The following is a 230,686-nucleotide window of genomic DNA, read 5'->3' as shown; positions in this document are numbered from 1 at the left end:
GGTAGCAGCAGAAGGAGATTTAATTAAAGCACAAATTCGTGATGATGCATCGATTTCTGCATCAGCATTAAACCAAAAACTTGCTGAAAAAGGTATTTTCCTGTCTCATTTGGCGAAGAAAAAGAAATCTCTTGAAAATCAATTCCTTGAACTTGTAAAAAATACTCATTAATCATGACGAAATTATTAAAATTAGAATATTATAAAAACCTGAATTATACACCTTTCAAGGTTTTCACAATAATGTACTTCGCAATATTGGTCGTTTTTCTTTGTATTGGCTTGATTGATTTAAAACTTTTCGGAAATACGATTAATTTGAAAGAACAAGGAATGTACAATTTCCCTGAAATTTGGAATTTTACAACCTACACTGTCGCTTTATTAAAGATTTTCCTTGGGTTAATCATTGTATTTTCGATTTGTCAGGAATTTAGCAATAGAATGTTTAAACAAAATACAATTGACGGATTAAGCAGAGAAGAGTTTATTGGTTCGAAATTATTGACGATTGCTATTTTTACACTGATTTCCACCATTTTGGTTTTTGTAATCACCATGTTTTTAGGGTATCAATATTCAACTTCCACAGAATCCTCGTTAGTTTATAAAGAAATATTTTTCGTTGGGAATTATTTTCTGAAACTTTTCTCATTCTTCTGTTTCTTAATGTTTTTATCTATTTTACTGAGAAAATCAGTATTTGTTTTCTTAGCATTTTTTGTAATCTGGATTGGTGAATCTATTATCGGAGGAATTGAAACTTATAGCAAAGTAGCAGGAACACAGGCTGCAGAAAGAAATGAAATCTTTCAAAATAGCTTTTTCTTCAGCAAACTTTTACCTTTGGAAAGTATGTCTAGCTTGATTCCAAATCCTATGATGAGATTAAACATGGCAAAAATGATGGGTTTAAAATATGAATTTACTTATCCTACAGAAAGTCTTGTTGCCTGTTTAGTTTGGTGCGGATTATTTATTTTCGGATCTTACTTAATTCTTAAAAAGAGAGACTGGTAAAATATTCATTTAAAAATATAATTCAAAATTAAAAGTGATTCTTATGAGTCACTTTTTTTATTTCATAACAACACAAAAAACTAATCACAAAAAAGCCCCGAAACTAAAATTTCGAGGCTTGAATCAACAATTACTCATTGTTGATTATTTATTATCTATCCTAAATATGGATATTTGTAATCTTTAGGTGAAACAAAGGTTTCTTTGATAGATCTTACTGAAGTCCATCTTAGCAAGTTCATTTTAGAACCAGCCTTATCATTGGTTCCTGAAGCTCTACCTCCGCCAAAAGGTTGTTGCCCAACAACTGCACCCGTTGGTTTGTCGTTGATATAGAAGTTTCCAGACGCATTTTCTAACGCTTTGAATGCTTCATTTACAGCATATCTGTCTTGTGCGAAAACTGAACCCGTTAATGAATAAGGAGAGGAAGAATCTACCACTTTCAACGTTTCTTTCCAATCTGCATCTTCATAAACGAAAACAGATAAAATAGGACCGAAAATTTCTTCTACCATACTTTCGTACTGAGAATCTGTCGTTTCTATAACTGTTGGATGTACAAACCAACCTTTAGAGTCATCAGTTTTTCCACCAATTACAACGTTTGCAACACTTGAATCATTAGCTCTGTCGATATATCCTTTACATTTTTCGAAAGAATTTTTATCGATTACTGCATTCACGAAGTTTGAAGGATCTTCAGGTGAACCTACTTTGATCGAAGCAATCTGAGTTTCCATTACTTTTTTTACATCTGCCCAAAGAGATTTAGGAATATAAGCTCTTGAAGCTGCAGAACATTTCTGTCCCTGGTATTCAAAAGATCCTCTTACCAATCCTGTAGCAACAGCTTCTACATTTGCAGAAGGATGCGCGATAACGAAATCTTTCCCGCCTGTTTCACCAACAATTCTTGGGTACGTTCTGTAATTGTGGATATTATCTCCGATCATTTTCCACATTCCCTGGAAAACCTTTGTAGAACCTGTAAAATGCAGACCTGCAAAATCTCTGTGAGCCATTACTTTCTCAGCAGTTTCTTTTCCATCTGTAAAAATCATGTTGATGACTCCTGCAGGAAGCCCTGCCTCGATTAACACATCCATAATTACCTTTGCAGAATAAATTTGCTTGTCAGAAGGCTTCCAGACCACTACATTTCCAAGCATTGCCATACAAGTCGGCAAATTTCCGGAAATTGCTGTAAAGTTGAATGGAGTTACCGCAAAACAGAATCCTTCCAAGGGTCTGTATTCTACTCTGTTCCAGATTCCTGCGTCGGAAACCGGCTGTTCAGAGTACATTTCCGTCATAAATTCTACGTTGAATCTCAAGAAATCAATAAATTCACAAGCGGCATCAATTTCTGTCTGATGAACATTTTTAGACTGCCCGATCATTGTTGCTGCATTAATTACATCTCTGTAAGGTCCCGCCAAAAGATCTGCTGCTTTTAAGAAAATTGCTGCACGGTGCTCCCAACCCAGGTCGTTCCAAGCTTGTTTTGCTGCTAATGCTGTATTGATGGCATCATCTACATGCTGCATCGTTCCTTTATGATAAAACCCAAAATCATGTGCATGATCCTGCGGAGACTGAAGCTTAACGGTGTCACCGGTTTTTACTTCTTTACCATTGATAATCATTGGGATTTCTGTCTTTTCTGCCCACATTTTTTTGTACATTGCCAGAAGAGATTTTACTTCTTTTGATCCCGGTTCGTACGAAGTTACCGGCTCATTTACTGCAAATGGTACTTGCGAAATTGCTTTTGACATATAGTTCTGTTGTTTGTTTTTGCTTTTTTACAAATTTACAACATTTATTTGATGTCAATAGTGAATTTTGCTACACAAGTGAATGGTGAGTTTTTTAAATGAGTAAAAATATTTGAACCATTAAGATGAATAAGTTTTAAAGATGATTTAAGGAAATGTCTGAAGATATTTTAAGCAGAATGCTTAATTCAGATTTATCTGAAACTTAAAAAAACTCAAAAACTTTAATGGTTCAATTTTTACCAGTAATAATTTGATAGATTGACAAGCGAAGCAAATTGACCATTCACCATTCACCATTCACTCTTTCACCTCCTCACATCTTCTCTGTTTCCAGAATTTTCAAAACCAATTTTTCCTCATGTGTTAATCCCGCTTTTCCATCATTTTCTTCAATCACTTCAAGCTCATCGAGATATTTTTTGATCGTATTGTTTTCGTAAAGATTGATCACTAAAGGATGAACATAATATTTTCTGCAAACAGTACTTGTGTTCCCAAGATGTTCAGCAACAATATCCAAAGCAGCTTTTACTTTCTTTTTGTATTGAGTATTGTTTTCAGCATAGCCGATTTCTTTGAAGGCAATCAGAGCATTTACTGTTCCGGACCATGTTCTGAAATCTTTGGCTGTAAAGTCTTCTCCGCTTAATTCTTTGATGTAATCATTCACCATTCCGGAATCTACAGAATGTTTGTTTCCTTCATTATCAAGATATTGAAACAGCTCTTTTCCAGGAATTTCTTTGCATTTCATAATGAGTTTTGCCAGTCTTTTACTTTTCAGATTGACATTGTGCATTACTCCTTTTTTTCCTTTAAATGAAAAATTGATTTTCTGCCCTTCAACTTTTACATGCTTTTCCTTTAGAGTCGTTAAACCGAATGAACCATACAGTTTTTCATAAATATTATTTCCGATACGGATATTCGTCCGTTGCATTAAACTGACAATCAATGCTAAAACTTTTCTTTTATCAAAATTTCTTAAAGCTAAATCTTTCTCGAGCTGCAATCTGATTTCGGGTAAAGCATATCCAAACTGGAGCATTCTGTAAAATTTAGTATGATTTCTCAGCGCACTCCAAAGTGGATGATAACGGTATTGTTTCCTGTTTTTCACATCAAAACCTGTCGCCTGAAGATGCCCATTGTCTAAAGCACAAATCCAGACATTTTCCCATGCCGGAGGAATAACCAAGCTGTTAATCCGTTTAATTTCTTCCTTATCTTTTACTCTTTCATCGCCTTTAAAATATTGAAATTTTTTACCTCTTTTCCGACGAATAATACCGGAAGCTTCTGCATCCGACGTGTAAATCAAATTTACAGCCTTTGCAGAAGCTACTGGATCTTTCATGATTTTTATGATCCTGGAAGGTTTAAGATGAGAAATAATTTCTAGATCTGAATTTTCCATAAAATCATTTTATGAGTTTTTACCTCTGGAAAACAGCCAAAATATAATCCCTAAAATCCCCACAACAACGATAATTCCCCACCACATTCCTGCTTTAAAAATTGTTTCTACTGCTTCGCAGCTTGTAAGTAGCATAAGGCTCATGATAGCCATGCTGAATAAAGTCAACTTTTTCATAATATATAATTTTAGGTTTATTATTTTAAATTCGATGAAAATCTGCTCTCCAGATTTTAATAGATCTTTTTATTTCGTCGCCTGAAATATTTTCTTTTAAAGCTTTTTCAAGTAAAACTTTAAACTCATCATCATAAGCAAATCTTAAAGCCGAAATCTGACTGAAATTAAGCTTCTCCTCGACTTCGTCTAATCTTACATTAAAAAGTTCAAAATATCTTTGCTTAAATTCGAATCTCACCAAACGGTCTTGCAATCCTAAAGCGTAATGTTGGCGAAGCATCAGTGCCAAATACAGAATTAAAAATATAATTATGGAAAACAGAATCCATACAATCTGATGTTCTGAATCGCTGAATATTTTATAGATTCCAAAAATTTCCAAAACCAACAACAATGGTAAATAAACAAAATGATGTGGCGGATAATATTTTCTGTGATTTTTGTAATTCTGCGTTTCCATAGAGGTAGAGTAGCAAGAACCTTTCCAAAATGTTTTGACTTATTAATTTGTGGTATGTAAACAGGTTGGAAGCCGGATGTTTGGTGTTGGAAGTAAGTTTGGTTTGCATGTTTATGGTTTCTATTTTACAAGAAATTTTGTGAAAAAAAATGAAAAGAAATTAATACTGTATCCCAATTAAACTTTCCTCTTCCAGCTTCCAGCATCTATCCTCACCACTAAAAAACTTTGTACATATTTTAACGATTGCAATCAGCATTAATTCGTAACTTCACGTCTTTAAAATTATTAAAATAATGACTTCAAAGGAAAAAGTAGCTGCGCTTCGTGAAGAAATGCAGAAAAATAATGTTGATGCATTTATAGTATATTCTGCAGATCCTCATATGAGCGAATATATGCCTGAAGAATGGCAGGAAAGAGCCTGGATTTCAGGTTTTCTTGGTTCCGCAGGCTTTGTGGTAATTACAAAAGATAAAGCCGGACTTTGGACAGACGGAAGATATTTTACACAAGCTCCTATCGAATTAGCTGGTTCTGGAATTGATCTTTTCAAAGACGGAATGGAAGGAACTCCGAATTATATCGACTGGATTATTTCTGAAATCCCTCCAAGCGGAAAAGTGGCAGTAAATGCTTTGGCAACATCGCATTCCAACTGGGAACTTCTGTACCAAAAACTGAATTCAAAAAATTTAACTTTAGTTGATATTCCTTTATTAAAAGAAGTATGGAAAGAAAGAGGAACTCCTTCGAAAAATCCAATCTTCACACATCCAGTCGAAAGAGCAGGAAAATCTGTTGCTGATAAAATTTCTGCAATCCGCCAGAAAATGGAAGAGCTGGAAGTTGGTGTGCATGTAATTTCCAGTCTTGATGATGTAGCCTGGACCTTAAATTTAAGGGGAAGTGATGTAGAAAGTAATCCTGTATTTTTAGGATATATTTTAATTACTAAAAATGATGCAATTCTCTTCACCGACCTTGAAAAAATGGAAGTTGAGGCCAGAAAACAGATGGATGAAGCCTGGGTAAAAATGATGCCTTACGAAGAATTTTATAATCATTTAAGAACCATAAAAAACGAGAAAGTTTTAGTTTCACCGAACAGCAATCAGTCGATATTTGAAGCTTTAAAGATTGGCAATACGTTTGTAAAATCTGCCGTACCTGGAAATCTGATGAAAGCTCAAAAAAACGAGACTGAACTGGAAGGTTTCAGAAAAGTGATGGTGAGAGACGGTGTTGCAATGGTAAAATTTCTTTACTGGCTGAATCACAATGCGGGAAAAGAAGCTATGACCGAATATTCTATCGGGCAAAAACTGAGAGAATTCCGTGCTGCAGGAGAAAATTTTGTGGGTGAAAGTTTCGGAAGCATTGTTGGTTTTAAAGAAAATGGTGCGATGATGCATTATTCCGCAAAAAGCGAAGGAAGTAAAGAAGTGACCAATGATGCAAGTATTTTAGTTGACTCAGGAGGACAATATCTGGAAGGAACGACGGATATTACCAGAACTTTTGCTTTGGGAACGGTTTCTGAAGAATTTAAAATTAATTCTACTTTGGTTTTGCAGGGAATGATTCGTCTTTCAATGGTGAAATTTCCAAAAGGAACAAGAGGAGTTCAGCTTGATGCGATTGCAAGACTTCCTCTCTGGATGAATGCAAAAGATTACAACCACGGAACCGGTCACGGTGTCGGAAGTTTTATGAACGTTCATGAAGGACCACAAAACATCAGAAAAGATATGAATCCGCAGGAACTTATGGTGGGAATGGTTGTTTCGAACGAACCGGGGTATTATTTAGAAGGCGATTACGGAATCCGTCATGAAAATCTGATTGCCGTAAAAGAAGCTGAAACTACGATTCACGGAACTTTTTATGAGTTTGAAACGTTAACTTTCTGTCCGTTCTTTAAAAATGATATTGTAAAAGAAATTCTCTCACAGGATGAAATCAATTGGTTGAATTCTTATCATAAAACGTGTGAAGAAAAATTGGCATCACATTTAGAAGGAGAAGTCAAAGATTGGTTTTTGGAATTGGTGAGCCCGATTTAATGGTGAATTGTGAATTGTCAATCGTGAATTTTCTAAATTAAATCGATAAGATTTTATTTAAGTAGTTTAGACTAAAATTTGCTTCGTTTTTAATAATTTATCACATATAATTGTCCTGCATTAAATTTTGCAGGACATTTTATTTTTTAATCAGTTCAATATATTTCTCTCCGCAATCATCAAAGACAACATAATAATTCATTGAGTTGCCATAATTCTGAATGGTGATTTGATCTTTGTACAATGAGCCGGAAACACTGTTCGGTAACTCCAGATTTTTATCGATGGGTTCACCTTCATTATCTAATCCGCCCAAATATTCGCTCCATTCTATATTTTTGAAGGTAATATAATAACCATCTTTTTTCTCGTTTAATTCGATTTCAGCATTATCAGAGAATTCGTGAGTTTCGGTTTTGAGTTTATACTTCAGCTGATTTTTTTGATAGTATAAAATCAGACTCATCCTGCAATCTTTTTCTTTTTTCACTTCATAAATACCTTCAATTTTGAATAAAATTGCTTTATTTTTCTCAGAATTATTGGGTGACGCCATTTTGTCTTCAGAGATTTTTATGATTGAACTGTCTGCTTTTTTTTTCGTATCTGAATTTCTCGCAACATATTCTACTTCTTCCCTTTTTGATATTTTTCCACGATCAAAACCTATTATAAAAATGACCGCTAAAGTAATTATGCACAACAATAAAACAGAAACTATGATTAATATTTTCTTTCGAATAGTAAGTCTGGGAATTTTTAAGATAAAGAATATCAATACGATGATAACAATTGAAACTAATGCTACAATACCCATAAAAATCAATTTTCTTAAATTTATTTAAAAGTTTTAATCGAAATACAAACATAAATTTGAATTGCATTGTTTTGTGTAATCTACAAAAAAGATGACAATTTTTCAATATTCAGAGAGATTTTGAAATGCAAGCTGCGTGTTTAGCCCTGATGGAAACGGCATCCTTTTTTGTTATTGCGACTGGGAAAAAGTTTAAAAAATGCTTCATTTTGTTCGCAATAACAAAAAAGATACAGTGGACAGCAGGTTCCCGGCTTCTAAAAAAAGAAATTTGAACTTTGAGTACGGAAAAGATTGAGTTTGTGAATGATTTTACTAAATAATGTTGTAGGATGCATTTTGAGTATTTTACCTTGTAAATTTCCGTAATTTTGCAGGATGAATAACGATACCATTTGCGCACTTGCAACCGCCAACGGAATAGGAGCTCTAGGAATTATCAGAATTTCGGGAAATGAGGCATTACCAGTAGTTCAGAAATGTTTTCCTTCGAAAAAACTTGAAAAACAAAAATCTCACACCATTCATTACGGTTACTTTATGGATCAAGATGAGGCGATTGACGAGGTGATGCTTTCTATTTTTTTGGCACCAAGAACTTTCACTACAGAAAATTCTGTGGAAATTACATTCCACGGTTCGCCGCATATTGCTAAACGTATTCTGGAAACTTTGATTAAAAACGGCGCAAGAATGGCAAAAGCAGGAGAATTTACGCTTCGGGCTTTTATCAATGGAAGAATCGACCTTTCTCAGGCCGAAGCGATTGCCGATGTCATTGCTTCTGAAAATGAAGCTTCCAGAAAAGTGGCTATCAATCAGCTAAAAGGCGGAATTACGAATGAAATTTCATTTTTAAGAACCGATTTGCTGAATTTTGTTTCATTGATTGAGCTGGAACTTGATTTTGCGGAAGAAGATGTGGAATTTGCAGATCGTTCAGCATTGAATCAGCTTTTAGATAAAATTGAATTAAAATTAAATTCACTCATTGAAAGTTTCCAATACGGAAATGCTATTAAAAACGGAACTGCAGTTGCCATTATAGGAAAGCCAAATGCCGGAAAATCTACCCTTTTAAATGCTTTATTAAAAGAAGAAAGGGCAATTGTAAGTAGCATTGCAGGAACAACCAGAGATACTATTGAGGAAGTTTTACACATTAAAGGTCATGCATTTCGTCTCATCGATACTGCTGGTTTGCGTGAAACAATTGACGAAATTGAAGCCATCGGAGTGAAAAAAGCCAAGGAAAAGGTGGAAAATGCAGATATTCTGGTTTATTTAGCCGACGTTGCAACAAAAGATTTTTCGGATGATATTGAGATGATAAAATCTTTAGTGAGAGACGGTTTAAAACTGATAATATGTGCCACAAAAATTGACGAAGTAATCCCGACTCAATATGAAAATGTAGAACAAATTTTCAGGAACGAAATTTCTCAGGATTTTGATTTTATAAAAATTTCAGCCGTAGAAAATCAGAATATTCAGGATTTAAAGAATGAATTATCTTCGTATGTTGAACAGTTAAAAACCTCTGAAAATAATGTGATTATCACCAATCAACGTCACTTTGAAGCTTTACAAAAATCTTTGCAAGCCATTGATAAAGTAAAAGAAGCGATTAATTTTCGAATTTCAACTGAGCTTCTAGCTTATGAACTAAGAAATGCACTGGAATATCTTGGTGAAATTTCCGGTGAAGTTACTAACGATGAGGTATTGGGGAATATTTTCTCTAAGTTTTGTATCGGAAAGTAAAATCTAAATTTTCATCTTTACAATTAGCAAATCAATAACAAGCGATATTCTCCCTCATTTTCTATGGGAGCACGATGAACGCAGGGTAAAACTTTTTGTTCGGGATGATCTACCGCTAATCTCCAAAGATGACCAGTTCCTAAATTGACTGGTTGAGCATCAGAATTTGGTTGATAATGTAAATCAAAGAAATTTTCTTGAAGAAAAGTCTTAAAATCTTCTTCATTTCCATCATGTAATTCTTGAAGCTTTTCTCGGATTTCGGGAATCAATATTTTCTGGGTAACCTGATTATTGGGAATGATATCGCTTGCAGCCCCATAATAAGTACACAAAAAAGTATCTGTTCCTACCGGTGAACGGTCGACATGAAAGGAATATACATCTGTTGAAATAAAATCAAACTCATCATCCCTTTCATAATTTTTAAGCAAATTAAAAGATGGAGAAGCTCCTAAATCTGTCAATAATTGTATATCGTTTAAAATAATATCTCTCGCTGCGATCCCTTTTTCTGACAGCTGTAATCCTAAAAGGTCTTCAACTGAAATTTCTGTGATATTTTCTTTTAATTGAAGTTGAGAGACAATTTCTTTAAAATCTCCTATTAGATTTCTTTTCCAACAAAGGGCATTAATGTTTCCATGAAAATTGGTATTGATAAGATCTGAAAATGTAGAAACAACTTTAATTTGATTATCATGATTTCGCTCATCATTTATATTTTGACACATTTTTACCAAGGATTTGAAATTGATCTGAGACATACAATTAATTATATTAAAACTACGGAAATTACTCTATAAAATATTAAAGAAAAGCACAGATAAAATGTACAAGAATAAGAATTAGTTATAATAAAAAAAGCGAGTTTGCTTTTCAACAAACTCGCTTTTAAATTTAATTCGAAAATTAATCGACAATTTCGTACTCTACCGGGATAATACCTTTGCTAATCCCGCCAATTTCATCGAACGCAGCTTTAGACATATCTAATGCTCTTGATGAATGAAAAGGCCCTCTATCATTAATCGTTACAATTACCTCTTCTCCATTATTCAGATTGGTTACCTTAATTTCAGTTCCAAAAGGAAGCGTTCTGTGCGCTGCAGTGAGTTTAGAATTATTAAAAACTTCTCCGCTTGCTGTTTTTCTACCATTAAATTTGTCGTGGTAGTACGACGCATAACTTGTTTTCTTCGCATCTTCGGCATTATTCTTGAAAGAATAAATACCTAGTGTTGAAATCATCATTATGATTACGAGAATGAATCTTTTCATCATGTTGAACTTTTACTTGTTTGACTAGGCAAAAGTATACTGAAACTTTCTAGCTACCTATTTTAAAAGTTAACAAACGTTAAATAAAACTTAAATAAAACTTAATTATCTACGTAACTACCTATTAATAGGGGTTTTAAAGCACGGTGTTAAAAAATGTTAAAAAAAGATGATAAAAGTTAATATAATTAACTAATTCTACTAAAATTGCAATTTTAAAAAACTATAAAATTCTAGTAATCAACACTTTAAATAAAATAGGATATTTGTAAAATCTCCTATAATCGATTCAAAACAATGAAAACTTGTTAACAAAATAAAAGATATTTTAAAGACACTGAAAATTATTAAAGCTCTTCTTTTCGTTGTTATAGTGGTGCTTCTCAATTAGATTTTTTCAGATTGAAAAGGAAATTATCAAAATCATTATCCAATATTTAACTAAATATTCAGACTGAATTTTAACGAAAATAAAAAAACCAATGAAAAATCATTGGTTTTACTTTTATATCTTAGTTAAACAAGTTCTCCGTATAAATCAAATTCTTCTGCGGAAGTTATTTTCACATTGGCAAAATCCCCAATCGAAATGTAAGTATCCTCTGCAGAGACCAAAACAGTGTTATCAACATCCGGAGAATCATATTCTGTACGTCCTATGAAGTAGTTTCCTTCTTTTCTGTCGAAAACGCATTTATAAACCTCTCCTATTCTCGCTTGATTTTTATCCCAAGAAATTTGAGACTGCAGTTCCATGATTTCTTCTACTCTAGCCTCTTTCACTTCCTGCGGAATATCATCTTCCAACACATAAGCTCCTGTATTTTCTTCATGAGAATAAGTGAAACATCCTAATCTGTCGAATTTCTGCTCTCTTACCCAGTCTTTCAACTCCTGAAATCTTTCTTCAGTTTCACCAGGATAACCTACGATTAAAGTAGTTCTGATTGCCATATCCGGAACTTTCTCTCTGAATTTATCCAAAAGCGCATTTGTTTTTTCATGAGTAGTTCCTCTTTTCATAGATTTCAACAAATCTGAATTGATATGCTGAAGCGGAATATCTATATAATTACAAACCTTCGGCTCTTCACGGATAATATCCAAAACATCCTCCGGAAAACCACTTGGAAAAGCATAATGAAGGCGAATCCATTCAATTCCTTCTACTTTTACCAATTCTTTTAAAAGTTCGCCTAAAGCTCTTTTCTTGTAAATATCTAAACCGTAATATGTCAAATCCTGAGCAATAAGAATTAATTCTTTAACTCCTACTTTAGCCAGCTTCTGAGATTCTTTTACCAATTTTTCAATCGGTGTAGAAATGTGACCTCCTCTCATCAAAGGAATTGCACAGAAAGAACAAGGCCTATCACAACCTTCTGAGATTTTAAGATAAGCGTAATGTTTTGGCGTGGTTGTTAATCTTTCACCTACCAATTCATGTTTATAATCTGCTCCTAAATGCTTCAATAATATAGGCAGATCTCTCGTCCCAAAATATTGATCAACATCCGGAATTTCTTTAATCAAATCTGGTTTATATCTCTCGGAAAGACATCCTGTAACAAAAACTTTCTCTACCTCTCCTCTGTTTTTTGCCTCAACATAATCTAAAATAGTATTGATTGATTCTTCTTTTGCATTATCGATAAATCCGCAAGTGTTTATTACTACAATATCACCTCTGTCTTCGTGCACAACTTCTTTTCCGTTGGCTTTCAGCTGGCTCATCAACACTTCAGAATCGTAAACGTTTTTGGAGCAACCCAACGTTACGATGTTTATCTTCTTTTTACCTACAGATTTTGTGCGCATTTTATATTGAATAATAAGTAATTAGTAATCAGTAATTTTTGTGGCTGCAAATTTACGCATAAAAAAAGAACCGAAAGATTCGGCTCTCTATTTAGATTAATTATAAACAATATTGAATTTAAATTTCAATCAATAAGCTTGATCATCACCTTTCGCAATATTATATAGTGTTAAGAATATAATTTTCATATCTAAAAAGAAAGACCAATTCTGGATGTACCAAACATCTTTTTCAATTCTTTTTTCCATATCTTTATGTGAGAATATCTCACCTCTGGCTCCCATAACCTGCGCCCAGCCTGTGATTCCCGGTTTCACGATGTGCCTCGTCATGTATTTTTTGGTGATCTTAGAATACATTTCCGTTTGTGACAACATGTGCGGTCTGGGACCAACTACCGACATCTCGCCTAGAAAAACATTAATAAATTGCGGAAGCTCATCAATGCTGGTTTTCCGTATAAAGGCACCAAATTTTGTAATCCTCGAGTCGTTTTTTATTGCAGTCTGAACATCAGCATTTTTATTGCTCTTCATGCTTCTGAATTTAATACAATTGAACGGCTCATTATTAAGACCTGATCTTTTTTGAATAAAAAAAGGAGATTCGTTACTTTCTAATTTTACAATCAGTGCAACAAGAGGTATTATCCAAGAGAGTAAAAATATAATAACGAAAATTGAGAAACAAATATCAAAAACTCTTTTAAGTATTTGTTTTTTTTGATTTGAAAGAGGTTCACGAATTAGTTTAAGAAAAGGAACTTCGTGAATTACGTCAAAATAATTTGGACCTAAATTGGCATATTTAAAATCAGGAACCATATATATTCTTATCATTTTATGTTCCGCCACCTCCACAATTTCTTTATAAACATCAACTTTAATATTGTCGTCACAGAATATTATACTGCTTATTTTCGTATTCTCTATATCCTGCAACAATTTATTAAGATCTCCCAAATATTGGTTTTTTGTTTCCTTATTTTCGTCATTATATGTACCTCGAATTCCTAAAGATCTTCGTAAATATTTATTTGCTAAAAGTGAGGTTGAGAGCTTATTTTCCCCTACAAGTACGGTGTTGAATGAATAAAACTTCCTGCCAAGTTTCACTCTATTTTTTTTCCTGTATAAGAATAAAATAAACCTGGTAAGGGTCATAAAAAACCCGATTAAAAGAAAATACAAAATTATATTTCTGTAATTAATTTTTACAGAAAATATAAGACTTAGATAAACTGCTGTCGAGAGAATAAGCAAAATGAAAGATTTTGCCAGTGCATTAAAATTTAATGACGATTCTCTGATTTTTAAAATTTTATATGGCTTTGTGATACTCGTAATTACAAACCATGATAGATTGAGAAGAATAAACTGTGTACGAAAGTTTTGCTCAAAATTAGTTTCGGTAAATTCAAAAAAATATAATTTTCCAAAAATGAAAATGATATTGATAAAGATGTAATCTATTATCAAAAAAATTTTCTGTAAATGTTTAAAAAAATAAACTGACATATTTCACGATCCTACCTTCAAATTATAATCTTTCATGCAAAAATTATAACCTGTAACTTAATTCTTTATTGACTTCTAATATATTAAAAATTTTTTAAAGAAAATGGTGGCAAAATTTTGTCTTTATCAGAAAGAATAATATCGCCTTCAGGAAGCTGCCAATCTATATTGAGTTCTGTATCATTCCAAAGTACTCCTCCTTCAGATGCTTTATCATAAAAATTATCACATTTATAAGAAAAAACAGCCGTTTCGCTTAATACCGAAAAACCATGCCCAAAACCTCTAGGTACGTATAATTGTAATTTATTATCACTTGTAAGTTCAATAGAAAACCATTGACCAAAAGTAGGAGAATCTTCTCTAAGATCAACCGCCACATCCAAAACTTTTCCTTCCAGACAAGATACTAATTTTGCCTGGGCTTTATCTCCTTTTTGTAAGTGCAATCCTCTAAGAACGCCATAACTGGATTTAGAAATATTGTCCTGAACAAAATGCCCATTCATTCCTGTTAAATCTTGAAAATTTTGTTCGTTGAATTTTTCGTAAAAATAACCTCTATCATCTTCGAAAACAGTAGGTTCAATAATATAACAGTCTTTAAGCGGTGTTTCTTTTATTTTCATTATTTATATGACTGTATTTAACTGTCATTCCTTTAATTTACAAATATAAAAAATGTAAATATTTTTATTGAACATTTAGTTTATAAATATGTATGAGATTCATAAAATTTCGATTTTTGTTATACTCTGATAATGCTTTTTTATATGAATTTCTACCCATTTCAACGATTTCACTTTCAGTCGTAAATGCTTTAATCTTATCTACAGCATCTTGTTCGTTCTTGTAAATAAATCCGTTATACCCATTATCAACAGTATCTTTATTTCCTATCACATTACTAACCAAGAGAGGTTTTTGCATTGCCATTGCTTCTAAAATTGCAATAGGTAAACCTTCCCATAATGATACTTGCAAATAAAGATCCAGTGCATTTATCTTTTGCAAAAGTTCTTCCCTTGTTCTTACCCAACCCGTCACTTGTATATTATTTGCAGTGATCTCATCTATCAGCTCACCATCTCCTATCCATATAAACTTGATGTGGGGAAGTTTCAAGGCTATATCATTAAATGCTCGAGGATTTTTCTGAGGTGTTAATCTCCCGACAGTTCCTACTGTAAATGACTTATTATTTACTTTGGAGTAAACTTTATTGGGTAATTTAAAATCAACACCGTTTCTAACTAAAATTGTTTTGCCTATTTTTTTTCCAATCGTGTATTCTGTATTTCCAGATGCAATGATAGTTCCTCCCATCAAAAACTGCATTGCAAGTTCTATTATTTTAAAGAAAAGAATTTTAGTTTTTGAAATATTCTGCTGAACAAAAGAAAAACCGTGAGGTGAGTAATATATATTTTTATTTGATATTAAACCATAGCCTGCCAATCTACCTATAACACCGGCTTTTGCAGAATGAAGATGCAGAATGTCTGGTTTTATTTCTTTAAATATTTTTCTCGTCTTTTTTATTACAATATTATCCTTGATAAGATTTACGGAACGTTGCATTTCCAATTTATGCAGAATAATATTTGGATGAATTTCTTTTAAAAATAATTCTTTATCTAACTCTGATCGATTTGGACTATAAATTAAATGGATTTCACAATGAATAGCTGATTGATTTTCAGCCAAAAAGTTACATAAATCCTTGACATACGTATAAACTCCTCCCCCAAAAGCTTCTACAAAGTGAGCTATAATGTATTTTTTTTCCAAAATAGTATTTTATAAATCAGTCGCAAATATAACTTTTTAAAATCGACTTAGAAATATATTATTTTTTTGAAACTACTAAATAATACAAGCTTTTAGCTTTTAAATTTTTCACAGTAATAGATATATTATTATTGCGTATAACTATTTGCTTTAACGCTATTAAATTAGGTTCATTAACAGTTAATGACCCATTATTTGGAATTTCATATATTTTGAAAATTTTATTTTGAAACGATTTTTTATCTTTGATATTTTTTAAATTGACTGTATAGTTTTCCTTATTTTTGTCAGAGGTATTTCCCAATAACAAAGAAAGATTATTATTTTTATCATAAGATGCAATACTAAGTATTTCTTTATTATATGATTCAGATGTAATTCTTTTGGCTAGACTTTCTGCATAATATTTGTAAACCCACCATGAGGCTCTGTACTTACCATCTTGTGACAATATTCCATCCATTGAATTATTCCAACAGCTATTTTCACCTTTCATATCAGGATTATCCCAACATGCTTTGCAACCTCCTTGTGCATTGCCTTTTTCTAATGAATAGAGATAAGTAAATAAGGTAAGAGGATTAAATTGTTCATCTAAACCAACAATTTCAGGAATATAAATGCTTCTGACTCCTAAATTGGGGTACTTTTTTATCAGTTCTCTCGCCGCTTTAATATTATCCTGTAATTTTAATGCACTTTTTTGATTACCCAAATCATGCCAGTTTAAAATGTCTAATTTTATATTATTTTTACTACAATAATCTAAAAAAGCTGTTATATATTCTATATTAAATTCGCTGATTGAGGGTCCTGTTATCATAGCATTACTGCCATTTATTGAAGATCTCAAAGCATCATGTGCAACTTTGAATGTCTTAAAATATTCTTCTCTAGTTCCACCCCAAACATCTTTTACATTGGGCTCGTTCCATACATCAAAAACAACTTTTGATCCTAAATCCTGATATAAACTTTTAATCATTGTAGTAAATTTCCGGGGATCGTCTGAAGGTCGAATCCAACCACCTTTTTCTTTATACCAATGTTCTTCATCATAAATGTCACTCAAAACAATTATAGGTACTATATTGTATTTCAGTAGAATATTTACCTGCTCTTTTCTTTTTATTGGATTATCTTTAAGTTTAGCACCAAACCTCCAATATTTTGGTTTCAGCTCTATTATATTTTTTTCGAGGGGTTCTAAATCATTAAAATGTAAAAAACCTGCTACAGATTCTTTTTTCTGACTTTTTAAAGATAAATCTACAGTCAATTCATCAATCTTATTTGAAAGATTTTGACTTTTTGCATTAATAAAAGAATTAATTATTATTATAAAAAATAAAAACTTCTTACTCATCGCATAATTATTTTTGATAAAAACTAAAATCTGATTACCTCTCGTAGAATTTCTACAGAATTATTCCAATCGAATCTTTTTACATTTCTTAAACCTTTTTTAACAAGTTGAGACTTTAATTCCGGATTATTGTAAAAATATATAATTTTTTCTTCTAAATTTTCTGCAGAAGATGGATTAAAATATAAAACAGAATCACTTAAAATTTCCGGCATACTTGCCTGATTTGATGATATTACCGGACAGCCACAAGCTTGAGCCTCTAATGGAGGAATACCAAAACCTTCATAAAGAGAAGGAAATATAAAAAGTGATGCATTTTGATATAATGAGATTAATTCATGATCATCTACTCTACCTAAAAAACGAATTCTGCCTTGCTTTTCTAAATCTTCAACATCTAATTGGATATTATTAAATGATTTTAAAGAAGAATATCCTACAATAAATAAATCTACGTCTTTCTGTGTATGCTGTATATTTTTAAAAGCATCAATTAAGCCTTGAAAATTTTTATGAAAATTTCTTGAAGACACAGCCAAAATATATTTTCGATTCGAAACATTTTTTTGTTCTATGTTGATAAATTGATTAGTATCCACACCATTGTATATAACTATAAATTTATCTTTAGTAATATTATAGTAATTTGAAATTTCATTTTTTGAAAAATCACTTACTGTAATAATTTTTTTAGAATTTTTCAGCATTAATGGTACAATCAATTTATAAAATTGTACAAATTTTTTAGAAAAACTTTCAGGATACCTTATGTAGGTGATATCATGATGTGTAACAATTTGGGGGTTATAAAAAATAGGAGCTGTGCTGCAAAGGTTGAGGAGTAATGGCGAATTATTTTTTTTTAAATAGACAGGAAGATCAACTTGCTCCCAGAGGTGTCCTTGAAAACTACCAATAACTTTTGCATTAAGCTCATCTGCAAGATTTGAATGAATAATTCCTTTGGGTGAAACAAATTCTACATGAATATCGTGACTGTTTTTGAGACGCTTTGACAATTCTATAGCGAATCTTTGTACCCCAGTAATAGCTTGTGTTAAGAAACGAGCATTTACAATTACTTTCATTCTATTTCAGTTATTACATTATCTTCTTCCTCATATCCGTTGAGCTCTTTCCATTGATCAATATTTAAAACTGCTACTATAATTACCCATGTAATAAAAACCGCAGTTGGCTCCTGTAAGATAGGGAAAATTGAAGAATATGCCATCCAAGGTATTATATAAAACAGCAAATACTTATTGTTTGTCGTAAAAATTAGTTTATTGAAAAGTAAAATCAATAAAAAAATACCAACTATACCAAAACAGACAATTAAAGACAGCCATGAGTTTTCAAAATCATACCAATCTTCTGCCCTAGGAGAAAAATAGTTTCCAGAAACTCCTAATAAAAAACTTTCTTTTGCTTTATCTATACCATCTAATAGCAAAATCATTCTCAAACTGTCTGATAGTGTTTCATTATCATGATTTGCAGTTTGTCCTGATATTACATTTTTGAATATTACAACAACAGAGATACCTACAACTACAAGAAAATTATATATTTTAATTTTATGAAGATTAAATTTAGTATAAAAATAAACTCCTACTGTAATTATGGTTAAGAAAACACCTGCCCGAGTATTACAGTAAAAAATTGAAATCAACATTAATATTGTAAAAACAAAACGTATAATTTTGTTTAAATTCTTATTAAACAAAACTGTAAGAGCAATAAACCATGAATATTGACTAAATGCCATAGGACTCACAAAACTAAATCTTGCGCGTACATCATCACCTCTCAGAAAGAAACCAGATGAACCTTTCTCACCATCAATTTCAAAAAACATAGAGTCTCTTACAGGAATTTCATAAAAAAAAACAAATACAAAACCTGCAGTCATAATCCCGATAAGAATATAAAGGTCTGTCTTAAATGACCTTACATTTATATATCGGAAATAGAGGTAGAGAGGGGGGCCCATCAAAAACCATGTTAAATACTCTAAATAATCATACCCTTGTACAATTTGGAACAAAATTGTAAGAAACAATCCTAAAAAGTACCAAAGAAAAAATTTATTTTTTATAAAAACATTGAACCCAACTAAACTAAGGAAAATATAAAGTCCGTCTTTCCACAAAGAAGTACCTATGAATTTTGAAAGTAAAGGATACATTGGGAAAAAGATAAAATAAAATCTCAATAACAACAGGTAAATCTTGTTACAGTGATACTCTGGAACAAGATTGTCTATTTCTTCGTTTTCTAGTGACATTAAACTCATTTTTCTTTTAGAAAGATTATTTAGTAGAATTTATTTAAATTTTATTCATCTAAAAAAGTAAATTATTTCGATTTCAAAAAATCAATAAGCTTTATAATGCTTATAGCGGGATTTTGACTTGCTTTTCTTAAATTTTCTTCATCAATATACTTAATTACACTTTTTTTAAAGCCCTCATTATCAGTTGAATTTATATAAGTTATCATATTTAGATGTGCAGCGATATTACCTGCTTCACGCAGTTCGGGTATATCTGAAGTTATTACAGGTGTACCACAAAGAAGTGCTTCTCTCACGGGAATTCCGAAACCTTCATATAGTGATGGAAATACAAATAGTTTTGCACCAGAATATAACATTGGTAAATCTAACTCGCTAACATATCCTAATGTCTGAACATTATCCGAATACTTATTTATTAATATTTGAATGTTTTTATCGTTCCATCCTTTGAGACCAACAATTATTAATTTTATGTTATTAATTTTTTTTTGTTCCAATAGTGCTGTAAAATTATTTAGAACAAAGATTAAATTTTTTCTCGGCTCAAGATTACCTACAAATAATATATAATCTCCTTTTATTTTATAGTTAGCTAAAACTTCATCAATTTCGTTTTGAGATTTTTGATGATAAATATTAGATACTGAAGGATTTATAATTTCATCAGTCTGTCTTTTTAAATAATGTAATAACTTATCAGCAGTTCCTAAGCTATTAGATATTACAAAATCTGCACTTGCAACATCTTTTTCAAAATACATCAAATGGGTCAAATAATGCATTTTACCCATTGTCTCCGGGACTAATTTTGCATTAAAATCATGTATTATTACTATTCTTTTAACATTAGAAGGTAATACAGGAAAGAATCCGGTAGTAGAAATAAAAAAATCTAAATCATCATCTTTTATATGTTTGCCTGCAAAAAACTTCAACCAAACTTTTCCTGGCATTTTACCATATAATCTATTAGAAAATTGCCTTTTTTTAATATTGGAATTACAGTAATCTGATAAGAAAATTTCTCGATTTGAATAGGCAAAATAACCTGCATCGGGAATTTTTTTTACGATCTCCTCGATTACATTCATTACATACTTCCCAATTCCGCTTGGATTTTTCTGTAAAGGAAAAGCATCAAAACCTATTTTCATATTTTAAAATTAAGAAGAAAATATTTTTTCATTAAGCATCTTACCTAAATTATATATTATTTATCAATTAAAAAATCTTGACTTTCAAGTCTTGTTTTCATTCTTACATATTTAATAAGAAAGTAATAACGTTTTATACCAAAGACGAAAATGAAAATTTTCACCAATCTGTTATATACACTGTCTATTCCTGACACATTTATATTCCTTTCTTTAGCAATCCCTAAATTATAATCTACTGTTTTGTCTTTCAATATAAGTCTTTTTGAATGAAGTATTTTATAAAACGAATTTTCAGGCGTGAAAGGATTAAAGTTGATATCATTATTTTCCGAATATACTCTAAATAATCTTCTATGTAAAGGAATAATAACTTCACCATTGCCGAAATTGTTAAAAGAATATTTCAATTTTGAAAAAAAATCATAATTCATTTTATTTACCAAATCTGAATAGGTATTGATAATTGGTATAAATGAGGGAAAAACATTGATGTTATATTTTGGATGTCTTCTGTTGATAACTGTTCTGTTGTATGGGTCAAAACCAGAAAAATGAAAAAATAAAAGTGGATATTTTTCCTTGGTTCTTAAATCTTCAATAACATATTTACAATCCTCTATTTTAAGTTCTCTTTCGTGAAGGTTCCAAATGGCAATATTAATTCCGGGATGATGGGATATTTTTATTTCTTCCGGGAAAAAACCAGGTAAGAAATCTATCCATCTCTGATCTACATGCAAAGCATCTTCTTTATCTGCAAAACATTTATTAGATAACCTATCCATCCACCATTCTACAATCTGTTTACCTATATGATTATTTTTAATAGCTCCAAATCCTAAATTATAAATTCCAACAAACAACAATTCTTCTTCTGTAACAGCGCCTGTAAAATTTGTTTCTATATGATTATAATGTGGTGTAATAACCATTGAATAATCTTGTAAATCATCATAAATACTAATCAAATTATTTGTAACAAAAATATCCGGATCAAGATAAATAACTTTATTGTAACCTTGATTGAATAATTTATTAAAACAAAAAGGTTTTATAGAAGTAGCAAATTCTATAACATTGTATTTGAATGCCATCCCTTTCCAATCAGAAATCCAAGAATCATCTAGCTCTACTACACTCACATCCTTAATATCTTCTGTTTTTTCGTCAGCTAAAAAAAGGTAGAAATCAATCTCTGGATTATGCTTTAAAACAGATTCTTTTAGTGTAAGAGCCTGTGCTAAATAATTTTTTGCACAAATTGTGAATATTGCATTCATCTTTATTCTATTATTTTTAAAATACGGGCAGGAGCACCACCAATAACACAATTATCTGGAAAACTTTTTGTAACAACTGAATTGGATCCGATTATACAATTTGCTCCGATAACAACGTTGGGTAGTATGGTAACTCCTTCGCCTATCCACACATTATCATTGATTATTACTATACCCTTAGAAAAAAGTTTTCTTTGAGAGGGCGGAGTTCTAAATTCATTGATATTTATTTCTCCATGAGAATGATCTGTAATAAATACTCTGCTTGCCAAAAGCACATTATTACCTATTGTAATTGAATTAATAGCCCCAATATGACAATCAAAATTCATTGAGACATTATTCCCTATAATAATTTTAGGTGTATACTCATTATTGTTGTGTCTAGTAAAAGCTTCAATTCTCAGTCTCCCAAAGGAACTAAAATTATCTCCTATCTCAATATTTTCGGCTCCATGAGCTCGAATAGGATACTCTATGTGAAAATTTTTTCCACACTTTTTTAAACTGCTTTTGATAAAAAAAGAGTAGAGAAGATTTTGATATAATCTTAATTTATTAATAATCTTTACAACCATTATCTTGGTTTAAATATATCTAATACCTGAATAATAAATTCTGCTTTTTCTTTACGAACCCGCTCACGATAGAAATCAAAATTCAATGAATGCTTTTCATAATTTTTCAAAATATCACCAACTAAGTTTCCGATTTTCTGAATATTACTATCTTTTTTCTCAAGCTTATATTGACTGTAAATTGACACGTCTTCAAAAAAACCAGCTGATCCGTCATAGCCAGTGATGATGCATGCTCCAGACATCACAGCTTCTCTGGGAATTCTGTCTTTTCCAGGATGAAAACCAAAATCTATATATAGTTTTGCTTTCTTCAGATTGTCTATCATATCTGCTCTCGTCATTTTTTCTAATGGTATCCATTGATAATGAGGGAATGCATTGATTATTTTTTGAGTAAATTCAATTCCTTTTTTAGGATTATAAAGAATAATATCGCTTTTCTCAACATAATCTTCACTATTAAAAAACTCATCATTTATAAAATCTTTTAATGGTAAAAGCTCCCTAAATTTATTATTTTCTAAAAAATTTTGTGCATACTCTGACTGATATGTATTGAGATAATCCATTTTTGACAAAGTAGACAGAGATATATTATCTTTAAAATAATTCTTCCTTTTAAATAAGAAATTATAAGTACGATATAAGATGATTTTAGCACCATACGCTGGCTTCCAAGCTAGATAATCTGATATTGACAGGTATCTATCTGAAGTGTAATAAAAATTATCGACACTTAGCCACCACAACATCACCTGGATATTTTTTACTGAAAGTACTTTATTAAAAATTGCTTCATATAAAACTAAAACATTATTCTCACTGTCTTCAAAACCTTCAGATAATTGAATATTGTACTTTTTGTAATCAGATGCTATTTCTCCTGAGCAAATTTCATTATTATTTGCAGGATCAAAATATATCAAATATGCATTTCCATGATTTTCATTAAGAACGTGCACAATTTGATGCAAAAGTTCTGCACCTCCCGTTACTGAATCTTTAGGGCAAAGAACAAATATTTTAGAATCTTTAGTAATCTTTATCATAATTCAGCTTTATTTAAGATTCTTGTATCTTGCAAGAACGAGTTCTACTATTGGAGCCATATCATAATATTTATATTCTGCCAATCTGCCACCAAATAAATATTGTGTTTCTTTTTCGGTTAATTCTTTATACTTGTGGTATAGAGCATTATTTTCATCGTCATTTATAGGGTAATAGGGTTCCATTCCTTCTTTCCATTCTGAAGAAAATTCTTTTGATATGACTGTTTTAGGGCAATTTTCTACCTCATCACCAAACATTTCAAAATGCTTATGTTCTATAATTCTTGTGAAAGGGATTTCAGATTCTGTATAATTTACCACTGCATTTCCCTGCCAGTTTGTAACATCATGTATTTCATGCTCAAAATGAATGGTTCTATATGCCAGTTTACCAAATTCGTACCCGAAGAATTCATCAATTGCTCCGGTAAAAAGTATTTTCTCACCTAAATTTTCATAATAAGATTTATTTGAAAGAAAATCGATGTTGCACTGTACTTCTACATCTTTAAGTAAGCCTTGAATCAATTCATTATATCCTCCCACAGGAATTCCTTGATATTTATCGTTAAAATAATTATTATCATAGACAAATCGCACAGGAAGTCTTTTAATAATAAATGCAGGGATTTCTGTAGCAGATCTTCCCCATTGCTTTTCCGTGTAACCTTTTATTAGTTTTTCGTAAATATCTTTACCAATCAACAATAAAGCTTGCTCTTCTAAGTTTCTAGGCTCTGTAATATCTTCTGCTTTCATTTTTTCTAAAGCTTCCTGCTTCTGATCTTCAATCTTGGCTTTAGCTTCAGATGGAGTAGTTACCCCCCACATTTGGTAAAAAGTGTTCATATTAAAAGGAAGATTAAAATAATTTCCTTTATAATTTGCTACGGGAGAATTCGTGTATCTGTTAAACTCAACAATTGAATTTACAAATTCCCAAACTTCTTTATTTGAAGTATGAAAAATATGAGCACCATACTTATGTACGTTAATACCCTCAATTTTTTCACAATATAAGTTACCTCCTGTTTGAGGTCTTCTGTCGAGTACTAAACATTTCTTTCCATCTTTATTTGCCAAATACGCAAAAACAGCACCATATAGACCCGCACCAACAATCACATAATCATATTTCTTCATAACAAATTTTATAAAACTTATTTGAAAGGCTCAAATTATCTTTTAAAACTAATCTTTGTAATTTTTCGTTTTAATTAAAGAAAACATATTTTTAAAATAAAAATCTTTAACAGAAACAATATTTATATTTTTTTTAACCAAAACTATATACATTAGAATGGTCACAAAACTTTCTACAATAACAATATTCCACGCAGTACCAATATACCCGAAATATTTCGACATAAAATAATTCAGACTAACACCTATTACACTTGCTGCTAATGTAATTTTAAAGAACAATTTATCTAATCTCATGTTTAACATAATTTGAATTCCAAATACATTTGACATTCCAATTATAAAAGGAAGAAATGACATTATTTTCAGTGGCAAGATAGAGTTTTCATATTTATTTCCGTAGAAAATATTGATTAAAATTGGTGTAAAAATAAGTACACCTAATGATGCTATAAAAGTTATATAAAAAACAAAAGGGAATATTTTTTTTACGATTAACAATCCATTTTCGTCCGACTTGGCATACGCTTTCCCTATGAAAGGATACAATGCATTAGAAAGAGGGATGCTTACCACAGATGTTACTATATTCAAAAAGTTTTGGCTTGTTGTAAAATATCCTAAATCTTTTGTATTGGCAAAAAAACCTAAAATAACGACATTTGTTGTAGTGTATAGACTAATAACAATTGTGGAAAAAAAAATCATTCTATCATCAAAGATAACTTTAGAAGCCTTACTCAATGAAACAAATTTAAATTTTAACTTAAATTTCCTGAAGGAATAATAATATAGAGAAAAATTAATTCCTACAAGAAAAAAAGTTGTTAAAACAGGAATCCAGATATAGTCATTTACATTTTTTACACACAAGAAAACTAAGATGGTATTAAGAATACCTTTTACAAAATTTGCTTTTGCAAAAACACTCATCTCCTGAAATCCCTGAAAAATATATTGTGCCGAAAGTACATTAGAGATTGCTCCTATAAACAAAATACATACTACAAATTTATAATTCTGAATAGGTGAGAAAAAATAAAGTGCCAATAAAAAAAAAATCACTGCAAACCCCGTCAGAATAAGTCTGCAAGTAAAAACCTCAGAAACTATTTGACTTACTTTTTCTAAAGAATGACTTTCATGGGCTATTCTACGTGTAGCACTCAAATCAAAACCGTAAGCAATTAAGATCGCAAAATAAGTGATAAAAGATGTTGAATAGTTTATAATACCATATCCTTCCGGTCCAATTATTCTAGAAATATAAGGAACAGTAATAAGCGGAAATATATAATTGATAATTTGTACAGATCCTAAGGATACTATATTACCAACTAATTTACTTTTAATCATTTGTCAAAATCCCTAAAAACTATATATAAATATTTTTTAACGAAAAAAAAGCTTAAACTTTAATTTTTGTAACCAACTCTTCTCCGTAGCATTATAGCCATAACCATATTTATTTCCATAACCAAAATTGTTAGCATTTACATCATTAATTACAAAACCAACATTCTTAAGCTTTTGCTCTTCAATTACACTGTTTGAGAAATCAATAAAATCTTTTTGAGTAACCTCAGACCTCAAAACATATAAAACTACATCAGAATATTCTGAATATAACAATGTATCTGTTACCAACATTATTGGTGCAGTGTCTACTATAATATACTCATATTGATTTTCAAAGATATTCAATAGCTTTTTAAAATTTCCATTAGATAAAAGTTCCGTTGGATTTGGCGGGATTGTACCTGAAAAAATAACATCACAATTGCCATTTCTTTTTGATTGATGTATAATATCTTTAAGATTAATTTCCGGATTATAAAGAAAGTCCGTAAGACCTTCTGCATTTTTCTTGTCAATATTATATCTCTGAAGCTGCGGGTTTCTAATATCTGCACCTATAAGTAAAACTTTCTGTTTTGAGGTTGCCAAAGTAAGTGCTAGATTCACAGATACAAAAGTTTTCCCTTCTCCTTTTACTGTAGAAGTTACATAGATAATTTTTGCCGAATCTTTTTTAGGCAATAAGAACTTAAAATTGGTAATTAATATTCTGAAAGCTTCAGCCAATGGAGACAAGTCATTTATTTGCACAGTTTCATTATCTCCTTTATTAATATGTGGTAATTCAACAAGGACTTTTGTAGATGATAATTTTGCGACATCATTTTTATTTGTAATTGTATTATTCAATAATCCTTTAAGATAAATGTAAGCAGCAGGAATCAATAACCCAATTAAAGCTGCAATTAAAAGTATCACTTTTGTTTGAGGAGCTACAAGTTTCTTAAGAACATATGCTGAATCTACAACTCTCGCTTTTTCAACTGTTATAGCCATTGAAATAGCAGCTTCCTCTCGTTTCTGAAGGAGCAATAAATACAAACTTTCTTTGAGCTGTTGTTGTCTTTCAATATTTCTGAAAACCTTTTCCTGTGCAGGAATGCTTCCTATTTTAACTTCTGATTTATTGAGTTCAGACTCTGCAGCATTTCTAGCTAAAGTAATTGCAGTAATACTTTTTGATAGCGATTCACGAATTGATGACCTTAAGGCATTTATTTGCGCATCAGCTTCTTTTACCATTGGGTTTTCTAAAGTAGCATTTTGGAGGAGATTATTCCTTCTGATTACCAAAGTATTATATTCTAAAATACTTTTTGAAGCGTCTCCATTTTCAATCCCAAAATTTATTGGCAAAACTTCTTTTGTATCTTTACTATTTAGAAATTTAAGTAATATATTTTGAAGCTCTAACTGTGTACCCAATGTTAGAAGCTTAGATTTTGTAACTTCTTTTGTTTGAAGATTAATTCTCGCTTCAGATTGTAAATCAACAATATTATTTTGAGATTTATATGCTTCTTTAACATCCTCAACGTCTCCTAACTCTTTTGATATGATAACAATTCGATCATCGATAAACTGAGTTGTTTTTTCAGATTCTTTATTCTTGTCTTTTACCGCATAAAGATTATACTCATTAACTAAGTTATTTAAGAAATCTTTTCCTTTTTCTTTATTTGCACTCGCAATCGATAAAGAAACTACCGTAGCTTCTCTTTCAACCAAGTTTACCTGTAAAGCTCCCTGATAATCTTCAACAGTAGCTTCAAAACTACTGTAGGTAAATAATAAATTATCTTTGTCTAGTTTCTTGAGAGTTGAGGGCTTAAAATCAGGATTTTTAGTTATAATAATATTAGCAAACGGAAGATTGACTGTACGATTATATTCACCTTTAATCTCATTATCCCATTCTTTAGAAGTTAGTACAAAACCATTTCCTTTCAGACTAATTTCAATAGGCTTTTTAGGACCCTGGTCAACTTCTTTTTCATTAACAATAATTATTTTAATCGGAGCTGTACTTTTATATAATTCTAAATTATGTAAGCCTTGTTTTACATATAAACTTATTTGCAAATTTTGTTTTCTTAAGACATCTTCTACAATTTTTTTTGATTTAAAAACTTCTAATTCGTTTTCAATACTATTCGTTCCCATCGAGGATAATCCCCCCAAGCTTTGCAAAACACCAAAATCACCAGATGCAGATGACATTTTTTTTGCATCTTTAATGAGAACAGAAGATTGGAGATTGTAAACAGGGGCTACCGTTTTTATATAAAAAATGCCTAAAAGCGTCGTAAATAAAACACTTAAAAAAAACCACCACCATTTGGAAATATATGGTTTTATAATTTCTCCAACATTTATTTCTTTTTGTTTTGCTTTATACATATCTATCGCGAAAAACTTATTTTAAAAAGATATTTTTACTTTTTAAGGTAAAAGAATTGCAAATATATTGATTATTTTAACTTATTCTAATATAATAAAGGCTATAATTCATTAATAGTTATTTTATACTATTTATTTTAATCTTCTAATAAATATTCATATTACTAAAAAAAAAGTGTAAAATATTTAAAAAATTAATAATAACTTCACTGAAATTTATACGTCAACATCAAACCACCTCTTGTAGGTATAAGTTCTCCGCTTTTATTCCAAGCAGTTGCGCCGTCGTAACGCTCATTGTTGTCTTTCAGATAGCCTTTATAAATAGATTGTGTAGCACCAATTCCTGCGTAAACATCTAACCCGAGCTTATCGTTTATAATAAAATGATACCCTCCACTTATCCCAAAAATAAAAGCGAGACCTTTTTGATAACGTTCGGTAACTCTGATGTTTCCATCCGGTAAAATCTCAGGATTACCTTCGGAATCATAAACGGGAGATGCTTTTAAATAATTCCATTTCTGAATATTAAAAGCCGCAATTGATCCGTATGCACCAACATACCATTTTTTCATTACCTCATCAAAATAATATCTGCCTTCTAATGTTCCCATATAAAACTGCAGTTTTTTACCATTAAATGATTTCCAGGGAGAAATGAAACCTTCCGCCTGAACAGAAAACTTTTTATTTAAGGGTCTTTCAACAGCCAAGTTTATCATTCCTATAGGCAAGAATAGGGTATTAGCTTTCAACTCTACTTTTTGTGCATCAATTTTTGGGGAAATCAAAAATAAAAGGATCAGAGATACTTGTAAAAGGGGTTTGATTTTATGCATCATAATTATATTTCAACATTATTATCTTAAAACAGAAAAAGTTTTAAGCAGTATTTTCAGATCATTTTTAAACGAAAGGTTATTGTAGTAGTCCAGATTCATTTTCACCTTCTCAGGGAAAAGAATTTTATCGTTATATTCTAAGGGATTATTCTGTTGGTTTAATATTTCCTCTTCATTTCTAAATTTTATTCCGGCTTCACTGGTTAAGCCCGGTTTCAGATCTAGAACTGCGGTGTCATTTCCCTTTAACACATCATAATATCCCGGAATATCGGGTCTGGGTCCTACTAAAGACATATCTCCTTTAATAATATTAAATAATTGCGGTAATTCATCAAGCTTGGTTTTCCTCATCCATTTTCCCACTTCTGATTTCGTATTATTTTTAGAATGATAGGTTCTGAATTTATAGATTATAAATACCCTCCCAAATCTTCCAATTCTTTCCTGCGTAAAAATGCCCGGAAAACCCGTATCTATAGATGCGGTAAAAAAGAGTATAAAAAAAACAGGTGCCAAAAAAATGATTGCGAGGAAACAAATTCCATAATCCATCATTGCTTTCCACCAAGGATATTTCTTCACTGGTATTTACTTGGCAGCAAAGATAGGGAAAGATGTTGATTCTCTATTTAACGATTAAGCTTAAAAAGGAGTTATAAAAAATAAAAAACAGTTTACCTTATGAAAAGCAAACTGTTATCTTCTTATATTAAATTTCTTTAAACAACTTATCTCTTCAAGAAAAACTGCTTTACTACTTTTCCTATTCTTACTCTATCCTCATCAGAGAGATTGGAACCTGAAGGCAAACATAGGCCATTATCAAATAATTTTTCAGCCACATCTGTTCCATAATATGGAGCATCCGTAAAAACAGGCTGTAAGTGCATTGGTTTCCATAAAGGTCTTGACTCAATATTGTCTTCTAAAAAAGCCAGTCTTAAATCTTCCCTATTTTTCTTTACTATACTCTCATCAATTACAATTGCAGATAACCAGTGATTGGAATAATATTCTCCCGTCGGTTCAGAAAAAACCTCAACCCCTTCAATATCTTTGAAAAGCTCAGCGTAGAAATCGTGCATTTTTCTGCGGGCTTCTACTCTGTCGTTTAAAACTTCCATTTGTCCGCGGCCGATTCCTGCTACAATATTACTCATACGATAATTGTAACCAATATGAGAATGCTGATAATGAGGTGCGTTATCTCTTGCCTGAGTCGACAGAAATACTGCTTTATCTTTATCTTCATGAGTATGGCAAACCAAAGCTCCTCCACCGGAAGTTGTAATAATTTTATTTCCGTTGAAAGATAAAATCCCAAAACGACCGAAAGTTCCGCAAGCTTTTCCTTTGTATGTTGAACCCAAAGCTTCTGCAGCATCTTCAATCACAGGAATTTCATATTTTTCTGCGATTGCTGAAATTTCATCCATTTTAGCAGGCATTCCGTACAAATGAACCACGATAATAGCTTTTGGCTTTTTGCCTTTTGAAATTCTATCCTGAATAGCTTCTTCCAAAGCAAGCGGACACATATTCCAGGTATTTTTTTCTGAATCTATAAAAACCGGGGTCGCTCCACAATAGGCAATTGGATTTGCCGAAGCCGAAAACGTCATCGACTGACAAATAACTTCATCTGCATATTCTACACCACATTGAATCAATGCTAAATGCAAAGCCGCTGTACCTGCTGAAAGAGCTCCCACTTTTACATCAGCATTTAAAAATGTTTCTAAATCTTTTTCGAAGCCATCTACATTTGGTCCTAAAGGAGCAACCCAATTGGCATCGAATGCTTCGTTTACATATTTTTGTTCGTTTCCGCCCATGTGTGGGGAGGAAAGCCATATTTTATCCTGCATAATTACTTATTTACGGTATTTTTTGATTTATAATAATTTAAGCATACTGAAGGATATTTCAATTCTTCCATTTTAGAAATAACTCTTTGTACATCAAAAATAAATGATTTTAACTCAACAGTATTTGTTTGGGTGTCTACCATCAGATAATTGGCAACATCAAGAAATGATCTATTTTGTCCTAAACTTCCTGTATTGTACAAATTTTTACCATTCTTCACTCTGTGAAATTGTTGATGTGAATGACCAACAATCGTATTATTTTCAAAATCTAAAGTTTCAATATCTGTATCTTTAAAAATATACAAACCATCGATAGAATGTTTTATGTTGAAATCTCCAACATACCTTTTATCTTTAAATTCATTAATAAACTCTACAAATTTCGGATCAAATTTCGGATAGCAATATTTAAAGAAGGATTTTGCAACTTCATTTATTCCAGGATAGAATTTATCAAGATAATATTCTTCATGATTTCCTTTTAAAAAAATTCCATTTTGTTGTTGAGATAAAAACTCTAAACATTCATTCGTCCAAGGACCATAATTGACTATATCACCATGACAAACAAACTGATCAAAATTATTTTTTTCAATTTTGAAAAGTTCTTCCAATGAAATAATATTTCCGTGAACATCACCAAATACAAGTATTTTCATTATAAAATCATGTTATTAATTCCTTCAATAATATTGATTTTAGGATTCCAATTTAGTTTATCTTGAGTATTTTTTATATCAAAATAAAAAGAACTTCCTGCTTCTTCCCCAATATATTTTATTGATGAAGAGTGTCGTGCTGAAATAATTTTTGCAATTTCACTGTTTGATGTTGAAACTCCTGAAGCGCCGATATATGTTCCGTTTTCCTTACTTTCCATAGCTTTTATACATAATTCTGCTGCATCTTCAACATGTAAGTAGTCTTGTTTTCGACTACCATCTCCGAACAAAACAATTTCTCCTGTTTCTCTAGATTTTTTTATAATGTTTGGTAGAAAAGAACCATTGTTAAGACCTTTACCATATAGATACGTTAGTCTTAATATTGCATAATTTTCATGAGAAGAAACAAGAAATTCTGCGGCTAATTTTGAGAACGGATAAAGTGTAGGATTATTAAATGCGGAATTTATACTGATGATTTCATTATGTACTCCATAAACATTTGTACTTGAGATAAATATAATTTTAGAAGACCTATTATTTTGTAAAATCGTCTGTATCGCATTCTGTATTTCGATTAATTCCTGATGATTGCACTGATAATTTCCTAATAACAAAAAAATAAAATCAAAATGATTTTTACAGAATATAAAATCATCGATCTTTATTCTTTCAATATTAGGATCTATATTAGAATAACTATTATTATAGACTGCCGTAACAGTATATTTTTTTTCAAAAAGTTTTTGGGTTAAAGCTGAACCTAAAAAACCATTTGCTCCAACAACAGCACATTTTAGAGCCATACTTAAGATTTTAAATTAAAATTATAAAATTGTGCTTTTGGAGACTCTAATTCTTGATCGTTATTGAATTTTTCCATTTCTTTATTTTCGATAAAAACATCTGACCATGCTCTCATAACAACTCCTGATTTTAATTCTATATTTGCAGGAATTTTATTGTGTAAATAGTAATTTAATATAATTTCAATTTCATTTACTCCATAGAAATATCTTAGTGGCGTTGTACCGCTGAATCTACCATTAATTTCAAAAATAACAGGTTGACCATTCAGAATTCTGTATTGAAAATTTACAGGACCATCAGGTTTTAGAATTTCAGCGATTTTAGAAATTACGTGATCATATTTAGAAGTATTTTCATCTCTGTAGGTTCTATAGGTATTCCCATCTCTCAAATCACGTTTTAAACTTACTATTGAAACACATTTACCATCTAAAACAATACATCCTGAAGTATATTCACCATCAGTATCTGGTAAAAACTGCTGCACAACAAGATTACTCTTTTCATCATAAATATTCATTAAATCTTCATGAGTATTTATTTTAACCAAACCCAAAGATCTTGCTCCATCTATCGGTTTTGCAAATAAGGGAAGTCCTAATTCTCTTTCAAGTTCCAATAAGCTTTCCATTGAATTTGCCATTTTTGAAATTGGATAAGGGAAGTTATTTGCCTTGAGAAATTCTGCCGTTAAAAATTTATCATTTGATATTTTAATAACTTCCGGACTGCTCACTATTATTTTACAATTATAATTTGCTAAAAAGTCATCATGAACTTCTGCGAGTTTTACAAGTTCTGTATCAGTTCCTACTAAAATTGCCTTTATCTCATATTTTTTAACAATGTTAATAATACTTTGTATATAGTTCTCCTCAGCAGCTTTTGGAATGTAAAGTGCATGATCGCCCAACCAATGTCCTGTAGATCTCGAATCGGGATCTGCTGTAAATATTTTCTTTGGAAATTCACAAAGTTGTAACATTCGCAATATTCCTTGTCCTAATAAAGCACCCGCTCCGGTAACTAAAATATTTTTTTTATCCATTTTTTCTTGTCATGTATTTATCAAATGCTTCTGTAATATTCCCATTGGCATCATTAATTCCCTCCGATTTTATTGTTTTCCTTATGGTTAGAAAAAAAATTTGCACATCTACTTTAAATGATAGATTATCAACATACCAAACATCGTACTTAAATTTTTCCTCCCAAGAGATTGTATTTCTTCCATTTACTTGAGCCCAACCGGTAATTCCCGGTAAAACTTCATGTCTTCTGATTTGAACAGCGTTATAAAAAGATTCATATTGAGGTAATAAAGGACGAGGTCCGATAAGACTCATTTGCCCTTTCAAAATATTAAGCAACTGTGGCAATTCATCTAAAGAGGTTTTCCTTACAAATTTTCCTATCGATGTTAGTCTGTCATCATCTGGTAATAGATTATTATAATCGTCTCTCTTATCGTTCATTGTTTTGAATTTAATGATATTAAAAACCATATTATTTTTCCCCATTCTTTTTTGAAAGAAAAAAGGCTTTCCATCATTTGCAAAATATAATCCGACAGTTACGATAATAAAAACCGGGCTTAAAATCATTAATCCTATAAACGCAGCTGTAAAGTCAAATATCCTCTTAAAAAAAGTTTTATACATATCTATAGTTTTTCTACAATTAAATTATATGATCGATCAACAACATAATCATTTAATAATAGTTTTTCTGCATTTTCTCCTAAAGTTTGTAAATCATTGCCTAAAAGTAATTTAATTTTGGTCTGCATTTCACCTTGATTCCCTGAAATAACTTTATAGCCGCAATTGGCTTTTTCAATGATATCTCCAATATCTGTATTTGGATCTGTTGCTGCAACTACCGGCAATTTCATTTCTAAATAAGACAACAACCTTGAAGGAAAATTCGGAATCAAAAAGTTTTTATCTAAAAAAATCAGTCCAACATCACATGCTGATAATAACTGATCGTAATCTTCTTTTGGCAAACGCTGCAAAAGTTTTGCATTTATTGGATTTTTATCTTCAAACCATTTTTGAATTTTTGGAAACTCAGTTCCATTACCAACAATAAGAAAAAAAGCATTCTTCAATGTAGTTTCCTGAATGGTTTCTAATAAAAAATCTAATCCTTGCGGTTTTCCTAAATTACCACCATACACTAAGACTTTTTTATCAATAGGAACTCCGTATTTTTTACGAATACTGATTTTTTCGTCTTTAGAATAATTAAAAACTTTAGGCTCTATCGTATTTGGATTTACCTCTACTTTTTTACTATCGATTTCAGGATTGTGTCTTAACACAAAATCTACATTTGCTGGAGACATACAGCCAATTGTATCTGAAATTTTATATAATTTTTTTTCTTTCTTTAAAAACTGCTTGTGCAGAAAACCGTCTTTTTTAATCATATTCATATCCACCGCATTTTGCGGGAATATGTCTTTTAATAATAAGTAAGATCTTGCATGATCTCTTTTCTTTACAAACTCTATAACTTTGCCAAAAGTTATTGGCGGAGTAGAATACAAAACAAGATCAAATTTTTTATTTGCAAGATGTTTTTTGATTGCTGAAAGATACTGATATTCAATAGCAAGAGTACCAATTCCTTTTTCAACGATATTTGTTTTTTGAATGTTGAAAGTCTTTACCTGAAGAATTGAAACCCCTTCTTTTTCGCTAAAATTAGTAGATATTCTTTTTCTTCTTTCAACGGGAGTTACGATGGTAATATGATGACCTTCACTGCGAAACTTACGCAGTAAATCTTCATAAATACCTCTGTCTTTTATGGATTTTATTTCAACTAATGTCAAAAAAAGTATATTCATTATTTAAATTTCCTCCGACCAAACGGTCCTTTTAATATAATCAGTATAAGAAATAATAATTCTTACCACTTTTTCTGAAACATTCGGCATCGAATAATCTGAAACCGGTCTGAAGTTTCTTTCAACACCAACTTTCTGTTGTAAAACCTGAGTTAAGCCCTGTAAAATACGCTCCGGAGACAAACCAACCATCATTACACTTGCTTCTTCCATTGCTTCCGGTCTTTCGTGAGCCTGACGAATATTTAACGCTCTGAAGTTCAATATTGAAGATTCTTCTGAAATTGTTCCGGAATCAGATAATACTGCATACGCTCTTTTTTGCAATGCATTATAATCATGAAAACCTAAAGGCTTTAAAAACTGTATTTCAGGACGCATTTCGATCTGCATTTTATCAATCATATTTTTCGTACGTGGATGCGTAGAAACAATGATCGGGTATTGATATTTTTCTGCAATGGCGTTTAAAGAATCCATCAAACCTCTGAAGTTTTTTTCAGAATTGATATTTTCTTCTCTGTGAGAAGATATTACAAAAAACTTTCCTTCTTCTAAATTTAATTTTTCTAAAACGTTTGAAGCATGAATTTGTGGTAAATAATGATTCAAAACTTCAAACATCGGCGAACCTGTTTTAATAATTCTGTCTGCAGGAAGACCTTCTCTTAAAAGATATTCTCTTGCAATATCAGAATACGTCAAATTAATATCCGAAGTATGATCTACAATTTTACGGTTCGTTTCTTCCGGAACTCTCTGATCGAAGCATCTGTTTCCTGCTTCCATGTGGAAAATTGGGATATGTCTTTTTTTCGCCGGAATTGCACATAAACAAGAGTTTGTATCTCCCAAAACTAAAAATGCATCAGGCTTTAGCTCCTCTAATAAAGGGTCAATTTTAATTAAAATATTCCCTACTGTTTCAGTAGCTGTTTTTCCTGCGGCTTCAAGGAAATAATCTGGTTTACGAAGTCCTAAATCTTCAAAAAAGATCTGGTTCAGCTCGTAATCATAATTTTGTCCTGTATGAACGATAATATGCTCTACTGCTTCAGAAGCGTCTAAAGCATCTAATACTCTTGATAGTCTGATAATTTCCGGTCTTGTTCCCACAACCGTCATTACTTTTAGTTTTTTCATATAGCTATTTGCTGTTATCTTTCGACTTCAACTTTATTTTAAATTAATATTTTAAACTTCTACAAAATAGGTATCTGCATTTTCAGGATTGAATGCTTCGTTGATCCAAAAAATTGTGTATAATTCTTCTTCTCCGATATTTTTGATATTGTGCGTGTACCAGATTGGCATATCTACATACGCAGGTTCATTTCCATCTAAATAAAAATCTAAAACCTCATCAGAATCAATTTTTCTAAGTTGGATTAAAGCTTTTCCTTTAATGACTGCAAATCTCTCAATTTTTCTTGTATGAAAATGATTTCCTCTAGTAATTCCCGGAACAGTAGTTGAGAATGAGCACTGTCCGCCAATTCCCAAACGAATAACTTCCACAAAAGCTCCACGAGGATCTGTATGCTGTGTAAATTTTACCGGATAATGCGTTTTTTGATTAATATATGAACGATATGTATTGAATAAATTATGTTCAAATGAATCATTGATTACAGGAATTTCTCCACCGTCAAAATACTTTGCTTTATAGTCATTCAATAATGCTAAAACTTCAGAAACTTTTTTAATGGCAGTGGGTTCAACAAAATATTCAGCTTTGCTGTTACCTTCTTTAATTTCATTAATAATGATTTCAACCAGTTCCTGAACGTAAATAAGCTTAACTTCTCCATCTGTTGCAATAGTCGGCGTTTCACCATGTGTTAACTGATAACAAAACGTAGAAATAAACGAATTATAGAAAGGTTTTCCGAAAGCTCCGAAAACATTAGGAATAATCAACCCCGTGATTTTCCCGCCATTTTCCTGAGCCCAGTTTGCTAAAGCTTCTCTCCCTTCTTTTTTTGATTTTCCGTATAAATTTTCTCTTTCTTCCTGAGTAGAAGAAGACATCATCACATGAGCATTTGAGCTCGTTCTTTTCAATGAATCAACTAATTTTTGGGCTAAACCTACATTGGTTTCATAAATAAACTGCTCACTTTCATGGCGATTCATTGCTGCAAGATGAACAATAACATCGCACTGGGCGACAAATTCATCTAATTTGCTTTCATTTTCAAAATATTCTTTCTGAAAATCAATTCTTTGAAAATCTTCGGGAGATAATCCCAAAGTATTATATAAATGTCTTCCGACAAAACCATTCTGACCGGTAATTCCGATTTTTTTCATGTGTTATGTTTTGTTTTTTAATTATAATCAATTTTCATTAAAATAATTTAAATCAAATCGATATTCATCAGCAATTTCGCCTAATCCGTAATCTGCCAAAACCAACAGTTTACCATCTAAAGATTTTGACTGAATTGCAGTGATACAACCTGCAGGAATATGCAGGTAAGTTAATACTTCGTCTGTTAATAGATATTTCTGAATTGTTAAATCTTTTGAAGGTTTTGTAAAATCATCAACCTCAATGACAGAAATTTCAAAACTTCCTTTCATACAGGCAAACCATCTTTGCTCAATTTTATGACCCTGCCAACCACGAATAAAATCCGTAGAATGATTTTCGATGGTATAAATTCTTTTGATTTCAGATGCATTAAATTCATTATTGAATGTAATAATTCCTCTATCATCTTTATGAGCTTTTCCCAGAAGTAACATTAACTATTATTTTGGTTAGTAAGGATACTGCATTACATCTTCTCCGAAGACTTCTTTACGGATTAGCGGCAAAGTTGAAATCAGTTTTTTAAGACCTTCAACTCCTTGCTGCTCTGTATTGTGTGAATGATAATCTTCGATTTCGGCTACTTCTTCTTCCCCTTCTGAGAAATACTGAGCATAATTCAGATCACGGTTATCTGCGGGAACACGGTAGAAATCTCCCATATCTTCCGCTTTTGCCATTTCTTCACGTGTACAAAGCGTTTCGTACAGCTTTTCACCGTGACGGGTTCCTATTACTTTTACAGGAACTTCTTTACCGGTCAGTTCAATTAAAGCTTTTGCTAAATCTCCAATACTTCCGGCAGGAGCTTTATTTACAAATAAATCTCCGGGATTAGCATGTTCGAAAGCAAATAACACCAAATCTACCGCATCTTCTAATGACATGAAGAATCTAGACATATTCGGATCTGTAATCGTTATAGGTTCTCCCTTTTGGATTTGATTTAAAAATAATGGAATTACAGAACCTCTTGAAGCCATTACATTTCCGTAACGGGTAAGGCAAACCACAGTTTCAGTGGTATTTCTAGACTCAGCTACAGCCACTTTTTCCATCATTGCCTTGGAAATTCCCATTGCATTGATTGGGTAAGCCGCTTTATCGGTTGACAGGCAAATTACTTTTTGAACTTTATTAGCTGTTGCCGCACGAATTACATTCTGAGTTCCTTCAACATTCGTTTTCACAGCCTGCATTGGGAAAAACTCGCAAGAAGGAACCTGCTTCAACGCAGCCGCATGAAAAATATAGTCGACTCCTCTCGTAGCCGGTTCTACACTTGCAAAATCTCTTACATCACCGATATAATATTTTATTTTATCGTTTTTGTATAAGTTTCTCATGTCATCCTGCTTTTTCTCATCACGAGAAAAAATACGGATTTCTTTGAAATGGTCTGTCTGTAAAAAACGGTTAAGAACAGCTGTTCCGAACGAACCTGTTCCGCCAGTTATTAAAAGTGTTTTATTTTTTATTATCATGATATTTAATGAGTTTATTAATTATATTTATGTAACTATTTGTTCTATCCAAACTTGACCCAAAACGTTTAAGATTTTCTGTGCCCTCGTTTATCAAATTATCTCTTAGACTTTTATCTGTAATTAATTTATAGATAGCATCTGCATAAGACTCAGAGTTTGTTGGTTCACAAAAATAAGCAGAATAACCGCAAATATCACGAGAAAAACCTAAATCTGATGCAACAATCGGTTTTTTCATCAGCATTGCTTCTAAATATGTTGCTGAAAAAACCTCCAAAAGAGTTGGAATAAATACGATATCTGATTGTTTATACAATGAAGGAATTTTTTCCAGCTCTACTTTTCCCAAATAATCAATATTATCATTGCTCGATTCTGGAAAGTTTAATTCGTCTTTTGATAAAGTAATTAAAAATTTAAAATCTTTTAAATGCAATTTTTCCCTTAGAATTCTAATAACTTCAGGGATAATCATCATATTCTTATGTGGATAATTAGCCGTTAAAAATAAAATATTACATGAACTGACAGGTAAATTCATAAAGTCTGCCCAATAATCTGGTTTAAAAAAAATTTCATTAATTGTGTTTCCTACTGTAAAGCTATTTTTCTCAAAATGTTCTTTTTCTGTAAATATTCTCCTTGCATTTTCAGTTTCAAAGATTAAGGCATCAGAGTATTTTTTGAAGCTGTAAGTTTTTATAACCGACATTATTTTATAGTACAGCTTTTCTTTAAATGAAATTTGTTTAAAAAAAGGGGATTCAGGATAAATAATATAAGGAATCGCAAATCCTACCAATTTGGGAAATTTGCTTTTATGGTAAGAAGGACCAAATAGAGTAAAGATGCAATCCGGTTTTACGGTATTTTCGATCTTTTTAACACTTTTGATTCTTTTTGATATAGATTTCTCTTCCGACTTATCCAAATTGTAGAAAGTAAAGTTATTGGGAAACACTTCTTCTCGCAACATATTGGCGCAGTTAACAGACTGTATCACATGAAAATCATCTTTTATTTTCATGTTTTTTAAATCTCTTAAAAAAGAGGCAGCAACCTGTAATCCTCCTCCTGCAAAAAGATTGGAATTATCAATAACTAATTTCATTTTTTTATTCTTTGTAAAAACGTGATGAGATTTTGCGCCGCTTTTTTTCTTGTAAAAGATGCCGAAACTATTTCAAAAGACTTTTCTCCCATTTCTTCTAATTTTGATCTCTCTGTTTCTGCGATTTTATTTATATTTTTAATTAAATCTTCTTCATTAATTTCATTAATAATCCATCCATTCTTATTTTCTGATATAAGATCTTTTGCATTTCCTGCTTTTGAAGAAACTAAAAGACATTTTTTTAGAAATGCAGCTTCTATTGGACTTAAAGGATTGGGATCTGATTTTGTAGGAAGTGCAAATATATCAGCTGAAATAAGATATTCTCTTACATCTTTTGCCTCCAGTTGTCCTGTAAGAATATAATGATTTGAAAGATTATCTTTTACAATCTTTTCTTTTAAATTTTCATAAAACTCTCCCGTTCCGATTTGTACAACATATAAATTATCATTATTAGATTTTTTAAATGCATCGTAAAATTCTAAAACACCTTTTCTAGAATCTAACGAGGAAACCAAAACAATGATTATTTTATCTAAAGGCAGATTTTTTCTATTCCTGCTTTCGATTTTAGAATCTTTGGGAGAAAGAGAAAAAAAGTCTTCATCAACCGTATTAGGCAAAAAATCAACAATTGCTTCACTATTATAATGATGTATATATTCTTTCGATTTTATATTTGGAACCACAAAGTGATTTATGCTTTTTAATACTTTTTTTCGAAGTAAATCAACATACTTATTTGATCTTACCTGAGCGTCAAAGTGACCTTCACTCCAAAATACAATGGGACTATCTACTTTCTTTTTATTTAGAAGCACCTTAATTGTAGCAGGAGCATTCCAACTTCCGGCGATCAAAACCCATTGTGGTTTTAATTTTTTTAAACATGCAGTCAATCCTATATTGATGTGAGGATAAAAATTTTTGAATTCAGGATGAAGACCTTTCAAAAATGTATAAGGATAATTATTTTCCTGCGGAGAAAATTTCCAATGTCTGCCAGGCTCGGTTTCCGCACAATAAATAACGTGTATAGATTCATTTATTTTTAACAGCTCTTCATTTAAAACATTAAAAAAGGCAGTTCTATATGGTGTTGGTATGTTGGTTATGATTGCTAACATATTGTTTTTTATAAAATAATTTTAAGGTAATGAGCAGGAATACCAATAAGGTTACGTTTTGTGGTAAATATCCACGGGTGACTTCCTGAAACATTACCATTGCTATCATTACGATGATTACACGATCGCGAGGGACACTGAGATTTGTTTTTTTTGAAATGTATCCTAAAAAAATACCTAGTATCGTCATGAAGATTATTATGCCAAAAACCCCAAAAGCTATATAGTATTCAATCACATTAGAAATTGCTGCTCCAGCGTATCTTCCTTCCTTTGAATTAAAAGAATTTTTAATGACATTCATTTGGTAAATTTCAGGCTTCTTATTTTCTTCAAAAAAAGATGATGGAATAATTCTAATAAGTATGTGAGCAAACATTGATTCTCCGTAATCATAATCTATATTATTATCCCTCATGTATTTAACTACCATCATTTCTGTTTTGTAATTATCTGTCTGATACATGACAAGTTGGTAAGGAGATAAACCGTTTTCAACCTTAGATTCAAAGGTAACATCTCTGAATTCTAGAGTTCTTAATGCATGTCGATTAAGTGTTATAAAATTAATAGCATAAGAAATTGCACAACCTATGAATATCCATTTTATAATAGTTTTAAAGGAAACACTAGAAGTAATTACAAAATGATAAATAACCCCAATAATTAATAATAAAATACGATATCTAAAACCTAAAATCATATAACATAAGACAGAAGCTATTAAAATAATCCAATGCCAAGATTTATTAAATTTTTTTTCATAGATAAGGATGATGAATGCTAAAATAAGTGAATCGCCCAAAAACATTAAATAATTAAAGAATCCACCACCATATACACCTTCACTCACATTTCTTCTTATCATTGCAACTAATGATAAAAAAAACAACCACATATAATATTTATATTTTGGATTCAAAGTATAAATATATTTGTTATGAATAAAAGTATTATTAGTAAATCTGTAGCTTAGAGCATATCCTAAAAGCATAAAAAAAATACCTATAGAATACAGATCTAAAGTATCATAAAATCCACTGCTGAAATTACCACCTAGATGAGTGTATTTATTAAGATTGGTAGAATTTAAAGGACCTAAAAAGAAGCATATAAAATAAATAAGTAAAATAAACAGCAACAAAAAATGCTTTCGAAAATCTTTCAAAACCATTATCAAACCCAATAGAAACAAAATTGCAAGTATGTAAAATTCCATTTTGATTAGTCAAGACTCTGAATATAATCAGAAATATTATTTCTAAAATTTTCCCATGTTAACTGTTTAGATACGTTGAATCCTCCTTCACCAACTTTATTAATAAGTTGGGGGTTTTCAATCAATAGCTCTATACTCTCTCTAATTTTCACAGAATTTCTAATAGGCACTAGAAATCCATTCTCTCCATTTATGATAATATCCGACGCAATTGTATTTTCTGATGCAATGACAGGAATTCCTGTAGACATTGCTTCGAGAATCACCTGCCCGAAACCTTCTACTAACGAAGGTAATACAAAACAATGAGAACTATGTAAAAGTGAAACCATATCTTTATGTGGAATATTTTTATGAATATTAATCTTTACAGAATAATTACTTAAAAGATCGGTATCAAAAATACCCCTGCCTACAATATTCAATTCTATATTTGGAATACCTTCGATTGCATCTAGTAAATATGTAATTCCTTTTCTCTGATTCAGACTTCCAATAAAAATAATTTTAAAAATAGAATTTTTTCCTAATATTTCTCTTGTTTTGTAAGGATATAAAGTAGTATCAACTCCATATGGTATTATCTTGATTTTTTTATTACTTACACCTTCATTTAATAAAGATTTCGAAGTTACACCACTTGCACATATAATATGACCTGCTAAATGAATCTCCTGAGTAAGATTTTGTAGTACAGTATCTGATACTGAAAATTCATATTCCTGTAATAAAGATTTTTTAGACATCTCATTATGAGCCATTTCTTCCTGTAAGATTTCTTTTACAAAGGTTGTATGTGGATGAAACTGAAATAAAACTTTAGGGTTAACAGGGTTTTCTTCAAAAGCATATTTTGCATATGTATTCATACTTAAAATTGGTACATTATATTTTATTGAGAGTTGTTTAGCTTTTTTACCCAATGCTTTATCTTTAAGTATGCTGTATTTAATATTTTGAGTCAATGAAAATAAGATTTCATAAAAAACAGAAAGTAAACTGATGACCACAAAATTGCTGCTAAGTTCTTCTTTATATCTTTTTTTTAATTTAGACTGTACTGATTGAGGTAATAGCTTTAAAAAAGTTCCTATAACAACTGTATCAAACGGTGTATAAAAATCTGTCACAAGATATTTCAATAATCCTTTTTCAGCGAGAGCCAAAGCAGGAAAAGTTCAGAAAAATAGGAGCAGATAAAGATGAAACGAAACGTCTTCAGGTTGTGAAAAGAAAAATAACACAACAGCTGAAAAAAGAAGATGTCACTTCAACCGAAGTGCTTTTATTATATGGTTGTTGAGATCAAAACTCAATACTAACTTCCAGTTTTTCTGTCAGAAGTTTCGAGATTTTTTCCTTTAAAGGTTCAATATCGATATTCTGCATCGCGTCATTAGCAAAAGCAAACAGCAATAAAGCCTGAGCTTCTTTTTTAGAAATTCCTCTTGCTCTCAAATAAAATAAAGCATCCTGATTAAGCTGGCCAACCGTACAACCGTGAGAACATTTCACATCGTCTGCGAAAATTTCCAGCTGTGGTTTTGTATCAATTTTTGCTCCTTCATTTAATAGTACATTGTTGTTTTGTTGATACGCATTGGTTTTCTGAGCCAATTTATCCACAAAAACTTTTCCATTGAAAACCCCGTGAGACTGATCTTTAAAAATCCCTTTGTAATTCTGGTAACTTTCACAGTTGGGCTGATTGTGATGAACCGCAGTGTGATGATCCACCAACTGATCTTTACCGATAAGGGTAATTCCGTTCATGAAAGAATTAATATTCGATCCGTTTTGAATGAAATCTAAATTATTTCTAACGATTTTCCCGCCAAATGAGAACGTATTTACCGTGGTTAAACTGTCTTTTTCCTGTTTTGCAAACGTGTGATCTACCAAATACGAAGTATCATTATCATTTTGAAGTTTATGCCAATCTGCTTTTGCATTTGGATAGGTGAAAATTTCCGTCACAGAATTTGTGAAAACATATGTTTCATCAAAATTGTGGTGACTTTCGATAACTTCCACTTTTGCTCCGTCTTCTACAATTAATAAATTTCTTGTATTATAGAATGTGTTTTCTTCCTGATTCTGAGAAAGATAAAAAACATGGATTGGTTTTTCAATCACCACATTTTTCGGAACTTTCAGAAAAAACCCATATTTGCAATAAGCTTGATTTAAATTAGTAAAAGCTAAATCTTTTGCAGCAATGGTATTAAAATATTGATCAAAAACATCTTTGTGATTATCATCATTCAATGCATAATTGAAGGATAAAAACTCTGCATTCTCAATAGAAATTTTAGAAAGTTCTTTGTGAAGCTGTCCGTTTATAAAGACAATCCAGTCAAAATTTTCTTCACCCAAATGCAGCTCATCAAGCTGTTCTTTGGTGATATTATGACTTTCTTTCGGGAAAAAATTGTAATCTTTCTCGATGATTTCTTTGATATTGGTATATTTATATTCCTCGTCTTTCTTTGTCGGAAAGCCAAGTTCAGCAAATTTTCTTAATGCACCAACCCTCGTTTCATCTAAAAAACGATGGCGAAGTGTGCCAAGAAATTCGCTGTGATTGTTTAAAATTTGTTCGTTTAAACTCATAGTTTATTTGAAATTTGAGATTTGAATTTTGAAATTACAGACGGTTAAATTTATTACCATTATGTTCCACCGTTTTAAGGTATTTCATAAAACCAGAAATCATTTTTGATAAATCTGTATAGTCGTTTTTCAAATCATTAAATTCACTTTCATTAATAAAATTTCTATCGAATGCTCTTATTAATTGAGATCGAACCTCACCACAAGAACCTTTTGACATTGATAGAAAATTGATAAATTCTTTGTTGCCTTCTCTTTCAAAACCTTCTGCAATGTTATCCATTACCGAAGCTGATGAGCGGTCTATTTGATTTTTAATATTTTGACTGCAGTTTGAACTTTGTATTAGAGTAATAAAAATTTTTTGGCATAATTCTTTAGATTTTTTCCATATTTCTAAATCTTCAAAATTGTTTATTGTTGCCATAATTTCAAATCTCAAATATAAAATTTCAAATTAATTAAGCAGCCAGTCGTAACCTTTTGCTTCTAATTCTAATGCTAAAGATTTATCACCTGTTTTGATGATTTTTCCGTTTGCTAAAACGTGTACAAAATCAGGCTGAATATAATTAAGCAATCTTTGATAATGTGTAATCAAAAGAACAGCATTTCCTTCGCTTTTAAAAGTATTTACACCATCGGCAACGATTCTCAATGCATCAATATCTAGTCCTGAATCGGTTTCATCCAAAATAGCCAATTTAGGATTCAGCATCATCATCTGGAAAATCTCGTTTCTCTTTTTCTCACCCCCCGAAAAACCTTCGTTTAATGATCTTGAGAGAAAATCTTTTTTAATACCCAGCTGTTCAGATTTTTCGCGGATCATGGCCAACATTTCTTTTGCAGGCATATCTTCCAATCCGTTTGCTTTTCTGTTTTCGTTTACCGCAGCTTTGATGAAATTCGTCACAGAAACTCCGGGAATTTCTACAGGATACTGAAACGAAAGGAAAACTCCTTTATGAGCTCTTTCTTCCGGCGCATCTTCGATGATATTTTCACCATTGAATAAAATTTCACCTTCAGTAACCTCATAATCTTCTTTCCCTGCAATTACAGATGAAAGCGTAGATTTTCCGGCTCCGTTAGGACCCATGATCGCATGAACTTCACCTGGTTTTATTTCAAGATTGATCCCTTTTAAAATTTGAGCGCCATCTTCAATTCTGGCGTGTAAGTTTTTAATATTTAACATACGTTTAAATTTATCGCAAGGTTAGACAAAGATTTTCTTTAATCTTCCTATGTTTTAAGATAAACAAAGGCGCTAACGCTTATCAATGTAATACTAGTATTTTATTTTTAATATTGGTCAAGACCGTTTGCGACTCTCATAACACCATTTTTAAATAGTTGAGAATTGAAATTAATAAGCATACCTAACTTATAATTTCCAAGTCTTAAATAATTTTTTAACTGTGCAGCGTGAAAATTGTTTAAGTTATCTACAGATTTAATTTCTAAAACAACCTTGTTCTCAATAACTAAATCCATTCTGAAAGCATTTTTCAATAATAATTCTTCATATTGAATATTCAGATTTTTTTATCTTTCAACTTTTACATCCGCTTTTTGTAGTTCATAAAAAAGACATTCCTCATAAATGTTTTCATATAAACCAATTCCTAATTTCCTATGAATCTTTAATCCTCGATCAAAGACAATTCTTGAAATTTCATTTTCAGTCATCTGTATGTTTTTCGCAAAGATACAAGTTGGAAGTTAATTTCACTCGTATTTCTTTCTTAAGCGTTAGCGGCTTTGTTTATCTTTAAATCAGCAACTAGCTATTTGAAAAATTCTTTGTTTAACTTTGCGATAAAACCAAAAACTACCCTACAGAACCTTCCAAAGAAATCTCAAGTAATTTCTGAGCTTCAATAGCAAATTCCATTGGTAATTTATTTAAAACTTCTTTACTGAAACCATTGACAATTAAAGCAATTGCTCTTTCTGTGTCGATACCTCTCTGGTTACAGTAGAAAATCTGATCTTCACCGATTTTTGAAGTCGTAGCTTCATGTTCTAACTGAGCTGTTGGATCTTTAATTTCAATATATGGAAAAGTATGTGCTCCACATTCGTTACCCATCAATAAAGAATCACACTGAGAGAAGTTTCTTGCTCCTTTTGCAGAAGGCATTACTTTTACCTGACCTCTGTATGAGTTCTGAGATTTTCCTGCAGAAATTCCTTTAGAAATAATCGTAGATTTTGTATTTTTTCCGATGTGAATCATCTTTGTACCGGTATCGGCATACTGATGATTGTTGGTTACTGCAATAGAATAGAATTCACCGATCGAACTGTCACCTTTTAAGATACAAGAAGGATATTTCCAGGTTACGGCAGAACCTGTTTCAACCTGAGTCCAGGAGATTTTTGCTTTATATTCACAAAGTCCTCTTTTGGTTACAAAATTGAAAACGCCACCTTTTCCTTCTTCATTTCCCGGATACCAGTTTTGAACGGTTGAATATTTAATTTCAGCATTATCCATTGCAATTAATTCTACAACAGCTGCGTGAAGTTGATTTTCATCTCTTGATGGAGCTGTACAACCTTCCAGATAAGAAACATAACTTCCTTCATCCGCAATCACAAGAGTTCTTTCAAACTGACCTGTTCCTGCCTGATTAATTCTGAAATATGTTGAAAGTTCCATCGGACATCTTACGCCTTTTGGAATATAGCAGAAACTTCCGTCAGAAAATACTGCAGAATTCAATGCTGCATAAAAATTATCTCCTCTAGGAACAACTTTACCTAAATACTTTTTAACTAAATCAGGATGATTCTTAATTGCTTCAGAAATCGAGCAAAAAATAATTCCTTTTTCAGCTAAAGTATCCTGGAATGTCGTCTTTACAGAAATAGAATCGATTACGATATCTACCGCGACGTTTGAAAGTCTTTTCTGTTCTTCGATATTGATTCCCAATTTGGTAAAAGTTGCCAATAATTCCGGATCAACTTCATCTAAACTTTCCAGTTGTGGATTAGATTTTGGAGCGGCGTAATACTTGATCGCCTGAAAATCTGGTTTTTCATATTTGATATTTGCCCATTCAGGTTCCACCATTTTTAACCAGATTCTGTAAGATTCCAAACGCCATTCTGTCATCCATTCCGGTTCTTCTTTTTTAGCAGAAATAGCACGGACGATGTCTTCATTCAGACCTGTAGGGAAATCTTCGTAATCGATCTTGGTTTCCCAGCCAAATTCATATTTTTTGTTTTCTAAATCGACCCTTAAGTCGTCTTCAGTATATTTACTCATTTTAATAGATTTTAGATTTTAGATTTTAGATTTCAGACTTTAAAGTCTTGAATCTAGTATCTAGCGTCTAATTATAAGCTAAAACTCTCTCCACAACCACACGTTCTGGATGCATTTGGATTATTAAAAATAAATCCTTTTCCATTCAAACCTCCGGAATATTCTAAAACAGTTCCTGCCAAATAAAGTATTGCTTTTTTCTCGACAACGATTTTAATTCCGTTATCTTCAAAAATCTGATCCGTTTCTTCCTTTTTATTATCGAAACCGAGTACATACTCTAATCCTGAACAACCCCCGCTTTTTACCCCAACTCTTATATAATCTTCAGCAGGGTTAAAGCCGTCTTCTGTCATCAGCTGAACTGCTTTTACCTTTGCCTGATCTGAAACCTTTATCATTGTATTAATTTAGAATGATTTAATCTTGCAAAAATACGAACAATAATCAGTAAATAAAAATCGGTGTTTTTATTTTATCGATTTTTATCATCGATGCTTTAACTTTGGCTGAAATTTAAAATCAAAACTATAAATCAGGAAAATAATGAAAAAAATTGGAGCTTTTGCTATGGTATTATTAGCACAGATTAGTTTTGCGCAGGCAAACAGATTTGTGTATCAGGTTACAATGAAGCCAAATGCAAATGATAAGAATGATATTAAAACTGAAAATGCATATTTGGATATTTCAGCAGATAAGTCGATGTTCTATTCGGAAAATAGAATTAAAAGAGATTCTGTGATGCGTGCGAATTTTCAAAGCGGAGGAGCAAGAGGGTTTAACAGAGATCAGATGGAAAGTTTACGAACAGTTATTAATTACTCCATTGAAAAAGACAAAAAAGATCAGAAAACTATTTATAAGGATAGAATTGGCAGAGATATTTATACATACGAAGAAGAACGTCCTTTAAACTGGAAGATCTTATCTGAAACTACAAAAATAGGTGATTATAAAGTGCAAAAAGCAGAAACTGATTTTGGCGGAAGAAAATGGACGGCTTGGTTTACAACAGATCTTCCTTATCAAGACGGGCCCTACAAATTCAGCGGACTTCCGGGTCTGGTCGTAAAAGCAGAAGATTCTACCGGAGAATATTCTTTTGATTTAATGAAAAACTACAAGATCGCTGCTTTCCCGGAAATGAATTCTTTCGGAAATGTTATTAAAGTAAAAAGAACAGATTACGTGAAACAACAGGAAAAGTACAAAACTGATCCGGCTTCATTTATGACTAGCCAGCGCGGCGGCGGAATTTCGCCTCCAATGAGAGTCGGAGGTGGTGGCGGAAATCAAAATCCTGCAGATATGAGAAAGAGAATGGAAGAAAGAGTAAAAGAGGAAGCTAAAAATAACAGCAATCCAATTGAACTGAAATAAATCAAAAAACCCTGAAGGAATTTTCTTCAGGGTTTTTTTTATCTTAAAAGCTGGCTGAATGTATCGCCTTGTTTAATGTCTGTCGCATTGTATCCTTTCATAAACCATTCTTTACGCTGTGCGGATGAACCGTGTGTAAAGCTTTCCTGATTTACATATCCCTGAGATCTTTTTTGAATGTTATCATCACCAACTGCTTCAGCTGCTTCAATGGCAGAATCTAAATCTCCAGGTTCAAGAAAGTTTTCTCTTTGGTTGGAGTATTTCGCCCAAAGTCCGGCATAAAAATCTGCCTGAAGCTCTGTAGCTACAGAAATTTTATTCAATTGCGCTTCAGAATATCTTCCGCTTCTTCTTGCATTATCTGTTTCGTTTAGAGTTCCCATAAGATTTTGTACGTGATGGCCCATTTCGTGAGCCATTACATACGCAATGGTAAATTCTGTGACTTTAGCGCCAAAATTTTTCTGCAATTCTTTGAAAAAACTCATATCCATATAAACCGATTCATCTGCCGGACAATAAAATGGTCCCATTGCAGACTGAGCAGTTCCACAACCTGAATTTGTTGCACTTTCAAACAAAACTACTTTCGCAGGTCTGTACTGCATCCCGTTATCTTTAAAAATCTGAGCCCAGGTTTGTTCGTTTTCTGCAGTAATCATTTTCACAAACTCGCCGATTTGCAATTCGCCCTGACTCAATTCACGCTGCTCCGTTCTCGGTGCTGAACTTCCACCTCCCGAAGAAAGTATTGCGGAAGGATCTCCACCTAAGAAAAATACAATTGCAGCGATAATAATGGTCCCTAAACCACCACCAACAATTGCACCTCCACCACCTCCAGATCCGCGTCTGTCGTCTACGTTTGTGCTTCTGTCTTCAGTCCATTTCATATTTTGTATTTATTTTTATGTAAATTTAAAATTATTATTATTAACTCTTTTATTTAATAAAAAAATATTGAAAGAGATTTACTAAAGTTATGCCAATAAAAAAGGAGCATTTAAGCTCCCCTTATTACTATCTGTATTTACATTTTATGAATGTCCGAAACCTATATTTCCTTTTTTGTCGGAAAGATTTCTTTTAAAATTAATCATGCTTAAAGCGGTTACTGCTGCTTCAACACCTTTGTTCCCTAAGTCACCACCACTTCTTGCGATTGACTGCTCTTTGGTATCGTCTGTTAAAACGCAGAAAATTGTCGGAGTATCGGTCAGAATATTACAGTCTTTAATTCCTTGCGCTACTGCATCACAAACGAAATCAAAATGCGGAGTTTCTCCTCTGATGACGCATCCGATTGCAATTACAGCATCAAACTTACGTTCTTTGCAAAGTTGCATGCTTGCATAATTCAATTCAAAAGCTCCGGGAACGGAAAACTGTTTTATATTTTCTGCCTTTACGCCTTCTTTTTCAAGAATTTCCAAAGCTGCGTCACGAAGATTATAAGTTATAAAGTCATTCCACTCAGAAAAAACAATGCCGATAGAAAAATCTTCGGCATTGGTAATATGGAGTGGCTTGTAATCTGAAAGATTAACTGTTGCCATGTTTTAATTTAAATATTTAGTCATTTCTATATAAGAATCAGACATTCCATTGTCATAATCCTGATATTTTTCGTCGATTGTAGCGAAGTATTTTTTAGCTTCTGCATTTTTCTTCATTCCTAAAGCTACGATTCCTGCTTTTCTTGTGAAATAGTAAGAAGTGTAAGGATCATCAGACGCTGAAGCAGCTTTGTCTAATAATGCTAAAGCTTCATCATTTTTGTTAAGACCAGATTTAGCATCTGCCATTACCCCAAATTTCATTGCGGTTAATGTTTTATTGTCAGACGAAAATTTATCTAAAAGATCATAAGCTTCCTGATATTTTCCTTCTTTAAATTTAAGCAACCCTGCATTGTAAGCAGAAAGTTTACCAATTTTTGTTGAAGAATATTCGTTGTAAGTTCCCAAAAAACCTGGGTTAGCCGCAGATTTTCCACCTAGAGCTTCTTTATCTTTACCTTCTGTAAGATTTTTTTGTGCTGTAAGATATGTTTTTACAGCTTCAGCATTATTTGGAGCGACAACAAACTGTTGGTATCCGAAATAGGCCAATACTCCAACTACCAAACCTACAAATACGGCACTTAGTGGTTTTTGATATTTTTCCAGGAATCTTTCTGTGTTTAAAGCCTCTCTGTCAAGGTCTTTAAAGAATTCTACTGTTTCTTTTCCTTCTTGCTCGTTTGGAGCATTTTTTCCCAATTTTGCCATAAATTTTTAAAAAATTGAACTGCAAATTTAATTGTTTCTGAGTGATTTACAAAATACTTTGCAGGTATTCTCAAATGATTTTTAATTTCTTTACTGTTTAATTAATTCTTTGTGGTTTTTGTGGTCAATATTTTAACGCAAAGTTCGCAAAGATTTTTTTAATTACTGTGTGTTTTAAGGTTCGCAAAGGCGTTTGACTTCGTCGAATCTTCGATTTCACTCAGCTAAAAACACAAAGTCATTCAAATTAATATGATTGATAAGAATTTTTAATATTCTAAAGTGTGATAAATTTCGGCGTTGAATTTTTTAAGTTTTTCGTCTCCTTTCAGATCTTTTAATCCAATTAAAAAGCTGAACTGTACAACTTCTGCACCTTGTTTTTCTACTAATTTAGCAGCAGCTTCTGTAGTTCCGCCCGTTGCTAAGAGATCATCATGAATTAAAATTCGCTGTCCTTTTTTTATCTGTCCTTCTCTGGTTTCAATTTCTGCACTTCCATATTCCAAATCATATTTTTCTGAAATGATTGGTGGCGGAAGTTTTCCTTTTTTTCTGATTAAAATAAATGGAACTTTTAGAGCTACAGCGATGGCAATTCCGAAAAGATAACCTCTGCTTTCAATTCCGCAAACTGCATCTACTTTTCCTTTGCTGAATTTTACCAAATCTTCGATGACTTCTTCATACAGTTTTGAATCAAGAAAGATCGGCGAAATATCTTTAAACTGAATTCCCGGAATCGGAAAATCAGGGATATTTTCTATAGTTGCTTCAAGTTTTGAAATAAGTTCCTGCGATGCCATTTTAAGGATTAATCTTATAGCTGGAAATTTTCCATTCTCCGTTTACATTTTTGAGACCAAAAGTTGCCTTTAAAGATGTTGTTCTTCCATTTTTATCTGTTACATCGTACGTTGCATTTACACTAGAAACATTAGCGTTTGTAGCATTTGTCGTCACATTTTTTACGCTTACGTTTTTGATCGCTCCAAAACCTGAAGTCGGGTTTGAAAATGATTCATAGCTTCCCCAGCTTGGGTTGCTTGAAGAATCAAAGGCAGCTTTTAGATTCTGCGAACTTACACTGCTAAGAAACTTATTCACCGTTGCTTTTGGGTCTGCGGTAGGCTGTTTTGGAGCTGTTGTAGGATCTATTGTCGTTGTAGGTGGAACTGAACCATTTGGATTACTCGGATCAATTACAGCATTAGGATCCTGATTAATCATTGTAGAGTCTGTTTTTGGGGCTTCAGGAACTTTCAATGCTGAAGGGTTTACATCTAAACCAATTTTAGACATTTTAAATGTTTTCGCAGTTGTTTTTACAGAAACTGTTATATCAATTTTATTGTCAACAATTTTTGAAGCCAATAAAGATGAAAATTTAAGATTAAAACCTTTAAAATTATTATCCTGCATTAAGTTTTTTGCAGTTGAAAGCTTTACACCATTACTGAAAACTTCCAAGGTTGTTTCTAAAGCAGCTCCTGTAAATGCAATAGGATTTCCAGAGTTGTCAACTAATCTCGGTGCGATTTGAATTGCTGTAGGACCGTTTCCTGTATCGCCGGAAAATTGAGTAAGAATGCTTAAAGAACTTGCTCTTACATCATTCGGGTCACTTTCTTTAGCTTTGTCATCCCCAAAAATATTCATTTCACCTAAGGAAGGTGGAGCTGTACTTGCCCATTCAATACCATTTTTCTGCGCAACCTGATCTGCCAAAGCCAAAACTTCGGGTACTTTTTTACCGTTGATTAGCTGTCCGAGAGCTTTCAGTTCATTAACATCGCCTTCAGCTTCTACGCCGAAAGTCTTCAAAATATAAAGCGCTTCGTTAAACTTTATCTGTTTAATTGTGGTAAGACTCGATGCCATATCGTTGATACTCGACTGTAAAGTCTTGGTGGTAGTCGCATCTACGCTGTCTTTTTTACAAGATGTAAAAAGCAACAGGCTGAACATGAGTAGCAAAGCAAACTTTTTCATTTTAATTATGGTTTATGGCAAATTTAGGAAAACCTTTATTAATACAGATTTTTATTTTTTGTTTTCTTTTTCTTTCAGATCTTCCTTAAAGAACGATGAGAAAATTGCCTGCATGTTTGGAAATGCTAAATCCTGCCAATAATTTGAGGAATAACTGCTGTTGTTTTTATTTAATTTTACTTTACCTTCAACGTCATTGTCATCTCGGAAATCTAATTCTGTAGGATAAAAGTTTTTGTAAGAAATAAGTTGATTGTAATCTGGTTCGCTTTTATGTTTAAATTTAATGTAACCAATTTCGTTGGATTCAAGGAAGTCTCTCAAATCTTTTTTAGAATCTTTTTCATAAGAATGATTTATTAAAGCTTTAATGTCATAAAGTCTGTAGCCAAAAAGAGCCATTTCTTTTTCCTGCAGTGCACTACCGCTGATTTCTATTTCGTCTTTTGTATTTCCCTTTAGTTCTTTAATCGTAGCTTTTTTATTCTTATACTCATCAATATTTCCGACGTTTGGCAATTGAGGAAGGTCTAAAAATGCATTGTAATCTAAAAGACCGGTTTGTTTTCTGTCGGTTGAAGGATTTTCTAATCTGAAAACTCTGTATTGTTCTATGTTTTTGCTTTTCAGCTTTTTCGTTTTATTATCGAAAACGTAGGTGGCAATTCCATCGACGTAACAGTTCAATTTGCCATTTACTGTTACATAAGCATTAAAATTTCCTTTAACGAAAACATATTTTGCCGGTTTGTTATTTTTAATAACAACCGCTTCTATATCCTTTACTCTGTCATTCAATTTTACAACATCTTTGTTGATTTCGTTAAATGATAAAGTGGCAATTGAAATATTATCATAAACCAGCTGAAATTTTTCCTGATCCTGAGAAAGGGTAGATTTTTCAATTTTTCCATCGATGTCTGATGTTGCTAAGATATTTCCATCTTTTCCAAATACAACAACTTTAGGTAATGGCTGTCCGGTTTTTTCAGAAACAAAACTGATGCTCTGTGCATTGAAGATGCTGAAAAAAATGATAAATAGAAAATTTAGTAAGTACGATTTTTTCATGGTTTTAATTTAGTTTAAAAGTAAGGAATTAAGTCTATCATTAAGACAACAATTTTTGAAAAAGGTTGCCTGTTTGAAGCAAAAAAAAGACTGATTTTTAAAAATCAGTCTTTTTCAAATTTATTTTTTTACAAGCCCTTAGAAAGGATACTCATAAATTTCAGATTCGTGTAAGTAAGGGTTACCTGTAGGAATTAATTTAAGCTTAGTTAATGCTGAAAGCACTGTAAACATAAACAATCCAGCGATGAATAGGATAGAACCAGCTACTAATAATAATACTTCAGGAGTATTCCAGTAAGGTCCTACTGTTCCCGGCATTACCATGTTGAAGTAATCCAGGATATGACCACAGATTACAATAACAGCCATAATAGTCACTACTTTATAATTTCTCTTGATACTGCTACTAACTAATACCAATAATGGTAATACAAAGTTTACAACCAGCATTGGCAAGAATGTAGGAGAGTAGTGCTCGAATCTTCCGAAGAAATAATTTACTTCTTCCGGTACGTTTGCATACCAATACAACATGAACTGTGCAAACCAGGTATACGTCCAAAGTAAACTTGTAGCGAAAAGGAAAACTCCTAAATCGTGCAAGTGATTGTCATTAAACTGAGGTAAGAAACCGTTTTTCTTAAGATAAACACTTAATAAAATAATTACAGCAATACCACTGGATAAACAACTTACCATAGAATACCAAATATACATTGTAGAGTACCAGTGAGGGTCGATAGACATCAACCAATCCCAAGCCCAAGATGCAGAAGCAAATCCGAAGAATGCAATGTATCCTACAGCCCATCTGTAAAGGAACTGATATTCTACTAAAGATTTAGTATCATCTACTTTCTTAGACTGAGCTTTAAGCTTCCAAGCGAAGAAAGACGCTCCTACTACATAGATAATCGTTCTGATTGCGTAGAAAGGAATATTTAAGAATTTTTTCTTCTCATATAAGATCACATCGAAATGACCAGATTCTGGGTCTGTCAATTCAGGATCCATCCAATGGAAAAGGTGACCGTTGTGCGTAATATTAATAATCATAAGGATAATTAGAATTGCACCACCCCAAGGAATGTAAGAAGCAATAGCTTCCATTACTCTTGTAATAATAATTGGCCATCCTGCATGAGCAGCGTGCTGAATACAGTAGAAAAATAATACTGCCGCACTTACTCCGAAGAAAAATACTGCTACAAAATGAAGTGAAGCTAATGGCTGATTGTGAACCTGCATTTCTGCGTGCTCCAAGTGCGCAGCGTGATCTTGAGGTCCCACCATTTCGCTGGAGTGTGTAGGAGAATTATGACCGGCAGAATGTACTGCTTCCATCATGTGCTCAATTTTTTCTGTAGAAAGTCCTCTGTTTAAAAAGAAACCTGCAGCAAAAAGAACTATACCTACAACAAGAAGGATTATAGAAGTTGATTTTAATTTTGGTGAAAAACTATACATTTCTTTTCTTATTTTTTAGTTTCGGTAGTCTCAGTTTTAGCCGGAGTAGCTGCCGCCACTGTCGCTGGAGCTGCACTCTTTTTAAAAGCATTCATTACATACATTGCCACTCTCCATCTGTCTCCTGCATTCAATTGTCCTGCATAAGATCCCATTGCATTTCTACCGTTTGTTAGTACATAGTGTACAGATCCTACAGTGATTTCTCTGTCTGCATAATTTGGTACACCAGAATAAGCTCCGCTTTGTACAATTGGCCCTTGTCCGTCACCACCAGTTCCGTGACAAGCTGAACAAGTATGGTCAAAAAGTATTTTACCTCTTTCTAAATCTTTTGCTGCATTTGCAGGATTTAGAGGAGACACAGTAATTCCTTTTGAAGCATCATAACCTGTGTTGTATTCATCTGGTGTTTTTGGAAGTTTGCTTTCCTCGAATACACCATCTTTATTTTGAGCTACTGAACCTTCTACAGGAGAAAGACCAGTTGCACCATTATTTTTTACAAATGCAGGAATTTCATTTTCATGATCTGAATAAGCATCCTGAGCTTTCATCAACGGATCGTATGCCACTGGGAAATACATATCCGGGAAATAAACTAGAGGTGCATTTTCATTCGGTCCGCAAGAATTAAGTAAAACTGTGGTTAAACTTAAAATTGCTGTAATTTTTAATACATTCTTTTTCATTTTAAGCATCTTTAACAGTTATTTCTTCTACTCCGGTTTCAATTAGCAACTGTTTTACAGATTCTACATCTTCAGTAATAAATTCCATAAGAAACTTATCATCTGTAGTTCGAGGATCTGGGTTTTGAGCGGGTGCAGCAGGATACATTTTATTTCTTACAAAGAAAGTTAAAGACATCATGTGAGCACAACAGAATACCATTAATTCAAACATTGGGTCAATAAAAGCCGGGAAGTTGTTGATCCATCCGAAAGAAGGCTTACCTCCAATATTTTGCGGCCAGTCGTGGTTCATAATATACCAGGTTACCGTCAAACCAATAGAAACTCCATAAAGTGCATAAATAAAAGCAGCATCGGAAATCCTGGTTTTCTTCAAACCTAAAGCCTTGTCTAGCCCGTGAACAGGAAATGGTGTATAAACTTCGTTTATTGCAATCCCTTTATCGTTGAATGCTTTAACGCCGTTCATCAGATCGTCGTCGTCCGCATAAAGTCCGTATACAATTTTAGTGGTGCTCATCTCCTTCTTTTACTTTATATGTTTCACCTGAGATTTTCAAAATCGATTTCAATTCGGCCTGTGCAATTACAGGGAATGTTCTTGCGTATAATAAGAATAATGTAGAGAAAAACCCGATTGTTCCTAAATACACACCTACATCAATGATTGTTGGTTTAAACATCGTCCAAGAACCAGGCAAGTAATCTCTTGAAAGGTTGATTACAATAATGTCGAAACGCTCAAACCACATACCGATGTTAATGATTAATGCGATAATAAATGTTGCAATAATATTTGTTCTTACTTTTTTAAACCAAAATAATGCTGGAATAACAAGGTTACAGATAATCAATGCCCAGAAAGCCCACCAATAAGGTCCAACAGCTGCACCTGGAGAAAGATAGGTAAAGTCTTCATATCTTGAACCAGAGTACCATCCGATGAAATATTCTGTTGCATAAGCTACCGTTACCATACCACCGGTTAATACAATTACGATGTTCATAATTTCAATATGATACATAGTGATGTAATCTTCAAGGTGACAAACTTTTCTAGCAATTAACAATAGTGTCTGTACCATCGCAAATCCTGAGAAGATAGCTCCGGCAACGAAGTAAGGAGGATAGATTGTAGAGTGCCATCCTTTAATTACTGACGTAGCAAAGTCAAAAGATACAGTAGTGTGTACTGAGAATACAAGTGGAGTTGCTAAACCTGCAAGAACCAAAGATACTTCTTCGAATCTCTGCCAGTGTTTTGCTTTACCACCCCAACCGAATGACAGGAAAGTATAAATTTTCTTAGTCCAAGGAGTTTTAGCTCTGTCTCTGATCATTGCAAAGTCAGGAATCAAACCGATAAACCAGAATACTGTTGATACTGAGAAATAGGTACAGATTGCAAATACGTCCCAAAGTAGAGGAGAGTTGAAGTTAGTCCAAAGTGAACCAAACTGGTTTGGAAGAGGGAATACCCAATATCCTACCCAAACTCTACCCATGTGAATAAGCGGGAAGATTGCCGCCTGTACAACTGCGAAGATCGTCATTGCTTCCGCAGAACGGTTTACAGACATTCTCCAGCGCTGTCTAAATAATAATAATACTGCGGAGATAAGTGTTCCGGCGTGACCGATACCTACCCACCATACGAAGTTGGTAATATCCCAACCCCAGTTAATAGTTCTGTTAAGCCCCCATGCTCCAATACCTGTTCCGATAGTGTAGGCGATACAGCCGAATCCGTAGATGAAAAGAACTAAGGCTGCGTATAGTGAGATCCACCATAATTTACCTGCTCTTTCTTCGATAGGTCGTGCAATATCTTCTGTGATATCGTGATAAGTTTTGTGACCAATAATCAGAGGTTCCCTTATCGGAGCTTCGTAATGTCCTGACATTTTTTACCTATTTATTATTTAAACTTTATTTTATGCTCTGTTTCTTACTTTAGTGTGATAGAAAACGTTTGGTTTTGTTCCTATCTCTTCAAGTAAATGATATCTTCTGTTGTCAGAATAAATTTTTCTAACATGAGATTCTTTATCATTCATATCTCCAAACTGTAATGAACCTGTAGAACAAGCTTTGGAACAAGCTGTCTGGAATTCACCATCTTTCACTTTTCTGTTTTCCTTTTTAGCCTCAAGAATTGTTGCCTGAGTCATTTGAATACAAAGTGAACATTTTTCCATTACCCCTCTTGTTCTTACAACAACATCAGGGTTCAATACCATTCTTCCAAGATCATTATTCATGTTGAAATCGAACTTGTCATTCAGGTTATACGTAAACCAATTGAATCTTCTTACTTTGTACGGACAGTTGTTTGCACAATATCTTGTACCGATACATCTGTTATAAGCCATGTGGTTTTGACCTTGCTTACTGTGAGAAGTTGCAGCTACCGGACAAACAGTTTCACATGGAGCATGGTTACAGTGTTGACACATTACCGGCTGGAAGATCACATCAGGGTTTTCTGCAGGATTTTCCAAAGCTCCTTCAATTCCTAAAACACCACTTCCGTAAAGTTCCGGAACTGCTTTTCCTTGTGCCAATCCGTCATAAACAGTTAAATCTTGTTTAGAAGAATAATAACGGTCGATTCTCAACCAGAACATATCTCTGGACATTCTGATTTCTTCTTTACCTACCACAGGAACATTGTTCTCTGCCTGACAAGCAATAATACATGCTCCACAACCAGTACAAGAGTTCAAGTCAACCGATAAGTTAAAGTGGGGGCCGTCTGTATCATCAAAAGCATCCCAAAGGTCAATTTTACCTGCTGGAAGAGCTCCACTGATGGTGTGATATTCCAAAGGCTTATTCCAACCTTTATGTTCATCATCGAAAGGTACGTTGATAAATTCAGCCAAAGGAACTTCTTTAGCAATATCATAACGTCCCATCATTGTATTTTGAAGCTGTACTCCTGCAAACTCGTGGTCTTCGCCTGTTTTCTCAAGAGAAACATTAGAAAGTACCAGGTTTGAACCGTCAAATAACGGGTAAGCATTTACTCCTGTATCTGCAGTTGCTCCTGAATCTTTTTTACCGTATCCTAAAGCTAAACCAACAGATCCGTCTGCCTGACCAGCCTGAATAAATACAGGTACATTTTCTATTTTTACTCCGTTTACTGTAAGATTTACTAAAGAACCATCTAACTGCATTCTTGCGTTAAGATCATTGTCTATTCCTAATCTTTCAGCATCTTTTGGAGACATTGTCAAATAATTATCCCAAGACATTCTTGTCAATGGATCTGGTAATTCCTGCAACCAAGGGTTGTTTGCCTGAGTACCGTCACCAATTGAAGTCTTAGTATAAAGAACTAATTCTAAATCTGATGCTTTGAAGTTTCCTAACTCTGCAACAGCTTGAGCACCATTTCCACCTGCGTAAGATAGAGTAGTAGCATTAGCTGAAGGTACAAAACCGTTATATAAAGCTTTGTTGAAAGATGTTCCACCTAAAACAGAAGCCGAATTAGCTTTTAAATAATCGTAGTAATTATTAGCAGCATTGTTTTTACCATTTTTCCAAACCAATAAAGATTCTTCAATCTGTCTTGATTTGTAAATTTTCTGGATTGTTGGCTGCATCAATGTATAAACTCCAGTCTGAGGTTCCATATCACCCCAAGATTCTAGCCAGTTAGCTACAGGAATTACAGCTTTCGCTGCTTTATACATTTCGTTTTTCTTATCTGTAACTGCGATTACATAAGGAACTTTAGTCAATGATTTCTTGAAATCCTGACCTTTGTTGTGAGAATAAATCGGGTCAACGTTGTTTGTAATCAATACTCCAACCTGTCCTGCATTTACCCATCCTAAAAATTCCTGATATCTTGCGTTGTCAAATTCTTTTAAAAAGTTTGCTTTACCAGTGAAAGCAACTGATCCTAATTTTTGGTTAATTAAGTGTGCTAAAACCTGAGCACCTTTAGAACCATCTGCTAAAACAACCGCTTTGCTTCCTTTCGCTTTTAGTTCTTTTACGATTTCAGTAGCAACTTTACTTGTAGGGTTAGCTCCTGTAACAATTGCGTTGTAAACTTCAACCAAAGCTTTGTTTACATCACTTGGTTTTAGTCTGTATCTTGAATCTGAGTTTGCTCCCGTTAAAGACATATTAGATTCCACCTGAATGTGTCTCAACATTGTTGCTCCCGGTACTCTCGCTGCTGCGTAAGAAGTTTCTAAGCTTGATGCATTAAAGTCTCCTAAGAAGTCAGCCTGGAAAGCTACCACCAATTCTGAACCTTTAAGGTCGTAAACCGGCAATGCTCTTTGTCCGAAAACTTCCTGAGCTGCATCTAAAGCCGCAGAGTAAGGGAAAGCATCATAAGTTACTAATTCTGCTGTAGGATATTTTGCTTTAAATTCAGCAAATAATTTTTTGAAGGTAGGCGAAGCGAAAGACTGAGACAAAAGAACAATCTTTTTACCAGCAGACTGGGCTTCATTTAATCCTTTCAAAACGAAATCATCTACTTTATCGAAAGTTTCGTCTTTACCGTCAAGTTTTGGTTGCTTTACTTTATCGTTATCATAAAGTGAAAGTACACTTGCCTGAGCTCTTGCGTTAGTTTTACCTAAATCTCCAGCAGCCGGATTCGGCTCGATTTTGATTGGTCTACCTTCTCTTGTTTTTACTAAAACACTTGCGAAATCGAAACCATCAAAATATGTTGATGCGTAGTAATTGGGAACCCCAGGAATGATTTCGTGTGGTTTTACTACATAAGGAATCGTTTTGATTACCGGAGCTTCACAGGCAGCCAAAGTTACAGCTGCTGTAGAAAATCCTAATAATTTCAGGAAATCTCTTCTGGATGTAGCGTCAGTTTTTTCGGCACTTTCTGCAAAATCTTCTACCGGAATTTCTTCCTGGAACTCTTTAAGAGCCAGCTTACCGTTTAAGGCAGGGTCTTTAAGTTCGTGAATACTTCTAAATTGTATTTTGTTTGAAGCCATTTATACTTCTAATTTTTTAGTTATTAATAATGACATTTACCACACTCAAGACCTCCAATTGCATCTACAGTGATTTTACCACCATCTTTCGGGTACTGCTTTTTCAGCTTTTCGTGTAGATTTTTGAAGTATTCTTTATTATAACCGTTGTTCATATCAATTTCGGTAGTTCTGTGACATTCGATACACCATCCCATGGTGAAGTCATTTGCCATTTGTACAACGTTCATTGTATCGATTTTTCCGTGACAAGCTTTACAAACTACGTCGATTTTGTTGTCCGGATTTTTCTTGTTGAAAGAATTGATAATCGCTTGTTCACCTGCAATTACGTGCTGAGAGTGGTTGAAGTAAACGAAATCCGGCATATTGTGAATTCTTGTCCATTGTACAGGTTCTGTTTTTCCGGTGTACTGCTGCTTCTCAGAATCCCAGCCTGTATGTTCATAAATCTTTTTGATTTCTCCGTCGTAGAATGCTTTGTCTTTTCCTGGCTCAATATATTTACCGTTGTATTCAGAAATTGTTCTGTGACAGTTCATACAAACATTCATAGAAGGGATTTCAGATACTTTACCGTATTTAGCACTTGAGTGACACAATTGGCAGTCGATTTTATTTTCTCCGGCGTGAATTTTGTGAGAAAAATAAATTGGTTGTTCAGGCTTATATCCTTTGTAAACACCAATCCACATAATCCAGTTCCAGATACCGTAAGTCGCTAGAATCGCAAGAATTGCCAATGCTCCTTTACCGATAAAGTGGTATTTTTCATAGATTTCGCTGAAAGATTTTACTCTTGTTTCGTTAAGACCTTTTAAATCTTCAGACTGACCTAGTTTTACCAACTGTCTCAATTTTACCAAGATCCACACTAAAAGACCAGCAATAGCAATAAGTGAAATGATTACAACACTTGAAGTTGTATTGTTTACCGGTGCAGTAGTTGCTGTTTCTGCAGTAGTTTTTTTATCATCAACCGGAGAAGCCGGTTCTGGCGGATTAGTTGTGTAGGCTAAAATATCATCAATATCCTTATCAGAAAGATTGGGAAATTGCTGCATAACAGTTTTGTTGTGCTTTTCAAAAACTTCATTAGCATACTTGTCACCAGAAGCTCGCAATGCTACGTTGTCTTTAATCCACTTGTGAAGCCAATCTGTATCCAGCCCCTGCTCCGTTTTAAGTCTTGCTACTACACCTTTCAGCGCAGGTCCCACAACTTGCTTGTCTAAAGCGTGACATGCCGTACAGTTTGCCTTAAAAAGTTTCTCGCCATTTTTAGGATCGCCGTCTTGCCCGTAAATTGAAGCACTTGTTGATAGCAATAGTCCTATCGCAATCAGCCCTTTTTTATAATGCTTTCTCCAACTAATCATTTAAATTATCTTATGTTAGTAAATATTGAATTTGTAATCAATCCCGCAAAAATAATATTTTTAAGAAGAATTTAACGGCTTTAACAAAAGGTAAAATGTCATATCGCTTTAATTTGTAACTATTCTAAATAACTGTATTTGCTGTATTTTTTAAATTATCATAACTTTGCGGAAACAAGTTTAAATGAAAAATTTAATCAAAATATTCACGGTATTGGCTCTTATGGGATTTTATACTCTTGAAGCACAGCAAATTGTAAAGAGAGATACCTTGTCCGGAACGGAACTGGTTATCACCATGGATTCTCGTGTGAGTGATGCTTTAGCTTCGGTTGAAGACCGATGTGCAAAAACAAATGCAGACAAAGTTTCTACCGGATTTGATGATGATTTACCTTCAAAACCAACAAAAATTTACGTTCCCAGCAGAGAATTGACGAATGCCGAAATTTGTAGAAAAAACCCAAGAATTTTAGGTTTTAAAATTCAGATTACAACCGTAAAAAGTAACGAAGAAGCGAATGAAATAAAAACATATTTCAGAAAAAGATTTCCAAATCTGAAAGTTGAAACTGATGCTTCGTTGAGACCTAATTATAAAATTTTAGCGGGTAGTTATTTTACAAAACAAAGTGCTGCAAGTGATTTGGCGAGGATAAAAGAATATTTTAAATCTGCAACTCCGATTCAATACAGAGTTTTTTGTGCTGAAGCGAAATAGATTTTAATTGATATAAAAAAAATAAGGCTGAGAATATTTTTCTCAGCTTTTTTCTATCTGTAAAATTGATTGACAAAATCAAAAAATTCCCACATTCTCACGTAATTGTTGAAGAGTAAATAAACCAGCATAACTCCCAGAACTGAGGTGAAAAATGACATCATTTTTGGCGAATCTCTGTAAGAAAAAAATAACCAACCCAGTAAAAGCGGAAAGATAAAAACAAAATGACCACCGTAAATGTACGACGTGTGAAGTCCAAATCTGAAAACGCAATGAATTAAAACGTCTACCAAAAGTGAAAACATTAAAATCTGAACTAATTTATTTTTGAAGTTTTTAAAGTAACTCCAGAAAATAAGTATTAAAAGTAAGCCGATAAAAATGTAGGGAATCACCGAAGTGTAAACATCCATAAACAGAGCCTTGTAATAAAAACCTTTCATATTGTGTTTTTCACGGATGAAAAAACTTGGAAAAAGAATACTTCCACCGAAAAAATACGAATAAATCATATCCCAGATCGGAGTAGATTTTACATTGGAAAATTTCTCATATTGTTCTTCCGATTTTGAAAGAATGTTGGTGTATTTAAATTCTATTCTATACAGGTATAGTGCTATAAAAACAACGCAAGTCATCACAACCCGGAATACTGCATTTCCGAATTTTTTCCAGCTTTTAAAAAGATCTTTTTCAAAAATAATGGGAATGAAAACTTTCACAATATTGGTCACCGTTAATCCGCCAATCGTAACTCCTGCCAAAACTAGAGCCGAGCCGGCAATTTTTTTATCTTTTTTAAATTTAATTGCGGTGTAATAATTAAATAAAACCAGCAAAAATAGAGTATAAGTATAGGTTTCCGGAGTAAATGAAAGTAAAATATTTGTGGAGAAAATACTGAAAAAAACAATAATCAGAAGATTTAAACCAATAGGAAGCTGAACAATATTTTTTAAATATTTATAAACCTGAATTAGGCTTAAACTGATTGTAATATTGCTCAGCCAAGCCAAGGTTAGTCTGAAATTACTGCCCGTTTTTCCATTTGAAATAAAAAATGCCAATTCCCGAACCCAGTTGAAAAAGTAATAAGAAAGAGGGTGTCTTTCGAAACTTCCGCCTGTCATAACAATGGCTTTGTTATCAAAGCTGAAATATCCGTCCCAAGGAATTCTTGCATCAAAAATAATACGGTAATGTTGGGCGAAATAAGTTCCTAAAGTTCCATAAGCAATCAGAAAAAATAGAAAAATTCCTAATTCTGCAAAAGATGAAGGAAAAACAATTTTGAAAAAGTTTATAAATTTAGATTTGAATGACACGGATTATAATTTTTGCAAAAGTAAAATAAAAAACCCACCTGAAAAGATGGGTTTTAACAATATTAAAAAATGTAATTAATTTTTGATAATTTTTTCTGTAGATGTTGTTCCGTCAGCAAACTCTACCTGTAATAAATAAGTTCCTTTTGTAAATGAGCTTAAATCTACTTTTCCTGAATCTCCTCTAGAAACTATCTTACCTGAAAGATCTAAAACTGAAGTTGATTTAATTTTCTTATCAGTTTTAATGTTTACTTCGCCTTTTGTCGGGTTAGGGAAAATTCTAAATGAATTTTTTCTTTGATTTGTAACATCATTTACGGCTAAAGATCCTAAGAGTTTATATGCACCGCCAGAAGTTGAGCTTGTATTAAAGCCTCCACCAAAAATAGTTGATGCGTTAAGAGCTGCGACACTTACAATACTGTTTGAGCTTTCTATAGTTGTCCAAGAAGTACCACCATTTGTACTTATACTGGAGCCTGTTCCATTTCCTACAGCTATCAAAGTGGAGGTGGTACCCGGTACAAAGGTAATATCTGATGATTGCGTAATAGTTGATATTGTCGACCAGCTGGTTCCGCCATTAGTAGTTGAATAGACAGTTCCAAGATCGCTAAGAATCCATGCGGTATTAGCGTCCTTAATAGCAATTTTACCGCTTTCTGCTAAACCGCCAAAATCTGATAGCGGTGTCGATACAACTGTCCAGGTGACACCTTTATTAGCTGATTTGAAAATTCTTCCTGTAGAAGTTCCAAACCAAACATTGTCACCTGCAACTTCTTTAAGGTGGACGTAGCCATATTCTCCTGATGTGGCAGGTGCAACAGAAGCGGATGTTAATTTAGTCCAAGTCGTTCCTCCATTCGTAGTAGTATAAATTTCAAATAATGTTCCAGTGGGATCTCCCATAGCCACGCCATTATTTTCGTCCCAAAAATGAACTGTATTTGCAAAGGATGCGTTGGAACTAAAGGAAGCAGTTGTCTGCTTTGTCCATGTTGTCCCGCTGTTTGTTGTTTTCCATACTCCACCACCATTCCCTCCTGCTGTTGGAGTTGCAGTTACCCATGCAGTAGTTCCTGAAACAGCAGTTAAATCTGATATTAGATAGTTAGCATTTCCTACATTAATAGAACCTGAAGTCCAAGTTGTGCCTGCATTTGTAGTTTTGGAAAATGTCTGAAAGTTTGCTCCAGAAGCAGAACCATCATACCCTAAAGCCCATACGGTATTATTATCAACAACTGCTAAAGGATTAATACCTGTAGATACCGCAGTAAAAGCAGAATTTTGAGATGACCAGCTTAATTGTGAATAAGCACTCACATTTATTGCTAAAGCGAATACAGAGAATAAAACGTTTTTCATTTTTTTTTTTTTGTAAAACTACTTAAAAAAATGACATATATATAATTTCTTTTAAATTAAATTGCAGATATTTTATATATAACATATTATTAAAATTAAAAAAATAAAATAATGTCAGTCCATGTAATGAAAAAATAATTCTATTTTTGAAAGTGTGAAAATTGTTCACATAATAAAGTCTAATACAAAATGGAAGAAAAAAAGTAATAAGTTTTGATAAACTGATTGAAATTGAATTTTATTTAATAAAATAAAAACCCACCTGAAAAGATGGGTTTTAACAATATTAAAAAATGTAATTAATTTTTGATAATTTTCTCTGTGGATGTTGTTCCGTCAGCAAACTCTACCTGTAGTATATAAGTTCCTTTTGTAAATGAACTTAAATCTACTTTTCCAGACTCTCCTCTTGAAATTACTTTTCCAGACATATCTAACACTGAAGTAGACTTGATTTTCTTATCAGTTTTAATGTTTACTTCACCTTTTGTAGGGTTAGGGTATAGGCTTGTTTTTGCTTTGGAAACTTCGTCTGTAGAGAGTACAGATCCCGTTGTTGTGATTTTAACATCATCTACCATAAACATATATGCATCTGCCGATACGCATTGTATACCAACACGAATAGGTTGCCCATTGTAAGTTGAGGCTAACGTATAGCTTACTTGAACCCAATTTGGATAAGGTGCAGTTAATGAAGCAGTACCTGAAATTATAGTAAAGTTAGCTGACGTTGTTGGTGTTCCTGTGCCACTGTAAATTCCAACTCTGTATTTTTCTAAACCATATGAACTTGATAAAGACTTAACCCAAAAAGTTAATACATTGTTAGTTGACCCTAATGTTACAACAGGAGAAACTAACCAGTCATTATTTGCGCTCACTCCTCCAGCTGGTGATCCTGCCCAACAAGCAGCATACTTTTGACCACTGTGTGGATCGAAATTTCTAAGTTCAGTTCCGGAGGTAGCATTTGTAACTCCAGCTGCGGTAGGGTTAAAAATTTGATAAGCCATTGGCTCATTTGCATTTGGCCAAGCTGTAGCACCAGTTGGTAGACCACCAATATATGTGGTAAGACCATCCAAATCTAAAGTTTGCCAGTTTCCAAATCCTGTAATAGCAAAATCTGTGTAAGAATCAAAATTCTCGTCCAATAAAACGGTTTGAGCATGTACATAATAGCTTGAAACCATTAAACCTAAAGAAAGTAGTATTTTTTTCATAAAAAATTATTTTTTACTAAGTTATAAAAATTTTATCAATTAGATCAATATCAGGGTGTTAAATTTTATCTGTTCATTTTTATGAACTACAAGACAACATCGAACATCCCGAAACATCATCGTAACCAGAAGGTCTTTTCGAAGAAAATTTGGTAAAAATTTCTTCGTAAGGACTTTCTAGAGCCTTAATTAATTTTTCAAGCATTTCTGTTTTTCCTATATTTAATTCTTCTATACACTCAAAAAGGAGATAATTTCTAAGAATAAATTTCGGATTGTTTTTTTTCATTAAATCTAAAGATCCTTCTTTTGAAATTGTATTTTCTTTTAATCTTAATTGATAGGTTTCAATAAAATGGTGAAGTTTGTGAAGTTTTGTTTCATCTAAAATTCCATAAGAAACTTCTGAAAAAAGATTTTTGATATTTGAATTATTATCAATTTTTTCCAATTGATTAAAAAATAAAGTGTAATCAAATTCCAGTTCCTGCATCAAACCTTGCCAATTGGTGAAAAATTCATCATCATTTTTTTTCAGTTCATCAAAACCAAATTTTTTGCACAACATTTTGTCATGAGCTTGCCAAAAATAGTTTCCGTAATGGTTTAATGTTTCTTCCAAAAACTTTTCATCTTTTATTAAAGGGAAAAGTGAGTTTGCCAATTGCCAGAGATTCCATTGCGAAATTTGTCCCTGTTTTCCGAAAGCATATCTTCTTCCCGGTAAATCTGTAGTATTTGGAGTGAAATTTAAATCATATTCATCCATCATTGAAAACGGACCGTAATCAATTGTTAAACCTAAAACAGACATATTATCAGTATTCATCACACCATGCACAAAACCAACTCTGAACCATTCAACCATTAAATCGGCAGTTCTTGTGCAAATTTCACTGAAAAAATCTTTGTACTTCTGTTCGCCTTCAGATTTAATATTTTTAAAATAGTTTTCAATCGTAAAATCAGCCAGATCGGTCAATGTTTTGATTTCTTTTTGAGCAGACATTAATTCAAAATGACCAAAACGGAGAAAACTTTCTGCCGTTCTTACTACGACTGCACCTTTTTCTTCCTGAGGATTTCCACTGTACATTATATCGCGAACTACATTTTCTCCGGTAAAGCTTAAACTTAAAGCTCGGGTTGTAGGAACTCCCAGATGAAACATGGCTTCACTCATTAAATATTCACGAACGGAAGATCTCAGAACAGCTCTTCCATCTGCGTGGCGGGAATAGGGTGTTGCTCCCGCTCCTTTCCATTGGATTTCGTTTTTTTTTCCGGCTTCATTTATGATTTCACCTGCCAAAATTGCTCTTCCGTCTCCGAGTTGCCCTGCCCAGTTGCCGAACTGATGTCCTGCATAAGCGGTGGCATAAGTTTTTATGTTTTCGGATAAATGAGTTGCAGCTAAAAATTGAAAATCTTTTTCATCTAATTTTCCCAGTCCGATCTCTTCGGAAAGTTTTTCGTTAAAAATAATGGTTTCCGGATGTTCAAAACCAACAGGCTCAACGGTTGAAAATAGAACTTTCGGTGTACTTCGCTGAATTGTATTTCCCGAAAAATCTCCGGGAAAAATCTCAATGAAAGGCTGGGTAATCTTATCAATATTCATAGCTCAAAGATATTAAAAGCGAAAACAAAAAAGACCTTCCAATAATTGAAAGGTCTTATGATAATTATAAATAAACTATTTGTTAAAGTCGATCTCTTCACTTGTATTGAGATGTTCATTTACATTTTCCTCTTTTTTACCTGAATTGTTTTTTGGTCCGTTATCTGCAGGACGCGGATTTTTTAGATCATCAATGGTTTGTAATCCTCCATCGTCACCGTAACCTCCGCCAAGTCCTTGAAGATTGCTGCAACCGTCTTTCCAATCCAGTGGTTTTACAAACTTGTCATCTGGTGATATTTTTAAACTTTTATCAGCCCAAACTTTTTTCATAAAAATTGCCCAAATCGGAAGTGCCATTTTTGCACCCTGACCTTCACCGGTTCCATAGAAGTGTGTTGCTCTGTCTTCCCATCCGACCCAGGCTCCGGTTGCCAGTTTTGGAGTAATTCCCATAAACCAACCATCTGAGTTATTCTGAGTTGTTCCGGTTTTTCCTGCAATTTCTATTGTTTTCGGAATTCCTTTTCTACCTAATTCTCCCGAAGCAGTACCATATTGGGTAACACCCTTCATTAATTCAATCATGGTATAAGCATAATTAGGGTTCATTACTTCTTTAGGTTCAGAAATTACTTCTTTTATTACTCTTCCGTTTACATCTTCAATCCTCCAGATCATTTCCGGTTTGTTGTAATTTCCGTAGTTGGCGAAAGTACTGTAAGCTCCAAGCATTTCATAAATTGTAATGTCGGAAGCTCCTAAAGCCATTGGTAAACTTGTAGAAATTTCTTCAGTAACTCCAAGATCTCTTGCAGTCTGAATAACGCTTTGAGTTCCCGTCATTTCGGCTAATCTTAATGCGACGGGGTTTTGAGAATGGGCTAAAGCATCTTTTAATGTTAACATTCCACCTCTTCCCGGAACGTGATAAGAACCTTTATTGAAACTTGCATTTGAAATTGTTGAACAAGGTGTCAAACCTAATTTCATAATAGCTGTCGCGTAAACGAAAGGTTTAAATGTCGAACCAACCTGTCTTTTCCCCTGCTTGATGTGATCGTATTGGAAATGTTGCCAATCGATACCTCCAACCCAGGCTTTAATCTCACCTGTTCCCGGAACCATCGACATTAAACCAGCCTGTGCAATTTGTTTATGATATCTGATAGAATCCCAAGGACTCATTTCTACTTCTTCTTCACCTGCCCATGTAAATCTTGACATTTTCACCGGTTTACGGAATTCCATCATAATAGAATCTTCAGGAACTCCAGCTCTGCTTAACTGTTTGTAACGACCTGTTCTTTTTACAGCCTGCATCATCACTTTGTTAACTTGCTGATCATTCAGATAATAGAAAGGCCTGTTTTTTCTTCCTCTCTGTTCAGCGTCAAATCTTTTCTGAAGATCAGTTAAATGCTCTTTAATAGATTCTTCGGCGTATTTCTGCATCTTAGAATCCAAGGTAACATATATCTTTAGGCCGTCTTTAAAAAGGTTTAAAGGTTTTCCTGTTTCTTTTTCGTAATCTTTAAGATATCCGTCTATTTCCTTTTTTAAATAAAACTTGTAGTATGCAGAATAATCATCCGTAATATTTTTTATAGGACGGTAATCTGTACTGATAGGCGTTGCAATTGCTTTGTCATAAGTTGCCTGATCTACATACCCTGTTTCAAGCATCTGAGATAATACAACGTCTCTTCTTCTTTTAGCCCTGTCAGGATTTCTTAACGGGTTATTTGCAATCGGAGCTTCAAGCATTGATACAAAAACTGCAGCTTCAGGAAGCGTTAGTTGTGATGTAGATTTATTAAAATAAATTTTAGAAGCCATTTCAATTCCGTTTGCATTATAAGTAAAATCAAACTTGTTGAAATATAGAGTAATAATTTCTTCTTTGGTATATCTCTTCTCCAGACTTACCGCAACTACCCATTCTTTAAGCTTTTGAATAGCCCTTTTTACCGGGTTTTTTGAAGGCTCTTTTGTAAATAAAAGTTTTGCCAGCTGTTGTGTAATCGTTGAACCTCCACCTCGTTCACCACCATATCTTACTGCTCTTAAAATTGATTTTAAATCAATACCAGAATGCTCTTTAAAACGCTCATCTTCTTTTGCCTGAAGAGCATAAATCAAATAAGGAGGTAATTCTTTGTAAGTAACAGGTTGCGTTTTTTCTTTTTCAAATTTTCCTAAAAGAACTCCGTCTGAAGAATAAATCTGAGAGGCCACATAAATATCCGGATTTTCAAGCTCTTTTACATCGGGCATTTCACCAAGAAAACCTTGGGAAACTGCAAAGAAAAGTCCTGAAATACCTAAAACTACTGCAATGAACCCAATCCAAATGAATTTTACCCATCTTTTCCAACCGGAATTTTTAGTATTTTTTTTAGGAGGAAGCGGGAAATTTTTTCCCTTATTTCCTGTATTTTGTTTGTTTTCTTCCATGTATAATTACGGTTTAGCCGTTTCTACTTTTATACCTAAGTCTTCAATTCCGGGAAGATTGTCGTTTCTCATTGCCTGTGCAACAGAAAGTTCATAATTGCCTTTGTCCGGAAATTTATAATTCAGTTTATACTGAAAAAAAGTTTCTTTCGTTTCTCCAAATCCTGTTCCCAGCCATTCTCCGTTTGGTTTTGCTAAAATATAATTCAGCGTATCGGTTTGTTTGGCTTTGGTTTTAGAGTTGGTAAGATTTACAATGAATCTTATATTGCTGTAAGGATACTCATTGTTGTTTCTTACAACAAATATAAGATTTTTAGGATTTTGCGGATCCGAAATTTCAAGATTAAATTTTTGTTCGGTCTTCTTATTCCATTTATTATCAACGTTATTCATTATAACATCTTCTCCGGAAGCGTTACAGCTCGCCAAAAAAATAAGTAGAAAAAGCCCTGAAATTTTATGCATCGTTATCTTTTTTTGGAGGAAATTTCTTTTTAAACTTCTTTTTCGGTTGTTGGTTCTGAGTTTTTTGCTCAGCGTTGCTATTTACAGCCTCAGCATTTTCCAATTTCGGTTTTTCAGATTGTGGCTTTTGCTGTTGTGGTCTTGATTGCCTTTGAGTATTATTTTGATTTGGCTTTACAGATTTTTCAGGTCGTGGTTGGCGTTCCTGTCTTTCTGGTCGTTGGCTTTTATCACTTCTCTCAGGTCTTTCGCTACTGTTTTCGGGTCTGTTTTTTCTAGATCCCTGGTTTTGATTGTTGTTGGGTCTGTTTTGATTTTGATTCTGACCTTGATTTCTGTTTTTGTTGAAACCTCTGTTTTTCTTTTCAAAACGATCCACACTGCTTTCCTGAATCAAATCCACAGTTTTCACAGCAAGTTCAGGCTGTTTCAAATCTTCGAGAGGTAACGTTTTTTCACCTCTTTTATTTTGCGAAATCATTTTTTTTACTAAATCAACATCGAAATCATACCAAGCCATCGAACTGTCAACGTATGCAAACCACATTTTCTTTTTGAAAACATCGATTTTTATACAGAAAGCTCTTCCTTTTTCGGTATCAAGCATTGTTGATGAAGATGGGAAGTGGCTTAATGCATCTAGGTAACTGTCTAATTCGTAATTCAGACAACATTTCAATTTCCCGCACTGTCCCGCTAATTTCTGAGGATTAATGCTCAATTGCTGATACCTTGCAACATTGGTATTTACAGATCTAAAGTCGGTTAACCAGGTTGAGCAGCAAAGTTCTCTACCGCAAGATCCAATACCTCCAATTTTTGCAGCTTCCTGTCTGAAGCCGATCTGTTTCATGTCGATTTTTGTACGGAAAGCTCCAGCCAATTCTTTAATTAACATCCTGAAATCAATACGATTATCGGCTGTATAATAAAATGTAACTTTAGAAGAGTCGCCTTGGTATTCCACATCGGTAATCTTCATTTCAAGACCTATCCTGTGTGAAATTTTCCGGGCTTCAATTTTTACATTTTCTTCTTTTTTTCTGGCCTCCTGCCAAACTTCAATGTCTTTTTGGTTGGCCAGCCTGTATATTTTAAGTGGATTTTCTTCTGAAGCTCTTTTTTTCTTCATCTGAATTTTCACTAATTCTCCTGTAAGGCTTACTACACCTACATCATGTCCCGGACTAGATTCTACTGTTACAACGCTACCTATATGTAAAGGAATATTATTTACATTTTTATAAAATAATTTTCTGTCGTTTTTAAATCTAACTTCTACAAAATCACACCTGGTTTGAGCAGGGTTTTGTACGTTAGACAGCCAGTCGAAAACACTTAATTTATAACTATTACCACAGGTATTTACACTTTCACAGCCATTCGCAGATTTTGTTCCGCAAGAATGTGCAGAATCGCCGGATGTTTTGCATCCACAACTCATATTATAATATATTTAATTTGCAAATTTATCGATTTTTATCTTTATACAATTCCAAATGTAGTAAATATTAATTTTTCAAAATGTTTAATATTAAACATGAATCATGTAATGTGAAAGTTTTTAATTTAAATGATTGTTTTTGAGTGAGTTGTTTTCCTAAATGTATTAAATGTTATTTTAAACATAGTTTTCTTTTGCCTGTTAGTTTAAAATTTTAAGATTTATTAACAGGTGTAACTAAAATAATTTTATATTTGGATTATATAATAATAGTCTATGAAAAAAATATTAGTATCAACCGCTTTGTTGGCTGGAGTTTTATCTTATGCAGGAGGCTTTAGAGTTTCTCTGCAAGGGGTGAAGCAATTAGCAATGGCGCACACAAGTGCTCATGCTGAAGATGCGAGTGTTGCGTTCTTTAATCCGGCAGGAATGTCATATATTCCTTCTAAACTAAGCATTGTTGCAGGAGGTTTTGGAGCAAGTAATAAAATTACTTTTCAGAATTTAAACACATTAAACAGTACAGAAACAGACAACCCGATGGGTACGCCGATTTATGCTGCAATAGCATATAAACCCATGGATAAACTATCTGTAGGTTTCAGTTTTACCACGCCTTTTGGAAGTACAATTCAATATCCTTACGATTGGGAAGGTAGAGAAATGGTACAGAAGCTTGAGCTGAAAAGTTTTTATTTTCAACCAATGGTTTCATATAAAATGGCTGACTGGATGTCATTTGGGGTGAGCTATATCTATGCGAGAGGAAAAGTAAATTGGGATAAAGCAGTTACACAGTTTGGTGGAACAGTGAATATTAATGATGAAAAAGCAAGTGGTCATGGTTATGGTTTTGGTTTTTATTTCAGACCAGATCCGAAATTTGATGTGAGTATTGCCTATCGTTCGCCAGTTGACATGAAAGCTAAAAAAGGGACAGCAACATTTACAGTTCCTGCACAAAATACAGTGAATACACTTTTAGGTTTAAATGCAGCAGGGCAAGATGGTTTCACGGCAACTTTACCTCTGGTTTCAGAATACACAATCGGTATGACCTATAAAGTTACTCCGAAATGGTTAATTTCTGCAGACTTTAATTATCACGGTTGGGAAAGATACAGCAAACTTACTTTAGATTTTGCAAATGCTCCAATCGGAAATCAAGCTGATCCTACAGTTTTAGTTTCTCCGAAAAACTTTAGAAACTCAAAAACGGTGAGATTAGGAACTCAATACGCATTCTCTAACATGGTTTTTGGTCGTTTGGGAGCTTATTATGATGAATCTCCTTACTCAGATGATAACTTTATCCCGGAAACACCATCATTTAATACATATGTTGTGACGGGTGGGGTTGGATTTAAGCTGAAACAATTCGGAGTTGATGTTGCCGGAGGATATGCAATGCCTCAAAGCAGAGATGTAAATAATAAAACGTTAGGTTTTTACGGTCAGGCAAAGGCTAAAGCATTCTATTTTGGTCTAGGTTTATCTTATAATGCTTTTTAATTTTAAATTATGAAAAAAATAATAATATCTACAATCGCTGTTTCAGCTATGCTTTTTACAGTAAGTTGTAATACAGATTTTGATACTGATGTAAAAGATATCGTAGTAACAAATGGTGAGGCAGATTTCTCTAAATTTATTTCTTTAGGAAATTCTCTTACTTCGGGTTACAGAGATGGCGCTCTTTATTCTGGCGGACAAAACGAATCTTTTCCAAGCATGATTGCTCAACAAATGAGACTTGCGGGAGGAGGAGAGTTTAAACAGCCTTTAATGCCAAATAATGTGGGCGGTTTTATCGGAATAACCGGTTTTCCCGGAAAACTTGAACTAAAAATGGTTAATGGAGCTTTAAGCCCTGTTGCAAATAATCCTGCAGCGGCTTTAGACAATGTTTCAGCTGGAAGACCATACCAAAACATGGGCGTTCCCGGAGCAAAAGTTTCACACTTATTAGCTGCCGGATATGGTAATGCAGCAGGTCTTCCGTTTGGTCTTGCCAATCCTTATTTTGTAAGGTTTGCTTCTTCTGCGACGGCTTCAGTTGTTGGTGATGCATTGGCTCAGAATCCTACTTTTGTATCTTTATGGATTGGGAATAATGATGTTTTGGGATATGCAACTTCAGGAGGAGATGGCTCAAACCCTATTACCCCGGTTGATGGAGCAGTAGGTGTAGGTTTTACAAATACTTATACAACCTTAGTAAATACGATTTTCCCAACAGGAACTACGAGAAAAGGTATTGTTGCTAACATTCCTAATGTTACTAATGTGCCGTTTTTCACTAGAGTTCCGGCAATGCCTCTTACGAATCTTACAGATGCACAAGTTTCTCAGCTGAACACAGCTTATGCTACGTATAATGCAGGTCTTGCTCAGGCAAAATCTTTAGGAGCAATCAACGATGCCGAATATCAGAAAAGATTAATTAAGTTTACGGCGGGAGCTGTTGCTAACGGTGCTGTGATTGCAGATAAAGACTTGTCAACTGTTCCGGGTTTACCAAAATACAGACAAACAACATCAAAAGACTATATTTTATTAACTGCAAGTACAGTTCTGACTCCTCAAGCAGGAGGTGGTACTTCTGTTCCGTTGGAGGATAAATTGGTCTTAACTGAAGCTGAAGCCGCTAAAGTATTAACTGCAACAGCGGCTTACAATACTACAATCAGAAGTTTGGCAGATTCTAAAGGTTTAGCTTTTGTTGATATGAATGAAAAAATGATAGAACTTAATTCTAAATCAGGAATTTCTTGGAATGGAGTTAAATATACCGCAACTTTCGTTACCGGAGGAGCCTTCTCGTTAGATGGAGTTCACCTTACTGGTAGAGGTTATGCTATCGTTGCCAATGAATTTATTAAGTCGATTAATAAAAAATATAGATCGACTTTACCACAGGTAGATGTCAATAAATATTCGGGTGTAACATTCCCTTAATATTCAGAAAGTATAAAAACTTAGAAACCACAGGATTGATTCTTGTGGTTTTTTTTTAAATTTGCAAAATCTAAAAAGTAAAAATGGCCGATCAGTTAAGTTATCTGTTTTCTACAAGGACGAGTAAGGACTTGGCAGAAAAAATTGCCCAAAATTATGGGAAAGAACTAGGGAAAATTATCATTCAGGAGTTTAGCGACGGCGAATTTGAGCCCGTTTTAGACGAATCTGTAAGAGGAGGAAGGGTTTTCTTAATAGGATCTACATTCCCACCTGCGGATAATCTTTTAGAACTTCTTCTAATGATTGATGCTGCGAAAAGAGCTTCTGCAAAAAGTATTACCGTAGTACTTCCGTATTTCGGACTTGCTAGACAAGACAGAAAAGATAAGCCAAGAGCACCAATCGGAGCGAAATTGGTGGCAAATCTTTTAACTGCAGCGGGAGCAACAAGAATCATGACGATGGATTTACACGCAGACCAGATTCAGGGATTCTTCGAAATTCCTGTTGACCATTTGTATGCGTCTACTATTTTTGTAGACTACATCAGAAACATGAATCTTGATAATCTTACCATTGCTTCTCCGGATATGGGGGGTGCAAAAAGAGCGAAAAACTATGCGGGTCACATTGGTGCAGACGTAGTAATCGCTTATAAAGAAAGAAAAAAAGCAAACGTGGTAGAAGAAATGTTCCTTATCGGGGATGTGGAAGGTAAAAACGTTATTCTTATCGATGATATGATCGATACTGCAGGAACACTTTGCAAAGCTGCAGATATTTTGATGGAAAAAGGAGCATTGTCTGTGAGAGCAATGGCAACTCACGGAGTGCTTTCAGGAAAGGCATATGAGAATATTGAAAAGTCCCAGTTGCTGGAAGTTATTGTAACTGACTCAATTCCTGTGAAAACTAGTTTGTCATCTAAAATAAAAGTGCTATCTTGCGCCCCATTATTCGCAGATGTTATGAAGATGGTGCATGAGCATCAATCTATTAGCAGTAAATTTGTTATCTGATTGATAATTAATTATTTGCAAGTTAAAAACAAAACAATTTTTTTAAATTATTTATAATGAAATCTATTACAATTCAAGGTACAAAAAGAGAAAGCGTGGGCAAAAAGTCGACAAAAGCTTTACGTGATGCTGAATTAGTTCCTTGTGTTGTTTACGGAGGTGGTGAGCCATTGAACTTCTCTGCAGAAGAGAGAGCTTTCAAAGGTTTGGTATATACTCCTGAAGCACACACGGTATCTATTGAAGTTGACGGACGGGTAATTCCTGCAGTTCTTCAGGATATTCAGTTCCACCCAATTACAGACAAGATTATTCACGCAGACTTCTACAGATTAGCTGACGATAAGCCGGTTGTTATGGAAGTTCCTGTAAGAATTACTGGTCGTTCTAAAGGTGTTGTAGCTGGTGGTGTTTTACGTCAGACTTTCAGAAAGTTAAAGGTAAAAGCTATTCCTGCAAACTTGCCGGATGAGGTAGTTGTTGATATTACTTCTCTTAAAATAGGTAACAAACTTTATGTAGGAACTATTAAAGCTGAAGGTTACACTTTCATGCACCCAGACAATGCAGTTGTTGTAGCTGTTAAAATGTCTAGAAATGCAGCAAAAGGCGGAGCAGCAGCTCAGGATGATGAGGATGAAGAAGAGGTTGCAACTGAAGGAGAAGCTCCTGCAGCTGAAGCAGCAGAATAAGAATTTTCTTACTCGAAATACATTAACCTGTCAACTTTTTGGCAGGTTTTTTTGTTTTTAGATTAAATCTATTATAGTTGTAAGCATCATATCCTTTCAGAAAAAAGCCGTAAATTTGATGCATTCTAAATAAAGAAACTTTTTAATTAAATTCTTAATAAATGTTTGACATTCAGGAAATCAGAAGTCAGTTTTCTATATTAAATCAGGAAGTGAACGGTAAACCATTGGTTTACTTAGATAATGCGGCAACCTCTCAGAAGCCCAACTCGGTTTTAGAGGTTTGGGAAAAATATTACAAAGAACTTAATGCCAATGTGCATAGAGGAATTCATACACTAAGCCAATTAGCAACCGAAGAAATGGAACTTTCAAGAAAAAAAATCCAGAAATTCATCAATGCTAAATACGATTTTGAAGTTATTTTTACCAAAGGAACGACAGAAGGTTTAAACCTCATCTCTTATATTTTAACTCAAAAGCTGAAGAAAGACGACGAAATTATTATTTCTTACCTCGAACATCATTCGAATATCGTTCCGTGGCAATTGCTTTGTGAAAGAACCGGTGCAAAATTACGAGTGATTCCAATCGATGAAAACGGGATTTTACAGTTAGATTATTTGGATCAGTTTTTAAGTGAAAAAACAAAAGTAGTTTCTGTAAATCAGGTTTCAAATGCTTTGGGAATTGTAAATCCGATTGAAAAAATTATTGCTAAAACAAGAGCCAATTCAAACGCTTATATTGTGATTGACGGAGCACAGTCTGCTCCTCATTTCACGATTGATGTTCAGAATTTAGACTGCGATTTCTTTGTTTTTTCTGGTCATAAAATGTACGCTCCAATGGGAACCGGAATTCTTTACGGAAAACAGGAAATTCTTGAAGATTTACCACCTTTTCACGGTGGAGGTGAAATGATTGCAGTTTGCTCATTCGATGGAACAACCTACGCTGGTTTACCTTTTAAATATGAAGCAGGAACACCCAATGTTGGCGGAAATATTGCTTTAGGAGCAGCAGTTGATTTTATTGAAAAAGTCGGGCAGCAAAATATTCAGAATCATGAAAATGCTTTGCTGGAGTATGCTCAAAAACAATTATTGGAAATTGATGGTTTAAAAGTTTACGGTGAAAAAGCGCACAGAACGGGCGTTGTTTCATTTAATTTGGAAGGAGTTGGTATTTCTTCGGATGTCGGGATGATTCTCGATAAAATGGGAATTGCAGTAAGAACCGGACATCACTGTACACAGCCGATTATGGATTTCTTCAAAATTGCAGGAACCGTTCGTGCAAGTTTTGCAGTTTATAATACTTTTAATGAAATCGATTTGCTGGTTGAAGGCGTAAAAAAAGCACAAAGAATGCTTTCTTAACAATTAACAGGCTGTTTCTATGAAGCAGTCTTTATTTTTTTTTAATGATGAAATATAAAATTTTTTACATTTTCGTATTATTGCTGTTTCCGTTATTTTGTAGCGCAACAATAATTCCCTTTGAGTATATCGACGGGAAAATAATCATCAATGTTGATATTAAAAATAAAAAGCACAATTTTATTTTTGACACAGGCGCTTTAACGATAATTTCTTCTGAACTAAAAGGTTCGTTGAATGAAAAGAAAAGCAATGTCATATTCGAAGCGACAGATGCCAATAACTCCAAATCTACAATGGATGTGTTCTCAACCAACGAGTTGAAAGTTTCTGATATTAAGTTTAAAAATACAGATTTTTCGTTCGCAGACATAAGCTGGATGGAATCTCGTGCCTGTAAGAAAATAAGCGGAATTTTTGGAGCAAATATGATGGCAAATAAATTTTGGAGGCTCGATTTTAAAGCCAGAACAATCGTTGTTTCAGACCAGCCAATTAAAAATTTAAGTGAGGGAATTTCGATACCTTTTACTGAAGAAAATTTTACTCGCGTTCCAGCAATCAGTGTCAGTATTAAAAAAAAGAATTTCAACGTGTTTTTTGATACAGGGTCGGGTTCTGGTTTTACGCTGGATTCAAAATCTTATGATTTAGTAAAGGACAATAATTTTCTGACTTTTGAAGGGCTTTTATCGCAATCTCTGAATAGCATTAGTAAAGGTGAAAAACAGCTTGATTTGATGGAAGTAGAAATTAATCATACTCTCTTAGGAAATCAGATTGTTGATAACAGTAACGATTCCCGGAACTTGGTTGGAACAAGATTCATGGAAAATTACATCGTCGATTTAGATTTTATTTCTAAAAAAATCATTTTAAATAAAACAGAGAGAACTCCCGAATACAACAGCTTTGGAATTTCTCTTGCTCCCGTTGATAATCATTTGGTGATTGTAAATAAACTCAAAATTCCTCTTTTGTCAGAACTAAATATTGGTGATAAGATTATCAAAGTTAACAATATTGATATTTCAAAAATAAGTCTTGAAAATTTCTGTGAAATCAAAAAGATGATGGATAGCAATCAAGTTATTACCATTCAAAAAGAATCGGGAAAAGAGTTTAAACTTGAGAAGAAAAATATTTTAGAATATTTGAATTAATTTTAATTCACAATTTGTTCAAATCGTTATTTAATTGTTTTTGTAATGTATTTTGTTACATTATAGATTTTGACAATTGTTCAAATTCCCTTTTTATCGGCTTTCTTAGAAATGTTTATCCTAATTTTGTCCGGTAAAATTTATTCAATTCATGGAATTATTAGAAAAATTAAACTGGAGATTTGCCACCAAAGCAATGAACGGGCAGAAAGTACCACAGGAAAAAATCGATAAAATATTGGAAGCTGCAAGATTAGCGCCTACATCAAGCGGTTTGCAGCCCTTCGAAGTGATTGTAATCAGCAATCAGGAAATAAAAGAGCAAATAAAACCTCATGCCTGGAATCAGCCACAAATTACAGATTGCTCGCATCTTTTGGTTTTTGCAGCCTGGGATAATTATACGGAAGAAAGGATCAACAAAATGTTTGATTTAACCAACGAAATAAGAGGTTTTAAAAATGAAGGCTGGGAAAATTACAGACAACAGCTTTTGGCAATGTACCCTCCAAGACCGGCTGAAGAAAATTTTACTCATGCAGCGAAACAAGCGTATATTTCTTTCAGTGCGGCAATTATTGCAGCTGCTTTTGAAGGGGTAGATTCTACGCCAATGGAAGGTTTTTCACCTGAAGAAGTTGACAAAATTTTAAATTTAAAAGAAAAAGGTTTAAAAAGTGTTCTTCTTTTGCCAATCGGATACAGAAATTCTGAAAACGACTGGTTGGTTAACCTTGCCAAAGTGAGAAAATCAAAAGAAGATTTTATCACAGAACTGAATTAATGGCTAATTTTTTCTTCATAGAAAAATCCCTTTCAAAATTATTTTTGAAAGGGATTTTATTTTTCTCGATCTATTTTATCGGGATTTTGTCTTGTATCGAAAACGTCTGCAATTGTAATATGCTGACTCATATTGTCAACAGAATAAATAATTTTATAATTTGATTCTACAATATAATGATATTCAATAGTTCTGTTTTCAAGTGAAAATTCTCTTTGACCGATTTTGGGATTATCTATTAATTTATCCGGAGCTGAAAGAATTTTGGTGATGATTTTTAATGCAATCTGATGGCTTTTAGATGTTTGTTTATAATAATTGAAAATTTCATCAATCTGTTTTTCTGAAAATTAAGATCAAATAATTTTGTATTTCACGATGAATATTTTGAAAGAAGTTCGGAAGTTGTTTTAAATTTTTTATTTTTAAAATCATCTTCAGATTTAGAAATTCTGTCGTTCATTTCTTCTACAGTAAATGGATCAAAACTTTTTTCTGCCTTGAATATTTTTAGTGCTTTTGAGTAGTTTTTCAAACTGAGCAATTACTTCCTCGCTTTGAAGCTTGAGGAAGTCTTGTAAAAATTCTAATTTTCGAGTCTGAATATCCATTTTAGAAATAATTGATAATCAAACGTATAAAAATAATTTTAGAATTAAAAATCCCTCTCAAATAGATGAAAGGGATTTTTTAATATAAATTTTAAATCTTCTTAAATTAAAACTGAGTAGTCGGTTTCCAATCCACAACTGCTCTTATAAACGCTTCCGCATTTTCTACAGGAATATTGGGTAAAATTCCGTGCCCGAGATTCACAATATATTTATCTTTTCCGAAACGGTTAATCATTTCATGGACCATTTTTCTGATCGTTTCGGGCGTAGAATGTAATCTTGAAGGATCAAAGTTTCCTTGTAAGGTCACAGAATTACTGGTGAATTGTCTCGCCAATTCCGGAGTAATCGTCCAGTCTACACCAAGCGCGGAAGCTTTCGATTTTGTCATTTCGTCCAACGCAAACCAACATCCTTTTCCGAAAACCACAACATGAGTTAAAGGTGCCAAAGCTTCAACAATCTGATTGATGTATTGCCAGGAAAATTCCTGATAATCTGCCGGAGAAAGCATTCCGCCCCACGAATCGAAAACCTGAATAGCAGAAACACCTTTTTCAACTTTTCTTTTCAGATAAGCAATCGTAGTATCTGTGATTTTTTGTAATAATTTGTGTGCTGCTTCGGTTTGTAGGAAACAAAAAGATTTAGCAATATTGAAATCTTTCGAGCCCCTTCCTTCGATGCAGTAGCATAAAATCGTCCAAGGTGAGCCAGCGAATCCAATTAGCGGAATCTCATTATCTAACTTTTCTAAAGTCATTTCTATCGCATCAAAAACGTAACCTAAAGTGTCGTTTACATCAGGAACGACGATGTTGTCAACCTGTTCTGCTGTTCTGATGGGTTCATCCAGCCAAGGTCCAACCGATTCCTTCATTTTGAAATCAATTCCCATTGCTTGTGGAACTACCAAAATATCAGAAAATAAAATAGCTGCATCCAAAGGAAATCTTCTGATGGGTTGAACGGTGATTTCAGAAGCCAGTTCCGGTGTCTGACATCTTGTGAAAAAATCGTATTTGTCTCGCAAAGCAATGAATTCCGGCAAGTATCTTCCTGCCTGTCTCATCATCCAAACTGGTGGTCTTTCTACAGTTTCTCCACGAAGTGCTTTTAAATATAGGTCGTTTTTAATCATAACTTTTTAGTTGAACATTGTCGGTTTTTATTTGATTGCTTTAAGATTTGGATTTTCTTAAAGTTTCATTTATTACCGACAATAAATTTAACAGGGTATTTTCACTACTCGTGAAAACCTCAGATTTTGTATGTTTTCTTATCTCTTTGGAAGTCGTTTTTCCCATCGAAAAAAGAAGAGTATTTTCCAAAGAATTATTTTTCGCAAAACTACGAACTCCACTTGGGCTAAAAAAAACTATGGCATGATATTTTTCATATATCGCAGGATTCAGTTCTTGTGTGTTATAAATAGTGACTTTTTCATACTGAATATTCTGCAACGGAAGTGTATTATCCAAAACATCAATTGCTAAATTTCCACAAAAATGAATAAATTTTTCATGAGCACAATTGTCAATAATAAATTTTGCTAATGTTTCTGCATTTTTTAAAACCTTATAAGTTCCGAATCCGTTTTTTCGAAGTTCTTTTTTAGTTTTTTCGCCAACACAATAAATTTTGTTATAGTTTTTAGCTGTGAAATCTTCATCAGGTTTAAATCCGTTTTCAAAAAAAGATTTAACGCCATTTAAGCTGGTGAAAATTAACGATTTGTTTTTTAAATCAAAGTTATTTACAGGGATCGATTTTGTTTTTATTACCTCAATGCAATCAACCGAAATATCACTTCCTAGTTTCTCGGAGATGTATTTTTGGTCTAAATTTTTGGTAAATAAAATGTTCATGATTGAATGCTGATTTTTAACGCAAAGGTTGCAAAGATTTTCTTTTACATTATTGAGAATATTTTTCGTTCGCTATGGCGTTTGACTTCGTCGAATCTTCGATTTCACTCAGCAAAGAGCGAGATCAATTAGTTTGCTGGTTTATCCTTTAATTTTAAATCAGAGACCTGCTGTCTAACTTTAGTCATAAAATCTTTTCCCGGATCTTCTTTTCCGGTGAAATATTTTGGGTCAGACTCTCTCCATAATTCAGAATTTCTGAAAACTCCGTACTCTGAATGACCGATGAGGTATTCGATCTTATATTTTTTAGTTAAATATCTTATTAATTGGGCATTTGCCTCGATTTGTTTTTCAGTTAAAGGTTGGTTTTTGCTTCCGATATTTTCAACTCCAATCGCACAATAATTTAAACCAATGGTATGTCTGGCAAATTGTGTGGGCTCCATTAGTTGATAAACCGTTCCGTCACGATCGATAATATACTGGGAGGAAACATTTAATGTGCTTTGCTTTTTTAAAGTATTTCTTGCACTCTCCAGATGAGTTTTGTTGAAATATTTGAAGTTGCTTTCAACTGTTCCGCCCGCTGTGTAATGAAGAACGATCATTTTGGGAACAATTGTAGCTGTTTTTTGGTTTAAGCCGTGATGGTCTTTCAGATATTCTAAACTTAAAGCAACTCTTTCCGCAGAGTAATTTATAGGTTTATCAATGATTTTTAAACCCAAATCTTGTGCAAAGCTGAAATTTAAAATAAATAAAAAAAGAGCGAAAATTATCTTTTTCATGGAAATTATTTTGAATATTGATAATGTCCCGTAATGTCAAATTTAAAAAGACAATCTTCCATAACCTGTCCGGCTCCGATATTATGAACAATTAAATATCTTTTTCCATCAGCAGATTTTTTATTCACTACAATCCCGATGTGTGTTAAATTTCCGGGAAGAAGCCAGGTCACAATATCACCGGGAACATACAATTCAGGTTTTGTTTCAGTAGATTTTGATTTTCCGAATTTGGTGAAAAAAACCTGCAGGTTAGGAACTCTTCTGTGGTCGATATTCGTGTCGGGTTTTTTCAAGCCATACTTTTTCGGATATTTAGAAAAATTATTCTTCATATCTTCATGCACTTCTTTCTGAAGATCAATACCTAATTTTCTGTATGCTCTAATGATGACGTCTGTACAAACTCCTTTGTCTGCAGCTACATCACCATTAGGATATGGTATTGAGTAATAGGCAGGATCGTAGGTCACTTTATCTTTCGTTAAACTCAAAGCGGCATCAGATAATTTTTGTGAAAACGGATTTTGCGCATTTACTGTAAAAACAAATAACAGGAATAGAACTATGGAAAAATATTTTTTCATCGATCGGAAATTTAAATAAAGACTTTTTGTAAAGTTCAAAAATAAATTTTAAACCTAAAGATGTTTTAGGCATAAAGAAATGTTAAGATTCAGATACCTTTAATTTACCTAAACCTTAAATCTGACTTTTAATCTCAGCCATCAATTCCTTTCCGCCGTTTTCCAAAACAATGCTGGCGAATTTTACTCCGAAATTTTCGTCATTATTATATTCAAAATTTTCGTCGGCAGCAATGTAATTTTTTCCGTCTAATGAACAAAGTGCTGCTTTAAATCTGATTTGATTATCAAATTTTTCTGCAAAAGCTCCAATCGGCGCTGTACAGCCGCCTTCCAAAGTGCTAAGGAAATTTCTTTCCATTTCTACACAGATTTGGGTTTCCTGATGAGAAATTTGCTTCAGAATATCATTGATTTCTTTTTTATCCGAATGCCCTGCAACGGCTACAACACCTTGAGAAGGCGCAGGAATCATGAAAGGAATAAATTCATAATCGATATCCATTTTCATTCTCTTAATTCCGGCAAGAGATAAAATCGTGGCGTCAAAATCCTGCTCTTCTAATTTTTGAAGTCTGGTCTGAATATTTCCTCTGATGTCAAAAAACTCGGTTTCAGGATAATGTTTTAGCCAGAAAGCCCTTCTTCTTAAACTGCTTGTTGCTAATTTAAGCTCGTGAAATTCTTTATCAATCGCAGATTTTCTTTTAATCAAAACATCTTGCGGGTGATCTCTTTCCAGATACGAAACAATTTCTATGTTTTCGGGAAGTTTAGTAGGAACATCTTTTAATGAATGAACGGCAATGTCGATTTCATCATTTAATAAAGCAATATCTAAATCTCTTGTGAAGACACCGGTGATTCCTAACGAATACAACGGCTGATTAAGATTTTTATCACCTGAAGAAATAATAGGGACAATCTCGGTAAGATAGTTAAGGTTCTGCAACTGTCTTGCAACTTCTCTTGCCTGCCAAAGTGCAAGTGCTGAATTTCGGGTTCCTATTCTAATGCTTTTCATTGAATTCGTTATTGGGTTGTTCGACTAAAATTTCGTGCATTAATTTACTAATTTCTTCGGCTTTCAAAGGGTTGTCTATGATATATTTTGCAAAACGATTGGTGATTTTCTGAATCATCCTTTCAGAAAGCTCCATGTCGTTGATATTGATGTATTTGTTTTTTCTGTAGAAATTATGCATTTCATTTCGCTCCATATTTTTCAGGGAAGCTTTGAAATGGTGAATATTGGGTGCCAATTTTCTCTTTTTTTCCCATTCCAGGAAATCTTTTGTCATATCTTTAATAATGACTTCCGCTTTAGGAATTTCTTTCTCTCTTTGCTGAATAGTTGCCTGAATTTGTTTTGAAAGCTCATCAACGTCAATTAAGGTAACATTCTCAATCTCCAAAACATCTTTATGTACATTATGCGGAATTGAAAGATCGATAATAAGAATTTCTTTTCCGTTTTTTAAATGAGATTTATTGATGATCGGGGTTTTCGCTCCGGTCGCAACAATAAGAATGTCTGTGTTTTCTAATTCCTGGTCAAGATTATTATAATCAATATTCGGAATGCTGTATTTTTCCGAAATCTTGGCTGCCTTTTCCTGAGTGCGGTTGGCGATTTTTATTTTAGGCTGATAAACATGTTTTACCAGATTTTCAACCGTGTTTTGCCCGATTTCTCCAACTCCGAGGAGAAGAATGTTTTTTTCGGTGATTCGTTTCTGATTATTTAATATATAATGAACAGCTGCGTAAGAAACCGAAGCGGCTCCATTTGAAATTCCCGTTTCGTTTTTTATTCTTTTTGAAATCTGAATGGCAGAATTAATCGATCTTTCCAAGTAAGGATTAGAATTTTGTCTTTCTTTCTTAAAACGGGCATAAGCTTTTTTGATCTGTCCGATAATTTCAAAATCACCAATAATCTGGCTTTCCAATCCTGCCGCAACTCTGAATAAATGATTCAGCGCTTCTTCCTTGGTGACAATGTTTGCAAACTGAAGAAAGTCTGAAAGATTAACGCCAATTGTTTTACAATATTCTTCGGCCACAAAAAGATAGTTTGAAGTCGTGGTATAAATTTCCGTCCTGTTGCAGGTGGAAACCACAAAAGCATCTCCTAAATTTTCATCGTGAATTCGGGTGACAAAGTTTTTAATGTTTTCATCAAAAAATGCAAACTTTCCTCTCGTTTCGGCATCCGCCTTTTCATAACTGATCGATAATACGGCAAAATTTGATGTCTGATGTATATTAGAATACTGTACCATAAGCAGTGGCAAATTTACGGAAATTTTAGTCAAAGATTTTGCAATTGTTTGTATGATAATTATCGTAAAAAGCTATGAAAACGGATTTTAAACTTAAATTAGAATGGGTAAAAATAAAAACAGTTAAGGTTATATACTTTATAAATTTTAATAAAAATTTAACCAAATTAGATGAAAGTTATTATTTTTTACTAGTGTGAAATTTATATCTTTGTAAACTTAAATCAAGGAGAAAATTATGAGTTTATTCGATATGTTTACGCAGGAGATTGCGATAGACCTTGGTACTGCCAACACACTTATCATCCATAATAATAAGATTGTTATAGACCAGCCTTCAATTGTCGCAATTGAACGTTCTACAGGTAGACCGATTGCTGTCGGTGAACAGGCAAAACATATGCAGGGTAAAACCCACGAAGATATTAAAACAATTCGCCCGCTGAAAGATGGAGTTATTGCAGATTTCCATGCTTCTGAGCACATGATTAAAGAATTTATCAAAAAAATTCCGGGTATCAAGGGGAGATTTATTCAGCCTGCTTTAAGGATTGTTATCTGTATTCCTTCAGGGATTACGGAAGTAGAAAAAAGAGCAGTGAGAGATTCTGCCCAGAAAGTAAACGCAAAAGAAGTGCGTTTGATTTATGAGCCAATGGCTGCTGCAATAGGAGTTGGTATTGATGTTCAGAAACCCGAAGGTAACATGATCATCGACATAGGAGGCGGTACTACAGAAATTGCTGTTGTCGCTTTAGGAGGTATTGTTTGTGATAAATCTGTGAAAATTGCAGGTGACGTGTTTACCAATGATATTGCTTATTTCCTGAGAACTCACCACAATTTATATATCGGAGAAAGAACTGCCGAAAGAGTGAAAATTGAAGTAGGTTCTGCTGTAGAAGATCTTGATGTAGATATCGACGATATTCCGGTACAGGGAAGAGACCTTATTACAGGGAAGCCAAAAGAAATTATGGTTGGTTATAAAGAGATCGCAAGAGCTTTAGACAAATCGATTATCAGAATTGAAGATTCTGTAATGGAAACACTTTCTCTTACGCCGCCGGAATTGGCAGCAGATATTTACAAAACAGGTATTTATCTTGCAGGTGGAGGTGCTTTGTTAAGAGGTCTTGCAGACAGATTACACAAAAAGACGGGTCTTCCTGTTTTCGTGGCAGAAGATCCTTTGAGAGCTGTTGTTCGCGGAACAGGTATTGCTCTTAAGAATATGGATAAATTTAATTTCTTAATTAAATAATTTTAACTTTTTACGACTTTTTATCTGAATGGGATTTTTGCTGAGATTATTTTCTAAGAATGCTCTTTTCGTATTCTTTATTTTTCTGCAAATTATTGCTCTCATTTTGATATTCTCTAAGAATGCCATGCAACAATCCTGGCTTGCGGGTCAAACTGCAGCTTTCAATTCATGGGTTTCCGGAGGGATTGATGAAGGGGTTTCTTACCTGAAATTAAAACAGGTCAACGAAGATCTTGTTGCTCAAAACAAATCTTTAATGGTGGAACTTTACGGGAAACAAGGCACCGCAAATCCTCAATTCAGAAAAGTACACGATACTTTGGGAGGCGGGCAAATCTATACTTTTGTTGACGGTGAAATTGTTTTCAACAGCATCAACAGAAGAAACAATTATTTTACCATCAACCGCGGAACAAGAGATGGGGTGTACCCTCAAATGGGCGTAATGGCCCCTAAAGGAATTGCCGGAATCGTTATCAACTCTACCGACAGTTACGCTTTGGTACAATCAGTCTTAAGTGTTAATAAAATAAGAATTAACGCAGCACTGAAAAATTCAGGCTATTTCGGGACGTTGACTTGGAAAGGAGATAATTCTCGGGTAATGCATTTGGCAGACGTTCCAAAATATGTTTCCCTGAAAATTGGAGACACCATAGAAACTGATGGGAAATCAGCGATTTTTCCTAAAGGTGTCATGATTGGTAAAATTGCAGGTTATACGGTAGATAACAAAACAGGATTTTGGGATATTTCAGTAGAATTAAGTGAAAAAATGGGCGCTTTAAACAAAGTTTTCGTTGTTAAAAATCTTAAAAAAGCTGAGGTTCAAAAAATTCAGGACACATTACAGGCTGTAATAAAAAAAGAAAATGATTAGCAGAACCGTATTTACAGATCTTTTGATCATGGCTTTTCTGGTTGCATTACAGGTTTTTGTATTGAACAGGATTACGCTGTTTGGTAAATTCACGCCGGTTTTATATCCGGTTTTTGTGATGTTTTATCCTTTTTTCAGAAATAAATTTCAATTTTTAGCTTTAAGTTTTTTAATAGGCCTTTCCGTTGATGGTTTTCTTGGTACATGGGGAATTAACGCAATGGCAACTACTGTAATTGCTTATTTCCGTACGTTGATTTTCCGTACATCTACAGATACTTCTACAGATTTCTTTTCATTTCAGTCTTTGCAGTGGACGCAGTTTCTGCTGTTTCTGTTCTCAAGTATCTTTCTGCATCAGCTTTTGGTACAGTATATAGAGTTTTTTAAATTCAGCAGAATTTTTGAAATCTTACTTAATGTGTTGGTAACTAGTGGAATTTCCTTTATATTTATCATAATTTACGCATTAATCTTTAAAATCAAACAGAAAGTTTGAACGCACGCCATATAAAAATCTTATCCGTTCTCATCGTCATTGCTCTTATTTTTGTGGCAAGACTTTCTTATTTACAGTTGTTTACAGATCGCTATGCGCTGAATGCTGCCAATACCTCCATTAAAACTGAATATGTAATTCCGCAACGCGGAGTTATTTTCGACAGAAACGGAAAAATTATGGTAGGAAATCAGCCTGCTTATGAAGTTTCTTTTACACAGGCATTAATGAAACCAGATTTTGATACACTGGCTTTCTGTAATTTAATGAAAATTGAAAAGAGTGATTTCATAAAAAAAATTAATACAATTAAAACTGAAAAATATTATTCTAAACTTACGCCGATGACTTTTCTTAAAGATTTAAGCAGAGAAGACATTGCTAGAGTTCAGGAAATTATATTCAAATATCCTGCATTTAACATCGTACAGCGTCCGCAAAGACAATATGAAGTTTCTACTTCAGGAAATCTTTTAGGTTATACAAGTGAGGTGAATGACAGAGAAATCAAAAAAGATTCTGTGTATTATCTTCCGGGTGACCTCATCGGAAAAACGGGTATAGAAAAAGCCTATGAAAAAGAACTTCGTGGCGTAAAAGGAATAAAATATATTCAGAAAGATATTAAGCTTAGAAATGTCGGGCCTTACAAAAATGGTTCTTTAGACCGTGATGTCATTACCGGAAAAGATATTACACTTACTATCGATTACGATCTTCAGAGAATAGCTGAAGAAATGTTGGTGAATAAACATGGTGCGATTGTCGCATTGGACCCGAATAATGGTGAGGTTTTGGTTGCTGCAACAGGACCGGACATTGATCCTAATCTTTTCACAGGACCAAACAAATCTAAAAATCTTTACGCATTATCAAAAGATACAATTTACGAGAATAAACCAACTTTTGACCGTTCTTTACAGGCGGGTTATCCACCTGGTTCAACGTTCAAATTATTGACTGCCTTAGCGGCAATGCAAATGGGAGTGATGGACGAAAAAACGATCTTCCCTTGCGGTGGTGGTTTCTTTTATAAAGGTAAAAGAATTAAAGGTCACGGCGGAGCAGATCCACTGATTCCATCCATTCAGGTTTCCAGTAACTGTTTCTTCACCTATGCATTTATTGCAATTATTAAAAAATATCCCGGAAACCCCTCTAAAGGTGTAGACGAATGGAAAAAAATCATGAGCAGCTTCGGGGTTGGTGAATTTTTAAATAACGATTTCGCTGTCGGTGCTAAAGGAAAAATTCCTTCCGGAGATTTTTACGAAAGAAGGTTCAAAGCAATTATAAAAGCCAACGGTTCAACCAAGCAGGATTATAAAAACTGGGACGAAATGTCAACAGGAGCTATTTATAACGGAATGGGGCAGGGTGATGTGATGGTAACACCGCTTCAGTTGGCAAATTATGTCGGTGCAATTGCAAATAGAGGTTGGTATTATACACCTCATATTGTAAAATCAATTGATGGAAAACCAAATCCAGATCCTAGATTTAAAGTTAAACATCAGACTTTGGTTGATCCTAAACATTTCGAGCCTGTTTTAAAAGGTATGGAAGCTGTAGTTTTAAGAGGTACAGCAAGAGGTCTGATGTCTAAAGATTTTACTCAATTGGCAAAAACAGGAACAGCGCAGGTTCCGCAAGGAAAGGATAATTCTATTTTTGTCTTGATAGCTCCCGCTGATAAACCCAAAATCGTAGTTGTTGCGGTAATGGAACACGCCGGATTTGGTGCAACTTGGGCAGGCCCCGCTTGTACAGTGATTGCTGAAAAATATATTACAGGTGATTTAAAGCGTGAGCATCTTTACAAAAAAATGATTACGTCGAGTTTCATGCCTGAATACAAACGACAATGGATTGTCGATTTAAAGCGGAAAGGTCTTTACAAAGAGCCAAAACCCGATTCGCTTAAGCTTAAAAGAATTCAGGACAGTCTAAATTTTATTAAGAAAAAGAAAGAAGCGTTGCAGAAACAAATCAATACAGAAACCAAAAAACCTAAGAAACCATGAAATGGACAGAAGGAATAGATAAATTGGGTCTTGGTCTGTATTTGCTCTTGTGTTCATTCGCAATTGCCAATATTTACAGTGTTAATAAAGATTTAGGAGAAAAACAATTGATTTTTTTCGGAATTTCTCTTTTTGTTGGTCTAATTATTTTTGTCAGCAGAAGCAAGTTTTTTGAAAATATGTCGGGTATCATTTACATTGGGGGAATTTTACTTTTGGTAGGGCTTTTTCCTTTTGGTACCGAAATATTAGGGCAAAAAAACTGGTATAAATTTGGCGGCGTCACAATGCAGCCGGTAGAATTTTCAAAAATCGGGGTTTCTCTGATGTTGGCAAATTATGTTTCCGGATCAGAATTTAATCTTAAAAACAGAAAATCTTTAATTACTGTTTTCGGGATTATAGCAATTCCTGCCATCGTGGTTCTGGCCATTCCTGATGTTGGCTCATTGCTTGTATTTACCGCATTTTTTATTGCTTTATACAGAGAAGGGTTATCCGGAAAGCTATTTTTAATCGGAGGTCTTTTTGGGGCTGTTTTCTTGATCGCAAATTATCTCAATGATCCGTTGCAGTGGAGCTTATGGTATTTTACCGTATTCATTATTGTAATCGGAGGTTTATGGTTTGCTTTTAATGCTGCTTTTCTTCGGAAAAACATTTATACTCTTTTACCGGGCGTGGGAATCGTTTTACTTTTAGCTGCTTTGTCGTTTATATCTCCGGTTATTTTTGAAAAACTTCCTAAACATCAACAGGAGCGTGTAGAAGTTTTGTATAAAGGAGAGAGAGAATTCCGAGATACTTCGGGTTATAACTTATTGTATTCAAAAACTGCCATCGGTTCGGGTGGAATGTTTGGGAAAGGATTTCGTCAAGGATCTGTTACGCAGGGAAAATTTGTACCGGAGCAGGAAACAGATTATATTTTCTGTACCGTGGGTGAAGAATGGGGTTTTGTTGGAAGTGCCATTCTGGTTTTGTCTTACATGGTTTATATCGGGCGAATCTATTACCTCGCAGAAAAGCAGAAATCAGTATTTAACAGAGTTTTCGGATATAGTTTTGCTTCTATTCTTTTAATGCACTTTTCCATCAATTTAGGTATGGTTATGGGGCTTTTTCCCACAGTTGGAATTCCGTTGCCATATTTCAGTTATGGTGGAAGTTCATTACTTGCCTTTTCCATTATGACTTTTATTTTCTTTAAACTCAATTACGCAGATAAAAACAGTTTGGTGTAGAAGAGGGAAGTTGGATGATGGAAGTTTACAACATCACTCTTCAATTATTTTTTTATTTAAAATCAGTAAGAGATATAAATTTCTCATTCCGAAACAAATAATTTCTAAAAACAAATAACAACCATGAGAGAAGCCTACGTCATTGACGAGAATTTCGACAATATTGATTTCACTCAAAGAACTTTGGATTTAGGAGAATACGAGAACTGTATTTTCAGAAATTGTAATTTTGAATATGCAAATCTTTCCGAATTTAAATTTACCGACTGTGAGTTTATTGAATGTAATTTAAGCATGACAAAACTCGTCGGCACAGCTTTCAGAAATGTTGTTTTTAAAGATTGTAAAATGTTCGGAATGCAATTCAATGAATGCAACGAATTCGGAATGTCATTCAAGTTTGAAAATTGTGCATTAAACAATTCGGGTTTTTATAAATCAACCATTAAAAAAACTCTTTTCAAAAATTCAAAGCTAATTGAAGTCGATTTTTCTGAAGCTGATATTTCAAATTCTGTCATCTCAAACTGTGATTTAAGTGGAGCAATTTTTGACAGAACCAATTTAGAAAAAGCAGATGTAAGATCTTCTTTCAATTATACAATCAATCCTGCTTCAAACAGGCTAAAGAAGACCAAATTCTCACTTTCTGAAATTCACGGGCTCTTACGTCAACTTGATATAGAAATCGATAGAAATAGTTAATTTAAATTCTTTTAGAGTCTTACAAAAAATTAAAGCCATCAAATCTGATGGCTTTATATATAATCAATTATTTAAGACTAAAAATTATTAGTTGTAGTTGCTAAATTATTGTAGTTATCTCCGTTTTCGTTGATCACTCTTTTTGCGAATCTGAATTTAGGCCCCCAATAAGAATCATTCAGTGAAGAAATCATCACTCCTTTCGAAGTTGCGGCATGTATAAACTTTACTTCACCTTCCTCTGTTACATCTTCTACAATTCCTACGTGTGAAATTCTTCTGCCATGAGAAAAGAAAATTAAGTCACCTTTCTGAAGATTTTCTTTATCTACTGCTTCTCCTTCCTGAGATTGTGAAGCGGCAACTCTTGGTAATGTAAGTCCTGCTGCTGCACCAAAAACTGATAATACAAATGCTGAACAATCAATTCCGCTTCTTGTAGTTCCTCCGTATCGGTAAGGAGTTCCGATGTAAGTAGAAGCTTCTGTTAAAATATTATCGATGGTCTTGTTATGCTTGATCGCTTTTGCGATTTCAGAATTTTTTATAGAATTCCTAACATTAGATAGCGCAACTGCTTTTTCAGAGATAAAAGAATTGAGTAATGTTTTCTTATCTTTCTCTAACTGAGTGTCTAAAGCCGTAAGTTTGGCATCTGTTTTGTACTCTTTATTGTAAGTTGCCGGTTTTGAAACGACGTAATTTGTTACGCATGATTGAAGTGATATTGTAGAAACGAAAGCAACTAAATAAAACAAAACTCTTTTCTTCATATATTTTTTATTGTCCGTGTTAAAAAGGTATATTTTTCTCTAAAGCCTTACAAAAGTAGATATATCTGTTAAAACAACCTCGATATGATTATTGTCATGTAATTGTTTTAACATATTTTAACAGCTCAAGGACGTATGTTAAAGAAAAACAGACCGCCATGTGCCTATTTCGGTAATATTGCGGTTTTTTTTATTAAGATTTTTTAACAATATATATACACATTCCTTTATTCATCGGATTTTACATTTTTATAATTATTAAAAATGGTCATAATAAATTATAAAAAAATTCCCCGGAAAACCGAGGAATCTATCTAATATGGAACTTTACAGATGTTATCTTGTAAATAACATTTCTCTATATTTTGTCATTGGCCAAAGCTCGTCATCCACCATCATTTCAAGATCATCAGAAGCTTCTCTGATTCCTTCGAATAATGGAATCACTTTCGTGCAGTAATCTTCTGCCTGCTTCTGACTGCCGCTAACAGCTTTCGCTGTTTCTCTTGCTGCGATCAAATCTTCAACGCCTAATTTAATTTTAGAAACGTTCTCAGAAATATTGGTAATCAGGCTCATTTGCTCTTTTGCCAATGTTTTAAATTCTTTATCCCCGAAAATCTCTTTAAGACCTTTTACGTTCTCGATCAATCTGTTCTGATATTTTAAAGCTGAAGGAATGATGTGGTTTCTTGCGATGTCGCTCAAAACTCTTGCTTCAATATCAATAACAGTAGAATATTTCTCTAATTTGATTTCATTTCTTGCCTCAACCTCTCTGTGATTGAAGATTCCCATTTCTTCATAAAGATCCAGGAACTTCTGATTCATTTCCTGCTTCAAAGCTTCAGGAGTTGTTTTCCAGTTATTTAGTCCTCTTTTTTCAGCTTCCAGAGCCCAGTCGTCAGAATATCCGTCACCTTCAAACATAATGTTTTTACACTGCTTGATGTATTCTCTTAAAACGTTGAAAATTGCTTCGTCTTTTTTAAGACCTGTTTCAATTAAGGCATCAACTTCTTTTTTGAAATCGTTCAATTGTTTTGCAGCAATTGTGTTCATTACCGTCATAGATTCTGCGCAGTTTGCAGAAGAACCTACTGCTCTGATCTCGAATTTATTTCCTGTAAATGCAAATGGAGAAGTTCTGTTTCTGTCAGTATTATCCAACAAAATTTCAGGAATTTTTCCTACAACATTTAGTTTTAAATCTGTTTTTTCGTCTGGTGAAAGTTTTCCTTCTGTTACTTTTTCAAGCTCTTCCAAAACTCTGAACAACTGGCTTCCGATAAATACGGAAATAATTGCCGGTGGAGCTTCGTTTGCACCCAATCTGTGATCGTTGCTTGCAGATGCGATACTTGCTCTTAAAAGATCAGCATATTCGTGAACCGCTTTAATTGTATTCACGAAGAAAGTTAAGAATTGTAAGTTTTTCTTAGGATTTTTTCCCGGGCTTAAAAGGTTTTCGCCTGTATCAGTTGCTAAAGACCAGTTGTTGTGCTTTCCGCTTCCGTTTACTCCTGCGAAAGGTTTTTCGTGGAATAAAATATGGAAATGATGTCTGTGAGCAATTCTTGCCATAACGTCCATCAACAAAGAGTTGTGGTCAACCGCGACGTTTACTTCTTCAAACATCGGAGCCAGCTCGAATTGGTTTGGGGCAACTTCGTTGTGTCTTGTCGTAACCGGAATACCTAATTTCATACATTCAACCTCCAGTTCTTTCATGAAATTCATGACTCTTGTAGGAATTGAACCGAAATAATGGTCATCCAACTGTTGTCCTTTTGCTGGAGAATGTCCTAATAAAGTTTTACCTGTTAAAACCAAATCCGGACGAGATTGATACAATGCTGAATCAACCAGGAAATATTCTTGCTCCCAACCTAAAGTAGGAGTTACTTTTGTTACGTTTTTGTCGAAATACTGCATTACATTGGTTGCAGCTTCGTCTACAGCGTTCAAAGCTCTTAAAAGGGGTGCTTTATAATCTAAAGTTTCTCCTGTATAAGAGATGAAAATTGAAGGAATACATAAAGTGGTTCCCATAATAAATGCCGGAGATGTAGGATCCCAAGCTGTATAACCTCTCGCTTCGAAAGTGTTTCTGATACCGCCATTCGGGAAAGAAGATGCATCCGGTTCCTGCTGAATCAATAAATTTCCGCTGAATCTTTCGATCGCTCTACCTCCTTCGATTGGAGTGAAGAAAGAATCGTGCTTTTCTGCAGTTGTTCCTGTTAACGGCTGAAACCAGTGGGTGTAGTGGGTTACCCCTTTGCTCATTGCCCAGTCTTTCATTGCTACAGCTACCTGATCTGCAATGTGTCTTTGGATTTTAGTTCCTTTTTTCATCGCATCCAAAATAGATTGAAATGCTTCTTTTGTTAAATATTCTCTCATTGTTTCCTCAGAGAAAACATTGGTGCAGAATAATTCTGACAATTTTACAGGAACTTCGATAGAATTATCTTTTCTAAAGTCCTTAAATGGTAAAGTTTCTAACGCTTTGAATCTTAAAGTCGACATATTGAGTTTGATTTTTACGGGGCAAATTTACGAAAAATATTAATTGAAAATAAAATACCCCTATATTTTTTAAAAGATTTAATAATTAAATGTATTTTAAATTTAAAAATACCCTTATTAAAATGCGGGTTTGTTGTAAAATTATTTAAAATTTCATAAATCGAATTAATGCTAAAGAATTCTTATTTTTGAGTAAACCCATTTCACATGATTAAAAAAATCATATTCATCACTGTTTTTTTGCTTTCCCAAGTAGTGCTTTCTCAAAAGTCGGAATCCATTTATTATGATAAAGATTGGAAAGTTACTACAAAATCCAATGCTTTATATTATAGATTGATGCCAGTGAAAGAAGTTGGCGAATTGGTTTTACTTCAGGATTTTTACATCAACGGTACACCACAGTTTGAAGGCTATGTTTTAAAGAAAGATGAGAATACCTATGTTGGAGATGTTGTTTGGTATGATGAAAACGGAAATGACAGTAATTTTTATCAGTATCGTAATGATACAAAAAACCTAACTTTATTATATTATTATCCCAATGGAAAAGTGCGAAAGAAAGTTCAGTATAAAAATGGTGTGAAAGATGGTGAAGCTGTAATTTATGGAACTGATGGAACGGTCTTAATGAAAGGCGTTTATATAAAAGGAAAACCTGAAAGCGGAAGTTTTGAAAATATAAAGAACAGTGATGATTATAGGTCGACCGAACAAAATGATGAAAATTCTGAGTCAAATAGATCTGCTGTTACCAATGATGCTCCAATAGTTGAAGTCGCGTCCCCAGAAATGATCGAAACTGCCGCCGGAGTTGAAGCAGAAAATCCTTCTGAGAAACGTGAAAAGAAAAACAAGATTACACAAAAAATATTCTGGGCAAATTCAAAGCAATTGGCTCAGGAAACGGTGTATGAAATTGGCACTTATGATTTTAAGCCAATCTCACGAAAGGATTACGATAAATCCGGGAAATTAATTCAGTCCCTAAACGAAACTCATTTTAAACTGTATGGAAATAATATCGAAAATGGGACGGAATATCAATATTATCTCCAAAATAATTTTGCAACTCAAATTAGATCTGCTTCAAACTTTGTTAATGGAGATAAATCCGGAAAGGAAATTACCTATTTTCCTGATGGAAATGTTGCCTTTGAAACAAATTATAAAAACGGTTTAAAGGAAGGAGATGAAATTGTGTTTAACGTAAACGGAACCGTGAAAAGTAAGCGGATTTATAAAGAAAATGAGCCTTTTAATGGTAATTTTGATGTACGTGTCGGAGAAGTTTTCGTTAATCTAAATTATATAAACGGTTTGAGAGAAGGCGAAGCTATTGCGAAAGATGAAGGAGGTAGAGTTATTGCCAAAGGAATTTACAGAAACGGAAAACCTTTCAACGGAACTTTTGTCGAAAAAATGGATGATCGTTCCGATAATTATGAACTGATGAACTTTGAAAATTTTAAAAAAACCGGATTACAGAAAGTCTTCGCATACAGACTGGAAAATTTAGAAAAAACGTATACCGTAAAAGATGAGAAGTTAAACGGATTGACCACTTTTTATGACAACGGTAAAGTCGTAGGAACTGTGGAATATAAAAATGACTTGCCATACAACGGGACTTTAATAGAAGATGCAGGAGCTAGAGTATATAAAGATGGAAAAATCTCTGAAGAAACTTTTTTCCAGGATCATTATAATAAGGACAGAATTCAAAAGCAAAAGTTGTATGGAAATGGGGTTTTGGAGAAAATCAAAAATTATTCTTTCACGATTTCAGAAAAGCCACAGGATTTTTATGAGGGAATTTTTAAAAATGGAAAACCTTTCTCAGGATATTTTGAAACGGAAGATGACCGCGAATTCAAACAGGTAAATTATTTTGAAAACGGAATTTTAAAATTTCAATACTCAAATGATTATCTGAAAAATATGGATAATTATGCGCATCAGGTTTATAACATTAAATCTATCTATAAAGACGGAAAAATTTTTGACGGAGTAGAATACAATCTCAATAAAAAACAATTTATCTCAAGATATTGGAAAAACGGCGTTTTACAAAGTTTCGACTGGGATTTGTTTGCCATGCATTATTTCAACAGAATTCATTTTGAACTTAAAAATAATACAATCGAAATCGGCGATTTGCAGGCGAACAGAAAAGCGGAAATTAAAATTGATCCGTCTAAAACTGATTTCAATAAACAGCTTTTTATCGATGGAAAATTAATTGATTCAACAAAAAAAGAATATTTAGAATCAAAATATAAAGAAGGAATCACTATTTACCATGTGAAAGACGGAAAAATTGTTTCAGCTAATCTAAGTCCGCAGAATGTATCAATCGAACCAAGCGAAGGGACGGAGTTGTTTTACAAAGTTTATTCGGTTGTAAATGAATCATCAGATGTTCAGAAAAGCTTTAATGATTTATCAGAAAAATTTATTTCAAATAAATTCATGGGAGAAACTGATGAAAAAGAAATTATTGCCGGGATCAAGACCGATTCTCAAGGCAAACCAAAAGACGGAATTCTCATTACGCCAACTCAGAATAATACCTACACCTTACAATTGTATTTCAATAGAAATTTGATCAAAACTGTTGATAAAGTTCGTTTTGGTAATATTAAAGATGAGATCAAAAAGTTGGAGGGATTAGATTAAATTAAATGGATGTCCGTAATTAGTAGTAATTTAATTTTTAGCTCCATTTTTGTCATTCTGAAAGAATCTCAACACACTGAAATAAAATGATTTAGATTCCTCCGGAATGACAAAAAGACTGCTGATTTTAGAATTATGATTAAAAACCGGACATTCATATTAAATTAAATAGGATTTCTGAATATTAATAAAACTTATTCTAAATCTCTTTCAAAATATAGCTGCAAATAGTAATTTTAAATCGTTTAAAAATTTAGTTTAAACCCAATCTTCTGATTTAAAACAAATTAAAACATTAAAAATATTTTACGTAACTTAGCAGACTTTTTATAAAAATTTTAATATATGACAAATTCTAGAGCAAGAGAAACTACCGAGGCAATTGAAAGACTATACATTTCTATGAGACACCTGTTTTATAGAGGTTTTTTCAAGCCAAGCGGAGTTTCAGGAGAAAGCATTAGAAGTTTGTTGAAGACGATCAATCCCGAGATTTACGGTACCATGAGCATTCCAAGCAAATTGGAACTCGATGGTTTGATGTATGTTTTAGACAGACTTCCGGAAGGAATAGAAGAATGTGCTTTCATTCATCTTACATCAGACGAAGGTTTTGATAAAGGAAGTTTTGAGCCGATCGTTCCTAAAAAGAGAAGAAGAAACTGTTACCGAATTGATGAACACCAGATGAATATCGAAGTTCTTTTAGGGCGTTCCGAGATCTATGATATTCTTACCCATCTTACCTTCTTATTTATAGAAGCCGATAAAATCAGAAATCTTGCATTCATTCAGGATGAAAACTGGAAGCCGACAAGAGCTTTTAAAATCATCGAAGAAGTAGTGAAAGGCGAGAAAAAATTCAGTAGGAGAGAAAAAGAAGTCGCACTGATTCACCTTTCTTCTTTAATAGGAAGAACTTTTGATGAAACGTTAAACGCTTACAATACTTTCGGTGACGACGAAAATCCGGACAGATTATTCAAAATAATTTATCATTTAGGAAAAGTAAGTCTGGAAGATGCAAAACAGAGCCGCGAAAGAGAAATTTACTTCTCAGCCATTCTTAAAGAAAGAGTAGGGCATCACTACTTTGGTGAAAAATGGGCTCACAAAGTGAAAGAAGTTTTATTTGAAAACGATCTTCACATGCGTCCGCTCCACATCATTTCTGCGAATATGCATTCCGTGAAAAATATGCTTTTCGGAAACGATGCTTTAAAGAAAAAACAGAACAAAGATGTAGATTACAAGCTTTATGAAGAAATTTCAAACAAAAAAGACCTTCGTGATAAAGTTTTAAAATATTCATTGGAGCAAGGTTTAATTTACATCGATGACAAAAGCGGAAGTAATATCGATGTTCAGATTATTGATTTGAGTAAAATTGATTTAAAAAATACGCCGTTCAGCCATACTAAATTCAATGGTGATGATGTAGTTTTAGTCTTCGATTACGCTTTTGGTGAACAGGCATTTGAAGTGATGGACGAACTTCTAAGGCCATTCGAACAGAAAGGCGAAGTCTACATGATGAAAGTGAAATCTGTTTCCATTATGGGGAAAGCCGGAATTCTTGCCGGAGGAAAAGGTGATATTATGATCCCGACTTCTCACATCTTTGAGGGAACTGCCGATAATTATCCATTCGAAAATGCTTTGAAAAAAGAAGATTTCTTTGATGACGAATTACAGGCTTTCGAAGGACCGATGATTACCGTTTTGGGAACATCTCTTCAAAACAGAGATATTCTACAATATTTCATGAACACTTCATGGAAAGCAATCGGGCTGGAAATGGAAGGTGCGCATTACCAAAAAGCAATTCAGGTAGCGTCTAAAATAAGACATCACATTTATCCCGATTTATTTGTAAGTTACGCTTATTATGCTTCTGATAATCCACTGGAAACAGGAGCCACGCTTTCTTCAGGAGGTTTAGGATTAACCGGAGTAAAACCAACTTACCTCATCACTTTAAGAATTCTTGAAAAGATTTTAACGAGCGGAGCGAAAGAAGTTTCTGATAAAAAATAGTTTTCAACTTAATATAATTTAATCCTTCAAGGTTTTCAAAACCTTGAAGGATTTTTAATTTTTAATAATGTATCTCTTCAAAGATTTCCCAGATTTTCCAAATGATTGCGCATAATTATGATGATAAAATATTTGCAGTCTGTGAAAAAGATTTGCTTAGCCTGTAAAATCAGCGAGAGAAAATAATTATCTTTAGAAAAACAAAACAATGACCACAACCTCACAATTAGCCAAAAGATTCCGGGAAGTTTTATTAGATGGAAAATGGATTGCCAATACCAATTTTAAAGATCAGCTTTCAGATGTAACCTGGGAAGAGGCAACTGTAAAAATTGATTCTTTAAATACAATTGCAATGCTTACTTTTCATATCGATTATTACATTGCAGGATTGATTACTGTTTTTGAAGGAGGAGATTTAGAAATAAGAGATCAATTCAGTTTTGATCTACCACCAATTGAATCCCAAGCTCAGTGGGAAAAATTGTTTAACAAACTTCTTCATGATGCAGAAAAGTTTGCGCTTTTATTAGAGCAAATGCCCGATTCTAAAATGAATGATGCTTTCGTTGATGAAAAATATGGAACTTACCTTAGAAATATCGATGGAATGATCGAACATTGTTATTATCATTTGGGACAGATTACTTTGATTAAGAAATTGATTTTATCTAACCACGAATAACGCTAATGTTTTTCACGAATAACACAAATTTAATAGTGTCTATTTGTGCTTTTCATTTGTGAAATTTGTTTTTAAATTTTTTCGAGATTGCACAGTTTGTATGAGATGATCTGTGAAAATCTGTGAAATCCGTGGGAGTACTTTCCTCAATTAAGCAACGAACATTCGTGCATTCGTGGCAATAAAATTAAAATTACCTACCTTTAGACAAATAAAATTTATCAATGAAATCGCCAAGATTTGCCCATTCAATCACTTATGAATATATTGCGATTCTATATGACCTTTAAAACAATAAACAACGACATATGAAAAAATCGTTAATCATCCTTTGTGTGTTTGTTATCTCACAGTTTCAGGCTCAGCAAAAAGCCTATTATCAGCAGGCTGCACAATATAAAATGGATATCGACGTCAATGCAGAAGAATTTACTTATCAGGGAACTCAGACCTTAAAATATCAAAATAATTCGCCCGACGAACTCGATGTCGTCTATTTTCATCTTTACTGGAATGCATTTAAGCCAAACTCAATGATGGATCAGAGAGTGGCGAATCAGGGGAAAAACGGCGACTCGAGATTACAGAAAGATGGAATTTCAAGACTGGCTTCCATTCCGAAAAATGAGGAAGGTGCCCAAAATATTCACTGGATTAAACAGAACGGAAAAAATCTGAAGTTTGAAATTCAGGAAACCGTGATGAAAGTGTATCTGGATAAACCGATGAAGCCCCGTTCAAAAACAACTTTCACGATGGAATGGGATGCAGTAATTCCGCAACAAATCAGAAGAGCAGGAAGAAACAACCGTGAAGGCGTTGACATGACGATGACGCAATGGTATCCCAAAATTGCAGAATACGATTACGACGGTTGGGCAACTTTCGATTATGTGGGAAGAGAATTTCATGCACCGTTTGCCGATTTCGATGTGAATATAAAAATTAATAAAGATTACGTTGTAGGAGCAGGAGGAACGCTTTTAAATCCAAAAGAAGTAAAAGGTTATGACGTTTCAGCGCAGATAAAAACCGAACAAAATAAAGCGACCTGGAAATGGAAAGCTAAAAATATGCTCGATTTTGCATGGGCAGCAGACAAAGATTATTCGGTAGAAAGTTTTGATGTTGCTCAAGGTCCGAAAGTATATTTCGTGTATCAGAAAAATGATAAAACAAAAGCATGGGGAGAAGCAAAACCTTATGTTACAAAATATTTCCAGATTATGAATTCTAAATTCGGAAAATATGCTTATCCTTCTTATGCATTCATCCAAGGTGGAGACGGAGGAATGGAATACGGGATGTGTACCATGATTTTAGGCGAAGCAAAAGATGTGGAAGATTTAATGGGATTAATGGTTCACGAAGGGTCACACTCCTGGTATCAGCAAATGTTGGCAACCAACGAACCGACAAGACCGTGGATGGATGAAGGTTTTACGAGTTACGCTGAAAGTTACGTAATGAATCAGTTGTTTCCACCAAAAGATAACAGACCGAATGCTTTTGTTGAAAAGCTTGATGCGTACAGAAATTTTATCAAAAAGGGAATTGAAGAGCCTGCAGTTTGGTTAGGCGACCATCATGATAACGGTTCGGCGTATTCTTATGCGAGTTATGTGAAAGGAGAATTGTACTTGGTACAGTTGGGTTACATTGTTGGTGAAGAGAATTTATCCAAAATTATGACTGAATATTTCAAAGAATGGAGCATGAAACATCCTACAGACAGAGATTTCTTACATATTGCGCAGAAAGTTTCGGGAATGGATTTAAAGTGGTTTCATCATTATTGGATTAATACCACAAAAACTATCGATTACGGAATTAAAGACGTGCAATATGGTGAAAAATCAACAACGATTACCTTAATTAATAATGGACAAGTTCCGATGCCGATTGATTTTTCTGTGATTACTTCTGATAAAAAAATCGTTAATTACCAGATTCCGCTAAATATGACACATACGTGGAAAACCAAAGATGCGTTCGGAGAATTTACTACATTGAAATATTGGCCATGGACGCAGAAAGAATATACGTTTACAATTCCGTACAGCAAGTCTCAATTGAGTGCTTTGGGAATAGATTTCAGCGAAAGATTGGCTGATGTAAATCCTGAAGACAATTTTGTTGAAGTAAAGTAACAATTTTAAATAATTTAAAATGCCCGAAGAGTTTTTCTTCGGGCATTTTTGTTTATATATTCTTTAGCTGTTCTATTTCTTTCTTCAGCCGTTGGTTTTCTTCTTTAAAGAAAGTGATTTGGTCTAAAAGACTTTCTGTAAGCTTATCAGAACTGTGATAATGATTGGTTTGATTTTGAATCATTCCACTCGCATTATTATCATTAGTTTGTTCGTTATTTCTATTTATTTGCGTGTAACCTTCTTCAGGTTTTAAAATATCATCTAATTCTACATTCAGCGAAGTGCAGATGTTTTCAATGTGATTAATCCATGAATTGGTTTCTCCGTTTTCTATTCTCTGATAAGTAGATCGGGAAATATGCAGCTTTTCTGCAAGCTCTTCCTGAGAAAAGCCTCTTTCTTCTCTGTATGATCTTATTCTTTTGCCGATGCTTGTATTCATGGATGTACTTTTTTGAGTAGAGCAAATATAATTTTTTTTCTAAAACAAACGTGCATCAAAAATAGGGCATTGCTGTTTAAATTATTTATCACATATTTGTGGAGTTACAATTTTTTATATTTTTAACCCATTAAAAACAAATGATCTATGAAGAAAAATCTATTTCTCAGGTTATACCTGATTCTTATTATGGTTTTTTCATTACATTCCTGTAGGCAGGAATTCCTACAAGTTGATGCCGAAAACCAGAAAGAACAATTTCAGGTAAGTTTACTCAATCGGCAACAGGTTTATGATATTGCTCCGCTTATGGGGAAGATCTCAGAACTCAAAAAAAAGAGTTTTAGCCAGACGAATAACTTATATGGAAGAAAAGTGCAGGATTCTATTCTAGATGGTGCTATTATCGGTACCAATCAGGTTCTTCTGGTGGAAAAAGACGGTAAGAAAACCTACACATTTCCTGTTTTTAGAAGTTTTATTTCGCACAAAACTGAAAGCCTAATACTGAAAGAGAATAACGACAGCAGCTTTAGTGGGATTCTCATTCAGTATGATGTGACCAAAGAGGAAAAAGAGCAGTTTATCAGCGGGCAAAATGTAGACATTTCTTCAAAAACAAAAATCTATGATATTGAGAAGATCAATATAAATACAAATGCAAATGTAAAATTAAATGTAGATGTTATAGGCTGCTTTGTCATAACATGGGAAACAGGATGGTGTTCTGCAAATGTACATTATACAGGCGGTCCGGGAGGTTGCTCTGTTGGCGGAGCACCTGCGCCCATGATACAGTCTATAGAATATGTCTGCGAAAATGGTAATCCTGCTGATACCGGAGACAGTGGAGAATCTGGTCCTTCTGGTCCGGTAGCAGGTGGAGGTATTGATCTGGGTGCTTATTTTTCGATACCATTTATCTCTATAGGTTACCAGTATTATGAGACAGAAGATGATCTAGATCCTAACTACCTGCATTACCTTAGTGTTGTCAGTTATTTTTCATCATTGGGTGCTTCCTATAATCAGCTGAGGGCAGCAAATCCCGATTTGTTTTATTATACCTTTTTCTATTTTAAGGATAATGGGATCAATCCTATTACAAAGGCATTTATCAAAGATTAGTGGGGCTTAATGCATGGTATGTAGCGGCCAATAATGCTCCCAACAATATTCCTGCCAATAATCAGTATTTTCTGAACTGGGCTTATAAATATCTGGTTCTGAATCCGGATGTTACTTGGGAAGAGTTTTATGAGGAGTATTTGGCAACGCCGTGTGATCAGTTAAAAACAATTAAAGATAAACCCGGTTTTACAAATAAGATGACAGAATTAAAAAATAATGTACCTACAGGAACTCAAGAAAAAGGATTTATCATAAGAGATATACCCAATCAAGAGTTTTCTCCTGTTGTGCAGGGTGGCGGAATGGATGGTGGAGTAATGTTTCCTTTCAAAGATAATACACCACAAGATTTGGAAGAATTGTACCGAACTTATGGCACTGCACATAACCATTTGAGAAATAATATTAAGCACATAGGAGTTTTTACTCCAGAAGACATTGGTGCCCTTTATTATTTGGGAATGTTTGAAACCTTTGCAAGTAGCCCTTATCGATCAGATTTCCCAAAGAAAACAATTATGTATGTTATTACTGATCAAGGATTTTTTGCGATAAAGATTAATGATTTTAATAAATTAGCATCTTTCTCAAAATGGTGGAGCGATATGGTAATAAGTGATTTAAATAATGGAACTGAAAAAGTAAACGAATATATGAAAAGAAATTTTTCAAAACCTGATAAATATAATATTTCCCATACCTCCACAAAAGAGCAACAAATAAAAGGTTTTCTTCGTTTTATCAAAGATAAAAATATTGGGATAGACTTGTATGAAGGCGATAAAAATAGCTTCGGAGATTGGAAGAAACTTGAATTAATTGATAATGGAAGTGGGAATTATAGCTATAACCCAATACCTTGTAACTAAAAATAATAAATATGATTATAAAATTTTTAACACTTATAACTCTACTGATTTGTATTATTCAGTGTAAATCTCAAATTATTATTAATATGGCTGGCGGAAATGGAGTATTACCTTCTAATTATAATGAAACTGGACAGTATTATGAGAAAGATATTAACAATAATCTTGATAATTTTGTTGGAACTTGGGAGTATGTAAATGGAAATGAAAAATTTCAGATTATTTTAACTAAAATTATTAAATATCATATTAATGATTCTGATATAAGTTTAAACTATTATACTGATGGTATTAAATACCAGTATAAGAAGTTTAACAATAATATATTAATTTTTGAGAGCCCTGTAAGACACTATCCTAGTTTTGATACAAAAGACGGTATTATATTAGATGGAGGAATAAAAGACTACGGCAGAATTACTAAAAATATCTATATGCCTCTAACAAATGAATTAGTGTATGCAGGAGGAGGACCGGTAGATGCCAACTGTGAGATTATTAAGATTTCTTCAAATCAAATTAAATTTCATCTTTATTTACGACAGCATTTTCCGAATTATAATATTGAAGTTTATGCGGGACAGCCAGTTTTTAGTTTACCTAATGATGTTACATTAACAAAAGTACCATAATGCACAGAAAAATATATTGGTCAATATTTTTTTTTATTTTTTTTCAGGCATGTACGAGCGTAGTAGGTAAGTATAGAAATACGAGTAACGTATATCTTTATACAATAGAAATTAATAAAGACCATACATATTTTTACACAAGTTCTCCCTATATGACAGGTGATATGTGGTCTTTCGGAACATGGACAAAAAAAAGGAATGTTCTATTTTTGAAACCTCAACCTTTTTATGACACAGTAAGGCTTAAAAATAATGATACTCTGGTTCTATCTATAGATCAAAAAGCAGATCTAATAATTCAAAACCAGAACGAAAAATATTTTAGTATTCTATACGAGATATATTCTAAAGATAATATGTATCCTCAAAATATCAAATTTGTACCATTGATGAATAAAATGATTATCAAGAGAAAAAAATTATATGAGTTTAACAAAAATGGAAAAATAAATAAAAAAAATATCTTTTATAAGTTTAAGTGAAATTTATATTATAAATGCAAAATAATACCTCTGCAAAGAGGTTTTTATCTTTAAAAAAATATATATGAAAAAAATACTACTACTATTCATTTTAACTCTTAGTATATTTATTCAAGCACAACAAAATAGTTCCCCAATTATAACTAACTTACTTTTAGGAAATCCCAAATACATAAAAGAATATGTGATTTTTCTGAATGATTATCGTTCATTTACTTTTATGTCGGGTGACAATGAATATGGTCATAATGTTATAATGACACCTAACAGCTTAAGGGCTAATATGAAAGGTTCATGGTTTGAAACAGATTTTTGCAGATATATAAACAATGAAGCACATTATGATAAAAATGGAAATATCACCAAAGAAATATGGTATTATAAATCAGGAAAAATAGTTGATGATTATGATTATACCTATGATCATTTAAACAGACTCATTACTGAAAAGTCTATAAATGAATACTCCAAAGATTCTTCCCTCTATTTTTATGAAGGAAGCAATAAAATCGCAAAATTAAAAAAAACTTCTTATCAATGGAAGGATGAGCCTATAGAGAGATCTGTGAAAAATCTTGATAACGAAAAACCCTTACTTGTTACAAAATTTGATAGTATTTCTAAGACAGACAGCATTTTTACAATTACAAATGATATATGGAAGAAAATAGGAGAACGTTCTTACACTTCAGCTAAAGACTCTGTATATAATAAAAAATTAAGCCGGGTGAAAATTTATGATAATCAGTATAGGATTATTGAAGAGAAACTTTTCAACTATGAAGATGATCATGAAAATAGAAAAATCTATCTTACTGATCATCTAAAGTATGAATATGATCAATTCGGAAATATCACAAAGCGTATTAATTTCAATGATGGAAATTTATATTCCTATATAATGCTGGGAAATGGGAAAGTAATTAGTGAGGTACAAGCTAGCCACAGCTATAAAAAAACTCAGTACACAATTTATGTTTTTACCAAAGATCAAAAGTTAGAAAGGAGAATATATTATTATGATGATAAAGTTTTGGAAGATGTAAAATTTGAATATAAAGATAATCATATAAGCAAACTATTTTATTTAGAAGCATTTGGAAGTAAGAATGAACAAATAAAATCATCAGTTATTATCTTCAAATACAAATTTGATAGACAAAAAAACTGGACAGAAATCATAAAAAATGTAAATGGCAAGGATTTGTATAAATGGGTAAGAGAAATTGAATATTACAAATAAAGAAGCCACAGAATAATCTACGGTTTTTTTTAATTCATTTAAAGCATTTCCAAAAATCCTTTAGACGATTATACCAAAAGCTCCCGTGGTTTTACACAAATCCACGGGAGCTTTTAGAAAAAGCAGGCTTGCTTTTCAAAAATGCACGCCTGCTTTTTAAAAATGCTTACTTAGCTTTTTCAAACTTCATCACGGCAAGCATTTCTTTGAGATCAATTCCCGGTCGGAAAGCAATTTTTGCCGATTTAATCATAGAAGAATTAAACTTGTCGGCGGTCTCAGCTCCTTCGCTGGTGAGCGTAAGACTGAAAGATCCAAAATCTCCGAATCTTACAATCCTCCCTTCCAACAAATGCTTAGAAAGCGCTTTGGTCAAATCATTCAATACAGCAAGAACGTCGGTGTCACTTACTGTTGTAGAACCACCTGCAATCTCCTTGCTAAGACTTCGGAACGTAACTTCGCCTGTAGATTTGGCGTTTGCATAGAATTTTTTTGGCACTGATTGATCTGAGGGATTACCCTTCTCACTTAGTGAATACTGTACTGGCATATCATCGTGTTTTAAATTGTTAATAATATCAAATATACTATTTAAAATGATATGATATAAATTATTTTTATTTATTGTGGTGTAATGTTGATAAATGTATATTAAAAATGTTGTTTTTACCTGTTATTATATAAAGTTTAAAATTTACTTCGAATTTTAATGTGTAAAAAAGAAATAATTTCCATTATCCCCACATTCAGTGAGAAATTCTGTAACATTTTAAGCATTATCTTTACTAATGATTAAAAAGTAATAAACTATGTTTAAAAGATTTTTGAAGCTGGAGTGGAAAAGTTTTTTTCGGGGCTCTTCATTGGGAATCAATCTTGCGATGAAGATTCTTAGAATTGTCGGGATTTGTTTCTTCGTTTTTTGGCTCGCCATGATGTCTTTCATTGCCTATTATTATGTACAGGACGAAATGGAACAGGATCCGCTGAAAATTATTTCACGTTTTATGATTATTGGCTGGGTTATCGATCTTATGTTTAAATACATGATTCAGCAGATTCCCACGCAGAATATTAAACCTTTTCTTACTTTAAATATTCCTAAGAAAGTGGTGGTTAATTATACTTTAATTAAAACGTTTCTTACGCCGCTGAGCTGGTTTAATTCAATATTTCTCATTACTTTTTGCGGAATTTTAGCCTTCAACGGATATGGTTTCCTGGGAATACTGGCTTGGTTTATAGGAACCTCATCTTTATTTTACCTGAATAATTTCATCAATCTTTTATTTAACGATAAAGAAAATATAGCGATTGGTGCAGGAATTTTAATTGCAGGTTTAGCAGCATTAAATTATTACGAAATTGTTCCTGTTCTTTCTTATTCAGAAAGTGTTTTTTACAGTTTTTATAATCAACCTTATTTTGCGATAGTTTCCGTTCTGTTATTTTCTGCCCTTTGGAAAATCACTTTTAATTACATCCGAAAAGGTTTTTATTTAGATGAAGGTCTCGAAGCGAAAAAAGAGATCGGAAAAACAGAAAACATTGATTTCCTTAATAAATACGGAGCAATTGGAACGTTCATCAACAATGACATTAAAATGCTGAAGCGGAATAAAGTGACAAAAGGGGTGCTTATCGGAAGTTTCATGTTTGTATTTTACGGTTTGCTGATGTTTACCAATGATATTTACAGAACTCCGACGATGATGATGTTTATGGGACTTTTTGTAACGGGAGGTTTTCAGTTTACGTTCGGACAGAGAGTTCCGGCTTTCGACAGTGCTTATTATCCTTTGATGATGACGCAAAATGTTCCTTACAAAGAATATCTGAAAGCAAAATGGTGGCTCATGAATATTGTGACTGCAATTTCTATTGTTATTGCATTGTTTTACGCCTATTTCGGCTGGAATGTTTACTTTGCATTTTTTGCGGCAGGATTGTATAATATCGGTGTGAATTCTCAGTTTACGCTTTGGTCCGGAGCTTATAATAAGAATCTCATCGACCTTAATTCAAAAGAGAAAAGAGTAGGGCAGAAAAATACAATTAGCTTTAAAGCATTTATTTTAATGATTCCCAAAATGCTTTTACCAATGATTGTTTACGGAGTTGTTGAACGTCTCTTCGGAATTTCTGCTGCCGTAATCTCTATCGGAATTCTAGGCCTTCTCGGTTTTCTTTTCCGTGAAAAAATCTTTGATATTATAATTAAAAAATATAAAACGGAGAAATACAGTACAATCGAAGCTTTCAAGAAAGATTAATTTAGAAGAGCCAAGATAAAAGGCAAAAGTGAATACGTTTCATGTTATAAAATTATTCATGTCTTTGCTGAGTGTAACGCCTTTGCGACCGAAAAATATTTATTATTAAAATGAAATAAATCTTTGCGAGCATTGCGTTAAAAACAAACAACAAAATTAAAAATCAAAACAATGATCACAATACAAAATTTAAAGAAAACATACGGTAATGCAACCGTTCTTAATATAGAAAATTTAGAAATTACCAAAGGCGAAACCTTCGGTTTGGTCGGGAACAACGGAGCAGGAAAAACGACACTTTTCAGTTTGATGCTCGATTTGATTCAGCCTACAACAGGTTTTGTAAGTGTTGAGAATATAAAAGTAAACGAATCTGAAGCATGGAAAAATAAAGTTTCCGCATTCATCGATGAAACTTTTCTGATTGGATATCTTACGCCCGAAGAATATTTTTACTTTATCGGCGAATTGAGAGGACAAAATAAGGCTTCTGTTGACGAATTTCTAAAGCAGTTCCACGATTTATTCAACGGAGAAATCGTCAACGCAGGAAAATACGTTCGTGATCTTTCAAAAGGAAACCAGAAAAAAGTCGGAATTGTAGGTGCTTTGATAGGTAAACCGGACATTATTATTCTGGATGAACCTTTTGCAAACCTCGATCCTTCCACACAAATCAAGCTAAAAAACATGATCCGTGAGTTTGCTAAGGAAAATGGCGTTACTTTTTTAATTTCCAGCCATGATCTTGCGCACACAACCGAAGTTTGCAACAGAATTGTTGTGGTAAATAAAGGAGTTGTTGTTCAGGATATCCAGACAACACCTGAAACTTTACGTCAGCTTGAAAAATACTTTGAAGATCAGGTAAATGTCTCTTTAAAAGAACCAATTATTGAATAGTTTTTAGAAATTTAATTGTTATTTTTATCTTCTAATCACAATATAATGAAAGCACTACAATTAATTCTTTTTGTTGCATTATTTTTTATTCCTGTGAAAATATTTTCGCAGAATAACTGTAATATGTCTGTTACTTATTCCGAAATGGCTTTTGAGAAATTTAAAAATGCTTACAAATCAGATTCGTTAGAGAATGCAAAAGTATTTATTAAAAAAGGAGTGGAAGATGCAGAACAGGCTTCTGCTTATGCATTGATTTGCGATTGTCAGCTGGCAAAAAACTATGCGTTGAATGCTGTAACTTTTGGAAATAAAGCGAGTAAAGCCGAAAATTTAGAAGAAGCAAAGAAACAGGCTAAAAAAGCGATGGATATGTCTTTAGATGTAATGACAGCTACTCCTAATTGTAAAAGTGGTTTATAATCCCTACATTAAATTTACAATCCACTTTTCTGAAAATAAAAGTGGATTTTTTTTATATTCATTTTCAGAAGGTTACAATGATTTTAATAAAAAAATAAAAATTTCTGTAACCATTTTAAACTTTCACTGTCTTTACTATAGAAATCGAAGATTATCTCCTTTAGTCGATGAATGTTATTTCGACGAAGTCAAACAGAATAAACCATGAAGCTTTTGTTTAAAAATAAAAAAGAAGATTTACTGAGCCGGCTGAAAAAGCAGGATCCGGCTGCACAGAAAATCTTTTATGACCAAAGTGTAAAAAAATTCCTGAGTGTGGCGAAAAGCTACGTCAGCGATTTATATCAGGCAGAAGATTGTGTGATTAAAGCATTTTGTAAAATTTTTAAACATATAGAAAGCTTTCGTGGGGAAGGGAACTTTGAAGGTTGGGCGAGAAAAATTGTGGTAAACGAATGTCTCAATTTTATTAAAAGCAACAAAACGGTTTTTTACCTCGACGATGTTCATGCTTCTGTTTTGGAAGATTTACAGGAAGAAGTGATCGATTTTGATTTTAATGCACAGGAACTTCTTGATCAGCTTCCGGATGCGTACCGAATGGTTTTCAACCTTTATGTGATTGAAGATTATTCGCATCAGGAAATTGCAGATACACTGAATATTTCTTTGGCAGTAAGCAAAACCCAACTCTTCAGAGCAAAAGAAAAATTGAGAAAGATTTACTTTCAACAACAAAAACAACTGAAAAATGAAAACGTCTAAAGATAATTTTGATTACCAGATAAAAAAACAGATCGACGGGAGAGAGATTGCTCCTTCAAGAGATTTGTGGGCAGAAATCCAGACTCAAACCGAAAACTCTCGTTCTAAGAAATCAAATCTGAACTGGGTATTGATGGCTGCTTGTTTTGTATTGCTATTCGGTTTGGGAACAGTTTTATTTTTAAATAATAATTCTGAACCAACGGTACAAGTTGCTGAAATTGAAAAAACTCCTTCTTCAAAGAAAGAAAATACATTGATACAGCCGGAAAGAATAAATTCTCAAGAAATTATTGTGAAAGATAAGGAGGAAAGATTTACTCAAACTAAACACTCTCCGGTTGAGTTAAAAACAGAAAAAGATGTCTCTATTAAAAACGAACTTCCGTTAATTAAAGAAAATCCTTCTGAAATTGCTTCTCAGATTATTATTCAGAATCAGCCTGCGAAAATTATGGCGAAATCAGATTCGGTAAAGGTTCAGAAGAAAAAGAGATATGTGGATCCTTCAACGCTTCTTTTCTCAGTAGAACATAAAGATGTCATCGATAAATCTAAGGATGGAAGCAACGTAGCGACCATCGACCTGAATAACAAATAATTCAATTTTAAACTAAAAAATAATAATACTATGATTAAGAAATTCATCATCACAGGAATGTTGTGCCTTGTTGCCACATCAATGAACGCACAAAGAAAAGGGTTGAGTTTAAACCTTCAGCCAAAAGAAGATACTACGGTAAGCCCGATTGTTAAAGAAAAAGTAGAAGAATATGCCACTAAGATTAACCAGATTATTCAGGAAGAAAAGACTCAGATGGAAACCGAGCTTAAAGTTCTTCAGGAGAAAAATTTAGATAAAGCTGAATTTGATAAGCAGAAAGCAGTGATTGCAGATACTTATTCTCAAAAAATCGACACAAGAATTGAAGCTTTGGGATTTGATTTGGATCAGGTTATCCAAAAGCAGGTAAGATATTCTTTATTGAATTCTGATGTGACTTCAAATGAGGAATTGAAAGAAAAACTATTGAAAAAGTTTCAGGCTAAAAAAAGTTTTGACGGATATTTTTCTTACGGAATCATGACCTTGACGAATGATAAACCAGATAATGATTTGGATAAAAACTTAGGCTACGCCAACAATCTTGAATTTGGTTTAAAATTTAATTATCAGTTTGGCAGAACGAGTCCGTGGGGATTGATTTCTGGAGTTGGTTTTTCCTGGAGAACTGTTCGTCCCGACAACAATATGATTTTCGCAAAACAAAACGGCGATGTTTTCCTTACGAAATATGAAGGAAGTCTTGATAAAGCGAAATTGAGAACGGGCTATATCATGATTCCGCTAGGTTTTCAGTATAATTTTTCCAAGCTGAAAAGTGCAGGAATGGATGTTCAGTACAGACCTTATTCAGATGGATTCAGGGTTGGAGCAAATGTTTATGGAGGAATTAAGATGGCAACGAACAATATCGTAAAAGGTGATAGTCAGGGTTTCAGAGACCGCTCAAATTATCAGGTGAATCCTTTTGTTTACGGAGCGCAGGTTACACTTTCTTATGATAATATTTCGCTGTTTGTGAAAAAAGATTTCAGCAATTTCTTCAAAGATTCTTATTTCCAGAACGACAAAGCTTTGGTTTTCGGAGTGGCTTTGGGATGGTAAAATTTAATTGCATAAATAATTGATATATAAACATGGCAAAAAATCGTAAAAACTCATTTTGGTATAATAATTGAGTTATACAAATCAACATTCACATTAACAAACAAGACACTCCGCAGATTTTTCTACGGAGTGTCTTGTTTCATGTTGTTGAATATTATTTCAAACTTCCCACCATATCTTCAGGTTTCACCCATTCGTCAAACTGTTCAGGAGTTAAAAGTCCAAGATTTACAGCTTCCTCTTTCAAAGTTGTTCCATTTTTGTGAGCGGTTTTTGCGATTTTTGCTGCATTTTCATAACCGATATGAGTGTTTAATGCTGTAACCAACATCAGAGATTTATCAACCAGTTCTTTAATTCGCTCATGATTCGGCTCTATTCCAACGGCACAATGATCATTAAATGAAATACATGCATCAGCAATTAACTGGGCAGATTGTAAGAAATTGTACGCCATCACAGGTTTAAAAACATTCAGCTCATAATTTCCCTGAGTTCCTGCAAATGAGATCGTTGTATCATTTCCTAAAACCTGAGCGCAAACCATTGTTAAGGCTTCATTCTGTGTTGGGTTTACCTTTCCCGGCATGATAGAAGATCCCGGCTCATTTTCCGGAATATGAATTTCACCGATTCCGGAACGTGGTCCTGAAGCCAATAATCTTATATCCTGAGCAATTTTATATAAAGAAACGGCCAATTGTTTCAAAGCTCCGTGAGATTCTACAATGGCATCGTGTGCCGCCAAAGCTTCAAATTTGTTTTCTGCTGTTATAAATGGAAGATTGGTAAACTTTGCAATATATTCTGCCACTTTTACATCGTAACCTTGAGGTGTATTTAATCCTGTTCCTACTGCTGTTCCTCCTAAAGCCAACTCAGAAAGATGAGGTAATGTATTCTGTAATGCTTTAATTCCATAGTTCAACTGAGCAACATATCCTGAAAATTCCTGACCTAAAGTTAAAGGCGTTGCATCCATCAGATGCGTTCTTCCGATTTTTACAATGTCTTTAAATTCGATTGCTTTTTCGTTTAACGTATTTTTTAGTTTCTCAATTGCAGGAATAGTCACCTCAACCACTTTTTTATACGCTGCGATGTGCATTGCGGTTGGATAAGTATCATTCGAAGATTGAGATTTATTTACATCATCATTCGGATGAACTTCTGTTTTGTCGCCTAAATTCCCGCCTGCATTGAAATGAGAACGGTTGGCAATAACTTCGTTCACATTCATATTCGACTGCGTTCCCGAACCGGTTTGCCAAATCACCAAAGGAAACTGGTCGTTTAATTTTCCTTCTAAAATCTCGTCGCAGACTTTGCCGATCATATCTCTTTTCTCAGCAGAAAGTACTCCCAGATCTGTGTTGGTGAATGCGGCAGCTTTTTTTAAATACGCAAAAGCTTCGATAATTTCGTGTGGCATCGAACCTTCCGGACCGATTTTGAAATTGTTCCTTGAACGTTCGGTCTGTGCTCCCCAAAATTTGTCTGCAGGAACCTGCACTTCACCCATGGTGTCTTTTTCTATTCTGTAATTCATTGTGATTGAAATTTTTATTTATTTTTTAGTTTAAGCCTTTTAATCACAAATTTTAACCATAGATTAACCACCAAGTTTGTCATTCCGTAGGAATCTCAATAAAGAATTAAACGTACATAATTTAGATTCCTACGGAATGACAAAAACAACGAAATTTTTCAATGATTCTATGAAGAAAATTTGTTCTTATAAAATTACTCAATAATGAAGAATTCCGCAATTTATAATCATTATAAATATCAATCTAAGTGACTGATTTTACTCATGTTTTTTTATCTAAGCCGTATTTTTGCACCGAAATAAAAACTAAATGGATTTTAATTATCAGGATTCGTATCCAATTTTGAAAGATGATACGGTATATAAAAAATTGACTTCAGAATACGTAAAAGTTGAGCAGCACGGCGAAAGAGAGATTTTAACCATCGATCCAAAAGGATTGGAACTTCTAGCAGAAGAAGCAATAGCGGATGTTTCTTTTATGCTTCGTTCTTCACACCTTGAAAGTTTAAGAAAAATTATTGATGATCCAGAGGCTACAGATAATGATAGATTCGTAGCTTATAATTTATTACAAAACGCAGCTGTAGCGGTTGAAGGAGCTTTGCCTTCTTGTCAGGATACGGGAACGGCAATTGTAATGGGTAAAAAGGGTGAAAATGTCTACACAGGCGTGGAAGACGGTGAATATTTAAGCAAAGGAATTTACAATACATACCAAAAAAGAAATTTAAGATATTCTCAGGTTGTGCCGTTAACGATGTTTGATGAGAAAAATTCGGGTTCAAATCTTCCGGCACAGATTGATATTTATGCTAAAAAAGGAAACTACTATGAGTTTTTATTCTTAACAAAGGGTGGTGGTTCTGCAAACAAAACTTTTCTTTATCAAAAAACAAAATCTTTACTGAACGAAAAATCTTTAGAAGCTTTTGTAAAAGAAAGAATTTCTGATTTGGGAACAGCGGCTTGTCCGCCTTATCACTTGGCTTTAGTCATTGGAGGAACTTCTGCGGAAGCGAATTTAGCAGCAGTTAAAAAAGCATCAGCAAAATATTATGACAATCTTCCGACTGAAGGAAATGAAGCCGGACAGGCATTCAGAGATTTAGAATGGGAAGCAAAAGTTCAGAAAATCTGTCAGGAAAGTGCTATCGGAGCTCAGTTTGGCGGGAAATATTTAACGCACGATGTGAGAGTTATAAGACTTCCTCGTCATGCAGCTTCTTGTCCGGTTGGAATGGGAGTTTCCTGTTCAGCAGACCGAAATATTAAAGGAAAAATTACCAAAGAAGGCATTTTCTTAGAGCAGTTGGAACAGAATCCAAAAAGATTTTTACCGGAAACTCCACCACATTTGGAAGAAGCGGTTGAAATTGATCTGAATAAACCGATGCATGAAATTTTGGCTGAGCTTTCAAAATATCCAATTAAAACAAGGTTAAAATTAAACGGAACTTTAATTGTAGCAAGAGATATTGCTCACGCAAAAATCAAGGAATTATTGGATGCAGGTCAACCGATGCCTGAATATTTCAAAAATCACCCGATTTATTATGCAGGACCAGCAAAAACTCCGGAAGGAATGGCTTCGGGAAGTTTCGGACCGACAACGGCAGGAAGAATGGATGTTTATGTAGACGAATTTCAAAGCCACGGCGGAAGTATGGTGATGCTGGCAAAAGGAAACAGAACTGCAGATGTAACAAACGCTTGTAATAAATACGGCGGTTTCTACATTGGTTCAATCGGAGGTCCTGCTGCAATTTTAGCAAAAGATAATATTCTGTCTGTCGAGGTTGTTGATTTCCCTGAATTAGGAATGGAAGCGGTAAGAAAAATTGAAGTAAAAGATTTCCCGGCGTTTATCATTACAGATGATAAAGGAAATGATTTCTTCGCCAATCTTGCTCACTAATTTGTAGAGAACAGACCGATGGAAAATAGATAATATTGTTGTATAATGAAAGATCTATCATCGATCAGTCTTTTATCTTTTCAGTCTTTTTCAATTAAAATTTAAAATAAATAGTAAAAATCAGCTTTTGTCTTTTGTTTAAAAAAGAAAAAAGTCCTATTTTTGCTTAAAATATTAAGAAAATGATCTTATCTGGATTTTGGCCGTTTTATCAGTTCCTTTGGACAATCTACTTTATCTGCATGTTCCTGGTAGGGTTCTGGTGTATTCTGATGTTTTTTGGATTGGTAATTCCAATGTGGTTAACAGAAGGTTTGAAAGAATATTTCGGTAAGGTAAAACCTTTCGATCCTGAGCAAATCAGAAGTAAACTGCTTACAGAACAAGAAGGAGTTGAGGTAATTTACAGCGCTCCAAAAGGTCATGGTCCTTTCATTCACGAAAGTCATGGTCACGATCACGGACATCATTAATTGATTGTCATTGCTTTCTCACATGAATTCCGAGGAAGTAATATCAAAGCAAAACAACATATATAAAACCGCTAAAAGTAATTTTAGTGGTTTTTCTTTTTTTATCCTAACCTCAATTTTTCAGGTGAAACTCCAAATTTTTTCTTGAAAGCACGGGTGAAATTCTGAACATACTCGTAACCGCATTCAATGGCAATTTCTTTAATCATAATCTGATTATTGATGATCATCTTTTTTGCTTTCAACATTCTGAGTTCAGAAACGTACTCCGAAATTGTCGTTTGATATTGCTCTTTAAATTCTTTCCTGAGTTTATTCTGATTGATTCCGATAATTCCGGAAATTTCTTCAATTTTCAAATTTCTGTGATAATTTTCGTCTAAAAATTTTTTGATGGTTTCTGGGGTTTTAGATAAATCTCCCACGCTATTTTTTTCGTTAAACTGTTCGAAAATAAGAATTAAAAGCTTAATGATTTTTGCTTCAATGAAGAGTTTCTGCATTACTCCATTTTTAGAATAACCGGAAATTTCCTTTAAAATCATGTGCATTTCCACCGTCATATTGGGTGGAGTTTCTTTGTGGAGAAAAATGAAATTGTTGTTCTTCATATTTTCAAGAATTTCTGCACTTTCAAGATTTGATTGAGGTTTAATTAAATCAAATACATACTGATGATTTACTTGAATCTGAAGATATTTTAAAGAATCCTCATTTTCCGTCCACAATTCAGCATGATTTTCCGAAGATGAGTAATGAAGGATGTATTGATTTTTTTTAAACTGAAAATTGGTGTTACAATCGGAAGCCTTCAGATTGATATTCTGGCTCAACAGAAAAAGCAGATTAAAACTCGATTGTCCTTCAATAAAGTTTGATTTTAAATATTTTTCAGTCGTTGCGTCTTCGTGAAAAACTATTTTAATATCCTCAGATTGAAATAATAAGCCTCTTTTTGCTTGGTGAGTTGTATGACCTGTTTTTATTTCCATAATATTTGAATTAAAAAAATTATATCCGATAAGCGATAGTTTGAAAATGATTAGTAAGGATTTCAGAAGTGAACTAATTTTGCACAAAAATAAATTAAATTTAGAATAAATAAAAATAAAATTATTCATGTTTAAAAAATTACAATCAAAAACAAAACAAATTGGATCGGGAATCGGTATCCTTTTTATATCGTTTAGCTCACTCTACGGACAACAATGGGTTGATGTAGGTTCTGCAGGAAATATTTCTGCAGGAGCAAGCAGTTTTAATAATCTGGCAATCGATACACAGGGAAATTATTATGTTTCTTATTATGATGTATCGGTACAGAAAGGTTCGGTACAGAAATTTAACGGAACTTCTTGGTCTTATGTCGGTGGAATCGCAGGAATTACCACTTCAACAGCAACTTACAACTCACTTTCATTAGATACAACGGGAAATTTGTATTATACAAATCAATGGGGGTATCCTGACTCGGGAATGGAAGTTAGAAAATTCAATGGTACATCCTGGAGTTTACTTTCTCTTCCATTTACAGACACTACAAATTATCAGGCTTCGGCAGTTGCACCCAATAATATTCCTTACGTCTATGCATCTGTTGGTTCAGGAACTGTAAAAAGGTTTGTAAATAATGTTTGGGAACAGGTAGGACCTTCAAATATTGCGGGAGGAAATCCTGCTCATGCAGAAATGGTGATGGGAACAAATGGTAAAGTGTATGTTTGTCACATTTCATCAGGAGTAAAAGTTTATGAAAATAATTTGACAGCTTCTGCAACGGATGCCTGGACTTTAGTTGGTGGAGTTTCTGTGGGAAATGCTTTTACAGAAGGAGCAAACGCTACTTCAGATATTGCAATCGGTGCAGATAATACTTTATACGTTGTTTATTCTTCCACCTCAGCAAATCACAGAAGATTAAATGTAAAAAAATTCGACGGCACAAACTGGGTTCAGGTTGGTAACGCAGATTTTGGAATTTCTGATGATTTGTATAATGTCTCCATTGCAGTTACTCCTACAGGGAAAATATATACGGTAGCAAGCGGATGGGCTGTCAACAACGGGAAAAATACAGTTTATCAGCATAATTCTGTAACAAATACCTGGGAAACTTTCGGAGGAGATTTTGTTTCGGATGGAACGGCTACTTATAATGATTTACAGTATGATTCATTTAATAATACTTTAGTTCTCACTTATTCTCAAAATGGAGTTAAAGTGAAAAGAATTCAGTTACCAAGTACAACTCCCGCTTGTAGCAATGCTGATCCGGGAACAAATCCGGGCGATACAAGTTGCGTGACTTTTACTTACAAAGGGCAACAGGTAGTTTACACTACAGTAAGAGGAGCAGATGGAAAAATTTGGCTTCAGCAAAACTTGGGAAGTTCGCAGGTGGCAACTTCAATGGCAGATGCAGATTCTTACGGAGATCTTTTCCAGTGGGGAAGGTGGGATGACGGTCATCAAAACAGAAATTCTGCAACGGCTGCAGTTCCTTCAACAAATAATCCTACAGGTTTAGCAGGAATTACTTCTTTTATTTTAGGAAATAGTCCCGCTTGGTGGTCAACAAATGCACTAAGTGATCTTTGGAACGGAGCAAATATTTCAGAAATAACTTCTACAGTTAGTGTGGATCCTTGTAAAGCAATTGGACAAGGTTGGAAACTTCCTTCCCAGGCTGATTGGGTTGCTGTAGTTGGTGCAGAAGGAATGTCGAGTGCGGCGAATGCTTATACCAGCAAATTAAAATTACCTGCGGCAGGTTATAGAAGTCAAAGTTCTGGTGGCTTTACGTATGTTGGCGAAAGAGGATATTACTGGAGTGGTGATGTTGCCAATACAGGAGGAAAATATTTATATAATTCCACATCTTTGGCAAATCCGAACTCGGGAGGTCCGAGAGCTCAAGGTCAGTCTGTGAGATGTATTAAGGAAACTGCAACAGGTTTAGGAACTTCAGATATTAAAAAAGTGAATTTAGGAGTTTATCCAAACCCGACCAATGGAATTTTAAATATTAAAACAGATTCTACAATTGATAAAGTAAATGTTACGAATATTGTAGGACAAAAAATAGATGTTCAGTTCTCAAACAATCAAATCAATATGCAGCATCTTCAAAAGGGAGTATATATTGTTGAATTACTGTTGAAAAACGGGCAGAAAACCTCTAAAAAAGTGATTAAGAATTAAACCATTTCATAAATGATTGATACATATTATTAATTTTTTTTACACCCAGAAGCTCATGTATTTTGCGTGAGCTTTGGGTTTTTCAACAAAAATAAAATCAGAAGTTTAAGCATGCGAAATAGCTTTTTTCTTCGTTGCCAATTCCGTATCTTTGCCAACTAAATTTTTAATATGTCTAAATCATTAATTCCAAAATTAGAAGCGATAAAACAGAGATATAATGAGGTTGCCGATCTTATTATTCAGCCTGATGTCATTTCAGATCAGAAAAGATATTCTTCTTTAAACAAAGAATACAGCGATTTAGGAAAAATTGTACACGTTTATAACCAATATAAAGGCGCTTTAGACAATATCGCAGAATCTGAAGAAATCATTGCAGATGGTTCAGACAGAGACTTGGTAGAGATGGCTAAAGAAGAAAAAGTAGAAGCTCAAGGCAAACTTCCAGGTTTAGAAGAAGAATTGAAAGTGCTTTTGATTCCTAAAGATCCTGCCGACGATAAAAACGTAATTGTAGAACTTCGTGCAGGAACAGGAGGTGATGAAGCTGCAATTTTCGTGGAAGATGTTTACAGAGCATACTCTATGTACTTCAAAACAAAGGGTTGGAGACACGAAATCACAGATTCCAGTGAAGCCGCAAAAGGATATAAAGAATTAATTCTGAGAATTGAAGGCGACGGCGTTTATGGAGTTATGAAGTTTGAATCTGGTGTTCACCGTGTTCAGCGTGTTCCTGAAACAGAATCTCAGGGTCGGGTGCATACTTCTGCCATCACAGTTGCAGTTTTACCGGAAGCAGAAGAAATAGATTTTGAATTGAATCCTGCAGATATTGAAATGCAGACTTCACGTTCAGGAGGAGCGGGTGGACAAAACGTAAATAAGGTTGAAACCAAAGTACAGTTAACACACAAACCTTCAGGAATGGTGGTTGTTTGTCAGCAGGCTCGTTCGCAATTAGCAAACCGGGAATTGGCTATGGAAATGTTGCGTACTAAATTATACGATATCGAAGTTCAAAAAGCGGTTGGTGATATTGCAGCACAAAGAAAATCGATGGTTTCTACCGGTGACCGTTCTGCAAAAATTAAAACGTACAATTATCCGCAGGGAAGAGTTACTGATCATAGAATTGGTAAATCAATGTACAATCTTGATGCTTACATGAATGGTGATATTGGTGAAATGATCGATGCTGTAATCATGGCTGAAAATGCTGAAAAAATGAAAGGAGAAGAAGAGAATTATTAAATCTTTTCTTTTAATATAATCCAAAGCTTCTGAGAGATCGGGAGCTTTTTTATGAATAAAAAATATTTATGACAGATAATGAGCTACAACAGATTGAAATTCAATTAAGTAAAATAAAAATGGGATTATTGTTTTTATCCGCTTTATTATTGGTTGCTTTAGGAGTTTTGCTAGTCGTCTGCGAACCAGAATCAATAAACTATTCTAATCGATTCTCATGGATAATGAGACCGGTTCCGCGTGTTTTGTCAGGATTATTATTTGTTATTCTATTTGGTTTTTTAGGAGTGATATTACTTATCAGATTGTTTAACAGAAATCCGGGAATAACTATTAATGAAAAAGGTATCATTGATAATACAAGTTTTTTTGGTTTAGGATTTATCCCCTGGAAAGATATAAAAGACATCAAAACCGTAAGGATAAACAATGGAGATTTTATCCTTATTTTACTTAAAAACCCATCTGATTATATAAATTCCACAACCTATTGGTTAAAAAGAAAATTACTAAAAACTAATTTTAAATATCATTATACACCACTTTGCATGTCAGTTAATTCGTTAGAGATAAACTTTAATGAGCTTCATAAACTGCTTGTGAATAATATGGAAAAATTTAAAAAGTAATTAATGTACATTAGAACATATGAAAAATATTTTTATATCCACTCGTTTAACATAAATCTAATGAATATTATAGACCATTTCATTGACATTAAAAAGTATATTTCTAAAGAAAAGTCCTATTTTTACTTTTCAAAAATAATAAGTCATTCATCGTCTGTTCAATCACTTTGATGAGTGTCTGAATGAAAAATATGTCAATGAATTCTATCGTAATCAATGTTGGAAACAGCAATATCAGATTTGGTCTTTTTGATGATGACAATTGTGATATTTCTTGGATTATCAATACCAAGCCTTACCGCACTGCAGATGAGCTTCATGGTCAGATGTTGATTTTATATCAGACTTATAAAATTAATCCTCAGGATATTAAAAAAATAATTGTGGGTTCTGTTGTACCGCAATTAACGAGAGAAATAACTTCTGCGATAAGAAAGATTCATGGCATTTCTCCTGTAATGGTTGACAGAAATACACCTTCCGAAGTTGTAGCAAAATCGAAACAGATGGGAACAGATATTTATGCAAATCTCGTTGCAGCGCATAACATGTATCCTGGAAGAAAGAAAATTGTTCTTGATTTTGGAACTGCACTTACGGCAAGTTGTGTTGCCGAAAACGGCGAATGTTTAGGCGTAATTATCGCTCCGGGCATAGTAACTTCTTTAAATTCTCTCATCAGTCAGACTGCACAACTTCCTGAAATTGAATTGGTAAAGCCAAAATCTGTATTGGGCTTAGATACCATTACCTGTATGCAAAGCGGAATGGTTTACGGTTTCCTTGGAATGGTGGAAGGTTTTATCGACCGCATTAATGATGAGGTGAATGATGATTGTTTTGTGATCGCAACCGGCGGCGTTTCTCACGTTTACAAACCTTTGACAGATAAAATCCATATCGCAGACAGACTTCATACTTTGAAAGGACTGTATTTTCTTGGGAAAGATTTGTAGTAATAAGTATACACGTCAAGTTTTGACGCTTAAAATAGATATATTTGAATTGTTAATAAAATAGTAAATTTAGTTTATTCTAAAGATGTCACAATATTTGTATATATTTGTTTATCTATTTAGCTATAAACTTTTTAAAAACAAAATATTATGAAAGAATTACTTAAATCCGTTTCTGGTGTAGTTGGGTCATTTTCAGATATTTGGAATGTGTTTTTCAATGATATGGATATAGCTGATATTGAAAAACAAAGTATTTTGCGTGACCCGGTAGATAGAGAAATATATCTCAATTCTATTGAAGAGATTAGAAAAGGTGAGAAGCAAGAGGTAAAAGTGGAATTGAAAAATCACAACTCATTCACACTATATTCTGAGACAATAACCATTGATTAATGGAAGGAATTGCAATTAGTACATTCTTGCTTATTTTCTTTATAGTTTTTCCAGGGATTGTACTTAAAAGATCTTATTTCAGAGGAGAATTTTCTAAACAATTTAATCAAGGTGATTTTTCAGATAGACTGATAACCACAGTTTTTTGGGGGTGCTTAATTCAAATATTAATTTTGATTATTTACAGTCAAACTGTTGATAACTCTATTGGCTTTGAATTTTTGAGTGATAAAGCTAATGACTTTATTAACTACAGTAATGAAACTAATAGTGATAAATCAAAAGATTTCAAATTTATTTCTTTAAGCAAAGAACATTTAATTCCAATTTTAATTTATTTAGTTTTACTAATCTTTGTTCCTTACTGTGTTGGATTATTTGCTCATAATTTTGTTAGGCTTTTTAAATTGGATATTAGCTCTTCCGCATTAAAATTTTCTAATTATTGGTATTATTATTTTTCAGGAGAAATCGTTCAAAAAAAATATTTTAAATCATTTATTAATAATCCTCATCTGGTTACAAATGGCATCGAAAAAGTCTTTGTTGATGTTTTCGCAGATTGTGGTGATGGTAATAAACTTTATTCCGGCGTTTTTTCACAGTATACAATTTGTAAATCAACCAATAAACTAGAAGGTATTTTTTTAACAGATGTGAAAAGATATTCTGATAGAAGAAATCAATTCGTTGATATCCCAGGTGATATTTTTCATATCTCTGAAAATAAGATACATAATATAAACATAAGGTATATAGCTAAGTCCACTACTAGATTACAGCGAAATAAAGAGTATTTTTTAATGATCCTTTCCTTGATTTTATTAGGGATAAATTTTATATATCCTTGGTTTTTAACCAATAATTCAATTATAAGAAATATATCTACAATAATTCTAGGAATTATTGCAATTATATTTTTTATTGTCTTATTATATGAGTTACTTTTTAGATATAGATCGACAACTGTTATTACTACTTTAACAATAACATTAGTTTTTATTTTCTTATTAGTAAGTATTCTGAATGTTGCAAATATATTGTAGTCTCAACCTACCTCTTAGCTTTAAAAAACTCTTTTACAAGCGATGAACATTCATTTTCCATAATTCCGGAAACGATTTCTGTTTTGGGGTGAAGAGAAAGATTTTTGTTGATAAATCCTCGCTGTTCGTCTCTTGCGCCGATGACTACTTTTGAGATTTGCGCCCAAGAAAGTGCTCCGGAACACATTACGCAGGGTTCTAAGGTCACGTATAAAGTGCAGTTAATTAAATATTTTCCACCTAAAAAATTGGCAGCGGAAGTTATTGCCTGCATTTCTGCGTGAGCGGTGACATCATTTAAAGTCTCTGTTAAATTGTGTGCTCTTGCAATCACCCGGTTATTTGAAACCACAACGCAGCCAATCGGAACCTCATCTTTTTCAAAGGCAATTTCGGCTTCCTGCAAAGCCATTTTCATAAAATATTCGTCGGTAAACATAAAAAATAAAAGCTTAGTACAAAACTAAGCTTTTCAATATTGGAAAGGGATATTTTTTAACCGCAAAAGAGACAAAAGATTTATGAATGTCCGTTTTTAATCATAATTATAAAATCAGTAGTCATTTTATCTTTTCTCAGGAATCTAAAAATTCTGAAAATAAAGCAGTTTAGATTCCTACGGAAAGACAAACAAACCCTTTAAAAAATTAAGTTATTAATAATTACGGACATTTATAAAGATTTTACCTGCAATAAGTTATTCAAAGCTAGCAAAACAAAATGTAAGTGAAAGTTTTGCATTTTTGGAAACTTTGAATTACTCTTTCAATGATTTCTTTTGATTCTTTTGCGGTTAAAAAAAGGCTTTAATTTTTCAAAATTTAGAATCGGTAACCGATTCCGCCCATTATTTTGCCGGTAACTTCCTCAAAATAATGTTTATCTCTGTCACCGAATCTTCTGGCAATACCACCGCTTGCTTCAATCACAAGATTATTTTTCATCACCCATTTTCCTCCGACTCCGAAACCGATACCAACAGTTGTGAAGTTGCTTCTTTTTATTGACGTGGTATAGTAATATCCGTTAATATCATCATAATTATAAGTGTAAATATCATTTGCTTCAGTTGTAACAGGAATAAAACCTTCAAGGAAAAAACCTGAAGCGTATTTTTTACCGAAATACATTCTGTAAAATGCCGAAAACTGTGTAAACCGGTCTGTTTTACGATCAAGATTAATCATCGCATTAATACCAATACCTTTGTTCTCTGAAATAAGTCTTTCATAAGAAACGTTCGCTAATGGAATGGCAATTAATAAAATTGGATCAGCGAGAATGTCATTTTTTCTCTGTTTTTCGGCAGTTTCCTGCGCTTTGGAAACGAATGTTCCGAAAATTAAGGATAATCCTAACAGGATTTTTTTCATAGGGATATTGTTTTATTTTTCTTAAAAATACTATTATCATTACTTTATTGTTGAATAAATTATATGAATAATAGGTTAATTCAGTTTTCGTCAAATATAAATAATAAAACAATACAGTGTGAAAAATATTTTCACTCAAAATTAAGTACCAAAGGTAACCTGAATCTGTATCTTACCGCGCTTCCGTTATTGTAAGCAGGGGAGAATTTTTCAGATATTGAGTATAAAGCAATTTCTGCCTGCCTGTTGAATGTGAAATTATCACCTTCTGCTTTTACATCGCTTATCGTTCCGTCTTTTTCGACGATAAAAGCAATATTGGTTTTTATGTTTCCTGACTCAGAATAAACGCCGCCGCCATAAAAAAGTTGGGCAACTTCTTTTCGTAATGCATTAATTCCGCCGGGATAATCTGCGATCTTTTCAATCGGATTGGTAAATTCCTGTTTTTGAGAAACCGGGATTTTAGAATTTAGTTTTTTTAAATCTTCTGAATTTTTAACTTTCAGTAATGCGGCAATTAATGCAACGTTTTCAATACTGTCCATTTTTTTCATAAAGAAAAGAAAGTCATTTTTTACCGCAGATTTGTAGATAGGATTTTTTTCGGCATCAAACTTCTTTTTAAACTCCTTATTCAGCATTGTTCTGTGCTGATTATAATAGCTTTTTACCATCTTGAATTCCTCTTTTTGCTGAGAAAAACAAAACGTTGAAAGAAATATGAAAAAGAAATATAAAGCTTTCAAAAGATATTATTTATGTAAATGTAATCAAAAAGATGCAGAAAATACTTTTTCGTTTTAATCTTCAAAATAGTTGTTGAGAGATTCCTGCAGATGTTTTTTGATGTCTTCAACTAAACTTATCGGTTCTAAAACTCTTACTTCTTTACCATACGATAAAATTTCCTGCATAAAATCGTAAGTAGGATGGAGGAAAAATTCAAAATAAATATCTTCCGGAGTTTCTTTATTCTCTTTCTGTGACAGATGCAGAGGGAAACTTCTGATATATTCGCCTTGATGACGGCTACATTTGAGAACAATTTTCTGAGGGTTTTGTTCGGTAAGATTCATCACTCCGAAAGCATTTTTAAAATGTTCCCTGAAATTATATTTATATTTTTCCCTGAATTTTTGAGGCATTACATCCAGATAATTAATTCGGTCTAAACCAAAAGATTTTAACGCTTTGTCTTTGGTGTCAATCGCGATAAGATACCATCGATCCTTAGATTCTTTTAAAGCCAAAGGATGAACTTTGCGGGAAGTCATCAGTTTATTTTTAAAATTGTAATGCTCAAACAAAACAATTCTTTTGTTACGGATGGCAAAGAAAAGATCATAAAAATTTTCGGCTCCGCTTGGTTTTCTGCTTTCAAAAAAGATAAAATTGGCAAAATCGGGATGATTGTTTAAAGCGTTGCTTACCTGAAAAGACTCCAGCAACTTTTGATTGTATTCATCAACTTCCATCATCGGACGGCTTTCGATATAATAACGGTTGTCACCTTTCTTTTTGTTGTGAATGGAAAGATTAAAAAGATTGGAAATCTCACGAATATCTCTTTGCAAAGTACGGATAGAGTAGCTTTTAATATCTGCATCTTGAAATTCAAAAGAGTTCAGAAGATAATCTTCCAGTTGGGAATATGTTGCCGGAGCGCTTTCTAATTTTTTGATGATTAGAGCATATCTTGTGAGGTAAAAATCTTTTTTCATTCGGATTATTTCTAAAACAAATATATGTGGTTACTACGACAAATGGTGTCGTGTTTTATTTTTTCTTGAAAAGTTTTTGGAATTTGTTTTTTTGTGATGAGCGGTTGTAATTAAAAAAGCCACACGATAGAATCGTGCGGCAGCGGGGGGTGTTATCCAAAACTTATAGATTCATAATCTCCAAATTTAATTGATTTTAATCGGGTTAAAATAAAATTTGCCCTTTCTAACTCCCAATCTCCTTTAATATAAGGTAAAAGTTTCTCCAATTCTTTTATTATTCTCTCCAATTCTTCTTTTTCAAATTCATGAGGAAATTTCCAATTACTTAAATTTTCTAACTTATGTTTCTCAAATAATGAAAGCCAATATTCATGAAATAATTTATGTGTTGAGATTGGAATTTCATCAATAATTCCTTTTTTAGTTTCAGTTATAATACTATATGACATCTTGTTAAAATTTTTAATTATATATTATTTACCAAATTTAGCTGTAAATTCCCAATCTGGAAATTCTTTTTTTAGCCGTAAAATTTCATTATGAACTGCATTCTGAACTCCTATATCAGTTTCCAATACATGAAATTGTAATTTTCTAATATCTCGAATTATTTCTATATTCGGAGATAAACCATCAGGTAATCTTGCCCTTGTAGATTTTGCAACTTCAAGAGCTTTTATCCTCTTATATGTTTTTAAATATACATGTTTTTCAGCCCATTTTTCAAAAGTCCACCATGGTTTTCCTGTTTTAGGATTAATGTTTTTGAGTAATTCTTCGGCTGACTTGTCTTCTACAAAATTTTTTTTATTATGAAAAATTTCCTCCCGCTGCCGCACGAATCCTTTCGTGTGGTCAGTCATCTTAGAAATCAAACATTCTAAAAACCACAACATCATCCAAAAGTCCTTTTTCGTAAGAGTAATCTATTGCGCTGCTGTATCAGTAATCTTCCGCACGAAAAACCAAACCTGCCTCAACAGGATTTTGATGAACATAATTAATTTTTTGATTGATTACTTTATTGCTCCACAATTCAATAGGTTTATTGTCGTATCTCCAAAATTGATATTGTTTTACATTTGAACTTTTTGAGCCTTCTCTAAGAAAAAAATCTAGTAAAAATTCTTTTCTACTTTCGGTTTGATTTTCTTTGATAGCTTGTACAATTGCTTTGCTTGTAAATCTTTTTAAATCCCAAATCAAAAGTTCCGGTTTTTGCCCATTTACACTTCTGAAAACCATATGTACATGACTGAACATGATACACCAGGCATGAATTTCTAAGCCTTTATTCTTCTGACAAAATTTTACACTTTCTAAAAATAGATCTTTGTATTCGTTTCTAATAAATACATCCAGCCAACCTACAACGGCGAAACTTATGAAATATAATCCTTCGGGATTGTGGAATTTGTAATTTCTACTCATCTTTATGTTTTTAATAAAGATAGAAAAAATTTAGAAAGCTTGTAATAGAAAAGCCACACGAAAGGATTCGTGCGGCAGCGGAGGAGTAATTTTTAGATTTCTTCGAATCCTTCTGGAGCATGGCCTTTTAGCCAGATTCTTTTATCTGTTTCTTGCCATTCTCCTTTTAGCATTAATGTCATAATATCCAATACTTTGATAAAACTGCTGGTATAGATAGGTTTACTCCAATTCCATTGTTCATCCTTCCCTCTAAATTGATTTAGAGAATTAATGAAATTTATTGTAATAATTTCGCCTTGCTTTTCTATAATATCTTTAGTCTGTATTAAAATTTTCACCATTAAATCGATGTCATCAATTTCAACTATTTTCTCTAATGTAATATCGGTAGTATCATATTGGAAACCTTCTCTATTCCACAAGAGTTGATTATATATGTATTCAAAGGTTTTATTTTTTTTGTGAGCATTATTTTGTTCAAATCCTTGAATAAGAAAGTGGCTTAAAACTTCCACGTCAGCTATATCTATCGAAAATCCTTTACCCAGATAATTTTCTATTTTAGTATCTCTATTCATATTATTTATTTTTAAAATTTAAAAGTTCTAAATGTTCTGTTTCATAATATTGAGGAAATTTTGATTTTATGTGTTCAATTACTTCAGTTTTTAAATTAGGATTAAATAGATCAAAGTGTTTCCCATCAATAATTACTTTGTCCAATGCAGGAATACCTTTTGCAGGATCTGGAGTAATTTTGCCAAAATGACCATCAATGGAATTAAAAAATCGCTGAAGCTGCTCCTCATAATATTTTTGCCAAGTTACTATTGCTTTAGGATTATTTGTTAACCCCATTGCGTCCCAAGATTCTCCTATTTGTTTTCCTTGTTCCACAATAGCATCCCCTGCTTCACCTAATTTTGTGGGTCTCAAAACAACACTTTGCTCAACTTCCATCTGTGCTAATGTTTCTAATTCGTGATTACCATATGGCTTTTTGGTATTTCCATCTATCCATTTTGCCATTTCCTTTACTCGCTGTTGGATCCGGGCTTCCTTATATGCGGTTTCTAAAAGACTCTTCAGTTTTTCAGGATTTTTAATAGTTTTCTTTAATTCCTGAAAAAACTTCAGCATATACTTATCAGCAGATGTACCTTGTATCAGCTTTTCGCCTTTATATATCAAGGCATATTCCTTACCTTCAATCTCAACTAAAACAGCTCCTTTTTCATAAAGAGGCAAAAGATTTTCGTATCTTCCAAAAGCAAAAGCTGTGGCTTTAGATATTGCTTGGCTGTTGTACTCCAAAATTTTTATCTCAATACTGGATCCTGATTTTAAAGTGTTTCCAGCAAAAGTAAGAATTTTTCTCTCCAACATTATTTTTATCATACAGGATTTAAAAAAGTTTACGTACTTAAAATTTTTAATTACTACTGCTGCATGATAAAGATTTGCAGCTCGAGCAAACAGGAATTTAACTGTAACAGGTGTTGCTAAAAGAATTCCTCCGATAAAATATACCTTTTCCCATTTCTCGAGAAATTCTGTTCCACCAGGCATTGCTGCAATTTCTTCACGGTTGGCGGTAATTACACCATCAGCAGAAGCCAGAGCGACATCTGCAAAAGCTAAAGCAAAAACCGCAGGATTACCAGTTGTAAGCATAGTTGCAGTTCCTACTACAATAATAAAAATATCTAATCCAATTCGTATATTTTTTTCAAGTTCCTGCTGTTCTCTTTCTTCAGCGAGAGCTTTTATACAAATTGCGGCTACAAGAGGAAAAGTGAAATCTTTTTCCCCATCAAGGCGAATATGTACAATATCCATTGGATGGTAAAGATCCCCATTTTCTGTAGGATCTAGTGAAGTTTTTTCTACCTGTATTCGTTCTACTTGTGAAGGTAAATCATCAGGAATAATTTCTGTTTCTTTTCGGGTTACTTTCTTTAGCTGTTGAAGGAAAAACTGATTGTCTTTCTCTTCCTGGAAAATACTTCCTGACGAAAATGCATAATCGTTTCCGATGACAAATTCTTTATTCAATATTCTTAATCCATCAAAAGCATTATGAAAACAAAGAGCATTTATAAAATTGGAGAAGATTGTTTTATTGCTAATTTCTTGTCCGTCTATAACTGAGGTATTGTTCATATTACTGAAAATACGTTTTACCATGGTTTGATTATTTTTGAAGCTCTCAAAAATAAAATTACTATCCTTAAAAATTTTTAAAAGATTAATTAAAGCACCGCTAGAATCTTTAGTCCAGCTGAAGAATCCTTTGTCATCATGATCTGAAAGTAATTCTAAATGTTTCCAAAGAAAATTTTGTGCTGGATTTTCTATTTTTACTTTTTCCGTTTTTTCTTTTGCGATCTTAACGGTAGGTTCTCCAATATTTTGCTCAAGCTTGTTTAAAATTTCCTCCGTAACAAAATCCGGCATGTTTTCATATAAGAATTTTAAAGCAGAAGGTTTCTTTGTGTTTAATACTTTTTCAGTAAATAGTGTGATAATTTCGTTTTTTGCATCGTTATTTATTCTCAATTTTTCGGATAACGCTATAAAACCTGTTATATTTTCCGTGCTTACAACAACTGCATTGTATTTTTTATCTAACTCATATTTACCTGTTCGAGCATTAAAAACTCTTTTGTCTAAATAGTCTGTATATACAAACTCTAACTGAAACTTCATTTCTTCTTTTTCGGGATTGAGATAAAAAACACTACCCGCATTTTTCAAACTTATAAAACACGCTCTGTGATTAAGCTCGACAGAAATTACTGCCGACTTTGCTTCATTACCATTAGTGTAATCAAAGTACTTTGGCGGAGTATAGGTTGTATTTGTAGACGTTAGAGTTGATGGACTTATTCCTGTGTTAATAGTAGGGTTTACCAAGGCGTAATTTTGATAGTAAAAGAAATATCTTTCGTTCCCTCGATCACTAAGATCATTTAAAAGATTATTTAAATCTAAATTTGCAGAGTAGAAATTACCTTCAGTAGATTTACATTTATCTTGAATTCCAAATTTTCTTTCATAATTAATTTCCTCAAGAGTTTTGCGTGCACTTACTTCTGAAAAAGGATTTTTATTACCTTCAAAGCGCTTACTTACCTCCTCAAAAGAAAGTATTTTGTACTGTGATAAATCTCCAAATATGTCATCAAATTTTTCCATTTTTCTTTGTTTTTAGTTATTAAAATTTTTCATAAATCTTTTACTCAAATCCATTAGGATATAAGGCAGCACAATAAAGTGCTGCCCAATAACCTCGGGTTTTATCCGATTAATGATTTGAAGTTTAAAAGGTTACACTGAAAATTTAGAAAAAGGAGCTTGATTGGTATATTCTTCATCAGAAAGAGTCTGACCGTTTTTGTCTAAAATTCTTGGTTGTCCGAACACTGCTTGTGGAGAAGTCACTTTCAGATAAGTCTCTGCATTGGTAGAGAATATCAGTTTTTTTTCTGCAGGATCTGCTCCTACTTCTGTAAAATCGAAATTTTTAATCAATCTTGCATTTACTTTAAAGGTAATTCCGTTTTCTCCGGTAGGATAGGCTTCTATACCTTCAATTTGTGAAACTTCTTCGGCAATACGCTTGTAAAGTTTTATTGAAGAATCAGATCCTGTCAATTCATCACCTATTTCAAATGAATTACCCAAACATTCGAAAGTTTTTGGATAAACTCCCGCATCCTTAAAATCCTGAATTGTCGTAAATGAAGTATCATCCATTTCATTAAAACTAATCTCCATCCATTTATCTGATGACTGCCCAAGCTGATTGTTGTTCAGTTCAAAATTGCTTCCGCACATTTCACCTAATTGATCGTCAAACTTCACTCCAGGTTCGTAGTTGCATGGCAATGCCTTTTCTACTTTTAAGCCGATAGAATCTGCCTGAAGAATAGTAAGCGAAGTAGGAATTTTTTCTCTCCACGGTTCACCTTGTTTTTCACCAACTGCAGCACGCATTTCGTCTACAATAGATAAGAACAATGGATCGTCGATTACAGGAACTTCACCGCCGTTCCAGATTTGTCCGGTTGCCAGGAAATGTCTCACTGCTTCTTCAAATCCGGGTCTTACGGTAACAATTACTCTTGCCATACCAGACTGCATAAATGCTCTGAATGTAGGATCATTGTCATCAAATTGGTACATATCTGACCATTTGTTTCTGTCTCCCCAGTAAAAAGGATAGAAGTAGTAGCTCATAATATCCCACTCGAAAGCCTGTTCCATAAATTTAACGAATGCGGCGTACTGATCTAAAGAAGAATTAACTTTAATATCGGTATTTAAGAAAGTTTCATCTCCGGAAGTAAAGCCATTATTGTGATATTTTCCTTTGCCAAAAGTAAGTGCAGCATTGGTATTCTGATCAATCATATAAGAAATACAGTTCTTTCTTAAAATTGTATTCTCAATTTTTCTGTAAAAGCCTGGGTTTGAACCTTTGATTTGTACACCTAAAGCTTTTGCTTCTGATAAAGCTTGATTGTATTTTTCTAATTCAACTTCATAGGCTTCGATGATTTTGTTGAATGCTTTTTGCAACCAGCTTTTTTTATATTCTTCCTGCAATACACATTTAATATTAACAGTTACATGGAAGAAATGAACATTTGTAGTTGCAATAGTGATTGGCACCTCTCGAACGAATTTTAAAAACGAGTTTGCAGATTGATTTCCCCCCACAATGATATTTCCATTTGCTGCCCAGCTTTGATCTCCAGAATTTGATTGACTTCTTTCAACTTTATATGATTCTGTAATATAATTATCAGGAATAATAATCAGGTCACTTTTTGAGGATGCGGTTTTAGGAGCTGTGCTGTTGTAATCTATTGCTTTACCAACATATATTGTTGATTCTAATTTTTCATCAATTTCAACATTATATTTACCTGACCAAAACTTTAAAATTGTTTCACCAGTAAAACCATCTAACGACATGAAGTTTTCCATTTTATTTGTGGAAGATTCTCTGGGATCAATAGGTTTGACAATTTGTGTAGAACTATCAACCATTTTCACTCCTAAAGTATGAAGCTTAGCAGGTTCAGGAATCATGAACTCAAACATCATTCGTTTACCATAATTGTAGATTTGGTTTTTTACCACCTTGTCTACCCAACGATAAACTCCTACAACATGATTACTTCCTTTTGTATTATCAAAACCATGTTTGTTATTTTCTTCATATTCTTCTAAAACTTTATCAATGCGTTCTTCTTTTACTTTGGTTACGATTCTATCTAAAGCTCTTGCTGTGATATCTTTAGCTTCTGTTACTGCCTGTCTGTTGCTTTCTTCTTTAGAATTGTGAGTGGCATAACTTGCATTTGCGTTTGCACCAAAAGTGGCGGAATTCCCCATTTTCCAACTTGCGCTAAATCCAGCTTGTGCTGCAAAATCTTTAGACTCCTGCATAATTTTGGAAATCTCGCTCTGCATTTCATGTCTTTCTGTAGAAGTAGTATCTGTCAGTTTTTCTTTTTCAGATTCTGATGATTTTGTAGTTTGAGACTCGCTTCTTTTTAACCTTCTAGTAGAGCGCTCTTTGTATTCACGCGCCATAATGTTTTCGATGTGAGCTACGTCTCCTTCTACATAACAGTAAGTGCTTTGTTCTACTTTGAGATAATCTGCAACTCCAATGTTTTTCATTCCGAATCCTGAAGGAATAAAAGCATTTGTTTCAGGTAGAGTATATGTAGGATTTTCTGGGTTTTCTTTAGGTGGTTCTACCGGCATACAACCATCTGCTCCTCTGAAATGAGGTTGTTTTATTGTTCTGTCTAAATCGTTAGGATCAACAAATAAGGTAACATTAAAATTGTAAACAGTACCATTAGCTGATGTAAATTTACCTTCTACCTCAAAAAGCTCAACTACGTAGGTTTGGGAAGCTAGAATCTTAGGCATATCAAATAAAAGATATGATCCCCCACCTAAAGAAGAAAGGCTGGTTGAGGAAATCTCCGTATTGTTTATTTTTGCTTTATATTGTGCAGAAACCAAATCTATAGTATCACTAAATGCTAATATCAGACTCCACTCCGTTGCACTTCTTGCATATGTTTTAATACTGAAAGGGAGATATCCTGATGTAGACGAATTGGTAGTAACCGGAATAACAACACCTCCAACTGTGGTTGAAACCTGCTGATTAATAACGGTATTTGTTAAAACAGTATTCTGTAAAACCTGATTATTCGTAACAATAGCCTGATTTAATTCATCAAAAGTGGTGATTCCCGTTAAAGCTTCTGTAACTGTAGAGGTTCCAAATAATTTATTTAAAGCATTTTGATCCTGAATACTCATTGTTCTGCCCAATTTTGCAGCATCAATTTCCGGAGCTTCAAAAATAAATTCAAAATCAGGAATTTCTGTTTCTGGAAAAGTAATATGCATGATCTCATCTTTAATACGATGCAACTCCATATCGAGCTCTGCATTTGCATAGAATTTTTCGGGATCTGCAACACTTAATTGGGTAAGATAATTGATTCTGTTTTCTAAAATCTCTTTTTTTCGATCTGCTCCAGCAGCATCTCTTCGAAGAGATTGAATAACTGGTTTTACTTCTCTTTCATGTGTGGCGTAAGCAGATTTATAAGCTTCGTCGTAATTCTTTTTATAGGTTTTTTCCAACTTTGATAAAGAATTCGCCAGATCCTGATTTTCTTTCAGATTAATCGTAGCTTCAGCAAACTTCATTGCCTTATCATTATAAACTGTTCTCTGAGTTGTTGAAATACCTGTTTGAAGAGCGTTTGATTGAGAAACTTTAAATAATTCCTTAGGTAAAACTACTTTAGCCTTGATCATATCCTGATATGATTCTTCTGAAGAATCATAGTTTTCAAGAATATGTGCTAAATGCAGATACTGCATGATCAGTTCTTTTGCATAAAAATCTTTTTGAGTGACTACCTGATAAATAAGGTTATCCCAAAGAACATCAGTAACTGTTAAAGCACCGAAAGTTTTGCAAAGCTCAATTTGTTTGTCAAACTCCTCTTTAGTAGCGGTTGATTTGTTTCTTGCAACCCAGATTGCAAAATCATAAAAATTAGAATAAAGATTTTTTAATGAGTCTTCAGAATATACGCTAAAACCATTAATTGCTGAAGGATTTTTAAATAAAGCTTGTAAAGTTGTATTAGAATTTACTAATGGATCAATTTTACTTGAGCTTTTTGCCTGTTGACTTCTGAAGACAAATCTTTTATTTTTATTTTTAGGATCAGATAATTCAGGGTTTCTCATTGCCGCAAATCTGAATAGAGTCTGCGAAGAATTGTTGTTGTTTAAATTTGTTGACATTTTAAAATTGTTTTGGTTTTTAAGATTAAAATTTTGGAAAATTCTTTTAAGAGAATATTTCCTAGTTGTAGTTTGTTTTGGTACCAAACTATGTGATGCTCACCAATTATTTGCGCAAAGTATTATTGAAGTGCAATATTAATTGGGCGATACGACAGATATTGACGTAAAAAGATATTTAGATTAAAACCTGCGCACTTTTGTAAGACCCTTTTTTAATTAATCTGTGCTCTTTGTTTATATAATATTCTGTAGTTTCCTGTTCTGATATTCTATCGACTGTTGGCTCAAATCTTTTTAAATCAATAATCTTTTTACTTAGGTTGATGATACTTATGTAGCTTTCTGGAATTAATTCGTCATCCAATTGCAAAGGTTCACCATTATATTCTTCGGTAATAATTATGGTTGTGAATTTATTTCTGATAGAAAAATGGGAGTCCGGATTTGTAATTTCATCAGAAAGTATATTAAGTCTTTCTTCAACAAAATCTGGAGTGATGTAGTTTTGAGACTGTACCCAAGATTGAGTTGCGTAACCATTTAAACTTAAAGAAGTTAAATATCCTGCTAATGCATGATTACCCCAACCGTAAGCTTCATCAAATGAATTTAAAGCTGCTTGAGTTAGATTTTGCTTATCCCAAACCTGAATCCATCCATAATCTGTTCCATCTTCATATCTTTTATACCACATGGAATTTCCAGCTGTCATCTGAACTCCTATTTCAGTATAATATCCAGAAGAGTTATTATGAAGCATTTTGACTCTATGAAACCAATTGTCTCTAGGATTTCCATTAACTACATTAGCAGTATTAACCATTCCCATTACAGAGCCATAAGTAGCATCCTGTAAATAAGAATCATTACCTGAAGCATCTTTTATTTTATTTGGAATATATGGATTATTGGTGAGTCCAAGAGCAGAGTTAACCCAAGTGTCTGTAGCATTAGAACCTGTTCTTAAAGCATAATTCTGTGCTAAGAATAAATAATTAGGATAGTTATTATTTATCCACGTTTGAGTAGCTATAGGTACATAAGTTCCATTAATATGGATGAAATAAGGAACGCCTGTTGCAGAACCTGAGTCGAAAGCTAATCCTCGTACGCTATCTTCATTATTTACTTTATTATTTAATTGATTTACAGTAGCTACTTCATTATTACCATAAAATAAATCTCCCCCATAAGGTTGTAAATTTAGTGGGTAGGCTGTCTGCTGACCATCTGCTCTTTGTTGTTGAATATAGCCACCACCAGTTCCTTCTGACCAAAAAACTGTACCATAATTTGCAGCAATTCCATTTCCGTTAGCTAAAAACAATTTAGTGTTTTGTGGTAGTGTGCCTAAATTATTTGAACCAATTGAATCAGGGGAATTGATGATAAGTGTATCAGTTATTGTATCACCTGACTTATTTACATAATCAGTTGGATTAAAATTATGACCCGTCCAAACAACAGCATTTCCTACACCAGTTTTAAAGTAGTAAATATCATTTTCAGATTCGAGTCTAATATCCTTTAAACCATTAGTATTACCAACATATAATGTATTTCCACCACTTGCAAGTATCTGATAACCTGTTAAATTAGATGAAGCTAACGAACCGCTTGTTAAATTTACATTTGGAACAATTAAATCCCCTGTCATTGTATCACCAGCTTTTGATACATAACTGCCTAACTGTGATGTAGTAGCATACTTAATCCAGTCATTCCAATTGCCAGCAAATTTGATTCGGCTAAACATTTCATTAGTATCAGCATCAAATCCTAATTGCATTTTATAATTAGAGTCCGCAGTATCTAAATTTAAAGTTGTAAAACTATGAGAACTTGCAGAAGTTGGAGCATTAGCTACACTATAACCATAAGTTATTGAGTTTGTTGATAGATTATTTGCATTATACGAACCATTGATAATTTTACTGGCTACAAAATCAGAAATTAATTTATCTCCACCGCCACCAAGAAGTACTTTATTATTGTCAGAATTATCTTTTATAAATCCACTACTTATCAAATTTGCTTTTGCACTTATGTCTTGATTAGTGAAGAAAAAATCAGCACCATTAAATTGAATAGTACCAACCCCAGCCCCAAACTTATTAAACCCTAAAACAGCATTATTACCCCCATCACCACCTAATCTTATTGCAGTATTTGAGTAGGAACTTCCTCCATTTGTATAAAATTCTTTAACTCCATATACACCTTGTGTAGTATCGGTCGTCATCAGGTTTTCGCTAGAATTCAGTTTAATATATTCCGAGCCACCCCATCTAAACTGAGCATTATTACTTGTAACCAAATATATTTTACCTTTTTCACCAGGATTCGGTAAATTTTCAAAAGACTCAAATTCTACCACATCATCTACATAGCTCGGAAGTTGTGATGAAGGTACTTTTCCATCTACCAAATCAGCTTTTTTGTTTAGAGAAGATTGTGTACTCTCCGGAAACTCTCGGTTATTGTGCCAATAATTCTCCATGTAATTCCAAAACCCATCGGATATTGGAACATCTTCTGTGCTAAAATCAGAATCAAACTTTTCATTTTCTTCCATATTTTATTATTTTTTTTAAGGTTTTTAAGATTAAAATTTTGAAGTCTCTTTTTATTAGAGTTACTTCAGGGTTTAGCCATATTTTTTAAGGTGGTTTCCGGCTAAGGATATCCACCTTTATTTTTAATATTTGAGATCATTTCTAGTGTTTTTAGTTGTTGGTTTTTGAACATATTTCTGGCTGTTCAACATTTGCGAATGGTGAATTCAAAGGCTCTTGCGTGAATTTAAATGATTGCTTTTTTGTGTTTTATTTATATTACTAAAGTAATGGTGAGAAGCGACAAAAATTGACGTGTGCAAAGTTTTATCTAAAAAATATCTTCATCAAGAATGTCGTTTTCAAAATCTTCTCTGAAGAAATTTTCAATATCATCGAGGTAATTTTCGTAATCTATTTCTGTGTTTTCAATATCGCTCCAGCTGATGGTATAAATATCATTGTCGAAGACGGGGTCTGTGTTGTGATTTGTTGATTCCATGTAGTTTTTGAGTTTTAAAATGTTAGTAAATTTTACACATATTTCTGGCTGTACAGTATTTGTAAATGGTGAATTCAAAGGTTTTAAGAAGGTTTAAGGATTGTTTTTTTGTGTCTTTATTTATACTTTAAAGATAGCATTGAGAAGCGACAAAACATGACGCGTTAAAAAAAAATAACTCAAGTTTTTTGAGTTATTTTTTTGAGGTTTAAGAAAATTCTTCAAGATCAATTTCATCTGCAATTACCATTAAAATATCCATTTCCGAAAGGATTGATTTCAACTTCACTGCTCCGACTTTCAGATTATTATCGGAGATAATATAATGCCACACAATGGTCACATAATCTTCAAATTTGATGTTCTTATTATATTTCTGGATTTCTGTTTGTGCCGTTAAAGCCAATAATTGTTTTGTAATTTCTTTACAATCATTGATTTTTTGTTCATATGGCATTAAAATATTCAATACCGTATTTTGTGCGTTGTAAAGAATGCCTGCGGCAACTTTTATTTGATTCTTTCTTATGTTAGAACCTCTTTCATCACTGAATTTTGCAGTAAGGATTTTACTTCTGAGACCTGCAATTTCTGAAACTTCACTAATATTATTGGTAGAAAAAATGTCCTCAGTTGATTTTAGCCAGGAAAATATTTTTTCAAGAAAAGATGGTTCTTTTGTTTCCAGTGAAGTAACGATCATCCGGAAATCCTGCAGTTTTTCTTTTAATTGATTTACTAAAATAAATTGTGATTTTTTCATATTATTCAGGGATTAGTGTTTGTACCGGGTTTCCGTTAATGTCTTCATATCTTGACCATTCCATTCCTGATTCTGTGATGTTCATTTTAGCATATATCAGATATTTAGGATCTATTTTCATCAGCTGACTTGCTTCTACAACCACTTCACTTGTTTGAGTGGCTACTTCTTTAATGGTATTTTGATATTCTTTTATCATTCTGTTTTGAATGCTCAGAGAAAGTAGCTCAAAATCTGTCTGATTCCAACTTGCATTGCCCAACGATTCATAAAAAGAAATAATGTTTTTCGAAAAATCAGCAAAAATCCCTTTTTTGATAGGGTAATCATAAGCTGCTGCCTGTATTTCCGATCTTTTTATCCCCAATTCTTCTGCTTTCACTTGGTTTTCTGCTGCAGTGATTTTACTTCTCAATATGATTTTGTTATAATCCATTTCTAAATCGGATAAGAAATCTCTTAAACTTTGATCACTTTTTGTATCTGAAGGATCATAATCTGTTTTTGCGACCGATGTAATTTCATCATAAACAAATTCTTTAAAACTCATTTTTGCAGCAAGTCCTGCATGAGCAAAAGGTACGGTAAGATCTACACTGCTGACTTTCATTCTCGGAACAGAAAAATGCTTTAATAATTCATCTTCTGCATATTCTTTTGCTGTTTGTACTGTTTGTAAATCTGCCATTTTTCTGGCAGAAACGATCTCGGAAACAAGACCTCCTAAATATTCATTCAATTTTGGCATGATAAAACGTTTTAATAATTAATAAAAAAGGTTGAAAAGGATGGCTGCCGAAACAACCATCCAAAAAAAAGGATAAATTTAAGGAGTAGTGGTGCTGCCAATACTGTCTTCCAACATATCCAGAATTCTTGCAAGACCAGCTGGTAATTCATCATTTACAGCTCTTACATGAACACCTAAAGTGTAAGATTTTTCTGTGGTAGATGTACTAGAGTTGGTCTTCTTGTAAGAAGCAGATGCATTGAATTTAATCTTCCAGATCTTTCCGCTTACAGAAGCACTTCCCGCAAATTCACTTGAAACAGCCTGAGTTTCTACCGAGTTTAATTTAGCATTAAAATCAATGGTTACTTCATCAATCCTTAAAGCCGGAATTGTAAGCATTGTAAGGAAAGGAACTTTCAAAGAAACATTTACATCTTTGGTAGGTGAAGCACCACTTGTAGCTGGATCAAGATTTGGAACTGATTTTTGATAATTAAAATCAACATACCTCAATTGAGCAGGTGCAGCTGTAACACCTGTAGAAGCTGCTACAGCAGGGATGAATCCTACTTCTTTGATGAAGTTTACCTGTGAAATTGAAGCATCGTGCTGTGCTTTTACAGCTGCTTGTAACGGACCTCCGATGTAAACACTGAAATCTAAACTGTTTAATTCTGATACTAATGACATAATTTTAAAAAATTTAAAGGTTAAAAAATTGGTTAATAATATATAGTAGTGCGCAAACTAATATTTGAGATTTTGAAAATAAGTATCCTGTTTCAGTATTTTTTAAAAACTGAATTATTGATGGTTATGAAAATAAAAGGATATTTATTAAGGTTTAGAAAGAAAACATTAGATATTTTCTTGAATGATTTTTTGTTATTTCAAAGATAATGTCGATGGGCGACAAAACTCGACGTGTAATAATTTTTTTCATTTTTAAATTTCAAAATATTTGTGTTTTTTTTATCTGTTTTTCTTCTTTTCAAAGATCGTTTCGGGAAGCGACAAAACGTGTCGTATTAAAAATTATTTTCATTTATATTTTTTTAAAGTTATTTGTTTTTACGGGGTTATTTATACTACAAAAGTAATTCTCATAAGCGACAAAACTCGACGCATTTTTTTGCTGATTTAAATTTATTCATATATAATCAAATTAGCTTATATCTGCTTTTTATAAGTGAAAAAGCTTATATTTTATTCTTAATCAGTTTTTGAACAATTTGATTTAGAGTTTCCCTGTTATCATCAATATAACTCAATCCTGCCTGAATCAGATTTTCAATATTTGATCGTCTCACATTATCCATCGCAGGAGAAGCGTTTTTTAAAGAAGGATTGATTCTGTAATAATTTTTCTGATTTCTTGTTCCCAAGGTCTGAAACATTTGACAAAGCTGATAATCTACCGTCTCTGCATTTGCCGACATCAGAATATCAATAATTGGAGTTACCCAACCGATTTTTCCGGCTTTTTCCATTTTTTTGAATGAATAAGATTTAGATTCAAGTCCGGTTCCGATAGAAAGGATAATCATATCGTTTACGGTTGGATGATTGGCTTTTTGATGATTTTTCAAAACTTCTGCAAAAGGAATCTTTCTGGCTTCCGCATACGCACAAAGTGCAGGATTATTAGCAAACATCCCCCCATCAATTAAGCTGAAAATTTGTCCGTACATCGATTTAATCTGAACCGGCGTAAAATAAGTTGGTGCTGCTGAAGTTGCTCTGCAAACATCTTTTACGTAAAAATTATCTGTGCTCAAATTGGCTTTCCATGAGTTGAACAATTTTGCTCTTCGGTTTTCTATGTCGTAACTTGTTATTAAGCAAGGCTTTATTAGTTCTTTTAATTCTAGCTTTCCAAAAAAGTCATTGAGGTTTTTTTCTAAAGCTTCCTGAGAAATTTTTTCATTCAGCAATCCAAACGGATTCACCAATTTTTCCCAAAAAGAAACCTGAAAAATATCGCCTCCTTTTTCAGAATACAATTCCAGACCTTTTTGGATAGAATATTTTGCTTTTCGCTGTTCATCGGGACACAAAATAATCGCTGCAATCAGTGCTCCTGTGCTGCTTCCTGCAACCAGATCAAAATAATCTCCCAGTTTTGCGCTCGGTTTATCATGAATCTGCAGTTGCTCTTCTATGTAGCGTAAAATAATACAGGTAATAATACCTCTTATTCCGCCTCCGTCTAAAGAAAGTAGGGTTGTTTTTTTCATTTTTCTACCTTTATTTTGGTAGAGTAAAGATAGGAGCGGGAAGCGACAGAACTTGACGTGTTAAATTATTTTAGTTAATTTTTTTTAAAAAACCACATATCCATCCTCATCCCTTTTCAGCTTAGAAAGTGCTCTCCAACTCGTTTTCACCAGACCTTTTTTAGATGGAAAATTTTTCTTTTCGAAGTGGGGAAGATCTTTAAATGATTTCCAGTTTCCACCCCAATCCCAACCATATTTTGCGAAAATTTTTACACATTCATACCAGTCGGCTACCCCATCATTATCCCAGTCTTTGGCAGTGTCCCAACTTGCAGTTTTTCCGTCAATAATTAAACACATATCGACCGCCAAACCATAATTGTGAATGCTTTGTCCGGCTTTTGCGTTCGTCACTTTTTTTCCTGACGTAATTTTTCCGATCGCATAAAGTTTTTCCTGCTCCTCAAAACTTCGCAACCCCTGAGTAATTCTGATTTTGGCTTTTCCGGTTAATGCTTCATCGCATTCTTTTATAATCTGCTTTACTTCTTCTCTTACAAAAGGATGTAATTTTTCAATTCTTTGCAGTGTTACTTTGTCCATAATTATAAATTTTTATAAAACAAATATAGCTTTGAGATACGACAAAACTTGACGTGTTGAGAATAAAAAAATATCATTTTTTTTAATATGAAATAAAATGTTCTGCAAACACCGATTAATAGATTATTACGACAAAACGTGACGTGTTTTTACTGATTTAAAATATTGTATATCAGTAAAATAAACTCCGTGTTAAAATTTTAATTTAATATAGTTTATATTTTAAAAGTTATAGATTTGTACTTTCAAACAGCTATTTTTTACATTATGTATGCTTTAGTCGATTGCAATAATTTCTTTGTTTCGTGTGAGAGAACGCTCGACCCGAAACTTGAAAATCAGCCTGTTGTTGTGCTTTCCAACAACGATGGTTGTGTGGTGTCGAGAAGTAAAGAAGCGAAAGACTTAGGAATTCCAATGGCGGCTCCTGCTTTTAAGTATAAAGAATTATTTAAAAAGCATCATGTAAAAAGCTTCTCGGCGAAATTTGAATTGTATAATTTTAAAAGCCAGGAGGTTATCAGAATTTCAAAATCTTATGTGGGAGAAAAAGATTATGAAGTTTACAGCATTGATGAACTTTTTTTAGATTTAACAAGCTTTAAATATGTAAATATTTTTGATTATTGCATTAAGCTTAAAGAAGAAATTAAATCCAAAGCCAATATTCCGGTAAGTATCGGAATTGCGCCCACGAAGACGCTATGCAAAATTGCAAACAGAATTGTAAAAAAAGACCCCGAAAGATTTAACGGTGTTTTTGCTTTAGATACTCCCGAAAAAATTGAAAAAGCTTTAAAATGGCTCAACATAGGAGATGTTTGGGGAATCGGAAGACGACTTGCTGCAAAAATGCACGATAACGGCGTTCATAAAGCATGGGATTTACTGCAAAAACCAGAAATGTGGGTTCGGAAAGTGATGGGAATTCACGGTGTAAGAATGATTAATGAATTAAAAGGTATTCGCCAATTGGAGTTAGATACACCTTCCCCTAAAAAATCTATTGCAGTTACGAGAAGTTTTATGCAAATGCTTACTAAAAAAGATGAGGTTCGTGAACGGGTAGAAACTTTTGGAATGTACTGCTCCGAAAGACTGAGAAAACAAAATACATGTTGTAAAATGATAACTGTTTTTGTGCAGACCAATCGATTTAGAAAAGATTTACCGGAATATAAAAACTCCAAAACGCTTGTTCTGCCAAATCCTACAAACTCATCAATTCTTATTGGAAGAGTGGTGAATGATTTGTTTGAATCTATTTTTGAGGAAGGTTTTCATTATAAAAAAGCAGGAGTTATTGTCAATGATTTTGTTCCTGAAGATCAAAGACTGATTAATCTGTTTGAAGAAGATATTCAAAATCAGCACTTACCGGTTATGAAAGCGATGGATGCAATGAATAAAAAATACGGAAAAGATAAAGTACGTCTCGGAAGCATGAGCGGAGAAAATACTTGGGGACGTGCGCAAATGTCACCTGAATATGAGGCTTTTCTAAAAAATAATACGTTTCCTGAAGCTAATTTCAGATTCCACTAAAGATTTAGTTTACGGTTTTAGAGAAATATTTAAAAATCATTATTTCTCTTTATCATCATTACTTTGTTAAACTTATTGATTCAAAGTATTTTCATTTTAATCTTAGCTTAAACCTCAGGCAAATAATTTCACCGTCTCATTCACCAAAAATTTCACCTGATCTGGTCTTCCCCGGTCTGTTTTTGGAAGATTATTGTAGCTTCCGGTTCTTACAATAACCATTTTATGCTCAGGAATCATAATGATATATTGTCCCTGAAGTCCGAGAAAATAATAATGTTTGATAGGATTATCATGATTAATCCAAAGTCCCATTCCGTAAATTTCTGCGGATTTTTCGGTTGGAGTTCGCATTTTTTCAATGAAATCTGAGTTTAAGACTTGTTCGTCTCCCACTTTTCCGTCATCCAGAAAGAGCTGTCCGAGTTTTGCAAAATCTCTTGAATTGGAGTGAATACAGCAATAGGTTTTTTCCATTCCGTTTTCGTCGACACTCCATTCTGCATTTTGTTCCATTCCCATCGGAATCCAGAATTTTTCAGATAAATAACCTGATAGAGATTGATGAACTGCTTTTTTTACAGCAAATCCCAACAGTTGAGTAGAGCCGCTTTGATATTCAAATCTTTCGCCCGGTTTTTCTTTAAATGGCCTCGAAAATGTAGCTTTCATCAGGTTTTTTCCATAGTACGCTCGAGCATTTGGAAGAAAAGGATTTTTATAATTTTCGTCCCAATTTAAACCCGATTCCATTTGAGCAAGATGTTTTAAAGTTAAATCTTTTCCGAAAGGTTTATTTTTAAACTCTTCGTACAATTCAGAGAACTTATCGTCAATGTTTTTAATTTTTCCCTCTTCCAAAGCTTTCCCTAAAAGCATTACGGTTACTGCTTTTGCCATTGAAAACGAGTTTGTTTTTGAAAGCTCGCTATAGCCGTTCCAGTATTGTTCGTGCAATAGTTTTCCATCTTTTATTACCAGAAATGAAGCCGTATTGGAATGAATTAAATCATCAACAATGTTTTTTGGTAAATCTTTTTTATTATAATCAGGGTCTTCATCCCAAAGAACAGGTTTAGTTGTATGAATGATATTGCTTGTAAACAATTTTCCATCATCGATATTGGCACTCAATTTCCCACGCAGATAGGTTTTAGAAATTCCGTTGAAAAGGTAAGCGTATCCGAAGATATAGAATAAAATTACGGTGATTACCAGAAATAGAGTGATGTAAAAAAGAATAATCATAAGAATTTGGTCTTCAACAAATTTAGAATAATTTTAAAACCAAGCATCAAAAAAGCCCTGAAAAAATCAGGGCTTATTAATTATATTTTAGAGAGTAAATTTCTGAAATTTGTTTTTTCATCGATAATTCGTCTCAAATCGGAAACGGGAACTCTTTCCTGAGCCATTGTATCTCTGTCTCTGATTGTTACCGTATGATCTGTTAGAGAATCGTGATCGATGGTGATACAGTAAGGTGTTCCGATCGCATCCTGTCTTCTGTAACGTTTTCCGATTGCATCTTTTTCTTCGTAAAATAAGTTGAAATCATATTTCAAATCATTGAAAATGTTTTCAGCATATTCTGCCAAACCATCTTTCTTCATCAATGGAAGAATGGCTGCTTTTACCGGAGCCAAAGCTGGTGGAAGCGATAAAACTGTTCTCTCAGAACCGTCTTCCAGAATTTCGTCTCTCAGGCAATGAGAAAATAAGGAAAGGAATAATCTGTCTAAACCAACCGAAGTTTCCACAACGTAAGGAACATAATTTTCATTTCTTTCAGGATCGAAAAACTGTAATTTTCTTCCGGAGAATTTCTCGTGAGCTTTCAAGTCGAAATCTGTTCTGGAGTGAATACCTTCCAGTTCTTTAAATCCAAACGGGAAATTAAATTCAATATCGGCTGCAGCATTTGCATAATGCGCCAACTTTTCATGATCATGGAATCTGTAATTTTCATCACCCAAACCTAAAGCCAAATGCCAGTTAAGACGCTTTTGCTTCCATTGTTCGTAAAACTCCAGTTCTGTTCCCGGAGCAACAAAGAATTGCATTTCCATTTGTTCGAATTCACGCATTCTGAAAATAAACTGTCTTGCAACGATCTCATTTCTAAATGCTTTACCGATTTGTGCAATACCAAAAGGAAGTCTGTGACGCGAAGTTTTCTGAACATTCAAAAAGTTAACAAAAATTCCCTGAGCAGTTTCCGGTCTTAAATAAAGATCTATTGCAGAATCTGCAGAAGCACCCAATTTAGTTCCGAACATCAGGTTGAACTGTCTTACTTCCGTCCAGTTTTTAGAACCGGTATCAGGATCAGCAATTTCCAGTTCTTCAATCAAAGCTTTTACATCAGCAAGATCTTCATTTTCTAAAGATTTTGCCAGTCTTGAAAGAATTTGTTCTCTTTTGGCTCTGTATTCTAAAATTTTAGGATTCGTCGCTTCAAATTGAGCTTTATCAAAAGACTCACCGAATCTTTTTGCCGCTTTTTCAGTTTCTTTGTTCTCCTTATCTTCAATTTTGGCACAGTAATCTTCCACCAAAACATCTGCTCTGAAGCGTTTCTTAGAATCTTTATTATCAATCAAAGGATCATTAAAGGCATCAACGTGGCCCGAAGCTTTCCAAGTAGTTGGGTGCATCAGAATTGCCGAATCAATACCCACAATATTTTCGTTAAGCTGTACCATTGCCTTCCACCAATATTGTTTGATATTATTTTTCAGTTCTGCACCATTCTGTCCGTAGTCATAAACAGCGGATAAACCATCATAAATCTCACTCGATGGGAAAATAAAACCATATTCTTTAGCGTGAGAAATCACTTTCTTGAAAACATCTTCTTGCTTTGCCATAAATTTTTCGTCTTGCTTGCAAAAATAGTGAAAAAGCAGGAAGTAAGGAAGATGGAAGATGGAAGTTTTTAACTTTGAAATGATTAGAAGCCGGAAACCTGCTTGTTATATTAAAAAAGTATGTTTACAACAATAAACCTTCAAGGTTTTGAAAACCTTGAAGGTTTTAAAATTTTACTCAAAATTTTCTACTTTTGCCTCATGTTAGAAATTCTTTATCAGGACAAACATTTGATTGCCATCAACAAACCCAGCGGATTGTTGGTACACAAATCTTTTTATTCAGGAGAAGCTGATACTTATGCTATTCAGGAATTGAGGAAGCAGATCGGGCAGAAAGTTTATCCGGTACATCGATTAGACCGTAAAACTTCTGGCGTTTTGCTCTTTACTTTAGATAAAGATACGCTGAGAATAATGAGTACTCAGTTTGAAGAAAAAAAGGTCGATAAGAAATACATTGCCATTCTCCGGGGTTGGGCGAAAGAAGACGAAACTATCGATTACGATTTGGTTAATGAAAATGAAGTCAAACAGAATGCGGTGACATATTATCGTCGTTTGCAGACCTCCGAAATAGATTTACCATTTTTAAAACACAAAACTTCCAGGTATTGTTTAGTTGAAGCCATTCCTGAAACAGGTCGATTTCATCAGTTGAGAAAGCATTTCAAACATATTCTACATCCGATTTTAGGCTGCCGGAAACACGGTTGCAACAAACAAAACAAACTATGGCTTGAAACTTTTGGTATGACAAAAATGACGCTTCACGCTCACCAATTGACATTTAATCATCCCATTTCCAACGAGATAATTATGGTCAATGCTACTATAGACGATGAATTTAAAAGAGTTGGGGATATTTTGAAATTTGATTTGAGTGCTTATTCTTAATTTTTCACATTTCATTACCATACACTTTGTCATCCTGAAAGGATCTAAGCATAGTATTAGAAATCAGACAAAATATTCGAACTTAGATTCCTACGGAAGGATGACTCATAATGCTAAAATATAGACAGTATTTATAATACATTTTTCTATTAAATATCATACATCAACCAATCGTTAATTTTAAAATGAGTATTTTTGTAAAACTTTTTTCCAATGTACAAATCGCTCATTCGCCCGATTCTTTTCAAATTTGATCCTGAAGAAGTACATCACTTTACTTTTTCAATGCTCAAAAATTTCGGATTTCTAACCAAATTATTCTTTCCAAAACCTATTGTTGACAAACGTCTTGAAAGAGAAGTTTTTGGTTTAAAGTTTAAAAATCCCGTTGGTTTAGCAGCTGGTTTTGACAAAAATGCGGTTTTATTCAACGAATTAGGCGATTTAGGTTTCGGATTTGTAGAGATCGGAACGGTGACACCAAAAGCTCAGGCCGGAAATGCTAAGAAAAGACTGTTTCGTCTCATCGAAGATGGCGGAATTATCAACAGAATGGGTTTTAATAACGACGGTCTGGAAGCGGCGATTAAAAAATTAAAAGGCAACAAAGGAAAAATTATCGTCGGTGGAAACATCGGAAAAAACACCAATACAACACCTGAAAATTATACTCAGGATTATTTAGCCTGTTTTGAAGGACTTCATCCTTACGTAGATTATTTTGTTTTAAATGTAAGCTGCCCGAATGTGGGAAGTCACGCAAAACTGGAAGATGTAGAATATCTGAGAGAATTGATTACAGCTGTAAAAGAAATTAATCAGACTAAAGTAAATCCCAAACCAATTTTACTTAAAATCGCCCCCGATTTGAATAATCAACAGCTTGATGAGATTATTGAGCTTATTTCAGATACAAAAATCGACGGTATTGTCGTTTCAAACACATCTGTCAACAGAGAAGGTTTGAAAACGTCTCCAGAAGTTTTAAAACAAATAGGAAACGGTGGTTTAAGCGGAAAACCAATTCGTGAACGAAGTACAAAAATGATTAAATATCTTTCTGATAAAAGCAATCGTGCGTTCCCGATCATCGGCGTTGGAGGAATTCATTCTGCAAAAGATGCGATTGAAAAACTGGATGCAGGAGCAACTTTGGTTCAGCTTTACACAGGATTTATTTATGAAGGGCCGCAATTAATCAACGATATTAATCAGGAAATTTTGACGAGAGCGGGTAGAATTGCGAGATAAGTTTTAAAATTTGAAAGCAGGACCGATGAGGTTTTGCCTATTTTGTCTCGTTGATTTAGTGGATAAAGCAGAATTTAAATTTTTTAATCTGCTAAATTTGCTCAATCTGCTTGAGTTTCAGAGAAAAAAATGTGAAATCGTATAAATAATCAAACCCACCAATCCACCAACCAAAGTTCCGTTGACGCGGATAAATTGTAAATCTTTTCCAACTTCCAGCTCCATTTTTTGGCTTAACTCTTTGCCTTGCCAGTTTCCGACAGTTGAGCTGATTAAAGTGGAAGCCTGATGTGTATTTCGTAAAATATATTTGTAAGCAGTCACTCTTACCCAGTTATCAATTTTATTCTGAAGTTTTTCATCGCTTTTTAAATTTTGAGAAAATTCGTTGAGGTTTTTCGAAAGGTAATTTTTTAAAGTTGAATCTTCATAATGAAGTTCTTCAGTCAACGTTTTCTTAATAGAAATCCAAATGTCAGTTGAATATTCTGTTAATTTATCGTTATTTAATAGGTTATTTTTAATGGTTTTAAATTCATCATTCCATTTCGGGTCTTCTTTCAAATCATTTGAAAACTCATAGATTTTTCGGGTAATTAAATCCCGAATTTCATGGGTTGGATTTTCTTCCACTTCTTTAAAAAAATCGGCTAATCCGCTTGAAATTTTATCAGCAATTTTTTGATCAACAAATGACGGAATAAAAGTATAACTGCCTTTTTTTACTCTTTCCTGAATCATTTCATCATTTTCTACAATATAATCTTTGATCTGTTTTGAAAGATTGGTAATAATTTTTTGATGATCATTTTTATCTAAAAGATAATTAATTCCGTTCCCGAGAATGGTATTCAGCTTAATATTATCAGTCATTTCAGAAACCTTTTTGCTGATGAAGTAGCTTACTTCAGAATCATCCAGCTTATTTAAAATATCTAAAATGATATCTGATAAGTTTTTAATTAAAACCTCTTTGTTTTTCTCCTTTCCAAGCCATTCTCCCGCAAACCCGGAAATTTTAAGCTTCTGGATGTAAGGACGGATATTTTCGGGCGAAAGAAAATTAGAAACCACAAAATTCCCAAGATTATCACCCAGTTTTTGCTTACTGTTTTCAATCAGATTGGTATGTGGAATAGGCAAACCTAGTGGATGGCGAAAAAGCGCAGTCACTGCAAACCAATCTGCCAAAGCTCCGACCATCGCAGCTTCTGAAAATGCACGAACATAGCCTATCCAGTGCGATTCGTGAGTTTTTTGAAGAATAGTAGTTATGATAAAAATTATAGCCATTAAAACAAAAAGCCCTGTGGCGAATGCTTTATATTTTCTAAGCTGTTTTTTTTTGTCTTCGTCATTCATATTCTCAAATTTAGTAAATTTGGTTGTGATTTTTTACCACAAAAGCTACAAAAGATTTACTTAAAAATTTAAGTTTTATATTTTAAACTTTAATAAAAGAAAAAATCTTTTGTCTTTATGGTTAAATAATTGCTAATCTATTTCAAACAAAATCTTATGCACAACGAAGCAAAAAATAATCCATATTATTCCAGAACTGAAACTGTGAAACTAAATGTTTCAAATGATGAATGGTTTAAAATTCTTTCACCCGACTTATATGCGATTGCGAGGGAAGCTGCAACTGAAAGGCCTTTTACCGGAAAATATAATGAATATGATGAACTGGGAGAGTACTATTGTGCGGTTTGTGGAAATCATCTTTTCCGTTCTAACCAAAAATTTACCAGCAGCTGTGGTTGGCCAAGTTTTTTTGAAGCCGATAAAAACGGAGTGAAATATAACCGTGATTCTTCTCACGGAATGGAAAGAATTGAGGTAGTCTGTAAACGCTGTGATTCTCACTTGGGTCACGTTTTCAACGACGGACCTGCTCCAACAGGGACTAGATATTGCATGAACTCTATTAGTTTGGAATTTGTTCCAGATTCTGAAAAGGAGTCTTGAATGTATAAAAGAAATATGAATATCTGTATTCATTTATAACTAAAATCAGCCTTCGCTTTGTTTATGCTAATTTATTTTCGATGTGTTGAGATATTTACAGAGAGAGATAAAAATTTTAAAAACTAATTTATTGCATCTACAAAGAATGTGGAAACTATCTCTTATAAATAGAAATTGTCTATAGCTATATAATAACTAATTCGATGAAACCGAGTTAAAGTTTCTTAAATTGAGTTAAATTTTTTAGATTTAACTTATTGATAATTATGATTTTATAAATTTGTATCCGCAATATTAATTTAACATAATATTTATGAAGGGATTTTATAGCCTTTTGGGCATTGTTTACATGGTAACCACTTCTTTTTATTTTTCGGGTGAAAATTCCAATTTGAAAAAAGAAGTTTACTTAGATAATACAAAAACCGTTGCTACAAATACATTCAAAAAAGATACCAAAGAAATGAGTTCTTCAGAAGAACTTTACAATTCCATACTTTTCGAAAATGATCACAAACTAAATTTTGATGTTTTTTCTAAAGCAATTTTAGGTTTTAATAATCTTAAAAAAGCTGGAAAATTAGATGAAAGCGCACATTTATTAACGGTTTGTGATTTCTCAATATCATCCAATACAAAAAGACTTTGGGTAATCGACATGAATGAGAAAAAAGTATTGTTCAATTCTTTAGTTGCTCACGGAAAAAATACAGGTGAAGAGTTTGCTACTAACTTTTCTAATATTGAAAGCTCACTGCAAAGCAGCATGGGTTTTTATATAACAGAATCTACTTATAATGGTGATAACGGATACTCTTTAAAACTTTTGGGAATGGATAAAGGCTTTAACGATGCAGCTTACAAAAGAGCAGTAGTGATGCATGGCGCAGATTATGTAAGTGAAGAGTTTGCTGCAGCTCACAAAAGAATCGGAAGAAGTTGGGGTTGCCCGGCAATTCCGAGAGCTTTAACAGAACCGATTATCAATACCATAAAAGGAAAAAATTGTCTTTTCATTTACTACCCCGATCAGAATTATCTTTCATCGTCGGAATGGTTAAGAGAAGCATAAAACAAAAGCAGTCAAAATTTATATGACTGCTTTTTTATTTTAAACTAAATCTGCGTGAGATTAAAATTTAAGAAAACTTCTTAAATACCAAAGTAGCATTATGCCCTCCAAATCCAAAAGCATTACTTAAAGCAAAATTGATATTTTTCTCTTTTGCTTCTCCAAAAATAATATTCACATCTTTCGGAATATTTTCGTCAATATTGTGAAGATTGATCGTAGGGGGAATGATTCCTTTTTCAATGGCTTTAATAGAAAGTATGGCTTCTGCTGCTCCCGCTGCTCCTAATAAATGACCTGTCATTGATTTTGTAGCACTTAGATCAAGGTTTTTACTTCCTTTAAATAATTTGCTGATGCCTTTCAGTTCGACCAAATCTCCAAGTGGAGTAGATGTTGCATGTGGATTAATATAATCGATGTCTTCTACGTTTGCTCCTGCTTCATGTAATGCCAATTGCATTGCTTTAATCGCTCCAACTCCGTCTGGATGCGGTGCAGTCATATGATATGCATCCGCTGTCATTGCTGCCCCGGCTAATTCTGCGTAAATTTTCGCACCTCGAGCTTTTGCGTGCTCGTATTCTTCCAAAACCAAAGCTCCGGCTCCTTCACCCATCACAAAACCGTCTCGGTCTGCATCATAAGGTCTGCTTGCCGTTGCAAAATCATCGTTTCTTGTAGACATTGCTTTCATTACAGAAAATCCTCCAACGGAAGCCGGTGTAATTGCAGCTTCTGATCCGCCACTAACAATTACTTTTGCTTTTCCCAGACGAATGTAGTTGAAAGCGTCCATCAATGCTGTATTTCCTGTTGCACAAGCTGAAACCGTTGTGTAATTAATTCCCTGAAGTCCAAACTTCATAGAAATCATTCCTGAAGCCATGTTTGCGATAAATTTTGGAACGAAAAACGGATTAAATCTTGGGTTTTCGTCGTTTGCTGCAAAATTCATCACTTCACTTTCGAAAGTCCACATTCCGCCTTGTCCGGTTCCCCAGATTACCCCTGTATCAAAAGGATCCATTTTATCAAGCTCCAATCCTGAATCCTGTAAAGCTTCTGCGGATGAATACATTGCATATTGAGAAAACAAATCGCTTCTCTTTATTTCATTGTGACTTAAATAAACTTTAGGGTCAAAGTTCTTAACCTCACAAGCGAAATTCAGTTTAAATTTTTCGGTATTAAAATGAGTGATTTTGTTGGCTCCGCTTACTCCGTTGATGCTGTTTTGCCAGAATTCTTCGACATTGTTTCCCAAAGGCGTTACTGCGCCCAATCCTGTAATGACAACTCTTTTCATATATTGATGTTGAATGTATTGATCACTGAATAACAAAAATTCTTATAAATTTTTTGAAAGAAATGATTTATACTAGTTATTAATTTTAAATAAATTGGAAGTTCCTCTTGCAATAAGTCTTGTTTTATCTGCGTTCCAGATTTCGCACTGTGCGTTTACAAATTGCTTTCCTCTTTTGATAATTTTCGTTTCCGCTACAATATTATCATTTTCTTTTGCAGTTGAAAAATAATCGATGCTATTATTTACGGTTACTATGAAGGTTTTTTCGTTTAAAGAAAACATTGTAGCACCAATAACATCATCAATAATTGCTGCCGTAACTCCGCCATGAAGATTTCCCATCGGATTCAGCCACTCTTCTCTTACGGTATATTGAAATTCAATCTGGCCTTCTTCTGCCGAAATTACAACCGGATTTAGCCATTTCATAAAAGGAGAAGGCGATTCGGTAAATTCTTTTCCGATAAAAGTTTTGAGCATTTGTAATTTATCCATAGTGATTATGAGATATTTGTTTGATTTCTTTATTAATAAGTTCGGTAATTCGGTCTAAAGCAAGGTTTAAATATTTTTCATCACCCATTGTTTTAGACAATAAAATTCCACCCTCAATAAGAATAATAAAAAGTGAAGCATATTCTTCGGAGTTTATTTCTTTTTTAAACTCGTTATTTTTTTGTCCGGATTTAATGATTTCTGAGATTGTTTTCGTCCAGTCTTCGAAAGATAATTTTACCTGTTTTTTTAATTCCGGGAAAGTGTCATCAGATTCTGTTGCAGCATTCATCATTGGGCAACCTCCACTTTCGGAAACAAATTGCCAGTTTTTTCTGTAGAAAGAAATAAAAGCATACAGCTTATCCGACATGGTAGGAAATTCTTCACTGAATGATTTAGACAAATTCTTTTTTAGAATTCCTGAATTATATTTGTAAACTTCAATAGCAACCTGATCTTTATTTTCAAAATTTCCGTAGATGCTTCCTTTCGTTAAACCGGTTGCTTCAGTAATGTCAGATAAAGACGTAGAAATATAGCCTTTGGTATTAAACAAAGTTGCTGTTTTTTCGATAATAAATTGTCTTGTCTTTTCCGCTTTTGACATTTCATCAAATTCTGAAACAAAGATATATAAAATATACCAATCGGTATATTTTTATTTGTCATTAAATTGAAATGCGAAATCAATTAAGTTTTAAAATTGCAACTTTGAATTAAAACCAATCGTATTCTTATACAAGAAAAACGGGCTAAAGCCCGTTCCTATTGATTAAAATTGGTTCATTAAATTTATTAACGATAAAAGAACTTAATATTCTTAACTTCTTAAATTAAATCTTAATGGTTTAAATTATCTAATTAGCCAAAGTAGCAGTCAAAGTGATTTCAAAATTGAAAGCCGCACTTACAGGGCAACCTTCTTCTGCGATTTTAGCATATTTTTGAAAATCCTCTTCCGAAATTCCCGGAACTTTTGCCGTTAAAGTCAACTCAGATTTTGTAATTTTTCCTACACTTGGGTCTAAAGTGATGACCGATTTTGTAGTTAATTCATCCGGTGTAAAACCAGCCTGAGTTAGTTCTGCGCTCAGTTTCATGGTAAAACATCCTGCGTGAGCTGCTGCCAATAATTCTTCAGGATTGGTTCCTACGCCTTCTTCAAAACGGCTGCTGAAAGAATACTGAGTCTGATTTAAAGTTGTACTTTGAGTGGTGATGTGGCCTTTACCTTCTTTTACGGTACCGTTCCAAACGGCTGTTGCGTTACGTTTCATATTAAAATTGTTGATGTTTAAATTTAAACTTAAAGATACAAAAAAGAGCTGATTTCATGATCATTAAATTATTGAAAATCATGCCTTTTTTAATTTGAAAATTTGATGATGAAGTAATTTGAAATTAATCAAATTACTTCTTTAGCTTTTATCTTAGCCTAAGTTTCAGCCTCAATCTTAAAAAGTTACATCCAGACCAACATAAAAATTAGCTTTCATAATCGGGGCATACACCATTCCGCCATCAAAATAATTTCCAAAAGGATTTCTAAAATCCACAATTGCATTTTTCTGATAATAAGAAGTAAGGTTTTCTCCGCCTAAATAACCTCTAAGTTTTTTGTTGAAATTTCTTGAAATCTGTGCATTTAAGACCGCATAAGACTCAGAATACATCGGTAACTGAAATTCTGCAGGATTTGTGAAGGTGTTGGGAAGTCTTTGTTTGCCAACTACGTTCATCGTCGTATCAAAACTCCAGAATCCACCGACATTATTTTTGTTGGTGGAGTAGGCTAAATTTACAAAACCTCTGTGTTTCGCCATAAATGGAACTTCCCTTCTTCCATCCAGATAATCAGCCTGAACATCGTAATATTTATAAGCCAATCTCACATCAAAATTTTTGAAAGGTGTAAAATCAAACTGGGTCTGAAAAGAGTTGGCGAAAGACTTTCCGTCTAAATTATAGAAAGTTAACTGTTGAGGTGAACGATCTAAATCTACCAAAACCTGATCCTGGAAATCTGTTCTGAAAAAATCTGCCATAATTGTAGATTTTCTTCCGAAAAGTTTAAATTCCTGCTGTAAACTTGCTCCGTAATTCCAGGCAATTTCCGGTTTCAAACCATAAATGTCTCCACCATTCTGCAGAATCTGGATATTTCTGTTCGAGGCAAAATATTGCTGATTTTCCGCAAAAACATTCGCTGTTCTGAAACCTCTTCCCGCAGAAAGTCTCAAAATTGTTTGCGGTGTAAAATCATATTTAAAATTCAGTCTGGGTGTAAACTGCGTTCCTGCCAAATTATGAAAATCTGCTCTTGCTCCGGCAACCAAAGTATATTTTAAGCCTGTTAAAGTATATTCGGCAAAAATTCCGGGAACGATTTCGTTACGCTTAAAATGATTGGTTAAATAAGTTTCATCATAACCATCATACATAAAACTCGCTCCGGCTTTGTATTTGTGATTGGTATTTCCTAAAATACTTTCGAAAACCAAATTTGAATAATACGTTTGTTGTTTTCCTGAATAGTTTCTTAAACCAAAAAAGCTGTCCTGCTGATGAAAGGTGTATTGATTCATCCAGCCTAAACTTTGATAAGGTTTACCTTTGAAAACATAACCTGTTTTATTCCAAACCTGAAATCTTGAAATGTCAATCCCGACTCCGTAAAGCGGTTGTTTATCCTGAGAAATTTTCTTGTCGAACCCGATTTGTCCGGCAGTTCTTTCGTCTTTAATGAAATTAATTCCGAAATGCGAACCAAAACCTGACTTTTCTAAATCATTGTAATTCAATAAATAAGCTGTATTGAGCTGAGTTCCTTTCGGGCGATCAAGAAATCCGTCATCATTCATGTCGGTGTTACCAAAAGTTCCGTTTCCGTGAAGAAGAAACGTTTGAGACCATTTGTCGTCAATTTTTGAAACACTTGTAATATTGGCTTCGGCTCTTCCGTTGAAATCTGCGAAAAGATTTAATGAAGTTTCAGGCTTTTCTGCATTTTTCAGAAATTCTGTATTGATTTGTCCGGTAATACTTTCATAACCGTTGGTCACCGTACTTCCGCCTTTGGTCAACTGAATACTTTCAATCCATCTTCCGGGAATAAAATTTAAACCATATGCAGAAGCCAAACCTCTGATTTCGGGTAATAATTCTCTTGTTAAACTTGTGTATTTTTGGTCTAAACCAAGCATTTTAAGCTGTTTGGTTCCTGTAACGGCGTTGCTGAAAGAAACATCAACTGTTGCGTTGGTTTCGAAACTTTCAGATAAATTGCAGCAGGCAGCTTTCAGCAATTCTTTTTTATCAATATTAAAAACCAATCCGGCTTCTTTTTTACTGATCGAAGTGGAGGCTTTTGAACCTAAAATATTGATTTGCTCAATATTTTTTTCTAAATTTCCGTGTTTTGAGTGATCTTCCGGATCTTTGTCATCATCTTTTTCTCCTTCTTCAAAATGAACTTTCGTATTTTTTTCGCCCAACGAAATTTCTCTGTCATAGAGGCAGCAGTCGGGAAGGTTTTTATAAACAGAATCGGGAGCTCTGAATTTTTCATTGTCGTGACCAACATCCGCAATTTTCTTTAAAATCTTATCTGCTGAAGTTTTTGCAGGATCAAATTTTAAAATTACGGTTTGTTTTTCTGTATCCCATTCTGCGAAATCTGCTCCGGAATCTGTTGCCGCCTTTTCAATACGTGCTTTGCAAGAACCGCAGTTTCCTTTTACATAAAATTCATTCTCGTTTTTTGAATGATTCTCATGTTTTTCAGTTGCTGTTGTGGGTTGCAGGTCTCTTGCATAATGACAACATGCGGGAAGTTTTTCATAAGTTTCGGCAGATGCTTTGAATTTTTCGTTATCATGACCGGCTTCTGCGACTTTTTTCAGGATGTTTTCTGGAGAAATATTTTCTTCGGTTTCTAAAGTCAGCGTTTGAGAATCGATGGAATATCTTGCAGATTTTGCACCTGCTTTTATGGCGGTGGTTTCGATTCTTTCTTTGCACATCTCACAGTTTCCTTTTACCTGAAACTGGTTTTTAGAAATATTTTGAGCGGATGCGAATGTTGATAATAAGAATAATGCTCCAAGAATTAACTTGGTAATATATAATTTCATTTGTTTAAAATTTAGATTAATTTAATTAATATAACAGTTTAACAATGTAATAGTGTAACAATCTATTGATAGATTGGTAAACCGGGACATCGTTCCATTTTTTAATTAACCTAATTTTGGCGGTTGCCAGATTTCTTTTAAACCGTTTGAAATATAAGGGTTAGAATATTGTACCTGAATTTTTGAGAAAGTTTTAAAAGTAGAAAACTCCCAAAAGGTATTTTTGTCGAAATTGTTTTCAATAAAACTAAAACATACTGCACAAGTAGAGCAGCAGTTATCGGTACAGGATTTATGGTCTTGTTTGCTGTTTTCAGAACCGTGATGATTGTTTTGATTTTTGTCGCAGCAATATTTTGTTTTAGATTCTGTTTTACAACAGTTTTCCTGTGAAGCCTGAGCGTAAAAATTATCTTTAGGAATCAGAAAAATTCCCAGGCAAAAGATAATTAATAAAAGCTGTATTGGTTTCACAGGTGCAAAGTTAAAGAAAATATTTAGTTTAGTATTTTTAAATATGATAAAAAAATAATTGTTAACCAAGGTATGGCTAATGTTGAAATTGTAAAAAATGCATCACCAAAATGTAATCGTCTATATTCTCCTTGCTCCCAACTTGACTGTCTATAACCGGTCATCAATGGCTCATTGCCAAAAATAATTAAAAAAAGTGTTCTTAACAATCCAAAATTAGCTAAAAATAAAATTGGTAAAAATAGCCAATAATCTTTTTCTGTTGATTTTGATTCAATTCTATCAATATGCAAAATTGCATACAAGGCTAATAAAGAGGCTATCAAAAAACTTACAAGATAAACTTTTAGTGTTCTAAGACTTTTATAAAATAGCCAAAGAATAACATGAATTGCTGATCCTAGAAAGAACATAATACATTTAACATCTACAACGGCGCACCAACCTGTTTAGCGCAGTCATGCCATGGTTCTCCGTGAGCAGGATTAAGTTTTGGTTTCGGTCCTGTATTGGCAACTGCAGGCTGAGAAACGGGAACTGGCTGTGAAGTCTGTACAGCAGTTGATTGAATAGCTTGAGCAGGTTTGCTGCTTAAAGGTTGTCCGACAGGAATATCACATCTATGGCCAGGTTCTCCATGAGGAGGATTCATTCCGGGAGCTGTTTTTATTGGAATTGCATTCCCTTTCTTCATTGAGCTCGGATCGATTTGAACCGTATTATTTCCGTTAACCTGAATATTCTGAGTTGCTGACTGTACTGAAGGAGCAGAACCATTTAAAGGTTGCCCTACAGGAATTTCGCATTTATGACCGGGTTGTCCATGTGGAGGATTCATTCCGGGCGCGGTAACCATTGTAGAGCCTGTCTGAGTATTGGATTTTATGCCTGCCTGATCCATGAGTGTCGTTTGCGACTGACTATATGCCACATTTGGTTGCTGGGTTGAAGTTTCGTCTTTTATATAGGTTGGTTTTTCGTCTTTTTTATTACATGAAACAGCAATGAAAGAAGTCGCCAAAAATCCAAAAAGTAAATTTTTCATATCAAATCTCTTCATAAAAAACAAAATTAGCAAAACATTTTGGATTGTTTTGCTAATTTAAATTTATTTTAACGTTCGTTTAATTCTTTACCAAAAGTCTGAAACCTTCTCCGTGTACGTTGATAATTTCCAGACCTTCGTCGTCTTTCAGAAGTTTACGAAGTTTCGCAATGTAAACATCCATACTTCTTGCGGTAAAATAATTTTCTTTTTTCCAGATTTTTCTTAATGCTAAATCTCTTGGCATAAAGTCATTTCTGTGAAGACAAAGCAATTTTAAAAGTTCGTTTTCTTTTGGTGAAAGCTTGTATTCGTTATCGCCAACTCTTAATTGTCTCAACATAGAATCGAAGAAAATATTGCTGATTTTAAACTGTTCCTGCTCTTCATTTTCTAAAGTAGAGCTTCTCTGAAGAATTGCTTTAATTTTGTATAAAAGCAATTCAGTATCAAATGGTTTTGTAATGTAATCATCTGCACCTAATTGATACCCTTTCAAAATATCTTCTCTCATGTTTCTTGCGGTTAAGAAAATGATTGGTGTATTTTTATCAATCTTTTTTACATCTTCAGCTAATGAAAAACCGTCTTTTTTAGGCATCATAACGTCGAAAATGCAGATATCGAATTCATTTTCTGTAAATTCTTTCAAACCCTGTTCGCCGTCTACGGCAAGGGTAACTTCGAAATTATTTATGGTAAGATAATCTTTTAGTACTGCGCCAAAACTCTGGTCGTCTTCTACTAATAATATTCTGTTGCTCATAGGTCTTTTATATTTTATTATTTGTTTACAATGTTGATTAAGTCATCGGAAGTTTGATGATAAATTTACTTCCATTATTTTTTTCTGAATCTACGATGATTTGTCCTTTATGAAGTTCTACGATTTTTTTAACGTAAGAAAGTCCTAAACCTTGTCCTTTTACATTATGAATATTTCCGGTTTCCTCCCGGAAGAATTTCTCAAAAATCTTGGTTTTATTATGAGTTTCCATTCCCATTCCTTTATCTGAAATTTCCAGCACATACCAATTGCCTTCGTTATGGGTTTTTATGCTTATTTCAGGGGCTTCAGGAGAATATTTATTGGCGTTATCCAAAAGGTTTACCAACATATTTGAAATATGGAATTCATCAATTTTAAAATTATATTTAGTGGCATTGAATTCCTGAATTAATGTTCCGTTTCGCTGCTGAACAATCAAGTTGAATGACTCGGTTGTTTTCTTTATTAATTCTCTTACATTGGTCTCTTTTAAAAATAATTCTACCTCATTACGCTCTAATTTAGACATATTCAGAACATTTTCCACCTGCTTTTTCATTCTCAGATTTTCCTGTTTGATGAGGTTTGAGTAATATTTAACTTTATCAGGATTGGTAGCAATTTTATCATTTGCCAAAGAATCTGTCGCTACCGAAATTGTTGCTAAAGGCGTTTTAAATTCATGCGACATATTGTTGATGAAATCTGTTTTTACTTCAGCAAGCTTTTTCTGCCTCATCATATAATTAATAGAAATAATATAGATCCCCAATATCGTCAGTAAGGAGAGGAAAGTTCCCAAAAGCATTGGCCAGTTGTTCATCGCCAGAGAATATTCTTTTTTAGGAAAAACCAATGCCAAAGTATATAAAGTTCTGTCTTTCGTATCTGTAAATAATGGATAAGAATAAGAATTAGTATCTTTTTTCTCTTTAAAAATTTTATTGACAATATTAGTCAGTTTATTGTTTTTATCTGAAATACCATAGCCAAAATCAGAAGTAATGCCTTTCATTCTCAGCTCTTTGGTAATAACAGAATCTAATATTGCAGGATCAACTCTTTTATTAATGGGCAAATTATTACCATATACTTCAACAAATTCTTTGAGGTTGTAATCTCCATTTCTAATATCCTGATTCAATTCCGAAGTAAGTATTTCTCTTTTAGTCGTATCTTTTTTTACTTTATAGGCGGCGTCATCAGTATACATTGTGGTAAGTCTCAGAGAATCACCTTGCCGGGAAATTGGCAGCTTAACAGTTTCTGTGAGATTTCGGTAGTATACAATCGATTTCTGCGTTCCAGAATCTTGAGTCTGCTGAATTGTTGTAAGAGATGGTTTGTCTTTATTTGCCTTTATATCATCTCGAAAATTTGGGTAGTTTTCATTGAAAAGTTTCTGAACCTCAAGTTCCGCTATATTTTTAGAAGTATTTTCTAAAGCGGAATAGACTTTGTTGGAGAATTCCTGTTCCAAAGCTACATAATAACCTTTAAGCCAATAAAACTGCAGCGTGACAAATACGATAAGGGAAATTGTCATGAAAACCGAGATTATCGGGATGAATTTGTTATTCATTGCATATGGTAATTAAAATTGTGAGTGTTAAAATTAAACATTTTAAGACTTAGTGAACAAAAAATGCGCCAGAATATTGTATATTTTTTCTTAAAACGATACTTTTTAACATTTTATTATAAATTCAGAATAGATTTCTTAATGAAACTTGTGATATTTACTAACTCAAACTAATAGTATTATGAACTCAGAAATTATTTTTAACCAAGATTTTGACTCTAAAAGTATGTATGTGATGAAGGTATTTCACGCAGAAGTACTAAAAGTATGGGACTATTTTACCAAACCCGAATTGCTTGATTTATGGTGGGCTCCGAAACCCTGGAAATGCGAAACCGAAAATTTAAATTTTGAAGAAGACGGAGTTTGGCTGTATTCGATGAAAGGACCGGAAGGTGAAAAGATGTTTTCAATGTTAAAATACGGAGAAATTAATGAACACAGAAGTTTTGACGGAATTGATGCATTTTGTGATGAAGACGGAAAGGTTGACCAAAATTTCCCGCAAACGCAATGGCTGATTGGTTTTACCGGAGTAGAAGAAGGAACAAAAGTTTCTGTAAATATACATTTTCAATCAGAAGATGACATGAAAAAACAGTTGGAAATGGGTTTTGAAGAAGGTTTTAAAATAGGCTTAAATCAGCTGGAAAATATTTTTAATAATTTGAAAATTTGAAAGTGAATTTAATTTTAAAATTAAAACGGCAAATAAAAAAATGGAGAGTAACAACTACTTTCCATTTTTTATAGTTAATCAATTTTCTAAATTGCCTAGTTTTCAAATTAATTCTTCATCCTGAAAATACTGGATAATCGCTTTTTTCATCAAAAGCTGCTGCTCATTCGGTTTCAATTCAGGAAGTTCTTCCAGCTGTTCAAAATGAGGATAACCATCATCATCATAATGCGAGAATTTATAATATCCGAAAGGTTCTAGAAGTCTGCAGACTGCAATATGCAGAAGATTGAGTTTGTCATCTTTAGTATACTTTTGCTGTCCGCTCCCAAGTTCCTGTAAACCAATTAGAAACAAATAGGTCTCAATCGGGGCATTTTTTTCGGTATCAAAATTTTCAATAAAAAATTGTTCTACTTTTTGCCAAATTTCACTTTCTGTCATAATATATTAGTTGTATTCATCCAGTTTCAGAATAATACATTTCGTTTATAAATTACTTTATTCTTCTTTTTTCTTTGCTTTTCTGAGAAGTTCTGCTAATTTCTCTTCTTGTTTTGATTTTAAAATTTCTCTTTTTTCACTTCTAATGATCCTGTCTCTCTGAATGAGGTAATAAATGAAAGTAATTGAAATCATTATTATCAGTAATATCATATCATTAGATTTTAAGTTCAATTAAATTTCAAATACTACATCTTGTCAATTTTCAATAAGAAAGCGTATTCCAAAGCATCTTCTTTTAATGATTCAAATCTTCCGCTTGCACCGCCGTGTCCCGAACTCATATCTGTTTTGAAAACTAAAATATTATGGTCTGTTTTTAATTCTCTTAATTTTGCAGTCCATTTCGCAGGTTCCCAATACTGTACCTGAGAATCGTGAAACCCAGTTGTAATCAATAAATGTGGGTAATCTTTGGCTTCAATATTATCATAAGGTGAGTATTCTTTCATGTAGCGATAATATTCTTCATCATTCGGATTTCCCCACTCATCGTATTCTCCCGTTGTTAAAGGAATTGTTTCATCCAGCATTGTAGAAACTACGTCCACAAAAGGAACCTGCGCTACAATTCCGTTAAATAAAATTGGCTCGTAATTCATTACTGCTCCGACCAATAATCCACCTGCACTTCCACCCATCGCATAAAGATGTTTCGAAGAAGTATAATTTTCTTTCACTAAATGTTTTCCGGCGTCAATAAAATCGAAGAATGTATTTTTCTTAAAAAGCATTTTCCCGTCTTCATACCATTCTCTTCCCAGATATTCTCCACCACGAATATGAGCAATCGCATAAATAAATCCTCTGTCAAGAAGAGATAATCTCACGTTGGAAAAACTCGCATCAACCGTATGTCCGTAACTTCCGTAACCGTACACAAGAACCGGAGTTTCTGCCGATTTTTTCGTGTCTTTGTGATAAACCAATGAGATCGGAACTTTCACTTCTCCATCTCTGGAATCTGCCCAGATTCTTTCTGAAACATAATTTTCAGGATTAAATTTTCCACCTAAAACCTCCTGCTGCTTTAAAAGTCTTGTGGTTTTATTTTTTAAATGGTATTCGTAAGTTGCATTTGGCTGCGTTAAAGAAGTGTAGCCGTAACGCAAAACTTCAGTATCAAATTCTAAATTGGTTCCGATGTAAGCCGTGTAAGTCGGATCTGAAAATGGTAAATAATAGGATTCCTTATTTTTTTCGTCTATAATTTTTATTTGTAGTAAACCTTCCTCTCTTTCTTCAAGAATCAGATAATTTTTGAAAATTTCGAAACCTTCCAGCAAAACTTCTTCGCGGTGCGGAATGACATCCACCCAGTTTTCCATTCCTGGATTCGCAATTTTTGTTTTTACAATTTTAAAATTGGTAGCGTCGTCTGCATTGGTAATGATATAAAATTCATCTTCATAATGTTCCACAGAGTATTCCAGATCGTCAATTCTTGGCTGAATCACTTTCCAGTCTGCAAAAACATCATCTGCAGGAATAAAATGATGCTCATCTGAAATAGTACTAGAACTCGCCATGAAAATATATTCCATTGATTTCGTTTTGAAAACATTCACATCAAAAGTCTCATCTTCTTCATGAAAAATTAAAACATCTTCTGAGGTATCTGTTCCTAATCTATGCCTGTAAACTTTATACGCTCTTAAACTTTCATCTTTTCTGATGTAGAATAGATGCTCATTATCATTTGCCCAAACTGCTTTTCCGGTTGTATTTTCAATTGTGTCGGAATGAATTTCTCCTGTTTTTAAATTTTTAAAATTTAAAGTATAAATTCTTCTTCCCACATTATCAGAAGAAAAAGAAGCCAATTCATTATTCGGGCTCACTGCAACATTTGCCACTTCGAAAAATTCTTCTCCTTCAGCAAGAATATTCACGTCGAGAACGATTTCTTCTTTGTTTTCCAGCGTTTTATATTTTCTGCAAAAAATAGGGTATTCTTTTCCTTCTTCATACCGTACGATGTACCAGTAGCCATTGAAGAAATAGGGCAAAGATTCGTCATCTTTCTTATATCGGGCTTTCATTTCTTCGTAAAGTTCTTCCTGAAATTGCTCCGTATCTTTCATGATTTCGTCTGCGTAGGCATTTTCTTCTTCAAGATATTTGATGACTTCAGGATTTTCTCTTTCATTCATCCAGAAATAGGGGTCTGTTCTTCTGTCACCGTGAATTTCAAGTACTTTTTCTATTTTTTTTGCCTTTGGAGCTTCCATCTAATGTTAATTCTTGTTCAAATTTAATTAAAAAAAAACCATCCTTCCATTTTCTAGGAAAGACGGCTGATTTTATAGATATCATTAAAGACTATTTATGAAGTGCTTTAATGAATTTTTCCAATGCCATTGTCATTGAAGGAGTTTCTTTTGTTGGAGCCATTAAATTTACATGTAACCCGGCTTCTTCTGCTGCAGCGGAAGTTGTAGGTCCGAAAACCCCAATTTTTGTTTCTTCCTGCTTAAAAGTAGGGAAGTTTTGCTGTAGAGATTTAATTCCTTGCGGACTGAAGAAAATCAACATATCGTAATCTGCAATGTTGATATCTGTCAAATCGCTGCAAACTGTTCTGTACATGATTGCTCTCGTCCACACTACATTAGAAGCTTCCATTGTTTTTACAATATCCGGACTTAGAACGTCTGAAGAGGGCAATAAATATTTTTCGGATGGGAATTTTTTGAAAAGAGGTAAAAGATCGGCAAAGTTTTTTTCACCAAAACTGATTTTTCTTTTTCTGTATACAATATGCTTCTGAAGGTAGTTTGCAATTGCTTCAGACTGACAGATGTATCTCATCGTGTCTGGAACGGCGAATCTCATTTCTTCCGCAAGCCTGAAATAGTGGTCTATCGCATTTTTACTGGTAAAAATAATACCAGTATATTGCGTCAGATCTATTTTCTGCGTTCTAAGTTCTTTGTTGTCTACTCCTTCGACATGGATAAAGGGGCGGAAGTCAATTTTTATTTTTTCCTTCTTCGCTATTTCCAAATATGGAGAAGACTCGCTAGGTGCTGGTTGAGAAACCAATATTGACTTTATTCTCATCATTTACTTTTATTAAAAAAATAATAACTTCCAAAGCATTAAAATTGGTGCGATTTGGAGGGTGCAAATATACAAAAATTTATAATACCATTTTTGTGGTAAGATGTTGTTTCTGTGAAACAAATAGAAAAACACCTTGAAAATGAATACAAAACAGAAAAAACATAAATAATAAATAAATGCTCTATTTCTGTCTATAGGGAAATAGTAGTGAACTACACATAAAATGATAAGCAAAATCGAAAATATAAAGTGGAATTTTGCTGAGGTAAAATAAAAAATAGTCCATTTTTTTCCGTCGCCTATCGATTGATACAATAAAAAACTTAATGTGGTTCTGATGAAATAAAACAGCGAAATAACGATTAAAGTATATCCTATTTTATTAAGCTGATAGCCGAAAGGTTGAAATTCGGCAACAAATTTCGGGATAATGGGAACATATTGTGAAACAAGAATACTTAAACTTAAAATGGTTACAATCGATGTAATCATCCAGCTCGGAAGGTTGTTGCTTGCATCATAATATTTTTGAAGAAGAAAATCTTTCAGATTGGCTTCGCGTTCCACAATATTCATCATGAAAATATATAAGAAAAGACAACCGATAAGAATGAAAACCACCCAATCGTTATTTTCGGGTATCCTTACTTCGTTTCTGAAAGTTTGTAATAATGGCAAAAGAAATTTTTTGCAAAATTATAGATTATTTTGTATAAAATAAAAAACTTAAATAAACTATCTTTGCAAACTGAAATGAAAAAACTCGTCATCATTCCAACCTATAATGAAAAGGAAAATATAGAAGCTATAATTTCCGCTGTTTTTGCATTGGAAGATGATTTTCACATTTTGGTTGTGGATGATTCATCACCGGATGGAACTGCAGACATCGTTAAAGAATTACAGAAAAAATTTACACATCACCTCCATTTGTCTGTCAGAAAAATAAAAGATGGGTTAGGTAAAGCCTATATTCATGGTTTTAAGTGGGCAATAGAAAATCAGTATGATTATATTTTTGAGATGGATGCAGATTTTTCTCATGATCCAAAAGATTTACCTAAACTTTTCGAAGCCTGTAAAAATGCAGATATGGCGGTCGGCTCACGTTATTCTAAAGGAGTAAATGTTGTGAATTGGCCGATGGGAAGAGTTTTGCTTTCTTATTTTGCTTCAAAATATGTACGCTTTATATTGGGTGTTGCAATTCATGATACCACTGCTGGTTTTGTTTGTTTTTCAAGAAAAACTTTGGAGCAGATAGGTTTAGATAATGTAAAACTGAAAGGATATGGTTTTCAGATTGAAATGAAATTTAGAGCTTTCAAAAAAGGTTTTAAAATTGTAGAAGTTCCTATTATTTTCACCAATAGGATTTTGGGCGAAAGCAAAATGAATGGCGGAATCATTCATGAAGCGGTTTTTGGTGTTTTAAATTTAAAATGGAAATCAATCATCAACAGATTATGAAAAAAATAATCTTAGTTTTCGTTTTACTGTGTTCATTTTCTTGTACAGAATATGTAGATAAACCAAAGAATCTGTTAGATGAGACTCAAATGTCTGAAATTATTGCAGATTTGGCGATTAACGATCAGGTTATATTTTCTTACCCGAAAACAAATTTAGAAAGTGGAACACGATTTATTCTGAAATCTCACAACGTGAAAACTGAAGATTTTCTGGCAAGCTACCGATATTATATTGTGAAGCAGAAAATGACCGATATTGTAGAAAATGCACAAAAAATTATCATCGATAAAGATCCCAAATCTGAAAAGAAGATAAAAGGTGAAACCCAGGTTAAAGATGTTGAATTACCAACACCCAAGCTGGAAAGAAGATAATGAAGTAAAATTTTCATCATCCAAAAGTAAATATAAGATGGTGGTGATTTAAAAATGTATAAGAATGAATTTTTTTAATATAGAGAAAACCTCAGAAGGTAAAGCAAGAGCGGGAGTTTTGAATACCGATCACGGAACTGTTCAAACGCCGATCTTTATGCCGGTAGGAACTGTTGCAAGCGTAAAAACCGTTCATCAGAGAGAAATAAAAGACGATATCAAAGCTCAGATTATTTTGGGAAATACCTATCACCTTTATCTTCGTCCCGGAATGGAAGTAATGGAAGCTGCAGGAGGTTTACATAAATTTATGAACTGGGATCTTCCGATTCTTACCGATTCAGGAGGTTTTCAGGTTTTTTCACTCTCCGGAACAAGAAAAATGTCTGAAGAAGGCGTGAAATTCAAATCGCATATCGATGGAAGCGTTCATTTATTCACTCCGGAAAAATCTATGGAAATCCAAAGACAGATCGGAGCTGATATTTTTATGGCATTTGACGAATGTGTCGCTTACCCAGCTCATTATAATCAGGTGAAAAAATCGATGGACATGACGCATCGTTGGTTGAAAAGATGTATAGACTGGAATGAGCAAAATCCTGAGTTATATGGCTATAAGCAAAGATTCTTCCCAATCGTTCAAGGTTCTACGTATTCAGATTTAAGAAAAATTTCGGCAGAGGTTATTGCTGAAGCAGGAGCGGAAGGAAATGCAATTGGCGGACTTTCTGTAGGTGAACCCGAAGATGAATTGTACAGAATCACCGATGAGGTTACCGATATTTTGCCTAAAGACAAACCAAGATATTTGATGGGTGTAGGAACTCCGTGGAATATTTTAGAATCGATCGGTTTAGGAATCGATATGATGGATTGCGTAATGCCGACAAGAAATGCCAGAAACGGAATGCTCTTTACCTGGCAAGGCGTCATCAATATGAAAAACGAAAAATGGAAGAAAGATTTTTCTCCGTTAGACGAATTTGGGACAAGTTTTGTAGATCAGGAATATTCAAAAGCGTATGTGCGTCATTTGTTTGTGTCTAAAGAATATTTGGGTAAACAAATTGCTTCCATCCACAATCTTGCATTTTATTTAGATTTGGTGAAAGTGGCGAGAGAGCATATCTTAGCAGGAGATTTCTATCAGTGGAAAGATTCTGTAGTTCCTGTATTAAGACAAAGACTTTAAAATATTTAAGAGAAGATGCTTAAAATAATAGACGGATATATCGTAAAAAAATACCTTGGAACTTTTAGTTTCATGTTGATTTTGCTGTCTATTGTAGTTTTGGTCATCGATGTTCAGCAAAAAATTCCCCGTATTGAGAAGGCGACAGAAATTGATGCGAAATTAGATTTAAACTACTTTCTAATTCATTTTTATCCTTTCTGGATCATCAATTTGGTGGTAACTTTCCTGGCAATTCTTGTATTTATATCGGTCATTTATTTTACCTCAAGAATGGCAAATAATACGGAGATTGTTGCCATTATCAGTAGTGGAGCAAGTTTTCACAGGTTTGCAAGACCTTATTTGCTGACATCACTTTTTATAGCAATAATTTCTCTGTTTGTAAATCACATGATTTTACCTTGGGCAAATGTTCAGAAAAATCAACTTGAAGCTTATACTTACAATGCTGTTGCGAAAGAAAAAGTTTTAGGAACAGCTCCGGTTTCTGCACAATTAAGTAAAACTGAATATATCTTCATTAATTCCTGGAACAAAAGAGAAATGAGAGGTTTTGGCTTTTTATATCAGAAGTTTGATAACAACCGTAAACTGATTTATGAGCTTAAAGCAACCGATGTTTTCTGGGAAAAAGAAAAAAAGAATTTTGTACTTAACAGTTATTTAGAAAAGACAATCAATAAAGACGATTCCGAAAAATTGGGGCAAGGTTTTGAGTTGAAAAAAAGCTATGGTCAGGATCCTGAAGAATTATTTCCAAACGAACTTTTAGGGCAGAACAAAATAACTCCGGAATTGATAAAATTCATAGACAGAGAAAAAGAGAAAGGAAACAGCAACCTGAATTCTCACTTAAACGAGTTTCATCAGCGTACTTCGATGCCTGTTTCGATTATTATTCTGACGTTTTTGGCGCTTTCGCTTTCCTCTCAAAAGAAAAGAGGAGGCTTGGGAATCAACCTGGCAATTGGTATTTCTTTGGCGTTCGTTTTTGTATTCTCTTTTGAAGCTTTAAAAGTAGTTTCCGAGAACAAAAGTATGTCTCCCGCTTTGGCGATGTGGTTTCCGAATATAATTTTCGCTCCGATTACTTTGTTTTTATATATAAAACGTGCAAATCAGTAAAGAAGTTTGATTTCTTTGTGGTAAAAAGACTTCAATCCGGATTCTTCCAGATCTATCCAGATATTACCGTTTTTGTCAGCGTTTTTAATAATGCCATTTTGTCGCTTTTCGTTGAGTTCGAAAACAGAAATTTCATCTTTTTTAAATAAGTTTGAATTAAATTGATCTAAAATTTCAGGATCACTAGGAATATTATTTAGGTTTTCAACTAAAAATGCATGAAGGTTTTCCGCAATTTTATTTAGATTAAATCTTTCTCCGGTTTGTGTTAAAAGTGAACCGGCATTAGAAATTTCATCAAATTTTTCCTGTAAAATATTGATGCCGATTCCGATAATAAAATAATTTTCCTGATTGATTTTTTTCTTCTCAATTAATATCCCGACGACTTTTTTATTTTGAACGATAATATCATTCGGCCACTTTATTTTTACTATCTTTTCAGTCAGATTGGCAAGAAAGTTTTGTACGCAGATTGCGGTATAATAATTGAACATGAAATCCGAGTGCTGAATACATGAGGTTTTTACAGCCAATGTGTAGGCAAGATTCTGTTCTGCGGCCGAAGTCCACGTATTTCCATATTGTCCCCGTCCTTTTGTTTGATTAAATGTAAAAAGACCACTAAAATTTGATTTGGAATAAAGTAAAACTTGAGCTATTTCGTCATTAGTAGAAGAACACTCATTGCGGTAAAACAGGTCACTCATTTAAGAAAACTTTAAGACTTTAAAAGCCTAAAAGTAAGGCTAAAGTAAAAGAAAAACAATAAATTTGCAGATTATAGTATATTTTAATGAATAAAACAGTAGAAAAGCAAGCGCTAATAGATAAAATTATTGAAGCTATCCAGGATGTAAAAGGAGAAGATGTTATGATTTTCGATCTTTCAAAAATTGAAAACTCGGTAGCAGAAACCTTCATCATATGCAGTGGAAACTCAAATACTCAGGTTTCGGCATTGGCGGGAAGCGTTGAGAAAAAAGTAAGAAATGATCTTCAGGACAGACCTTGGCACGTAGAAGGTACAGAAAACTCATTGTGGGTTTTGGTAGATTACGTAACAGTGGTGGTGCATATTTTCCAAAAAGAAACTCGTGAATATTACGATATCGAAGAGCTTTGGGGAGATGCAAAAATCACCAGAATAGAAAATGAAATATAAATTTTAAAAAATATAAATGAATAATAAAGGATTTAACTGGTTTTTCCCCATCATGATTATAGCACTTGTGCTATTTTTTGTAGCTAATTCTTTAGGTGACAATACTGCAAAATCAATCGATGAAGATACTTTCTTCAAAGAAATGCAGGCTGGGAAGATTCAGAAAGTGCTGATTGATAAACAGAAACAAAATGCGGAGGTTTATTTAACGAAGGAAGCAAAAACAACAACAGTAGCTACTAAGGATAAAAATCCAAGCTTGTTTCCGTCTATGGGAATGACTCCGAAAGCAGATTATACACTGAAATATGGTGATTTGCAATTATTCTTAAAGAATTTTGAAACGTTAAAAGCAGAAAATCCTGCCTTAAAAACAACTAAAGATTACGCAGAAGGAGAAAGCCCCTTGATGAGCATTCTTATTCAGGCCTTAATCTGGATTACGATTCTTGGTCTTTTCTATTTCATTCTTTTCAGAAAAATGGGAAGCGGAGGCGGTCCTGGAGGACAGATTTTCTCAATTGGAAAGTCTAAAGCTAAACTTTTCGACGAAAAAGAAAAAATTCAGGTGACATTTAAAGATGTTGCAGGTTTAGAAGGCGCTAAAGAAGAAGTACAGGAAGTTGTAGATTTCTTAAAAAACTCTGAAAAATATACAAAATTAGGAGGTAAAATTCCTAAAGGAGTTCTTTTGGTAGGTCCTCCGGGAACAGGTAAAACTTTACTGGCGAAAGCTGTTGCAGGGGAAGCTAAAGTTCCGTTTTTCTCACTTTCAGGTTCAGATTTTGTTGAAATGTTTGTTGGGGTAGGAGCTTCGAGAGTAAGAGATTTGTTTGCACAGGCAAGAGCAAAATCTCCGGCAATTATCTTTATTGATGAGATTGATGCAATTGGTAGAGCAAGAGGTAAAAATAATTTCTCAGGCGGAAATGACGAAAGAGAAAATACTTTGAACCAACTTCTTACAGAAATGGATGGTTTTGGTACCGATGTAAACGTTATCGTAATGGCGGCAACCAACAGAGCAGATATTTTAGATAAAGCATTAATGAGAGCGGGTCGTTTTGACCGTTCAGTGTATGTTGATCTTCCGGAATTACATGAAAGAAGAGAGATTTTTGATGTTCATTTAAAGAAAATAAAACTTGATGATACAGTAGACAGAGATTTCCTGGCAAAACAAACGCCTGGTTTCAGTGGAGCAGATATTGCAAATGTTTGTAATGAGGCGGCTTTAATCGCGGCAAGAAACAGCCACGAATCTGTTACTAAGCAGGATTTCCTTGATGCAGTAGACAGAATTATCGGAGGGCTTGAAAAGAAAAATATGGCCATTAAGCCATCTGAGAAAAAGAGAGTTGCTTTCCATGAAGCGGGGCATGCTACAATTTCCTGGTTGGTAGAGCACGCTTCACCGCTTCTAAAAGTTACGATTGTTCCGAGAGGAAGATCTTTGGGAGCTGCGTGGTATCTTCCGGAAGAAAGACAATTGACAACGACCGAGCAAATGTTGGACGAAATGTGTGCAACTTTAGGGGGAAGAGCGGCAGAAGAAGTAATATTTAATAATATTTCAACCGGGGCACTTTCAGATCTTGAAACAGTGACGAAAAGAGCTCAGGCAATGGTAACAATTTATGGCTTGAGTCCGAATATTGGTAATATTTCTTATTATGATAGTTCAGGTCAGTCTGAATACAGTTTTGGGAAACCTTATTCTGAAGCAACAGCTTCAAAAATTGATGCCGAAATCAAAGCGATTATTGAAAATCAATATGAAAGAGCGGTAAGAATTCTTAGTGAAAACAAAGATAAACTGAATGCTTTAGCAAATAAATTACTGGAAAAAGAAGTAATCTTCCGTGAAGATCTTGAAGATATTTTCGGTAAAAGAGCTTGGGATCCGGAATTGACGGAAAAACCTGTTACCAATACCATTATTCCTATTCTCGAAAAAGAAGAAGAAAAAGGAAACGATCAGGATATTAAGGAAGGAGAAATTCAAGCTCCGGAAAGTCCTACACAAATCTAGATTTACATCTGTATTTCAAATATAAAACCCGACAAGTAGCAATTTGTCGGGTTTTTGTTATTTAAAACTATATTTTTAGATTAATTATAATTATATTTTCTATTTTTGTATTGAGTTGACTAAAATATACTACTTTGAGTTTATTTAAAAGAATTGTAAGCAAACTTACCAACCAGCCTGAAGATGATGAAAAGCAGAGTTTGGAAAAGCTTGGAGATTCGCTGAAAAATGCAGATCTCGACTACAAGTTTGCGCAATTATTTACGCATTCAGGAGGCTTTTTTAATTACTGTGCAGATGAGGCAGAGGCGTTACAGACATTAAACCAGATTTTAAAAATCGAGGGTATTAATTCTGTATTTTGTTGTGATAAAGATCTTGAGGGTTTTTTAAATGTTGTTAAAGTTACTCATACTCCTGAACTGGAGCCATATAATGATGCCGCTTTTATTACTTGCGAATATCTTATTGCTTATGACGGCAGAATCATGCTTTCGCACAATAATATCCTGCATTATCATTCTTCTAGACTTCCGGGTAAAATTATCATCATGGCAAATGTTTCTCAGATTGTAAATAATCTCAACGATGCAATGGGAAAAATCAAACGTACCGGGAATATCAAAAATCTTACTTCAATCAGTGGAAACCATTCTAAGCTGGATGCCGCTGCAAACAATAATACGAAGCTCTTCTTACTTTTATTAGAAGATTAGCATATCGGTTTCTAAATTTTAAATTTTGGACAAAAATCTTATTCAGAGAACAATTTCAGGGCTGGTTTATGTAGCCGTTATATTTCTTTGTGCAACACCTTTCGGAGCGCAATTGCTTGACTTGGTTTCTCCGGGACTCATTCAGCAACAATATCTTTACTATGGTTTAATCACATTGCTTTTGCTGGTCGGAACTTGGGAATGCATGAAAATCATGAAATTTGGAGACAGCTATGAAAAATGGATTGTCTTTCCTTTAGTCATCTTTGTGTTTTATCTCTTCTCCAAAAGATATTTTAATCATGGGTTTTATTTTGATTTCAGATTGTGGGAAATATTAGCACTTTCTTTAACGGTGATTGCTGTGATTACTTTATTTAAATTCTCAAACGAATTATACATAGACAGCGGAAAACTTATTTTCACAGTAATCTACGTGGCTTTACCGTTCTCATTTGCTTTAGGTTTGCCTAAATTTTCATCGATCGACCATACATTTTCACTGGAAGTTATCTTTTTATTCATCCTGATCTGGAGCAGCGATACTTTTGCATATCTTGTTGGAAAGTTCTTTGGAAAACATAAAATGGCACCTGCAATTTCACCTAAAAAAACTTGGGAAGGCTATATTGGCGGAGTTGTTTTAACATTGGTACTTTCTTATTTTGTTGAAGAATATCAACCGCAGCTTCGTGGAAACTGGATGGTGGTAGGTTTTCTGATCGCGGCATTTGCACCTTTGGGAGATTTGGTGGAAAGCCAATTGAAGCGAAATTTCGGAGTGAAAGACAGCGGAAAAATCATTCCTGGACACGGTGGCGTATTAGACAGGCTTGATAGTTTTTTAATTTGTGTTCCTGTCGTATATTTGTACTTTATTTTATCAAAATTTATTTAAACCTATAAAACTGTTATTGTTGGCCTACTTAAATGCCGATCGAGTAACAAAAACAAATAATATCCTATGAAATTACATAAAGAATCGAGAGGAACGATTACGGTCGCAACGATACTTTTCGCCCTGATTGCGGCGGCGTCTATTTACTTCCTTGAAATGTGGTCTTTGCTGGTCATTGTTCCATTATTGGTAATCTACGGTTTGGTGTTCTGGTTCTTCAGAGTTCCGAATCGTGATGTTTTGGATCATGTGGAAAATGTAATTGCTCCGGTTGACGGGAAGGTTGTCATGATAAAAGAAGTAGTGGAAACTGAGTTTTTAAAGCAGCCTTCCATACAGATTTCTATCTTTATGTCTCCTCTAAATGTGCACATTTGCCGTTTTCCGGTTTCTGGAAATGTCATTTATAAGAAATACCATCCCGGAAAATATTTGGTTGCATGGCACGAAAAATCTTCTACTGAAAACGAAAGAACAACAGTTGCTGTAGAGAGTTTAACCAATCATAAAATAGTTTTCCGTCAAATTGCAGGGTATGTAGCGAGAAGAATTGTTTTCTATTGTAAAGAAGGCGATGCTGCGAAAGCGGGACATGAATTTGGTTTCATTAAATTCGGTTCAAGAATGGATATCTTCCTTCCTTTAGATACCGAAATCGTCTGTAAGATCGGTGACAAAACAAAAGGCGGAATCGATGTGATCGCCAAAATGAGAGATTAATTAATAGTTAATCAAAATAATATTTAGGACTGTTTCAAAAGAGGCAGTCTTTTTTAATAATACAGCAGTAACTCTTAAGCTTTAATCTGGGGTTAAAAGTTTTCTTCATTTGCTTTGAAATAAATCAGAACAGATTTCAAAATGATTTCTGATCTTAGACTTGTGATTATTATTGGAAATTTATAAGATTTTAATTGAGTTTGTTAATTATTTGAATTTAATTAAAATTTATTAATATCGATAATTTGTTGTTGTTTTAATACTCATTTAATACTTTGTGTGTTTTAATTGTAATTTTAATTTGTAGATTTGATGCGAAATCAAAATCTAATCGTTTAAATGAAAAAATTTCTACTTCCTTTATTGGTCTTTACCGGACTGTTTAAAATGGATGCTCAAACCAACATCAATGTATTTTCTCAAATCGTCTTTTATGACGGATATGCGTCGAATGTTTCTAATCCCGTTCCTGCAAATACCATCAGACTTGCCAATTACAGATACGCCAAGAAACTGACTGACGCGGAATTGAATTCTTTCCAAAATAAAATCACAATGAATGTTTCTATCGGCGCATTATGTGATAATTATGATAGAATTGGAGGAGTGCATCTTGCATTGATTCCGAAAAACCAGTCTACATATACCTTAAACGATACAGGAGTGAAAAGAATTGAAATCGGAAGGTATATTACACCTTTCATGAACAAAAACTATTCTCCGACGTCGGTTCCTTACACTTATGAAGTAGATAATTTGTATTCTATTTTTAGCAATATCGCTTTGCGGGCTACTTATGATATGTATGTGGAGCTTGATGTTTTTGGAGTTCCTTATGCTGCCAATACCCAAGTTGTCGGTTGCTCAGGAAGAAATGATGTTTTTGCGGGAACGCTTGATTTCGTTACGTCCAATGATCCTACAATTACCACTTCTTACAATAATCTGCTCCCGTTACTAGATTCAAATGAACTGAATAATTATAACAATACAGATTCACCTGGGCAAACTGTAAGATTGGTGAATTTTAATTTAAGCCAAAGTACCGGCAATGCTAAATTCTTTATTATTTCTACGCCACACGGAGCTAATTCCGGAGGTGAAGAATATGTAAGAAGACAGAATTTTGTTTCATTAGATAATACTCAGGTTCTAACTTTTACTCCGGGAGGAAAATCCTGTGAACCTTACAGAATGTACAACACACAAGGAAACGGAATATATGGAGCTAATGCGCAAAGTACAGCATGGTGGATGGCTTGGAACAACTGGTGTCCGGGAGATTCTGTACCGATCAGGAGCTTCACGGCACTTACCCTTTCAGGAGGAAGCCATACTTTGAAATATGAAGTTCCCGCAGCTGTTTTCAACGGTCAGGACGGAAGAATAGTGCTTTCTATTTATATGCAAAGTAATAATCAATTGTTGTCTGTCAAAGATGTTTCTACCGTGGATGTTTCGGTATATCCAAATCCTACTGCGGATTTTGTGAATATTAAATCAGATAAAAAAGTGAGAAATGTGATTATTTATTCGCTTGACGGAAGAAGATTAAACGAAACGAAAGATTCAAAAATTGACTTCTCAGCTTATCCATCAGGAAATTATTTACTGGATATTACATTGGAAGGCGGAACTCAGTTTAAGCATAAAATCATTAAAAAATAATTTCAACATTCATTATAACAGAAAAGAGAAGCCAATCGGTTTCTCTTTTTTTTATTTGATATACTGTTTTACCTGAATAATCAGGTCTAAAATCAATTCAACAGGCAAATCTTCATTTTCATCAATTAAAAGGATTTTAAACTTCTTTCTGCCTTCACTGATCAATAAAGGATGGTCTAATTTATCACCATGATAAAAGCTGATATAATGCTTCTTGTGTTTTTTGCTGTAATACAAATAACACAGCATTTTCTTTTTAAACTTAAAGAATGGAAGTCCAAAGCTTAATGTTTCTGTAATGTTTTCAGTGTCAGATTCTAAAATTTTCTTTCTCAAAAACAAAAGAGTACTTCTTTCAGGCTCACCGATTCTGTAGAAGTACTCTTGTATAGGATTCATTTTAAATCAGATTTAAAATAATTTTAGTCAAAGTTCTGAAGTTCTACCAACTTGTGATAAGTACCTCTTTTTGCCATTAAATCTTGGTGGCTTCCTTGTTCTACGATGTCACCTTTTTCCATTACCACAATCCAGTCTGCTTTTTGGATGGTTGAAAGTCTGTGCGCAATCACTAAAGAAGTACGGTTTTCCATCATCTTTTCAAGGGCATCCTGTACGAATTTCTCAGATTCTGTATCCAAAGCAGATGTTGCTTCATCCAAAATCATAATCGGTGGGTTTTTCAGAACAGCTCTTGCGATAGAAACTCTCTGTTTTTGTCCACCCGAAAGTTTTCCTCCGTCGTCTCCGATGTTGGTATCATAGCCATTCGGAAGCTGAGTGATAAATAAATCGGCGTTGGCAATTTTTGCTGCGGCAATAACTTCATCTTTCGTTGCTTCAGGTTTACCCATCAAAATATTGTTGTAAACTGTGTCGTTAAACAATACAGATTCCTGAGTAACCATTCCTAAAAGCTTTCTGTACTCGCTTATTTTTAAATGTTTAATATCGGTATCATCAATTAAAATCTGACCTTCGGAAACATCATAAAATCGTGCTAATAGATTGGCAATGGTTGTTTTTCCACTTCCGCTTTGTCCGACTAAAGCTACAGTTTTTCCTTTCGGAATTGTAAGGCTGAAGTTTTTTAGAATTAAATTAGATTTATCATAATAAAAACCAATGTCTTTAAATTCAATATGATGATCCAAAGTAGAAATTGACACCGGTTCTGCAACTTCCTCGATTTTTACATCAGCTTCAAGGATTTCCAGTACTCTGTGTAAAGAAGCTTCCCCTTTCTGAACATTAGAAATAGAAGATGATAAACTTTTTACCGGAGGCAAAATCTGGAAGAACATACCTAAAAATACCAGGAAATCTTCCGGAGCAATACTTTGGTCTACAATAATCTGTTTTCCGCCATACCACGCAATAATTAAGAAGGTAACAGAACCCAGGAATTCGCTTATTGGTGAAGCTAATTCTTTTTTTCTGCCTAATCTTATCGAGCTGTTGATCCATTTCTGCATAGATCCCATGAAACGGTTGTCCATGATTTTCTCAGCACTGAAAATCTTAATTACTTTGGATGATTTTAAGGTTTCATCAACAATAGAGAAGATAGTTCCCATTTCATTTTGGGCTTCATGAGAATCTTTTTTCAGACTTTTTCCGATTAAAGCAATCATTGTTCCCATTACCGGTAAAACCAAAAGAGAGAAAAGCGTTAATTCGGAACTTAGCCAGAAAAGACTGATTAATGTACTGATTAACATAAACGGCGCATTGATTAAATCTACCAAACTTCCCAAAATATTTCCTTCTACTTCGCCCACGTCATTTGACATACGAGACATCATATCACCTTTTCTGCTTTCTGTAAAAAATGAAACCGGTAAAGCCAGAACTTTTCGGTACATTGCTCCACGAAGGTCTTTGGTAACGCCGACGCGATAATTAATTAATAGAAAAGATCCCAGATACCTGAAGACATTTCTCAGTAAAAACATGAAGGCAGTGATCACACAAAGCCATGCTAAAACATTCAAAGTACCGTAGTCATCCACTAAAGTCTGAATGTAATAATTTGAATATGTTTTTAAATAAGAAAATAAATCGACAAGATCTCCGGAATATACAGGAGCAGACTCGAACTTTTCACGTTTAATAGTGCCAAAAAGCATTCCCAAAACCGGCAAAATTGTTCCTAATGAAGCAATTTGAAATAGAGAATACAGCAGGTTGAAGAATAAACTTCCATAGATGTATTTCTGGTGTGGTCTTGCGAATTTCAGTATTTTTTTATATTCGTTCATTCAATAGAATTGGGATAGCAAAATTAATTAAAATATAAGAATAAGACGGTCTTAATTGAATTTTACTTTATCATTATACTTGGGACTAAAGTTTTTAGGACTTAATTTTTCCAAAGTCTTACCAAAATTATTGATTAATTGGGTGAGATTTTTAAAATCTACCACATTGATATCGTCGTTAAGCTGATGATAGTGCTTGATTTTGCTCATATCTGCTGTGGAAATAGAATGAGCAATAATTTTTTTCTTAACGAAACTTACATTGTCTGATCTGTAAAACAGCTGTTCCGACGCATAAGGATCTGGATGTATTTTTAAACCATTCACAGCATTTTGATTGAAAAGTTCATCCATATCAGAAAATTCATCACCTGTAATGAATACTGCATTTTTGCCAAATTCAGATTCTGTTGCCACCATTTCAAAATTAAAAAGGGCAGCAAGGTTTTTATATATTTTCTCTAAACCTTTATCTTCGGCAATGGCAGTTGAACCAAGCATTCCTTTTTCTTCACCATTGAATGCCATGAAGAGCATGGAGAATTCAGGTTTTCTATTTTTAAAGAAATCAGCAATTCCTACCAAAGTTGTGATTCCGCTTGCGTCGTCATCTGCGCCGTTGTAGATAATATCTTCACCACCTTTTTTGCTCAAACCGATGTGGTCGAAATGTCCTGAAAAGCCTAAAGTTTTGTCAGACACACCTTTTTTAATTCCGCAGACGTTATAAGCAGTTTTTCCTTTGTAATCAAATGGAACGAGATAAGAATTTCCAGTACAATATTCCAGATTATTTTCTTTGAAAAGTTTTGCAATGTATTCTGCAGCTTTGTCGTTTTCGGGAGTTCCTATTTCTCTGCCTTTCATTTGATCTGAAGCCAAAGTTGAAATAACGGTTTTTACTCTTTCTTCAGAAACATCCTGTGCAAAAGCAGAAGTTGCGAAAAATAATAAGGAAAGGTAGATTAGTTTTTTCATATTTAAAATGTATTATTTCTTTGATTTAATATTTTTTTGGTTGCCGAGTATTGTTCACAGCGCTTATTTTAACGCAAAGTTCACGAAGTCTTTTTAAATACTAATTGTTTTAAGGTTCGCAAAGGCGTTTCACTCAGCAAAGGAACGGAAATCTTTCCATCGTTAAAGATTGTAGATATTCAATAATTATTAATTGAATATGTCGCAAGTTTTTGCGAAATGTTGCAAAATAATTTAAAAATATCATAATCTGCTGTGTATTTTTGTATTTCTGAAATAAGTGAAACGCCTTTGTTTATCTTATTTTCGAAATCATTATTTAATTTTCCTTGTCTTACTTTGCGTTTAATTATCGCAAGGTTAAACAAGTTTTTTTTGAAAAGTAAATTATTTTAAAGATAAACAAAGGCACTTCGTTTAAATAAGTAATATAGAGAAATAATTGTGACTGATTTATTTTCAATGATCTGTGTTAATCTGTGAAATCTGTGGGAAAATAAAAAAAACAGCTCCCAAAAGGAAGCTGTTCTCACTCAAAAAATCGTTGTAAGGCTATCGAAGTCTGTCTACAGATTTTACGAGCCTCTCATCTCTTTTGATAAATACGTTTGCCAAAAACAAACAGACTACCGCAATCAACGGGAAAACCGGCTCAATACCCTTCTCAGGAAAATCTATTCCTCCGGATAAGTTTTGTAGCCAATACACCAATACACCAATCAACAAAGCGTTTATAATGATGCTGATAGTATTCAGCAAGATTTGTCTTTTTCTGTTTTTAAAACTGAACAAACTTAATGCTCCTATTATAACCAAAACAATGGAAGCAACATCAATCATCGGAAAAGTTCCGAAAACATCCACGTCGTGTCCTGTAATAAATAGGAAAGCCGCTGCTAAAACCGACAGCAAAATCCATATTGTTTGTATTCTCTGTAACATAGAATTTCAAATTCAGAAGCAAAAATAACATAAATTTTGCACAATTCAAAAATAAGTGTAGATTTGCAATATACAATGTACTTGAAAACAAAAGTCACCCGACTTACTTTTCTTACTCACAACTAATTACATTTTCACATAAATATGTTTAACATAGAAACGTTAAGGTCAAAATCCGTAACGGAATTGGCTAAAATCCTAAAAGATTTGGGCGTGAAGGTTGCAAGAACCAGCAATGATAATGATAAAATTTTTGCTATTTTAGATTTTCAGGCATCCAACCCTAAAGTTACAAAAGATTATTTTAATACCACAGAAGCGCCAGTTGCAAGTGCAGATGAAAAACCTGCTGAAAAAGTAGTAAAGGCGGCTCCAAAGAAAGCTGCTCCCAAAAAGACCGCAGCAAAACCTAAAGCTGAACCTGAAGTAAAAGAAACTCAACCTGCGCCTGAGCCGGAAGTTATCAAAACAGAAGAAGCTCCGGTAGAAGAAGTAAAAGCCGAAGCTCCAAAAACGGAAACAGAAGAAAAACCTGCTCCTTCAGAAAACAGACAAAAAAGAAAAAGAGTTTCGCCTCCTGCGCAAAGCAGCGAGATTGAAGCACAAGGAACAATAGAACTTCCCGTCAATATAGATTCTCAGTCAAGTGCTCCTGCACAAGCGAAAGAAGAAAGACCTAGAAGACCTCAGAATCAAAATCAAAAAGGTCAAAACCATCCGCAGCAAAACGGTGGAAATTCTCAAAATCAAAATAGAAATCAGAACAATAACCAAAATCAGAATTCTAATCAAAATAATCCTAATCAGAACCAAAATCCTAATCAGAACAGACAGCAGCATTCTGAAAGACAGGAAGAGCAACAAGAGCAAAGAAAAGAGTTCAGCTTCGACGGAATGGTTAGCATTGAAGGGGTTTTAGAAATTCTTCCGGATAACTACGGATTTTTACGTTCATCAGACTTTTCTTATATTTCTTCACCCGATGATGTGTATGTTTCTACAGCGCAAATCAGAAATTTTGGTTTAAAAACCGGAGATACCGTAAGAGGAATTGTAAGACTTCCAAAAGAAGGCGAGAAATATTTTTCTTTATTGAAACCAACTGAAGTTAACGGTAGAGATTTGGCTTACATTAAAGACCGTGTTGCTTTTGAATACTTAACGCCATTATTTCCTGAAGAGAAATTTAATCTTTCCGGAGATAATTCCACGATAGCAACAAGAATTGTAGATCTTTTTGCACCCATCGGAAAAGGACAAAGAGCAATGATTGTTGCCCAGCCAAAAACCGGTAAAACGATGTTGCTGAAAGATATTGCAAATTCTATCGCCGCCAATCACCCGGAAGTTTATATGATGGTTCTTTTGATCGACGAACGTCCTGAAGAAGTTACTGATATGGAAAGAAGCGTGAATGCAGAAGTAATTGCTTCAACTTTTGACGAAGCTGCTGATAAACACGTAAAAGTGGCTAACTTGGTTTTAGCAAAAGCTCAGAGAATGGTAGAATGCGGTCATGATGTTGTGATTCTTTTAGATTCAATTACAAGATTGGCAAGAGCTTATAATACTGTGACACCGGCTTCAGGAAAAGTGCTTTCAGGTGGTGTTGATGCCAATGCGCTTCACAAACCAAAAAGATTCTTCGGAGCGGCAAGAAAGATTGAAAATGGTGGATCTTTAACGATTGTTGCCACCGCTTTAATTGATACAGGTTCTAAAATGGATGAAGTTATTTTTGAAGAATTCAAAGGTACCGGAAACATGGAGCTTCAATTGGACAGAAAAATTGCCAACAGAAGAATTTATCCTGCCATCGATTTGGTTTCTTCAAGTACAAGAAGAGATGATTTGTTGCTAGATGAAGTAACTTCACAGAGAATGTGGATTTTCAGAAAATATCTTTCAGAAATGAATCCTATCGAGGCCATGGAGTTTGTAAGCAAAAACATCAGAGGAACTTTGAATAACGAGGAGTTCTTGATGTCGATGAATAAATAATTTTAAAATTATATCTAATATGCAGCGCAGATTTTTTCTGCGCTTTTTTATTTAAAGTAAAAAATGAAATTATCAATGTTAAAGATTTATTAAAGTAATCTGCAATTTGTGATATTGGCTTAAATATTGGCTAACTTTGAATCATAACATTAAAAATAAACTTATGTCATTTGAATTACCAAAATTAGGATATGCTTACGAAGCTTTAGAGCCGACAATTGATGCAAAAACAATGGAAATCCACCATTCAAAACATCACCAAGCGTATGTTGATAACTTAAATAAAGTAATTGAAGGGACTGATCTTGAAGGACAGTCAATCGAAGACGTTTGTAAAAACGGCTCTGAAAAACCAGCGGTAAGAAATAACGGTGGTGGTCACTTCAATCACTCTCTTTTCTGGGAAATTTTAACTCCCGGAGGAAGTAAAGAGCCTGTAGGAAGCGTAAAAGCTGCTATCGAAAACTATGGTGGTTTTGAGAAATTCAAAAATGATTTTTCTGATGCTGCTAAAACAAGATTTGGTTCAGGATGGGCTTGGTTGGTAAAAAATGAAGACGGATCTGTTTCTGTAACTTCTACTCCAAACCAGGACAACCCGTTAATGCCGGTTGCTGATGTAAAAGGAACTCCGGTTTTAGGATTGGATGTATGGGAACACGCTTATTATTTAAACTACCAAAACAGAAGACCTGATTATGTATCTGCGTTCTTCGATGTTGTAAACTGGGATAAAGTTGAGGAGTTATTCAACAAATAATCTTTAGATTACTTTAAAATAAAAAAGGTTCAGAATTTTTCTGAACCTTTTTTATCTGAAAATGTCACTTGCTCCCAAACCATTCATTTTTAATTTGTATTGCCAGTTTACATAAACGAAAACCTGATAGAGTTTATACTCAAATTTAATTCCGTATTTTTCTCTTGGGTCATAATCAATTGATGATTCTATAATGTTGCGATATCTTCCCGACATAAAATATGAATTCCATTCTGTAACCAGCATCGTATTTCTGCTTTTCAAATAAGATTCAGAATATTGACTGATTGGTCTTGCAACAGCGTTCATGAAATAATCAAACTGAGTGTCAAACACTGTTAAATCCCATTCTCCATCGTCATTTTTTTCGGGTTTCATTGCAGAATCTTCTTTATTGTTTTTTGGAGCATTTTGTGCTCATGAATTTATTGGAATAATAAACAACAGTAGTGCGATGATTAAATTTTTCATAATGAGCAATTTACACAAAAAAAGCACTCCAAGTAGAGTGCCTTTATATTATTTTTTGATGTATTCTTTCTGAACCACCGAAACGGCAGGAAAGTGATCGCTGTATCCTCCGGTAAATCTATCGCCATCCCAAGAACGGAGAGGATAGCCCTTCCATTGTCCTTCTTTATTAAGTAAATAAGACGGAGCGTAAATTTCTGCCTTGAAAATAGTGTACGTAGGTGTAATTTTTTCAGGTGAATAAAAATTTTTCGAAACAATAATCTGATCAAATAAATTCGGCGCATCTCTGTATGCTAAAGATGCAACTCCGGATTTATATAACTTGTACATTAGATTATAATAAGGCGATTTGTCTGATAATTCACTTGGATCGCTCACTGCACCTAAATGTTTTTTCAAACTCGGACTTACAGGATCATCATTGTAATCTCCCATTGAAATTAATTTAATTCCGGGGTAATCAACAGATAATTTATCCATTTCTGCTTTCAAAACAGCTGCTGCTGCATTTCTTCTTGGTTGGGAAGCGGCTTCACCACCACTTCTTGAAGGCCAGTGATTCATGAAAACAGCAATTTTTTCACCGTCTAAAAGACCAATTGCTACCAAGACATCTCTTGTGTATTGTCTTTTTCCGTCTTCATTGTACACTTTAATTTCTTTGGTGTAAGAATTCTGTACAAGAAATCTGTTTTTTTGATAAATAATAGCGATGTCAATTCCTCTTGCATCATAAGAATTGTAATGCACAATTCCGTAATTGCTTTTTGCTAAAACCGGTTGCCTTATTAAATCTTCAATTACCTGTCTGTTTTCTACTTCAATAAGACCGCAAATTACGGGATTATCATTGGTGTACTGTCTTCCTAATTCAGAAATTACTTTTGCTTCGTTTGCTAATTTCTGGTTGTAATATTTCGTTCCCCATCTTTTAGGACTGTTTGCTGTAAAATCTGTCGCTAAAATTTGATGGCGAATTACTTTTTTACCTACTAAAAGTTCGTTACTCCATTCTCCTTTGTAATCTTCTGTAGTTTCCAGAAACTTTAAAGAATCAATGGGTACACTTCTGTGAAATTTAGGATTAGAAAAAGGTAAAGTTCCGTCAATGTAATCTGCAGAAGCGATGGTGTCCCAAAGGTTTTCTACATTCAAAAAAGCGATCGTTGCTCTTTTAACTTGTTTTTGCTGAGAAAAGCTAAAAGTAAAGCATAAAACTGCAAAAATGAATACGTATTTTTTCATGTTATTATATAATTCAAAATTTTGAGGGGGTAAAATTACAAATTTTAAAATCATTTAAAGATTAAATTAATCTTAAGAAATGCATTTTGATTTCAATCACAAAATAAGGGTTTTGTTGAGAGAATTTAGGTCTGTTAAGAATAATTAATAGAATAAAATGCTAAAAATGTTTTAGTTAATGAAAATAATCCTAAATTTGTTGCCCCTTAAATAAAGAAGGTGTTTTAAAATAAGTTTATTATGATTAAAAAACTATCCCTAATCTCTTTGTTTACTTTATTGCCTGCATCTTACTATTATGCACAAACTACTGTTTTTGCGTACGTTAAAGGCCAGGATGGCAAACCAATAGAGAGAGCTGAGGTTGATCTTGAACAATCTGTTGATGATGTAACTGCTGATAAAATCGGTTACTTCCAGTTTGTAGACTTGAAGCCAGGACATTATCTTATTACTGTTACAAAACCAAATTTTGAATCTAAGATTTTAGAGTTTGACGTAACTGCCGATGAGAAGAGAAAAGACTTAGGTGTAATTATGCTAAACAATAGTTCGGCAACTGACGCCGGAGTAGTTGTGATTGACGATTCTGCCAATGATTCTGATGATAGTGGTTCTTCTATGCAGCCAACAGTAGGACTTTTGAGTTCTGGTAGAGATGCATTTCAAAATGTTTCTGCTTTTGAGTTGGGAGCATATTGGTTCAGAGCAAGAGGAGTTGATAACCGTTTTGAAGATGTATTGTTCAACGGGGTATCTATGTCTAAAAATGATGACGGAAGAATCGACTTCAGCAACTGGGGAGGTTTAAATGATGTAACCAGATATCCTTTCGAAAATGTAGACAATATTACTCCTTCAGAATATACTTTTGGTAATTTGGGAGGTGTAGCTTATTATAATACGAGAGCTTCTTCTTACAGAAAACAAACATCTTTAGCATATTCATTTACCAACAGAAGTTATTTGCACAGAGCAATGGCAACTTATTCTTCTGGAATGAGCAAAAGCGGTTGGGCATTCACATTTTCCGGAAGCAGAAGATGGGGAGATCAGGCAATTATCGATGGAGTTTATCAGGATGCGTATGCATATTTTGCATCGGTTGAGAAAAAACTCAGTGAAAGACACTCTATCAACTTCACTGGTTTCGGTTCTCCTACATACAGAGCTTCAAATTCACCAAATACTCAGGAAGTTTATGACATCATGGGTAAAGATTACAACTCATATTGGGGATGGCAAGATGGTGAAAAGAGAAACTCAAGAATCAGAAAAGTATTCGAACCCATGTTTATGCTTACTGATTATTTAAAAATAGGGAAAAACTCTAACTGGATTAACACAGTTTCTTACCAAATCGGTAGCGATGCAAGAAGCAGACTAGACTGGTTTCACGCCGCTGACCCGAATCCTACTTACTACAGAAAATTACCAAGCTACGGACTTTTAACTGCGGATGAATTCAGAGCACAATCTCAAATCGATTGGAATAGTCTTTATCAGGCAAACTACCTTAATAACCAAAATATGGATGGTTCTAAAAGAGGTGCAGTTTACAGCGTTGTAGAAGATGTAAATAAAGATAAAACGTTCAACTTTGCCTCTCACTTTGACACAAGATTAAAGGAAAACTGGAAATTAAATGTTAACTTTAATTATCAGAATTTAAAATCAGATAACTTTAGAAGAGTTAAAGATTTATTGGGTGCAGAATATGCTTATAATTTAAATGCATTCAACAATGATGTACCTTATAATACGGATGATGCAAATACACAGGTAAGAGTAGGAGACAGAACTCAGTATTCTTATGAATTGTCGAAAAATCATTACTCTTTAAATGTATCATCTGAAGTAGATTTCAACAAATTTAATGTTATAGCGTCTATTTTCAGTTCTTATTCAGAATCTCAGAGAGATGGTGATTTCAGAAGCGGTTTGGCAAGTTTTCAAAACAATTCTAAAGGGAAAAGTGCAATCTATGACGCTTTGGATGCAGGTTTGAAAGGTAAAGTAACTTACAAGATCAATGGTAAAAACTTTATTGTGTACAACGGTGCATTCTTTAGTTTAGCTCCTACATTGAATGAATTGTATATTAACCCGAGAGCTGTAGATTATTTGACTCCGGGAGTTAAAAACCAGATCATTAATTCGAATGATTTGAGCTATATCTTAAGAAGTCAGGTTTTAAAACTAAGAATTTCAGGGTACTATACTACCATTAGCAATTCTACAGAAATTTCAAGATATTATGCGGCAGTAAGTGATCAGACAGGGTCTGTAAACACTTTGATTAACGAAGCTATGACGGGTGTTGATAAAAAATATATGGGTGTAGAGCTTGGCTTTGACGTGAAAATTACACCAACATTGAATGCGACCGGAGTTGCAAGTATTGGTGAATATAAGTATACAAACCGTCCTGATGTATATTCTTTTGATGACTTAAATGACTTTAGAAGTTATGGAAAAGCAAATATTAAAGATTATAAAGTAGCAGGAACTCCTCAAAAAGCATTTTCTTTTGGCCTGAAATACAATTCACCTAAATATTGGTGGGTTGGTGCTTCTGCAAATTATTTAATGGATCAGTATCTTGATTTCTCAGCTTTAAATAAAACAGCTTATATGTACACAAATCCTGCGACAAACGATCCTTATCCGGGTGCTACTCCTGAATTAATTCAGCAATTAACAAAGCAGACAAAATTTGATGATCAGTTTATGTTAAATGCCAATGCCGGAAAATCTTTCAGAATTGGTGAGTACAGATTAGGTATCAGTGTATCGGTAAACAATATTCTTAATAACAGAAATTACGTTACTGGTGGATTTGAACAAGGAAGATTGGCTAATTTCCCTGGTGTACTTGAGGAATCTCAGAGACAAACACCATATTTCGGACCAAAACTTTGGTATGACAGAGGAACGACGTTCTTTACAAATGTTTATTTAAGATTCTAAAAAAGAGACTATAATGAAAAAATATAATTCAATTTTAAAATATATTTTCGTAATCTTTGCTTCGCTTGTTATTACAGGCTGTGTGCATGACGATAAATATAACGAGCCCAATCTTGATGGTTATCAGTGTGCAGATCTTACTGCTACAATGACGCTTACTCAATTAAGAGCGAAATATACAACTACAGCTTTCACTTTCCCGGATAATTCTACTGATATTGTAGAAGGTTACGTTTCATCTACTGACGAAACAGGGAATATTTACAAGACAATTTATATTCAGGATAAACCTGAAAACCCGACTCAGGGGTTTGTCATCAGTGTGGATGCGGTAAGTACTTACACAAATTATCCTCAAGGTTCTAAAATCTATGTTAAACTGGCTGGTTTATCTTTAGGGACTTACGGTGGAGTAGTACAGTTAGGGGTAAAAAATGGAACTGAAACAGCAGCAACTTCCGTATCAAGAATCCCTGAAAAATTGGTACCTGCAAGAATTTACAGATCTTGTTCTGTAAGAGCGAATATTGTACCTAAAGTGATGACTTCTCTACAGATGGTTTCTGCAAACGATCAATATATCGGATGTTTGATTCAAATGAACAATGCAGAATTCGACAGCAGAATTTTATGTACAAACTACGCTCCGAACGGAGTTACTGTAGACAGACTTATCAGAGATAACAGTACAACGACAACCAGAGTGGTAAGAAACAGTGGTTATGCATCATTTGCCAATCAGATTTTACCTTCAGGAAACGGTAAATTTGTTGGGATCTATAGTAAATTCAACAGTACTTACCAAATGTATATCAACAAGGCTACAGATCTTGCGATGAACAATTTTCCAAGAATTGATGGTATTGCCTCAAATCCTTGCGAGTACAGTGATAATGGGTTGACTCAAAAAACTGTTGCAGACGTTAAGCAATTGGCAACAAGCCCTCTTACGTTAATTACGGGAGATTTTGTTCTTAAAGCTAAAGTAACTGCGAATGATAAATCTGGAAATCTTTTCAAATATATCTATGTAGAAGATGCTACCGGAGGTATCAGAATTAATATCGACAAAGCAGATATGTACAACGACCCCAGATTTGTTGTTGGTAAGGAAGTTTATGTAAAACTTAAAAACTTATATGTAGGCGCAGTTAACGGAGAAGTTCAGTTGGGAACTCCATTCAGTGGTGCTGTTGGTAGAATTGCAGAAACTGATGTTTATAAATATTTCTTTGATTCTAAAAAGGCAATTACTGCCGTTACTTCTACAGAGAGAACAATTGGTCAATTTACAATGGCCGATGTTGGTAAATGGGTTAAGATTAAAAATCTTCAGTTCATTGCAGGAGATTTAGAAAAAGTATATGCTTCCGGAGCCGTTACCAATAGAACATTAGAAGATTGTTCTGGTAATAAAGTTCTTTTGAGAACAAGTAATTTTGCAGATTTTGCAGGTCAGGTTATAGAATCTGGAAAAGGTGATGTTTACGGTATATTAAGCATATTCAATGGGACTTACCAATTATGGATTACAGATGTTTTGGGAGCTGATTTAGATGATCCTAGATGTGATGGTTCAGTATACATACCGCTTCCTGCATTATACAGTGATAATTTTGCTGCGGGTGGTTTCAGCTCAGACTGGACTGTTGTAAATGTTGCAGGCGCTCAGGTTTGGAATACTTCTAACCAGGGTAATGGAACTAATTATTATGCCGTGATGAGTGCTCCGTTAAATAATCCGGCAAACGAAGATTGGTTAATTTCTAAAACGGTAAGTTTGGTAGGTAAAACTAAAGCTGCTGTATCTTTCATCAGTGATGTAAGATATTCAGGACCTACTCTTCAGGTTTACGCCACAGAAAATTATACAGGAAATCCTGCTACTACAACTTGGGTTCTTTTACCTGCTACATTAGATACAAACAATGCGGCATTTGGTGACTGGGTAAGCTCAGGAAATGTAGATCTGGCTGCTTTCTTAGGTAAAAACGTAAGAATTGCATTCAAATATACTTCAACAAGTTCTGCAGCGGCAACATGGGAAATTGACGATTTCAAAATTAAAGGTCAATAAGTAATTTGATTCTTTTATAAATAGAAAACGACGGACAGCAATGTTCGTCGTTTTTATTTCTGAATGTGTTTATATTTATTTTTTGAGCTGAATGCTCATTAACTTTAATTAGCATAAATATAATATAGGAAAGCTTTAGAGCATTAGGACTGCAAATTAAATTCGATATAAAAATGTTTGCTCCGTAGGAGCAAAAACTTTTGTAGAGATTAACAATAATCCCACAAAAAAAGCGCTCCGTAGGAGTGCTACCTTTATCAGCAAAATTAAATCGTAATTAAATTTAACCCAAATATAAATTCTTAAAACATTAAACAAAAAACCACTGCAATTGCAATGGTTCTATGGTTTTAAAATTTGTTTTTTTCTAAAAATCTATTTCATTTACCTCTTTTCCGCGTTGAAAATTCATTGTTTTCTGATTTCCTTTATAAGCAATATTCACCAGGTTGACCTGCTTCGGAAATGCGCTTAAAAGTATCGTATTTTTTATTTTTAAACTGCTGATGTCAGAAACACCTCCTGTTTCAAAATACACCCAAACTGTTTCGCCGCTTACCTGACTTCCTGTAAAAGTTAACGTTTTCGGAGAACCGTTTACAAATACATCAAAGTTATTGTTTACATATTTTTTTACTTCTGCTTCAAAACCGGCAGTATTTCTGTTGATTTTAATAGCATCTGAGATATGACTGGTATTCATTTTAGTCGTGAATTTCAAAGTTTTGCTTCCGTCGATATAATCTACCTTCGTCATCGAAGAAAAGAAATCCCAAACTGTAAAACTCATTAATATCAAAAATGTAAAAATACTCGATATATATAAAATTTTTTTCATTTCAATTACAAATTTATAGCATTTTGCTAAATAAAACGGGTCAAATTTAGTGCCAATTAAAAATTAACGTTAACAGAATATTTATCATAGAAAGCTTTAATGTGTGCAACCGCTTCATCCGCAGTATCTACCACACGGTAAAGATCCAGATCACCTTCAGAAATCATCCCGTCTCTTAGTAAAGTTTCTTTAAACCATTCTAATAAACCGCCCCAAAACTCACTTCCTACCAAAACAATCGGAAACTTTCCTATTTTATTGGTTTGAATTAAAGTTAAAGCTTCCGTCAGTTCATCCAAAGTTCCAAATCCGCCCGGCATTACGATAAAACCTTGAGAATATTTTACAAACATCACTTTTCTTACAAAGAAATAATCAAAATTCAGTGAATATAATTTGTTGATGTAAGGATTAAAATGTTGTTCAAAAGGCAGGTCGATATTTAAGCCAATCGATTTTCCCTGAGCATTGAAAGCACCTTTATTTCCTGCTTCCATAATTCCGGGACCGCCTCCTGTAATGACTCCAAAACCAATTTTCGTGATTTTTTCGGCAATTTCCACTGCCATATTATAATATTTGGTCTCAGGTTTCAGTCTTGCAGAGCCAAAAATAGAAACACAAGGTCCTATTCTTGCCATTTTTTCGTAACCATCAACAAACTCGGCCATTACTTTAAAAACCATCCAGCTGTCTTTGGTAACAATTTCGTCCCAGGTTTTTTCTCTCAGGCTGTTTTGAAGTTTTGTTTCGTTAATGTCTAATTCTGTATTTTCTATACTTTCGTCTCTCGTTCCTTCAGTTTTCATTCAAATTATTTAAAATATTTTTCTGCTTCAATCACAGATTCCGGCCTTCCTACATCTACTAAAATGCAGTCGTGTACAAAACCATGAATTTTTTCGGTCTGCATTAGATCCAGATATTCTTCCATCACAGAAAATTTCCCCGTTCTCTTAATTTTATCAAAAATCACAGGATTTATACAATGAACTCCGCTAAACGCCAATGGTCTGAATCCCTTATTGAATTCTGCAAGACGCTGTTCTCCGCTTTGTATATTAAGCCAACCCCGCAAAACCAAATCGTCATTAAACAGCAATTTTCTCGAACTTTCTCTGTCTGAAACCGCTAAGGTAGCAAAATCTTTAATTTCTTTATGGTATTTTACAAAATCATCGATCTTTATATTCGTTAGAATATCAGCATTCATGATGAGAAAATCTTCGCCGTGATTGAGGAATTCTTTAGCAAAAATCAAGCCGCCTCCGGTTTCCAGTAATTCGTTCGATTCATCAGAAATTTCAATCTTGCAGCCAAAATTATTGTTTTCCTTTAAAAAGCTAATAATCTGATCACCAAAATGATGAACGTTGATGACGAAATCTGTAATTCCGAAACCTTTCAGATATTTAATATTTCTTTCCAAAAGCGGAACGCCATTTACCTGAGCCAAAGCTTTCGGATGATGATCTGTAAATGGTTTCAGGCGGGTTCCTTTTCCTGCAGCAAAAATTAATGCCTTCATAGTTATGGGTAATGAGTAATTGGTAAAGATTGATTATTGAGAATGTGTTAAATATAAATAATATAATTGAAGAAGTTAAAATATTACTTATTCCAAATTATCCATTACTTATGATTAAGTTGGTGCTGTTCATCATGATGAAGGCTGATTTCTACTTTTTCACCGTATTTTTCTTCAATGAAATGCGCAATTTTTATAGCCGAATAAACCGATCTGTGTTGACCTCCTGTACACCCAAAATTAATTTGCAGGTTTTCAAAACCTCTTCCCAAATAATTATCAATATTAATAGAAATCAAATTTTTAATTAATTCTAAAAACTGAGGCATATCGGTTTTTGTTTCCAGATATTCCTGAACACCGATGTCGTTTCCTGTCTGGATTTTATATTCTTCCACTCTTCCGGGATTTAAAATTCCTCGGCAATCGAATGTGAAACCGCCTCCGTTCCCGGAACTATCTTTTGGTATCCCTCCTTTTTTATATGAAAAACTGTGAATGTCTATGTGTAGCATATTTTTATTTTAAATTATTTTTTTTAATATTTAAATTTTCACATTTTGTCACTCCGTAGGAATCTAAGCAATGCCAATTCCATTTAATAATTGAGATTCCTCCGGAATGACAAAGTGTACGTTTTAAACTTAATGGTTTAATATCTCCTCAATTTTTAACTTCGTTTTTTCCAAACTCAATTGCTCTATCACTTTTTGGAGTTCAGGGAAATCATTCATCATCTCCCGGTTTTGAGCAAATTCTGAAATATTTTCAATTCCTTTCTCGATGCTTGAAATGAAATGTTGCTTTTTTTGAATCAGTCCACGGAAACCATATGCTCCCAAAACCTGCAAGAACCTCATCATCTGAATTGGTTTTACCGAGTTTCTTAGTTGATTCTGGATGTTTTTATTTTCAAACTGGTGAATATAAAATTCAAGCATTTCATTTTTGAAATCTTCCGGAAAATTAGCTTTAGCCTGAAAAAGAAAAGAAATCACATCATATATCAACGGACCTTTCATTGCCGACTGATAATCAATAAATGAAACTTCATTTTTATCATTGACTATGATATTTCTTGCCTGAAAATCGCGGATCATTAAACCTTTTGGTTCTAGGTTTTCGATGAGGTAAACGATTTTTCTGAATTCTTTCAGTAGAGTTGATTTGTGATATTCCAGTTCCAAAACATCAGCAACAAAGTTTTTGAAATAGTATAGATCGTGAATTACGGGAAATTCATCATAATTTTCATACTCAAAAGTTTTTTTAAAATCAATTTTCCCGTTGGCTTTTGTCTGAAGCTCGAAAAGTTTTTGAAGTGTCTGTTTTACGAGTGACTGTACATTTGCTGACAAACTTTCTTCAGCAATAATCTCTGAAAAAGTTTTGGCGCCCAAAAATTCCTGAATGTATATTTTTCTGTCTTCAGACACAGAAAATATCTTTGGGGTGTTCAGATTTAAATCAGAAAAAACTTCAGAATAATACAGAAAGCTCTCGTTTTCAGCAATATTTTCGTTATAAGTAATGATGTATTTTCCGTTTTGATTTTCCGCCCGAAAGTTTACTCTTGCGGAACCGCTTTGAGCTAAAGTGACAAATTCTGTAGATTTCTCACCAAAATGGTTTTCAAAAAATAATTTTGCGTTTTCCGAAGTCATAATATGGTCACAAATATACTAATTTACATGCTAATTGCTATCTTTGCAGCATGTTAAAAGACTTTAAACCTGTTTTGGGTATCCTGTTGCGTTTTATCATCATTTATTTGGTGTTGCTCTTTGCGTATCAGTTTTACCTCAACAGTTTTAAAGAATTTGGTCTTGATCCTTATTCCAGAATGATTGCGAAACAGGTAATGTTTGTGCAAAATACACTGGGTTTTCCTTCGGCACTTTATGATGATGTTTCCAAACAGCAGATTTGGTTTCATGTAAAGACGGTTTTTGTAACGCGGATGGTGGAAGGCTGTAATGCGATCTCGATTCTTATTTTATTTGTTGCTTTTATTTTCGCTTTTTATAAAGGAACTAAAACTTTCGTTTTTGCTGCAGTAAGTCTGCTACTTCTTTACATCATGAATGTTTTGAGAATTGTAGGTCTGAATATTGTTTATAGCGATTATAAACAGTATGGCAAGATGGCGCATGATTATGCTTTTCCTGCGATAATATATGGAAGCGTGGTGATTCTTTGGCTGGTCTGGATTAAATTTTTTGCTTTGAAAAATGAAAATTCTTAGTTGGTTTTTAGTATTCTTTGGGATTTGCGGACTTGTGGGGGTAAGAATGCTCGAAGACAGGATTTTTTATGATCCTTTTCTGAATTATTTTCATGAGGCAGATCAACTTCTTGCTTTTCCCGGTTTTGAATGGGGAAAACTTGTAGCGAGCCATCTTTTCAGGTTTGTTTTGAATCTTATTTTCTCGTGCATTATCATTCATTTTATGTTTAGAAATAAAGAATGGACGATTCAGGGAGCCGTTTTGATTTCTATTATTTTTGTCATTACTTTTCCTATTTACCTTTATTGTATCTCAGATCAATTTGAGATTGGTTATCTTTTTTCTTTTTATATGAGAAGGTTTGTGATACAACCAATAATTTTACTTCTCATTATTCCTTTGTTTTATTATAGAAAGCAGATCTTGTTGAAAAATATAACTCAGGATTAAATTTATGACTTCTTGTTTATTAGCCCAGATCGTAGCAGTTACCCCACAGCAAACGCTGGAAAAGTAGAAGGTTTGATGTGGGAAAGCTTTGGAGCGAGGAGTATGAGCGCAGAGCTGGAAATAGCTTCTGAAAAAATTTTTAAACGGTATGCTTCTCGATACTCGTCACATTCTCCGGAGTCCATTTTATACGTTTTGCAAAAGGTAATTCACGTACCGGACAATCCATAATCTGACAAACCGGACAGGAAATCGTCTTGCAATCATCCATATGAAAATTAAATTCAACGGTTCTTTTGGTATTTTTAGCCAAAAGCATAATAACGTTTTCCATTTCCTGATGAGCTTCACGAAGACTATAATAATAGGGTAGTGTAATGTGTGCATCGATGTGAAGTGAAGAACCAAACTGCTGGATTTTCATGTTATGAATATCGATCCACTCCGTTTTTCGGTTCTCTTCTAAAAGCTGAATGATGTTGTTTAAAAGTTCGGGATCCTGTTCATCCATAATTCCTCTCAGAGATTTTCGTACGATTTTGTAGCCGACAAAAATGATGTAGAAACCGAAGATTAGAGCAACCACAGAATCTATCCAGAAAATTTTTGTGAAATAGACAACAATTAAACTGATAACCACTCCCAATGTTGTAATTGTATCGGATTGTAAATGTTTTCCCGACGAAATTAAGACCAAAGAATTTTCTTTTTCGCCTTTTTTGATGGAAATATAACCCAGAATATAATTTATTATCGCAGTGGCTGCAATAATGGCGATTCCCCAGTCTAATTTGCCTAAAATTTTGCCTGTTACCAAACTATTAATACCCTCGTAAATGATCATGATTCCGGCGATGGCAATAAGAGCACCTTCAATTCCGGAGGTTACAAATTCTACCTTTCCATGGCCGTAAGGATGATCGTCGTCTTTTGGTTTTGACGCTAGATGTAAAGAATATAAACCCATAAATGCGCTGATTACATTCACGATACTTTCCATGGCATCAGAGAAAACAGCGTCGGAATCTGTAAGTTTCCAGGCAATGATTTTACCTGCAAAAAGAATTATCCCGAAAACCGCAATGAGTTTTTGAAACCCGATTTTATCTTTATTGATATTTTTTGTTTTCATTTTATTTCTTTAATTTCTTAATAGGATTTTATCCTATCCTTTAGAAGACCATCCCTTTGGAACTTTTTTTAATTATCAACCAACAACCAAAATCAATCAACCAAAAATTATTCGATAAAAAAAAGAATCTCTTTTGGAGACTCTTTTTCTTTTTGTTAGTTTATACTAAGTTGTTTTCTACTAAGTATTCTGCAATCTGTACTGCGTTTGTTGCAGCGCCTTTTCGCAGATTGTCTGCTACAATCCAGAGATTGAGCGTTTTAGGCTGGGAGAGATCTCTTCGGATTCTTCCGACGAAAACTTCATCTTTTCCTTCTGAATATAAAGGCATTGGATATTCGTTGTTTTTAACGTTATCCATTACAATAACACCTGGAGTTTCAGATAGAATTTTTCTTACTTCGTCTAATTCAAATTCGTTTTCAAATTCGATATTTACGCTTTCAGAATGCCCTCCCTGAACCGGAACTCTTACTGCAGTTGCTGTTAGATTGAATGTGTCGTCGCCTAAAATCTTTTTAGGCTCTTTCATTAGTTTAATTTCTTCTTTCGTATAATCGTCATCTGAAAAAACATCACAGTGTGGCAAAGCATTTTTGAAGATTTGATAAGGGTAAACTTTAGCAACAGAATCGTCACCGGAAATTTCTCCGTTCAATTGATCTACAGCAGCTTTACCTGTTCCTGTTACAGACTGATAAGTAGAAACAATTACTCTTTTTAAATCATATTTTTTATTCAACGGACCTAAAACCATGACCAACTGAATGGTAGAACAGTTTGGGTTTGCAATAATCTTATCTTCTTTCGTTAAAACATCAGCATTAATTTCCGGAACGACTAATTTTTTAGTGGGATCCATTCTCCACGCTGAAGAATTATCGATCACGGTAATTCCCGCTTCTGCAAATTTTGGAGCATATTCTAAAGAAGCAGAACCTCCCGCTGAGAAAATGGCAATCTCGGGTTTGGCAGCTATAGCGTCGTCGATGCTTACGATAGTATAATCTACCTGTTTATACTTCACCTGTTTACCAATAGATCTTTCCGAAGCTACCGGAATTAACTCTGTTACAGGGAAGTTTCTCTCTTCGAGAACTTTTAGCATCACTTGTCCAACCATTCCTGTTGAACCTACTACAGCTACTTTCATTGTTGTTTAAAAAAATTAAGTTAATATAAATTAAGCTCCGAAGACTCTTGTCCACGGAAATGCAAATGCGAATAAACCTACTGCGATTAATCCCATAATCACAATCCCTAAAGAAATAGTGTCATTAGATTTTACTTTTTTGTTGATAACCGTCATCAAAACCGCTGCAATAAGCATAGAAAATGGATGTTCTACAAATGTTTGTCTGCTATATGCATCTTTCATTAATGTTCCGGAATCTAAAGCAGCTTTGAAACCTGGCGAGAAGATGAATAATAAACATACTCCAACTAAGAACTGTACATGGAAAAAAATCATTGTAAAGAGGGTAGTCTTCTTCAAAAATTTATTTACTTTTCCGCTATATCCGAACATTGTAGTTAAGAGAGCAATAACAAATAATGTTATTAAAACCAACTCTAAATACCCAAATCCTTTATGAGCACTCAGAAAAATTTTGTAAAAATCCATACTTCTATTTTTTCTATTTATTAAGTGTACAAATATAAAAAAATCCCAGCTATAAAGCCGGGATTTGGTGTTTAATAAGTTCTAAATTATTAGAATTTGAATGCAATTGATGCTGCCCAAGTTCTACCGAAACCAAAATAAACGGTGTTGGTAGTATCAAGTCCTTTATAGAAATTCAAAGGATTGTTGATGTAAGTGTTGTATAACGCTTGTGCTTGTGCATCTGTATTAGTAGAAGTTTTGAAATCTGCTACATCTTTTACGTGATTAGATGTTTTACCGTCTGAGATGTAAGTTGTGTCAAGTAAGTTATATATGTTACCTGTTAATACTAATCTCTGTCCGTTTCCTACTTTGAATGAATAAGATAAGCCTACATCAAACAAATTATAACTAGGATATTCTAAAGCTCCTTTCTTACCATTATTATTAGTAGATCCGTTAGGTTGAACGTAAATGTCACTGAAATTAATTAAACCGTAATAGTTTTCGTAGTAATTCCAAGTAGCGAATACGTTTAGGTCCTTAACTGGTTTTAGTGTAAATCCTAATGCAGCAGTAGTTTGAGCAGCATCTGAAATTTTCACTTTGTCTAATGCAAATTCTACTTCATTTTTACCATTTAATGAGATAGGAGTTCCGTTTTCGTCGTAAAGAGTTCCAGTTGCGTTACCTTTGTATTTCCAATCTCCGATAGAGAACATTGCATTGAAAGATAGGTAGTCTGTAGCTTTTACAGTTCCTTCAAATTCAATTCCCATGTGGATTTCATGAATGCCTGTTAAATTTGCAAAAGGTCTGTTGTAAAGATTTGTTCCTGTTGCTGGTAAACTAGGATTGATAGGAACTACAAGTCCTGTAAATCTTTGATATCTGTCTTTCCAAGAAGTGTAATAAGCATTCACGTTAGCGTTGAAAATTCCGCTTCTGAAACCATAACCTAATTCTGCAGAAGCAATTTTCTCATTAGTTAATAATGGGTTTACAATCTGCTGATTTCCTGTCGCTCTTCCATCTGGAGTATTAATCGCAGGGTTAACAGTAGCATTGTTTGGAGCAAGAGGTGAGTTGTAAACAGAGTTAAACAGTGGCTGTTTTTCGTAATATCCAACGTTTGCAAATACATTGTGCTGATCATTAATATTATAGTTGATACCAGCTTTAGCATTAAATCCTAAAAGGAATTTTGTATCTGTTTTAATATTTACCTTTTGACCTTGTTGAATGGTAACTCCGTCAATAATCCAGTTGTCAATTCTTTTGTAACCTTGTTCTGAAACTGAACCCTGCACAAACGCAGAGATATTATCATTTGAATATTCAAGTTGTCCAAAAAGTCCACCCCAAAGAACTTGACCATCATAGTTTCTGTAAACAATCTGGTTTTTATCTTTAACGGATTTTGCAAAAGGATTAGCTGAAGGCGCTGCATTTTGTACTAAAGTTACATCATAGCCTCCCGGATTATTCATATTATCTTTCTCAATATATTTGGTATTTCCCCAAAGATCTGTTAATACACCTGGGTGATAACCATAATAATATCTTAAATCAATACCCCCTGAGAAATTCCAGTTTTCATTGATTTTATGTTGAAAATTAGAAAGTAACCCATACCAGTCATGAGAATTGATACTCGCTCTTCTTGCAAGACCGTTGGTTCTTGTAACTATACCAGGTGTTTTATTTATTGCATTGATTCCTGTGTTATTTGCTACAGCAGGATTCCAGATTACGTTTTGCCCTTGATTCCATGCTTGAATGTCGTCAAATCTAATTAAACCGTCAGCAGTTTTAGGAAGGTTGTTGATACTTGTACCATTTATACTTCCGATAACTCCGGTTCCACCACCTCTTCCCCAAGATCCGTAAAGAACCGAAGATAATTTTGATCTCTCAGAGATTTTCCAATCCCAGTTTACTGATGCCACTGGTTTACTGTAGAAGTTAATAGATTGAGACATTACTTCATCATTCATATAGCCCCAGTTAGAGTTGTATCTTCTATTAGGATCATCTACCCCATTTCCATATTTAATGAAGTTTGCAATCGAACTCTGGAAGTTCTGCATATGCTTTTGAGGAGATCCTGTGAAAGTAAATTGGAAGTCGTGTTTCTCGTTTGGTTGATAACCTAATGCGAAATAGTAATTGTATGCTTCGAATTCTGAGCCATCAATATAAGTTGACCCAGCGGTTCTGGCCATTAAGAATGAAGTAGACCATCCTTTAGCTGACTTACCAGTATTATAAGAAAATAATGTTTTTAAATATCCATCATTACCAACTCCCAACATTACATTTCCTTCTTTCTTTTTATCTGCAGCTCTTGTTATAATATTTACAGTTCCTCCTACAGAGGCAATTGCTAATTTTGAAGAACCAAGACCTCTCTGAACCTGCATTGCTGAAGTTACGTCTGAAAGACCTAACCAGTTACTCCAATATACAGCTCCGTCTTCCATACCATTTACAGGTACCCCGTTGACCATTACAGCAGTATTGTTTGTATCAAAACCACGGATGTTCATACGTCCATCACCAAAACCTCCACCGCCTTTAGCTGAGTAGATTGATGGTGTAGATTTTAAAATTTCAGGAAACTCCTGGTTTCCTAATCTTTCAACAATTTGTGCTTCTTTTATTGTAGAAACAGCGACCGGAGTTTTTCTGTCTTTTGCAAGATCGGCAACACCTGTCAATACAACTTGCTCAATGTCCTTCGACCTTGTGTTTACAGTGTCTTGGGTCTGTTGTGCATAATAAACGCTAGCTGTAGAAAGTGAAATCATCACAGTTAGCATCGATTTGTTGATTAATTTCATAATCGTAAGTAATAGTTAGAATTATATTTTGTGCAAAAGTCGGCAAATAAAATTTAACTATTATTAACTGAATGTTAATTTTTAACTATTCTCAACAAAGCTTAACGCGTTGATATTCAGTATAAAATATAAAATATGAATTTTCATGTGAAAAAAATCATATTATTTAATTTTTAACAAATGGCTTCTGTTTTTATTAAAAATGTAATGATTTATTGATGCGCTTTCAGGCTTAAATCTATATTATCAGCCGAGTGTGTAAGCGCTCCTACAGAGATGTAAGTAACTCCTGTAGCAGCAATTTCTTTAAGTTGGTTTCTTGTAATTCCGCCCGATGCCTCACTTTCACAAGAACCATTGATGAGTTTTACTGCATTAGCCATCATGTCAACATCCATATTATCGAGCATAATTCTGTCAACTTTTGCATCGATGGCTTCCTGCACTTCTTCGAGATTGCGGGTTTCAACTTCTATTTTAAGTTTTTTCTTAGATTTTTTTACATAATCTTTTGCCATTTTTACTGCATTGGTGATGCTTCCGTTGTAATCGATATGGTTGTCTTTCAGCATGATCATGTCGTAAAGTCCGTATCTGTGGTTGGTTCCGCCACCGATTGCAACTGCCCATTTTTCACAAACCCTGAAGTTGGGAGTAGTTTTTCGGGTGTCTAAAAGTTTTGTTTTTGAACCAATTAAGCGTGAATCCCAATCATGTGTTAAAGTTGCAATACCACTCATTCTCTGCATACAATTCAAAACTAATCTTTCCGTTGAAAGAATCGATCTTGCGCTTCCTGTTACAATAAATGCAATGTCGCCTACTTTTGCCACTTCACCATCTTTGATGTAGTTTTCCACTTTTAAATTCTTGTCGAACGTCTTAAAAATAATTTCAGCTAATTCCACACCTGCCAAAATGCAGTTTTCTTTCACTAAAAGTTTTGCACTTTGCTGAAGGTCTTTTGGGATTGTAGACAGCGTAGAATGATCACCATCCTGAATGTCTTCTTCCAGAGCATTTTTAATGAACTGTTTTAAAACTTTATCGGTTGCGTAGCCTGGTCTTTTCATGAGTGTAATTTTTTTAATTCATTTTCAACTTCCTCAATGGATGGAAGGTGAGATTTGAAATTTTCGGGTAATATTTTTTTAAGTTCGTAGGAAGAAATTCCTAACGGTTTATGAAGATCTGTGAGAGAATATTCTGCTATAATTTCGTTTTTATCTTTGCAGATAATCATTCCAACTGTGGCATTGTCATTTTCATCTCTCATTTGTTTGTCAACGGCTGTTACATAGAAGTTTAGTTTTCCTGCAAACTCCGGTTCGAAATGTCCGGTTTTTAGTTCGATAACTACATATCTTTTCAGTTTAATATGATAAAAAAGTAAATCAATAAAAAAAGATTGGTTTGCTACGGAGATTTCTACCTGTTTTCCTACAAAAGCAAAACCACTTCCAAGTTCTATCAAAAATTTCGAAATGTTTTCGGTCAAAGCATTTTCTAATTCTCTTTCTTTGTAGTTTTCTGTAACGCTTATAAAGTCAAAAATGTAAGGGTCTTTTAATGTTTCCCTGATCAGATCACTTTCGTAGTCGGGAAGTGTGGTTGAAAAATTATTAATTGCCTTTCCTTGGCTTTCTATTAATTTCCCGGAAATCATATTTAAGAGAACGGCTCTGCTCCAGCCATTTTCAATTGTTTTTCTGATGTAAAAATGAGCTTCCTTTGAAGTTGAGCATTTAGTCATCATGGTAACATGATGCCCCCAAGGAATTAGAAAGATGTTATTCCTCAATTCGTCAACAACTTGTTGACGAATTTCATTGTCTTGATTATAAAAGAGATAGAATCTTTTGCAGTATTTTAAATTGCTTTCAGAAAAGCCTTTTATTTCTGGAAATTCTGAACGCAAATCTTTACTTAATTGAGCAAAAAAGCTAGAACCATACGTGTTTTCAAAATTTCGTTCAGAAATTTCTTTACCCAAATCCCAATACATTTCTATCAAAGCAGAATTCACCTGAATTGCCGCTTTGATCTGTCTTTGCTGAATTTTTTGTTTTAAATCTAAAATCCAACTGATGTATTGTTCATTGTTTTTTTCCAGCATATTCAAAATTTGTAGTAAACTTTAAATTTTACTTTTTGAGGATTTTAAATTAATAATCAATTATGCTTGAACTAAATCTTTATTATAAAAAGCTCCTTTATTCTGAGTCATTTCCATTGATTGAGTGATAATCAGATGAGCAACGGTTGTAAGATTTCTTAATTCTGAAAGTTGAGGTGAAAGAATAGAGTAGTGGTAAATCTCATCAACGGCAGCAGCGATTTCAGAATGTTTTCTCAAAGCCATTTTTAGTCTGCTGTTACTTCTTACAATACCTACCAAGTCACTCATCATTTCCTGAAGCTGTTTTCTGAGGTAAGAGACAATCACCATTTCGTCAATAATTTTCATTCCTTCTTCATTCCATTCCGGAACGGCTTTTAAATCATCAAAATTAAAATCATTTTCTTTTAAAAGCTCTACAGTTTTCATAGCAGCGTTATGACCGAAAACCAAACCTTCCAGCAATGAGTTTGAAGCTAATCTATTGGCACCGTGCAGTCCGGAATTGGTGCATTCACCAACTGCAAAAAGATTATTTAATGAAGATTGTCCGTCTTTATCAACCTCGATTCCTCCCATCAAATAATGACAAGCCGGAACTACCGGGATTAACTGCTTAAAAGGATCAACGCCTTCGTCTTTGCATTTTTTATAAATATTCGGAAAATGTTCGAGAAATTTTTCATGATCCATTTCACGACAATCAAGACCAACAAATTCGTCTCCTGTAATTTTCATTTCTGCGTCGATGGCTCTTGCAACGATGTCTCTGGAAGCCAATTCTTCTCTTTCATCATATTTGTGCATGAATTTTTCACCGCGTTTCGTTCTTAATTTCGCGCCATCGCCACGAACTGCTTCAGAAATTAAAAACAGCATTCCATCAAGTTTGCTGTACAAAGCAGTCGGATGGAATTGATAATACTGCATATTGGTCACTTTTCCTTTTGCACGGGCCACGAAAGCGATTCCGTCACCGGTTGCGATTGTTGGATTGGTGGTGTTTTTATACACATGACCAGCTCCGCCAGTTGCTGCTAAAGTGATTTTGGAAGTGATTTTTTTAATAGATTTAGATTTTTCATCTAAAATATAAGCTCCGTAACAATTAATCTCACCTTCATTTAATACTTTTCCGGGAACATGATGCTGCGTGATGATGTCGATAACGTAATGGTGATCGAGAATTTCAATGTTCGGACTGTTTTTTACGGTTTGAAGTAGAGCTCTTTCGATTTCAAAACCAGTGATGTCTTTGTGGTGAACAATTCTGTTTTCGGTATGACCGCCTTCTCTTCCAAGTGCAAATTCTCCGTTTTTCTTATCAAAATTTGCACCCCATTCAACGATTTCGTTAAATCTTGCGGGAGCTTCTTTTACAACCATTTCTACGACATCACGTTTATTTTCACCGTCTCCGGCTCTCATGGTGTCTTCTATATGTTTGCTGAAATTATCGTTTTTAGAGTCAGTAACGACCGCTAAACCGCCTTGAGCATATTTTGTATTGCTTTCGTCTTCATCAGACTTTGTTACGATGATTATTTTGGCATCGGGAAACTGTTCGGAAACTTTTATGGCATAAGACAACCCGGAAATTCCGGAACCAATCACTAATACATCCGCTTTTATCATATTCTTGCTTTAAGACAATCGTCTAAATAATTAAATAAATTTAAACAATTTTTCGTTTGGTTTTCTTACTTTTTTCAAGTGTTGGAAGTGGTCTTCTTCAGAGCGGTAACCTAATGCCAATGTGACGGTTACTTTTTCTTTTTCAGAATCGGTATCTAAAATCTCTTCAATTACATCTTGTCTGAAACCTTCCATCGGGCAAGTATCGATATTTTCAATAGCTGCAGCGTACATCATATTTGCCAAAACGATATAAGATTGTTTTTCTGCCCAGTTGAAAAGTTCGTCTGCATTTTTTTTAACGATATGCTGATTGATGCTGTTTTTAAATAAATCAAGCTTTTCCAGTTCAATATTTCTGACTTGCGAAATATGATTAAAATAACCATTGATGTAATTTTCTTCAATCATTTTTTTTGAAACAATCACCACCAAATGTGAGCAAGTGGAAATCTGTGAAGGATTGTAGAACGCAGGAATTAATTTTTCCTTCATTTCTTTGCTTTCCACCACCAATATTTTATAAGGCTGCAATCCTAAAGAACTTGCTGCCAATTTTCCTGATTCTAAGATGCTGAGAAGTGTTTCCCGGGGAATCATTAAATCAGGATTGAATTTTTTTACAGAATATCTTCTGCTTAAAGCTTCCAAATAATTCATAAAGACAAATTTAAGAATTGAAGCTGAATAAAGCCTGTTTTGTGCCAAAATTCTATTTTTATATTTTCCAAATAAAAAATCACTTCCCGAAAGAAGTGATTTAAAATTAAGTATAGTATGAAAAAAAATTATTCTCTGTTTTTTACCATAATCCAGCCGGATAATTTTACCGGGGTTCTGGTTTTGTTGTTTTCATTCCATGTTACAGAGTACCAGTAGCTTCCGGTAGGAACTTTTCTGCCGTTTGCAGTTCCGTCCCATCTGTAATTGTTGGTTTTATCACCTTGATGAAGTTTTGTTCCGTAACGGTCATACACATTAAACGTTAAATCTATTTTGCTCCCTAAAGCCGAATAGTCTATAATGTCATTAAGACCATCTCCATTCGGAGTAATTACATTGATGATGTTTGGTACGGTAACTTCTACTTCCATTGGCTCACAATCGTAAGAATCTTTCACATAAATTTTGTGCATTCCTCTTGATATCTGCTTGAAGATATTAGATTCCTGCCAATTTACCTTGTCTAGTGAGTACTGATAAGCCGGTGTTCCTCCGTTGGCATAAACTGTAATGGTTGTGGCATTTACATCAATTGAAGTAATGACAGGTTGTTCTGAAGCAAAAACTTTTACAGATTGTGTTGAGATACAATCTCCGGTTTTAAGCTTTACCCAATAAGTACCAACTCCTACATTTGAAATAGTCTGTGTAGTTGCTCCCGTGCTCCATAAATAACTGCTAAATCCCGTTCCGGCATCTAAAGTTGTCTTATCTTCTATACAAATAATTTTGTCTTTCAGAACGGTAGAATATACTGGCGGAATAACAATTAACGTCACTTTTGCAATAGCATAACATCCTGTTGTTGTATTTGTTACTTTAATGTAGATAACTCCGTTTGGTGCAATATAAGGTTGCGGCTGGGAAATCTGGTTAGTTCCGTTGATAGCATCCTGTAATGAAGGATAATAGGTTTTTGCAGTTCCCGTTTGTGTTGTTACAGTAGCTGTAGTAAGATTAAATGATCCCATCGATATATTATCCGGTAAGAAACATGTTCTTAATGTAGCATCGGTTACTACAACAACAGGCCGATGATTTAATGTGATAACTGCATTATCTGAACAACCTTGAGGAAGTGGTAACTTTTACATGTACTGTTCCGCCGTTTGCAGATGGGTAATTTGACCAGTTAAGGATTTCATTTGTTCCTGCATTAAGATTTGCCAATGAAGGATAATATTTTTTAACTACACCAGGAAGGTTGGTAACAGCAGCCGTACTTAAATCGAAATAGGCTACTCCCGCATTATTGTTATTACATGCTGTAATTGTTACATCATCTGCCGCAAAAGGACTTGGATTTAAAATAATTTTTCCGTCGCCATTATCACATAGTGTAGATGAAGGGTCTTTTACGACAACTGTAATTGTAGTGTTTCCTGAATACTGAAAATTTGTAGGTGCAGCAATAGGTACCGGGTTTCCTGCAACGTAATAAGTGATAATATAATTTGCAGGATTATTTACAAATTGATTCGCATATGCCGTTAAATCTACGAAACCAGTTCCTGTTGCCGGATTTGTACAAACAAAAGGTGTGACGCTATTTTGCAGAATCGGCACTTTATCAATAAATATTTTTGCATTTTTAATCGAGTGTCTTGCGCTTGCAGCCCCTGTACCCGCAGAAAAGCCGAAATACCCCTGAGTCATACCAACTGCTCCTCCGGTTGCTGTAAAAGATTGGTTCGTAATCACCACACCATCAATTTTGATCTGAATGATCCAGATATTAGGATTGGATGTACTTATTTCTCCATTTACTTCTACATGTTTATAATTAGGACCTACGAAAGGTTGTGTAGGATTAAGATCTGCAGAATGAAAAGTACTGTTTGCAGTCATATTGTATTCAATATTTGGGCTTCCTGCAGGTACATTATTGGTTCCGTAAAGAACGTGTACTTTGCTCATTTGTCCTTCTGTGGAATTATTGAATATGTCAAATGCAACCATTAATCCGTTTGCATTGGCCGGAATTCCTAGTCCGCCTCCTGTTGTAAATGCAGTTGGAGGATTTGAAAGATACCAGAATGTAAGACCGTCACCTCTTCCGTATGCAGTGGTTCCGTTTCCGTCGATTCTGAAATCAAACTCTACTTTCCATTTGTCGCAATATTTAAGATTGATGGGGTTTGATAGTTTAATGGCGCCAAACTGACTGATCTGATCAGCGGTAAGCTGTACGAAATCACCTGTCGCAGATGCTGAAGGAACAATGTCCCATCCTGTAGTATTGATTACAGGACTTCCTGTAAGCTGATAGGTTTGAGCTTTTAAATCTTGGTTAATGATTGATAAAACGAACAAAAAACTGAGGAGTAAAATTTTTTTCATTTTTAACTTAGTAGATTTATTGTTGGGTAAAATTATCTGTTTTTTTGCTTTAAATAGATGAAATTAAGATGATAAAGTATCTATAGAGTACTTAAAATATCATTTGTAAAGAATGGATCTTGATGTTCTATTATTGTTTTTTTAAATATAAAAATAAAAATGCACCACCTTAATAAAGCGGTGCAGAATTTTTATTCTCTGTTTTTAACCAATACCCATCCATTGTATTTTGCAGGGGTATTGTTTGCGTCATTTTCAGTCCATGTAATGGTATACCAATAAGTACCTGTAGATAATTTTTTACCTCCGGACATTCCATCCCAAGTGTAGTTTCTCAATTTATCTGCTTGATATTTAAGGTTTCCATATCTGTCATACACTGTAAAGACAAGATTTTTCTTGTAAGCCAGTGCAGTATAGTCGATAAAATCATTTACGTTATCGCCATTAGGAGTAATTGCGTTGATGAGATTCGGAACTGTAATTTGTACATGTACAGGTTCGCAATTGTAAAAATCCTTTACAAAAACTTTATTTTCGCCGCGTGGTACTCCTTTAAATATATTAGAATCTTGCCAGTTTATTCCGTCTAAAGAATATTTGTAAGGAGCCGTTCCTCCCAAAACATTTACAGTGAGTGTATTGTTGCTGATGTCAATAGTAGAAATGACAGGGTTTGCGGCCATTTTCACATTTACAAATTGTATAGTAAAACAGTTTCCTGTTTTTAATATCACGGAGTAATTTCCAATAGGTACTCCCACAATAGATTGAGTTGTTGCTCCGGTGCTCCACAGATAGCCTGCAAAACCTGGCCCCGCGTCTAGTGTGGTTCTTTCATTAATACAGATTATTTTGTCTTTTAATACTGATGATGTGACAGGAGTAACTACTTTAAGTGAGATTTTCTTAATGACAAAACAATTGTTTGTGTTGGTTACTTTTACATATACGTCTGTGTTTCCACTGATGTAAGCAATAGCCGGGATAATTTCATTTGTACCACTTAATGCATTGGCCAAAGAAGTGTAGAATTGTTTTGTAATTCCTGTATCTGTGGTAACATTAGCCGTTGTTAGATCAAATGTAGCTGTTGCAGGATTTGTTTCATTAAAGCAGGCTTCTAAAATTGCGTCTTTTACTACAGGAAGCGGGTGAAAGCCTAGTGTAATTTCAGCATTGCCTGTACATCCTTGCGGAGTGGTAACTTTTACATACACTTTTCCGGGAGCAGAAACATACGCCGTGAAATTTGTAATCTCATTGATTCCTGCGTTCAAATCTGCTAAAGTTCTGTAATATTTTTTGGTAGCACCAAGAACTCCTGTTACATTTGCTGTACTCAGATTATAGGTTGCAGTTGATGCGCCATTGTTATTACATTCTAAAAGTGTAACGTTTGTAGCGGTAAATGGAGCGAGATTAAGTTGTATTACTCCATCGGGATTATCGCAAAGCAAAGCTGAATTGTCTTTAATAATAACATTCACCGTTGTATTTGCATTAAACTGAAAAGTAGTTGGACTTCCTACAGGAGTACCTCCAACTAAATAAGTGAATGTGTAATTTGCCGGGTTTGCCACAAACTGAGAATTGAAAGAAGTTAAATTCACAGTTCCAAAACCTGTTGACGGATTAGGACATAAAGACTGAGAAACCGATGGCTGCAATAAACTTACTTTGTCGGTATAAATTTTTACATTTTTAATTGAATGTCTAGATCTGTTTCCTCCTGTAGAAGCCGAAAACCCAAAGTACCCTTGTGTCATAGCTGCAGCAGCTCCGGATGCAGTAAAAGATTGATTACAGATCGTGTTTCCGTCAATTTTTATTGTGATATTCCAAGTATTGGGAATTGATGTGTTTACAGCTGCATTTACTTCAACATGTTTGAAAGTGGTTCCCTGAAAAGGAAGAGTGGTGTTCATATCCGGTGAATGGAATGAACTTCCTGCAACGTTGAAAAATTCTACATTATTGGTGTCTGTTGTATTTACGACCTGCCCATAAGCAACGTGCACTTTACTCATCACCGCAGTAGTCGTGTTATTATAGCTGTCAAAACCAACAATGAGACCGACTGCATTTTGTGACACACCAAGACCAGAACCAAGAACGCTCGCTACAGGAGGATTGGCTAAATACCAGAAAGCAAGACCATCTCCGTTAGCAGTTTGGTTAGAATCCATTCTGAAATCAAATTCAACACGCCATTTATCACAGAATTTCAGATTAATGGGGTTGTTTAGCCTGATAGAACCCGACTGATTGTTGGTATCCGGAGTTAACTGAATAAAATCTCCAGTAGTTCCCACAACGGTGGGTGACACCATAGTCCATCCTGTCGTAGAAATGGGATTTCCTGTAAGCTGATAAGTTTGAGAAGACAGTTTTCCGGAAACAAAAAGTATAAAAAGGCTAAAATAAAAGAGTAGTTTTTTATTCATTTAATAGGATACTTAAATTAGACGTGTAAAGATATTAAATCTTAGCTAATAAATATCTATAACCTGTTAATTTTGTAAAAAGTTTGATTATTTTGTAATAAAAATTAGTAATGATAACAAAAAGTTGAATATGATATACCTTGTCATAGTTTTTTCAAAATAAAGAATTGTTTTCAAGGCTTTCAAAATAGGCGTCTACTTCAAGGTTTGGTGAATTTGAGGCTGCAACGGCGAGTTTATCACAAAGTTCATTTTCAAAATGTCCTGCATGGCCTTTCACCCAATGCATTTTTGGCTTGTGCTGATTATAAAGAACGATAAATTTCTTCCAAAGATCAGGGTTCTTTACATTTTTCCAGCCTCTTTTAATCCATCCTGAAATCCAGTTTTGATTGATGGCATCAGAAACATACTTGCTGTCTGTAAAAATATGAATGTCATTTTCCGCGGATTTTAGTTTTTCCAACGCAATAATTACCGCCAAAAGTTCCATTCGGTTGTTGGTCGTTTTTCTAAAACCTTTGGAGAATGTTTTCTGATAATTTTTTTCAGGAACTTTCATTAGAATTCCATAACCTCCTTTTCCGGGGTTTCCGCTACAGGCTCCGTCTGTATATATTTCGATTCTCATTGAGATTGAGGATAAGGTTGAGGTTAATTACTAGTTAGATTAAATTTTTGCCTTAATCTAAATCTTAACCTAAATTATTAAAAAGGAAAATCTTCTTCATCATCAAGATCATTCATAGAAGATCCTGAAAGTTTTGAAGTATCCGGTAAATCGAAAGCTGCTCCCGGTTGAATAGTTGTCTTAATTTTTTCAAACCCACTTGGTTCACCCATAGGATTTGAATATCCCAATCCGTTTGTGGCTTCTTCAATATTTCCAAATTTTGCAAAATGTTTTAAGAAAGATAATCTTACATCTGCAGTAGCACCGTTTCTGTGTTTTGCAATAATTAATTCTGCCTGGTTTTCAGTAGAAGTTTCTGCTCCTTCTTCATCGTTATCCCAAACCGTAATTTTGTAATACTCAGGTCTGAAAATAAATGAAACAATATCTGCATCCTGCTCAATTGCTCCGGATTCTCTCAAATCTGAAAGCTGAGGTCGTTTTCCCGGGCGGGTTTCCACGCTTCTTGAAAGCTGGGAAAGTGCAATTACAGGTACATTCAGTTCTTTCGCAATGGCTTTTAATGAGCGGGAAATCATCGAAATTTCCTGTTCACGGTTTCCGCTTCCTTTTCCGCCACCACCTGCAGTCATCAGCTGGAGATAATCGACCATGATTAATCTTACACCGTGTTGCATTACGAGTCTTCGGCATTTTGCCCTAAAGTCAAATATAGAAAGGGAAGGAGTTTCGTCAATATATAATGGTGCGTTTTCCAACTCAGAGACATTCGAAAATAATCTTTGCCATTCTTCGTCGTCTAATGTTCCTTTTCTTAGTTTTTCTGATGAAATTTTTGTTTCGGAAGCAATCATTCTGGTGATGAGCTGTACCGATGCCATCTCTAGTGAGAATAATGCCATCGGAATTTTATACTCCACTGCAATGTTTCTCGCCATTGAAAGAATAAAAGCGGTTTTCCCCATCGCAGGACGCGCTGCAACAATAATAAGGTCGGAATTTTGCCAACCTCCGGTTTCTTTATCAACATCTCTGAAACCGGATGGTACACCCGAAATTCCTTCTTTGTCTTTTAAAGATTTAATGATGTCAATCGCTTCTTTTACTAAAGTATTAGCGGTGTCGAAACCTTTTTTGATGGTTCCGTTGGTGATTTCAAAAAAAGATTGTTCGGCTTTATCTAAAAGTTCAAAAACGTCGGTCGATTCTTTGTAAGAAGTATCGATCACGTTTGCTGAAACATTAATTAAACTTCTTAAAATATATTTTTCAAGAATAACACGTACATGATACTCGATATGTGCTGATGAACTTACTCCCATGGTAAGCTCGATAATGTAATGGTCTCCTCCTGCAGAACTTAGTTTGTCTGTCTTTTTCATTTCCTGAATGACAGTCATGATGTCAACAGGCTGGTTTCCTTCATAGAGTTTTAAAATTGTAGCAAAAATAACCTGATGTCTTGGGTCGTAGAAAACTTCCGGGGTAAGTAGATCAATAGAATAGTCCAGTCCTTTTTTGTCAATTAAAAAAGTACCGATTACCAATCTTTCAAAATCTACAGCATTAGGAGGCATTTTTCCATCTGCAATCGACAATTCTCTAGCAAAGTTTCCTTGTGTAAGAGAGGAGAGTGTTTCTTTCTGCGCCATGTTGCAAAGATAGTTTTTTTAGAAAATAATTTTGAAATAGTAACTAACAATTCTATGGAAAACATACAGCAACTGCGGTAAACAGAAGAGGTTCAGTGTTAATAAAAAAAATCACCCCATTACTAAGGTGATTTATATGAATTGTAAAAATATGATTATTCTCTATTTTTTACCAATACCCATCCGTCGTATTTTGTTTGTGTATTGTTTTTGTCATCTTCATTCCATGTGATGGTGTACCAATAGGTTCCTGTCTGAATTTTTTTACCGCCTGAAGTTCCGTTCCACTTAAAGTTTCTGATTTTATCAGCCTGATAGATTTTATTACCGTATCTGTTGTATACTGTAAAGACAAGATTCTTTTTATAAGCAAGAGCAGAATAATCTACTTCATCATTTACATTATCTCCGTTTGGAGTGATTGCATTAACAAGATTCGGAACTGTAATTTGAATCTGAACAGGATTACAGTCATAAGAATCTTTTAAGAAAATCTTATTTTCACCTCTTGGTAAACCTGTAAATACATTTGAGTCTTGCCAGTTGATTCCGTTTAAAGAATATTGGTAAGGAGCAGTTCCGCCTGATGCATTTACTGTTACTGTATTGTTGGTAATGTCGATACTTGCAATTACAGGTTGTAGTGTAGGATAAACATGCACTTGCTGTAAAGTGAAACATTTTCCTGTTTTCAGTTTTACCCAATAAGCACCTACTCCTACATTTGTTATTACTTGTGTAGTTGCACCGGTATTCCATTCATATCCGTCGAATCCTGGTCCTGCATCTAAAGTTGTTTTATCTTCTACACAAATTGTTTTGTCTTTCAGAACAGTTGATTTTACAGGAGGTAGAACTTTTAAATTAATTTTTGTAATCGCATAACATCCGTTTGCATCTGTAACTCTTACATAAACATCCGTATTAGCCGTAATGTAATTGGTTGCCGGAATAATTTCATTTGTTCCTGCTAAAGCATTTGCTTGTGATGTAAAAAACCTTTTAGTAACTGGAGATTGACTTGTTACAGTAGCTTGTGTAAGATCAAAAGAAGCTGTTGTGGTTGCTCCTTCGATAAAACAAGATTCTAAAGATGCTTCGTTTACTACTACGACAGGAAAGTATGCTAAAGTAATTGTAGAGTCATCAGTACAACCTTCCGTAGAAGTTACTTTTACATATATCGTTTTAGGAACTGATGAAACATATGCTGTAGGATCCATTATCTGATTAGTTCCTGCATTCATATCCGCTAATGAAGGATAATATTTTTTGATTGCAGTTACATCGTCAAAAACATTTGCTGTGGTAAGGTTAAAAGTTCCTGTTCCCTGATTATTGTTATTACACGCATAGATTGTGGCATCTTTGGCGATAATGTTTCCTTGTTTAAATTTAAACTTGCCGGATTGAAAACATCCGTTGGCTGGGTTAGTCGGGTTAGCAGGGTCTAAATATTTTATTCTGTAATAATAAACCGTTGTGCCATCTACAGTTGCTGTTGTTAATGGGTTAGCTCCTGTTATTGCATCATTATTGGCATCATGGTATGTTACAGTGAAATTTGGATTACCATTTAAGATGCCGGTTGTCAAAGTTGTAAAATTAAATTGTGTAGGAAGATTACATTTTAAAATTTCATTAGGAAGAGCAGGATTTGTTGCATTAGGTACACCTGGAGTAATGAATGGATTTGGTGCTAATGCTGGATTGTTGAAAGCAGACGTTAATGTTGATGTACCTCCCCATGTAAGAGAAAATCCTAAACCGCTTGAGGGAATATAGTTGTCAATAAGAACATAATAAACTTCTCCTGCAATTACAGGAAGCGGTGGACCCCACTGACTTCCGGTTTGAGTGGAACTTAGTCCTGTAGGACCACTGGTTCCTGAATAATTACAACGAATGGCATCCCCAAAATCCCAAGTGGTACAATCAATATTTGGCCCATAAACTGCAAAGTCATAGTCATAATGAGTAACGCCAGGAACAGTATCGGGGTTTATTGTAAATTCAATAGTTCCGGAAGTAGCAGCCGTAAATACATACCAAACCGAATTATTTTCCAAGCCTAGGCAACTTCCCGAGGTTTGTTCAATCACACTTCCGTTAGTATCAGAATTATAAGATATATCAGAGTTACCACAGATTGGTATTGCGCTGATACAGTCTGATTGAGAATAATATAGTTGTGAAGTTATTAAAATAAAAAAAAATAGCAGTTTTCTCATTTCTAAATGATTTTGAATACAAATTTAACAAAAATTAATCAAATCAACTTTATAATTATGTAAAATCAAAAAAAGTCGCTTGCAAGCGACTTTTTTTGATTTCATAAAGAGTATTTATTCTCTATTTTTCAATAATACCCAACCGGAGAATTTGATTGAAGTATTTTGTTTATTATTTTCATTCCATGTTACAGAGTACCAGTAGTTGCCTGTCGGAGCATTTTTGGTTCCATTGGTAGTACCGTTCCATTTGTAGCCATTCGTTTTATCGGCCTGATAAATCTTAGAACCATATCTGTCAAAAATGCTAAGGACTAAGTTTTGTTTGCCTGATAATGCTGAATAATCAATAACGTCATTTACGCCATCTCCATTTGGAGTAATCACATTTGTAAGATTTGGTACCAGTACATTCACTTGAATCGGGGTACAGTTATAGCTGTCTTTTACATAAACAGTATGCTCTCCTCTGGAAATATTTGAAAAAATATTCGAATCTTGCCAGTTTACATTATCAATTGAATATCTGTACGGCGGAACACCTCCGGTAACATTTACTGTAATTGTATTATTTGATATTTCAATATCACTCACAACGGGTGATTCTGAACCATAGACTTTTACAGATTGCTTCGAAATACAGTCTCCTGTTTTTAATTTTACCCAATATGTTCCCACTCCGACATTTGAGATCGTTTGTGTAGTTGCACCAGTGCTCCATTCGTATGAAGTAAATCCGGCTCCTGCATCTAAAGTAGTTTTGTTTTCGACACAGATAATTTTATCAACTAAAACTGATGAATAAACCGGGGCAATAACTACAAGATTTACTTTTGCAACTTTATAACAGCCGTTGTCATTCGTTACTCTTACATAAATGACACCATTTGGTGCAGTATAGGCAGAGGCGTTAGACGCAGATATCTGATTGGTTTGATTTACTGCATCAGTCATCGACGGATAATATGTTTTTGTATGTCCGCTTTGAGTGTTTACATTAGCTGTTGTTAGATTGAATAATCCCGTAGAAGGATTTGTTTCAATAAAGCAAGATCTTAAAGTAGCTTCTGTAACCACAATATCTGCATAAAATCTTAATTTAATCTCTGCAACATCAGTACATCCGAATTGTGAAGTTACCAACACAAAAACAGAACCTGCAGCAGAAACATATTGATAAGGATTGGTAATCTCACCTGTGCCATTATTTAGATCGGTCATAGATGGATAATATTTTCTCACAGCAGTAGGATCATTAAATACGTTTGCCGTGGTTAAATTATACAATGCAGTCCCCGCATTATTATTGTTACATTCTGTTAAAGTGGCGTCAGTTGCAGTAATGCCTCTCTGAACAAATTTGAATGTCCCCGGAAGCCTGCACTTACTTATCGCTCCTCCCGGAGATGCGGGATCAACATAGGTAATTACATAATAATATGTATCGGTTGTATTTACAGTAATAGGTGTTAAAATCGGACTATTTCCACTAATTGCATCATTTGAATTTTTATAGTACGAAACAACGAAATTCGGATTACCGTTTATAATTCCTGTCGATAAACTTGAGAAATCAAATACAGGTGGAGTGGTACAAACCGTTATCTCGTTTGGCGCAGTTGGTGTGGCAGCTGGGCTTCCTGGTGGAATAAACGGGTTGGGCTGAAATGCTGCATTAAAAGGTGAAACTAATGTTGCAGTACCGCCCCAGCTTAGCACAAATCCGTTTGCAGATTGTGAAAAGTTGTCAACAACTAAATAATACGTTTGTCCGGCAACAACATCCATGTAAGAACAAAATGGAGAACCTGCTCCGTTAGATGTTGTATTTGTATTGGTGAAATTCAGTCCTGTAAGACCAGGAGTTCCAGAATAGTTACATCTAATCGGACTTCCTAAGGCACTACAAGATACATTGGGTCCATATACTGCCCAGTCATAATCATTAGATAGTGCATTGGGTGCAATAGTAAACGTTAAAGTACCCGAAGTAGCGATGGCAAATGTATACCATATAGAGTAATGCTCATCAGAAACCATACAGCCACCCAAGTCTTCTTGAATATTTCCAGAACCAGTTGGGGTAAAAGAGATTGGGGTGTTCCCGCAGACTTGAACCGTTCCTCCACAATCGGAACTCGATTGTGCAAAAATCATTTGAGAAATGATTGTTAAAAAAATGAGTAGAGTTTTTTTCATTTTTGAAAAATTATTTAATACAAATATAAAAAAATTATTAATCTTATATTAAAGTTTTTATTGTATATCATTGCATAACGGTAGAATGTATTTAATATTGCATTTTCCTCAATTTAGGGTTTGTGCTTCCTACAAGTAATGCGATCAGAACAGTCATGCTTCCTCCGAAAACTACTGATCGTACAACTCCTAAAAGTTTAGCCGCCAAACCGCTTTCAAATTGTCCCATTTCATTACTCGACATGATGAAAATAGAGTTCACACTTAAAACTCTTCCCCGAATATGATCCGGAGTTTTCAACTGAACAATTGTTCCCCGAATTACCACAGAAATTCCATCCAGCATTCCGCTTAAAACTAAGAACATAAAAGAAAGCCAGTAATAATGAGATAAGCCGAAACCGATTATACATAATCCAAATCCTGCAACAACAGTCAATAAGATTTTGCCTTGATTTTTTCTTAAAGGAATTAACGATAACGTTGTTATGATAATCATTGAGCCAATATCTGAAGCAGCATTTAGCAATCCGAAACCTTCGGCTCCCGATTTCAGAATATCTGTTGCAAAAACAGGAATCAAAGCAACCGCACCTCCAAAAAGTACTGCAAACATATCTAAACAGAGCGCACCTAAAATTTCTTTAGTTTTAAAAATATAGGCAATTCCTTCACGCATACTTTCCATTACTTTGATTTCGTCTTTTTTATGCTCAGAAAACTGCTTTTTTAATTGCCAGAAAAATAAAGAAGCAATCAATAAAAGTGAAATAATCACCAATAAAGTCCATTTAACACCAAAAAATCCGATTAAAAATCCGCCAACAGCATGACCGCAAACAGAAGAAATCAAAAAAGCGGCCTGGTTTAAAGTAATTGCACTCGGAAGATTTACTTTCTCTACAATTTTAGGAATCATCGACGGAATAATAGGTCCTATAAAAGCTCTCGCAATTCCGGTAAAGAAAATAACGCCGTAAATAAAGTAAGTGATTTCATGTCCTGTAAAGTGTAGTTCCACATCAAAAAACGCAGGAATCATTAATAAACTGATGAGAAAAACATACGCATAATTACAGATCAAAAGAAGTCTTTTCTTTTCATTCATGTCAATTACGTGACCGGCGTACAAAGCGCAACTTACCGCCGGAATTACCTCAGAAAGCCCGATAAGCCCGATTGAAAAAGGGTCTTTTGTTAATTGATACACCCACCATCCCAATAAAGTAGCGAGCATTCTGAATGCTAAAACAATAAAAAATCTTCCTGTAAGAAGATTTCTGAATTCAACATTTTGTAATGTTTTGAGCGGTAATAATGAAATCATGCACAAAAATAGCCTTAAATATTCATTTAAGGCTATCAGTATTTTCAAATTTCAAATGATAAATAAAATATCTTTTGAAAGATATTGTCTATTTTAGTCGGCTCTCAAAGAGCTGATTACAATCGCAGCAGCACCTGCAGCACCGATTAACACTGCACCTCCTACAACTCTTGCCTGTGATCTGTCTTTTACAGAGGCAATATTAGATTTAGGAATAATAACTTCTGTACTGTCTTTTTTTCCCTTTGTGCCAATAATGTTATCACCATCAACGTTACGGAACAAAATAGTTTGTTTCTTAGAACCGTCTCTTGGTGTTACAACGTAGATTTTTCCGGCGTCAAGGTTAGAATAATTATTTTGTGCAATATCTTCGCTGTACTTTGTCGTTGCACAAGATGAAATTACAAATAAAGACGTAAATAATGATGATTTTAAAAGTACAGATGCTTTCATTACAATTTTTTAGTTTTCCAAATTTATAATTTTTTTTGAATATATGTTTTCATTAAAAAAGAAATATCATATTTTTTGTAAGATTAAATCTGAAAATGAAGAAATTTTATATTTAAAAGATAATTTAGAGCGATTAATTTAAACCACTTCCATAGGCAGCGGCAACATCAGACAAATCTTTTGTCGCCTTTGTCATCCCAACAACTAATATGGTAAAAGCAGCAATTCCTCCGGCTGCTGCAACGACAGCAACCGCAGTTCTATCCTTTCTTATTTCAGAGATATTGGTTTTTGCAACTGCAATTCTCTCATTTTTTCTAGTTCCAATAATACTGTCTTTAGAAATGGAACTGATCGTTATTGGGATTTTGCTTCCGTCAGTTTGATGAAAAGTGTATTTATTTCCTGCCTTTATATTTTTATAATGGTCAGGATTTTTTGTTGCACTGTATTGCAGCGAACTACAAGAAGTTATGGAAATGATTACTAAAAGAGACAATAATTTTTTCATAATAGTAATTTTTGGTGGTGTATTATTTTTTATAAATTTTCAATACATCTGCAATTTTTCTGTCGTTTGCCAATCTTGGGATTTTATTTTGACCGCCCAGTTTCCCTTCAGATTTTGCATATTCCTGAAAAGCATTCTTCTGAAGCTTAGAAATATGAAGTTTCTGCAGAATATTTCCAGAAATTAAATCATCATAATACGTATTACGTTTTCTGAGCTGATCATCGAGTTCATTTTTAAATAAATCTAAATTTTCAGGCTCTTTTTCAAACTCAATAAACCATTCGTGATAAGGCAGGCCATCTTCCGGATTCACTTCCGGAGCCAAATGAAACTCCGTAATCTGGGCCGGAAATTTTTCTACAGTAGTTTTTATGGCTTCTTCTACTTCAAAAGCAATTACGTGTTCACCAAAAGCCGATGTAAAATGCTTTGTTCTTCCACTTACCAGAATTCTGTACGGATTTTTATCTATAAATCTCACAACATCACCAATGGAATACGCCCATAAACCTGAATTGGTCGTCAAAATCAGAGCATAATCTTTATGAAGTTCAATATCTTTTAAAGTTAATCTTGGCGCATCAGGTTTTCCATATTGTTCCAAAGGAATAAATTCATAGAAAATTCCGTGATTGGTTAAAAGTAACAAACCTTCTTTTGTATAATCGTCCTGAAATGCAAAAAAACCTTCCGAAGCCGGAAATGTCTGTACAATATCTACGTTTCCGCCCAAAAGTTCTTCCATTTTATCGCGGTATGGTTCGTAATTTACACCGCCTGTAACGATCAGCTGGAGATTTGGGAAAAGCTGTTTTATTTTTTTACCGTTTTTTTCAATCAGCTTTTCAAAATACATGATTAACCATGGCGGAATTCCCGAAATCAATGTCATGTTTTCCTTTTCGGTTTCTTCAACGATTTTATCGACTTTGGCTTCCCAGTCTTCCATCATATTGGTTTCCCAGCTTGGCAAGCGGTTTTTCTGAAGATAATTTGGAATGTGATGGGCCACAATTCCTGAAAGTCTGCCGGTTTGAATGCCAAAAACTTCCTCCAATTCAGGGCTTCCCTGCAGGAAAATCATTTTTCCGCCGACAAAATCGGCATTATTTTTCTTCGCAATATAATGGAAAAGCGCACTCTGGGCTCCTTTCACCTGAAAAGGCATTCCTTCTTTAGAAATCGGGATGTATTTTGAGCCGGAAGTCGTTCCCGAAGTTTTAGCGAAATATTCCGGGGTTTCAATCCATAAAATATCTCGTTGTCCGCGTTTTACTTTTTCGATGTAAGGTTTTAAATCTTCATAATCTGCAACAGGAACTTTTTCCTGGAAATCTTTTACAGATTTAATGGTTTCAAAATGATGTGTTCTTCCAAAAAGAGTTTTTTGCGCAGTTTCAACAAGAGATAGCAAAAGTTTCTCTTGGTTCTTTATCCCATTTTTCTTGAATTCTTCTGCTTTTTGAACATGTTTTTTTGCCCAAACCAACGCTGCATTTTTCTTTAGAAAGTTTAACATGGTTCAAATTTATAAATAAGTAGAGAATCCACGGAAATAATTTAATGTTTTAAAACAAAAAAACCGATGTTCTAGGCATCGGTTTATTGAAAATTTGATTATGAATGACAGTGATATGTCTTTTTTATTTATTGACTTTGTACCTTTTATCCGGAGTTCCGTCTTTTTTTAGCTTCTGGTTTTCCTTATACCTTTTGTCCGGAGTTCCGTCTTTTTTAAGTTTTTGTGCAGGTTTCGCAGCGGTAGGTTCTGCGGCTTTTACTGGTTTTACAGTTTTAGTAGTGGTGGTTTTAGTTGCTGGAGCAACTTGTTGAGCAGATGCAAATCCTAATCCTAAAACGATGGACATTGCCGTAAGAAATTTTTTCATTTGTCTGATTTTTAGTAGAGTAAATGTAAGAGAAAAATGGGTTATAAATTTATTTTTATCCAATCTTAACTAAATTTTATCACTTCTTAAATTGAAATTAATTTCAGCCAAATAAAAAGTCCGCCTCCAAAATCTGGAAACGGACAAACTTATGAATGAATAGTCATTAAATTATCTGGTACAGTTGGCTCTCCATGTTTTGCCATCCACTGTATAAATCATTTTCAATTCGTTGTTGTCAATTCTTACATATACTAATGCATTAGAATTTACCATAACTAAAGTGTTATCACCTTGTTTTTGAAATTCAAGACCGTTCAGATCAGGGATTCCGTCTGAAAATCTGAAGTTATACTTAGTTCCACTTGCGATTTTCGTTACAAAAACTTCTCCGTTATCTGTAGAGATATTTTTGTCGCTGTCTGTGTAAGAAATACTCCCTTTATAAGTTCCGGCAAAGAAATCATTGTCTGCAGGATCGTCATCGCTTCTGCACGACGAAAGTGAGAAAGCAGTGAACAGAAGTACAAAAACTCCTAAAATTTTGAATACATTTTTCATAATATTTTTTTTATTGGTTTATGGCTTTTGACTTTTCAAACACTGTGCCTTAAATCCAAACTGAGAATTATTTTAACTTTTTTTAAGCTTTTTTGTTTGAAAATTAAGAAATACGATGTTTTGGGTTAAAATTTGATTTGTAAGTGGAACTATACAGAAATGAAAATTACCGTATCTTTGACTTCTGTAAACGGTTTCGGGTAAGTCTCGAAATCGCTTTTGTCGTTTTATATCTACATTATTTATGCAGCTAAAAAATATCAATGAAAAGTTTCTTCCTGATTTGCTTAAAAAAGAATTTGGAAAAGAAATTTTCGCACAAATAGAGACTCAATCGCATCTCTCGGTAAGAGGAATTGCGGGTTCTTCAGCTTCGGTTTTTGCTGCCGAGCTTTTTCTCACCCATAAAAAAACTTTGCTTTTTCTTACAGATGAAAAAGAAGATGCATTGTATATTAACAGTGAAATGGAAGATCTGCTCGGAAAAGACAATGTGCTCTATTTCCCGGCAACGCATCTGGAACCTTATCAGGTTGAAAAAACTCAGAATGCCAATCTGGTTTTACGAACTGAGGTTTTAAACAAGATAAATTCAGGAAAATCACCAAAAGTTATCGTGGCTTACATCGGAGCTTTGTCTGAAAAAGTTCTTAAAAAAGAAGATTTCAAAGCAATTTCTCACAACATCAATACAGGAGATCAGCTTGATTTCGATTTTGTGGATGAATTGCTGAATCACTATCAGTTTAATCAGACCGATTTCGTTTCCGAGCCGGGAGAATTTTCTGTTCGTGGCGGAATTGTTGATGTTTTTTCTTATTCCAACGAAAAACCTTATCGTATTACTTTCTTTGGTAATGAAGTGGAGAATATTAAAACCTTTGACATCGAAACTCAGCTTTCTGTCGATAAAGTAGACGGATTTCAGCTGGTTTCCAATATGAATTTTTCGGTTTCCGGAAAAAAAGTTTCTTTTCTTGAAATATTACCAACAGATAGTTTTATCATTTCTAAAAACGGAATTGTCGGTTTGCAGAAGCTGAGAAGTTTTTATGAGAAATCTTTAGAAAAATATGATGGTTTAAGCAAAGATATTTCACACAGAACTCCGCAGGAACTATTTATTTCTGATGAAGAATTTCTTTTTGACTATAAAAAATTCAAAACCATTGATTTTAGCAGTGTTGGAATTGAAAATGTAAAATCTGTTGAGGTTAAATTAAATCAGACTGCCCAACCTTCTTTTCATAAAAATTTCCAGTTGCTGATGGAAGATTTGCAGGAAAAAAAAGATGAAGGTTTCGAAATCTGGATTTCATTTGCAACAGACAAACAAAAAGACAGACTCGAATCTATTTTTGAAGAATTGGGACAGCAGATTGCTTTTAAAAGTTTTAAATCTGAATTGCATGAAGGTTTTGTAGATCCAGACCATAAAATTCTGGTGTACACAGATCATCAGATTTTCGACCGTTACCAAAGATATAAAGCCAAAAATGCTTTTGCAAAATCGGAACAGTTAACGCTGAAAGATTTAATGTCTTTAAAAGTAGGAGATTTTATCGCCCATATCGATCACGGAATCGGAAAATTCATGGGATTGGTAAAGGTAAACAACGACGGCAAAATCCAGGAATGTTTTAAACTGACGTATAAAAATGGTGATTTATTGTATGTAAGCATTCATTCACTTCATAAAATTTCAAAATACAACGGACCGGACGGAAAAGAAATCGTTCTGAGCAAACTTGGCTCTCCAGCCTGGAAATCTTTAAAACAGAAAACGAAAGCGAGAGTCAAACAGATTGCTTTTGATTTGATTAAACTTTATGCAGAAAGAAAAACCGCAAAAGGATTCCAGTATTCACCCGATTCTTATCTTCAAAATGAGTTGGAAGCAAGTTTTACCTATGAAGATACTCCGGATCAGGAAAAAGCCACATTTGATGTGAAAAAAGACATGGAAGATGAAGGGGTGATGGATCGCTTGATTTGTGGTGACGTTGGTTTCGGGAAAACGGAAGTTGCCATTCGAGCTGCTTTTAAAGCTGCAACAGACGGAAAACAGACGGCAATATTGGTCCCAACAACGATTCTTGCGTTTCAGCATTACAGAAGTTTTAAAGAAAGATTAAAAGATTTTCCGGTAAATATTTCTTATTTAAACCGTTTCAGAACGGCAAAACAAAAATCTGAAACTTTAAAAGGTTTGGAAGACGGAAAAATTGATATTGTGATCGGAACGCATCAATTGGCTTCAGATAAAGTGAAATTTAAAAATATTGGATTATTAATTATTGATGAAGAGCATAAGTTTGGAGTTTCGGTAAAAGATAAACTTAAAACAATGAAAACCAATGTCGATACATTGACATTGACGGCAACACCGATTCCGAGAACATTACAGTTTTCTTTAATGGCAGCTCGGGATTTATCGGTGATAAAAACGCCGCCGCCAAACAGACAACCCGTTGATACAAGTATTATTGGTTTCAGTGAAGAAATTATCCGTGATGCGGTTTCTTACGAGTTGCAGCGCGACGGACAGGTTTATTTCATCAATAACCGAATTGAAAATCTGAAAGATATTGCAGGGTTAATTCAAAGATTGGTTCCTGATGCAAAAGTAATCACTGCGCACGGACAAATGGAAGGGAAGCAGATGGAGCAGAATGTTCTTGACTTTATGGATGGAAAATACGACGTTTTGGTTGCCACCACGATTATTGAAAGTGGAGTAGACGTTCCGAATGCGAATA

The 230,686-nt window shown here is 33.8% G+C and carries 206 protein-coding genes and 2 pseudogenes (2 of these 208 only partly in view); 64 read left to right on the top strand and 144 right to left on the bottom strand.

What is annotated here, in order from left to right:
• Both ACOOWA_RS02695 and ACOOWA_RS02690 read left to right on the top strand, forming a co-directional pair.
• On the top strand, window positions 1–172 hold the final stretch of the coding sequence (locus ACOOWA_RS02695; RefSeq protein ID WP_421373051.1) for an ABC transporter ATP-binding protein. The gene continues 731 nt to the left of window position 1, outside the view; only the last 172 of its 903 coding nucleotides appear in the window; its start codon lies beyond the left edge, outside the window; the stop codon is at window positions 170–172.
• 2 nt (window positions 173–174) lie between these two features.
• Window positions 175–1,020 carry an ABC transporter permease gene (locus ACOOWA_RS02690; RefSeq protein WP_421373050.1) on the top strand — a complete coding sequence of 282 codons (846 nt, stop codon included), beginning with the start codon at window positions 175–177 and terminating at the stop codon, window positions 1,018–1,020.
• A gap of 155 nt (window positions 1,021–1,175) precedes the next feature.
• Here the strand turns inward: ACOOWA_RS02690 and pruA are convergent, their stop codons facing one another.
• The 4 genes from pruA to ACOOWA_RS02670 all read right to left on the bottom strand — a co-directional run bounded on the left by pruA (window position 1,176) and on the right by ACOOWA_RS02670 (window position 4,861).
• Window positions 1,176–2,801 (bottom strand): L-glutamate gamma-semialdehyde dehydrogenase, encoded by a 1,626-nt coding sequence (pruA, locus tag ACOOWA_RS02685; RefSeq protein WP_421373048.1) that lies wholly within the window; start codon window positions 2,799–2,801, stop codon window positions 1,176–1,178.
• 316 nt (window positions 2,802–3,117) lie between these two features.
• A complete protein-coding gene (locus ACOOWA_RS02680; protein WP_421373047.1) occupies window positions 3,118–4,221 on the bottom strand; it encodes a DNA topoisomerase IB in 1,104 nt (367 codons plus the stop codon).
• Between the two features lie 9 nt (window positions 4,222–4,230).
• On the bottom strand, window positions 4,231–4,398 hold the full coding sequence (locus ACOOWA_RS02675; RefSeq protein ID WP_421373046.1) for a phosphatidate cytidylyltransferase: 168 nt from the start codon (window positions 4,396–4,398) through the stop codon (window positions 4,231–4,233).
• Window positions 4,399–4,423: 25 nt separating this feature from the next.
• Window positions 4,424–4,861, bottom strand: coding sequence for a DUF6526 family protein (locus tag ACOOWA_RS02670; RefSeq protein WP_421373045.1), 438 nt, complete (start codon window positions 4,859–4,861; stop codon window positions 4,424–4,426).
• A gap of 296 nt (window positions 4,862–5,157) precedes the next feature.
• Between ACOOWA_RS02670 and ACOOWA_RS02665 the strand changes: the two genes are divergently transcribed.
• Complete coding sequence (locus ACOOWA_RS02665) at window positions 5,158–6,927, top strand: aminopeptidase P family protein (RefSeq protein ID WP_421373044.1); 1,770 nt, start codon at window positions 5,158–5,160, stop codon at window positions 6,925–6,927.
• Window positions 6,928–7,066: 139 nt separating this feature from the next.
• Here ACOOWA_RS02665 and ACOOWA_RS02660 read toward each other — a convergent pair whose 3' ends face one another.
• Window positions 7,067–7,744, bottom strand: a complete 678-nt coding sequence (locus ACOOWA_RS02660) for a hypothetical protein (protein ID WP_421373043.1) — start codon at window positions 7,742–7,744, stop codon at window positions 7,067–7,069.
• A gap of 378 nt (window positions 7,745–8,122) precedes the next feature.
• On the opposite strand from ACOOWA_RS02660, the gene mnmE reads away from it, so the two are divergent.
• Window positions 8,123–9,508 carry a tRNA uridine-5-carboxymethylaminomethyl(34) synthesis GTPase MnmE gene (gene mnmE / locus ACOOWA_RS02655; protein ID WP_421373042.1) on the top strand — a complete coding sequence of 462 codons (1,386 nt, stop codon included), beginning with the start codon at window positions 8,123–8,125 and terminating at the stop codon, window positions 9,506–9,508.
• A 23-nt stretch (window positions 9,509–9,531) separates the two neighbouring features.
• Here the strand turns inward: mnmE and ACOOWA_RS02650 are convergent, their stop codons facing one another.
• The 38 genes and pseudogenes from ACOOWA_RS02650 to ACOOWA_RS02465 all read right to left on the bottom strand — a co-directional run bounded on the left by ACOOWA_RS02650 (window position 9,532) and on the right by ACOOWA_RS02465 (window position 49,177).
• Complete coding sequence (locus tag ACOOWA_RS02650; protein WP_421373041.1) at window positions 9,532–10,242, bottom strand: DUF1826 domain-containing protein; 711 nt, start codon at window positions 10,240–10,242, stop codon at window positions 9,532–9,534.
• Between the two features lie 178 nt (window positions 10,243–10,420).
• The gene (locus ACOOWA_RS02645) at window positions 10,421–10,792 is read right to left on the bottom strand and encodes a septal ring lytic transglycosylase RlpA family protein (protein WP_421373039.1); all 372 of its coding nucleotides are present in this window, start codon (window positions 10,790–10,792) and stop codon (window positions 10,421–10,423) included.
• A 513-nt stretch (window positions 10,793–11,305) separates the two neighbouring features.
• Window positions 11,306–12,607: a 30S ribosomal protein S12 methylthiotransferase RimO gene (gene rimO, locus ACOOWA_RS02640; protein ID WP_421373038.1), complete on the bottom strand. Its 1,302-nt coding sequence runs from the start codon at window positions 12,605–12,607 to the stop codon at window positions 11,306–11,308.
• Window positions 12,608–12,736: 129 nt separating this feature from the next.
• Window positions 12,737–14,125, bottom strand: a complete 1,389-nt coding sequence (locus ACOOWA_RS02635) for an exopolysaccharide biosynthesis polyprenyl glycosylphosphotransferase (RefSeq protein WP_421373036.1) — start codon at window positions 14,123–14,125, stop codon at window positions 12,737–12,739.
• Between the two features lie 83 nt (window positions 14,126–14,208).
• A complete protein-coding gene (rfbC, locus tag ACOOWA_RS02630) occupies window positions 14,209–14,754 on the bottom strand; it encodes a dTDP-4-dehydrorhamnose 3,5-epimerase (protein WP_421373035.1) in 546 nt (181 codons plus the stop codon).
• A gap of 64 nt (window positions 14,755–14,818) precedes the next feature.
• Window positions 14,819–15,916, bottom strand: a complete 1,098-nt coding sequence (locus tag ACOOWA_RS02625; RefSeq protein ID WP_421373033.1) for a glycosyltransferase — start codon at window positions 15,914–15,916, stop codon at window positions 14,819–14,821.
• Between the two features lie 58 nt (window positions 15,917–15,974).
• Window positions 15,975–17,282, bottom strand: a complete 1,308-nt coding sequence (locus ACOOWA_RS02620) for a GH39 family glycosyl hydrolase (RefSeq protein WP_421373032.1) — start codon at window positions 17,280–17,282, stop codon at window positions 15,975–15,977.
• Window positions 17,283–17,305: 23 nt separating this feature from the next.
• The gene (locus ACOOWA_RS02615) at window positions 17,306–18,373 is read right to left on the bottom strand and encodes a glycosyltransferase family 4 protein (protein WP_421373030.1); all 1,068 of its coding nucleotides are present in this window, start codon (window positions 18,371–18,373) and stop codon (window positions 17,306–17,308) included.
• A complete protein-coding gene (locus ACOOWA_RS02610; protein ID WP_421373029.1) occupies window positions 18,370–19,575 on the bottom strand; it encodes an O-antigen ligase family protein in 1,206 nt (401 codons plus the stop codon). The genes ACOOWA_RS02615 and ACOOWA_RS02610 overlap by 4 nt, the downstream gene beginning before the upstream one ends.
• 71 nt (window positions 19,576–19,646) lie before the next feature.
• Window positions 19,647–20,741, bottom strand: a complete 1,095-nt coding sequence (locus ACOOWA_RS02605) for a glycosyltransferase family 4 protein (protein WP_421373028.1) — start codon at window positions 20,739–20,741, stop codon at window positions 19,647–19,649.
• 56 nt (window positions 20,742–20,797) lie between these two features.
• Window positions 20,798–22,024: a glycosyltransferase gene (locus ACOOWA_RS02600; RefSeq protein WP_421373027.1), complete on the bottom strand. Its 1,227-nt coding sequence runs from the start codon at window positions 22,022–22,024 to the stop codon at window positions 20,798–20,800.
• Between the two features lie 2 nt (window positions 22,025–22,026).
• Window positions 22,027–22,602: an acyltransferase gene (locus ACOOWA_RS02595; RefSeq protein ID WP_421373026.1), complete on the bottom strand. Its 576-nt coding sequence runs from the start codon at window positions 22,600–22,602 to the stop codon at window positions 22,027–22,029.
• Window positions 22,602–23,654: a hypothetical protein gene (locus tag ACOOWA_RS02590; RefSeq protein WP_421373025.1), complete on the bottom strand. Its 1,053-nt coding sequence runs from the start codon at window positions 23,652–23,654 to the stop codon at window positions 22,602–22,604. The genes ACOOWA_RS02595 and ACOOWA_RS02590 overlap by 1 nt, the downstream gene beginning before the upstream one ends.
• 9 nt (window positions 23,655–23,663) lie before the next feature.
• Window positions 23,664–24,800, bottom strand: a complete 1,137-nt coding sequence (gene glf, locus ACOOWA_RS02585) for a UDP-galactopyranose mutase (RefSeq protein ID WP_421373024.1) — start codon at window positions 24,798–24,800, stop codon at window positions 23,664–23,666.
• A gap of 48 nt (window positions 24,801–24,848) precedes the next feature.
• Window positions 24,849–26,156 (bottom strand): flippase, encoded by a 1,308-nt coding sequence (locus ACOOWA_RS02580; protein ID WP_421373023.1) that lies wholly within the window; start codon window positions 26,154–26,156, stop codon window positions 24,849–24,851.
• A gap of 36 nt (window positions 26,157–26,192) precedes the next feature.
• Window positions 26,193–28,559, bottom strand: a complete 2,367-nt coding sequence (locus tag ACOOWA_RS02575) for a polysaccharide biosynthesis tyrosine autokinase (protein WP_421373022.1) — start codon at window positions 28,557–28,559, stop codon at window positions 26,193–26,195.
• A gap of 206 nt (window positions 28,560–28,765) precedes the next feature.
• Window positions 28,766–29,404 carry a DUF3575 domain-containing protein gene (locus ACOOWA_RS02570; RefSeq protein ID WP_421373021.1) on the bottom strand — a complete coding sequence of 213 codons (639 nt, stop codon included), beginning with the start codon at window positions 29,402–29,404 and terminating at the stop codon, window positions 28,766–28,768.
• Window positions 29,405–29,422: 18 nt separating this feature from the next.
• Complete coding sequence (locus tag ACOOWA_RS02565) at window positions 29,423–29,989, bottom strand: sugar transferase (RefSeq protein WP_421373019.1); 567 nt, start codon at window positions 29,987–29,989, stop codon at window positions 29,423–29,425.
• A gap of 146 nt (window positions 29,990–30,135) precedes the next feature.
• On the bottom strand, window positions 30,136–31,275 hold the full coding sequence (locus ACOOWA_RS02560) for an aminotransferase class I/II-fold pyridoxal phosphate-dependent enzyme (RefSeq protein ID WP_421373018.1): 1,140 nt from the start codon (window positions 31,273–31,275) through the stop codon (window positions 30,136–30,138).
• Window positions 31,276–31,277: 2 nt separating this feature from the next.
• Window positions 31,278–31,937, bottom strand: a complete 660-nt coding sequence (locus ACOOWA_RS02555) for a metallophosphoesterase family protein (RefSeq protein WP_421373017.1) — start codon at window positions 31,935–31,937, stop codon at window positions 31,278–31,280.
• Window positions 31,937–32,749, bottom strand: a complete 813-nt coding sequence (locus tag ACOOWA_RS02550; RefSeq protein ID WP_421373016.1) for an NAD-dependent epimerase/dehydratase family protein — start codon at window positions 32,747–32,749, stop codon at window positions 31,937–31,939. The genes ACOOWA_RS02555 and ACOOWA_RS02550 overlap by 1 nt, the downstream gene beginning before the upstream one ends.
• Before the next feature lie 2 nt (window positions 32,750–32,751).
• The gene (locus tag ACOOWA_RS02545; protein WP_421373015.1) at window positions 32,752–33,801 is read right to left on the bottom strand and encodes an ATP-grasp domain-containing protein; all 1,050 of its coding nucleotides are present in this window, start codon (window positions 33,799–33,801) and stop codon (window positions 32,752–32,754) included.
• Window positions 33,794–34,414: a sugar transferase gene (locus tag ACOOWA_RS02540; protein WP_421373014.1), complete on the bottom strand. Its 621-nt coding sequence runs from the start codon at window positions 34,412–34,414 to the stop codon at window positions 33,794–33,796. The genes ACOOWA_RS02545 and ACOOWA_RS02540 overlap by 8 nt, the downstream gene beginning before the upstream one ends.
• 2 nt (window positions 34,415–34,416) lie before the next feature.
• Window positions 34,417–35,610: a glycosyltransferase family 4 protein gene (locus ACOOWA_RS02535; protein WP_421373012.1), complete on the bottom strand. Its 1,194-nt coding sequence runs from the start codon at window positions 35,608–35,610 to the stop codon at window positions 34,417–34,419.
• A 3-nt stretch (window positions 35,611–35,613) separates the two neighbouring features.
• The gene (gene wecB / locus ACOOWA_RS02530; RefSeq protein ID WP_421373011.1) at window positions 35,614–36,753 is read right to left on the bottom strand and encodes a non-hydrolyzing UDP-N-acetylglucosamine 2-epimerase; all 1,140 of its coding nucleotides are present in this window, start codon (window positions 36,751–36,753) and stop codon (window positions 35,614–35,616) included.
• A gap of 51 nt (window positions 36,754–36,804) precedes the next feature.
• Window positions 36,805–37,923, bottom strand: coding sequence for an NAD-dependent epimerase/dehydratase family protein (locus tag ACOOWA_RS02525; protein WP_421373010.1), 1,119 nt, complete (start codon window positions 37,921–37,923; stop codon window positions 36,805–36,807).
• Between the two features lie 27 nt (window positions 37,924–37,950).
• Window positions 37,951–38,361, bottom strand: a complete 411-nt coding sequence (locus ACOOWA_RS02520) for a WxcM-like domain-containing protein (RefSeq protein WP_421373009.1) — start codon at window positions 38,359–38,361, stop codon at window positions 37,951–37,953.
• A 15-nt stretch (window positions 38,362–38,376) separates the two neighbouring features.
• Window positions 38,377–39,411, bottom strand: coding sequence for a polysaccharide biosynthesis protein (locus ACOOWA_RS02515; protein WP_421373008.1), 1,035 nt, complete (start codon window positions 39,409–39,411; stop codon window positions 38,377–38,379).
• Window positions 39,395–40,441 (bottom strand): glycosyltransferase family 4 protein, encoded by a 1,047-nt coding sequence (locus tag ACOOWA_RS02510; RefSeq protein WP_421373007.1) that lies wholly within the window; start codon window positions 40,439–40,441, stop codon window positions 39,395–39,397. The genes ACOOWA_RS02515 and ACOOWA_RS02510 overlap by 17 nt, the downstream gene beginning before the upstream one ends.
• Before the next feature lie 80 nt (window positions 40,442–40,521).
• Window positions 40,522–41,658 (bottom strand): glycosyltransferase family 4 protein, encoded by a 1,137-nt coding sequence (locus tag ACOOWA_RS02505; protein WP_421373006.1) that lies wholly within the window; start codon window positions 41,656–41,658, stop codon window positions 40,522–40,524.
• A complete protein-coding gene (locus ACOOWA_RS02500; protein ID WP_421373005.1) occupies window positions 41,621–42,877 on the bottom strand; it encodes an O-antigen polymerase in 1,257 nt (418 codons plus the stop codon). Before ACOOWA_RS02500 ends, ACOOWA_RS02505 begins: the two co-directional genes overlap by 38 nt.
• 5 nt (window positions 42,878–42,882) lie before the next feature.
• On the bottom strand, window positions 42,883–44,043 hold the full coding sequence (locus tag ACOOWA_RS02495) for a glycosyltransferase (protein WP_421373004.1): 1,161 nt from the start codon (window positions 44,041–44,043) through the stop codon (window positions 42,883–42,885).
• Window positions 44,044–44,182: 139 nt separating this feature from the next.
• The gene (sufD, locus tag ACOOWA_RS02490; protein ID WP_421373003.1) at window positions 44,183–45,490 is read right to left on the bottom strand and encodes a Fe-S cluster assembly protein SufD; all 1,308 of its coding nucleotides are present in this window, start codon (window positions 45,488–45,490) and stop codon (window positions 44,183–44,185) included.
• A gap of 34 nt (window positions 45,491–45,524) precedes the next feature.
• Window positions 45,525–45,917: a four helix bundle protein gene (locus ACOOWA_RS02485; protein ID WP_421374634.1), complete on the bottom strand. Its 393-nt coding sequence runs from the start codon at window positions 45,915–45,917 to the stop codon at window positions 45,525–45,527.
• 30 nt (window positions 45,918–45,947) lie between these two features.
• Window positions 45,948–46,691 carry a Fe-S cluster assembly ATPase SufC gene (gene sufC / locus ACOOWA_RS02480; protein ID WP_421373002.1) on the bottom strand — a complete coding sequence of 248 codons (744 nt, stop codon included), beginning with the start codon at window positions 46,689–46,691 and terminating at the stop codon, window positions 45,948–45,950.
• A gap of 107 nt (window positions 46,692–46,798) precedes the next feature.
• Window positions 46,799–47,185, bottom strand: a pseudogene (locus ACOOWA_RS02475) (GxxExxY protein).
• 142 nt (window positions 47,186–47,327) lie between these two features.
• On the bottom strand, window positions 47,328–48,776 hold the full coding sequence (gene sufB / locus ACOOWA_RS02470; RefSeq protein WP_421373001.1) for a Fe-S cluster assembly protein SufB: 1,449 nt from the start codon (window positions 48,774–48,776) through the stop codon (window positions 47,328–47,330).
• 71 nt (window positions 48,777–48,847) lie between these two features.
• Entirely contained in the window at window positions 48,848–49,177 is a 330-nt protein-coding gene (locus ACOOWA_RS02465; protein WP_421372999.1) for a HesB/IscA family protein, read from the bottom strand.
• Between the two features lie 145 nt (window positions 49,178–49,322).
• Between ACOOWA_RS02465 and ACOOWA_RS02460 the strand changes: the two genes are divergently transcribed.
• Entirely contained in the window at window positions 49,323–50,159 is an 837-nt protein-coding gene (locus ACOOWA_RS02460) for a GLPGLI family protein (protein WP_421372998.1), read from the top strand.
• A gap of 38 nt (window positions 50,160–50,197) precedes the next feature.
• On the opposite strand, the gene ACOOWA_RS02455 is transcribed toward ACOOWA_RS02460, so the two are convergent.
• The 12 genes from ACOOWA_RS02455 to ACOOWA_RS02400 form a co-directional block, all read right to left on the bottom strand.
• A complete protein-coding gene (locus ACOOWA_RS02455) occupies window positions 50,198–51,055 on the bottom strand; it encodes a neutral zinc metallopeptidase (protein WP_421372997.1) in 858 nt (285 codons plus the stop codon).
• A 144-nt stretch (window positions 51,056–51,199) separates the two neighbouring features.
• Window positions 51,200–51,718, bottom strand: a complete 519-nt coding sequence (ribH, locus tag ACOOWA_RS02450; protein WP_421372995.1) for a 6,7-dimethyl-8-ribityllumazine synthase — start codon at window positions 51,716–51,718, stop codon at window positions 51,200–51,202.
• A gap of 3 nt (window positions 51,719–51,721) precedes the next feature.
• On the bottom strand, window positions 51,722–52,432 hold the full coding sequence (locus ACOOWA_RS02445; protein ID WP_421372994.1) for a tetratricopeptide repeat protein: 711 nt from the start codon (window positions 52,430–52,432) through the stop codon (window positions 51,722–51,724).
• A 269-nt stretch (window positions 52,433–52,701) separates the two neighbouring features.
• On the bottom strand, window positions 52,702–53,238 hold the full coding sequence (locus tag ACOOWA_RS02440) for an adenine phosphoribosyltransferase (protein ID WP_421372993.1): 537 nt from the start codon (window positions 53,236–53,238) through the stop codon (window positions 52,702–52,704).
• 1 nt (window position 53,239) lies between these two features.
• Window positions 53,240–54,424 (bottom strand): hypothetical protein, encoded by a 1,185-nt coding sequence (locus ACOOWA_RS02435; RefSeq protein ID WP_421372991.1) that lies wholly within the window; start codon window positions 54,422–54,424, stop codon window positions 53,240–53,242.
• Window positions 54,425–54,475: 51 nt separating this feature from the next.
• The gene (locus ACOOWA_RS02430; protein WP_421372990.1) at window positions 54,476–55,495 is read right to left on the bottom strand and encodes a hypothetical protein; all 1,020 of its coding nucleotides are present in this window, start codon (window positions 55,493–55,495) and stop codon (window positions 54,476–54,478) included.
• Between the two features lie 138 nt (window positions 55,496–55,633).
• Window positions 55,634–56,965, bottom strand: coding sequence for a quinol:cytochrome C oxidoreductase (locus tag ACOOWA_RS02425; protein WP_421372989.1), 1,332 nt, complete (start codon window positions 56,963–56,965; stop codon window positions 55,634–55,636).
• 8 nt (window positions 56,966–56,973) lie between these two features.
• Window positions 56,974–57,666 carry a c-type cytochrome gene (locus ACOOWA_RS02420; protein WP_421372987.1) on the bottom strand — a complete coding sequence of 231 codons (693 nt, stop codon included), beginning with the start codon at window positions 57,664–57,666 and terminating at the stop codon, window positions 56,974–56,976.
• On the bottom strand, window positions 57,659–58,180 hold the full coding sequence (locus ACOOWA_RS02415; RefSeq protein WP_421372986.1) for a DUF3341 domain-containing protein: 522 nt from the start codon (window positions 58,178–58,180) through the stop codon (window positions 57,659–57,661). Before ACOOWA_RS02415 ends, ACOOWA_RS02420 begins: the two co-directional genes overlap by 8 nt.
• Entirely contained in the window at window positions 58,167–59,564 is a 1,398-nt protein-coding gene (nrfD, locus tag ACOOWA_RS02410; protein ID WP_421372985.1) for an NrfD/PsrC family molybdoenzyme membrane anchor subunit, read from the bottom strand. Before nrfD ends, ACOOWA_RS02415 begins: the two co-directional genes overlap by 14 nt.
• A 30-nt stretch (window positions 59,565–59,594) precedes the next feature.
• Window positions 59,595–62,651, bottom strand: a complete 3,057-nt coding sequence (locus tag ACOOWA_RS02405; protein WP_421372984.1) for a TAT-variant-translocated molybdopterin oxidoreductase — start codon at window positions 62,649–62,651, stop codon at window positions 59,595–59,597.
• A 23-nt stretch (window positions 62,652–62,674) separates the two neighbouring features.
• Window positions 62,675–64,030, bottom strand: coding sequence for a c-type cytochrome (locus ACOOWA_RS02400; protein ID WP_421372983.1), 1,356 nt, complete (start codon window positions 64,028–64,030; stop codon window positions 62,675–62,677).
• 184 nt (window positions 64,031–64,214) lie between these two features.
• Between ACOOWA_RS02400 and ACOOWA_RS02395 the strand changes: the two genes are divergently transcribed.
• Entirely contained in the window at window positions 64,215–64,751 is a 537-nt protein-coding gene (locus ACOOWA_RS02395; protein ID WP_421372982.1) for an SPOR domain-containing protein, read from the top strand.
• Window positions 64,752–64,804: 53 nt separating this feature from the next.
• Here ACOOWA_RS02395 and ACOOWA_RS02390 read toward each other — a convergent pair whose 3' ends face one another.
• From ACOOWA_RS02390 to ricT, 7 genes are all read right to left on the bottom strand, one after another.
• Window positions 64,805–66,079, bottom strand: a complete 1,275-nt coding sequence (locus ACOOWA_RS02390) for a DUF6080 domain-containing protein (protein WP_421372981.1) — start codon at window positions 66,077–66,079, stop codon at window positions 64,805–64,807.
• A 75-nt stretch (window positions 66,080–66,154) separates the two neighbouring features.
• Window positions 66,155–67,453: a T9SS type A sorting domain-containing protein gene (locus ACOOWA_RS02385; protein ID WP_421372980.1), complete on the bottom strand. Its 1,299-nt coding sequence runs from the start codon at window positions 67,451–67,453 to the stop codon at window positions 66,155–66,157.
• Window positions 67,454–67,752: 299 nt separating this feature from the next.
• On the bottom strand, window positions 67,753–68,610 hold the full coding sequence (locus ACOOWA_RS02380) for a choice-of-anchor J domain-containing protein (protein WP_421372979.1): 858 nt from the start codon (window positions 68,608–68,610) through the stop codon (window positions 67,753–67,755).
• A gap of 148 nt (window positions 68,611–68,758) precedes the next feature.
• Window positions 68,759–70,300, bottom strand: coding sequence for a protein adenylyltransferase SelO (locus tag ACOOWA_RS02375; protein ID WP_421372977.1), 1,542 nt, complete (start codon window positions 70,298–70,300; stop codon window positions 68,759–68,761).
• A 75-nt stretch (window positions 70,301–70,375) separates the two neighbouring features.
• Window positions 70,376–72,757 (bottom strand): penicillin-binding protein 1A, encoded by a 2,382-nt coding sequence (locus tag ACOOWA_RS02370; protein ID WP_421372975.1) that lies wholly within the window; start codon window positions 72,755–72,757, stop codon window positions 70,376–70,378.
• 6 nt (window positions 72,758–72,763) lie between these two features.
• Window positions 72,764–73,225: a gliding motility lipoprotein GldH gene (locus ACOOWA_RS02365; RefSeq protein WP_421372974.1), complete on the bottom strand. Its 462-nt coding sequence runs from the start codon at window positions 73,223–73,225 to the stop codon at window positions 72,764–72,766.
• Window positions 73,218–74,669, bottom strand: a complete 1,452-nt coding sequence (gene ricT, locus ACOOWA_RS02360) for a regulatory iron-sulfur-containing complex subunit RicT (RefSeq protein WP_421372972.1) — start codon at window positions 74,667–74,669, stop codon at window positions 73,218–73,220. The genes ACOOWA_RS02365 and ricT overlap by 8 nt, the downstream gene beginning before the upstream one ends.
• A 276-nt stretch (window positions 74,670–74,945) precedes the next feature.
• On the opposite strand from ricT, the gene ACOOWA_RS02355 reads away from it, so the two are divergent.
• The 7 genes from ACOOWA_RS02355 (at window position 74,946) to ACOOWA_RS02325 (ending at window position 82,673) form a co-directional block, all read left to right on the top strand.
• Window positions 74,946–76,184: an OmpP1/FadL family transporter gene (locus ACOOWA_RS02355; RefSeq protein ID WP_421372971.1), complete on the top strand. Its 1,239-nt coding sequence runs from the start codon at window positions 74,946–74,948 to the stop codon at window positions 76,182–76,184.
• A 9-nt stretch (window positions 76,185–76,193) separates the two neighbouring features.
• Entirely contained in the window at window positions 76,194–77,630 is a 1,437-nt protein-coding gene (locus ACOOWA_RS02350; protein WP_421372969.1) for a G-D-S-L family lipolytic protein, read from the top strand.
• Between the two features lie 83 nt (window positions 77,631–77,713).
• Window positions 77,714–78,652, top strand: a complete 939-nt coding sequence (locus ACOOWA_RS02345) for a ribose-phosphate pyrophosphokinase (RefSeq protein WP_421372968.1) — start codon at window positions 77,714–77,716, stop codon at window positions 78,650–78,652.
• 56 nt (window positions 78,653–78,708) lie between these two features.
• Window positions 78,709–79,344, top strand: coding sequence for a 50S ribosomal protein L25/general stress protein Ctc (locus ACOOWA_RS02340; RefSeq protein WP_421372967.1), 636 nt, complete (start codon window positions 78,709–78,711; stop codon window positions 79,342–79,344).
• Between the two features lie 161 nt (window positions 79,345–79,505).
• The gene (locus tag ACOOWA_RS02335) at window positions 79,506–80,726 is read left to right on the top strand and encodes an aminotransferase class V-fold PLP-dependent enzyme (protein ID WP_421372966.1); all 1,221 of its coding nucleotides are present in this window, start codon (window positions 79,506–79,508) and stop codon (window positions 80,724–80,726) included.
• Between the two features lie 44 nt (window positions 80,727–80,770).
• Complete coding sequence (locus ACOOWA_RS02330; protein ID WP_421372964.1) at window positions 80,771–81,889, top strand: aspartyl protease family protein; 1,119 nt, start codon at window positions 80,771–80,773, stop codon at window positions 81,887–81,889.
• Between the two features lie 151 nt (window positions 81,890–82,040).
• A complete protein-coding gene (locus ACOOWA_RS02325) occupies window positions 82,041–82,673 on the top strand; it encodes an NAD(P)H-dependent oxidoreductase (protein WP_421372963.1) in 633 nt (210 codons plus the stop codon).
• A 56-nt stretch (window positions 82,674–82,729) separates the two neighbouring features.
• Here ACOOWA_RS02325 and ACOOWA_RS02320 read toward each other — a convergent pair whose 3' ends face one another.
• From ACOOWA_RS02320 to hemA, 8 genes are all read right to left on the bottom strand, one after another.
• Complete coding sequence (locus tag ACOOWA_RS02320; protein WP_421374632.1) at window positions 82,730–83,008, bottom strand: type II toxin-antitoxin system RelE/ParE family toxin; 279 nt, start codon at window positions 83,006–83,008, stop codon at window positions 82,730–82,732.
• 38 nt (window positions 83,009–83,046) lie between these two features.
• A complete protein-coding gene (locus tag ACOOWA_RS02315; protein ID WP_421372961.1) occupies window positions 83,047–83,208 on the bottom strand; it encodes a hypothetical protein in 162 nt (53 codons plus the stop codon).
• A gap of 182 nt (window positions 83,209–83,390) precedes the next feature.
• Window positions 83,391–84,428, bottom strand: coding sequence for a uroporphyrinogen decarboxylase (hemE, locus tag ACOOWA_RS02310; protein ID WP_421372959.1), 1,038 nt, complete (start codon window positions 84,426–84,428; stop codon window positions 83,391–83,393).
• A gap of 40 nt (window positions 84,429–84,468) precedes the next feature.
• Window positions 84,469–85,155 carry a uroporphyrinogen-III synthase gene (locus tag ACOOWA_RS02305; protein WP_421372958.1) on the bottom strand — a complete coding sequence of 229 codons (687 nt, stop codon included), beginning with the start codon at window positions 85,153–85,155 and terminating at the stop codon, window positions 84,469–84,471.
• 128 nt (window positions 85,156–85,283) lie between these two features.
• Window positions 85,284–85,946, bottom strand: coding sequence for a peptidoglycan recognition family protein (locus ACOOWA_RS02300; protein ID WP_421372957.1), 663 nt, complete (start codon window positions 85,944–85,946; stop codon window positions 85,284–85,286).
• Between the two features lie 5 nt (window positions 85,947–85,951).
• Window positions 85,952–86,533, bottom strand: coding sequence for a DUF1287 domain-containing protein (locus ACOOWA_RS02295; RefSeq protein ID WP_421372955.1), 582 nt, complete (start codon window positions 86,531–86,533; stop codon window positions 85,952–85,954).
• 115 nt (window positions 86,534–86,648) lie between these two features.
• A complete protein-coding gene (hemC, locus tag ACOOWA_RS02290; RefSeq protein WP_421372954.1) occupies window positions 86,649–87,557 on the bottom strand; it encodes a hydroxymethylbilane synthase in 909 nt (302 codons plus the stop codon).
• The gene (gene hemA, locus ACOOWA_RS02285; protein ID WP_421372953.1) at window positions 87,544–88,818 is read right to left on the bottom strand and encodes a glutamyl-tRNA reductase; all 1,275 of its coding nucleotides are present in this window, start codon (window positions 88,816–88,818) and stop codon (window positions 87,544–87,546) included. The genes hemC and hemA overlap by 14 nt, the downstream gene beginning before the upstream one ends.
• Before the next feature lie 238 nt (window positions 88,819–89,056).
• Here hemA and ACOOWA_RS02280 point away from each other — a divergent pair, with 238 nt between their 5' ends.
• From ACOOWA_RS02280 to ACOOWA_RS02255, 6 genes are all read left to right on the top strand, one after another.
• On the top strand, window positions 89,057–90,082 hold the full coding sequence (locus tag ACOOWA_RS02280; protein WP_050378070.1) for a rod shape-determining protein: 1,026 nt from the start codon (window positions 89,057–89,059) through the stop codon (window positions 90,080–90,082).
• Window positions 90,083–90,110: 28 nt separating this feature from the next.
• Window positions 90,111–90,965 (top strand): rod shape-determining protein MreC, encoded by an 855-nt coding sequence (gene mreC / locus ACOOWA_RS02275; RefSeq protein WP_421372952.1) that lies wholly within the window; start codon window positions 90,111–90,113, stop codon window positions 90,963–90,965.
• Complete coding sequence (locus ACOOWA_RS02270) at window positions 90,958–91,464, top strand: rod shape-determining protein MreD (protein ID WP_421372950.1); 507 nt, start codon at window positions 90,958–90,960, stop codon at window positions 91,462–91,464. The genes mreC and ACOOWA_RS02270 overlap by 8 nt, the downstream gene beginning before the upstream one ends.
• Entirely contained in the window at window positions 91,461–93,488 is a 2,028-nt protein-coding gene (locus ACOOWA_RS02265; protein WP_421372949.1) for a peptidoglycan D,D-transpeptidase FtsI family protein, read from the top strand. The genes ACOOWA_RS02270 and ACOOWA_RS02265 overlap by 4 nt, the downstream gene beginning before the upstream one ends.
• Window positions 93,485–94,732 carry a rod shape-determining protein RodA gene (gene rodA, locus ACOOWA_RS02260; RefSeq protein WP_421372947.1) on the top strand — a complete coding sequence of 416 codons (1,248 nt, stop codon included), beginning with the start codon at window positions 93,485–93,487 and terminating at the stop codon, window positions 94,730–94,732. The genes ACOOWA_RS02265 and rodA overlap by 4 nt, the downstream gene beginning before the upstream one ends.
• Window positions 94,733–94,855: 123 nt before the next feature.
• The gene (locus ACOOWA_RS02255) at window positions 94,856–95,437 is read left to right on the top strand and encodes a pentapeptide repeat-containing protein (RefSeq protein ID WP_421372946.1); all 582 of its coding nucleotides are present in this window, start codon (window positions 94,856–94,858) and stop codon (window positions 95,435–95,437) included.
• A gap of 77 nt (window positions 95,438–95,514) precedes the next feature.
• On the opposite strand, the gene ACOOWA_RS02250 is transcribed toward ACOOWA_RS02255, so the two are convergent.
• Window positions 95,515–96,210 (bottom strand): C40 family peptidase, encoded by a 696-nt coding sequence (locus tag ACOOWA_RS02250; protein WP_421372945.1) that lies wholly within the window; start codon window positions 96,208–96,210, stop codon window positions 95,515–95,517.
• A 336-nt stretch (window positions 96,211–96,546) separates the two neighbouring features.
• The gene (locus ACOOWA_RS02245; RefSeq protein WP_421372944.1) at window positions 96,547–98,742 is read right to left on the bottom strand and encodes a glutamine synthetase III; all 2,196 of its coding nucleotides are present in this window, start codon (window positions 98,740–98,742) and stop codon (window positions 96,547–96,549) included.
• Window positions 98,743–98,949: 207 nt separating this feature from the next.
• On the opposite strand from ACOOWA_RS02245, the gene ACOOWA_RS02240 reads away from it, so the two are divergent.
• The 4 genes from ACOOWA_RS02240 to ACOOWA_RS02225 all read left to right on the top strand — a co-directional run bounded on the left by ACOOWA_RS02240 (window position 98,950) and on the right by ACOOWA_RS02225 (window position 106,293).
• Entirely contained in the window at window positions 98,950–101,421 is a 2,472-nt protein-coding gene (locus tag ACOOWA_RS02240; protein WP_421372943.1) for a toxin-antitoxin system YwqK family antitoxin, read from the top strand.
• A 345-nt stretch (window positions 101,422–101,766) separates the two neighbouring features.
• Entirely contained in the window at window positions 101,767–103,458 is a 1,692-nt protein-coding gene (locus ACOOWA_RS02235; protein WP_421372942.1) for a DUF6909 family protein, read from the top strand.
• 208 nt (window positions 103,459–103,666) lie between these two features.
• Entirely contained in the window at window positions 103,667–104,143 is a 477-nt protein-coding gene (locus ACOOWA_RS02230) for a DUF1572 domain-containing protein (RefSeq protein WP_421372941.1), read from the top strand.
• A 308-nt stretch (window positions 104,144–104,451) separates the two neighbouring features.
• The gene (locus tag ACOOWA_RS02225) at window positions 104,452–106,293 is read left to right on the top strand and encodes a M1 family metallopeptidase (protein WP_421372940.1); all 1,842 of its coding nucleotides are present in this window, start codon (window positions 104,452–104,454) and stop codon (window positions 106,291–106,293) included.
• Window positions 106,294–106,345: 52 nt separating this feature from the next.
• Here the strand turns inward: ACOOWA_RS02225 and ACOOWA_RS02220 are convergent, their stop codons facing one another.
• Entirely contained in the window at window positions 106,346–106,738 is a 393-nt protein-coding gene (locus tag ACOOWA_RS02220; RefSeq protein WP_421372939.1) for a helix-turn-helix transcriptional regulator, read from the bottom strand.
• A 147-nt stretch (window positions 106,739–106,885) separates the two neighbouring features.
• Here ACOOWA_RS02220 and ACOOWA_RS02215 point away from each other — a divergent pair, with 147 nt between their 5' ends.
• From ACOOWA_RS02215 to ACOOWA_RS02200, 4 genes are all read left to right on the top strand, one after another.
• Window positions 106,886–107,866 (top strand): hypothetical protein, encoded by a 981-nt coding sequence (locus ACOOWA_RS02215; protein ID WP_421372938.1) that lies wholly within the window; start codon window positions 106,886–106,888, stop codon window positions 107,864–107,866.
• The gene (locus tag ACOOWA_RS02210) at window positions 107,866–108,738 is read left to right on the top strand and encodes a hypothetical protein (protein WP_421372937.1); all 873 of its coding nucleotides are present in this window, start codon (window positions 107,866–107,868) and stop codon (window positions 108,736–108,738) included. The genes ACOOWA_RS02215 and ACOOWA_RS02210 overlap by 1 nt, the downstream gene beginning before the upstream one ends.
• Window positions 108,739–108,749: 11 nt before the next feature.
• Entirely contained in the window at window positions 108,750–109,370 is a 621-nt protein-coding gene (locus ACOOWA_RS02205) for a DUF6705 family protein (RefSeq protein WP_421372935.1), read from the top strand.
• A 546-nt stretch (window positions 109,371–109,916) separates the two neighbouring features.
• Window positions 109,917–111,095 (top strand): hypothetical protein, encoded by a 1,179-nt coding sequence (locus tag ACOOWA_RS02200; protein WP_421372933.1) that lies wholly within the window; start codon window positions 109,917–109,919, stop codon window positions 111,093–111,095.
• Window positions 111,096–111,261: 166 nt separating this feature from the next.
• Here ACOOWA_RS02200 and ACOOWA_RS02195 read toward each other — a convergent pair whose 3' ends face one another.
• Window positions 111,262–111,648, bottom strand: a complete 387-nt coding sequence (locus ACOOWA_RS02195; protein WP_421372930.1) for an HU family DNA-binding protein — start codon at window positions 111,646–111,648, stop codon at window positions 111,262–111,264.
• A 259-nt stretch (window positions 111,649–111,907) separates the two neighbouring features.
• Here ACOOWA_RS02195 and ACOOWA_RS02190 point away from each other — a divergent pair, with 259 nt between their 5' ends.
• From ACOOWA_RS02190 to ACOOWA_RS02165, 6 genes are all read left to right on the top strand, one after another.
• Window positions 111,908–113,371 carry a DUF5687 family protein gene (locus ACOOWA_RS02190; protein ID WP_421372929.1) on the top strand — a complete coding sequence of 488 codons (1,464 nt, stop codon included), beginning with the start codon at window positions 111,908–111,910 and terminating at the stop codon, window positions 113,369–113,371.
• Between the two features lie 171 nt (window positions 113,372–113,542).
• Window positions 113,543–114,274, top strand: coding sequence for an ABC transporter ATP-binding protein (locus ACOOWA_RS02185; protein WP_421372928.1), 732 nt, complete (start codon window positions 113,543–113,545; stop codon window positions 114,272–114,274).
• A 45-nt stretch (window positions 114,275–114,319) separates the two neighbouring features.
• Window positions 114,320–114,697 (top strand): hypothetical protein, encoded by a 378-nt coding sequence (locus tag ACOOWA_RS02180; RefSeq protein WP_421372927.1) that lies wholly within the window; start codon window positions 114,320–114,322, stop codon window positions 114,695–114,697.
• Between the two features lie 204 nt (window positions 114,698–114,901).
• Window positions 114,902–115,462, top strand: a complete 561-nt coding sequence (locus ACOOWA_RS02175; RefSeq protein WP_421372926.1) for an RNA polymerase sigma factor — start codon at window positions 114,902–114,904, stop codon at window positions 115,460–115,462.
• On the top strand, window positions 115,449–116,063 hold the full coding sequence (locus ACOOWA_RS02170; protein ID WP_421372925.1) for a hypothetical protein: 615 nt from the start codon (window positions 115,449–115,451) through the stop codon (window positions 116,061–116,063). Before ACOOWA_RS02175 ends, ACOOWA_RS02170 begins: the two co-directional genes overlap by 14 nt.
• Window positions 116,064–116,093: 30 nt before the next feature.
• Window positions 116,094–117,131 carry an outer membrane beta-barrel protein gene (locus ACOOWA_RS02165; RefSeq protein ID WP_421372924.1) on the top strand — a complete coding sequence of 346 codons (1,038 nt, stop codon included), beginning with the start codon at window positions 116,094–116,096 and terminating at the stop codon, window positions 117,129–117,131.
• Window positions 117,132–117,288: 157 nt separating this feature from the next.
• Here the strand turns inward: ACOOWA_RS02165 and fumC are convergent, their stop codons facing one another.
• Complete coding sequence (fumC, locus tag ACOOWA_RS02160) at window positions 117,289–118,683, bottom strand: class II fumarate hydratase (RefSeq protein WP_421372923.1); 1,395 nt, start codon at window positions 118,681–118,683, stop codon at window positions 117,289–117,291.
• 310 nt (window positions 118,684–118,993) lie between these two features.
• On the opposite strand from fumC, the gene ACOOWA_RS02155 reads away from it, so the two are divergent.
• Window positions 118,994–120,601 carry a fumarate hydratase gene (locus tag ACOOWA_RS02155; protein ID WP_421372922.1) on the top strand — a complete coding sequence of 536 codons (1,608 nt, stop codon included), beginning with the start codon at window positions 118,994–118,996 and terminating at the stop codon, window positions 120,599–120,601.
• A 182-nt stretch (window positions 120,602–120,783) separates the two neighbouring features.
• Window positions 120,784–121,074, top strand: a complete 291-nt coding sequence (locus ACOOWA_RS02150; RefSeq protein ID WP_421372921.1) for a hypothetical protein — start codon at window positions 120,784–120,786, stop codon at window positions 121,072–121,074.
• Window positions 121,075–121,175: 101 nt separating this feature from the next.
• On the opposite strand, the gene ACOOWA_RS02145 is transcribed toward ACOOWA_RS02150, so the two are convergent.
• Window positions 121,176–122,066, bottom strand: a complete 891-nt coding sequence (locus tag ACOOWA_RS02145) for a helix-turn-helix domain-containing protein (protein WP_421372920.1) — start codon at window positions 122,064–122,066, stop codon at window positions 121,176–121,178.
• Window positions 122,067–122,193: 127 nt separating this feature from the next.
• Between ACOOWA_RS02145 and ACOOWA_RS02140 the strand changes: the two genes are divergently transcribed.
• The 6 genes from ACOOWA_RS02140 to ACOOWA_RS02115 all read left to right on the top strand — a co-directional run bounded on the left by ACOOWA_RS02140 (window position 122,194) and on the right by ACOOWA_RS02115 (window position 128,559).
• Window positions 122,194–124,275, top strand: a complete 2,082-nt coding sequence (locus ACOOWA_RS02140) for a T9SS type A sorting domain-containing protein (protein ID WP_421372919.1) — start codon at window positions 122,194–122,196, stop codon at window positions 124,273–124,275.
• A gap of 171 nt (window positions 124,276–124,446) precedes the next feature.
• The gene (gene prfA / locus ACOOWA_RS02135; RefSeq protein WP_421372918.1) at window positions 124,447–125,532 is read left to right on the top strand and encodes a peptide chain release factor 1; all 1,086 of its coding nucleotides are present in this window, start codon (window positions 124,447–124,449) and stop codon (window positions 125,530–125,532) included.
• A 68-nt stretch (window positions 125,533–125,600) separates the two neighbouring features.
• The gene (locus ACOOWA_RS02130) at window positions 125,601–126,161 is read left to right on the top strand and encodes an STM3941 family protein (RefSeq protein ID WP_421372917.1); all 561 of its coding nucleotides are present in this window, start codon (window positions 125,601–125,603) and stop codon (window positions 126,159–126,161) included.
• Between the two features lie 197 nt (window positions 126,162–126,358).
• A complete protein-coding gene (locus tag ACOOWA_RS02125; RefSeq protein ID WP_421372916.1) occupies window positions 126,359–127,117 on the top strand; it encodes a type III pantothenate kinase in 759 nt (252 codons plus the stop codon).
• Window positions 127,118–127,267: 150 nt separating this feature from the next.
• On the top strand, window positions 127,268–127,513 hold the full coding sequence (locus ACOOWA_RS02120) for a hypothetical protein (protein ID WP_421372915.1): 246 nt from the start codon (window positions 127,268–127,270) through the stop codon (window positions 127,511–127,513).
• A complete protein-coding gene (locus ACOOWA_RS02115) occupies window positions 127,513–128,559 on the top strand; it encodes a hypothetical protein (protein ID WP_421372913.1) in 1,047 nt (348 codons plus the stop codon). Before ACOOWA_RS02120 ends, ACOOWA_RS02115 begins: the two co-directional genes overlap by 1 nt.
• 7 nt (window positions 128,560–128,566) lie before the next feature.
• Here ACOOWA_RS02115 and ACOOWA_RS02110 read toward each other — a convergent pair whose 3' ends face one another.
• The 17 genes from ACOOWA_RS02110 to ACOOWA_RS02030 form a co-directional block, all read right to left on the bottom strand.
• Window positions 128,567–128,998: a nucleoside deaminase gene (locus ACOOWA_RS02110; protein ID WP_421372912.1), complete on the bottom strand. Its 432-nt coding sequence runs from the start codon at window positions 128,996–128,998 to the stop codon at window positions 128,567–128,569.
• 382 nt (window positions 128,999–129,380) lie between these two features.
• On the bottom strand, window positions 129,381–129,932 hold the full coding sequence (locus ACOOWA_RS02105) for a DUF3575 domain-containing protein (RefSeq protein ID WP_421372911.1): 552 nt from the start codon (window positions 129,930–129,932) through the stop codon (window positions 129,381–129,383).
• 131 nt (window positions 129,933–130,063) lie between these two features.
• Window positions 130,064–130,609, bottom strand: coding sequence for an energy transducer TonB (locus tag ACOOWA_RS02100; RefSeq protein ID WP_421372910.1), 546 nt, complete (start codon window positions 130,607–130,609; stop codon window positions 130,064–130,066).
• 126 nt (window positions 130,610–130,735) lie between these two features.
• Window positions 130,736–131,656, bottom strand: coding sequence for a helix-turn-helix transcriptional regulator (locus tag ACOOWA_RS02095; RefSeq protein ID WP_421372908.1), 921 nt, complete (start codon window positions 131,654–131,656; stop codon window positions 130,736–130,738).
• A gap of 152 nt (window positions 131,657–131,808) precedes the next feature.
• Entirely contained in the window at window positions 131,809–132,108 is a 300-nt protein-coding gene (locus tag ACOOWA_RS02090) for a hypothetical protein (RefSeq protein ID WP_421372907.1), read from the bottom strand.
• Window positions 132,109–132,132: 24 nt separating this feature from the next.
• On the bottom strand, window positions 132,133–132,558 hold the full coding sequence (locus ACOOWA_RS02085) for a hypothetical protein (RefSeq protein WP_421372905.1): 426 nt from the start codon (window positions 132,556–132,558) through the stop codon (window positions 132,133–132,135).
• Window positions 132,559–132,601: 43 nt separating this feature from the next.
• Complete coding sequence (locus ACOOWA_RS02080; RefSeq protein WP_421372904.1) at window positions 132,602–133,090, bottom strand: transposase; 489 nt, start codon at window positions 133,088–133,090, stop codon at window positions 132,602–132,604.
• A gap of 92 nt (window positions 133,091–133,182) precedes the next feature.
• On the bottom strand, window positions 133,183–133,671 hold the full coding sequence (locus ACOOWA_RS02075) for a hypothetical protein (RefSeq protein WP_421372903.1): 489 nt from the start codon (window positions 133,669–133,671) through the stop codon (window positions 133,183–133,185).
• 1 nt (window position 133,672) lies between these two features.
• Entirely contained in the window at window positions 133,673–136,291 is a 2,619-nt protein-coding gene (locus tag ACOOWA_RS02070; protein ID WP_421372902.1) for a hypothetical protein, read from the bottom strand.
• A gap of 132 nt (window positions 136,292–136,423) precedes the next feature.
• Complete coding sequence (locus tag ACOOWA_RS02065; protein ID WP_421372901.1) at window positions 136,424–140,455, bottom strand: hypothetical protein; 4,032 nt, start codon at window positions 140,453–140,455, stop codon at window positions 136,424–136,426.
• 178 nt (window positions 140,456–140,633) lie between these two features.
• The gene (locus ACOOWA_RS02060) at window positions 140,634–143,033 is read right to left on the bottom strand and encodes a hypothetical protein (RefSeq protein WP_421372899.1); all 2,400 of its coding nucleotides are present in this window, start codon (window positions 143,031–143,033) and stop codon (window positions 140,634–140,636) included.
• A 311-nt stretch (window positions 143,034–143,344) separates the two neighbouring features.
• Complete coding sequence (locus tag ACOOWA_RS02055) at window positions 143,345–143,515, bottom strand: hypothetical protein (RefSeq protein WP_421372898.1); 171 nt, start codon at window positions 143,513–143,515, stop codon at window positions 143,345–143,347.
• Between the two features lie 208 nt (window positions 143,516–143,723).
• Window positions 143,724–144,278 (bottom strand): hypothetical protein, encoded by a 555-nt coding sequence (locus tag ACOOWA_RS02050; protein ID WP_421372897.1) that lies wholly within the window; start codon window positions 144,276–144,278, stop codon window positions 143,724–143,726.
• A 1-nt stretch (window position 144,279) separates the two neighbouring features.
• Entirely contained in the window at window positions 144,280–145,026 is a 747-nt protein-coding gene (locus tag ACOOWA_RS02045; protein WP_421372896.1) for a hypothetical protein, read from the bottom strand.
• Between the two features lie 78 nt (window positions 145,027–145,104).
• A complete protein-coding gene (locus ACOOWA_RS02040; protein ID WP_421372894.1) occupies window positions 145,105–145,701 on the bottom strand; it encodes a DUF2589 domain-containing protein in 597 nt (198 codons plus the stop codon).
• A 509-nt stretch (window positions 145,702–146,210) separates the two neighbouring features.
• A complete protein-coding gene (locus ACOOWA_RS02035) occupies window positions 146,211–147,248 on the bottom strand; it encodes a patatin-like phospholipase family protein (protein WP_421372893.1) in 1,038 nt (345 codons plus the stop codon).
• 84 nt (window positions 147,249–147,332) lie between these two features.
• Window positions 147,333–147,833, bottom strand: coding sequence for a M15 family metallopeptidase (locus ACOOWA_RS02030; protein WP_421372892.1), 501 nt, complete (start codon window positions 147,831–147,833; stop codon window positions 147,333–147,335).
• A gap of 237 nt (window positions 147,834–148,070) precedes the next feature.
• On the opposite strand from ACOOWA_RS02030, the gene ACOOWA_RS02025 reads away from it, so the two are divergent.
• Complete coding sequence (locus ACOOWA_RS02025; protein WP_421372890.1) at window positions 148,071–149,378, top strand: DUF4113 domain-containing protein; 1,308 nt, start codon at window positions 148,071–148,073, stop codon at window positions 149,376–149,378.
• A gap of 114 nt (window positions 149,379–149,492) precedes the next feature.
• On the opposite strand, the gene ACOOWA_RS02020 is transcribed toward ACOOWA_RS02025, so the two are convergent.
• Together ACOOWA_RS02020 and ACOOWA_RS02015 are read right to left on the bottom strand one after the other, a co-directional pair.
• Window positions 149,493–150,626 (bottom strand): serine hydrolase domain-containing protein, encoded by a 1,134-nt coding sequence (locus ACOOWA_RS02020; protein WP_421372889.1) that lies wholly within the window; start codon window positions 150,624–150,626, stop codon window positions 149,493–149,495.
• A gap of 80 nt (window positions 150,627–150,706) precedes the next feature.
• Window positions 150,707–152,248: a glycine--tRNA ligase gene (locus tag ACOOWA_RS02015; RefSeq protein WP_421372888.1), complete on the bottom strand. Its 1,542-nt coding sequence runs from the start codon at window positions 152,246–152,248 to the stop codon at window positions 150,707–150,709.
• A gap of 201 nt (window positions 152,249–152,449) precedes the next feature.
• On the opposite strand from ACOOWA_RS02015, the gene ACOOWA_RS02010 reads away from it, so the two are divergent.
• A complete protein-coding gene (locus tag ACOOWA_RS02010) occupies window positions 152,450–153,145 on the top strand; it encodes a pseudouridine synthase (RefSeq protein WP_421374630.1) in 696 nt (231 codons plus the stop codon).
• A 213-nt stretch (window positions 153,146–153,358) separates the two neighbouring features.
• On the top strand, window positions 153,359–154,396 hold the full coding sequence (locus ACOOWA_RS02005; protein WP_421372886.1) for a quinone-dependent dihydroorotate dehydrogenase: 1,038 nt from the start codon (window positions 153,359–153,361) through the stop codon (window positions 154,394–154,396).
• A gap of 117 nt (window positions 154,397–154,513) precedes the next feature.
• Here the strand turns inward: ACOOWA_RS02005 and ACOOWA_RS02000 are convergent, their stop codons facing one another.
• Window positions 154,514–155,758: a DUF445 domain-containing protein gene (locus ACOOWA_RS02000; protein ID WP_421372885.1), complete on the bottom strand. Its 1,245-nt coding sequence runs from the start codon at window positions 155,756–155,758 to the stop codon at window positions 154,514–154,516.
• 156 nt (window positions 155,759–155,914) lie between these two features.
• On the opposite strand from ACOOWA_RS02000, the gene msrB reads away from it, so the two are divergent.
• Window positions 155,915–156,364, top strand: a complete 450-nt coding sequence (msrB, locus tag ACOOWA_RS01995) for a peptide-methionine (R)-S-oxide reductase MsrB (protein WP_421372884.1) — start codon at window positions 155,915–155,917, stop codon at window positions 156,362–156,364.
• A gap of 313 nt (window positions 156,365–156,677) precedes the next feature.
• On the top strand, window positions 156,678–157,436 hold the full coding sequence (locus ACOOWA_RS01990; RefSeq protein WP_421372882.1) for a murein L,D-transpeptidase catalytic domain family protein: 759 nt from the start codon (window positions 156,678–156,680) through the stop codon (window positions 157,434–157,436).
• A 67-nt stretch (window positions 157,437–157,503) separates the two neighbouring features.
• On the opposite strand, the gene fabF is transcribed toward ACOOWA_RS01990, so the two are convergent.
• The 10 genes from fabF to ACOOWA_RS01940 form a co-directional block, all read right to left on the bottom strand.
• The gene (gene fabF, locus ACOOWA_RS01985) at window positions 157,504–158,745 is read right to left on the bottom strand and encodes a beta-ketoacyl-ACP synthase II (protein ID WP_421372881.1); all 1,242 of its coding nucleotides are present in this window, start codon (window positions 158,743–158,745) and stop codon (window positions 157,504–157,506) included.
• 72 nt (window positions 158,746–158,817) lie between these two features.
• On the bottom strand, window positions 158,818–159,243 hold the full coding sequence (locus ACOOWA_RS01980; protein WP_421372880.1) for a PaaI family thioesterase: 426 nt from the start codon (window positions 159,241–159,243) through the stop codon (window positions 158,818–158,820).
• Window positions 159,236–159,853 (bottom strand): TetR/AcrR family transcriptional regulator, encoded by a 618-nt coding sequence (locus ACOOWA_RS01975; RefSeq protein ID WP_421372878.1) that lies wholly within the window; start codon window positions 159,851–159,853, stop codon window positions 159,236–159,238. The genes ACOOWA_RS01980 and ACOOWA_RS01975 overlap by 8 nt, the downstream gene beginning before the upstream one ends.
• A gap of 250 nt (window positions 159,854–160,103) precedes the next feature.
• Window positions 160,104–160,523: an OsmC family protein gene (locus tag ACOOWA_RS01970; protein WP_421372877.1), complete on the bottom strand. Its 420-nt coding sequence runs from the start codon at window positions 160,521–160,523 to the stop codon at window positions 160,104–160,106.
• 177 nt (window positions 160,524–160,700) lie between these two features.
• Window positions 160,701–163,379, bottom strand: a complete 2,679-nt coding sequence (locus ACOOWA_RS01965) for a TonB-dependent receptor domain-containing protein (RefSeq protein ID WP_421372875.1) — start codon at window positions 163,377–163,379, stop codon at window positions 160,701–160,703.
• A 105-nt stretch (window positions 163,380–163,484) separates the two neighbouring features.
• Entirely contained in the window at window positions 163,485–163,853 is a 369-nt protein-coding gene (locus ACOOWA_RS01960; RefSeq protein WP_421372874.1) for a hypothetical protein, read from the bottom strand.
• 23 nt (window positions 163,854–163,876) lie between these two features.
• Complete coding sequence (locus ACOOWA_RS01955; protein ID WP_421372873.1) at window positions 163,877–164,266, bottom strand: hypothetical protein; 390 nt, start codon at window positions 164,264–164,266, stop codon at window positions 163,877–163,879.
• A 14-nt stretch (window positions 164,267–164,280) separates the two neighbouring features.
• Complete coding sequence (locus ACOOWA_RS01950; protein WP_421372872.1) at window positions 164,281–164,913, bottom strand: hypothetical protein; 633 nt, start codon at window positions 164,911–164,913, stop codon at window positions 164,281–164,283.
• 64 nt (window positions 164,914–164,977) lie between these two features.
• Complete coding sequence (locus ACOOWA_RS01945) at window positions 164,978–165,664, bottom strand: response regulator transcription factor (RefSeq protein ID WP_034677847.1); 687 nt, start codon at window positions 165,662–165,664, stop codon at window positions 164,978–164,980.
• A gap of 37 nt (window positions 165,665–165,701) precedes the next feature.
• Window positions 165,702–167,249, bottom strand: a complete 1,548-nt coding sequence (locus tag ACOOWA_RS01940; RefSeq protein ID WP_421372871.1) for a sensor histidine kinase — start codon at window positions 167,247–167,249, stop codon at window positions 165,702–165,704.
• Between the two features lie 181 nt (window positions 167,250–167,430).
• On the opposite strand from ACOOWA_RS01940, the gene ACOOWA_RS01935 reads away from it, so the two are divergent.
• Window positions 167,431–167,928 (top strand): SRPBCC family protein, encoded by a 498-nt coding sequence (locus tag ACOOWA_RS01935; protein ID WP_421372870.1) that lies wholly within the window; start codon window positions 167,431–167,433, stop codon window positions 167,926–167,928.
• Between the two features lie 102 nt (window positions 167,929–168,030).
• Here ACOOWA_RS01935 and ACOOWA_RS01930 read toward each other — a convergent pair whose 3' ends face one another.
• From ACOOWA_RS01930 to ACOOWA_RS01910, 5 genes are all read right to left on the bottom strand, one after another.
• Window positions 168,031–168,372, bottom strand: a complete 342-nt coding sequence (locus ACOOWA_RS01930; protein ID WP_421372869.1) for a hypothetical protein — start codon at window positions 168,370–168,372, stop codon at window positions 168,031–168,033.
• A gap of 57 nt (window positions 168,373–168,429) precedes the next feature.
• On the bottom strand, window positions 168,430–168,585 hold the full coding sequence (locus ACOOWA_RS01925) for a hypothetical protein (RefSeq protein WP_421372868.1): 156 nt from the start codon (window positions 168,583–168,585) through the stop codon (window positions 168,430–168,432).
• A gap of 35 nt (window positions 168,586–168,620) precedes the next feature.
• Window positions 168,621–170,663, bottom strand: coding sequence for a S9 family peptidase (locus ACOOWA_RS01920; RefSeq protein ID WP_421372867.1), 2,043 nt, complete (start codon window positions 170,661–170,663; stop codon window positions 168,621–168,623).
• A gap of 91 nt (window positions 170,664–170,754) precedes the next feature.
• Window positions 170,755–171,495 (bottom strand): uroporphyrinogen-III synthase, encoded by a 741-nt coding sequence (locus ACOOWA_RS01915; protein WP_421374629.1) that lies wholly within the window; start codon window positions 171,493–171,495, stop codon window positions 170,755–170,757.
• A gap of 12 nt (window positions 171,496–171,507) precedes the next feature.
• Complete coding sequence (locus ACOOWA_RS01910) at window positions 171,508–172,176, bottom strand: DUF4271 domain-containing protein (RefSeq protein WP_421372866.1); 669 nt, start codon at window positions 172,174–172,176, stop codon at window positions 171,508–171,510.
• A 75-nt stretch (window positions 172,177–172,251) separates the two neighbouring features.
• On the opposite strand from ACOOWA_RS01910, the gene ACOOWA_RS01905 reads away from it, so the two are divergent.
• The 4 genes from ACOOWA_RS01905 (at window position 172,252) to ACOOWA_RS01890 (ending at window position 175,668) form a co-directional block, all read left to right on the top strand.
• On the top strand, window positions 172,252–172,968 hold the full coding sequence (locus ACOOWA_RS01905; RefSeq protein WP_421372865.1) for a polyprenol monophosphomannose synthase: 717 nt from the start codon (window positions 172,252–172,254) through the stop codon (window positions 172,966–172,968).
• The gene (locus tag ACOOWA_RS01900) at window positions 172,965–173,345 is read left to right on the top strand and encodes a DUF4296 domain-containing protein (RefSeq protein ID WP_421372864.1); all 381 of its coding nucleotides are present in this window, start codon (window positions 172,965–172,967) and stop codon (window positions 173,343–173,345) included. The genes ACOOWA_RS01905 and ACOOWA_RS01900 overlap by 4 nt, the downstream gene beginning before the upstream one ends.
• Before the next feature lie 64 nt (window positions 173,346–173,409).
• Window positions 173,410–174,540 carry a tRNA guanosine(34) transglycosylase Tgt gene (tgt, locus tag ACOOWA_RS01895; protein ID WP_421372863.1) on the top strand — a complete coding sequence of 377 codons (1,131 nt, stop codon included), beginning with the start codon at window positions 173,410–173,412 and terminating at the stop codon, window positions 174,538–174,540.
• Window positions 174,541–174,555: 15 nt separating this feature from the next.
• Window positions 174,556–175,668, top strand: a complete 1,113-nt coding sequence (locus tag ACOOWA_RS01890) for an LptF/LptG family permease (protein WP_421372862.1) — start codon at window positions 174,556–174,558, stop codon at window positions 175,666–175,668.
• Here the strand turns inward: ACOOWA_RS01890 and ACOOWA_RS01885 are convergent.
• The gene (locus ACOOWA_RS01885; protein WP_421372861.1) at window positions 175,662–176,378 is read right to left on the bottom strand and encodes a biotin--[acetyl-CoA-carboxylase] ligase; all 717 of its coding nucleotides are present in this window, start codon (window positions 176,376–176,378) and stop codon (window positions 175,662–175,664) included. The genes ACOOWA_RS01890 and ACOOWA_RS01885 overlap by 7 nt on opposite strands.
• Window positions 176,379–176,464: 86 nt before the next feature.
• Here ACOOWA_RS01885 and rsfS point away from each other — a divergent pair, with 86 nt between their 5' ends.
• The 6 genes from rsfS (at window position 176,465) to ACOOWA_RS01855 (ending at window position 182,867) form a co-directional block, all read left to right on the top strand.
• Entirely contained in the window at window positions 176,465–176,833 is a 369-nt protein-coding gene (gene rsfS / locus ACOOWA_RS01880; RefSeq protein WP_267263736.1) for a ribosome silencing factor, read from the top strand.
• A gap of 16 nt (window positions 176,834–176,849) precedes the next feature.
• Window positions 176,850–178,865 carry an ATP-dependent zinc metalloprotease FtsH gene (gene ftsH, locus ACOOWA_RS01875; RefSeq protein WP_421372860.1) on the top strand — a complete coding sequence of 672 codons (2,016 nt, stop codon included), beginning with the start codon at window positions 176,850–176,852 and terminating at the stop codon, window positions 178,863–178,865.
• 134 nt (window positions 178,866–178,999) lie between these two features.
• The gene (locus ACOOWA_RS01870) at window positions 179,000–179,581 is read left to right on the top strand and encodes an LUD domain-containing protein (RefSeq protein WP_421372859.1); all 582 of its coding nucleotides are present in this window, start codon (window positions 179,000–179,002) and stop codon (window positions 179,579–179,581) included.
• Between the two features lie 25 nt (window positions 179,582–179,606).
• Window positions 179,607–180,479, top strand: a complete 873-nt coding sequence (locus ACOOWA_RS01865) for a phosphatidate cytidylyltransferase (protein WP_421372858.1) — start codon at window positions 179,607–179,609, stop codon at window positions 180,477–180,479.
• 66 nt (window positions 180,480–180,545) lie between these two features.
• Entirely contained in the window at window positions 180,546–181,199 is a 654-nt protein-coding gene (locus ACOOWA_RS01860; RefSeq protein WP_421372857.1) for a phosphatidylserine decarboxylase family protein, read from the top strand.
• 339 nt (window positions 181,200–181,538) lie between these two features.
• Window positions 181,539–182,867 (top strand): peptide-N-glycosidase F-related protein, encoded by a 1,329-nt coding sequence (locus ACOOWA_RS01855; RefSeq protein ID WP_421372856.1) that lies wholly within the window; start codon window positions 181,539–181,541, stop codon window positions 182,865–182,867.
• A 51-nt stretch (window positions 182,868–182,918) separates the two neighbouring features.
• Here the strand turns inward: ACOOWA_RS01855 and ACOOWA_RS01850 are convergent, their stop codons facing one another.
• From ACOOWA_RS01850 to ACOOWA_RS01835, 4 genes are all read right to left on the bottom strand, one after another.
• Window positions 182,919–183,266, bottom strand: coding sequence for a DUF1801 domain-containing protein (locus ACOOWA_RS01850; protein WP_421372855.1), 348 nt, complete (start codon window positions 183,264–183,266; stop codon window positions 182,919–182,921).
• Between the two features lie 23 nt (window positions 183,267–183,289).
• Window positions 183,290–185,128: an ABC transporter ATP-binding protein gene (locus ACOOWA_RS01845; protein ID WP_421372854.1), complete on the bottom strand. Its 1,839-nt coding sequence runs from the start codon at window positions 185,126–185,128 to the stop codon at window positions 183,290–183,292.
• A gap of 51 nt (window positions 185,129–185,179) precedes the next feature.
• Window positions 185,180–186,106, bottom strand: coding sequence for a M28 family peptidase (locus ACOOWA_RS01840; protein ID WP_421372853.1), 927 nt, complete (start codon window positions 186,104–186,106; stop codon window positions 185,180–185,182).
• 552 nt (window positions 186,107–186,658) lie between these two features.
• Complete coding sequence (locus ACOOWA_RS01835) at window positions 186,659–187,048, bottom strand: DUF4293 domain-containing protein (RefSeq protein WP_421372852.1); 390 nt, start codon at window positions 187,046–187,048, stop codon at window positions 186,659–186,661.
• Window positions 187,049–187,192: 144 nt separating this feature from the next.
• Between ACOOWA_RS01835 and rho the strand changes: the two genes are divergently transcribed.
• The gene (rho, locus tag ACOOWA_RS01830; protein ID WP_421372851.1) at window positions 187,193–189,049 is read left to right on the top strand and encodes a transcription termination factor Rho; all 1,857 of its coding nucleotides are present in this window, start codon (window positions 187,193–187,195) and stop codon (window positions 189,047–189,049) included.
• Between the two features lie 163 nt (window positions 189,050–189,212).
• Window positions 189,213–189,809, top strand: a complete 597-nt coding sequence (locus ACOOWA_RS01825; protein ID WP_421372850.1) for a superoxide dismutase — start codon at window positions 189,213–189,215, stop codon at window positions 189,807–189,809.
• Between the two features lie 51 nt (window positions 189,810–189,860).
• On the opposite strand, the pseudogene ACOOWA_RS01820 reads toward ACOOWA_RS01825, so the two are convergent.
• Together ACOOWA_RS01820 and ACOOWA_RS01815 are read right to left on the bottom strand one after the other, a co-directional pair.
• Window positions 189,861–190,202 (bottom strand): annotated as a pseudogene (locus tag ACOOWA_RS01820) (DUF6146 family protein); the annotation flags it as partial.
• 126 nt (window positions 190,203–190,328) lie between these two features.
• Window positions 190,329–191,528: an endonuclease gene (locus ACOOWA_RS01815; protein ID WP_421372849.1), complete on the bottom strand. Its 1,200-nt coding sequence runs from the start codon at window positions 191,526–191,528 to the stop codon at window positions 190,329–190,331.
• 240 nt (window positions 191,529–191,768) lie between these two features.
• Between ACOOWA_RS01815 and ACOOWA_RS01810 the strand changes: the two genes are divergently transcribed.
• Both ACOOWA_RS01810 and ACOOWA_RS01805 read left to right on the top strand, forming a co-directional pair.
• Window positions 191,769–194,498 carry a carboxypeptidase regulatory-like domain-containing protein gene (locus ACOOWA_RS01810; protein WP_421372847.1) on the top strand — a complete coding sequence of 910 codons (2,730 nt, stop codon included), beginning with the start codon at window positions 191,769–191,771 and terminating at the stop codon, window positions 194,496–194,498.
• A 13-nt stretch (window positions 194,499–194,511) separates the two neighbouring features.
• Window positions 194,512–196,575: a DUF5689 domain-containing protein gene (locus ACOOWA_RS01805; RefSeq protein ID WP_421372846.1), complete on the top strand. Its 2,064-nt coding sequence runs from the start codon at window positions 194,512–194,514 to the stop codon at window positions 196,573–196,575.
• A 367-nt stretch (window positions 196,576–196,942) separates the two neighbouring features.
• On the opposite strand, the gene ACOOWA_RS01800 is transcribed toward ACOOWA_RS01805, so the two are convergent.
• The 5 genes from ACOOWA_RS01800 to ACOOWA_RS01780 all read right to left on the bottom strand — a co-directional run bounded on the left by ACOOWA_RS01800 (window position 196,943) and on the right by ACOOWA_RS01780 (window position 200,605).
• A complete protein-coding gene (locus ACOOWA_RS01800) occupies window positions 196,943–197,413 on the bottom strand; it encodes a DUF6702 family protein (protein WP_421372845.1) in 471 nt (156 codons plus the stop codon).
• A 56-nt stretch (window positions 197,414–197,469) separates the two neighbouring features.
• Window positions 197,470–198,222 (bottom strand): TIGR00730 family Rossman fold protein, encoded by a 753-nt coding sequence (locus ACOOWA_RS01795; RefSeq protein WP_421372843.1) that lies wholly within the window; start codon window positions 198,220–198,222, stop codon window positions 197,470–197,472.
• A 5-nt stretch (window positions 198,223–198,227) separates the two neighbouring features.
• Window positions 198,228–198,941, bottom strand: coding sequence for a nucleotidyltransferase family protein (locus tag ACOOWA_RS01790; RefSeq protein WP_421372842.1), 714 nt, complete (start codon window positions 198,939–198,941; stop codon window positions 198,228–198,230).
• Window positions 198,942–199,045: 104 nt separating this feature from the next.
• Complete coding sequence (locus ACOOWA_RS01785; RefSeq protein WP_421372840.1) at window positions 199,046–199,456, bottom strand: RapZ C-terminal domain-containing protein; 411 nt, start codon at window positions 199,454–199,456, stop codon at window positions 199,046–199,048.
• A 129-nt stretch (window positions 199,457–199,585) separates the two neighbouring features.
• Entirely contained in the window at window positions 199,586–200,605 is a 1,020-nt protein-coding gene (locus ACOOWA_RS01780) for an aminoglycoside phosphotransferase family protein (RefSeq protein ID WP_421372839.1), read from the bottom strand.
• Between the two features lie 50 nt (window positions 200,606–200,655).
• Between ACOOWA_RS01780 and xrtF the strand changes: the two genes are divergently transcribed.
• Entirely contained in the window at window positions 200,656–201,186 is a 531-nt protein-coding gene (gene xrtF / locus ACOOWA_RS01775) for an exosortase family protein XrtF (RefSeq protein ID WP_421372837.1), read from the top strand.
• The gene (locus ACOOWA_RS01770; protein ID WP_421372836.1) at window positions 201,173–201,619 is read left to right on the top strand and encodes an exosortase F system-associated membrane protein; all 447 of its coding nucleotides are present in this window, start codon (window positions 201,173–201,175) and stop codon (window positions 201,617–201,619) included. Before xrtF ends, ACOOWA_RS01770 begins: the two co-directional genes overlap by 14 nt.
• A 139-nt stretch (window positions 201,620–201,758) precedes the next feature.
• Here the strand turns inward: ACOOWA_RS01770 and ACOOWA_RS01765 are convergent, their stop codons facing one another.
• From ACOOWA_RS01765 to ACOOWA_RS01665, 21 genes are all read right to left on the bottom strand, one after another.
• On the bottom strand, window positions 201,759–202,751 hold the full coding sequence (locus ACOOWA_RS01765; protein ID WP_421372835.1) for a cation diffusion facilitator family transporter: 993 nt from the start codon (window positions 202,749–202,751) through the stop codon (window positions 201,759–201,761).
• A gap of 160 nt (window positions 202,752–202,911) precedes the next feature.
• Complete coding sequence (locus ACOOWA_RS01760; RefSeq protein WP_421372834.1) at window positions 202,912–203,904, bottom strand: aspartate-semialdehyde dehydrogenase; 993 nt, start codon at window positions 203,902–203,904, stop codon at window positions 202,912–202,914.
• Window positions 203,905–203,934: 30 nt separating this feature from the next.
• Window positions 203,935–204,375, bottom strand: a complete 441-nt coding sequence (locus ACOOWA_RS01755) for a hypothetical protein (RefSeq protein ID WP_421372833.1) — start codon at window positions 204,373–204,375, stop codon at window positions 203,935–203,937.
• An 89-nt stretch (window positions 204,376–204,464) separates the two neighbouring features.
• Entirely contained in the window at window positions 204,465–207,200 is a 2,736-nt protein-coding gene (locus tag ACOOWA_RS01750; RefSeq protein WP_421372832.1) for a TonB-dependent receptor, read from the bottom strand.
• Between the two features lie 212 nt (window positions 207,201–207,412).
• A complete protein-coding gene (nadC, locus tag ACOOWA_RS01745; RefSeq protein WP_421372831.1) occupies window positions 207,413–208,273 on the bottom strand; it encodes a carboxylating nicotinate-nucleotide diphosphorylase in 861 nt (286 codons plus the stop codon).
• Window positions 208,270–209,316: a PDDEXK nuclease domain-containing protein gene (locus ACOOWA_RS01740; protein WP_421372830.1), complete on the bottom strand. Its 1,047-nt coding sequence runs from the start codon at window positions 209,314–209,316 to the stop codon at window positions 208,270–208,272. The genes nadC and ACOOWA_RS01740 overlap by 4 nt, the downstream gene beginning before the upstream one ends.
• A 60-nt stretch (window positions 209,317–209,376) precedes the next feature.
• On the bottom strand, window positions 209,377–210,954 hold the full coding sequence (gene nadB, locus ACOOWA_RS01735) for an L-aspartate oxidase (RefSeq protein WP_421372829.1): 1,578 nt from the start codon (window positions 210,952–210,954) through the stop codon (window positions 209,377–209,379).
• Window positions 210,955–210,984: 30 nt separating this feature from the next.
• A complete protein-coding gene (locus tag ACOOWA_RS01730) occupies window positions 210,985–211,614 on the bottom strand; it encodes an NAD(P)H-dependent oxidoreductase (protein ID WP_421372828.1) in 630 nt (209 codons plus the stop codon).
• Window positions 211,615–211,742: 128 nt separating this feature from the next.
• Window positions 211,743–212,648: a T9SS type B sorting domain-containing protein gene (locus tag ACOOWA_RS01725; RefSeq protein ID WP_421372826.1), complete on the bottom strand. Its 906-nt coding sequence runs from the start codon at window positions 212,646–212,648 to the stop codon at window positions 211,743–211,745.
• A gap of 85 nt (window positions 212,649–212,733) precedes the next feature.
• The gene (locus ACOOWA_RS01720; RefSeq protein ID WP_421372824.1) at window positions 212,734–214,017 is read right to left on the bottom strand and encodes a lectin-like domain-containing protein; all 1,284 of its coding nucleotides are present in this window, start codon (window positions 214,015–214,017) and stop codon (window positions 212,734–212,736) included.
• A 191-nt stretch (window positions 214,018–214,208) separates the two neighbouring features.
• Entirely contained in the window at window positions 214,209–216,464 is a 2,256-nt protein-coding gene (locus ACOOWA_RS01715) for a lectin-like domain-containing protein (protein WP_421372822.1), read from the bottom strand.
• A 154-nt stretch (window positions 216,465–216,618) separates the two neighbouring features.
• On the bottom strand, window positions 216,619–217,095 hold the full coding sequence (gene rnhA, locus ACOOWA_RS01710) for a ribonuclease HI (protein WP_421372820.1): 477 nt from the start codon (window positions 217,093–217,095) through the stop codon (window positions 216,619–216,621).
• 77 nt (window positions 217,096–217,172) lie between these two features.
• Window positions 217,173–218,750, bottom strand: coding sequence for a replicative DNA helicase (gene dnaB, locus ACOOWA_RS01705; RefSeq protein ID WP_421372818.1), 1,578 nt, complete (start codon window positions 218,748–218,750; stop codon window positions 217,173–217,175).
• A 155-nt stretch (window positions 218,751–218,905) separates the two neighbouring features.
• Window positions 218,906–220,981 carry a gliding motility-associated C-terminal domain-containing protein gene (locus tag ACOOWA_RS01700; protein ID WP_421372816.1) on the bottom strand — a complete coding sequence of 692 codons (2,076 nt, stop codon included), beginning with the start codon at window positions 220,979–220,981 and terminating at the stop codon, window positions 218,906–218,908.
• 114 nt (window positions 220,982–221,095) lie between these two features.
• A complete protein-coding gene (locus ACOOWA_RS01695) occupies window positions 221,096–223,180 on the bottom strand; it encodes a gliding motility-associated C-terminal domain-containing protein (protein ID WP_421372814.1) in 2,085 nt (694 codons plus the stop codon).
• 91 nt (window positions 223,181–223,271) lie between these two features.
• Window positions 223,272–224,507 (bottom strand): MFS transporter, encoded by a 1,236-nt coding sequence (locus ACOOWA_RS01690; protein WP_421372813.1) that lies wholly within the window; start codon window positions 224,505–224,507, stop codon window positions 223,272–223,274.
• 93 nt (window positions 224,508–224,600) lie between these two features.
• On the bottom strand, window positions 224,601–224,963 hold the full coding sequence (locus tag ACOOWA_RS01685; RefSeq protein WP_421372811.1) for a hypothetical protein: 363 nt from the start codon (window positions 224,961–224,963) through the stop codon (window positions 224,601–224,603).
• 133 nt (window positions 224,964–225,096) lie between these two features.
• Complete coding sequence (locus ACOOWA_RS01680) at window positions 225,097–225,474, bottom strand: hypothetical protein (RefSeq protein WP_421372809.1); 378 nt, start codon at window positions 225,472–225,474, stop codon at window positions 225,097–225,099.
• A gap of 22 nt (window positions 225,475–225,496) precedes the next feature.
• Window positions 225,497–226,996, bottom strand: coding sequence for a GH3 auxin-responsive promoter family protein (locus ACOOWA_RS01675; protein WP_421372807.1), 1,500 nt, complete (start codon window positions 226,994–226,996; stop codon window positions 225,497–225,499).
• A 124-nt stretch (window positions 226,997–227,120) separates the two neighbouring features.
• Window positions 227,121–227,366 (bottom strand): hypothetical protein, encoded by a 246-nt coding sequence (locus ACOOWA_RS01670; RefSeq protein ID WP_421372805.1) that lies wholly within the window; start codon window positions 227,364–227,366, stop codon window positions 227,121–227,123.
• Between the two features lie 171 nt (window positions 227,367–227,537).
• Window positions 227,538–227,927 carry a hypothetical protein gene (locus ACOOWA_RS01665; RefSeq protein ID WP_421372804.1) on the bottom strand — a complete coding sequence of 130 codons (390 nt, stop codon included), beginning with the start codon at window positions 227,925–227,927 and terminating at the stop codon, window positions 227,538–227,540.
• Window positions 227,928–228,171: 244 nt separating this feature from the next.
• Between ACOOWA_RS01665 and mfd the strand changes: the two genes are divergently transcribed.
• Window positions 228,172–230,686, top strand: the 5' portion of a protein-coding gene (gene mfd / locus ACOOWA_RS01660) for a transcription-repair coupling factor (RefSeq protein ID WP_421372803.1). 848 nt of this gene lie beyond the right edge of the window; only the first 2,515 of its 3,363 coding nucleotides appear in the window; it begins with the start codon at window positions 228,172–228,174; its stop codon lies off the right edge, out of view.

Source organism: Chryseobacterium sp. GP-SGM7, assembly GCF_049166575.1.
Classification (GTDB): domain Bacteria; phylum Bacteroidota; class Bacteroidia; order Flavobacteriales; family Weeksellaceae; genus Chryseobacterium.
Note: the sequence above shows the minus strand (reverse complement) of the source record. Positions and strands in the feature narration are given on the sequence as shown.

Bases quoted from the DNA above. Each gene is read 5' to 3' on its own strand.
- ACOOWA_RS02690 (WP_421373050.1), top strand. From the start codon at position 175: ATGACGAAATTATTAAAATTAGAATATTATAAAAACCTGAATTATACA.
- pruA (WP_421373048.1), bottom strand. From the start codon at position 2,801: ATGTCAAAAGCAATTTCGCAAGTACCATTTGCAGTAAATGAGCCGGTA.
- ACOOWA_RS02680 (WP_421373047.1), bottom strand. From the start codon at position 4,221: ATGGAAAATTCAGATCTAGAAATTATTTCTCATCTTAAACCTTCCAGG.
- ACOOWA_RS02675 (WP_421373046.1), bottom strand. From the start codon at position 4,398: ATGAAAAAGTTGACTTTATTCAGCATGGCTATCATGAGCCTTATGCTA.
- ACOOWA_RS02670 (WP_421373045.1), bottom strand. From the start codon at position 4,861: ATGGAAACGCAGAATTACAAAAATCACAGAAAATATTATCCGCCACAT.
- ACOOWA_RS02665 (WP_421373044.1), top strand. From the start codon at position 5,158: ATGACTTCAAAGGAAAAAGTAGCTGCGCTTCGTGAAGAAATGCAGAAA.
- ACOOWA_RS02660 (WP_421373043.1), bottom strand. From the start codon at position 7,744: ATGGGTATTGTAGCATTAGTTTCAATTGTTATCATCGTATTGATATTC.
- mnmE (WP_421373042.1), top strand. From the start codon at position 8,123: ATGAATAACGATACCATTTGCGCACTTGCAACCGCCAACGGAATAGGA.
- ACOOWA_RS02650 (WP_421373041.1), bottom strand. From the start codon at position 10,242: ATGTGTCAAAATATAAATGATGAGCGAAATCATGATAATCAAATTAAA.
- ACOOWA_RS02645 (WP_421373039.1), bottom strand. From the start codon at position 10,792: ATGATGAAAAGATTCATTCTCGTAATCATAATGATGATTTCAACACTA.
- rimO (WP_421373038.1), bottom strand. From the start codon at position 12,607: ATGCGCACAAAATCTGTAGGTAAAAAGAAGATAAACATCGTAACGTTG.
- ACOOWA_RS02635 (WP_421373036.1), bottom strand. From the start codon at position 14,125: ATGTCAGTTTATTTTTTTAAACATTTACAGAAAATTTTTTTGATAATA.
- rfbC (WP_421373035.1), bottom strand. From the start codon at position 14,754: ATGAAAATAAAAGAAACACCGCTTAAAGACTGTTATATTATTGAACCT.
- ACOOWA_RS02620 (WP_421373032.1), bottom strand. From the start codon at position 17,282: ATGAGTAAGAAGTTTTTATTTTTTATAATAATAATTAATTCTTTTATT.
- ACOOWA_RS02615 (WP_421373030.1), bottom strand. From the start codon at position 18,373: ATGAAAGTAATTGTAAATGCTCGTTTCTTAACACAAGCTATTACTGGG.
- ACOOWA_RS02610 (WP_421373029.1), bottom strand. From the start codon at position 19,575: ATGTCACTAGAAAACGAAGAAATAGACAATCTTGTTCCAGAGTATCAC.
- ACOOWA_RS02605 (WP_421373028.1), bottom strand. From the start codon at position 20,741: ATGAAAATAGGTTTTGATGCTTTTCCTTTACAGAAAAATCCAAGCGGA.
- ACOOWA_RS02600 (WP_421373027.1), bottom strand. From the start codon at position 22,024: ATGAATGCAATATTCACAATTTGTGCAAAAAATTATTTAGCACAGGCT.
- ACOOWA_RS02595 (WP_421373026.1), bottom strand. From the start codon at position 22,602: ATGGTTGTAAAGATTATTAATAAATTAAGATTATATCAAAATCTTCTC.
- ACOOWA_RS02590 (WP_421373025.1), bottom strand. From the start codon at position 23,654: ATGATAAAGATTACTAAAGATTCTAAAATATTTGTTCTTTGCCCTAAA.
- glf (WP_421373024.1), bottom strand. From the start codon at position 24,800: ATGAAGAAATATGATTATGTGATTGTTGGTGCGGGTCTATATGGTGCT.
- ACOOWA_RS02580 (WP_421373023.1), bottom strand. From the start codon at position 26,156: ATGATTAAAAGTAAATTAGTTGGTAATATAGTATCCTTAGGATCTGTA.
- ACOOWA_RS02575 (WP_421373022.1), bottom strand. From the start codon at position 28,559: ATGTATAAAGCAAAACAAAAAGAAATAAATGTTGGAGAAATTATAAAA.
- ACOOWA_RS02570 (WP_421373021.1), bottom strand. From the start codon at position 29,404: ATGATGCATAAAATCAAACCCCTTTTACAAGTATCTCTGATCCTTTTA.
- ACOOWA_RS02560 (WP_421373018.1), bottom strand. From the start codon at position 31,275: ATGCAGGATAAAATATGGCTTTCCTCCCCACACATGGGCGGAAACGAA.
- ACOOWA_RS02555 (WP_421373017.1), bottom strand. From the start codon at position 31,937: ATGAAAATACTTGTATTTGGTGATGTTCACGGAAATATTATTTCATTG.
- ACOOWA_RS02550 (WP_421373016.1), bottom strand. From the start codon at position 32,749: ATGGCTCTAAAATGTGCTGTTGTTGGAGCAAATGGTTTTTTAGGTTCA.
- ACOOWA_RS02545 (WP_421373015.1), bottom strand. From the start codon at position 33,801: ATGGATAAAAAAAATATTTTAGTTACCGGAGCGGGTGCTTTATTAGGA.
- ACOOWA_RS02540 (WP_421373014.1), bottom strand. From the start codon at position 34,414: ATGTATAAAACTTTTTTTAAGAGGATATTTGACTTTACAGCTGCGTTT.
- ACOOWA_RS02535 (WP_421373012.1), bottom strand. From the start codon at position 35,610: ATGAATATACTTTTTTTGACATTAGTTGAAATAAAATCCATAAAAGAC.
- wecB (WP_421373011.1), bottom strand. From the start codon at position 36,753: ATGAAAAAACTAAAAGTAATGACGGTTGTGGGAACAAGACCGGAAATT.
- ACOOWA_RS02525 (WP_421373010.1), bottom strand. From the start codon at position 37,923: ATGAAAAAAATCGGAATTACCGGTCAGAATGGTTTTGTCGGAAGACAT.
- ACOOWA_RS02520 (WP_421373009.1), bottom strand. From the start codon at position 38,361: ATGTTACTTCTGGGAAAAGCTCATAAAGATGATAGAGGAATTATTACA.
- ACOOWA_RS02515 (WP_421373008.1), bottom strand. From the start codon at position 39,411: ATGATAATAAAAAATAAAACACTTTTAATAACTGGCGGAACAGGTTCG.
- ACOOWA_RS02510 (WP_421373007.1), bottom strand. From the start codon at position 40,441: ATGAAAATAAAAGATGATTTTCATGTGATACAGTCTGTTAACTGCGCC.
- ACOOWA_RS02505 (WP_421373006.1), bottom strand. From the start codon at position 41,658: ATGTTAGCAATCATAACCAACATACCAACACCATATAGAACTGCCTTT.
- ACOOWA_RS02500 (WP_421373005.1), bottom strand. From the start codon at position 42,877: ATGGAATTTTACATACTTGCAATTTTGTTTCTATTGGGTTTGATAATG.
- sufD (WP_421373003.1), bottom strand. From the start codon at position 45,490: ATGAGTTTAAACGAACAAATTTTAAACAATCACAGCGAATTTCTTGGC.
- ACOOWA_RS02485 (WP_421374634.1), bottom strand. From the start codon at position 45,917: ATGGCAACAATAAACAATTTTGAAGATTTAGAAATATGGAAAAAATCT.
- sufC (WP_421373002.1), bottom strand. From the start codon at position 46,691: ATGTTAAATATTAAAAACTTACACGCCAGAATTGAAGATGGCGCTCAA.
- sufB (WP_421373001.1), bottom strand. From the start codon at position 48,776: ATGAGTAAATATACTGAAGACGACTTAAGGGTCGATTTAGAAAACAAA.
- ACOOWA_RS02465 (WP_421372999.1), bottom strand. From the start codon at position 49,177: ATGATAAAGGTTTCAGATCAGGCAAAGGTAAAAGCAGTTCAGCTGATG.
- ACOOWA_RS02460 (WP_421372998.1), top strand. From the start codon at position 49,323: ATGAAAAAAATTGGAGCTTTTGCTATGGTATTATTAGCACAGATTAGT.
- ACOOWA_RS02455 (WP_421372997.1), bottom strand. From the start codon at position 51,055: ATGAAATGGACTGAAGACAGAAGCACAAACGTAGACGACAGACGCGGA.
- ribH (WP_421372995.1), bottom strand. From the start codon at position 51,718: ATGGCAACAGTTAATCTTTCAGATTACAAGCCACTCCATATTACCAAT.
- ACOOWA_RS02445 (WP_421372994.1), bottom strand. From the start codon at position 52,432: ATGGCAAAATTGGGAAAAAATGCTCCAAACGAGCAAGAAGGAAAAGAA.
- ACOOWA_RS02440 (WP_421372993.1), bottom strand. From the start codon at position 53,238: ATGGCATCGCAGGAACTTATTTCAAAACTTGAAGCAACTATAGAAAAT.
- ACOOWA_RS02435 (WP_421372991.1), bottom strand. From the start codon at position 54,424: ATGAAAAAGTTTGCTTTGCTACTCATGTTCAGCCTGTTGCTTTTTACA.
- ACOOWA_RS02430 (WP_421372990.1), bottom strand. From the start codon at position 55,495: ATGAAAAAATCGTACTTACTAAATTTTCTATTTATCATTTTTTTCAGC.
- ACOOWA_RS02425 (WP_421372989.1), bottom strand. From the start codon at position 56,965: ATGTATAGTTTTTCACCAAAATTAAAATCAACTTCTATAATCCTTCTT.
- ACOOWA_RS02420 (WP_421372987.1), bottom strand. From the start codon at position 57,666: ATGCTTAAAATGAAAAAGAATGTATTAAAAATTACAGCAATTTTAAGT.
- ACOOWA_RS02415 (WP_421372986.1), bottom strand. From the start codon at position 58,180: ATGAGCACCACTAAAATTGTATACGGACTTTATGCGGACGACGACGAT.
- nrfD (WP_421372985.1), bottom strand. From the start codon at position 59,564: ATGTCAGGACATTACGAAGCTCCGATAAGGGAACCTCTGATTATTGGT.
- ACOOWA_RS02405 (WP_421372984.1), bottom strand. From the start codon at position 62,651: ATGGCTTCAAACAAAATACAATTTAGAAGTATTCACGAACTTAAAGAC.
- ACOOWA_RS02400 (WP_421372983.1), bottom strand. From the start codon at position 64,030: ATGATTAGTTGGAGAAAGCATTATAAAAAAGGGCTGATTGCGATAGGA.
- ACOOWA_RS02395 (WP_421372982.1), top strand. From the start codon at position 64,215: ATGAAAAATTTAATCAAAATATTCACGGTATTGGCTCTTATGGGATTT.
- ACOOWA_RS02385 (WP_421372980.1), bottom strand. From the start codon at position 67,453: ATGAAAAACGTTTTATTCTCTGTATTCGCTTTAGCAATAAATGTGAGT.
- ACOOWA_RS02375 (WP_421372977.1), bottom strand. From the start codon at position 70,300: ATGAATATTGATAAGATTACCCAGCCTTTCATTGAGATTTTTCCCGGA.
- ACOOWA_RS02370 (WP_421372975.1), bottom strand. From the start codon at position 72,757: ATGGAAGAAAACAAACAAAATACAGGAAATAAGGGAAAAAATTTCCCG.
- ACOOWA_RS02365 (WP_421372974.1), bottom strand. From the start codon at position 73,225: ATGCATAAAATTTCAGGGCTTTTTCTACTTATTTTTTTGGCGAGCTGT.
- ricT (WP_421372972.1), bottom strand. From the start codon at position 74,669: ATGAGTTGTGGATGCAAAACATCCGGCGATTCTGCACATTCTTGCGGA.
- ACOOWA_RS02355 (WP_421372971.1), top strand. From the start codon at position 74,946: ATGAAAAAAATATTAGTATCAACCGCTTTGTTGGCTGGAGTTTTATCT.
- ACOOWA_RS02350 (WP_421372969.1), top strand. From the start codon at position 76,194: ATGAAAAAAATAATAATATCTACAATCGCTGTTTCAGCTATGCTTTTT.
- ACOOWA_RS02345 (WP_421372968.1), top strand. From the start codon at position 77,714: ATGGCCGATCAGTTAAGTTATCTGTTTTCTACAAGGACGAGTAAGGAC.
- ACOOWA_RS02340 (WP_421372967.1), top strand. From the start codon at position 78,709: ATGAAATCTATTACAATTCAAGGTACAAAAAGAGAAAGCGTGGGCAAA.
- ACOOWA_RS02335 (WP_421372966.1), top strand. From the start codon at position 79,506: ATGTTTGACATTCAGGAAATCAGAAGTCAGTTTTCTATATTAAATCAG.
- ACOOWA_RS02330 (WP_421372964.1), top strand. From the start codon at position 80,771: ATGATGAAATATAAAATTTTTTACATTTTCGTATTATTGCTGTTTCCG.
- ACOOWA_RS02325 (WP_421372963.1), top strand. From the start codon at position 82,041: ATGGAATTATTAGAAAAATTAAACTGGAGATTTGCCACCAAAGCAATG.
- hemE (WP_421372959.1), bottom strand. From the start codon at position 84,428: ATGATTAAAAACGACCTATATTTAAAAGCACTTCGTGGAGAAACTGTA.
- ACOOWA_RS02305 (WP_421372958.1), bottom strand. From the start codon at position 85,155: ATGAACATTTTATTTACCAAAAATTTAGACCAAAAATACATCTCCGAG.
- ACOOWA_RS02300 (WP_421372957.1), bottom strand. From the start codon at position 85,946: ATGAAAAAGATAATTTTCGCTCTTTTTTTATTTATTTTAAATTTCAGC.
- ACOOWA_RS02295 (WP_421372955.1), bottom strand. From the start codon at position 86,533: ATGAAAAAATATTTTTCCATAGTTCTATTCCTGTTATTTGTTTTTACA.
- hemC (WP_421372954.1), bottom strand. From the start codon at position 87,557: ATGAAAAGCATTAGAATAGGAACCCGAAATTCAGCACTTGCACTTTGG.
- hemA (WP_421372953.1), bottom strand. From the start codon at position 88,818: ATGGTACAGTATTCTAATATACATCAGACATCAAATTTTGCCGTATTA.
- ACOOWA_RS02280 (WP_050378070.1), top strand. From the start codon at position 89,057: ATGAGTTTATTCGATATGTTTACGCAGGAGATTGCGATAGACCTTGGT.
- mreC (WP_421372952.1), top strand. From the start codon at position 90,111: ATGGGATTTTTGCTGAGATTATTTTCTAAGAATGCTCTTTTCGTATTC.
- ACOOWA_RS02270 (WP_421372950.1), top strand. From the start codon at position 90,958: ATGATTAGCAGAACCGTATTTACAGATCTTTTGATCATGGCTTTTCTG.
- rodA (WP_421372947.1), top strand. From the start codon at position 93,485: ATGAAATGGACAGAAGGAATAGATAAATTGGGTCTTGGTCTGTATTTG.
- ACOOWA_RS02255 (WP_421372946.1), top strand. From the start codon at position 94,856: ATGAGAGAAGCCTACGTCATTGACGAGAATTTCGACAATATTGATTTC.
- ACOOWA_RS02250 (WP_421372945.1), bottom strand. From the start codon at position 96,210: ATGAAGAAAAGAGTTTTGTTTTATTTAGTTGCTTTCGTTTCTACAATA.
- ACOOWA_RS02245 (WP_421372944.1), bottom strand. From the start codon at position 98,742: ATGTCGACTTTAAGATTCAAAGCGTTAGAAACTTTACCATTTAAGGAC.
- ACOOWA_RS02240 (WP_421372943.1), top strand. From the start codon at position 98,950: ATGATTAAAAAAATCATATTCATCACTGTTTTTTTGCTTTCCCAAGTA.
- ACOOWA_RS02235 (WP_421372942.1), top strand. From the start codon at position 101,767: ATGACAAATTCTAGAGCAAGAGAAACTACCGAGGCAATTGAAAGACTA.
- ACOOWA_RS02230 (WP_421372941.1), top strand. From the start codon at position 103,667: ATGACCACAACCTCACAATTAGCCAAAAGATTCCGGGAAGTTTTATTA.
- ACOOWA_RS02225 (WP_421372940.1), top strand. From the start codon at position 104,452: ATGAAAAAATCGTTAATCATCCTTTGTGTGTTTGTTATCTCACAGTTT.
- ACOOWA_RS02220 (WP_421372939.1), bottom strand. From the start codon at position 106,738: ATGAATACAAGCATCGGCAAAAGAATAAGATCATACAGAGAAGAAAGA.
- ACOOWA_RS02215 (WP_421372938.1), top strand. From the start codon at position 106,886: ATGAAGAAAAATCTATTTCTCAGGTTATACCTGATTCTTATTATGGTT.
- ACOOWA_RS02205 (WP_421372935.1), top strand. From the start codon at position 108,750: ATGATTATAAAATTTTTAACACTTATAACTCTACTGATTTGTATTATT.
- ACOOWA_RS02200 (WP_421372933.1), top strand. From the start codon at position 109,917: ATGAAAAAAATACTACTACTATTCATTTTAACTCTTAGTATATTTATT.
- ACOOWA_RS02195 (WP_421372930.1), bottom strand. From the start codon at position 111,648: ATGCCAGTACAGTATTCACTAAGTGAGAAGGGTAATCCCTCAGATCAA.
- ACOOWA_RS02190 (WP_421372929.1), top strand. From the start codon at position 111,908: ATGTTTAAAAGATTTTTGAAGCTGGAGTGGAAAAGTTTTTTTCGGGGC.
- ACOOWA_RS02185 (WP_421372928.1), top strand. From the start codon at position 113,543: ATGATCACAATACAAAATTTAAAGAAAACATACGGTAATGCAACCGTT.
- ACOOWA_RS02180 (WP_421372927.1), top strand. From the start codon at position 114,320: ATGAAAGCACTACAATTAATTCTTTTTGTTGCATTATTTTTTATTCCT.
- ACOOWA_RS02175 (WP_421372926.1), top strand. From the start codon at position 114,902: ATGAAGCTTTTGTTTAAAAATAAAAAAGAAGATTTACTGAGCCGGCTG.
- ACOOWA_RS02170 (WP_421372925.1), top strand. From the start codon at position 115,449: ATGAAAACGTCTAAAGATAATTTTGATTACCAGATAAAAAAACAGATC.
- ACOOWA_RS02165 (WP_421372924.1), top strand. From the start codon at position 116,094: ATGATTAAGAAATTCATCATCACAGGAATGTTGTGCCTTGTTGCCACA.
- fumC (WP_421372923.1), bottom strand. From the start codon at position 118,683: ATGAATTACAGAATAGAAAAAGACACCATGGGTGAAGTGCAGGTTCCT.
- ACOOWA_RS02155 (WP_421372922.1), top strand. From the start codon at position 118,994: ATGGATTTTAATTATCAGGATTCGTATCCAATTTTGAAAGATGATACG.
- ACOOWA_RS02150 (WP_421372921.1), top strand. From the start codon at position 120,784: ATGATCTTATCTGGATTTTGGCCGTTTTATCAGTTCCTTTGGACAATC.
- ACOOWA_RS02145 (WP_421372920.1), bottom strand. From the start codon at position 122,066: ATGGAAATAAAAACAGGTCATACAACTCACCAAGCAAAAAGAGGCTTA.
- ACOOWA_RS02140 (WP_421372919.1), top strand. From the start codon at position 122,194: ATGTTTAAAAAATTACAATCAAAAACAAAACAAATTGGATCGGGAATC.
- prfA (WP_421372918.1), top strand. From the start codon at position 124,447: ATGTCTAAATCATTAATTCCAAAATTAGAAGCGATAAAACAGAGATAT.
- ACOOWA_RS02130 (WP_421372917.1), top strand. From the start codon at position 125,601: ATGACAGATAATGAGCTACAACAGATTGAAATTCAATTAAGTAAAATA.
- ACOOWA_RS02125 (WP_421372916.1), top strand. From the start codon at position 126,359: ATGAATTCTATCGTAATCAATGTTGGAAACAGCAATATCAGATTTGGT.
- ACOOWA_RS02120 (WP_421372915.1), top strand. From the start codon at position 127,268: ATGAAAGAATTACTTAAATCCGTTTCTGGTGTAGTTGGGTCATTTTCA.
- ACOOWA_RS02115 (WP_421372913.1), top strand. From the start codon at position 127,513: ATGGAAGGAATTGCAATTAGTACATTCTTGCTTATTTTCTTTATAGTT.
- ACOOWA_RS02110 (WP_421372912.1), bottom strand. From the start codon at position 128,998: ATGTTTACCGACGAATATTTTATGAAAATGGCTTTGCAGGAAGCCGAA.
- ACOOWA_RS02105 (WP_421372911.1), bottom strand. From the start codon at position 129,932: ATGAAAAAAATCCTGTTAGGATTATCCTTAATTTTCGGAACATTCGTT.
- ACOOWA_RS02100 (WP_421372910.1), bottom strand. From the start codon at position 130,609: ATGGTAAAAAGCTATTATAATCAGCACAGAACAATGCTGAATAAGGAG.
- ACOOWA_RS02095 (WP_421372908.1), bottom strand. From the start codon at position 131,656: ATGAAAAAAGATTTTTACCTCACAAGATATGCTCTAATCATCAAAAAA.
- ACOOWA_RS02090 (WP_421372907.1), bottom strand. From the start codon at position 132,108: ATGTCATATAGTATTATAACTGAAACTAAAAAAGGAATTATTGATGAA.
- ACOOWA_RS02085 (WP_421372905.1), bottom strand. From the start codon at position 132,558: ATGATGTTGTGGTTTTTAGAATGTTTGATTTCTAAGATGACTGACCAC.
- ACOOWA_RS02080 (WP_421372904.1), bottom strand. From the start codon at position 133,090: ATGAGTAGAAATTACAAATTCCACAATCCCGAAGGATTATATTTCATA.
- ACOOWA_RS02075 (WP_421372903.1), bottom strand. From the start codon at position 133,671: ATGAATAGAGATACTAAAATAGAAAATTATCTGGGTAAAGGATTTTCG.
- ACOOWA_RS02070 (WP_421372902.1), bottom strand. From the start codon at position 136,291: ATGGAAAAATTTGATGACATATTTGGAGATTTATCACAGTACAAAATA.
- ACOOWA_RS02065 (WP_421372901.1), bottom strand. From the start codon at position 140,455: ATGTCAACAAATTTAAACAACAACAATTCTTCGCAGACTCTATTCAGA.
- ACOOWA_RS02060 (WP_421372899.1), bottom strand. From the start codon at position 143,033: ATGGAAGAAAATGAAAAGTTTGATTCTGATTTTAGCACAGAAGATGTT.
- ACOOWA_RS02055 (WP_421372898.1), bottom strand. From the start codon at position 143,515: ATGGAATCAACAAATCACAACACAGACCCCGTCTTCGACAATGATATT.
- ACOOWA_RS02050 (WP_421372897.1), bottom strand. From the start codon at position 144,278: ATGAAAAAATCACAATTTATTTTAGTAAATCAATTAAAAGAAAAACTG.
- ACOOWA_RS02045 (WP_421372896.1), bottom strand. From the start codon at position 145,026: ATGCCAAAATTGAATGAATATTTAGGAGGTCTTGTTTCCGAGATCGTT.
- ACOOWA_RS02040 (WP_421372894.1), bottom strand. From the start codon at position 145,701: ATGTCATTAGTATCAGAATTAAACAGTTTAGATTTCAGTGTTTACATC.
- ACOOWA_RS02035 (WP_421372893.1), bottom strand. From the start codon at position 147,248: ATGAAAAAAACAACCCTACTTTCTTTAGACGGAGGCGGAATAAGAGGT.
- ACOOWA_RS02030 (WP_421372892.1), bottom strand. From the start codon at position 147,833: ATGGACAAAGTAACACTGCAAAGAATTGAAAAATTACATCCTTTTGTA.
- ACOOWA_RS02020 (WP_421372889.1), bottom strand. From the start codon at position 150,626: ATGATTATTCTTTTTTACATCACTCTATTTCTGGTAATCACCGTAATT.
- ACOOWA_RS02015 (WP_421372888.1), bottom strand. From the start codon at position 152,248: ATGGCAAAGCAAGAAGATGTTTTCAAGAAAGTGATTTCTCACGCTAAA.
- ACOOWA_RS02010 (WP_421374630.1), top strand. From the start codon at position 152,450: ATGTTAGAAATTCTTTATCAGGACAAACATTTGATTGCCATCAACAAA.
- ACOOWA_RS02005 (WP_421372886.1), top strand. From the start codon at position 153,359: ATGTACAAATCGCTCATTCGCCCGATTCTTTTCAAATTTGATCCTGAA.
- ACOOWA_RS02000 (WP_421372885.1), bottom strand. From the start codon at position 155,758: ATGAATGACGAAGACAAAAAAAAACAGCTTAGAAAATATAAAGCATTC.
- msrB (WP_421372884.1), top strand. From the start codon at position 155,915: ATGCACAACGAAGCAAAAAATAATCCATATTATTCCAGAACTGAAACT.
- ACOOWA_RS01990 (WP_421372882.1), top strand. From the start codon at position 156,678: ATGAAGGGATTTTATAGCCTTTTGGGCATTGTTTACATGGTAACCACT.
- fabF (WP_421372881.1), bottom strand. From the start codon at position 158,745: ATGAAAAGAGTTGTCATTACAGGATTGGGCGCAGTAACGCCTTTGGGA.
- ACOOWA_RS01980 (WP_421372880.1), bottom strand. From the start codon at position 159,243: ATGGATAAATTACAAATGCTCAAAACTTTTATCGGAAAAGAATTTACC.
- ACOOWA_RS01975 (WP_421372878.1), bottom strand. From the start codon at position 159,853: ATGTCAAAAGCGGAAAAGACAAGACAATTTATTATCGAAAAAACAGCA.
- ACOOWA_RS01970 (WP_421372877.1), bottom strand. From the start codon at position 160,523: ATGAAACGTAACGCAACAGCCGTTTGGAACGGTACCGTAAAAGAAGGT.
- ACOOWA_RS01965 (WP_421372875.1), bottom strand. From the start codon at position 163,379: ATGAAATTATATATTACCAAGTTAATTCTTGGAGCATTATTCTTATTA.
- ACOOWA_RS01955 (WP_421372873.1), bottom strand. From the start codon at position 164,266: ATGTTCTTTCTAGGATCAGCAATTCATGTTATTCTTTGGCTATTTTAT.
- ACOOWA_RS01950 (WP_421372872.1), bottom strand. From the start codon at position 164,913: ATGAAGAGATTTGATATGAAAAATTTACTTTTTGGATTTTTGGCGACT.
- ACOOWA_RS01945 (WP_034677847.1), bottom strand. From the start codon at position 165,664: ATGAGCAACAGAATATTATTAGTAGAAGACGACCAGAGTTTTGGCGCA.
- ACOOWA_RS01940 (WP_421372871.1), bottom strand. From the start codon at position 167,249: ATGAATAACAAATTCATCCCGATAATCTCGGTTTTCATGACAATTTCC.
- ACOOWA_RS01935 (WP_421372870.1), top strand. From the start codon at position 167,431: ATGAACTCAGAAATTATTTTTAACCAAGATTTTGACTCTAAAAGTATG.
- ACOOWA_RS01930 (WP_421372869.1), bottom strand. From the start codon at position 168,372: ATGACAGAAAGTGAAATTTGGCAAAAAGTAGAACAATTTTTTATTGAA.
- ACOOWA_RS01925 (WP_421372868.1), bottom strand. From the start codon at position 168,585: ATGATATTACTGATAATAATGATTTCAATTACTTTCATTTATTACCTC.
- ACOOWA_RS01920 (WP_421372867.1), bottom strand. From the start codon at position 170,663: ATGGAAGCTCCAAAGGCAAAAAAAATAGAAAAAGTACTTGAAATTCAC.
- ACOOWA_RS01915 (WP_421374629.1), bottom strand. From the start codon at position 171,495: ATGAGAATAAAGTCAATATTGGTTTCTCAACCAGCACCTAGCGAGTCT.
- ACOOWA_RS01905 (WP_421372865.1), top strand. From the start codon at position 172,252: ATGAAAAAACTCGTCATCATTCCAACCTATAATGAAAAGGAAAATATA.
- ACOOWA_RS01900 (WP_421372864.1), top strand. From the start codon at position 172,965: ATGAAAAAAATAATCTTAGTTTTCGTTTTACTGTGTTCATTTTCTTGT.
- tgt (WP_421372863.1), top strand. From the start codon at position 173,410: ATGAATTTTTTTAATATAGAGAAAACCTCAGAAGGTAAAGCAAGAGCG.
- ACOOWA_RS01890 (WP_421372862.1), top strand. From the start codon at position 174,556: ATGCTTAAAATAATAGACGGATATATCGTAAAAAAATACCTTGGAACT.
- ACOOWA_RS01885 (WP_421372861.1), bottom strand. From the start codon at position 176,378: ATGAGTGACCTGTTTTACCGCAATGAGTGTTCTTCTACTAATGACGAA.
- rsfS (WP_267263736.1), top strand. From the start codon at position 176,465: ATGAATAAAACAGTAGAAAAGCAAGCGCTAATAGATAAAATTATTGAA.
- ftsH (WP_421372860.1), top strand. From the start codon at position 176,850: ATGAATAATAAAGGATTTAACTGGTTTTTCCCCATCATGATTATAGCA.
- ACOOWA_RS01860 (WP_421372857.1), top strand. From the start codon at position 180,546: ATGAAATTACATAAAGAATCGAGAGGAACGATTACGGTCGCAACGATA.
- ACOOWA_RS01855 (WP_421372856.1), top strand. From the start codon at position 181,539: ATGAAAAAATTTCTACTTCCTTTATTGGTCTTTACCGGACTGTTTAAA.
- ACOOWA_RS01850 (WP_421372855.1), bottom strand. From the start codon at position 183,266: ATGAATCCTATACAAGAGTACTTCTACAGAATCGGTGAGCCTGAAAGA.
- ACOOWA_RS01845 (WP_421372854.1), bottom strand. From the start codon at position 185,128: ATGAACGAATATAAAAAAATACTGAAATTCGCAAGACCACACCAGAAA.
- ACOOWA_RS01840 (WP_421372853.1), bottom strand. From the start codon at position 186,106: ATGAAAAAACTAATCTACCTTTCCTTATTATTTTTCGCAACTTCTGCT.
- ACOOWA_RS01835 (WP_421372852.1), bottom strand. From the start codon at position 187,048: ATGTTACAGAGAATACAAACAATATGGATTTTGCTGTCGGTTTTAGCA.
- rho (WP_421372851.1), top strand. From the start codon at position 187,193: ATGTTTAACATAGAAACGTTAAGGTCAAAATCCGTAACGGAATTGGCT.
- ACOOWA_RS01825 (WP_421372850.1), top strand. From the start codon at position 189,213: ATGTCATTTGAATTACCAAAATTAGGATATGCTTACGAAGCTTTAGAG.
- ACOOWA_RS01815 (WP_421372849.1), bottom strand. From the start codon at position 191,528: ATGAAAAAATACGTATTCATTTTTGCAGTTTTATGCTTTACTTTTAGC.
- ACOOWA_RS01810 (WP_421372847.1), top strand. From the start codon at position 191,769: ATGATTAAAAAACTATCCCTAATCTCTTTGTTTACTTTATTGCCTGCA.
- ACOOWA_RS01805 (WP_421372846.1), top strand. From the start codon at position 194,512: ATGAAAAAATATAATTCAATTTTAAAATATATTTTCGTAATCTTTGCT.
- ACOOWA_RS01800 (WP_421372845.1), bottom strand. From the start codon at position 197,413: ATGAAAAAAATTTTATATATATCGAGTATTTTTACATTTTTGATATTA.
- ACOOWA_RS01795 (WP_421372843.1), bottom strand. From the start codon at position 198,222: ATGAAAACTGAAGGAACGAGAGACGAAAGTATAGAAAATACAGAATTA.
- ACOOWA_RS01790 (WP_421372842.1), bottom strand. From the start codon at position 198,941: ATGAAGGCATTAATTTTTGCTGCAGGAAAAGGAACCCGCCTGAAACCA.
- ACOOWA_RS01785 (WP_421372840.1), bottom strand. From the start codon at position 199,456: ATGCTACACATAGACATTCACAGTTTTTCATATAAAAAAGGAGGGATA.
- ACOOWA_RS01780 (WP_421372839.1), bottom strand. From the start codon at position 200,605: ATGACTTCGGAAAACGCAAAATTATTTTTTGAAAACCATTTTGGTGAG.
- xrtF (WP_421372837.1), top strand. From the start codon at position 200,656: ATGTTAAAAGACTTTAAACCTGTTTTGGGTATCCTGTTGCGTTTTATC.
- ACOOWA_RS01770 (WP_421372836.1), top strand. From the start codon at position 201,173: ATGAAAATTCTTAGTTGGTTTTTAGTATTCTTTGGGATTTGCGGACTT.
- ACOOWA_RS01765 (WP_421372835.1), bottom strand. From the start codon at position 202,751: ATGAAAACAAAAAATATCAATAAAGATAAAATCGGGTTTCAAAAACTC.
- ACOOWA_RS01760 (WP_421372834.1), bottom strand. From the start codon at position 203,904: ATGAAAGTAGCTGTAGTAGGTTCAACAGGAATGGTTGGACAAGTGATG.
- ACOOWA_RS01755 (WP_421372833.1), bottom strand. From the start codon at position 204,375: ATGGATTTTTACAAAATTTTTCTGAGTGCTCATAAAGGATTTGGGTAT.
- ACOOWA_RS01750 (WP_421372832.1), bottom strand. From the start codon at position 207,200: ATGAAATTAATCAACAAATCGATGCTAACTGTGATGATTTCACTTTCT.
- nadC (WP_421372831.1), bottom strand. From the start codon at position 208,273: ATGAAAAGACCAGGCTACGCAACCGATAAAGTTTTAAAACAGTTCATT.
- ACOOWA_RS01740 (WP_421372830.1), bottom strand. From the start codon at position 209,316: ATGCTGGAAAAAAACAATGAACAATACATCAGTTGGATTTTAGATTTA.
- nadB (WP_421372829.1), bottom strand. From the start codon at position 210,954: ATGATAAAAGCGGATGTATTAGTGATTGGTTCCGGAATTTCCGGGTTG.
- ACOOWA_RS01730 (WP_421372828.1), bottom strand. From the start codon at position 211,614: ATGAATTATTTGGAAGCTTTAAGCAGAAGATATTCTGTAAAAAAATTC.
- ACOOWA_RS01725 (WP_421372826.1), bottom strand. From the start codon at position 212,648: ATGGGATCATTTAATCTTACTACAGCTACTGTAACAACACAAACGGGA.
- ACOOWA_RS01720 (WP_421372824.1), bottom strand. From the start codon at position 214,017: ATGAAAAAAATTTTACTCCTCAGTTTTTTGTTCGTTTTATCAATCATT.
- ACOOWA_RS01715 (WP_421372822.1), bottom strand. From the start codon at position 216,464: ATGAATAAAAAACTACTCTTTTATTTTAGCCTTTTTATACTTTTTGTT.
- rnhA (WP_421372820.1), bottom strand. From the start codon at position 217,095: ATGAGAATCGAAATATATACAGACGGAGCCTGTAGCGGAAACCCCGGA.
- dnaB (WP_421372818.1), bottom strand. From the start codon at position 218,750: ATGGCGCAGAAAGAAACACTCTCCTCTCTTACACAAGGAAACTTTGCT.
- ACOOWA_RS01700 (WP_421372816.1), bottom strand. From the start codon at position 220,981: ATGAGAAAACTGCTATTTTTTTTTATTTTAATAACTTCACAACTATAT.
- ACOOWA_RS01695 (WP_421372814.1), bottom strand. From the start codon at position 223,180: ATGAAAAAAACTCTACTCATTTTTTTAACAATCATTTCTCAAATGATT.
- ACOOWA_RS01690 (WP_421372813.1), bottom strand. From the start codon at position 224,507: ATGATTTCATTATTACCGCTCAAAACATTACAAAATGTTGAATTCAGA.
- ACOOWA_RS01685 (WP_421372811.1), bottom strand. From the start codon at position 224,963: ATGAAAGCATCTGTACTTTTAAAATCATCATTATTTACGTCTTTATTT.
- ACOOWA_RS01680 (WP_421372809.1), bottom strand. From the start codon at position 225,474: ATGAAAAAATTATTGTCTCTTTTAGTAATCATTTCCATAACTTCTTGT.
- ACOOWA_RS01675 (WP_421372807.1), bottom strand. From the start codon at position 226,996: ATGTTAAACTTTCTAAAGAAAAATGCAGCGTTGGTTTGGGCAAAAAAA.
- ACOOWA_RS01670 (WP_421372805.1), bottom strand. From the start codon at position 227,366: ATGAAAAAATTTCTTACGGCAATGTCCATCGTTTTAGGATTAGGATTT.
- ACOOWA_RS01665 (WP_421372804.1), bottom strand. From the start codon at position 227,927: ATGAAAAATGTATTCAAAATTTTAGGAGTTTTTGTACTTCTGTTCACT.